Origin of the sequence: Escherichia sp. TW09308 (assembly GCF_000208565.1) — a bacterium.
In the GTDB taxonomy this organism is placed as follows: Bacteria; Pseudomonadota; Gammaproteobacteria; order Enterobacterales; family Enterobacteriaceae; genus Escherichia; species Escherichia marmotae.
On sequence record NZ_AEME01000001.1, the window covers coordinates 4539314 to 4769999 of the forward strand.

A 230686-nucleotide genomic window follows, 5' to 3' on the forward strand; every position below is an offset into this window, starting at 1 on the left:
CAGGATCTGCGAAAGTGGTGGCTGTTAAGGCGGAAGAGTATGACGATGAATTCCTGTCGTTAGATTTGAACGTCAAAATCGTCAGCGATCTTGACGACGCCATCGCCCATATTCGTGAGCACGGGACGCAACACTCCGATGCGATCCTGACGCGTGATATGCGCAATGCCCAGCGTTTTGTCAATGAAGTGGACTCCTCTGCTGTTTACGTTAACGCGTCTACACGTTTCACCGACGGCGGTCAGTTTGGTCTTGGCGCGGAAGTGGCGGTAAGCACGCAAAAACTCCACGCACGCGGACCAATGGGGCTGGAAGCGCTGACCACCTACAAGTGGATCGGTATTGGTGATTACACCGTTCGTGCGTAAATAAAACCGGCTGATGCAAAAGTAGCCATTTGATTCACAAGGCCATTGACGCATCGCCCGGTTAGTTTTAACCTTGTCCACCGTGATTCACGTTCGTGAACATGTCCTTTTCAGGGCCGATATAGCTCAGTTGGTAGAGCAGCGCATTCGTAATGCGAAGGTCGTAGGTTCGACTCCTATTATCGGCACCATTAAAATCAATAAGTTACACATCATTAGTACCTTCCTTATTTTTTGACTGGGACAAATTTGGGACCGATGGGTTCAGGATCGAGTCTATTTGCCGTGCGTGTTCGGTAAGGTGATTAGGTGCAAGGTGAGCATATCGACGAACCATTTCGATAGACTCCCAGCCTCCCATTTCCTGTAAAACTGACAACGGGACTCCGGCTTGAACCAGCCAACTTGCCCAGGTGTGTCTCAAGTCGTGAAATCTGAAATCATCAATACCAGCCCGTCTCAGCGCCGCTTTCCAGGCTGTGTTTGCGTCATACCGCATCTTCCTTACTGTTGGCGCTTTCGTTCCGTCTGGTTTGGTACAGCTTTCCTTGTACACAAATACCCAACGGTGATGATTCCCGATTTGTTTTTTCAATACGCGACATGCAGTATCATTCAGCGCAACGCCAATTGCGCGGTTTGATTTACTCTCTTCCGGGTTTATCCATGCCACCCGGCGCTGCATATCTATTTGTTGCCATTCAAGGTTGATGATGTTCGAGCGTCTTAAGCCTGTTGCCAGTGCAAATTCAACAACAGACTTTAATGGCTCCGGACATTCATCAATCAGCCTTTGTGCTTCATGGGGCTCCAGCCAGCGGATCCGTTTATTCTTTGGTTGAGGCACTTTAATAATTGGTGCCTTATCCAGCATTTTCCATTCACGCTCTGCGGCTCTTAGTAGGGCCTTTATAAATGAAAGATGCGTAGCCTTCGTTGCAACGGACGCTGGTTTTGGCGTGTATTCTGGAACAGGTTCCCTTTTTTTCTGCATGCTTCTGCCCTGAGTTTCCAGTTTTCCTCATGACGCCGGTTCGTCATTTTCTGCATTGCTGAATAAATTTTTGATTCAGTAATGTCTCTTAGTTGCATTCCTGCGAAATGTTGAAGCCAGAATCCGATCCGGCTTTTGTCATCGTCCAGTGATTTTTTATATGCTTTCTCTTCAAGCCACCTGACACACGCTTCCTCGAACGTTATATCAGGTATTTCACCAAGTTTGCTGACCCGCCATGCTTCAGCCTTTAGCTTGTCATGGAGTTCTGTCGCCTGCCTTTTGTCCTTTGTTCCAAGAGACTGTTTAAATCTTTTACCGTTTGGCAATGTGAAACTGGCGTACCATATTTCACCTCTGCGGAAGAGTGACATTTTCTTTCCTCTGTTATGCCATCACCCGCGCTCACCTGGACAGTATGCAGCGGAGACTGAAGAGCCGCAATGCAGGCTTGTCGTGTTGTGAGGTAAGGAGATTTATTCTTAGTGGGATCTTTGCGTGTTGCCTGAAGACGCCCTGTGCGTATCCAGTTAATGGCAGTCGGTCTGGATATCTTGAGAAAATGACAGGCCTCATCGAGTGTGAGGCTGTATGGCTCCATTATTTCACCTCTTGCTGTGACATTGTTGAAAAATGGATACCAGCTCGTTGCTGCCAGACGATCCAACCGAGAGTCATATCCCATGCCATGTATTCGTTATCGCCGTTTTTTGCTCTCCGACGATCTACTAAGTCACCGAAACGCTTTTCCATGAATAATTCATAAGCTTCGCGTTCATCTGGTTCTACTTCCAGAGATAGGAGTGCGATTTCATAAGCACGGCGCTCAATATCGTCTCGCACGTCAAGGCTGCTGATACGCTCTTTAATTTCTTTAATCAGTTCTTTGTCGGTAAAAGTGGTCATTATGCTCCAGCCTCCGGTGCTTTTGGCATTACTGCCCAGTGAGTGATATTGACGTTTTCAAGGTCCCCGACCTGAAATGTCCACTGCCATTCTCCGGTTTCTTTTTGTCCCCAGGTGTACCAGAGAGAACGCCAGCCAATTAGCCAGCCTTCTCCGTTAGCATCGAATAACAAAACACTTTCATTTGCTGGTGGCAGTTCAGTTGACACTGGTATTACTTTGTTTTCCTGTGCTGCACATTTAGCTTCAAGCTCATCGAATTTACGCACCAGGTATTCAGCATCTGTTTCATTTACTTTCAGATCTCGCGGTACACATCTCCCACGAAGAAACCCTTCCATTTCGAAAACATTCATGCGCATTTGCGTAACTCCGAAGGGCGTTATAATAATCTTTGCCCCGGTTTGAAAACCGGGGCATACGTTCATTAGCGCAATATTAATATTATATTGATTTTGTATTCATGGCGTTGTTAAGTTGTATCTAATATAAATCTTTCTAAAATCAAACAAAATGACGCCAGTAGATCATTTGTTTTGTATTAATCTCCTTACGTTGGTACTTTCGATTTTTTTATTATAAATTCAATGCTCTTACACAATTTTCCTTCACATTTAATCAATTCCCCTGTCAAAATTGTTTAAATTTATTTGCCAATAAATTTGACTTAAGATGGCGGCGTGCTACATTAATAATCAGTAATATATTTATGTTATATTAAGTCAACTATGCAATCACAATATGGGAATTGTTTAATTGCGTACGCAAAACATAAATTTATTCTCACTATGTTGAATGGTGAATATCGCTGCTTTAATGGCGGTGATGTGGTTTTTGCGGATGCAAGCCAGATCTTGATTGATAAGTGTGTAGGTAACGTCGTATTAGTCACGAAGGACACACTTTCACTATTTCTCCCGATGCTCAAGGAGGAGACGCTAAATCTTTATACCTATAAAAAAGCTCCTTCGTTAGTTGTTCATCATTGTTCCAGAGAGATCCCTGTTTTTCAGGAAGTTGTACATCTTTCGCAAAATCAAGATCTCCGCTATGGTGAGATATTACGTAAAAGAGCATTAACATTTGCGTTATTGTCTATTTTTCTTGAAGATAAACAGTTTATACCACTGCTTATGAATATTTTGCGACCGAATATGCGAACGCGGGTTTGCACGGTCATCAATAATAATATTGCTCATGAATGGTCATTAGCACAGATTGCCAGTGAGTTATTGGTGAGTCCGAGTTTGTTAAAGAAAAAATTGCGTGAAGAAGAGACATCGTATTCACAGTTACTGACTGAATGTAGAATGCAGCGGGCGTTGCAACTGATTGTTGTTCATGGTTTTCCAATAAAACGAGTAGCCGTATCCTGCGGTTATAACAGTGCGTCGTATTTTATTTATGTCTTTCGAAACTATTATGGTATGACGCCGACAGAGTATCAGGAGCGAATAGCGCAGGGAATACTGAATGGTGACCCGATAGCAAGTTTTGTTGGGCAGGGAAATTTTTACAGTTCTGAACGCCATGCTGAAGGGATAAGACTCTGATTCTTTACTCAGACATAAAAAAAACCCGGCATAGGGGACCGGGAAGAGGATAGTCTGCCGTCTCCAGACTAATAAACCGTTATAACGCTCCTTGTTGACACGGGAAACTTTGTGCTCTCAGTAAATAAAATATAACTTTAATTGTCGATAATATCAGCCATTTTTTTATAAACATAAGCTATACGCTTTCTTAAAATATATTGCTGACGCATTTACTTATTAGTAATTAGCTGTTATGTACACTGCGCTATGGCTGGCTTTTGGTCCTACCAATTTTGGCAGTTTTGGCTCACGGAGTGAATCATTCATCATTTCATTTGTATACTGAAATTGTAATGTTCGTGGTAATGGAATATAAGGGCTTGTCATGGCACATGTTTGTTCGGTGATCCTCACCTGTCGCTCATTTGATATATACCATGAGCAGCAAAAACTATCTTTGTATAAAGATAGTATTCTACTGATAGAAAAAAATATGGCGGAGAGTTTTGACTTTAATGAATCAAATGTCCGCAGGCTGGATATTGATGAACGAATAATTACTCATTACTTACACAATGTCCGTCCACCGTTCCGGTGTTTAGGATTGCACAATAAAAAAAAGCTGTTAGTTAACATGACCCCACCGATGCCGTTGGTTACAGCAATATTCGATAGTTTTACTAAAGAGGACATTGCTTCAACGACATTAAATAATATGCTCTATTTCTCCTGCCTTTCGATGTTTTCACGAAATAAAGAGCTGATTCCATTCCTTTTTAATAGTATTAGTACCATTGCAGGAAAAGTTGAACGCATTATTAGCTTTGATATTGCCAGACGCTGGTATCTGCGTGATATCGCAGAAAAGATGTATACCAGTGAAAGCCTAATCAAAAAGAAGCTACAGGATGAAAACACCTGCTTTAGTAAAATATTACTGGCCTCGCGAATGTCGATGGCCAGACAATTGCTCGAGTTACGACAATTCCCGCTACCGATGATCGCAGAAAAATGTGGCTATAGCAGTACGTCGTACTTTATTAACACTTTCCGCCAGTATTATGGCGTAACACCACACCAGTTTGCGCAACAGTCAACAGGGACTTTTTCCTGACTTCATCTATCATTCGAAAGTCGGTCAGGATCTGCTTTACGCTTCATGTAAAAATCTTTTCCCATCCATATTTGCCGGGGGCACCGGCAAGTTCTCTTTGGCAGTTCGCAAACGGATATTAGTATTTTCAGGAGGAAAAGGTGCAGCATGTTTGGAGTTATTAAGCTGATTATTCATATAATTACGGGAATGCTGGTTTGTGTCGTACTGTTCAAGTTGACGACCAATGGCTGGAGTGGTTTCTACTTTCAATGCTGTTTGCTAAGTCTGGTATTCCTGATGGTTAGCTGGTTGTTGAGTAGTGAATGGTTGTCAGGAAAGAGTAAGGCAGAACATTCACGTTCAGCCTTACTCTCATTCATACGTTACGCTTTTTTAAAGCGGGCAAAGAGATGTTCCACAACGACGAAAAAGACGGGAACGAAGTAAATCGCCAGCACGGTTGCTGCAAACATCCCCCCCATAACGCCTGTACCGACCGCATTTTGTGCGCCGGAACCTGCGCCATGACTGATAACCAGTGGCAGTACGCCAAGAATAAAGGCCAGAGAGGTCATCAGGATCGGGCGTAAACGCATCCGCGCCGCTTCGATAATCGCCTCTACCGGTGTCTTCCCTTCTTTCTGCATCATCTCAACCGCAAATTCGACGATCAGGATGGCGTTCTTGGCTGAAAGCCCGATGGTGGTCAGCAAACCGACCTGGAAGTAGACGTCATTGCTCAGGCCGCGCAGGTCAGTTGCCAGTAATGCGCCAATAACGCCCAACGGAACAACCAACATCACCGAGAATGGAATTGACCAGCTTTCATACAACGCGGCGAGGGCGAGGAACACCACGACCAGTGAAATGGCATACAGCGCGGGTGCCTGGTTGGACGATAACGCTTCCTGATACGACAGCCCAGTCCAGGAGTAGCCGACGCCCGCCGGAAGTTTAGCCACCAGTTCTGCCATAAACTTCATCGCGTCACCGGTACTTTTTCCAGCAGCGGCTTCCCCTAAAATCTCCATCGACGGAATGCCGTTGTAGCGTTCCAGTCGCGGCGAACCGTAGGTCCATTCTGTTGAAGAATAAGCGGAAAGCGGTGCCATCGTGCCGGAGGCGTTGCGTACATACCACTGGTTGATGTTGTCCGGCAGCATACGGAACGGTGTTCCTGCCTGGACATACACTTTTTTCACACGCCCCTGGTTGAGGAAGTCGTTCACGTAGCTACTGCCGAAAGCGGTAGAGAGGGTCTGGTTGATATCAGACAGCTCCACGCCCATCGCTTCGGCTTTCGCGGCGTTGACGTTCACTTTGAACATTGGCGTATCTTCCAGGCCGTTCGGGCGAACCGCCGTTACCTGGTCAGGCGATTGTGCTGCCAGTGACAGCAGCTCGTTTCTCGCCTGAGTCAGCTTTTCGTGCCCCAGGTTGCCGTTGTCCAGTAGTTCCATATCAAAACCTGATGCTGTACCCAGCTCCGCTACCGCAGGTAAGTTGAACGGGAAAATCACCGCTTTATTGATACTGCTCAGAGCCACCATCGCCCGCTGAATGATTGCGGTCACCGAGTTTTCCTCACCGACGCGTTCAGACCACGGTTTCAGGCTGATAAATGCCAGACCGTTGTTTTGCCCCTGGCCGCTAAAGCCGAAGCCGCCAACGGTAAACACCGACTGGACATTATTTTTCTCTTTTGTCAGATAGTAATCGGTTACTTGTTGCAGCACTTTAGTGGTGTTAACCATTGTGGAACCTGACGGTAACTGCGCCGTGGTCATAAATACCCCCTGATCCTCTTCCGGTAAGAAAGAGGTCGGTGTACGCAGGAACAGCACCGCCATCCCGGCACAAATCAGCAGGTATACCACCATATAGCGACCAGTGCAGCGCAACAGTGAGCGGGTACTGTCGGTATAGTGCTGAGTCGATTTCTCAAACAGATGGTTGAAGCGTTCGAACAAGGCGTTCGGTTTGTGACCGCCTTCCGGTGTGGCTTTCAAAATGGTGGCGCAAAGGGCTGGGGTCAGACTCATTGCCACAAACACCGAAAGCAACATAGAGGAGATCAGCGTAATGGAGAACTGGCGATAAATTTCCCCGGTTGCGCCGCTCATAAAGGCCATCGGCATAAATACCGCAGAAAGAACAACGGCAATCCCGACCAGCGCACGCTGGATTTGCCCCATCGATTTATGCGTCGCTTCTTTCGGTGGCAGTTTATCTTCCGCTATCACGCGTTCAACGTTTTCTACCACCACGATGGCATCATCCACCAAAAGCCCTATAGCTAACACCATCCCAAACATGGTGAGGGTGTTGATGGTAAAACCGACCGCCGACAAAATCGCAAATGTGCCGAGAATAACGACCGGCACGGCGATAGTTGGGATAATCGTAGCGCGAATATTTTGTAAAAACAGATACATGACCAGGAAGACGAGGATGATAGCTTCAACCAGCGTTTTGAAAACTTCCTGAATTGAAATTTTGATAAATGGTGTGGTGTCGTAAGGGTAAACCGTTTTCAGGCTGGCGGGGAAATAGGCTGATAATCGGTTTAACTCCGCTTTTACCGCCCGCGAGGTATCAAGGGCATTCGCTCCGGCAGCCAGCTTGATAGCAATCCCGGCAGCAGGTTTGCCGTTATAACGCGCCACAGTGGAATAATCTTCTGCCCCCAACTCGATGCGGGCAACGTCGCGCAGCAATACTTGCGAACCATCTTGCTGCACTTTCAGCAGGATTTTGCCAAATTCTTCCGGCGTTTGTAGACGCGTCTGCACAATGATTGAGGCGTTCAGTTGCTGGTCTGCCGCCTGTGGCATCCCCCCCAGTTGACCACCGGAAATCTGGTTGTTCTGTACCTTGATTTGGGAAATAACATCAGAAGGAACGAGACTGTATTTATTGAGTTTTTGTGGGTCCAGCCAGATACGCATGGCGTACTCTGACCCAAAGAGCTGCACGCTACCGACGCCCGCGGTACGGCTTAGTGGATCCTGGAGGTTAGAAGCCACATAGTCCGCGATATCGTATTGGTTGAGACTACCGTTATCAGAAATAAACGCCGCTACCATCAGGATGTTGCTGCTCGACTTATTAACGCTGATCCCTTGTTGCTGCACCGCTTCTGGTAACGAAGGCATCGCGAGTTGCAGTTTATTCTGCACCTGAACCTGCGCAATATCGGGCGATGTTCCCGTTTCAAAGGTCAGGGTGATGGAAGCATTGCCTGCCGCATCGCTGGTTGATGACATATACATCAGGCCATCCAGCCCATTCATATTTTGTTCGATCACTTGAGTGACCGAGTCTTCTACCGTTTGCGCATCAGCCCCCGGATAGGTAGCGCTGATGGTGATGGTCGGCGGCGCAATCTGCGGATACTGCGCAACCGGTAGGTTCATGATCGCCAGCCCACCCGCGAGCATCATAATAATGGCAAGTACCCAGGCAAAAACCGGGCGATCAATAAAATAGTTAGCCATGAAAGTCCCCTTAAGCCTGCAACGTTACTGTTTCGATTCGGTGCTGGCGTTTTCCTGGCTGGAGGAAATTGCGCGTGCTTTGATACCTGGATGAATGCGTTGCAAACCGGAAACGATCACCCGATCGCCAGCTTGCAAACCAGAGGTAACAACCCACTGATTTCCGATGGCTTTGGTTGCGTCAATTTCGCGTAACTGTACAACATCGTCTTTATCCAGAATGAGCGCCGTTGCTTTGCCCTGGGAGTTATGGGTAACGCCTTCTTGCGGTACTAACAACACATTCTGCCGACTACCTTCATCCACCAAAGCCGTGACGTACATACCAGGCAGCAAGTCACCATTCGGGTTGGGGAAAATTGCACGCAACGTGACGGAGCCGGTGGTTTCATCCACTGTCGGGTCGGAGAATTTCAGCGTGCCGGTCTGGCTGTAACGTTTGCCATTTTCCAGGTTAAGCTGCACTGGCGTACTGCCCTGAACCTGTTTGATTTGCCCACTGGCGACTTCCTCTTTCATGCGCAAAAAATCCTGCACTGATTGGGTGAGGTCGACATAAATCGGGTCCAGACGCTGCACGGTTACCAGAGAGTCTCCCTGATTAGCGGTGACTAATGCGCCGACGGTCACCGACGATTTTCCGCTGACGCCAGTAATGGGCGAGGTGACATTAGCGTATTGCAGATTGATGGTTGCCTGCTCAACAGCCGCTTTGGCGACGGCGACATTGGCTTCCGCTTCATTCAGTTGGGTGCGCGCGGTGTCGTAATCCTGGCGGCTGACATAGTTGGTTTTCAGCAACGATGCCTGGCGATTGAAGGTGATGCGGGCATTGCTGGCGGTGGAGAGGGCTTTCGCCAGCGAACCTTTCGCGGAGTTCAGCTCTGCCTGCAATGGAGCAGGGTCAATTTGATAAAGTGAATCCCCCTGGTTGACCTTATCACCCTCGATAAAGTTGCGTTTAATGATAATGCCACCCACCTGGGGGCGTATCTCGGCAACTTCATAAGGAACGGTTCTGCCGGGCAGTTCGCTCATCACATTGACCGAACCGGGGGAGAGCGTCACTACCCCCACTTCAGGCGTCATAGCGGCGGCATTTTCCGCCGATTTGTCATCGCAGGCGGTGAGCATCGCGCCGCAGAATAACAACGGTATTAACAGTTTTCTTTTTCTGTTCATTTTAGTCCCTGAAAATTCGTGAGAAATAACGGTTCTTTGAATTACGCGCGGGGAGAGGTATGAGGGATTTACAGACCAGCGGCATAATGCAAGCCATGGGGTTGTAAGCCAGCGAGGGAGCATGTAGGCAGAGCGACCAATATAGTGACGCGAATGGCAAAAAAAATGTTGCCGTTCTGCCGACAGTCTCTGCCTGCATCCGGGCAACGAAGGTTTCTACTGGTGGATACACATACCAGGGGAATAAGCTCGTTTTTGCTTCTCCTTTGGTTATCACCGGGAGTAATGGAGTCAGCATTTGCATCCCTCGTCATGCCAGCCATTAATTTCAGGCAATTATCGCTGGGCCACATCGACTCCTTATTTAGAAATAAGAAGAGATCCCCAGAGTCACGATGTCGCTCATACGTCTAAGTTTCAGCTTGTACATGATATTGAATTTCTGGATCTTTAATGTTTGTTGAGAAATATTCAGTGTTGACGTGATATTACTTTCATTTTTATTTTTCAGAATCAGTTGCATGATTTTGAATTGATTATGCGAGAAACATAATTGAGAATTCTTATGGGGCAAGTGTTTTCCATAGGTAATATCAAGCAGAGTGTTAATGCTTTCTTTGCGGCTGATAAAATAAATAGGTGACTGACTTTTAAGTTTACTGATGTGATAAGGTGCCAGAACAATGATTCTTTCGGCATCTAATTTCTCAAGAAACTTAATCGCTTCTTCATCAAGGATATGATTATGATAGGTATCAATGATCACCTTGAATGGTTTGTTGCCTATGCTTTTTATCTCTGACAGGGAGTTGATTTTTATCATTTCGTGATTATCTTTCAACTGCAAAAAGCCCTGTAAAAGAAAAGAATCCTTCGTCATGAGAAAAATCATAACTTGCTCCTTAGCCGTTATCGTTTCGAACATGTTGTCCTTTTCATTATTTACATCCATGTCCGAATATGGTGTTCAATATAGTAAACGCCTATAAGAACTTTGCCCTTCGTGAACTAATACGTCTATTAACACTAATCAAAACTTCAGATTTATCCATTACGTACTCCATATATTGATCCTAGGTAATATTCCTGGTTGTTATCAATTTGTGATTAGTAAACAGAATATTAACAGTTTGCAGGAATCTACCCAAGAATAAGTTATAATTTATCCGTTTGTGATCTCTGAAGAATATTACTAAAGTTAAAGCGTAATCCGATTTAAATATTGAGTCTCCTTGTTTCTATTTAAGCTGGCAATTGGATTGCCAGCTTTCTTTTAGTGCATTGATAGTGCAAAAACAAACCCCAGACTGTACCCATAGTATCGACGTTTATGGAACCTTCAGTTCACTTTCTCACAGCACTTCTAAAACATTAAACCTGACAACGAAAAATATCAGCCATGATAATGTTTGAAATGGCTAATTTGCTGCAAAATAAAGAAAAATATAAAACTTTCAAATGGTTGGTTTAATCGTTGTGTGATAGTTATTTCAACAATAGTACGTAATTTATCAAAGGAGTAATGCGGTGATGTGAATATTGCCAGGATCATAGTTATTATACGTAACTATGATCCTGGCTAAAAAATGGAGCAGAGATAGGTCTGCTAGTTATTATTTTTTACGAACAAACTAGCAAAGCTGAACAGGCTGGCAGCGCTAAATATCAGTTCGATCCCTACCAGGGTTGACACCAATGTCACAGAAACCATTGGCGTTGCGCCAAGGAAGATCCAGGCAATGACGATATCCAGCACGCCAATAACGAGTTGTAACCAACTGCCTTTCATTGAGCGCTGGCGATACCAACTCATCAGGCGAATAACCCCTGCGACACAGAACAATCCTGCAATAAACGCCGCAATGGCGAAAATCCCCAGTTCTGGTGCACGGATGAAGAAATAGCCGATCAATAAATAGGCTATCGCCACGAGGAAACCCGATAATACAGGCCAGAAATTATGACTGCGGTTGCTGAATAATCCAACAATAAGCGCAATACCCGAACAGATTAATAATACGCCAACGACTGTGCTTAGAATGTCGCCAGAAACAAACGGGAAACTGATACATAACAAACCGACGATAAACAGCAGCACGGCAATAAACTGGATCGCTCTGCGGTGCTTTTTAAGCATCTCCAGATCAAATTTTAAAATTGTTGCCTTATCTATATATAACATAGAACCACCCTATAAATTTAAGAAGGAAAACCCCTGCTATCAATCTATGCCAAAAATGCATCAGAGAATGCAGTTGATTTAATAAAAATTTCCTAATTACTGTGCTTGATGACTATGTAACCTATTGTATTATAATAAAAATATCTGATTTTGATATTTTGTCTCAACATGACATACCCAGAAAACCAGGTTATAACCTCAATGTCGAAATTGATTCGTGACGGCTCTTTCACTTTATAGTTGAGGATATTACGATGAAAAAAGTATTAGGCGTTATTCTAGGTGGTCTGCTTCTTCTGCCTGTAGTGAGCAATGCAGCCGATGCGCAAAAAGCAGCCGACAATAAAAAACCGGTCAACTCCTGGACCTGTGAAGATTTCCTGGCTGTAGACGAATCCTTCCAGCCGACTGCAGTCGGTTTTGCTGAGGCTCTGAATAATAAAGACAAACCAGAAGATGCGGTTTTAGATGTTCAGGGTATTGCAACCGTAACGCCTGCTATCGTTCAGGCTTGTACCCAGGATAAAAAAGCCAGCTTTAAAGATAAAGTTAAAGGCGAATGGGACAAAATCAAGAAAGATATGTAATTAAGGGAATGCGTTACATCGTATTTCCTTAAATATTGAACAGGCCGGAATACCTTGCGTTAAAAGCAGGTGATCCTCCTGTTCATATGTAAATTATTTATTGAATGGGTTGTAAAATGAATATTTCATCTCTACGTAAAGCCATTGTTTTCGTTGGCGCTGTAGCAGCTCTGTCACTGGTGAATGCGCAATCTGCACTGGCTGCTAATGAATCTGCTAAGGATATGACTTGTCAGGAATTTATTGACCTGAATCCAAAAGCAATGACACCTGTTGCATGGTGGATGCTGCATGAAGAAACAGTTTATAAAGGCGGTGATACTGTAACCTTAAACGAAACTGACCTGACTCAGATCCCTAAAGTGATTGAATATTGTAAGAAAAATCCGCAGAAAAATTTGTATACCTTCAAAGATAAATTGGCAAATGTCCTGCCGAATTAACAGGAATAAAGCAAAAAGGAGTAGCAAGTTGAGCCATCTTGCTGCTCCTTTTTGCGTTTTTATATGACTAGCGAATTCATTATTCGTTTGATCCTGGCCGCAATTGTTTGTGGTGCTATTGGCATAGAAAGGCAAATACGCGGCAAAGGTGCTGGTTTACGTACCCATGTCTTGATTGGTATGGGCAGTGCGCTGTTTATGATTGTGTCGAAATATGGTTTTGCTGATGTGCTGGCGTTCGACCATGTCGGGCTTGATCCCAGCCGTATTGCCGCTCAGGTCGTCACTGGCGTCGGGTTTATCGGCGCGGGGAACATCCTCGTTCGTAATCAAAATATTGTCGGTTTAACTACCGCTGCGGATATTTGGGTAACAGCAGCGATCGGTATGGTGATTGGCAGCGGCATGTATGAACTGGGGATTTACGGTTCTGTAATGACCTTATTGGTGCTGGAAGTCTTCCATCAATTAACCTTCCGCCTGATGAGCAAAAATTATCATTTGCAGCTTACGTTGGTGAACGGTAATACAGTGTCGATGCTCGACTGGTTTAAGCAGAAAAAAATAAAAACAGATTTAGTTTCGTTGCAGGAAAATGAAGATCATGAGGTGGTTGCTATTGATATCCAGCTTCATGCTACGACGCCGATAGAAGACCTGTTGCGATTACTAAAAGGAATGGCAGGGGTGAAAGGTGTTTCAATTAGCTGATGTTCATAATAGTTAATTCGACAGGAGTACCAGACTGGCACTCCCGTCGTATTTAATGATCGAGGACGATCAGTGGCGAATGATTGGCGGGATCGCTTAATACTGTAATATCCGCGCCGTAGAGCGTAGTTAGCGCCTGCTGCGTCAACACATCTTGCGGTTTGCCATTTGCGACAACTCTGCCTTTTTGCATTAATACGACACGGTCAGCATAACGGGCAGCAAGATTAAGATCGTGCAATACGCAGCAGACGTTAAATTGCCGTTCTCGAACTAACTGACGTAATAAACGAAATAGATGTTGTTGATGGTGAATATCCAACGCCGAAGTTGGTTCATCAAGAAATAACCATTTTGGCGAGGGTATTGCTTCCCAGAGTTGCACCAGCAGGCGAGCCAATTGCACACGCTGTTGTTCGCCGCCGGATAATTGCCGGTAGTCGCGGTTAGCTAACGACTGACAGTCACATAACGCCAGTATTTGTGCCGTTTCATCATCCTGATTACCGGTACGATAAGGATGTCGCCCCATCTGGATCACTTCTTGTACGCTGAATGGAAATGCCATATGGCTATTCTGACGCATCACGGCCCGGTGTTTCGCCAGTTCGGTAATTGACCATTCATTTAATGGCTTATTAAACAACCGGCATTCGCCGCTATCAGGTTGAAGATAGCCGGTTAGCTGGCGAAGCAGCGTGGATTTTCCCGCACCGTTAGGGCCGAGAATGGCAACAATTTCTCCGCCGGGAAAAGTCAGCGAGACATTGTCAGTCAGACGTCGCCCATGAAGGCTATAAACCAGGTTTTTGGCGCTGATCATGCGATCCTCCGGTTACGCAGAATCAACCACATAAAATAAGGCCCACCAAGCAGACTGGTTAATAATCCTACGGGCATTTCTGCTGGCTGTACCAGCGTGCGGGCAAGTGTGTCTGCCATCAGTAACAAACAGGCTCCGGCGAGGGCAGAGCAAGGGATTAGCCAGCGGTGATTCGCCCCGGTCGTCATGCGAATCAGATGCGGGATCACCAGGCCAATAAAACCGATAATGCCGCTTACCGATACCGCAGCACCAACCAGCAGCGAGCTAATCAACAGTAATTGTTGGCGTTTACGCTTTACGTTCACGCCGAGGTAATGGGCTTCTTCATCACCAAGTTGCAGCAAATTCAGCGTCCCGGCGAGACAGGTTGTTGCCATAATGGCTGGCAGAATGAATGAACTGGCGACCAATAATGTCGGCCATTGCGCCTGACCGAGATTGCCCATCATCCACAACGTGAGTTGTCGTAGCTGCTGCTCATCGCCTATATAGCTCAGTATGCCGATCGCCGCACCGCACAGGGCGTTGATGGCGATCCCGGCGAGTAACAATTGCATCATGCTGCCATCGCGATGGCGCTGTGTGATGAGAAAAATGACGGTGCAGACCACTAAACTTCCGGCGATGGCAAACACCATTTGCTCATAGAGCACCAGCACCACAGGGAAGGAAAAGGGCAGGACAATTGCCACGCCAACCATTAATGCTGAACCGCTACTGACGCCGAGCAATCCTGGGTCAGCCATGGGGTTGCGAAAAAGCCCCTGCATAATTACCCCAGCGGTTGCCAACGCTGCGCCTACCAGCACTGCCAGTAAAACGCGTGGCAGGCGAATATTCAGCCAGATATCGCGGTATTCCTCATCAAGAAGGGCGCTAAAGCTGATTTTTAACGCTCCCTGACTGGCACCGAACAGCACCAGGGCAAGCAATAATAGTGATAGCCCCATAAAGACACTGGCGGAAGAAAATGAATCCTTGAGCACGTAAAACTCCGTTATGACGTTGCGGCGCGGAGAGCCTGCGCCGCATGGGATTACGCCGGTTTCAGGCCCGGTTCAATCAGACTGTAGATCTGCTTATTGAGTGCTGGCGCGTTTGCCAGTTCATGAATGTGTGCGGCAACATCGGCACGGCGGACAAAACCATGACACTCCTGATTTTGTATCCGTTGTGCTTTGCCTGTTGCTGCGCCGTCAAGCAGTCCGCCAGGGCGGAGAATGGCGTAGTCAAGCCGGCTGGTTTGTAGCCAGCTTTCCGCCAGTGTTTTTTCCCGTACCGCCTGACCAAACGCGGCTTTTGCCCGCTCCGATAAGAACGGCCAGCTATCGCCGCATCCCAAAGAAGTCACCAGAATCATGCGTCTGATGTCTGCTTTTTCGGCTTCATCAATCACTGTTCTGTGCGCCAGATAATCCTGTGCGCCACCCATTGATGAGATGACAAGCGCATCCGGACCCGCAGCGCGACAGGCGGCTGCGACTATGCTGGCGTCACAAGCGTCACCAGTAAAAACCTGTACGCCTTGTTGCGCCAGCCTCGTGGCGGCATCGGCATGACGAACGACAGCGACGACCGGACGTTGTTCCGCCAGTGCCAGTTCGAGCGTTCTGGCTCCAACCCCCTTTCCGCCTGCGCCAAAGAGTAGCCAGGGCGTCATCAGGCGTGTTCCTTCAGAGATGCCGCCAGAGTATGGAAGGCGCTGACTTGTTCACTCAGGAGCTGACGATGCTCATTCCGACCGAGGAAAATTTTCAGCATGGCGTTGCCTTCTTTATTGAAAAAGAGAATAGAGGCGGTATCCATGCCCATAAATTTACGTTCGATCAAGGCAATATGCGTGCAGTTTTCTGCTTTGATATGCCCGGACATGCCCTGTTTTCCGCGCAGGTTGAAATAGCCGTGGCGATGGAAACCGGAAGGTAGTTCGCCGCTAAATTCGAGGATCACATCAGCGGTATGCACCAGCGTGGTGACCTTGCCCCATTCGCAGACGGTATCCCAGACAGTATCGAATTTATCGCCTGGCACGATTGTCGGGGAGGGGAGGTTTTTCACCACTTCCAGCAGTGAGGTATTGTATTGTTCGGCAATGGCCTCCAGCGTACCGTCTGGCTCCGTTTTCAAAAATTCCTGTAACGAGACATGGCTCATAAGTCACTCCTGTTATGGTTTTTCAAGCGCAATCGCTGGCGCATTAAGTATCTGAATTAGCTCATTAAGAGACTGCAAAATGTTGCTTGCCCAGAAACGACCTTCATTGGTCAACCGCAGGCAAGTTGAAGCATCGCGGCTTAAGCCTTTTTGGTGCCACTGAGCCAGTAACGGTGCGAGTTTTTCGGCATGTGGCGTAAGTTCGTCCAGCGGTACACGCGCCGTTTCAATACCCGACTGCAAGGTATGACGCCACTGCGCGTTACGTTCGGCGTTACGCATGAGCATCATCAACGGTTTTTTGCCTGCCGCGACGGATTCATGCCAGGTCTGAAGATTGCGTTCGTTCATCCAGGAGTAACCATTAATCGAACCGCCTGCGCCGGAACCAAAGGCCAGACAATCGGCACCTTGCTTAATCAGCAAGTTATAGAGATTGCGTTCGCGTGTGGTGCGGCCCCAGTGGCTGTTACTGATGCAGCGCCAGCCCGCGTCTTCCATAAAATCACATCCTTGCAGGTAAAGATCGCGACGTTCTGCCGGAGAGGGCACGGTAGTGCGCCCGTTTTCCACGGCTTTGCCCAGCGGCGTGTTGGGAAGGACGTTGAGCGCATAGAGATCGACGCCGTCGAGGCCGATATCACGGGCAATAGCCAGATCTTCTCCCCAGGTTTGTGCATCCTGACCAGGCAGGCCAAACAGCAGGTCGCAGACCACCGCAGCACGGTCGCGTTTGACCAGGCTTTCCATAAACGCAATGGCAGTTGGGCCATCTGAGGTGCGTGCCATCTTCTTGCGGATTTTGCTGTTAAATGACTGAATGCCAATCGAGAAGCGGTTTGCTCCCGCATCAAGGCAAGCGTCGATTCGGTCAGCGTCAAAATTCAGCACCCGGCCTTCAATCGTGATTTCGCAATCAGGTGCCAATGGCAGCTTTTCTCGTAATGTGGTGATGATTCTGGCCAAATCGCGTGCCGAAAGCGCGGAAGGCGTACCGCCACCGAAATAGACCGCATGGATGGGCGCGGACTGATGCAATACGTTGTCTGACTCCAGTTCGATTTCTCGAATCAGGGCGTCGGTATAATGAGCACACGCATCTTCATTAAAACGATTCTGATAAAAACCGCAAAACGTGCAGTGTGTCGCACAAAATGGAATGTGCAGATAAACCAGTCGTTTACGTGGTGTTGCTGTTTGGTTGATCATCGCTTGCCAGGTTTGCGCCAGTTGCTCTTTGGCGACCGGAATAGCCCCGCGAAATGGCATCATGGCGCGTCTGTCTTTAAATGGCTGCGCACCGTCTAAAGCAAAATGTGGCTTGAGATCTAACGTAGTATTCGTATTCATATGTCTGATTCAAATCCATTTATTGCGGCCAAAGTTGCTGGTGTAACGACTCAACGACATCAGCAATACGCGGGCCCATTCCCAGAATCAGGTTTTGATCAACGGTGATAATACGCTGGTTCTTCCAGGCGGCAGTGTGGGTAATTCCGGCAATAGAACGCAGACGATTAATATCGCCATCGACCATTTGTGAGGTTACGACAATCACTTCAGGGTTAGCCGCAATCAGCGATTCCGCGCTGTAGCTTTTGTATTGCTGGTGGGTAGCGACATTTTCTGCTCCGGCAAGCGACAAAATGGCGTCTGCGACGCTGCCTTTACCGGCAACCTGTGGCGCACTGCCGCCAGCAGAGAGAATAAACATCGCTTTAACCGGGGCTTTTTTTGCCGCCACGCTTTGCTGTACTCGCTCCAGGCGTTGATTAATTTGTGTCACCAGCGCGTCACCTTGTTCAGGAACCTGTAACGTTTTTGCCAGTTGATGAATGTTGGCGTACATCTGCTCAAGGGTGGCGGGTACACGCGGCAGAGTGACGACATTGACCTTTTGCGCCCGTAGCTGGTCGAGCACAATTTGCGGTCCTGCATCCTGCCAGGTAATTACGCTATCCGGGCGAAGTGACAAAATGCCTTCGCTGCTTAGCTGTTTCCAGTAGCCAATATGCGGCAGTTTGGCGGTTTCTGGTGGATAAGATGTCGTTTCATCGACACCAACCACGCGGTCGCCAGCGCCCATCGCGTAGATCAGCTCCGTCAGTGATCCTCCTGCGACCACAATGCGTTCGGCAGCCGTTGCACTAAAGGCCCAGCTAAGTGCCAACACTGCCGTAAACAGTTTTTTCATGGGGATACGTTTTACAGTGGTCTTCGCGGTGGAGGCCATAACTGAAATACATAACGTTAGTGGGGAAAAAAGAAACAGCCTGTTGGTGATCCTTGGCATCATATGAGAACTCGTATCAAATTGAGAATGATCATGATTATCATTTGAGTTATATATGAAACACAACCATCGATTCAATACACAAGGTGTTACAAGCGTATTTATTTTTGATTTTTATCAAGATGCTTCGTCAGCTAACGTTATTGTTGCCGACTAAATTTCAGGGCGGGAAAAAGCGGAGATCTCAGGGATATTGCGGCTTACAGAGCGAAGAGATGGGGAAATTATTGCCGTTAACGACAAAGCTTCGTGATGACGCCGTGAGGAATTACCACAAGAACAGGATGGTTTCCAGGAGACAAGATAGATGTCATAACCCCCTGTTTATTGTGCTAATAGCGGTTAAAAAAAAGCTTGATCATAAAAAATTGATCGATAATAATTCTCATTATCACGCTTGGCTTTAACAAAATATGACTATATGGATAACAAAATCATAGCTTTTGCGAAGGATAACGCACAGCACTCTTCACTTCAGACGTGGTGTACCACTTTGCCTGACAAAGAGGGCGTGCTTTTGCGCAATGGTCAGAAATACCAGGTAATTTCACGGGATATAAACGCCAATTAACTCACCCGGCTAATACTATCGCGTTGAATCACAAATAAATTTATTTTTCGCCAGCCACCCCGGTTTTTACCCAGGCAGCCAGCATTTTTTATTTTCCTCATGGAGAATCGCTATGTCACGTCCGCAATTTACCTCGTTGCGCTTGAGTTTGTTGGCTTTGGCTGTTTCTGCCAGCTTGCCGACGATTGCTTTTGCTACTGAAACCATGACCGTTACGGCAACAGGGAATGCACGCAGTTCCTTCGAAGCGCCAATGATGGTCAGCGTTATCGACACTTCCGCCCCTGAAAACCAAACGGCTACGTCAGCCACCGATCTACTGCGTCATGTTCCAGGGATTACCCTTGATGGTACTGGGCGTACAAATGGACAGGATGTGAATATGCGTGGCTATGACCATCGCGGTGTGTTGATCCTTGTTGATGGTGTTCGTCAGGGAACCGATACCGGGCACCTGAATGGGACTTTCCTCGATCCGGCGCTGATCAAACGTGTTGAGATTGTCCGTGGACCTTCGGCATTACTGTATGGCAGTGGCGCATTGGGAGGGGTTATCTCCTACGATACGGTCGATGCAAAAGATTTATTGCAGGAAGGACAAAGCAGCGGTTTTCGTGTCTTTGGCACTGGCGGCACGGGAGATCATAGCCTGGGGTTAGGCGCGAGTGCTTTTGGGCGAACGGAAAATCTGGATGGTATTGTGGCCTGGTCCAGCCGCGATCGTGGTGATTTACGCCAGAGCAATGGCGAAACCGCGCCGAATGATGAGGCCATTAATAACATGTTGGCGAAAGGGACCTGGCAAATTGATTCTGCCCAGGCTCTGAGTGGATTAGTGCGTTATTACAATAACGACGCGCGCGAACCAAAAAATCCGCAGACCGTTGAAGCTTCTGACAGCAGTAATCCGATGGTTGATCGTTCAACGATTCAACGTGATGCGCAACTTGCTTATAAACTCGCGCCAGTGGGCAACGACTGGTTAAATGCCGATGCAAAAGTTTACTGGTCGGAAGTCCGTATTAATGCCCAGAACACGGGGAGTTCCGGCGAATATCGTGAACAGACAACAAAAGGTGCCAAACTGGAGAACCGCTCCACGCTGTTTGCCGATAGTTTTGCTTCTCACCTGCTGACATATGGCGGTGAGTATTATCGTCAGGAACAGCATCCGGGCGGTGCGACAACGGGCTTCCCGCAAGCGAAAATCGATTTCAGCTCCGGCTGGCTACAGGATGAGATCACCTTACGCGATCTGCCGATTACCCTGCTCGGCGGAACCCGCTATGACAGCTATCGCGGCAGCAGTGATGGTTACAAAGATGTTGATGCCGACAAATGGTCGTCTCGCGCGGGGATGACTATCAACCCGACCAACTGGTTAATGTTATTTGGTTCGTATGCCCAGGCATTCCGCGCGCCGACGATGGGTGAAATGTACAACGATTCTAAGCACTTCTCGATTGGTCGCTTCTATACCAACTATTGGGTGCCGAACCCGAACTTACGTCCGGAAACCAACGAAACTCAGGAATACGGCTTTGGGCTGCGTTTTGATGACCTGATGTTGTCCAATGATGCCCTGGAATTTAAAGCCAGCTACTTTGATACCAAAGCGAAGGATTACATCTCCACAACCGTCGATTTCGCGGCGGCGACAACCATGTCTTATAACGTCCCGAACGCCAAAATCTGGGGTTGGGATGTAATGACGAAATATACCACTGACCTGTTTAGCCTTGATGTGGCCTATAACCGTACCCGCGGCAAAGACACCGATACCGGAGAATATATCTCCAGCATTAACCCGGATACCGTTACCAGCACCCTGAATATTCCGATCGCCCACAGTGGCTTCTCTGTCGGCTGGGTTGGTACGTTTGCCGATCGCTCAACACATGTCAGCAGCAGTTACAGCAAACAACCAGGCTACGGCGTGAATGATTTCTACGTTAGTTATCAAGGACAGCAGGCGCTCAAAGGCATGACCACCACTCTGGTACTGGGCAACGCCTTCGATAAAGAGTACTGGTCACCGCAGGGTATCCCGCAGGATGGTCGTAACGGAAAAATTTTCGTGAGTTATCAATGGTAATCATCAGCCCCGATATTTCGGGGCATTTATCTGGAAGGAAGAGAGACAATGAACCACTACACACGCTGGCTTGAGTTAAAAGAACAAAATCCCGGAAAGTACGCGCGTGACATCGCAGGTTTAATGAATATCAGCGAAGCAGAACTGGCATTTGCCCGTGTCACGCACGATGCGTGGCGGATGCGCGGCGATATTCGTGAAATTCTCGCGGCGCTGGAAAGCGTTGGCGAAACCAAATGTATCTGTCGTAATGAATATGCTGTTCATGAGCAAGTTGGGGCATTTACCAACCAGCATTTGAACGGCCATGCCGGATTAATACTCAATCCGCGCGCGCTGGATCTGCGTCTGTTTCTCAACCAGTGGGCCAGTGTTTTCCATATAAAAGAAACCACGGCTCGCGGCGAACGTCAGAGTGTTCAGTTCTTTGATCATCAGGGCGATGCGTTACTGAAAGTTTATGCCACCGACAATACCGATATGGCGGCATGGAGCGAGCTTCTGGCGCGTTTTATTGTCGAGGAAAATACGCCGCTTGAGTTAACAACGGTTGATGCACCTGCTGCGCATAGCAACGTCGATGCCAGTGCTGTAGAGCAAGAGTGGCGTGCGATGACGGATGTTCATCAGTTTTTTACGCTGCTCAAGCGGCATAACCTGACGCGCCAACAGGCGTTTAAACTGGTGGCAGACGATCTGGCCTGCAAAGTCGCCAATAGTGCGCTGGCGCAGATTCTGGAATCCGCCCAGCGAGATGGCAATGAGATCATGGTGTTTGTTGGCAACCGTGGCTGCGTACAAATTTTCACGGGTGTGGTAGAAAAAGTGGTGCCAATGAAAGGCTGGCTGAATATTTTCAACCCAACATTTACTCTTCATCTATTAGAAGAGAGCATCGCTGAAACCTGGGTTACCCGTAAACCGACCAGCGATGGCTACGTGACCAGCCTGGAATTGTTTGCCCATGATGGTACGCAGATTGCGCAACTTTATGGTCAACGTACAGAAGGCGAACAAGAGCAAGCGCAATGGCGTAAACAGATTGCGGCACTGACGCAAGAAGGCGTTGCTGCGTAACGCGTCATTGTCCGGAGGTCTGGCTGTCGCCGGGCCTCTTTATAAATATCGGCTGGAGAATTCAGACCAGATAATCAATATGTTGATGCCGTACCAGTTCGTTGATCCGCCTGAGGTTGAGGATCATCATAATATTGTGTTTATGGCAGTAGAATGTTTTTAATGAGATTTTTAGTTTTCCCAGAATATCTTCTGTCGTCATTTGATTTGCAATGCAGGTCAGAACCTGATGCTGTTTGCGCGAGAGTGACACATCCGCTTCTGGCGCAGAACAGTAACTGCCATTGAGCAGCGCGACAAAGTCAATAATCGTAATATTTCTCTGAACAAAAGTTACCGGGACTTTCCCCAGACAGCGTTTAATATTAAACGGCGAGAAAACAATGACATGGACAGGTTGCAGACGTTCAATTTTGTTGAGCATTGATGAGTGGAATACATTATTCATTAATGTATCAATAATCACCAAAGCACTCTGATGCAACGTTAAGTCAATCTCTTCTTCGTTCTGTATATGAACGACATTACCCTTACTCAAAATATTTTTCATTGCGGTGAAAAACATGATGTCTTTGGTAATTATAAGAAACATAACCGACTCCTGTTGCGAGCATTAACTTCATAATCAGGTTGCCAAAGGTAATAAACAGGGCAGGACTTATAATTATAGTTGTATATTAATATTCATATTAAAGATGCAGATATTTGGAAAATATCTGCATCTTTAAACTAAATTATTTCACCAGTTCTGGCGTTACCTGGCTAACCGCATTGGTGTAATAAGGTGCGCCCCAGCCGGGTTCTGGCCAGAATGCGCCGTAGCCGTAATCCCACAGGTTGTAGGTGGTGTTGACCACTTCTCTCAAATGCCACACCTGAATCCCCTGTACATTCACGTCAACGAAGTTATACGGGACTTTATTGATAAAACCAGGCTGTTCGCCCTGAATCGTGCCGAGAACGGTGACAAAGTGGTTACGGTAGTTCACTGGGTCAAGGAAGCCATTTTGTCTGGCGAGCAGGCGACCCTGATAGTTGGCTTCAATTTCAGGTTTGGCATAGCTATCCAGCGGTAATACGGCGATTTCTAACAACGTATCTGTTTTGCCGTTAATAACGTTGATAACCTTACCGCCAAAGCGTGCCTGTTGACCAACATACAAATTTGGTTGGTTATGAACAGCAACAAAACTTTTTTGAATATCAGGTTGGTTATTGCCTTTGATATTTTGCGGAATCGAACTACATGCGGCAAGAAAAAATGAAAGGCTGAAGATGAGTGCACCTTTTGTCTTGTTCATGTTACTATCCTTATCAACAAATGTTAAAACCATAATAGATATTTCTTTATGGTTTTCATCCAATTCTCAGGTGATATGCCTGATAGTAATGTAAACCTGTCTGATATTTATATCTTGAACATTAGTCCCAGAGAGAGCATTGCTGTGTGATGTTATTACCCGTCTATTTATAATACTAGTCCTTTATTTAACTATTTTAATTAAATTGTTTTTTCTCTTATGGAACATAGAGTGCTAATTATTATCATTATGGTGATAACTGTTTATTAAAAGGGAAACTATTTATCCGTGAGGGCAGGAAGCGCAATTTACTGAAATTGCACGATCTCGCATCCGCTAAGAAATGATACGCGCTGCGTCAACGATTAGGGGCACAGTCGCCCCCTTTGTTTATTTTAATCGTTTACCTGAATCATCAACCACTTTCTCACCGTCTTCTTTGGTGAACGCCCCTTTCTGAGCATCCGGCAGGATCTCCAGCACTACTTCCGAAGGGCGGCACAGCCGGGTTCCCAACTGTGTTACCACAATTGGACGGTTAATCAGAATCGGGTGTTGCAACATAAAGTCGATTAACTGATCGTCAGTAAATTTATCGTCTGCAAGACTCAGTTCCTCATATGGTTCAACGTTTTTACGCAGCAGCGCGCGTACCGAAATTCCCATATCGGCAATGAGTTTGACCAGCTCGTCACGAGCCGGTGGGGTTTCCAGATAGTGGATAATAGTCGGTTCTGTACCGCTGTTGCGGATCATCTCCAGTGTATTACGCGACGTGCCGCAGGCCGGGTTGTGATAAATGGTAATGTTGCTCATATCAGTATCTCATTACAAAGTGAAAGAGAGACGTAGCGCCAGCGTGACCAGCGTTACAAACAGCACCGGCAGGGTCATAATAATTCCTGTACGGAAGTAATCCCCCCAGCTAATCGTCATATTCTTCTGCGAAAGTACGTGCAACCAGAGCAGTGTTGCCAGGCTACCAATTGGCGTAATTTTCGGCCCCAGATCGCAGCCAATAACGTTGGCGTAAACCATCGCTTCTTTGATCACGCCAGATGCCGTGCTGCCATCAATAGACAACGCACCAACCAGTACCGTAGGCATATTGTTCATAATAGAAGAGAGGAAGGCGGTCAGAAATCCGGTGCCCAGCGTCGCGGCCCACAGACCGTTATCTGCCAATACATTAAGTACGCCAGAAAGGTATTCTGTTAGCCCCGCATTGCGCAGGCCATAAACTACCAGATACATGCCGAGTGAGAAGATGACAATCTGCCAGGGTGCGCCGCGTAGCACTTTACCCGTATTGATAGCATGGCCGCGTTTAGCGATTACAAACAAAATTAGCGCGCCCACTGCCGCAATGGCGCTTACCGGGATACCGAGCGGTTCCAGAACGAAAAATCCCGCCAGCAAAAGCAATAAAACAACCCAGCCCGTTTTGAAGGTGGCAGGATCTTTAATTGCTTCGGCGGGAGATTTCAGCAATGCCATATCGTAGTTCTGTGGAATATCTTTGCGAAAGTAGAGATGCAACATCACCAGCGTGGCCAGTATTGCGGCGATGTCCACCGGCACCATGACCGAGGCATATTCGCTAAAGCCGAGGCCAAAGAAATCTGCCGAAACGATATTTACCAGGTTGGATACGATAAGCGGCAGGCTGGCGGTATCGGCAATGAATCCAGCCGCCATGACGAATGCAAGCGTTGTGCCTTTACTGAAACCTAAAGCCAGCAACATGGCGATAACGATCGGCGTCAAAATAAGTGCCGCGCCATCATTGGCAAACAGAGCCGCAACGGTCGCACCGAGCAGGACTATCCAGGTAAACAGCAAGCGGCCACGCCCATGACCCCAACGTGAAACATGCAGCGCCGCCCATTCGAAAAAACCGGATTCGTCCAGCAGCAGGCTGATGATAATAACGGCAATAAATGCAGTAGTCGCATTCCAGACAATATTCCACACCACAGGAATATCGCCCGGATGTACCACACCCGTAACTAACGCCAGTCCCGCGCCCAACGCCGCACTCCAGCCGATGCCTAAACCTTTCGGCTGCCAGATAACCAATATGATGGTCAGGACAAAAATAGCGCCTGCCAGTAACATAATGCCTCCCTGAAATAACATATGCGAAAATTCATATATGTGTGGGTGAATTTTTTAGCTGCAAATGGTCTTACTGTCTGCGGAACAATTTTGTCGGGCCAGGTTACGGACAATTGCCTGAACATTTTCCTGTTCACATCTCCAGGTCTGCTCAATAATTTTCGCAGCCCAGGAAGGAATATGCGGCGATAAACGGTAATGAACCCACTTACCTTGTTTGCGATCCAGCAATAAGCCGCTTTCACGCAGCAATGCCAGGTGGCGTGAGATCTTGGGCTGTGACTGATTCAGGGCAGTACAGAGATCACAGACGCATAACTCACCCATCTCGCTGAGCAGTAAAACGATACTCAAACGCGTTTCATCGGCAAGAATTTTGAACAGTTGGATGGGTAACAGAATTGACATATTGCGCTCCTGATTGTTGCAGGTAGTGTCTCTCTTCGAAATGAATAAGTCAAAAACATATATGATTTAACGGATGTATAGGTGCAAAGGAAGGTAATGGGTGTGAATTAAGAGTTGGGTATTTATTTGAAAAGGGGTCTGAATCAGGACGTAAAAAAACCGACTTTGCGTCGGTTTTTTACTTTCCAGCCCAGAGTTGGTGGCCCTGGTCGGAGTGAGATAGTCATCATCTAACGCATCAATGCTAATACCATACTGAAACTATTGCAAGGGCATGCTGGTTTTATAAACTATAAGCACTGTATAATTATCCAGTTAGCTCTGAGGCATTTTCACTCTGGTAATGCGCATAAACGCTTTCAAAGTCCTGATCAGTGGTACGGGTGGTGCCGTTAACTGATGCTCTGGCCGGAGTGAGATAGTCGTTATCTAACAATGAGACATGCGCCGTGACAGGCAATGGATGAGTAAGCGGATGCATTCTCACTCCATAGCATGGAGAAAACGGGTGATTGATAAAGCAATCATTGTTCTTGGGGCGTTAATTGCGTTGCTGGAACTGATCCGCTTCCTGCTTCAGCTTCTGAACTGATAGCGGAAACGTAGCTAAGGGCAAAGAGCACACCACTCTTTGCCCTTTAACATTTAACGCATAGTAACGAACTCTTCTGCCGCCGTCGGGTGAATAGCGACGGTGTTGTCGAAGTCTTTCTTGGTTGCGCCCATCTTCAGCGCTACCGCGAAGCCCTGCAACATTTCATCCATACCAAAACCAATACCATGAATACCGACAATCTTCTCTTCTGGCCCAACGCATACCAGCTTCATGCGGCACGGCTGGCGGTGAGTGGTGACAGCGGTATACATGGCGGTGAAAGAGGATTTATACACTTTCACCTGATCGTCGCCGTACTGCTCACGCGCCTGCGGTTCTGTTAAACCAACAGTACCAATCGGCGGATGGCTGAAAACGACGGTCGGAATATTGCTGTAATCCAGATGTTCATCCGGCTTGTTATTAAACAGGCGTTCAGAGAGACGACGACCCGCTGCTACTGCAACCGGCGTCAGTTCCACCGCGCCAGTGTTATCGCCCACCGCGTAAATACCTTCAACGTTAGTATTTTGATATTTATCGACGACGATATAACCTTTTTCGTTGGTTTTAACGCCAGCAGCTTCGAGGTTGATGTTGTCATTGGCAGGTTCACGCCCAATCGCCCAAATCAGGCAATCCACCGTTTCACTGCGACCATCTTCCAGCTCCAGCGTCAGGCTGCCATCGGCATTTTTCACCACCGCTTTCGGGATTGCATTGGTGTGCAGTTGTGGGCCTTCGGCGTTCATCACCTCGACCAGTGTTTCAGTGATCATCGGATCAAAGCTGCGCAGTGGTGCGTGTTTACGCACAAACAGATGCGTTTTCGCGCCGAGGCCGCTAATCACGCCAGCCAGTTCAACGGCGATGTAACCTGCGCCAACAACCGCCACGCGCTCTGGTAAAGCGGGAAGGGCGAAGAAACCATCAGAATCAATGCCGTATTCCACGCCCGGAATATCCGGATGGCTCGGACGGCCACCGGTGGCGATCAGAATATGATCAGCAGTGATGGTTTCACCGTTAACTTCCAGCGTTTTGGCATCAACGAAGCGAGCAAAACCTTTGATTACATCGACGTTATTTTTACCGAGTACGTTTTCATAGGAGGTATGGATACGGTCGATATAGGCGGTACGGCTGGCGATCAATGTATCCCAGTTGAACTTATTAATGGTGGTATCAAAGCCATAATCCGGGCCGTACATGTGGATGGCTTCACGGATTTGCGCCGCGTGCCACATCACTTTTTTCGGCACGCAGCCGACGTTCACGCAGGTGCCGCCCAGTTCTTTGGCTTCAATCAGCGCGCATTTCTGGCCGTACATAGCCGCGCGGTTGATGGAGGCGATACCGCCGCTGCCGCCGCCGATGGCGATGTAATCATAGTGTTTAGTCATGACAGAGTGTCCTTATCGTTGATTACCGCGATTGTAGCGCGAGACGTAAAAGGTGCCAGCAATGGCTGCAATTACTCCGGTACGATCCAGTTTACGGTAGCGTGCCCGGTGCCTGCCGGAACCAGTTTGCTGTGTAGCCACGGCAGCACGTTATTCATTTGCTGTTCCAGCTTCCACGGAGGGTTAATGACAATCATGCCAGAAGCGGTCATGCCACGGCGATCGCTGTCTGGCAGCACCGCCAGTTCAATTTGCAGAATTTTGCGAATACCGGTCGCTTCCAGATCGTGGATCATGCGCTTAATTTGCTGACGCAGCACTACCGGATACCACAATGCGTAAGTGCCAGTGGCGAAACGTTTGTAGCCTTCTGCTATCCCACTGACCACCGCCTGATAGTCTGTTTTCATTTCATACGGCGGGTCGATAAGGATCAGGCCACGGCGGGAGACCGGCGGCAGTTTAGCTTTAAGCTGCAGGAAGCCGTCGGCTTTTTCTACGCGCGCACGGCTGTCTTTCTGAAATTCAGAACGCAGTAACGGATAATCGCTGGGGTGCAACTCGGTCAGTTGCAGGCTGTCTTGTTCACGCAGTAACTGACGGGCAATCAACGGCGAACCAGGGTAATAACGTAGCTGCCCACTACGGTTGAAGTGTTTTACCACATTGATGTACGACTCCAATTCTGCGGGCAGGTCATCCTGCTGCCAGATACGGGCGATGCCTTCGAGATATTCGCCTGTACGCTCGGCATGTTCGCTACTTAACTGATAACGCCCGGCACCCGCGTGGGTATCGAGATAGAGAAACGGTTTATCTTTCTCTTTCAGCGACTCGATGATCAGGCTCTGAACGGTATGTTTAAGGACGTCGGCGTGGTTGCCAGCGTGAAAGCTGTGGCGATAACTGAGCATGGGTAAAGGTGTTCCGGTAAGTAAAAATCGGCCCGTATTCGGGGCGCACAAAAGCGTATCAGAACAGTATACCGAAAAGAGGCCGCTGCCGCGAAAGCGTAACGTTTCTCATTGAAATTCACTACACTTAACCCCATGCTATTACCCATTACGCGTCGGATGGCATCGGCCTACCAAAGTAGGTCGGATAAGACGCCTGCGTCGCATCCGGCGAAAGCGCCTGCGAGCGTTTCGTTCCCCCTATTTAACCAGGACTGTACCTATGACGAATCCGTTACTGACTCCCTTTGAACTCCCGCCGTTTTCAAAAATCCTCCCGGAACATGTGGTTCCAGCCGTCACTAAGGCGTTGAACGACTGCCGCGAAAATGTAGAGCGCGTGGTAGCGCAAGGGGCACCGTACACCTGGGAAAATCTCTGCCAGCCGCTTGCAGAAGTCGATGATGTACTGGGACGTATTTTCTCCCCGGTTAGCCACCTGAACTCGGTGAAAAATAGCCCGGAACTGCGTGAAGCTTACGAACAAACGCTGCCGCTGCTGTCGGAATACAGCACCTGGGTAGGGCAACATGAAGGGCTATATAAAGCGTACCGTGACCTGCGCGATGGCGATTACTACGCCACGCTGAACACAGCGCAGAAAAAAGCGGTTGATAACGCACTGCGTGATTTTGAACTTTCTGGCATCGGCCTGCCGAAAGAAAAACAGCAGCGTTACGGTGAGATTGCTACCCGTCTTTCCGAACTGGGCAACCAGTACAGCAACAACGTCCTCGATGCGACGATGGGCTGGACTAAACTCGTCACCGACGAAGCGGAACTGGCGGGTATGCCAGAAAGTGCGTTGGCTGCGGCAAAAGCTCAGGCCGAAGCGAAAGAACTGGAAGGTTACCTGCTGACGTTGGATATCCCAAGCTATCTGCCGGTAATGACCTACTGCGACAACCAGGCCCTGCGTGAAGAGATGTATCGCGCTTACAGCACCCGCGCCTCCGATCAAGGCCCGAACGCTGGTAAGTGGGACAACAGTAAAGTGATGGAAGAGATCCTCACCTTGCGTCATGAACTGGCGCAATTGCTGGGTTTTGAAAACTACGCCTTTAAATCACTCGCCACTAAAATGGCAGAAAATCCGCAGCAGGTGCTTGATTTCTTAACCGATCTGGCAAAACGCGCACGTCCACAAGGTGAAAAAGAACTGGCGCAACTGCGCGCCTTCGCCAAAGCCGAATTTGGCGTCGATGAGTTGCAGCCGTGGGATATTGCGTACTACAGCGAAAAACAAAAACAGCATCTTTATAGCATCAGCGACGAACAACTGCGTCCGTACTTTCCGGAAAACAAAGCGGTTAACGGCCTGTTTGAAGTGGTTAAACGTATTTACGGCATCACCGCCAAAGAGCGTAAGGATGTCGATGTCTGGCATCCGGATGTACGTTTCTTCGAACTCTATGACGAGAACAACGAACTGCGCGGCAGCTTCTACCTCGATCTGTATGCCCGTGAAAACAAGCGCGGCGGGGCGTGGATGGATGACTGCGTAGGCCAGATGCGTAAAGCCGACGGTTCGCTGCAAAAACCGGTCGCTTACCTGACCTGTAACTTCAACCGTCCGGTGAATGGTAAACCGGCGCTGTTTACCCACGACGAAGTGATCACCCTGTTCCATGAGTTCGGTCACGGCCTGCATCATATGCTGACCCGCATCGAGACCGCAGGCGTTTCCGGTATCAACGGGGTGCCGTGGGATGCAGTCGAACTGCCGAGTCAGTTTATGGAAAACTGGTGCTGGGAGCCGGAGGCGCTGGCGTTTATCTCTGGTCATTATGAAACCGGCGAACCGCTGCCGAAAGAGCTGCTGGATAAAATGCTGGCGGCGAAAAACTACCAGGCAGCGCTGTTTATTCTGCGTCAACTGGAGTTCGGCCTGTTCGATTTCCGTCTGCACGCGGAGTTCCGTCCTGAACAAGGCGCGAAGATCCTCGAAACGCTGGCAGAAATCAAAAAACTGGTTGCCGTGGTGCCGTCTCCGTCCTGGGGGCGTTTCCCACATGCTTTCAGCCACATTTTTGCCGGAGGTTATGCAGCAGGTTACTACAGCTACCTGTGGGCCGACGTGCTGGCAGCGGATGCCTTCTCACGCTTTGAAGAAGAGGGTATTTTCAACCGTGAAACCGGACAGTCATTCCTCGACAATATTCTGAGCCGTGGCGGTTCAGAAGAGCCGATGGAGCTGTTCAAACGCTTCCGTGGTCGTGAACCGCAACTGGATGCGATGCTGGAGCATTACGGCATTAAGGGCTGATCAGTCAGTGAAAATCTGCTTAATTGATGAATCGGGCACCGGAGACGGTGCCTTATCTGTTCTGGCGACCCGCTGGGGGCTGGAGCACGATGAAGACAACCTGATGGCCTTAGTGTTAACGCCGGAGCATCTGGAACTGCGCAAGCGCGATGAGCCGAAACTTGGCGGTATTTTTGTTGATTTTGTTGGCGGAGCGATGGCACACCGACGCAGATTCGGCGGCGGACGCGGTGAGGCGGTAGCAAAAGCGGTGGGCATTAAGGGTGATTATCTGCCGGATGTAGTCGATGCCACTGCAGGTTTGGGGCGCGATGCCTTTGTGCTGGCTTCGGTGGGCTGCCGCGTGCGGATGCTGGAGCGTAATCCGGTGGTTGCCGCGCTGCTCGATGATGGCCTGACGCGTGGCTATGCCGATGCGGAAATCGGCGGCTGGTTACAGGAACGTTTGCAGTTAATTCACGCCTCCAGCCTGACGGCGCTGACCGATATTACCCCGCGCCCACAGGTGGTCTATCTCGACCCGATGTTCCCGCATAAGCAGAAAAGTGCGTTAGTGAAAAAAGAGATGCGCGTGTTTCAGTCGCTGGTTGGGCCGGATCTCGATGCGGATGGGTTGCTGGAGCCTGCTCGCCAGTTAGCGACAAAACGCGTGGTGGTCAAACGGCCGGACTACGCCCCGCCGCTGGCGAATGTCGCCACGCCTAACGCGGTCGTTACCAAAGGGCATCGCTTTGATATTTATGCCGGGACACCAGCGTAAAAGTAAACCGGGTAGCGTTACTGCTACCCGGTTTGCTGCAGGAAAAATTAATTGCTTTCTGGCGTCTCAATCATCCGTTTCAGCCACGGCACCATCAGCAGCATTACCACCGCAACGCCCAGCGTGACCAGACCAATTTTGCTAAACACATCGATGTAGACCGGTAATGTCTGTAGCGGATCGGTAATGTTGTCCGGCACGGCGGTAAATGTCGCTACATAGCCGCCCAGCAAGAATGCGGCTGCCTGCGTCAGGAACCACATCCCGAGAATAAATCCCATCAAATGCTGCGGCACCAGCGCAGCAATCATCGCCAGACCCAGGGCGCTAATAAACAGTTCACCCAGGCTCTGGAACAAGTAAACCAGGACGATAAACCACGGCGATGTCAGTCCCTGGGCATCAGCAAACCACATCCCCGCAGCGGCGGCAGTCAGAAAACCCAATGAACACATAAACATACCAAGGGTGAATTTCATCGGCATCGAGAGATCTTTGCCTTTGCTGCCCAGACGGGTATAGATAGTCGCCAGTACCGGGCTGGCAATGACCACCCAGAACGGATTGAGCGCCTGGAAGCTGACCGGGTTGATGGAAAAGCCGAGGATTTCATGATGCACGTTGTTGATGGCAAAGAAGTTCAGTGATGTTGGCATCTGGGCGTAGAGGATGTAAAACACCACCGCTTCGAGCATCAGCACAAAGGCGACAAACATCTTGTTGCGCCCGGTTTTATCCAGCTTGAATGCCTGACGGAAGAAAATAATGGTGACGACGATGGAGAGGACAATCAGCACCAGGTTGGCAACTTCCACGTTGTGCATCAGCCATGCGCAGACGAAGATCATCACCACGCTGCCAATCAACACGTACAACAGTTTGCTGAAGCTCATTGGTCGAAAGTCTGGCGCAGAACCAATATCTTTTACCATTCCACGACAGGCGATGTAGACCAGTAACGCGACAATTAACCCCGCACCGCACAGATTATAGGTGACGGAATAACCAAATCTGTCAGCGATAACTGGTGCCAGCGATAATGCTATCAACGAGCCGATGTTGATTGACATGTAAAACAGGGTGAAAGCGCCATCGAGCCGCGGATCTTTTGGCGGATAGCACTTAGAAAGCAAGCTGGCAGGGTTGGCTTTAAACAAGCCGTTGCCGACGGCGATAGTCCCCAGCGCGATGAAGATCAGGTCAGGTTTGAGTAACGACATCCCGGTCATAAAGTAGCCAATCGCCAGCACAATTGCCCCGAGAACAATGGTGCGTTTGGTTCCCAATAGATGGTCGCCAACATAACCGCCGATCGAGATAAGGCCATAGACCAGCGCCGCAAAGGCACCAAAGGTGACAAAGGCTTGCTCTTGTGAAAATCCGAGCTGTTTAACGAAGAAAACCGCCAGCACGCCTTGCACGCCGTAGTAGCCGAATCGTTCCCATAATTCGACAAAAAAGATCATAAAAAATGGGCGAGGTTGCTGCAGCATCCCAGTGGGTGTTGTTGTATTCATATTTATTAACCTTCCAATACCGTCCTGAAAAGTATGAACGCGTAAGTGATTGCGCGCGAAAGATTTTACACGCGTCTAAAATTCTTAATATTGATGTAATGAATGCATTAATGCACTATCACAGCAAAAATAACCAGCCAATCATGCTGATGTTTTTATGTGTAATGGCGTTACATGCTTTTTTATGGGGTGTAAATTTGAATTGCTCGCTACGCAGTGAGCTTTCTGACTGCAGATTAACATCGGCTCAAAACAAAAAGCAGAACGCCCGCATGAGCGGGCGTTCAGGAGCAAGTAGAGGGGAATGATTATTCTTCTTCGTCACGCAGTGGAACAATCAGCATATCAACGTGAACGGTGTTGATTAGCTGGCGTGCGGAAGACATCAGTTTGCTCCAGAAGTCCTGGTGATGACCACAAACCACCAGATCCATATCGTATTTCTTGATCGCATCAACCAGAACCTGACCCAGATCGCCGCTGCCGCTCAGGGTTTCAGTAATTGGGTAGCCTGCGTTAGTGGAAAGCTCAGTCAGCGCGTGATGAGTCTCTTCGGAAATGCGTTTCTGCATATCACCCAGATTCACATCAATAAGTCCGGTGTATAGGTCAGAGTAGTTTACATCTACGTGGATCAGAGAAACCTTCGCATTGTAGGGGCGGGCCATAGAGACCGCTTTCTCTACCAGAACTTTGCTTTCCGGGGAGAGATCAACCGCGATGAGAATGTGTTTATAAGCCATAGTGTTACTCCTTCCATAAAGTTGTCGATGACTGGCCAGCTAGCGTTTCTTGTGCCGTTACGTCACCCGCGTCCTGCGAACTACGTGCGCGGGGCTAACCCAGCCGTAAAGATTCAGTGTTAAGACCATCCTTACCTTATAGCGACCTGGATGATCCGTCAATCCGCCTTGCTTACCAATCAGATAATCAAATTTTCGACATGAATATATTGATAGTGGTTAACCTTATGGAAAAAAAACAACCTGATCTCCTACACTATCTATAGAGCCGCTCGGATGTTCGTTACGACAAAAGCGGTTTCTCCAGGACCTGGTGTTAACTGATTGGCAGCGTATCGGGAGCGGTAGCCCCGGGGTGGAACTCCGTGGGCAGGTCGCCGGGGAGGAGGTATGATAAGCACCGTCGCATTATTTTGGGCTTTATGTGTCGTTTGCATTGTTAACATGGCGCGCTATTTCTCATCACTACGCGCGTTGTTAGTGGTACTGCGTAATTGCGATCCATTGCTCTATCAATATGTTGATGGAGGGGGCTTTTTTACCTCACATGGCCAACCCAACAAACAGGTTCGTCTCGTTTGGTATATCTATGCTCAGAGGTATCGTGATCATCACGATGATGAGTTTATTCGTCGCTGCGAGCGTGTGCGTCGGCAGTTTATCCTGACCAGCGCATTGTGTGGTCTGGTGGTGATAAGCCTGATTGCATTGATGATTTGGCATTAAGTACCACGGCAATAAGGCATAAAAAAAGCGGGCCAGAAAACTGACCCGCTCGTTTTTATGCGTGCGATTACAGGAACTGCAAGGAGATCCAGTACAACCCGCCGGAGAGCAGCACTGCAGCCGGGAGGGTAAACACCCAGGCCATCAGAATGCTGGTTACCGTTTTACGCTGCAAGCCACCGCCATCAACGACCATCGTCCCCGCTACGGAAGAGGAGAGTACGTGAGTGGTGGAAACAGGCATCCCGGTATAACTCGCCAGACCGATAGACACCGCTGCCGTCATCTGGGCAGACATCCCCTGAGCGTAGGTCATGCCTTTTTTACCGATTTTCTCACCGATAGTCGTCGCCACACGACGCCAGCCAATCATCGTCCCGATACCTAACGCCAGCGCGACCGCCATGATGATCCATACCGGAGCATACTCGATGGTGCTAAGCATATCGGACTTCAATTTCTTCAACAGACGCTGATCATCCGCAGTGACGCCAGGCATTTTCACCACTTTGTCGATAGTGTCAGAAACGCACAGCATAATGCGGCGCATCTGGCTACGCTGGTCAAGCGACAGCTTGTCGTAGCTTTCCACATCGGCGGTCAACATGCCCTTCAGGCGGTTGAGCGCGTTAATGGTATTCGACGGATGGCAATGGAACTCCGCAGGCTGTGTTGCGCCTGCTTCCGGAGTCGGCACTAACTGATCAGCACCGGTCGCCTGTTTGAGCAGCGCAGGGTGTTGCTCAAAGTAAGCTTCCACGTTGTTGATAGCATCGCGGGTACGAGTGATTTCGTAACCTGTGGCATTCATATTAACCACGAAGCCTGCTGGTGCGACGCCAATCAGTACCAGCATAACCAGACCAATGCCTTTCTGACCATCGTTCGCACCGTGAGAAAACGCCACGCCGACAGCGGAAAGGATCAGTGCGATACGTGTCCAGAACGGCGGCTTTTTCTTACCGTCTTTCTTTTCACGCTCCGCAGGGGTCAGGTGGATACGGGCGCGTTTCTTGGTGCCGCTCCAGTAGCGACGCAGCAAGAAAATCAGACCACCAGCAAACACCAGGCCGACAATAGGGGAAACGATCAGAGATGCGAAAATACTTAATACTTTCGGGATATTGAGTGCATCCACCACTGACGTACCGGTCATCAACGCATTGGTTAAACCAATACCGATAATCGCGCCAATCAGCGTATGGGAGCTGGATGCAGGCAAACCAAAGTACCACGTACCAAGGTTCCAGATAATCGCCGCCAGCAACATAGAGAACACCATAGCAAGGCCATGAGACGATCCCATATTAAGCAGCAGATCTGTCGGCAGCATATGCACAATGGCATAGGCAACACTAAGACCACCCAGCAAAACACCCAGGAAGTTGAACACTGCCGCCATAACCACTGCGAGCTGAGAACGCATCGCGCGGGTATAGATGACAGTTGCCACGGCGTTGGCGGTGTCATGGAAACCATTGATGGCTTCGTAGAACAGCACAAAAGCCAGTGCAAGCAATAATAACAGCCCGGTATGCAAATCCAGGCCAGCAAACAAATGTAGCATAGGACGTTACGCCATTTTGAGGACATGAACGCGGCGCATTATCAGTGACTTTCGCGGCGCGGGCAAAGTGAAATATAGATTTTTTTGATTTGCCTCCTGTATGAATTTCACTCAAAAAATAATTATCTTATATAATTCAGATAAATACTTCCCCTAAGTAATATTGATGCTGGTGCGGCCACTGAGGAATCTTTACAATTCACGCCCATTTTTTCTAAGAGGAGCGCAACGTGGAAAGGTTTGATGCCATTATTATAGGCGCTGGTGCGGCTGGTATGTTCTGTTCTGCGCTGGCAGGTCAGGCAGGGCGCAGAGTTTTGCTGATCGATAATGGTAAAAAACCGGGGCGCAAAATCCTCATGTCTGGTGGTGGGCGCTGCAACTTTACCAACCTTTATGTCGAGCCTGGTGCCTATCTGAGCCAGAATCCGCATTTTTGTAAGTCTGCCCTCGCCCGATTTACGCAGTGGGATTTTATTGATCTGGTCAATAAACACGGCATCGCCTGGCACGAGAAAACGTTAGGGCAACTCTTTTGCGATGACTCCGCACAGCAGATTGTTGACATGCTGGTGGCAGAGTGTGAGAAGGGTAATGTGACCTTCAGATTGCGTAGCGAAGTGCTGAGTGTGGCAAAGGATGAAACGGGTTTTACGCTTGAACTGAATGGTATGACCGTCGGCTGCGATAAACTGGTCATTGCGACCGGAGGCCTCTCGATGCCGGGTCTGGGCGCGTCGCCGTTCGGTTATAAGATTGCCGAACAATTTGGCCTCAACGTGTTGCCGACGCGCGCTGGTCTGGTGCCATTCACACTGCATAAACCGTTGCTGGAAGAGTTACAGGTGCTGGCAGGCGTTGCAGTACCTTCAGTGATCACCGCTGAAAACGGCACGGTGTTCCGTGAAAATTTACTCTTCACGCATCGTGGCTTATCTGGTCCGGCGGTGTTGCAGATATCCAGCTACTGGCAACCGGGTGAATTTGTCAGCATCAATCTGCTACCGGATGTCGACCTGGAAGCCTTCCTTAACGAGCAGCGCAGTGCACATCCGAATCAGAGCCTGAAGAACACGTTGGCGGTTCATCTGCCGAAACGGTTGGTTGAACGGTTGCAACAACTTGGGCAAATCCCGGACGTCCCGCTAAAACAGCTCAACGTGCGTGACCAACAGGCGCTGATTACCACATTGACCGAGTGGCGCGTACAACCCAACGGCACCGAAGGCTATCGCACCGCCGAAGTGACTCTCGGCGGCGTGGACACCAATGAACTCTCATCACGGACGATGGAAGCGCGCAAAGTGTCTGGGCTGTACTTTATTGGTGAAGTGATGGACGTCACAGGCTGGCTGGGAGGTTATAACTTCCAGTGGGCGTGGTCCAGCGCGTGGGCTTGTGCGCAGGATTTGGCGGCAGAATAAGACGTAAAGTACCCCCTCGTTTTCGCAGTGAAATCAGGGGGAATCAACCTGAATAAAGCCCAGATAAGACGCTCAGCGTCTTATCTGAAGTCTTTTCTATTATTTTTTTGCAGACCCTGCTTCTAATATAGAAACGATTGAAAATAGCGTAAAACACACTGCACCTAAGCCAACCAGAACCCGCGAGGGAATAAAGTAAGCCATATCGGTTTGCGCAATCTCTGCAAGGAATGCCGCGAGGAACAGGCAAAACAGACAGGTAAATACGGGTATCATGGGTATTCTGTTGGTTAACGAACAGGCGCGTCTCCAGACCAGCGCCAGCAACCACACTTTGGAGAAAATACTGTAGCAGATCATCCCCAGACAAATGAGAATAATACCCGGAGCCAGACGGGCATTTTCATCTGAACTGATTAATACGTAGATGCCCTGAATAACGGTAAGTGAGCCGAGTAAAATAACCCAATAACACCAGAGCCAATGTTCTTTCGCTGAGAACGTATTCCGCGTTTGATGGATGATGGTAGCAACCAGACCAATAAGACAAGCGCAAATTGCTGTTAGCCCCAGGAGCACATGGCCTGCAACATAATGTGGTGTGATATTTGCGCTGCGTAACAGCACTATTGACCAAATAAAACCGAAGAGAGTGAGCAGAACGGGGATAGCAATTAAGTAATTACCGATAGTTGAAGAATACGCCTGCAATGGTGTTCCATCACTCTTACTACCCGCTGCGTTTTTCGGGATCAGCAGAAAATGCCCGGAAGAGGCCGCCACGGTTGATACGCAGGCGGCAATCATGCCAACACCGAAAATCACATGCCCGGCGACAAATTCATCTGCCATCACATTATCGCTGGCCAGAAATGACCATCCCCAAATCATAGTTGCAATGGAGCCAGCATAACCAATAACAGGGAATAATGTGTTGTAGAGTTTATTCACGCCATGATTTAACTGAGAGATAATAATAAATGCGGTAGTGAACAATGCCAGACATATTGCAGAGAGAGAAATCAGAACATGCCCTGCAACGAAGTATTCACTTTGTCCAGAACCTGCTAATACAAACTCACCTAATGCGATGCATATTACCCCCATTAGCAAAGGGATTAATTTAAATAACCATCCAATATAGATATTCATCTCTATCTCCATATGTTTTTCTGCTAATATCAGAAAACGTATAAGTAGTATTTTCAGCTAATTAAATATAACAATGAGATACCACTAATTGTAAAAAGTAACTTTACTATAGCTGGATTTATTGTTGTAAGTATCGGCTTTTAGAGATGGATTAAAGCTGGTAATTAAATATTTATCCTACGATGAATTCTGAATTAATATATTTTTCTTATTTTCATCGTTGTGTAAGGTGCAGTCTTTTCTCATTCATCACCTTTTCGTAAAAAACGTATTCACATTCGGGAAATATTCGTACTCAAGGGGATAATAACTCTGTGTGATAGTTACATTATTTCCTGTTGTGAAAATTTATGTCGCACAACCTGAGAACCTGTAAAAAGGATTTTTGGTTAAGAACGTAATCGAAATGTAGAACATCGTGGTGTATCACAAGCTGATAGTAATCAAATAGACAACATGAATATAACTGTTAGTATTTAATTGATTTCAATTATGAGTATGCGTGTTTCATTTACGGCCAGGAATGCTGATGATGACAACATTACTACCCGTTTTCACTAAGCCTTCCCCGTTGGTGCTCATCTTGCAGCGCCCTGGCCGCATATGCCGTTTCCTTCTTATCCCGGATGGAAGAATCCGCTGAACGTCGTTCAGTGGCAGTTGTAACACGTTTCGTTTGCTTACAGGGATTATGGCGGATCGATTATGGATAAGAGTAAACGCCATCTGGCGTGGTGGGTTGTCGGGGTTCTGGCGGTTGCTACCGTCGTGGCATGGTGGTTGTTGCGCCCGACAGGTGTGCCGGAAGGTTTTGCCGTCAGTAATGGGCGCATTGAAGCGACGGAAGTGGATATCGCCAGCAAAATCGCCGGGCGTATCGACACTATTCTGGTGAAAGAAGGCCAGTTTGTCCGCGAAGGTGAAGTGCTGGCGAAAATGGATACCCGCGTGTTGCAGGAGCAGCGGCTGGAAGCCATCGCACAAATCAAAGAAGCACAAAGCGCCGTTGCTGCCGCCCGGGCCTTGCTGGAGCAGAGGCAAAGTGAAACTCGCGCCGCGCAGTCGCTGGTCAATCAACGCCAGGCTGAACTGGACTCCGTAGCCAAACGTCATACCCGTTCCCGCTCGCTCGCCCATAGTGGGGCTATTTCTGCGCAACAACTGGATGATGACCGCGCCGCTGCCGAAAGCGCCCGTGCTGCGCTGGAATCGGCCAAAGCCCAGGTTTCTGCCTCTAAAGCCGCTATAGAAGCGGCACGCACCAATATCATTCAGGCGCAAACGCGTGTCGAAGCCGCACAAGCCACTGAACGGCGTATCGCGGCAGATATCGACGATAGTGAACTGAAAGCCCCGCGCGACGGACGTGTGCAGTATCGGGTTGCTGAGCCTGGTGAAGTGTTGGCGGCAGGCGGTCGGGTGCTGAATATGGTCGACCTGAGCGATGTCTATATGACCTTCTTCCTGCCAACCGAACAGGCTGGCACGCTGAAACTGGGCGGGGAAGCGCGTCTGATCCTTGATGCCGCGCCAGATCTGCGTATTCCGGCGACCATCAGCTTTGTCGCCAGCGTTGCCCAGTTCACGCCAAAAACCGTCGAAACCAGCGATGAACGGCTGAAACTGATGTTCCGCGTCAAAGCGCGTATCCCACCGGAATTACTCCAGCAGCATCTGGAATATGTCAAAACTGGCTTGCCGGGCGTGGCGTGGGTGCGGGTGAATGAAGAACTTCCGTGGCCTGAAGACCTGGCGGTGAGGTTGCCGCAATGACGCATCTGGAACTGGTTCCCGTCCCGCCTGTCGCGCAACTGGCGGGCGTGAGCCAGCATTATGGAAAAACCGTTGCGCTGAACAATATCACTCTCGATATTCCGGCCCGCTGTATGGTCGGGCTGATTGGCCCTGACGGTGTCGGGAAGTCGAGTTTGTTGTCGTTGATTTCTGGTGCCCGCGTCATTGAGCAGGGCAGCGTGATGGTATTGGGCGGCGATATGCGCGACCCGAAGCATCGCCGCGACGTCTGCCCGCGTATCGCCTGGATGCCACAAGGACTGGGCAAAAACCTCTACCACACCTTGTCGGTGTATGAAAACGTCGATTTTTTCGCCCGCTTGTTCGGTCACGACAAAGCGGAGCGGGAAGTGCGAATTAATGAACTACTGACCAGTACCGGGTTAGCACCTTTTCGCGATCGTCCGGCGGGTAAACTCTCCGGCGGCATGAAGCAAAAACTTGGGTTGTGTTGTGCGTTAATCCACGATCCGGAATTGTTGATTCTTGATGAGCCTACGACGGGGGTTGACCCGCTCTCCCGCGCCCAGTTCTGGGATCTGATCGACAGCATCCGCCAGCGGCAGAGCAATATGAGCGTGCTGGTTGCCACCGCCTATATGGAAGAGGCCGAACGCTTCGACTGGCTGGTAGCGATGAATGCCGGAGAAGTGCTGGCAACCGGAAGTGCCGAAGAGCTGCGGCAGCAAACGCAAAGCGCCACGCTGGAAGAAGCATTTATAAATCTGTTGCCGCAAGCGCAACGCCAGGCGCATCAGGCGGTAGTCATCCCACCGTATCAACCTGAAAACGCAGAGATTGCCATCGAAGCGCGCGATCTGACCATGCGTTTTGGTTCCTTTGTCGCTGTTGATCACGTTAATTTTCGCATTCCACGCGGGGAGATTTTTGGGTTTCTCGGTTCGAACGGCTGCGGTAAATCCACCACCATGAAAATGCTCACCGGGCTGCTGCCTGCCAGCGAAGGTGAAGCGTGGTTGTTTGGGCAACCAGTCGATCCAAAAGATATCGATACCCGCCGGCGGGTGGGTTATATGTCGCAGGCGTTTTCGCTTTATAACGAACTCACCGTGCGGCAAAACCTTGAGTTACATGCCCGCTTGTTTCACATTCCGGAAGCGGACATTCCTGCGCGAGTTGCTGAGATGAGCGAGCGTTTTAAGCTCAACGATGTTGAAGATGCACTGCCGGAATCCCTGCCGCTCGGTATTCGCCAGCGACTTTCGCTGGCTGTGGCGGTGATTCATCGCCCGGAGATGTTAATCCTCGATGAGCCTACTTCTGGCGTCGATCCAGTGGCGAGGGATATGTTCTGGCAGTTGATGGTGGATCTCTCGCGCCAGGACAAAGTGACCATTTTCATCTCCACCCACTTTATGAACGAAGCGGAACGCTGCGACCGCATCTCGCTGATGCACGCCGGAAAAGTACTCGCCAGCGGCACGCCGCAGGAGCTGGTTGAGAAACGCAGGGCTGCCAGTCTGGAAGAGGCATTTATCGCCTATTTGCAGGAAGCGGCAGGGCAGAGCAACGAAGTTGAAGCACCGCCCGTGGGACATGACACCACTCACGTGCCACGTCAGGGATTTAGCCTGCGTCGTCTGTTTAGCTACAGCCGCCGCGAAGCACTGGAACTGCGACGCGATCCGGTACGTTCAACGCTGGCGCTGATGGGGACGGTGATCCTGATGCTGATAATGGGTTACGGCATCAGTATGGATGTGGAAAACCTGCGCTTTGCGGTGCTTGACCGCGACCAGACTGTCAGCAGCCAGGCGTGGACACTCAATCTCTCCGGTTCCCGTTACTTTATCGAACAGCCGCCGCTCACCAGTTACGACGAGCTTGAGCGCCGGATGCGTGCAGGAGATGTGACGGTAGCGATTGAGATCCCACCCAATTTTGGCCGCGATATTGCACGCGGTACGCCGGTGGAAATCGGCGTCTGGATCGACGGCGCGATGCCCAGCCGCGCTGAAACGGTAAAAGGTTACGTGCAGGCGATGCATCAGAACTGGCTACAGAACGAGGCAAGCCAACAATCGACACCAGCCAGTCAAAGCGGTCTGATGAACATTGAGACGCGCTATCGCTATAACCCGGACGTAAAAAGTCTGCCAGCGATTGTTCCGGCGGTGATCCCGCTTTTGTTGATGATGATTCCGTCAATGCTAAGCGCCCTTAGCGTGGTACGGGAAAAAGAGTTGGGGTCGATTATCAATCTCTACGTTACGCCTACTACCCGCAGCGAATTTTTGCTCGGTAAACAGCTACCGTACATCGCGCTGGGAATGCTGAACTTTTTCCTGCTCTGCGGCCTGTCGGTGTTTGTGTTTGGCGTGCCGCATAAAGGCAGTTTCCTGACGCTCACCCTGGCGGCACTGCTGTATATCATCATCGCCACCGGAATGGGGCTGCTGATCTCCACCTTTATGAAAAGCCAGATAGCCGCCATTTTCGGTACTGCCATAATCACGTTGATTCCGGCGACGCAGTTTTCCGGGATGATCGATCCGGTAGCTTCACTGGAAGGGCCGGGACGTTGGATTGGCGAGGTTTATCCGACCAGCCATTTTCTGACTATCGCCCGTGGGACATTCTCGAAGGCGCTGGATCTGACTGATTTGTGGCAACTTTTCATCCCGTTGCTGATAGCCATACCGCTGGTGATGGGCTTAAGCATCCTGCTACTGAAAAAACAGGAGGGATGATGCGCCATTTACGCAATATTTTTAATCTGGGTATCAAAGAGTTGCGCAGTCTGCTCGGTGATAAAGCGATGCTGACGCTGATTGTCTTCTCGTTTACGGTGTCGGTGTACTCGTCGGCAACCGTTACGCCAGGATCGTTGAACCTCGCGCCGATCGCTATTGCCGATATGGATCAATCGCAATTGTCGAACCGGATCGTTAACAGCTTCTATCGCCCGTGGTTTTTGCCACCGGAGATGATCACCGCCGATGAGATGGATGCCGGACTGGACGCCGGACGCTATACCTTCGCGATAAATATTCCGCCAAATTTTCAGCGTGATGTCCTCGCCGGACGCCAGCCAGATATTCAGGTGAACGTCGATGCCACGCGCATGAGCCAGGCATTCACTGGCAACGGTTATATCCAGAATATTATCAACGGTGAAGTGAATAGCTTTGTCGCGCGCTACCGTGATAACAGCGAACCGTTGGTATCGCTGGAAACCCGCATGCGCTTTAACCCGAACCTCGACCCCGCGTGGTTTGGCGGGGTGATGGCGATCATCAACAACATTACCATGCTGGCGATTGTGCTCACCGGATCGGCACTGATCCGTGAGCGTGAACACGGCACGGTGGAACACTTGTTGGTGATGCCGATAACGCCGTTTGAGATCATGATGGCGAAGGTCTGGTCGATGGGGCTGGTGGTGTTGGTGGTGTCGGGATTATCGCTGGTGCTGATGGTGAAAGGTGTGCTGGGCGTACCGATTGAAGGCTCGATCCCGCTGTTTATGCTGGGTGTAGCGCTCAGTTTGTTTGCCACCACGTCAATCGGCATTTTTATGGGGACGATAGCACGTTCGATGCCACAGCTTGGACTGCTGGTGATTCTGGTGTTGCTACCGTTACAAATGCTTTCCGGTGGCTCTACCCCGCGCGAAAGTATGCCGCAGATGGTGCAGGATATTATGCTGACCATGCCGACGACACACTTTGTTAGCCTCGCGCAAGCCATTCTCTACCGTGGTGCCGGATTCGAAATCGTCTGGCCGCAGTTCCTGACGCTGATGGCAATTGGCGGCGCGTTTTTCACCATCGCGCTACTGCGATTCAGGAAGACGATTGGGACAATGGCGTAAGGAAGGGAAACCTGGCTTCATATTGTGATGTCATAAAGCGAAGTCATAAATTTTAGCTGCGTTCATTACGCAGAACATCTGCCTTTACAGGATCTATCTATGCAACTGAACTTAATTTTATAAATTAAGTTCAGTTAATATCTTTTCTTTCCTCGTTTCAGAAATAAATCAATCTTCCTTCGGCAAGCACTGCAAATGCCCGTGCCGCACGCCGCGCTGGGCGATAACATCATCGGCAAAATGCTGTATATCGCCCATGTCACCTTTCAGCACGGCGATTTCCAGGCAGTCGTCGTGATTAATGTGCACATGCAGCGTGGCGACCGAAAGGTCGTGGTGGTGATGCTGCGTGGAGACAATACGGCTGGCTAAGTCGCGTTTTTCGTGTTCATACACATAGGAGAGCACCGCGAAACCTTGTGTGCCGTGCTGCTGGGTAGCCTCCTGTGCCAGAGCGCTACGCAGAATATCGCGGATAGCTTCGGAACGGTTGTTATAGCCGCGACGCTGGCTCAGGCTGTCCAGCGTCTCCAGTAAATCGTCATCAAGCGTGATGGTGACTCGTTGCATTTGCGTTAAACCTTTTCTGTGGCGCGACGGCGCACGGGGAATGCGGGTAATACCGCGTTTTGTAGCACACGTCCGGCGTCAGAGGAAAAGGTTAATTTCTCTCCCACCACCTGGGTTTCGACGATTTGCCCGTTGTCCATCACCATTACCCGCTGGCAAAAACGTTCTACCAGGCGTAAGTCGTGGGTGATGAACAGGCAGGCGGTGCCAAACTGCTGTTGCAGCTTTTTCAGCAGGCGAATCACTCCCGCCTGCAGTACCAGGTCAAGGTTAGAAACGGCTTCATCCAGAATCAGCAATTTCGGTTCGACTGCCAGCGCGCGCGCCAGGCAGACGCGCTGGAGTTGACCGCCGCTTAGCTGCGGTGGGCGCTTGTCGAGCACGCTGTCGTCGAGATCTACCGCATTCAGCATTTCGCTGGCGCGCGCCAGTTGCTCCGATTTTTTCAGCGATAACAGGTGACGCATCGGCTCACGCAGGATCTCGCGCACGGTTTTGCGTGGGTTAACGGCGCTGATGGAGTCCTGAAACACCATCTGAATATCACGGCGGAACGCTTTACGCTGGGCGCGATTGAGCTTCGCCAGCGGTTCACCGCGCCAGCTAATCGTGCCCTGCGACGGCGACTCTAAACCCACCAGCAGCCGTGCGAGAGTACTTTTCCCACAGCCGCTGCGCCCCAGCAAGGCGACAGTTTCACCGCTTTTCAGGGTCAGAGAAACGTTATTCAGTACCGCCTGATGCTGGTGCTTACCGCTAAATCCACCGTGCGCATAGTGATGTGAAAGGCCGGAAACGTTAAGTAAAGTCATGATGCCAGCTCCATACCGTAAAGCGCGAGATGAGCGGAAACCAGGCTGCGCGTCACCGGATGTTGCGGCGCGTTAAACAGCGTTTCGACATCGCCCTGTTCGACAATCTTACCGTGTGACATCACTGCTACATCGTCCGCCAGACGCGCCACTACGCCCATATCATGAGTGACCAGCAACATTCCCGGAGCCTGCTTTTGCATAATGCTTTCCAGCAGATCAAGGATGCGCGCCTGCGCCACCACATCAAGGTCGGTAGTTGGTTCATCAGCGATGATAAACGGTGATTCACACAGCACTGCCATCGCAATCATCATGCGCTGCAACATGCCGCCGCTCATCTCGAACGGGTACAGCTTCAGCACGCGCGCAGCGTTTTCCAACCCCACTGCTTCTATGGCTGCGATAAGCGTGGCGTCATCGGCGGGTTTCCCTAACGCCTGGCAGGTTTCCCGCGCGTGGGTGTGCATGGTGTGCAGCGGATTAAAGGCGCTGCGTGGGTTTTGCATGATGGTAGCAATTTTGACACCGCGTAGGGCGCAGGGAGAAACCGGTTTGCCATCGGCTAAAATTTCCCCAGCCGTCTGGCGAACGCCTGCGGGTAGAATGCCCAGCGTCGCGGCGCAGGTTAATGATTTCCCGCTGCCGCTACCGCCAACTAACGCCAGCACGCGCCCGCGTTGCAGGGTTAACGATACACCGTGCACCAGCGGCTTTGCGGCCTGTAGCGCGATATCGCGCAGTTCAATCTGTTGCGGCATTAGTGTGCGTGCTCCGTCACCAGATGAGGATCCAGATGATCGCGCAGTGCGTCACCCACCAGGTTAAAGGCCATCACGCTGATAAACAGCGCCAGCCCCGGCCAGAACATTTGTAGCGGCTGAGTCCAGATATACTGGCGCGCGTCGTTAATCATCACGCCCCATTCGGCGGTCGGCGCGGTCACGCCGAGGCCGAGGAAGGACATTCCCGCCACGTGCAGCATCATATGGCCGATATCCAGCGTTGCCAGTACCAGCAGCGAAGGGATCACCGCGCCTGCCAGATGGTCGACAAACACCCGCACATGGCCCGCGCCAGAAAGCCGTGACGCCAGCACAAACTCGCGTTGGCGCAGTGAAATCACCAGGCTGCGCACCATACGTGCGTACCACGCCCAGTGCGACAGGGCGATGGCGATAATCACGTTGGTTAGCCCGGTGCCGAGTACGCCGACCATAAAGAACGACAGAATCGAGGTCGGGAAGGTCATAAACATATCCGCAACGCGCATGGTGGCCTGATCGACGCGCCCGCCAATCAGCCCGGCGCTACCGCCAATAATCAACCCTAACGTCAGTACCAGCAGCAGGCAGGCCATTACTGAGCCGAGCGACACGCGAGTCGCCGCCATCAGCCGCGAGAAAATATCGCGGCCTAAATGATCAGTGCCCAACCAGTGCTGCGCATCTGGCGAAAGCAGGCGAGAAGGCAGATCAATCGCCTGTGGATCATACGGTAGCCACCACTGGCTGGTGAGCGCAATCAGCGCCAGGAGGGCGATAATGATCAGCGCCAGACGTACCGACCAGCGGGAAGAGAGGAAAAAGTTCACGCGTGCGCTCCTTCATGACGACGAATACGCGGGTCCAGCGCAGCATTGATCAAATCAACAATCAAATTACAGACCACAAAAACCACCACCATCATCAGCGTAAAACACTGAATGACCGGATAGTCACGGTTAAAAATTGCCGACACGGCGTAACGGCCGACGCCCGGCCAGGCAAAGATATTTTCGATAATCATTGTCCCGCCGATCAGTTCGCCAATGTGCATCCCCACGGCGGTGATCATCGGCAGCGAGGCATTGCGCAGGATGTGACGGCGTTCGGTCTGTTTGTCGTTCAGACCGCGTAGCCGCGCCCAGGTCACGTGACGCTGACCGGCGACGTCCAGCATACTGGCGCGCAGCAGACGTGCGTTTATCGCCAGCGACATAAAGGCGATGGATACCGCAGGTAAAATGAGGTGCTGCCAGCCGCCGTAGCCCATCGCGGGCAGCCATTGCAGATACACCGAAAACCCCATCACCAGCAAAAATGCCAGCCAGAAGTTAGGCATCGACACGCCGAGAAACGCGATAAAACGCACGGCGAAATCGGGCAGGCGATCGCGATGGCGCGCCGCCCAGATACCGAGCGGCACGGAAGTGAGCAGAATTAACACCAGCGCTGCGCCTGCCAGTTCCAGCGTGGCGGGCAGGAAATTCAGCATATCGTCCAGCACCGGGCGTTGGCTGGCGAATGAGACACCAAAATCAAGATGTAGCGCCTTCCACAGCCAGGTGCCGTATTGCACGTACAGCGGCTGATCCAGACCGAGCATTGTGCGGGTAGAAGCCAGCATTTCCGGCGTCGGCGGCAGGTTGGACAGACGCAGATAATCGAGCGCTGGATCGCCGGTGCCGAGGCGTAGCATCAGAAAAATGATCACCGAGGCGGCAAGCACCATCGGGATCAGCAGCAGAAAGCGGCGCAATACATAACGCAACATTAAGGTTTCACCGGTTTAATCTGTTCGAACGGAATTTCAGTGGCAATCGGCGCGTAGGGGATGTTGCCCAGTTCCGGTTTTGCCACCACCATCATCGAGATATAGCTGATTGGCAGATAAACCGCCTCGTCGTGCAGACGGGTCAGAATGTCGCGATATAGTGCCTGACGTTGTGTTTCGTCATGGGTCGCCAGCACTTCGCCAATCTCTTTATCAATCAGCGGCTTGTCGGCTAATCCTTGCTGTGCCTGGAAGTCAGCGTGCGACGGTACGCGCATCGAACTCAGGAAAGCGTGTGGATCGTATGGCGCGCCCCAGGTGCGGTGGAAAATCATGCCAAATCGACCGTCACGCTGGCGGGCGTAGATACTGCTCTCTTCTTCTCCAATTAATGTGATATCAGCGCCAATCTGGTGCATATCGGCCTGAATGATTTCTGCCATTGATTTGCTTAACGCATCGGTGCCGATGAACGACAGTTCAATGCGCAGCGGCTGACCGTTTTTCTCGCGGATATCTTTGCCCGCAGGCAGCGTCCAGCCTGCTTTTTCCAGCAAATCTTTCGCTTTCTGTGGATCGTACTGGCGCGGCTTCAGGCCGAGATTAGCGTAAGGCACAGAAGGGGCAAACAGAGTGTCGGCAACCTGCTGGGTGCCATACAATGCGTTATCAATCAGCGATTTTTTGTTTACGGCGTAATTGAGCGCTTCCCGCACTGCCAGCTCGTTGGTAGGGGCTTTGGCGGTATTAAGCGCCAGCATCACAGTTTCGATCGGTTGTGACAGTTGAGTGTGGTAAGCCGGGTTCTGGCTAAAGCGGGCGAAGGTATCGAGTGGCAGCAGCCCTTCATTACCGTACAGCAGGTCGATATCACCGGTTTCGAAAGCTACCGCGCGAGTAGTCGGGTCGGGGATCACGTTGAAGGTGATCTTTTTAATTGCCGGTTTTTCACCCCAGTAGTTTTCGTTACGGACGAAGACATCGTATTGATTCAGTTTCGATTCCTGCAAAACCCACGGCCCGGTGCCAATCGGGGCTTTAATCCCGTTCATGGTTTCGTGGTTTTTAAATTGTGACGGAGCGATAAAGCGGAAAGGGCGCGGCAGAGCCAGTTCTTGCAGGAAAGGATAGTAGGCGCTTTTCAGGGTGATTTGCAGCTCGTTTTTACTGAGTGCTTTGACATCAACAATCTGGTTTGCCAGCTCCAGCCAGGCGTGACGTTGACGGTTATCGAGCACTGCGCGGAAGTTTTCTGCTGCGGCCTCTGCATCGAACGGTTCACCATTAGAGAATTTCACGTCATCACGCAGGGTGAAGGTCCAGGTTTTGCCATCTTCCGAATGGGTCCAGCTTTTTGCCAGCCACGGGGTCACCGAACCGTCTGCCTGATATTTCACCAATGGTTCATAAACCATGCTCTGGGCGAACATCTGGTTAGGCGTGTAAAGGTGCGGGTTTAGTGGCCCGACGTTCACCGGCCAGGCGGTGGTGATTTCATCTGGCGCGGCGGCATGGACGATAAAAGACGCACAAGCCAGCAGCGCAAACAGAGTGCGGCGGAGTGTGGAGAACATGGTAACCCCAATGGATTAAAATAGATGGCGGAAATAAGTATGACGATTTTAAGTATTCGTCATACTGATAACCTGTTCTGGATCAAGATATAGGCAGTCGGACGGGCGGATCAGTTAAGTGAATCGATCCATTGCACACTGTCGGCGGTGAGCGTAAAGGGAGTAGGGGTGCAGATTGCCAGGCTTAAATTGTCGAGCTGGCAATGGCTGACTGACAGCGATGACTGGTAGGTGCTGTCTACGCTGACGATTTGCCAGGCGCTGCCGCCACGCTGTTTAACGATGGCTTCTTTGCGTGTCCAGATACGCCAGAACACTTCCAGTTGTTGGTCAGGATGCACAGCGTCCATTTCGGCATGTTCTCCGAGGCTGAACACCGCGTTCGCCAGCCAACGCCAGTTGGCGCGCGGGCGAATCACTTCGATATCACAGCCGACTTCACCTTCATCGCTCAACAGCAGGGCGATATCGTCACCGCTATGACTTAAGTTGAACCAGAGCGGCGTTTCCGGGGGGAAGGCGGGTTTCCCTTGTTCACCGTAGATGATGTCCGGTAGTGGAGAAAGCGTGTGCGAAAGCAATGCACGCCCCGCCAGCCAACGTTCTCGCCGTGGGCCTTGCGGTGCTTGATCGCGCAAAGCCGGTGGCAGTGGAGCTGCGCTTAAGGTCGAAACTTTCCCCAGAACTATCCGATACATATCAGGGCCAACGTTTAATTATGATGGAAAGTGCGTATCGTATCACTTGTCGCCTCATCCCGGTAACCGACTTTTCGGTCTGCCTGGTCCCAGTAAAATCGCCAGTTTGCTGCCGCCTTCCGTGGTTTCCATCCAGATTTTACACACGCTGGTTAGTGGTACTGAAAGTAGCATGCCAATCGGGCCGAGCAGCCATCCCCAGACTAACAATGAAAGAAACACCACCATGGTGGACATTCCAAGGCGATGGCCCATCATCCGTGGTTCTAAAATATTGCCGATGATCATATGGACGATTAAAAACAGTGCGCCGACCAGGATGCATTCGTAAACGCCATTAAACAGCAGCACTTGAATCATCGGCGGCACGGCGGAGATCACCGCGCCGATATTGGGCACGTAGTTGAGCAAAAACGCCAGAACTGCCCACATCAGTGCAAACTGTACGTCCAGCAGCGCCAGCCCTAACCAGACGATCACGCCCGTCCATAAACTTAACAGCGTCTTCAAGGCCAGATAATGCGAAACGCCTTTGAGTGCGCGGTGTAATCCCGCGATGTGAATCTGTGGGTTATTCAGCGCAAAGCGCATTTTGTAAGGCACGTGGCGCACTTCAAACAGCATGAAAACCACGGTCATCACCAGCAAAAGCACGCTCGCCATTGCCCCGGAAAGTCCGGTCATTAGCGCAGTGGTGAACGTTACGAGTTTTTCTGAGTCCATCCGCTGAAGCATCCGTTCCGGCGACATATGCAGATTAAGAAATGGCAACATTTCTTGTAATTTAAAGAGTTTACGCGTCAGTTCCTTGTTAAATTTCGGCAACATGGAGATAAATTCGTTAAACGATGCCGCCAGCACGCCGACCAGCGCGGTAAGTGCGATCAGCATTACTACCACCACAATCGTAATGGCAACGGGACGCTGGACTCCGCGACGAATAAACCAGGTGACCAGCGGGTTGAGGACAATGGCGAAAAACAGCGCCAGCAACAGTTGCACTATGATATCTGCTGCTGCGTGAATACCCGCGAGGATCACCACCAGTGAGGCCAGCTTCAGCAGGATGTGCATACCCGTTTTATCGGGTTGAGGGGTTTCCATTGGGGCTTCCTTGTGACTTTTTGTATTAAGTGTAGCGGGAGTCACGCCAGCAATATTCTGATTCTTACTGCTGATTTCCACGTCAGCACGTGGTAAAAATGAAACACTGTTGTAAAAACGTGGTGATCCTCATGCCCGAACCCGTTGCCGAACCGGCATTTAACGGATTGCGCCTGAATTTGCGCATTGTCTCCATTGTCATGTTTAACTTCGCCAGCTACCTCACCATCGGGTTGCCGCTCGCTGTATTGCCGGGCTATGTCCATGATGTGATGGGTTTTAGCGCCTTCTGGGCGGGGCTGGTTATCAGCCTGCAATATTTCGCCACCTTGCTGAGTCGTCCTCATGCCGGCCGTTACGCCGATTTGCTGGGGCCAAAAAAGATAGTCATCTTTGGTCTGTGCGGCTGCTTTTTGAGTGGTCTGGGGTATCTGACGGCAGGATTAACCGCCAGTCTGCCCGTCATCAGCCTGTTATTACTGTGTCTGGGGCGTGTAATTCTCGGCATTGGACAAAGTTTTGCCGGCACCGGCTCGACACTGTGGGGCGTTGGCGTGGTTGGTTCGCTGCATATCGGGCGAGTCATTTCCTGGAACGGCATTGTCACTTACGGGGCGATGGCTATGGGCGCGCCGTTGGGCGTGCTGTTTTATCACTGGGGCGGTTTGCAGGCGCTGGCGTTAATCATTATGGGCGTGGCACTGGTGGCAATTCTGTTGGCGATCCCGCGTCCTTCAGTGAAAGCCAACAAAGGCAAGCCGCTGCCGTTTCGCGCGGTGCTTGGGCGCGTCTGGCTATACGGCATGGCACTGGCGTTAGCTTCCGCCGGATTTGGTGTCATCGCCACTTTTATCACACTGTTTTATGACGCTAAAGGTTGGGACGGCGCAGCTTTCGCGCTGACGCTGTTTAGCTGTGCATTTGTCGGTACGCGGCTGTTATTCCCTAACGGTATTAATCGTATTGGCGGCTTAAACGTGGCGATGATCTGCTTTAGCGTTGAGATTATCGGCCTGCTATTGGTTGGCGTGGCGACCATGCCGTGGATGGCGAAAATCGGCGTCCTACTGGCGGGGGCGGGATTTTCGCTGGTGTTCCCGGCGTTGGGCGTGGGGGCGGTAAAAGCGGTGCCTCAGCAGAATCAGGGGGCGGCGCTGGCAACCTATACTGTGTTTATGGATTTATCGCTGGGCGTGACCGGGCCGCTGGCTGGGCTGGTGATGAGTTGGGCAGGTGTGCCAGTGATTTATCTGGCGGCGGCGGGATTGGTAGCAATCGCGTTATTGCTGACGTGGCGATTAAAAAAACGGCCTCCGGAGCAAGTACCGGAGGCCGTTTCATCATCTTAAAATTACTGAATCACCAGTGTATTAATGATGTTTTCTGCGGTGGTCTGCGCTTTTTGCTGATCGTCAGCAGGCAGCGTGATTTGCATCGTCAGCATTTGATTTCCCACGTTACCCAGAATGACGGAAGAGTACGCCGTCTGGCCTTTAGCGGAGATGATGCTGTCTAACTGCTGCATTTTGTGACCTTTCAGCTCAATGGCTTTGTTAGTCACCACTTGCAGTTGTGGATCGCGGCTACGTTGCTGATCTTCCAGACGCTTCGCCAGCACAGCCAGGTCTTCTTTCGGATCATCGCCCATAATAATAATCACTGCTTTCTGCCCAGTGGCGTCGGACCAGACGTGCATGTTATTGGCCTGTGTTCCCAGCTTACCGCTCTGGTCGGTCATATCTGCTGGCAGCGAGAAGCTTAACTTGCCATCAAGCAGGTTGACGGTATTCGCGGTAGCGTTACTTTCCGCGACTGTGCTTTCCGCTGTAGCGTTAGTGTCTTTATCATCACAGGCCGCAAGCCCCATAACCAGCAGGCCAATTCCGACATATTTAACCAGATTGCGCATTGACATCTTCCTTTTGATAAACGGCCATAACGGCTCATTCATCCATCTTATCACAAGTCTGATAACGAACCTTTAACTGGCCTGCAAAGCGTTGATTTCGGATTTATCTGCCAGTCTTTTCAATAGCATATTGAGTAATACGCCATACATTGGCAGGAAGAAAACGATGCTAATTAACACTTTGAAACAGTAATCAACCAGCGCGATTTCCATCCAGTGTTCGGCCATAAAGGCATCCGGACTGCGCCAGAAAGCAATAAAGAAGAAGGCCAATGTGTCGCTGACGTTACCGAAAAGTGTGGAAGCCGTCGGTGCCAGCCACCAACGACGACTCTGACGCAGACGGTTAAAGACGTGTACGTCGAGGATCTGTCCCAGCGCGTAGGCCATAAAGCTGGCGGTAGCGATACGGGCGACAAACAGGTTGAAGTGGGCGAGAGCGCCGAATCCCTGCCATGAACCCATATAAAACAGCGACGAGATGACGTAGGAGATCAGCAACGCGGGGATCATCACCGCAAAGATGATACGACGAGCCAGCGGCGCGCCAAAAATACGCACGGTCAGGTCGGTAGCAAGAAAAATAAACGGAAAGCTAAACGCGCCCCAGGTGGTATGAAAACCGAAAATAGAGACCGGAAGCTGTACCAGATAGTTACTGGAGGTGATCACCAGTAGATGAAATAACGATAACCAGAACAACGCTTTATAGCGTTGAGTTTGCGAGAAAGCGTTCATATTGTACCTTTTTGATTAACCATTGGGGTGAGGGAACCCAATACGTACGGCACGTTATTTTATAGTGAGATAATAACGTGCTTACCCTTTTTTCGAGCCGCCGCATGATACTGCTTTGTGTTAACAATGCAATGGTTAATTTTCACGCAATCGTTAACCTGGTTTGCTTACGGACTCGCAGGGCGTAAACTAGCGCCGTTTTTTTATGTGACGAGAAGAAAATGACCGATCTCTTTTCCAGCCCTGACCACACACTTGACGCACTAGGCCTGCGCTGCCCGGAACCGGTGATGATGGTGCGTAAAACCGTGCGTAATATGCAGCCTGGCGAAACGTTGCTGATTATTGCCGATGATCCGGCCACGACCCGCGATATTCCTGGGTTTTGTACCTTTATGGAACACGAACTGGTGGCCAAAGAGACGGACGGACTGCCTTATCGTTATTTGATTCGCAAAGGTGGCTGATGGGGGCAGATTGGCTTCGATGCCGCCTTTTCCTCTCACCTTAACCCTCACCCCAGAGGGGCGAGGGGGGCGATCGCGCTCAATTTTGCGGCTTGCAACCGGTTTGTATAACGAATAAAGCGTTTAAGCTGCATCTGGCGATATGGTGCACAATGCCTGATGCGACGCTGTCGCGTCTTATCATGCCTACGAGTTCGATGCTCTGTGTAGGCCGGATAAGGCGTTTACGCCGCATCCGGCAAGCAAGTGTAATGGAATGCACAAATGGATTATTTAATTCCAGTTTGTCTGGGATTGCTGGGATTGCTCGCGATATTCGCCCCCAATTGGCAGCTCCCTGTTTTTATCGTCGTGGGGGGATGGCTGGGGGTACTTGCATGGGGTTGGCTCTGGCTAATGATATTTTTACCTTTACTCAACGGCGTCGGGCTTGCTTATGCTCTGTGGTTGATGTTCAAAAGGCCATCATTAGCATCTCGCCTGGTTGCTGCATTCAGTGTTATCTCCGTCATTCTGATGTTAGCGCTATATTACGCTTTCCTGACTATGCCGCCGTTCCCGCCCCAGCGTTAAGCCTGATAGCCAGAGGCTATCAGGCAACACCTTTACTTCCTGCGTAACAACCGCAACGCATTCGCCGTTACCAGCACCGTCGCCCCCGTGTCTGCCAGCACCGCAAGCCACAGGCCGGTCATACCCAAGAGTGTAGTGACGAGGAAGATCCCTTTCAGCCCTAGCGCAATAGTGATGTTCTGGCGGATATTGGCGTGAGTCGCGCGTGCCAGTTCAATCATCTGCACCAGACCACGCAGATGGTTATGCGTTAACGCTGCATCGGCGGTTTCCAGCGCCACGTCTGTGCCGCTACCCATTGCAATCCCAATGGCTGCGGCTTTCATAGCTGGTGCGTCGTTAATACCGTCGCCCACCATCGCCAGTGGCGCATGTTGATTCAACTCGGTCACGGCTTTGACTTTATCTTCCGGCAGTAATCCAGCTTTAAACTCCAGCCCCAGTTCACCGGCAATGGCTGCCGCTGCACGCGGATTATCGCCGGTGAGGATCACCCCTTTAACGCCCAGCGCGTTTAGTTCACTGATGGCAGTTGCGGCGTCGGCGCGTAGCGTATCCTGCAACGCAATCACACCAAGCACGTCATCGTTACGCACCACCAGCACTACCGTTTGTCCGGCGCTTTCCAGTTCGTTAATCAAACCGGCGAATGCTTCGGCAGGATGTTTCCCTGCGGCGCATATCAGCACCCGATCGCCGTTGACCAGCGCTTCAATGCCAGAGCCGACCAGCGCTCGCTGTGACTCTGCGCCAGGAATGCTGAGTGCGGCAACTTGCGCTTCACGAACTATGGCCTGCGCCAGTGGATGTGTTGCCCCTTGCTCCACCGCTGCCGCCAGCGCCAGGAGTTCAGATTCGCTAACACCGGTTGCCGGATGCATCGCGGTAACGCGCGGTTTACCGACGGTTAGCGTACCGGTTTTATCAAACGCCACCTGGGTAACACGACCTAACTGCTCCAGCGCCGCGCCGCCTTTAATTAACGCCCCACGACGCGCCGCTGCCGCCAGCCCGGAGGTAATCGCCGCAGGCGTGGAGATAACTAACGCACACGGGCAGCCAATCAGTAACAACGTCAGCCCTTTATAAATCCACTCCTGCCAGCTTGCAGCAAACAGCAGCGGTGGCACCAGCGTCACCAGCAGGGCGACGGCCATAATCGCAGGCGTGTAAATACGGCTGAAACGGTCGATAAATCGCTCAATCGGTGCGCGGCGCTCTTCGGCCTCTTCGATCAGTTTCAGAATGCGGTCAATGGCGCTGGCACCCGGTTCTGATAGCACTTCCAGTGTAACCAGTCGGTCGACGCTGGTGGCACCTGCAGGGACTTTATCGCCTGTTGTGCGTTCCACAGGGATGGATTCGCCGGTAAGGGCGCTTTCATCAAAACTGGCAAATGGTGAGAGTAGTTTACCGTCGGCAGGTAAACGCCCGCCCGCAGCAACTTCAATCACGTCGCCAGGGCGCAGGCTGTTAATCGCCACTTCTTCACGTTCGCCGTTACGCAGGCGCGTGGCGGTTTCTGGTTTCAACGCCATTAATGCGCTGACGCCCTGACGTGCGCGGCTGGCAGCCCAACCTTCCAGCCGTTCACCAATCAAAAACAGCAGCAATACCATCGCGGCTTCTGCCGTTGCGCCAATAAACAGCGCGCCGATGGCGGCTACGCTCATTAACGTTTCAATAGCAAAATAGCTGCCGGATTTAATTAAGCGCAACGCCTGGCGAGCAATCGGGTACAGCCCAACCAACGTGGTGGCGATAAACGCCAGTTGGCCGAACGGATGATTAAATTGCTCCAGTCCCCAACTGATCGCCATCATCACAATGAGCGTAATCAGCGGTAGATTCTCTTTCAGGCGTGATTCTTTTGGCTCTTCGGCGGCCTGTTCATCGCGCAGGGAATAGCCCGCTTTTTGCACCGCCGATTCAACTTGCGCACGGATGTCATTGTCGGCATCAACCACCAGTTTTTCGGTAGCGAATAACACCTGTACCTGATTCACGCCAGAAAGCTGGCGCACGGCATTTTCTACTTTGCGCGCACAGGCGGCACAGTCCATGCCGCTGACTTTCCAGCTATAGCGAGTGCCGGAGACTTTTTCAGAGAGTGTTGGCGTGCTGGAACATGCGCCGTCGCAGCAACAGTCGTTGGCGTTCTGTGCCGTGGTTAGCGGTTTGAACGCGGCAAATTGAGGGGCTTTTTTGCCGTGATTGTCAGGAGTCGACATGGCATCCTCCGGTTAAGTTTTTTCTCATTAACCGAAGGATACACTCTGGAGTCGACTCCAGAGTCAAGTTTTATCAGAGATACAGTGAGCGGACGATGAGGAAGTGACCGGCAAAATAGCAAGCCGCTGCAATGGCGTTATCCGCACGGAAGCGGCGGCGATAGTGACTACCCAGCCAGACAAAGTTACTGATGAACAGCAGTGCAGCGCCCATAAAAGCAGAGAGTGCGGGAGCGGTCGGGCGGAAGAACCACAGCTCACCTGCCAGCCACACCATTACCAGCGTCATACCGACAAAAGTACAGACAGGCCAACGGAACTCTTCCAGACGCGTCCAGATAATGGCCAGTAATAGCGCGCCCAGCACCAGCAGTACCAGCGGCAACGGCCAGAAGAAGGAGAGCGTCATCTGGCTGGCGAAATAGATGGTGTACAGCAGGTGTGAGAGGAAAAACGCGCCGATGGCGTACATCAGACGCTGGCGTGGTAACAGGGTTAACGCATCACCCAGCAGTGACGCACACAGCCCCGCCAGCACCAGATAACTAATCGCGTCGAACATTGGTGCCTGCCAGGCCAGCAATAGCAGGAGAAGAAGGGTTAACGGTTTAAATAGCCAGCGTTGCCAGGTTGGCCCACGGTACGATGCATCCACAGATAGCCATGCGGAAAGACAGACAGCGATAAACGACCAAAGCATCTTAGTTCCTTGAATTCGTTATTTTTTCGTAAGCGGAATGCCTACAGTCTTGCTTCCAGTTTAGTGGCGAGGGTGGACGGATGACAACACCATAACTGGCAGGGTATGCTTATTTCCGCATTTTCCGATGAGGGATAAAGATGAGCAAGGCACCTCTTTTCTTTATTGTTATCATTGGCTTAATCATTGTCGCCGCATCGTTTCGCTTTATGCAGCAGCGACGGGAAAAAGCTGATAATGATATGGCACCGCTCCAGCAACAACTGGTGGTGGTGAGCAATAAGCGAGAAACACCGATTAACGATCGTCGTTCGCGTCAGCAGGAAGTGATACCGGCTGGCACCAGTCTGCGTTATGAGGCGAGTTTCAAACCGCAAAGCGGCGGACTGGAGCAGACGTTCCGTCTTGACGCTCAACAGTACCATGCCCTGACGGTGGGTGATAAAGGTACGTTGAGCTTTAAAGGAACGCGTTTTGTCAGCTTTGTTGGCGAGCAATAAGGTTATTTTTTAACTTTAAATTTCTTCTGCCAGACCAGCAGTTCAAACACGCCGAAAAGGAAAATACGCACCTTTTCGGCAGTGGTCATCTGTGGGCCATCTTTCGGTAAGGTCGATTTCAACAGCGCCAGTTGCATACCATGCATCAGAACCGTAAAAATCAGCGCGACATTAACGAAAATATTCAGCGGGCGTGGGAATGGTTGAAAAAGATTGAGGATTAAAAATCCCCAAACGCAGAGCATTAACAAACGTCCAATATTAATCAGCATCACTTTCTCCTTGTGTTTCACGCTGATACAACCGATAAGCGACCTGACCCGCCACTTTTTCGCGATACAACGACCAGTTTGCCGGAACGGTGGGAAGGCCATTTTCTACTTCACTTTCAACATAAACCCAGGCTTCATCAGCCAGCCAGCCGTTGTTTTCCAGTAAATTAATGGTTTCTTCCAACAAGCCACGGCGGAACGGTGGGTCAACAAACACAATATTATGCGGCGTTCCTTTTTGCATTAGAAAAGACATCGCATTGGTGTTCACGACTCGCGCATTGCCTGCTTTCAGCGTCGCCAGATTCTTGATTAACTGCTGAGATACTGCACGATCCATCTCAACCAGCGTAGCTCCCGCAGCGTAGCGTGACAAGGCTTCCAGCCCCAGAGCCCCGCTACCTGCGAAGCAATCCAGACATTGCGCATCAACAATTATCGGCGCTAGCCAGTTAAACAAGGTTTCACGTACGCGATCAGTAGTGGGGCGTAGACCTGGGCTATCAGGAACCGGGAGTTTACGGCCTCGCCACTGCCCGCCAATAATGCGGATTTGACCGCTGCCGGAATGATTCGGTTTTTTCATGATAAAGTGCTCAATCCGCCAGATAACACATAATTGCAGGCGGTGATGTGGAATAAGTTAAGTGATAGACTATTTCATCATTTTTTTAGCTGCTATGTACATAGCGTGAACGCTGTGCCATGAAGCAACAGCGAGGAGTATAGTCGCAGATGGCGAAAGAAAAAAAACGTGGCTTTTTTTCCTGGCTGGGCTTTGGTCAAAAAGAGCAGACCCCGGAAAAAGAGACAGAAGTCCAAAATGAACAACAGGTTGTAGAAGAAATCGTTCAGGCAGAAGAGCCTGCGAAAGTAGCTGAACAAGCTGTTGAAGAGCAGCCGCAGGTTCATACTGAAGCCGGGGCGGAAACTTTTGCTGCCGAAGTGGTGGAAGTAAGCGAACAGGTTGTCGAAAGTGAGAAAGTGCAGCCTGAAGCTGTTAGCGAACCGGAAGTTATTGCAGAGCCGGAATCTATAGTTGAAGAAGCGCCAGCGCCGGTAGTTGAACCTGAAGTCACGCCGGAACCGGTGGCTATTGAGCGTGAAGAACTGCCGCTGCCGGAAGAAGTCAAAGCCCAGGAAGTTTCGCCAGAAGAATGGCAGGCAGAAGCGGAAACCGTGGAGATTGTCGACGCGGCGGAAGAACAAGCGGCGCAAGAAGAAATCACTGACGAAGAGCTGGAAGCGCAGGCACTGGCCGCCGAAGCGGTAGAAGAGGCGGTGATGGTGGTTACTCCGGCAGAAGAAGATCAGCCGGTTAAAGAAATCGCTCAGGAACAGGAAAAACCAACCAAAGAAGGTTTCTTCGCGCGCCTGAAGCGCAGCCTGTTAAAAACGAAAGAAAACCTCGGTTCCGGATTTATCAGCCTGTTCCGTGGGAAAAAAATCGACGATGATCTGTTTGAAGAGCTGGAAGAACAGCTTTTGATTGCCGATGTGGGCGTGGAAACCACACGCAAAATCATCACCAATCTGACAGAAGGCGCATCACGCAAGCAGCTTCGCGATGCTGAGGCGCTCTACGGCCTGCTGAAAGAAGAGATGGGTGAGATTCTGGCGAAGGTTGATGAGCCTCTGAATGTCGAAGGCAAAACACCATTCGTGATCCTGATGGTGGGCGTCAACGGTGTGGGTAAAACCACGACCATCGGCAAGCTGGCGCGTCAGTTTGAGCAGCAGGGCAAGTCGGTAATGCTGGCGGCAGGCGATACTTTCCGTGCGGCAGCGGTTGAGCAGCTTCAGGTCTGGGGACAGCGCAATAATATTCCGGTGATTGCCCAGCATACCGGTGCGGACTCCGCCTCTGTTATCTTCGATGCCATTCAGGCCGCTAAGGCGCGTAATGTTGATGTCCTGATTGCCGATACCGCCGGACGTTTGCAGAACAAATCGCACCTGATGGAAGAGCTGAAGAAAATCGTTCGCGTGATGAAGAAACTCGACGTTGAAGCTCCGCATGAAGTTATGCTGACTATCGACGCCAGCACCGGGCAGAATGCGGTAAGCCAGGCCAAACTGTTCCACGAAGCGGTTGGCTTAACCGGTATCACGCTGACGAAACTGGACGGCACGGCAAAAGGCGGGGTAATTTTCTCGGTGGCTGACCAGTTTGGTATTCCTATCCGCTATATTGGTGTAGGCGAACGTATTGAGGATTTGCGTCCGTTTAAAGCGGACGACTTTATTGAGGCACTTTTTGCCCGAGAGGACTAAAAATGATTCGCTTTGAACATGTCAGCAAGGCTTATCTCGGTGGGAGGCAGGCGCTGCAGGGCGTGACGTTCCATATGCAGCCGGGTGAGATGGCGTTTCTGACCGGTCATTCCGGCGCAGGGAAAAGTACCCTCCTGAAGCTGATCTGTGGGATTGAGCGGCCCAGCGCCGGGAAAATCTGGTTTAGCGGCCATGACATCACGCGTCTGAAAAACCGTGAAGTTCCGTTTCTGCGCCGCCAGATCGGTATGATTTTCCAGGATCACCATCTGCTGATGGATCGTACTGTCTACGATAACGTGGCGATCCCGCTGATTATCGCCGGTGCCAGTGGTGACGATATCCGTCGCCGTGTATCGGCGGCGCTGGATAAAGTCGGGCTACTGGACAAAGCGAAGAACTTTCCTATTCAGCTTTCTGGCGGTGAACAACAACGCGTTGGCATTGCCCGTGCGGTGGTTAACAAACCTGCGGTACTGCTGGCGGATGAACCGACCGGTAACCTGGACGACGCGCTGTCAGAAGGGATTTTACGTTTGTTTGAAGAGTTTAACCGCGTTGGAGTAACAGTATTAATGGCAACGCACGATATTAACCTGATTTCGCGGCGTTCCTATCGCATGCTCACTCTGAGCGATGGTCACTTGCATGGAGGCGTGACCCATGAATAAGCGCGATGCAATTAATAATATTCGCCAATTCGGTGGACGTCTGGATCGTTTCCGTAAATCGGTCGGCGGCTCTGGCGACGGTGGTCGTAACGCGCCGAAACGAGCGAAGTCATCACCGAAACCGGCGAATCGCAAAACCAATGTTTTCAACGAACAGGTGCGCTATGCGTTCCACGGTGCTTTGCAGGATCTAAAAAGCAAACCGTTCGCCACGTTTTTAACGGTGATGGTGATCGCCATCTCCCTGACGCTGCCCAGCGTTTGTTATATGGTGTACAAAAACGTCAACCATGCGGCGACGCAATATTATCCGTCACCGCAAATCACCGTTTATCTGCAAAAAACGCTGGACGATGATGCCGCAGCGGGGGTGGTTGCGCAGCTACAGGCCGAGCAGGGCGTGGAGAAAGTGAATTATCTTTCTCGTGAAGACGCGCTGGGCGAGTTCCGTAATTGGTCTGGTTTTGGCGGTGCGCTGGATATGCTGGAGGAAAACCCGCTTCCGGCAGTAGCGGTGGTGATCCCGAAACTCGATTTTCAGGGTACGGAGTCACTGAATACGCTACGTGACCGTATTACCCAGATTAACGGCATTGATGAAGTGCGAATGGACGATAGCTGGTTTGCCCGTCTGACCGCGCTGACTGGGCTGGTTGGGCGTGTTTCGGCAATGATCGGCGTGCTGATGGTGGCGGCAGTGTTCCTTGTTATCGGCAACAGTGTGCGTCTGAGCATTTTTGCCCGTCGTGATTCTATTAACGTGCAGAAACTGATTGGCGCGACGGATGGTTTCATCCTTCGCCCGTTCCTGTACGGTGGTGCGCTGCTGGGATTTTCTGGCGCATTGCTGTCATTAATTTTGTCAGAAATCCTGGTGCTACGTTTGTCATCGGCGGTTGCAGAAGTGGCACAGGTATTCGGAACGAAGTTTGATATCAATGGGTTATCTTTCGATGAATGCCTGTTGTTGTTGCTGGTGTGTTCGATGATTGGCTGGGTGGCAGCGTGGCTTGCCACGGTGCAGCATTTACGCCACTTTACGCCGGAATAATAAAAGCGTGCTATACTCTTTCCCTGCAATGGGTTCCGTAGCAGGGAAAGAGACCCCGTTGTCTCTTCCCGGTATTTCATCTCTATGTCACATTTTGTGCGTAATTTATTCACAAGCCAGCATTGAACTTGTGGATAAAATCACGGTCTGATAAAACTGTGAATGATAATCTCGTTGCTCTTAAGCTCTGGCACAGTTGTTGCTACCACTGAGGCGCCAGAAGATATCGATTGAGAGGATTTGAATGACTGACAAAATGCAAAGTTTAGCTTTAGCCCCTGTTGGCAACCTGGATTCCTACATCCGGGCAGCTAACGCGTGGCCGATGTTGTCGGCTGACGAGGAGCGGGCGCTGGCTGAAAAGCTGCATTACCATGGCGATCTGGAAGCAGCTAAAACGCTGATCCTGTCTCACCTGCGGTTTGTTGTTCATATTGCTCGTAATTATGCGGGCTATGGCCTGCCACAGGCGGATTTGATTCAGGAAGGTAACATCGGCCTGATGAAAGCAGTGCGCCGTTTCAACCCGGAAGTGGGTGTGCGCCTGGTCTCCTTCGCCGTCCACTGGATCAAAGCAGAGATCCACGAATACGTTCTGCGTAACTGGCGTATCGTTAAAGTTGCGACGACCAAAGCACAGCGCAAACTGTTCTTTAACCTGCGTAAAACCAAGCAGCGTCTGGGCTGGTTTAATCAGGATGAAGTCGAAATGGTGGCTCGCGAACTGGGCGTTACCAGCAAAGACGTGCGTGAGATGGAATCGCGTATGGCGGCACAAGACATGACATTCGATATGTCTTCCGACGACGATTCCGATAGCCAACCGATGGCTCCGGTGCTCTATCTGCAGGATAAATCATCTAACTTTGCCGACGGCATTGAAGATGATAACTGGGAAGAGCAGGCGGCAAACCGTCTGACCGACGCGATGCAAGGTCTGGACGAACGTAGCCAGGACATCATCCGCGCGCGCTGGCTTGACGAAGACAACAAATCTACGTTGCAGGAACTGGCTGACCGTTACGGCGTTTCCGCCGAGCGTGTGCGTCAGCTTGAAAAGAACGCGATGAAAAAACTTCGCGCTGCTATTGAAGCGTAACTGCACAACGCGTTGAGCTGTACCTGATAACCCCTGGAAGCGAGTCCGGGGGTTTTTGTTTCTGCTGTCTTGCCGGATAAGGTGCATCCGGCATTTATCATTTACAGGAATTTATAGCCTTTTAGCATTTCCTTGATGTCTTCGACGATCGCGTCGTTTGGCATATGAATTGGTCTACGGGTAATACCGGCTTTCACGCCCATCAGGTTTAGTGCTTCCTTCATTACCGCAGGCGCAGTCATTTTTTTAATGGTCATGCGTAGCGAATCCATCTTGTTGCGCTCTTCCTGTGCTTTATCCAGTTCACCGGCCATGAAGTAGTTATATAAATCGACTTCAATAGTAGGCAGAACATTCGATGTTGCAGCAACAGCAGCCACAGAACCTTCTTTAAATGCATCCAGCATTAAGGAGTCTGAGCCATTTAACACCTTAAAGTTTTTATGTTTAGATATTTCCAGATATTGTTTCTGAACTTCAAATTTACCACTGCTATCTTTTATCGCTACGATATTTTCAATATCGGCTAAACGGTTTGCCGTTTCATATTCAATACTCAACCCTGTCTGACCCGGCAAGTTATAAAGAATAATGGGGGCTGTTGTGCTTAAGGCAATATCATAATAGTGGCGGTATAAATCTTCCTGGTTAGGCACCAGGTAGTATGGTGTCACAACGGAAATGTAATCGGCACCTGCATCTACTAAGCGTTTTGTTAATTCAATAGTTTGTTTTGTGCTACAGCAACCCGCGCCTGCACAAATAGTCACTTCATTGCCAACTTCTTCAACTACGGCTTTTGTTAGTTCAACTTTTTCGTCATCGGAGAGCAAATGAAACTCACCGTTCGTTCCGCAAATAAACAAGCCGTGTACGCCTTTATCGACTAACCAACGTGCCATTTTTTTTGCTGCTGAAATGTCCATTTTTTCCATTTCATCGAAAGGCGTTACCATTGCGGTAATAATCCCTTTAAGCTCTTTCATTATTCTTTCTCCAGTTCCTGTAGGACATTTTTAATAGAAATTTGCATGGTGTTATGCTCGGCCTCATTGGTGAATGAAGCAGCATGAGGTGTAATAGAATAATTTTTTAGTTCTTTAATTTTTGCTGAACGTTCCTTCAACTCAATATCTTCGCTGGCAAAGGCTATTTTCTGATTAATAAGTGCGCTATATAAAGATTCTTCATCAACCAATCCCCCCCTTGCTGTGTTAATTAAAATGGCCGAGGGTTTTATTTTATCGAATACCGTCTCGTTGATCAGATTACGAGTATTATCCAGTAACGGCAAATGTAGAGAAAGGATGTCGCTATGATGATAAATATCATCCAGTGATTTAAGCTCTATATAAGATGGAACTTTATTTTTATCGAGATAGGGATCATAGGCGGTGATAATCATTCCAAGAGAATGAGCAATATGGGCAACATGCTGACCAATTGCACCAAGCCCAATTAATCCCAGCGTTTTTTGATATAGCTCATGACCGACAAGCCTGACATCCTGACCATTTCTGGCTTGATTCTCGGTTTCGACATATTTTCGGCAACTGGAGAGCATCATCAGGATGGCCATCTCTGCAACGGAAATAGAATTGGCATTGAGAGCTTTGTGCACTACGATGCCTTTTCTATTCGCGTAATTGACATCTATATTGTCTAACCCTACACCATATTTCGATATAACCTTCAAGTTTTTGGCCTGATCAATCACTTCTCTGTCTAAAGGATCGTTGCCGGTAATAATGGCATCTGCATATTTAATTTTCTCGATGAGTTCTTCCTTGCTATATCGACCTCCACTGGTATTACATTCAACGTCATAACCTGCAGATTGTAGTTTTTCAATATAGACTTTGCCTTTATCAACAAAAGGTCTTGGCGTGATAGTTATCTTTTTCATTTTATAAAACTCCAAAGAAAGAAAACGCCAGGCTTAAAAACAGAATAGTTACCAGAATGCGTAAGAAATGTGGGCCACACTTTTGTATGTAAAAATAAATACCCAACACGGCAATAAGCGGCAACATGTTAGGTACAATTTTATCCAGCATATCCTGCAAGACGATGGTATTACCGCCACCGGTTGTAATGTGCAATGGCGTCTTAATTTTTACATATGTTGCTGAAAGCGCCCCCATCATCAACAACCCGAACATTCCTGCGCCTTCAATGATTCGATGAATGCTACCAGAATGCAGGATTTCCAGGATTGATTCTTTCCCTTTTTTATAGCCGATATTGAGTGCAAATCGACTGGCGAAAAACATGTAAACAACCTGGTAAATCAGGGGGAGAAGTGCGGCAATAACGTATCCCTGAATAACAAACGGGATACAGACACCAATAACAATGGGGCGCAATGTACCAAAGTCTAACGTGTCACCAATACCTGATACAGGCCCCATAAGACCCGTTTTTAAACCCGTAACGAGCTGCGTTGTTGCTTCACGTTGTTCTTCTGGTTCCTGAGCTGCTTTTTCCTCCAGCGCAATACTAATACCAGCGATAACCGATCCCCAGTTCGCCTGAGTGTTGAACATGGTTAAATGGCGTTGTAGGGCTTTAGCGAGATCTTTTTCATCGGGATATAATTTCGCTAATACCCCTGTCATTGCGTTACAAAATGCCAGCGCTTGCAAGCGTTCGAAATTCAAAGATGTTTCAGAGAACGCGTGCCATTTTAGCCAAACAATCTGAACATCTCTTTGCGTAATTGGTGAGGATGCTGAGTATCCTGACTCAATTGTATTATCCATTTTGCGTTCCTTTTGCATTTTGTGACTGCATATATAAGAGGACGGCACAGAGTCCAAAAATAGAGATGCCAATAGTATTCAAACCTGAATAGGTCACGAGGAAAAAGCCGATAATGAACAGAGGGATATATTGTTTTTTACCGATGACAATGATGGTTATTGCGAAACCGAGTGCAGGCAGAATATTACCGGCAATCGCCAGTCCATTCGTCGACCAGGCGGGAAGCAGGTTTACAAAAGAGGCAATGGCATCCGGGCCGTACAAACAGGCGATGAATACCGGTACAAAACGCATCGGAAAGGCTAACAGGAGAGGATATATTGTGGCTGCGCGTTGTATGCCTTTGATATCCCCTTTTTCTGCATAGCGGTCAGCCATGTGGACAAACGTAGTGTTCAGTGTTTTGCGCACGTTTTCCAGAACCACGCCCAGCAATCCCAGAGGAATAGCTAAAGAGATAGCAATTTCTGGTTTAATACCTGCGGTAAGTGCAATTGGGATTGCGATACACGAGGCTAAACCTTCATCGGCAGGAGGGTTTCCTCCCGGGGCAATACTCCCGATATAGATCATCTGTAAGGTGGCCCCAACAGATAAAGCGGTTGGCATATCATTAAAGATTAGTCCCATAATAGGCGCTATCGATAATGGCATACGCATAATAGAAAAACCGTACCATACTTTTGCCTGGGATATCCAATATACCAGGGCAATAATTGCTGCGGTAAAAATAGACATAAGTTCCTCTCCTTAATTAAGGTAACTTATTTTTGATTTTTTGTAGGCTGGCAGGATCTTCTTCAGGAATAGTTTGGAAATAAACTTTTATATTCTTATCTTCGATGATTTGAAGTTTGTCGGCATCTTCATGATTGAGTGATATTTGATTGAAAACTATTTTCCTTCCTGGAGTGTTTTCAACGCCGCCGACCTGTAATTCCTCTAGTATTAAACCACCTTGTATGGTTTGTAATGCAGAATCGATCGATTTGAAAAGTATTAATAGCTTTCCTTCATAGAAGTTATTGCTATTCCAGCGCTGTAATACATCTTCAATAGATGTCATTATTACTTCGACGCCACTTGGCGCTGCCATCTTATAGACTTCGGCAAGAAAAGGATCGCGTGATAAAGGGTCATCAATGACAATTATTTTATTAGCATCACTTCTTTTTAACCATTTTGTTATAACTTGTCCATGAATTAAACGGTAATCAATACGGGCATGTACTATACTCATAGTTTATCATCCTTTATTAAAGTAATAAGTTTGAACCATTTCTTTACCCGCATCATGTACATGTTGAACATATTCTTCAAAGGTAAGTATTTCGTCAGAATCCTGTAACATGTTGGCTTCGATTAACATAGCCAAATTGACACCGCTGATACAGCGAATGGGAAAATCTTTAGAAAGAAGGAGGGCAATATTTGATGGTGTTCCGCCATAGATATCTGTGAATATGAGCGTATCAATACCAGGCCTGAGTACCGCTTTTACTTGTAGCATAAGTGTTTCAGGTGACATTCCAGGCTGCAGAGAAAGCGACGTGGAATTTTTTGTTTTACCTACAATCATTTCGCTGCTGGATAATAAATAATTCCCAGCTTCACCGTGTGTCAGAATTATAATATCGAACTGATTCAAATGATAAGTTCCTTTTATAGTTATGGCGCGGCTGATAAGAAATAAATATTCATAATTCGAATGTTATGTTTCTTATCATATTAAGGATGAATCCTTGGTCTAAGATTTTATATTAATTCGAATAAATTAAAATGTTAACAGGATCACAGATGGTAGCGTTGGCTAAAATTGCTAATAAACTTTTTGTAATAAATAAGAGGAAGGGTGGGTTATATTTTATTGTTTTAAATGATGATTAATGGTTTATTTATTCTTGAGCTGAATATCTTATTTAAGATATGCCATAAATATAGCAAATAATATATTAATATACATTTCATGTATTTATAAATATCTAAGCGAAGATATGGTTCTCAATGATGGTAATTTTTGTTATGAATTTGTGGTGTTTCGTCTAAATTTCTCGTTCCAAAATCATAAAAATCGGGTATGTTTTAGCAGAGTATGCTGCTAAGGCACGGGTAGTCATACATAAAACGAAATAAAGTGCTGCACAACAACATCACAATACACGTAATAACCAGAAGAATGGGGATTCTCAGGATGAATATAAAGGGTAAAGCGTTACTGGCAGGATGTATCGCGCTGGCATTCAGCAATATGGCTCTGGCGGAAGATATCAAAGTCGCGGTTGTCGGAGCGATGTCTGGCCCGGTAGCCCAGTATGGTGACCAGGAATTTACTGGCGCAGAGCAGGCAGTTGCGGATATTAACGCCAAAGGCGGCGTTAAAGGCAACAAACTGCAAATCGTAAAATATGACGATGCCTGTGACCCGAAACAGGCGGTAGCAGTGGCGAACAAAGTTGTTAACGACGGCATAAAATATGTGATTGGCCACCTCTGTTCTTCATCAACGCAGCCAGCGTCTGACATCTATGAAGATGAAGGTATTTTAATGATCACCCCAGCGGCAACCGCGCCAGAACTGACCGCGCGTGGCTATAAGTTGATTATGCGCACCACTGGCCTGGACTCTGACCAGGGACCAACAGCGGCGAAATATATTCTTGAGAAAGTGAAACCGCAGCGTATTGCTATCGTTCATGACAAACAGCAGTACGGTGAAGGTCTGGCGCGTGCGGTGCAGGACGGCCTGAAGAAAGGTAACGCTAACGTGGTGTTCTTTGACGGCATCACCGCCGGAGAAAAAGACTTCTCAACCCTGGTGGCGCGTCTGAAGAAAGAGAATATCGACTTCGTTTACTACGGCGGTTACCACCCGGAAATGGGGCAGATCCTGCGTCAGGCACGTGCGGCGGGGTTGAAAACCCAGTTTATGGGGCCGGAAGGTGTGGCTAACGTCTCGCTGTCTAATATCGCGGGCGAGTCAGCGGAAGGTCTGCTGGTGACCAAGCCGAAGAACTACGATCAGGTTCCGGCGAACAAACCAATTGTTGACGCGATCAAAGCGAAAAAACAGGATCCAAGCGGCGCATTCGTGTGGACCACCTACGCGGCACTGCAATCTTTACAGGCGGGTCTGAACCAGTCCGACGATCCGGCTGAGATCGCCAAATACCTGAAAGCGAACCCGGTTGATACGGTGATGGGGCCGCTGACCTGGGATGAGAAAGGCGATCTGAAAGGCTTCGAGTTCGGCGTGTTTGACTGGCACGCTAATGGCACGGCGACCGATGCGAAGTAATCATTAATCGGCAACCCAGGGTTGCCGTCAAATTGCTGATATCAAGTTCATTGCTTCATGCCGGATGCGGCGTAAACGCCTTATCCGGCCTACAAGATCTACAGAAATCAGTAAATTGAAATACACATTGTAGGCCTGATAAGCGTAGCGCATCAGGCAATCCCTCGTTTGTCATCACACCTGAATATTAATGCTTTTCCCAGCCGCCCGGTTGTTCCTTAAATCCCAACGCCTGCATAAACGCCGCCATCACGCTGCGATCTTCCACACCGGCATCCGCCATCCACCAGCATGAAACGCCAGGATTGTTACGTAACACCTCTTCCAGCAGATATTGCCCCACACCGCGTCGGCGGGTGACTTCCCGCACGCGTAGGGAATCCAGTGCCCCCTGAGTGCCGCTTAAGGTTACTCGCACGGCAGCAAGCAGGCGCTCGTTAAAACGCGCGGCGTAGATACGGTGGTTATCGTCAACCTGTAAAGACGCAGGGGAATACTCCGGCCAGATCTTTTGCAGGTCAATCCGGTCCTGGTCGCTAAAATTTTCTAATCGAATGATGGTCAGCTTCATAGGTAACCCGTACAAATCACAAAAGTGGAACCAGTGTAGCGAAATAATTTAATCGGAGGCTTTCTCTTTTTTATTTCTTTTGGCAGGTGATTAATTTTTTTTCAGCAATAATTACAAATTAAAAACATTAGAGAATGAAAATTGTCCAGCATAATCCCCTGAATGGTAGTGAATTATTCCGCCCTTTGTGTCGTTATTTTATGCTGACAACGACGCTTTTTTCTGTTTATCTATCAATAAATTCAGAATATTATCTGTTCTTAATCGACTGAAAAATAGGGATTTTAATCGCTATTATCACAAAATACTGCGCTAAACCCTTAATCAGACAGGCAAAACAGCGCAGTATAAAAAAAGAACAGCCAGATTTTTTAATACATAAAAACAAAGCAACACAACATTACGAGTGGGGATTTTGAATAATGAAACGGAATGCGAAAACTATCATCGCAGGGATGATTGCACTGGCAATATCACACACCGCGTTGGCCGACGATATTAAAGTTGCCGTTGTCGGCGCGATGTCTGGCCCGGTTGCCCAGTGGGGCGATATGGAATTTAACGGTGCTCGCCAGGCAATCAAAGACATTAACGCGAAAGGAGGAATTAAAGGCGATAATCTGGTTGGCGTGGAATATGACGACGCCTGCGATCCGAAACAAGCCGTTGCGGTCGCCAACAAAATCGTTAACGACGGCATTAAATACGTTATTGGTCATCTCTGTTCCTCCTCTACCCAGCCGGCGTCGGACATCTATGAAGACGAAGGTATTCTGATGATCTCGCCGGGGGCGACCAACCCGGAACTGACTCAACGCGGTTATCAACACATCATGCGCACTGCCGGGCTGGACTCCTCCCAGGGGCCGACTGCCGCGAAATACATTGTTGAGACGGTGAAACCCGAGCGCATCGCCATTATTCACGACAAACAACAGTATGGCGAAGGGCTGGCGCGTTCGGTGCAGGACGCGTTGAAAGCGGCTAATGCCAATATCGTCTTCTTCGACGGCATTACTGCTGGCGAGAAAGATTTCTCCGCGCTGGTTGCCCGCCTGAAAAAAGAAAACATCGACTTCGTTTACTACGGCGGTTACTACCCGGAAATGGGGCAGATGCTGCGCCAGGCTCGTTCCGTCGGCCTGAAAACCCAGTTTATGGGGCCGGAAGGTGTCGGTAACGCGTCGCTGTCGAACATTGCCGGTGATGCTGCCGAAGGTATGTTGGTCACTATGCCAAAACGCTATGACCAGGATCCGGCAAACCAGAGCATTGTTGATGCGCTGAAAGCCGACAAGAAAGATCCAACCGGTCCCTATGTCTGGATCACCTACGCAGCGGTGCAATCTCTGGCGACTGCCCTTGAGCGTACCGGCAGCGATGAACCGCTGGCGTTGGTGAAAGATTTAAAAGCTAACGGTGCTAATACCGTGATTGGGCCGCTGAACTGGGATGAAAAAGGCGATCTGAAGGGATTTGATTTTGGTGTCTTCCAGTGGCACGCCGACGGTTCTTCCACGGCAGCCAAGTAATCATCCCACTGCCCGTGAAAAGCGGGCAGGTTTAGAAAGGTTACCTTATGTCTGAGCAGTTTTTGTATTTCTTGCAGCAGATGTTTAACGGCGTCACGCTGGGCAGTACTTACGCGCTGATTGCCATCGGCTACACCATGGTTTACGGCATTATCGGCATGATCAACTTCGCCCACGGCGAGGTTTATATGATCGGCAGCTACGTCTCGTTTATGATCATCGCTGCGCTGATGATGATGGGCATTGATACCGGCTGGCTGCTGGTGGCGGCGGGATTCGTCGGTGCAATAGTCATTGCCAGCGCTTACGGCTGGAGTATCGAACGGGTAGCGTATCGCCCGGTGCGTAACTCTAAACGTCTGATTGCCCTTATTTCCGCGATTGGCATGTCTATCTTCCTGCAAAACTACGTCAGCCTGACCGAAGGTTCGCGCGACGTGGCGCTGCCCAGCCTGTTTAACGGTCAGTGGATAGTGGGTCATAGCGAAAACTTCTCTGCGTCTATTACCACCATGCAGGCGGTGATCTGGATTGTCACCTTCCTCGCCATGCTGGCGCTGACGATTTTCATTCGCTATTCCCGTATGGGACGCGCGTGTCGTGCCTGCGCGGAAGATCTGAAAATGGCGAGTCTGCTTGGCATTAACACCGACCGGGTGATTGCGCTGACCTTTGTGATTGGCGCAGCGATGGCGGCGGTGGCAGGCGTTCTGCTCGGTCAGTTCTACGGCGTGATTAACCCCTATATTGGCTTTATGGCCGGGATGAAAGCCTTTACTGCTGCGGTACTCGGCGGGATTGGTAGCATTCCGGGGGCGATGATTGGCGGGCTGATCCTGGGGATTGCGGAGGCGCTCTCTTCTGCCTATCTGAGTACGGAATATAAAGATGTGGTTTCATTCGCCTTGCTGATTCTGGTGTTGCTGGTGATGCCGACCGGTATTCTGGGGCGTCCGGAGGTAGAGAAAGTATGAAACCGATGCATATTGCAATGGCGCTGCTCTCTGCCGCCATGTTCTTTGTCCTGGCGGGCGTCTTTATGGGCGTGCAACTGGAGCTGGACGGCACCAAACTGGTGGTCGACACGGCTTCGGATGTCCGTTGGGAATGGGTGTTTATCGGCACGGCGGTGGTCTTTTTCTTTCAGCTTGTGCGACCTGCTTTCCAGAAAGGGTTGAAAAGCGTTTCCGGGCCGAAGTTCATCCTGCCAGCGATTGATGGTTCCACGGTTAAACAGAAGCTGTTCCTCGTGGCGCTGCTGGTGATTGCGGTGGCGTGGCCGTTTATGGTGTCGCGAGGGACGGTGGATATCGCCACTCTGACCATGATCTATATTATCCTCGGCCTCGGGTTGAACGTGGTGGTAGGGCTTTCCGGCCTGCTGGTGCTCGGTTATGGCGGATTTTACGCCATTGGTGCTTACACCTTTGCGCTGCTCAATCACTATTATGGTCTTGGCTTCTGGACCTGTCTGCCGATTGCCGGTCTGATGGCAGCGGCGGCGGGCTTCCTGCTCGGTTTCCCGGTGTTGCGTCTGCGCGGTGATTATCTGGCGATCGTTACTCTCGGCTTCGGTGAAATTGTGCGTATTTTGCTGCTCAATAATACTGAAGTTACCGGCGGTCCGAACGGCATCAGCCAGATCCCTAAACCGACCTTTTTTGGCCTCGAGTTCAGTCGTACTGCCCGTGAAGGCGGCTGGGATACCTTCAGTAATTTCTTTGGCCTGAAATACGATCCGTCCGATCGCGTCATCTTTCTCTACCTGGTGGCCTTGTTGCTGGTGGTGTTTTCCTTATTCGTCATTAATCGCCTGCTGCGGATGCCGCTGGGTCGCGCATGGGAAGCGTTGCGTGAAGATGAAATCGCCTGTCGTTCGCTGGGTTTAAGCCCGCGCCGTATCAAGCTGACAGCCTTTACCATCAGCGCCGCGTTTGCGGGTTTCGCCGGAACGCTGTTTGCTGCGCGCCAGGGCTTTGTCAGCCCGGAATCCTTCACCTTTGCCGAATCGGCATTTGTGCTGGCAATTGTGGTGCTCGGTGGCATGGGGTCACAGTTTGCGGTGATTCTGGCGGCAGTTCTGCTGGTGGTGTCGCGCGAGTTGATGCGTGATTTCAACGAATACAGCATGTTGATGCTCGGTGGCCTGATGGTGCTGATGATGATCTGGCGTCCACAGGGCTTGCTGCCCATGACACGCCCGCAACTGAAGCTGAAGAACGGCGAAGCGAAAGGAGAGCAGGCATGAGTCAGCCATTATTATCTGTTAACGGCCTGATGATGCGCTTCGGCGGCCTGTTGGCGGTGAACAACGTCAATCTCGAGCTGTACCCGCAGGAAATCGTCTCGTTAATCGGCCCTAACGGTGCCGGAAAAACCACGGTCTTCAATTGCCTGACCGGATTCTACAAACCCACCGGCGGCACCATTTTACTGCGCGATCAGCATCTGGAAGGTTTGCCCGGCCAGCAAATTGCCCGCATGGGCGTGGTGCGCACCTTCCAGCATGTGCGTCTGTTCCGTGAAATGACAGTGATTGAAAACCTGCTGGTGGCGCAGCATCAGCAACTAAAAACCGGGCTGTTTTCCGGCCTGTTGAAAACGCCTTCTTTCCGTCGCGCCCAGAGTGAAGCGCTCGACCGCGCCGCAACCTGGCTTGAGCGCATTGGTTTGCTGGAACACGCCAACCGCCAGGCGAGCAACCTGGCCTATGGCGACCAGCGTCGTCTGGAGATTGCCCGCTGCATGGTGACGCAGCCGGAGATTTTAATGCTCGACGAACCGGCGGCAGGTCTTAACCCGAAAGAGACCAAAGAACTGGATGAGCTGATTGCCGAGCTGCGTAATCATCACAACACCACTATCTTGTTGATTGAGCACGATATGAAGCTGGTGATGGGGATTTCAGACAGAATCTACGTGGTCAATCAGGGGACGCCACTGGCAAATGGTACGCCGGAGCAGATCCGTAATAACCCGGACGTGATCCGTGCCTATTTAGGTGAGGCATAAGATGGAAAAAGTCATGTTGTCCTTTGACAAAGTCAGCGCCCACTACGGCAAAATCCAGGCGCTGTATGAGGTGAGCCTGCATATTAATCAGGGAGAGATTGTTACCTTGATTGGTGCGAACGGCGCAGGGAAAACCACCTTGCTCGGTACGTTATGCGGCGACCCGCGCGCCACCAGCGGACGAATTGTGTTTGATGATAAAGACATTACCGACTGGCAGACGGCGAAAATCATGCGTGAAGCAGTGGCGATTGTCCCGGAAGGGCGTCGTGTCTTCTCGCGGATGACGGTGGAAGAGAACCTGGCAATGGGCGGTTTCTTTGCCGAAAGAGATCAGTTTCAGGAGCGCATAAAGTGGGTCTATGAGCTGTTCCCGCGTCTGCATGAGCGCCGTATTCAGCGGGCGGGCACCATGTCCGGCGGTGAACAGCAGATGCTGGCGATTGGTCGTGCACTGATGAGCAATCCGCGTTTGCTGCTGCTTGATGAGCCATCGCTCGGACTGGCACCGATTATCATCCAACAAATCTTCGACACCATCGAGCAGTTGCGCGAGCAGGGAATGACCATCTTCCTCGTCGAACAGAACGCCAATCAGGCGCTGAAGCTGGCAGATCGCGGCTACGTGCTGGAAAACGGTCATGTGGTGCTCTCCGATACCGGCGACGCACTACTGGCGAACGAAGCGGTGAGAAGCGCGTATTTAGGCGGGTAATAACGCGTTGATTGATAAGGAGTCAAAAGACTCCTTTGAGACAGGTGACAAATGTAAAATTGCCTGATGCGCTGCGCTTATCAGGCCTATTGGGTGAGTTGCAATATATTGAATTTGCACGATCTTGTAGGCCGTATAAGGCGTTCACGCCGCATCCGGCATGAAACGATGAGCACATTATCTACAATCTGTAGCGTTTGACTCAGACCTTCTATTTTCCCGCTTATCCGTGCCCCATCTCCCATTTTCCCTCACCCGTACCGTCACCGCCTTGTCATCTTTCTGACACCTTACTATCTTAAAAATGTAACAAAAGAGTTATTTTTCTGTAATTCGAGCATGTCATGTTACCCCGCGAGCATAAAACGCGTGAATTCGCGCATCCGGTACAACAAGAGAGATAATCAATGAAACCGTTACATTATACAGCTTCAGCACTGGCGCTCGGATTGGCGTTAATGGGGAATGCACAGGCCGTGACGACTATTCCGTTCTGGCATTCGATGGAAGGGGAACTGGGTAAAGAGGTGGATTCTCTGGCTCAACGTTTTAACGCCGAAAACCCGGATTACAAAATTGTACCGACCTACAAAGGCAACTACGAACAGAATTTAAGCGCGGGTATCGCAGCATTTCGTACCGGTAACGCACCGGCTATTTTGCAGGTTTATGAAGTTGGCACCGCCACCATGATGGCGTCGAAAGCGATTAAACCGGTGTATGAAGTATTTAAAGATGCGGGGATTAACTTCGATGAGTCGCAGTTTGTGCCGACGGTTTCAGGCTACTACTCCGACAGCAAAACCGGACATTTACTCTCCCAACCGTTCAACAGCTCGACTCCCGTTCTCTATTACAACAAAGATGCTTTCAAAAAAGCAGGGTTAGACCCGGAGCAGCCGCCGAAAACCTGGCAGGATTTGGCTGACTATGCCGCAAAACTGAAAGCCTCCGGTATGAAGTGCGGCTACGCCAGCGGCTGGCAGGGCTGGATCCAACTGGAAAACTTTAGCGCCTGGAATGGCCTGCCATTTGCCAGCAAAAACAACGGGTTTGACGGCACAGATGCGGTGCTGGAGTTCAACAAGCCGGAGCAGGTGAAACATATCGCCATGCTGGAAGAGATGAACAAGAAGGGCGATTTTAGCTACGTCGGGCGTAAGGATGAATCCACCGAGAAGTTCTATAACGGTGATTGCGCGATGACGACCGCCTCTTCCGGTTCGCTTGCCAACATTCGAGAGTATGCCAAATTCAACTATGGCGTAGGCATGATGCCTTACGACGCCGATGCGAAAGATGCGCCACAAAACGCCATTATCGGCGGAGCCAGCCTGTGGGTGATGCAGGGCAAAGATAAGGATACTTACACCGGTGTGGCGAAGTTCCTCGACTTCCTCGCGAAGCCAGAAAACGCTGCTGAGTGGCATCAGAAAACCGGTTATCTGCCGATCACTAAAGCGGCTTATGACCTGACCCGTGAGCAGGGCTTTTACGAGAAAAACCCAGGAGCGGATACTGCGACGCGTCAGATGCTGAACAAGCCGCCGTTGCCGTATACCAAAGGACTGCGTCTGGGCAATATGCCGCAGATCCGCGTAATTGTGGATGAAGAGCTGGAGAGCGTGTGGACCGGTAAGAAGACGCCACAGCAGGCGCTGGATACCGCCGTTGAGCGTGGGAATCAGTTGCTGCGCCGCTTTGAGAAATCGACGAAGTCTTAATCAGTGTAATGTCGGATGCGTTTCGCTTATCTGACCTGGCATCGCGTGTAGGCCGGATAAGCGAAGCGCATCCGGCACAGTTCAGGAATTAACCGTAATGTCATCATCCCGTCCGGTGTTCCGCTCGCGCTGGCTGCCTTATTTGCTGGTCGCGCCGCAGCTCATCATCACCGTTATCTTTTTTATCTGGCCTGCGGGCGAAGCGTTGTGGTACTCGCTACAAAGCGTCGATCCGTTTGGTTTCTCCAGCCAGTTTGTCGGGCTGGATAACTTCGTCACGCTGTTCCATGACAGTTACTATCTCGACTCCTTCTGGACGACGATAAAATTTAGCACCTTTGTCACCGTCAGCGGTTTGCTGGTGTCGCTGTTCTTTGCGGCGCTGGTGGAGTACATCGTGCGCGGCAGCCGTTTCTATCAAACTTTAATGTTGTTGCCGTATGCCGTGGCTCCCGCCGTTGCCGCCGTATTGTGGATCTTCCTGTTTAACCCCGGTCGCGGGCTGATCACTCATTTTCTTGCTGAGTTCGGCTATGACTGGAACCACGCGCAAAACAGCGGCCAGGCGATGTTTCTGGTGGTGTTCGCCTCGGTGTGGAAGCAAATCAGCTACAACTTTCTGTTCTTCTATGCCGCGCTGCAATCCATTCCCCGTTCACTGATCGAAGCGGCGGCCATTGACGGCGCAGGCCCGATTCGCCGCTTCTTTAAGATCGCGTTACCGCTTATCGCTCCGGTGAGTTTCTTTCTGCTGGTGGTTAATCTGGTGTACGCCTTCTTCGACACCTTCCCGGTGATTGATGCCGCTACGTCCGGTGGGCCAGTACAGGCCACTACCACGCTGATTTATAAGATCTACCGCGAAGGCTTTACCGGACTGGATCTGGCTTCGTCTGCCGCGCAGTCGGTAGTGTTGATGTTCCTCGTCATCGTGTTGACGGTGGTGCAGTTCCGCTATGTTGAAAGCAAGGTGCGTTACCAATGATTGAGAACCGTCCGTGGCTGACGATATTCAGCCATACCATGCTGATCCTTGGGATTGCGGTGATCCTCTTCCCGCTGTACGTGGCGTTTGTCGCAGCGACGCTGGATAAACAGGAAGTCTACGCCGCGCCGATGACGCTGATCCCCGGCACGCATCTGCTGGAGAATATCCATAACATTTGGGTAAACGGAGTAGGCACGAATAGCGCGCCATTCTGGCGGATGTTGCTTAACAGTTTCGTGATGGCGTTCAGCATTACGCTGGGCAAAATTACCGTTTCGATGCTCTCGGCATTCGCCATCGTCTGGTTTCGTTTTCCGCTGCGTAACCTCTTCTTCTGGATGATTTTTATTACTCTGATGCTGCCGGTTGAAGTGCGTATTTTCCCGACGGTAGAAGTGATCGCCAATCTGAAGATGCTCGACAGCTACGCAGGTTTAACGCTGCCGCTGATGGCCTCAGCGACCGCTACGTTCCTGTTCCGGCAGTTCTTTATGACGCTGCCGGATGAGCTGGTGGAAGCGGCTCGTATCGACGGTGCGTCACCGATGCGCTTCTTTTGCGACATTGTCTTTCCGCTGTCAAAAACCAATCTGGCGGCGCTGTTTGTGATCACCTTTATCTACGGCTGGAACCAGTATCTGTGGCCGCTGCTGATTATTACCGATGTTGATCTCGGCACCACCGTGGCGGGGATTAAAGGGATGATCGCCACTGGCGAAGGCACGACAGAATGGAACTCGGTGATGGCTGCGATGTTGTTAACCCTGATCCCACCAGTATTGATTGTTTTAGTGATGCAGCGTGCCTTTGTGCGCGGCCTGGTCGATAGTGAGAAATAAGATGGCAGGACTGAAATTACAGGCAGTAACCAAAAGCTGGGATGGCAAAACCCAGGTCATTAAACCGCTGACGCTTGATGTGGCAGACGGTGAATTTATTGTGATGGTTGGGCCGTCTGGCTGCGGAAAATCCACGCTACTGCGCATGGTTGCCGGGCTGGAGCAGGTGACTGAGGGCGATATCTGGATCAACGAGCAGCGCGTAACCGAAATGGAGCCGAAAGATCGCGGGATTGCGATGGTGTTCCAGAACTACGCGCTTTATCCGCATATGAGCGTAGAGGAGAATATGGCGTGGGGGCTGAAAATTCGCGGTATGGGCAAGCAGCAAATTGCTGAACGTGTCAAAGAAGCAGCACGCATTCTCGAACTTGACGGTTTGCTTAAGCGCCGTCCACGCGAGCTTTCTGGCGGTCAGCGTCAGCGTGTGGCGATGGGGCGCGCGATTGTGCGCGATCCGGCGGTGTTCTTGTTTGATGAGCCGCTCTCTAACCTCGATGCCAAGCTGCGCGTACAGATGCGTCTTGAGTTGCAACAGTTACACCGTCGTCTGAAAACGACATCACTCTACGTCACCCACGATCAGGTTGAAGCGATGACCCTCGCCCAGCGAGTGATGGTAATGAACGGCGGCGTTGCCGAACAGATTGGCACGCCGGTTGAAGTGTACGAAAAACCCGCCAGCCTGTTTGTGGCGAGTTTTATCGGCAGTCCGGCGATGAACCTGCTGACAGGTCGCGTGAATAACGAAGGTACGCACTTCGAGCTGGACGGCGGCATCGTACTACCGTTGAACGGTTATTATCGGCAGTATGCCGGGCGTAAAATGACCCTCGGTATCCGCCCGGAACATATTGCGTTAAGCTCGCAGGCAGAAGGCGGCGTGCCGCTGGTGATGGACACGCTGGAGATCCTCGGCGCTGATAATCTGGCGCACGGACGCTGGGGCGATCAGAAGCTGGTGGTACGACTGGCGCATCAGGAACGCCCGACGGCAGGCAGCATGTTGTGGCTGCATTTGCCGGAAAATCAGCTACATCTTTTTGATGGTGAAACAGGACAACGAGTATGAGTAACTGGCCTTATCCCCGCATTGTCGCCCACCGTGGCGGCGGTAAACTTGCCCCGGAAAACACCCTGGCGGCAATCGACGTGGGGGCAAAATACGGTCATAAGATGATCGAATTTGACGCGAAGTTATCGAAAGATGGTGAGATCTTCTTGCTCCATGATGACAACCTAGAACGTACCAGCAACGGCTGGGGCGTCGCGGGCGAACTGAACTGGCAGGATTTACTGCGCATGGATGCAGGCAGTTGGTACAGCAAAGCGTTTAAAGGTGAGCCGCTGCCGTTGCTTTCGCAGGTGGCGGAACGCTGTCGCGAACACGGGATGATGGCGAATATCGAAATCAAACCCACCACCGGCACCGGGTCGTCGACGGGCAAAATGGTGGCACTGGCGGCACGCGAACTTTGGGCGGAGATGACCCCGCCGCTGCTGTCATCGTTTGAGATTGATGCTTTAGAAGCCGCACAATTGGCAGCACCGGAACTGCCGCGCGGTTTGTTGCTTGATGAGTGGCGCGACGACTGGCGCGAACTGACTACGCGGCTGGGCTGCGTTTCTATTCATCTCAATCATAAGTTGCTCGATAAAGCGCGAGTGATGCAGTTGAAAGACGCTGGGTTGCGGATTCTGGTTTATACCGTCAACAGACCCCAGCGAGCGGCAGAGTTGCTGCGCTGGGGTGTGGATTGCATCTGTACTGATGCGATTGACGTGATCGGGCCAAATTTTACGGCCCAATAGTTTTCAACGGAAGGTCAGGCTGCGATGTGCTGGGTGGATTCAGCATGTCGCCGTTTCTCCTCTCTTGCAGCATATGCTGCTGATTCAACGAACTATCCGGATTACGGTTGCCGTTTAACATCCCGCCGTTGTTGTTGGGCAGCATTTGCTGCCGGGCGGGATTTAGCTCCCCCGGCTGCGACTGCAATACCCGCTGCGAGTTGCTGTTAATCTGATTTTCTAAATGCTGCTGTTGTAGTTGCGTCTGAGTTTTCAGTTGCTGATTCAGCATCCCTTTTTGTTGGATTTGCTGAGTCTGCATCTGGGTTTGCATCCGTTGCTGGCTGGGGATTTGATATCCCGGCTGGTTAGGATTATTCAGAGTATTAATGGGCTGTGCAAAGCCGACAAACGGCAGGAGTGCCGTCAAAAGCAGAAGTCGTTTCATCGCGTATCCTCCTCTGAAGATATCCTTTAAGTTTACTCGTTTCCCGGCAAAACGATGATTATTTCAGAGTTATACACCAGGCTTAAGTGGGGAAGGCCCCTCATACAACTGGAGAATAACGATGATAAAACCGACGTTTTTACGCCGGGCGGCGATTGCTACTTTACTTTCAGGATGTTGTTTTAGTGCGGCAGCCGCGCCACCTGCGCCGCCGCCCGTCTCGTATGGCGTGGAGGAGGATGTCTTCCATCCGGTGCGCGCGAAGCAGGGAATGGTGGCTTCTGTCGATGCCACTGCCACTCAGGTGGGAGTAGATATCCTCAAGGAGGGTGGGAATGCCGTGGATGCTGCCGTGGCGGTGGGATATGCGCTGGCGGTAACGCATCCGCAGGCGGGGAATCTGGGAGGCGGCGGTTTTATGCTGATCCGCACTAAAAATGGCAACACCACCGCTATCGACTTCCGCGAAATGGCACCTGCCAAAGCGACCCGCGATATGTTCCTCGATGACCAGGGCAACCCGGACAGTAAAAAATCACTCACTTCGCATCTGGCCTCCGGCACGCCGGGCACGGTAGCAGGTTTCTCGCTGGCGCTGGATAAATACGGCACCATGCCGCTGAACAAAGTGGTTCAGCCCGCGTTTAAACTGGCGCGTGATGGTTTTATCGTTAACGATGCGTTGGCTGACGATCTCAAAACCTATGGTAGCGAAGTGCTGCCGAATCACGAAAACAGCAAGGCTATCTTCTGGAAAGAGGGGGAGCCGCTGAAAAAGGGCGACAAGTTGGTGCAGGCGAACCTGGCAAAGAGCCTGGAGATGATTGCCGAAAATGGCCCGGACGCGTTTTACAAAGGCACAATAGCTGAGCAGATTGCCCAGGAGATGCAGAAAAACGGTGGTTTGATTACCAAAGAGGATTTGGCTGCGTATAAAGCGGTCGAACGCACACCGATTAGCGGCGATTATCGCGGGTATCAGGTTTACTCCATGCCACCGCCATCTTCTGGTGGGATTCATATCGTGCAGATCCTCAATATTCTGGAAAACTTCGATATGAAGAAATATGGCTTTGGTAGCGCTGATGCGATGCAAATCATGGCCGAAGCCGAGAAACATGCCTATGCCGATCGCTCGGAATACCTTGGCGATCCGGATTTTGTCAAAGTACCGTGGCAGGCGCTGACGAATAAGGCCTATGCCAAATCTATTGCCGATCAAATTGATATCAATAAAGCGAAGCCGTCCAGCGAAATTCGCCCCGGCAAGCTTGCGCCTTATGAGAGTAATCAAACCACCCATTATTCAGTGGTGGATAAAGACGGTAACGCGGTGGCGGTGACCTATACGCTGAACACCACCTTCGGTACGGGTATTGTCGCGGGCGAGAGCGGTATTTTGCTTAATAACCAAATGGATGATTTCTCGGCCAAACCGGGCGTACCGAACGTGTACGGGCTGGTAGGCGGTGATGCCAATGCTGTAGGGCCGAACAAGCGCCCGCTGTCATCGATGTCACCAACCATTGTGGTGAAAGATGGCAAAACCTGGCTGGTCACTGGCAGCCCTGGCGGTAGCCGAATTATCACCACCGTGCTGCAAATGGTAGTGAACAGTATCGATTATGGAATGAACGTCGCTGAAGCGACTAATGCGCCGCGTTTCCACCATCAGTGGTTGCCGGACGAGTTGCGAGTGGAGAAAGGATTTAGCCCGGATACGCTCAAGCTACTGGAAGCAAAAGGCCAGAAAGTGGCGCTGAAAGAAGCGATGGGCAGCACGCAAAGCATTATGGTTGCTCCGGACGGTGAGTTGTACGGCGCATCTGATCCACGTTCGGTAGATGATTTAACGGCGGGGTATTAATATGTTAAGCCCTCTCCCGGTAGGTGAGGGCTTAAATGACAAACTTAGATTGCAAATTTTCTATTTCACCCGCGCCATATAATACACATCAATATATTCACCGTTTCGCAATGCGTACTTCTTGCCAGTTCCTTCAATCTCAAAGCCGTATTTTTTATAGACCTTAATTGCCGGGGCGTTGTCGACAAACACCGTTAGCTCAATGCGATCTACCCGCAACCAGTTGTCGCACATTTCAATCATCTCTTGCATCAGGGCACTGGCGACGCCGCGATTCTTCCAGCGGGAGTCGACGCAGATACCAAAATCGGCAACATGACTGCGACGCGGGCGTTGCTGTACGTCAATGGTAAGATGACCTACGACGTCTCCATCAATACAGGCGACGAGTTGCTTGATGCCGGGATGCCCGGCGAGTCGCTCCTGCCACATATGAGCGGAAGGATGAGGCACCTGTAGCGTGTTGTAATACACCTCCGGCTGGGCGTGAATCTGCCGAATAGCCTCGTAATCGCGCGTTTCAGCGTGGCGTATCACTATCTCATTCATTCCTCTGTCCTCTTTGGTGTAAATGTCCCTTTCAACATCATTGACTTTCAAAAGCGAGTCAAATGCATTTTTTTGCAAAAAGTGTTGGACAAGTGCGAATGAGAATGATTATTATTGTCTCGCGATCAGGAAGACCCTCGCGGAGAACCTGAAAGCACGACATTGCTCACATTGCTTCCAGTATTACTTAGCCAGCCGGGTGCTGGCTTTTTTTTTGCTTTCGTTTCAGCCAGGCTGACTTGCTATTTTGCCCACGGGAAGTGCTCGTGTTGAGACAAATGCAAAATTGCCTGATGCGCTACGCTTATCAGGCCTACAAACCGATGCCATTTTGTGTAGGCCGGATAAGGCGTTCACGCCGCATCCGGCATGATCAAAGTGCACTTTGCCAACAATCTGACGTACTGAAACACAGGCATAGGAACCACGTCCGCTTTGCGCTAAGGTGTCACTAACCACCTTAAAAAGGACGAAACTATGGTCATTAACTGCGCCTTCATTGGCTTCGGTAAAAGCACCACCCGTTACCATCTGCCGTATGTACTTAACCGCAAGGATAGCTGGCATGTCGCGCATATTTTTCGCCGCCATGCCAGGCCGGAAGAACAGGCTCCCATCTATTCCCATATTCATTTCACCAGCGATCTCGACGAAGTATTAAATGATCCCGACGTTAAGCTGGTTGTCGTCTGCACCCATGCTGACAGCCACTTCGAGTATGCGAAGCGCGCGCTGGAGGCCGGAAAAAATGTGCTGGTCGAAAAACCGTTCACCCCTACGCCAGCGCAAGCGAAAGAGCTGTTTGCGCTGGCAAAAAGTAAAGGGCTGACCGTCACGCCGTATCAGAATCGTCGCTTTGACTCCTGCTTCCTGACGGCGAAAAAAGCGATTGAAAGCGGCAAGCTGGGAGAGATTGTCGAAGTGGAAAGCCATTTTGACTACTACCGCCCGGTGGCAGAAACTAAACCCGGACTACCGCAAGATGGCGCGTTCTATGGTCTTGGCGTGCATACCCTCGACCAGATTATTTCACTGTTTGGTCGCCCGGATCATGTGGCTTACGATATTCGCAGCCTGCGTAATAAAGCCAATCCGGACGACACTTTCGAAGCGCAGTTGTTTTATGGTGATTTGAAAGCCATCGTCAAAACCAGCCATTTGGTGAAAATCGATTATCCGAAATTTATCGTTCACGGTAAGAAAGGTACATTTATTAAATACGGTATTGACCAGCAGGAAACCAGCCTGAAGGCTAATATTATGCCGGGCGAAGCGGGATTCGCGGCGGATGATTCGGTCGGTGTGCTGGAGTATGTCAATGACGAGGGCGTTACGGTAAGAGAGGAAATGAAGCCGGAAGTGGGAGATTACGGACGCGTCTACGATGCGCTGTATCAAACCATTACTACCGGTGCGCCAAATTACGTCAAGGAATCTGAAGTTCTTACTAATCTGGAAATCCTTGAGCGCGGTTTTGAGCAAGCTTCACCCTCCACGGTAACTCTCGCGAAGTAAGTTTTATGCCCCCTCAAATAGTTCAATTTTTTTGAACAGAGGGGTCAATTTTCACCCTCTATCATCCCGGACGGATCGGGTCCACACTAAGCCCATCAAATCATTCAGGGGGCGAATACAAATGATCTACTTACGCAAAGCAAATGAACGTGGCCATGCGAATCATGGCTGGCTGGACTCCTGGCACACTTTCTCTTTTGCCAACTATTACGATCCGAACTTTATGGGCTTCTCCGCGCTGCGTGTGATTAACGACGACGTGATTGAAGCAGGGCAGGGCTTCGGCACTCACCCACATAAAGATATGGAAATTTTGACCTATGTGCTGGAAGGTGCGGTTGAGCATCAGGACAGCATGGGGAACAAAGAACAGGTTCCGGCGGGCGAGTTTCAGATTATGAGTGCGGGTACGGGTATTCGTCACTCAGAGTACAACCCAAGTAGCACCGAGCGTCTGCATCTGTATCAGATTTGGATCATGCCGGAAGAAAACGGCATTACGCCGCGTTATGAACAGCGTCGCTTCGATGCCGTACAGGGCAAACAACTGGTGCTCTCGCCGGATGCGCGTGACGGTTCGTTGAAAGTGCATCAGGATATGGAGCTGTACCGCTGGGCGCTGGTGAAAGATGAACAGTCAATACATCAGATTGCCGCTGAACGCCGCGTCTGGATCCAGGTGGTGAAAGGCAACGTCACCATTAACGGCGTAAAAGCCTCGACCAGGGATGGCCTGGCAATTTGGGATGAGCAGGCGATATCCATCCACGCCGATAGCGACAGTGAAATTCTGCTGTTCGATTTACCGCCAGTCTAAATTTATCTCACAAACCTTCCCGAGGAATCGGGAAGGTTCTGATGCGTCCGTGGTAAACTAAAGGAATCTATCCCTTTTGTACCTTTCAGGACGATGAAAAAGAAAAGACCCGTACTTCAGGATGTGGCTGATCGTGTAGGCGTGACCAAAATGACGGTCAGTCGTTTTTTACGCAACCCGGAGCAAGTCTCCGTCGCCCTGCGCGGCAAGATCGCTGCCGCTCTTGATGAACTGGGTTATATTCCCAATCGCGCACCCGATATCCTCTCAAACGCCACCAGTCGGGCGATTGGTGTCCTGCTACCTTCTCTGACTAACCAGGTTTTTGCCGAAGTGTTACGCGGAATTGAAAGCGTTACCGACGCACACGGTTATCAAACCATGTTGGCTCACTACGGTTATAAACCGGAAATGGAGCAAGAACGCCTCGAATCGATGCTCTCGTGGAATATCGACGGGCTGATCCTCACCGAACGTACCCACACGCCGCGCACATTAAAGATGATTGAAGTGGCAGGTATTCCGGTGGTGGAACTGATGGACAGCCAGTCGCCGTGTCTCGATATCGCCGTCGGATTTAATAACTTTGAAGCGGCACGGCAGATGACCGCCGCTATCATTGCCCGTGGGCATCGTCATGTGGCTTATCTTGGTGCGCGCCTCGATGAACGTACTATCATCAAACAGAAGGGATATGAGCAGGCGATGCTGGATGCCGGCCTGGTGCCGTATAGCGTGATGGTCGAGCAATCCTCTTCTTACTCTTCTGGTATTGAACTGATTCGCCAGGCGCGGCGGGAATATCCGCAGTTAGATGGCGTGTTCTGTACCAACGATGACCTGGCCGTTGGCGCGGCATTTGAATGTCAGCGCCTGGGGCTGAAAATCCCTGATGATATGGCGATCGCCGGTTTCCACGGTCACGATATTGGTCAGGTGATGGAGCCACGGTTGGCGAGCGTGCTGACGCCGCGTGAGCGGATGGGCAGCATTGGCGCTGAGCGCCTGCTGGCGCGTATTCGTGGCGAAGCGGTGACACCGAAAATGTTAGATTTAGGTTTCACCTTGTCACCGGGCGGATCTATTTAAGCTCACAAATTTGAAGTAGCTCACACTTATACACTTAAGGCACGGATGGATATTGCTTCTGTTTTTGTCCGGCCGGACAATGTTACCGATAACAGTTACCCGTAACATTTTTAATTCTTGTACTGTGGGGGCACCACTTTGAGCACGACTAACCATGATCACCACATTTACGTTCTGATGGGCGTATCGGGCAGCGGCAAATCTGCGGTCGCCAGTGAAGTGGCGCATCAACTTCATGCCGCGTTTCTTGATGGCGATTTCCTCCATCCGCGTCGCAATATCGAAAAAATGGCGTCCGGTGAACCGTTGAATGATGATGATCGTAAACCGTGGTTACAGGCGCTGAACGACGCCGCGTTTGCCATGCAGCGTACCAATAAAGTGTCGCTGATCGTCTGTTCTGCACTGAAAAAGCACTATCGCGACCTGCTGCGTGAAGGTAATCCAAATCTCTCTTTCATCTACCTGAAAGGCGATTTTGATGTGATTGAAAGCCGCCTGAAAGCGCGCAAAGGCCATTTCTTTAAAACCCAAATGCTGGTGACGCAGTTTGAAACGCTGCAGGAACCGGGTGCGGACGAAACCGATGTACTGGTGGTAGATATCGATCAGCCGCTGGAAGGTGTTGTGGCAAGCACCATTGAGGTTATTAAAAAAGGCAAATAAGTAGTGACTACATTAACGCTTGTTTTAACAGCAGTAGGGTCTGTTTTACTGCTGCTGTTTTTAGTCATGAAGGCGCGTATGCATGCTTTCCTGGCTTTGATGGTGGTGTCTATGGGGGCTGGCCTTTTTTCCGGTATGCCGCTCGATAAAATCGCAGCGACGATGGAAAAAGGGATGGGAGGTACCCTTGGTTTCCTGGCGGTGGTTGTCGCCCTGGGAGCCATGTTTGGCAAGATCTTACATGAAACCGGCGCAGTCGATCAGATTGCCGTCAAAATGCTCAAATCCTTCGGTCACAGCCGCGCGCATTATGCCATTGGCCTTGCGGGTCTGGTCTGTGCGTTACCATTGTTCTTTGAAGTGGCGATTGTTCTGCTGATTAGCGTTGCATTCTCAATGGCGCGCCACACGGGCACAAACCTGGTAAAGCTAGTTATCCCGCTGTTTGCAGGCGTAGCAGCGGCAGCGGCGTTCTTGCTGCCGGGGCCAGCGCCAATGCTGCTGGCATCGCAGATGAATGCCGACTTTGGCTGGATGATCCTGATTGGCCTGTGTGCGGCAATTCCGGGGATGATTATTGCCGGCCCGCTGTGGGGTAATTTCATCAGCCGTTACGTTGAGCTGCATATTCCTGACGACATCAGTGAACCGCATCTTGGCGAAGGCAAAATGCCGTCCTTCGGATTCAGTTTGTCGCTGATCCTGCTGCCGTTAGTACTGGTTGGGCTGAAAACCATTGCTGCACGTTTTGTGCCAGAAGGGTCAACGGCTTATGAATGGTTTGAGTTTGTTGGCCATCCATTTACCGCGATTCTGGTTGCTTGTCTGGTGGCGATTTATGGTCTGGCGATGCGTCAGGGTATGCCGAAAGACAAAGTGATGGAGATTTGCGGTCACGCGCTGCAACCTGCGGGGATTATTCTGCTGGTGATTGGTGCGGGCGGTGTGTTCAAACAGGTGCTGGTTGACTCTGGCGTAGGTCCGGCGCTGGGCGAAGCGTTAACCGGGATGGGCCTGCCGATTGCGATCACCTGCTTCGTGCTGGCAGCGGCGGTGCGCATCATTCAGGGATCTGCAACCGTTGCCTGTTTAACGGCGGTGGGGCTGGTGATGCCGGTTATTGAACAACTGAATTACTCCGGTGCGCAAATGGCGGCGCTGTCGATTTGTATCGCTGGTGGTTCGATTGTAGTCAGCCATGTTAACGACGCCGGTTTCTGGTTGTTCGGTAAATTTACCGGCGCGACCGAAGCCGAAACGCTGAAAACCTGGACCATGATGGAAACCATTCTTGGTACTGTCGGTGCCATCGTCGGGATGATTGCGTTTCAGTTGTTGAGTTAATTACCGCGACAAATTACTGCGAGCTTGCTCGCAGTAATTCATTTCTCTTTTCCCCTCTCTTCATCTTTTTGATCTCTCTCGCAAAAACACTGGCTCATTATCCATTCTAATCACTGCGTTAACGGACGCAGGAGAAGATGATGGAGAAACACGGAGCTGAATTGCTGTTACAACGGATGTTAAGTAACGCCACCGCTACCTTCAGGGAAGGGCAATGGGAAGCTATAGATGCTGTGGTTAATCAGCGGCGAAAAATGCTGGTTGTGCGCAGCACCTGTTTGAACATTACCCCTTCATCCACATCCGAATACCGTCGAGGAACATCTGGGTTGCCATCATTACCAGAATCAACCCCATCAGGCGTTCCAGTGCGTTTACCCCTTTCTCGCCCAGCAGGCGCAAAAAGAGCGATGACTGTAGCAGGATGACAAATGTGCCGCCCCATGCCAGCAGCAGGGCAATCACCAGATGGCCCATCTGATTCGGGTACTGGTGTGACAGCAGCATCAGCGTGGCGAGGATAGTCGGCCCCGCCACCAGTGGAATTGCCAGCGGCACGATAAACGGCTCTTCACCTGCCGGAAGTCCACTACTGTTACCCGAGGCGCTGGGGAAAATCATCTTAATGGCAATCAGAAAAAGAATGATGCCGCCAGAAATAGAGACGGTTTCTGCCCGCAGGTTAAGAAATGCCAGAATTTTCTCGCCCGCAAACAGGAACACTAACATCAGCAATAGCGCGATGAGCAATTCTCGCACCATGATTGCCCGGCGTCTTTTCGGTTCAGTATGTTTTAGTACGGACATAAAAATAGGTAGGTTTCCGAGCGGATCCATAATCAGGATCAATAAAACTGCTGCAGAAATGATTTCATTCATAACTCAAGTTCCCTGATAATTGCGGTGGACTTTCTGCGTGCTGTTAAAGCAGGATAAGTCGCATTACTGATGGCTTCGCTATCATTGATTAATTTCACTTGCGACTTTGGCTGCTTTTTGTATGGTGAAAGATGTGCCATGAGGACACAGGCACATTTATACAGCACACATCTTTGCAGGAAAAAAACGCTTATGAAAAATGTTGGTTTTATCGGCTGGCGCGGTATGGTCGGCTCCGTTCTCATGCAACGCATGGTTGAAGAGCGCGATTTCGACGCCATTCGCCCTGTCTTCTTTTCGACTTCCCAGTCTGGCCAGGCTGCGCCGTCCTTTGGCGGCACCTCCGGCACACTTCAGGATGCTTTTGATCTGGAAGCGCTGAAGGCTCTCGATATCATCGTGACCTGTCAGGGCGGCGATTATACCAACGAAATCTATCCAAAGCTTCGTGAAAGCGGATGGCAAGGTTACTGGATTGACGCAGCATCGTCTCTGCGCATGAAAGATGACGCCATCATCATCCTTGACCCTGTTAATCAGGGCGTCATTACCGACGGATTAAATAAAGGCATCAGGACTTTTGTTGGCGGTAACTGTACTGTCAGCCTGATGTTGATGTCGTTGGGCGGTTTATTCGCTAATAATCTTGTTGATTGGGTTTCCGTTGCGACCTACCAGGCGGCTTCCGGCGGTGGTGCGCGACATATGCGTGAGTTATTAACCCAGATGGGGCAGTTGTATGGCCATGTGGCGGATGAACTTGCGACCCCCTCCTCTGCTATTCTCGAGATCGAACGCAAAGTTACGACGCTAACCCGCAGCGGCGGACTGCCAGTTGATAACTTTGGCGTGCCGCTGGCTGGTAGCCTGATTCCGTGGATCGACAAACAACTCGATAATGGTCAGAGCCGCGAAGAGTGGAAAGGGCAGGCGGAAACTAACAAGATCCTCAACACATCTTCCGTGATCCCGGTAGATGGCTTATGTGTGCGTGTCGGGGCACTACGCTGCCACAGCCAGGCATTCACCATTAAATTGAAAAAGGATGTATCCATTCCGACCGTGGAAGAACTGCTGGCTGCGCACAATCCGTGGGCGAAAGTAGTACCAAACGATCGTGAAATCACGATGCGTGAGCTAACCCCAGCAGCCGTTACCGGCACGCTGACCACGCCTGTAGGCCGCCTGCGTAAACTGAATATGGGACCAGAATTCCTGTCAGCCTTTACCGTGGGTGATCAGTTGCTGTGGGGGGCCGCGGAGCCGCTGCGTCGGATGCTTCGTCAACTGGCGTAATCTTTATTCATTAAATTTGGGGCGCGATGCCGCCCCTTTTAGTGCGTAATACAGGAGTAAGCGCAGATGTTTCATGATTTACCGGGAGTTAGATAAAGCATTGGCTATTCTTTAAGGGTGGCAGAATACCTGGGTATTCACTGCCTTACCTGAAGGGAGGACGACGCAGAGAGGATGCACAGAGTGCTGCGTCGTTCAGGTCAAAAAAATGTCACAACCAGATGTCAAAAATCAGTTGGATGGGGTGACACAATAAAACAGGAAGACAAGCATGTCCGTTCGTATCGATAGAGACGTGATAAACGCGCTAATTGCAGGCCATTTTGCAGACCCATTTTCCGTACTGGGAATGCATAAAACTACAGCGGGACTGGAAGTCCGTGCCCTTTTACCTGATGCCACCGATGTGTGGGTGATTGAACCAAAAACCGGACGCAAAGTCGCTAAACTGGAGTGTCTCGACTCTCGTGGATTCTTTAGCGGCGTCATACCGCGGCGTAAGAATTTTTTCCGTTATCAGTTGGCTGTTGTCTGGCATGGTCAGCAGAACCTGATTGATGATCCTTACCGTTTTGGTCCTTTAATCCAGGAAATGGATGCCTGGCTGTTATCTGAAGGTACTCACCTGCGCCCATATGAAACCTTAGGCGCGCACGCTGATACTATGGATGGCGTTACCGGCACGCGTTTTTCTGTCTGGGCACCAAATGCCCGACGAGTCTCGGTCGTTGGGCAATTCAACTACTGGGATGGCCGCCGTCACCCAATGCGTCTGCGTAAAGAAAGCGGTATCTGGGAACTGTTTATCCCTGGCGCGCATAACGGTCAGCTCTATAAATACGAGATGATTGATGCTAACGGTAATCTCCGTCTGAAGTCTGATCCCTATGCTTTCGAAGCGCAGATGCGCCCGGAAACCGCTTCCCTTATTTGCGGACTGCCTGAAAAAGTCGTACAGACTGAAGAGCGCAAAAAAGCGAATCAGTTTGATGCGCCAATCTCTATCTATGAAGTTCACCTGGGCTCCTGGCGTCGTCACGCCGACAACAACTTCTGGCTAAGCTATCGCGAACTGGCTGATCAACTGGTGCCTTACGCCAAGTGGATGGGCTTTACCCACCTCGAACTGTTGCCGATTAATGAACATCCGTTCGATGGCAGTTGGGGCTATCAGCCGACGGGTCTGTATGCGCCAACTCGTCGTTTTGGTACTCGTGATGACTTCCGTTATTTCATTGATGCCGCACACGCAGCCGGTTTGAACGTTATTCTCGACTGGGTGCCGGGGCACTTCCCGACTGATGACTTTGCGCTTGCCGAATTTGACGGTACGAACCTGTATGAGCACAGCGATCCGCGTGAAGGCTACCACCAGGACTGGAATACCCTGATCTACAACTATGGACGTCGTGAAGTCAGCAATTTCCTCGTCGGTAACGCGCTGTACTGGGTTGAACGTTTTGGTATTGATGCGCTGCGTGTCGATGCAGTAGCGTCGATGATTTATCGTGATTACAGCCGTAAAGAGGGTGAGTGGATCCCCAACGAGTTTGGTGGACGCGAGAATCTGGAAGCGATTGAGTTCCTGCGCAATACCAACCGTATTATCGGTGAGCAAGTTCCTGGCGCGGTAACGATGGCGGAGGAGTCTACCGACTTCCCGAACGTTTCTCGTCCTCAGGATATTGGCGGCCTGGGCTTCTGGTACAAATGGAACCTGGGCTGGATGCACGACACCCTGGATTACATGAAGCTCGACCCGATTTATCGTCAATACCATCACGATAAACTCACCTTCGGGATGCTCTACAACTACACTGAAAACTTCGTCCTGCCGTTGTCGCACGACGAAGTGGTGCACGGCAAAAAATCGATTCTCGACAGAATGCCGGGTGATGCATGGCAGAAGTTTGCCAATTTGCGCGCCTACTATGCCTGGATGTGGGCGTTTCCGGGCAAAAAACTGCTGTTCATGGGTAATGAATTTGCCCAAGGGCGAGAGTGGAACCACGATGCCAGCCTCGACTGGCATCTGCTGGAAGGCGGTGACAACTGGCATCACGGTGTCCAGCGTCTGGTACGCGATCTGAACCACACTTATCGTCATCATAAAGCACTGCATGAGCTGGATTTCGACGCGTATGGCTTTGAATGGCTGGTGGTGGATGACCATGAACGCTCGGTGCTGATTTTTGTTCGCCGCGATAAAGAGGGGAATGAAATTATCGTTGCCAGTAACTTTACGCCGGTGCCGCGCTATGACTATCGCTTTGGCATTAATCAGCCGGGTAAATGGCGTGAAATCCTCAACACTGATTCCATGCACTACCACGGTAGTAATGCCGGCAATGGCGGCGCGGTACACAGCGATGAGATTGCCAGCCACGGTCGTCAGCATTCATTAAGCCTTACACTACCGCCGCTGGCCACTATCTGGCTGGTTCGGGAGGGAGAATGACACAACTTGCCATTGGCAAACCCGCTCCCCTTGGCGCGCATTACGACGGCCAGGGCGTCAACTTCACGCTCTTCTCCGCTCATGCCGAGCGGGTAGAGCTGTGTGTGTTTGACGCCCAGGACGTAGAACATCGGTATGACTTGCCAGGACGAAGTGGCGATATCTGGCACGGTTATCTGCCGGATGCGCGCCCGGGTTTGCGTTATGGTTATCGCGTTCATGGCCCATGGCAACCCGCCATGGGGCATCGCTTTAACCCGGCGAAGTTGTTGATTGATCCTTGCGCGCGGCAGATTGTCGGGGAATTTAAAGATAACCCGCTGCTGCACGCTGGCCATAGTGAACCTGACTATCGCGACAATGCTGCCATTGCGCCGAAATGTGTCGTGGTAGTGGACCACTATGATTGGGAAGATGATGCCCCGCCGTGCACGTCGTGGGGCAGCACTATCATTTATGAAGCCCATGTCAAAGGATTAACCTACTTGCACCCGGAGATCCCGGTAGAGATCCGCGGCACTTATAAAGCCCTGGGGCATCCGGTGATGATCAACTATTTAAAACAGTTGGGCATTACCGCACTGGAGCTGCTGCCGGTGGCGCAATTTGCCAGTGAGCCGCGTTTGCAACGCATGGGGCTAAGCAACTACTGGGGTTACAACCCGGTGGCGCTGTTTGCGCTGCATCCGGCGTATGCCTGCTCGCCAGAAACGGCGCTGGATGAGTTTCGTGATGCAGTCAAAGCCCTGCATAAAGCGGGCATTGAGGTCATTCTCGACATCGTGCTCAACCACAGTGCGGAACTGGATCTCGACGGTCCGGTATTCTCACTGCGCGGGATCGATAACCGTAGCTATTATTGGATAAGAGAAGACGGCGATTATCACAACTGGACCGGCTGTGGCAACACACTCAACTTGAGCCATCCGGCAGTGGTGGAATACGCCAGCGCCTGTCTACGCTATTGGGTGGAAACCTGTCACGTTGATGGCTTCCGTTTCGATCTCGCAACAGTCATGGGGCGAACGCCGGAGTTTCGTCAGGATGCGCCGCTGTTTATCGCTATCCAGAATTGCCCGGTGCTTTCGCAAGTGAAGCTGATTGCTGAACCGTGGGATATCGCACCCGGCGGCTATCAGGTGGGGAATTTCCCTCCGCTGTTTGCCGAGTGGAACGATCATTTCCGCGATGCCGCCCGCCGTTTCTGGCTGCATTATGATTTACCTCTGGGAGAGTTTGCCGGACGCTTTGCCGCATCCAGTGATGTTTTTAAACGTAATGGCCGTCTGCCGAGTGCTGCGATTAATCTGGTCACAGCACATGACGGTTTTACGCTTCGCGACTGCGTTTGTTTCAACCATAAACACAATGAAGCAAATGGAGAAGAAAATCGCGACGGAACCAACAACAATTACAGTAACAATCATGGTAAAGAAGGATTAGGCGGTACTCTTGATCTGGTTGAACGGCGGCGCGACAGCATTCACGCCCTGTTAACAACGTTGTTGCTCTCCCAGGGTACGCCGATGTTACTGGCCGGTGACGAACATGGTCACAGCCAGCATGGCAATAACAATGCTTACTGTCAGGATAACCAACTAACGTGGTTGGACTGGTCGCAAGCAAGCAGTGGTTTAATCGCGTTTACCGCCGCGTTAATCCATCTGCGCAAGCGCATTCCTGCTTTGGTAGAGGATCGCTGGTGGGAAGAAGGCGACGGCAATGTCCGTTGGCTAAATCGATATGCTCAATCTTTAAGCTCGGATGAGTGGCAGAACGGGCCGAAGCAACTGCAAATTTTGCTTTCGGATCGTTTCTTGATCGCAATAAACGCCACGCTTGAGGTAACAGAGATTGTTTTACCTGCAGGGGAGTGGCATGCCATTCCCCCATTCGCTGGAGAGGATAACCCAGTGATTACGGCTGTCTGGCCGGGACCTGCACACGGATTGTGTGTGTTCCAGAGATGATAAAAAAGGAGTTAGTCATGATTAGTTTAGAGAAGAACGATCACTTAATGTTGGCACGCCAGCTGCCATTGAAGTCTGTTGCCTTGATTCTGGCGGGGGGACGCGGTACTCGCCTGAAGGATTTAACCAATAAGAGAGCAAAGCCTGCCGTACACTTCGGCGGCAAGTTCCGCATTATCGACTTTGCTCTGTCCAACTGCATCAACTCCGGTATCCGCCGTATGGGCGTGATCACCCAGTACCAGTCTCACACCCTGGTGCAGCACATTCAGCGCGGCTGGTCGTTCTTCAATGAAGAAATGAACGAGTTTGTCGATCTGCTGCCAGCGCAGCAGAGAATGAAAGGGGAAAACTGGTATCGCGGTACGGCTGATGCAGTTACCCAAAACCTCGACATTATTCGCCGTTATAAAGCGGAGTATGTGGTGATCCTGGCGGGTGACCATATCTACAAGCAGGACTATTCGCGAATGCTTATCGACCACGTCGAAAAAGGTGCGCGTTGTACCGTTGCTTGTATGCCAGTCCCAATTGAAGAAGCCTCTGCATTTGGTGTTATGGCTGTCGATGAAAACGATAAAATTATCGAATTTGTTGAGAAACCGGCTAACCCGCCGTCAATGCCAAACGATCCGAGCAAATCTTTGGCGAGTATGGGGATCTACGTCTTTGACGCCGACTACCTGTATGAACTGCTGGAAGAAGACGATCGCGATGAAAACTCCAGCCACGACTTTGGTAAAGATTTGATTCCAAAAATTACCGAAGAAGGCCTCGCCTATGCGCATCCATTCCCGCTCTCTTGTGTACAGTCCGACCCGGACGCCGAGCCGTACTGGCGCGATGTGGGGACGCTGGAAGCTTATTGGAAAGCGAACCTCGATCTGGCCTCTGTCGTGCCGGAACTGGATATGTACGATCGCAACTGGCCGATTCGTACCTACAATGAATCATTGCCGCCAGCGAAATTCGTTCAGGATCGCTCCGGTAGCCACGGGATGACCCTTAACTCCCTGGTTTCTGGCGGTTGTGTGATCTCTGGTTCGGTGGTGGTGCAGTCCGTTCTGTTCTCACGCGTTCGCGTGAATTCATTCTGCAACATTGATTCCGCCGTATTGCTACCAGAAGTATGGGTAGGTCGCTCGTGCCGTCTGCGTCGCTGTGTCATTGACCGCGCTTGTGTTATTCCGGAAGGCATGGTGATTGGTGAGGATGCAGAAGAGGATGCACGTCGTTTCTATCGTTCAGAAGAAGGCATCGTGCTGGTTACGCGCGAAATGCTACGGAAGTTAGGGTATAAACAGGAGCGATAATGCAGGTTTTACATGTATGTTCAGAGATGTTCCCGCTGCTTAAAACCGGCGGTCTGGCTGATGTTATTGGGGCATTACCCGCAGCACAAATCGCAGACGGCGTTGACGCTCGCGTACTGTTGCCTGCATTTCCCGATATTCGCCGCGGCGTGACCGATGCAAAGGTGGTATCTCGTCGTGATACCTTTGCCGGGCATTTCACGCTGCTGTTCGGGCATTACAACGGGGTTGGCATTTACCTGATTGATGCGCCACATCTCTACGATCGTCCCGGAAGCCCGTATCACGATACCAACTTATTTGCCTACACCGACAACGTATTGCGTTTTGCACTGCTGGGGTGGGTTGGGGCAGAGATGGCAAGCGGGCTTGACCCATTCTGGCGTCCCGATGTGGTGCATGCGCACGACTGGCATGCGGGCCTTGCGCCTGCGTATCTGGCGGCAAGTGGGCGTCCGGCGAAGTCGGTGTTTACTGTGCACAATCTGGCCTATCAAGGCATGTTTTATGCACATCACATGAATGACATCCAATTGCCATGGTCATTCTTTAATGTTCACGGACTGGAGTTCAACGGGCAAATCTCTTTCCTGAAAGCCGGATTGTATTACGCTGACCACATTACCGCGGTTAGTCCGACCTACGCTCGTGAGATTACTGAACCTCAGTTTGCCTACGGTATGGAAGGTCTGCTCCAGCAACGTCATCGTGAAGGGCGGCTTTCCGGCATACTGAACGGCGTGGACGAGAAAATATGGAGTCCAGAGACGGACTTACTTTTAGCCTCGCGTTACACCCGCGATTCATTGGAGGATAAAGCGGAGAATAAGCGCCAGTTGCAAATCGCAATGGGGCTTAAGGTTGACGATAAAGTGCCGCTTTTTGCAGTTGTGAGCCGTCTGACCAGCCAGAAAGGTCTTGACCTGGTGCTGGAGGCCTTACCGGGCCTTCTGGAACAGGGGGGACAACTGGCGTTACTTGGCGCGGGCGATCCGGTGTTGCAGGAAGGTTTTCTTGCCGCAGCGGCGGAACATCCCGGGCAGGTTGGTGTACAGATTGGTTATCACGAAGCATTTTCGCATCGCATTATGGGCGGCGCGGACGTCATTCTGGTGCCCAGTCGTTTTGAACCGTGCGGCTTAACGCAACTTTATGGATTGAAGTACGGCACGCTGCCATTGGTGCGGCGTACCGGTGGGCTTGCTGATACGGTTTCTGACTGTTCTCTTGAGAACCTTGCAGATGGCGTCGCCAGTGGGTTTGTCTTTGAAGATAGTAATGCCTGGTCGTTGTTACGGGCTATTCGGCGCGCTTTTGTTCTGTGGTCCCGCCCTTCGCTGTGGCGGTTTGTGCAACGTCAGGCTATGGCAATGGATTTTAGCTGGCAGGTCGCGGCGAAGTCGTACCGTGAGCTTTACTATCGCTTGAAATAGTTTTCAGGAAACGCCTATATGAATGCTCCGTTTACATATTCATCGCCCACGCTTAGCGTAGAAGCTCTTAAGCACTCTATCGCTTATAAGCTGATGTTTACGATTGGAAAGGATCCGGTCGTAGCCAATAAACATGAATGGCTGAACGCAACGTTATTTGCTGTGCGCGATCGTCTCGTGGAGCGCTGGTTACGCTCGAATCGTGCCCAGCTATCGCAAGAAACTCGACAGGTTTACTACCTGTCGATGGAGTTTTTGATTGGCCGAACTCTCTCCAATGCCATGCTGTCGTTAGGTATTTATGACGATGTCCAGGGTGCGCTGGAGTCGATGGGATTAAATCTCGAAGAGTTGATTGATGAGGAAAATGACCCGGGCCTCGGTAACGGCGGCCTGGGGCGTCTGGCGGCCTGCTTCCTGGATTCACTGGCGACTTTAGGGTTGCCGGGACGCGGTTACGGAATCCGTTATGACTACGGTATGTTCAAACAGAACATCGTTAACGGCAGTCAGAAAGAGTCTCCGGACTACTGGCTGGAGTACGGCAATCCGTGGGAATTTAAACGCCACAATACGCGCTACAAAGTGCGTTTTGGCGGTCGTATTCAGCAAGAAGGCAAGAAAACGCGCTGGATTGAAACCGAAGAAATTTTGGCCGTGGCTTACGACCAAATCATCCCAGGTTATGATACTGACGCGACAAACACCTTGCGTCTGTGGAGCGCACAAGCCAGTAGCGAAATTAATCTCGGTAAATTTAACCAGGGCGATTACTTCGCGGCGGTGGAGGACAAAAACCACTCCGAGAACGTTTCCCGCGTGCTTTACCCGGATGATTCCACCTATTCCGGGCGTGAACTGCGTTTGCGTCAGGAGTATTTCCTGGTCTCCTCAACCATTCAGGACATTTTAAGTCGCCATTATCAGTTGCATAAAACCTACGATAATCTGGCGGATAAAATCGCGATTCATCTCAACGACACCCATCCGGTGCTGTCGATTCCTGAGCTGATGCGCCTGCTGATTGATGAGCACAAATTTAGCTGGGACGACGCTTTTGAAGTGTGCTGTGAGGTCTTCTCATACACCAACCACACGCTGATGAGCGAGGCGCTGGAAACCTGGCCGGTCGATATGCTGGGTAAAATTCTGCCGCGTCATTTGCAGATTATCTTTGAGATCAACGACTATTTCCTGAAAACCTTGCAGGAGCAGTATCCGAACGATACCGACTTGTTGGGACGGGCGTCGATCATTGATGAATCTAATGGGCGTCGTGTGCGGATGGCCTGGCTGGCTGTTGTGGTCAGTCACAAAGTTAACGGTGTGTCGGAGTTGCACTCTAATCTGATGGTGCAATCGCTGTTTGCCGACTTTGCGAAAATCTTCCCAGGACGTTTCACCAACGTCACCAACGGTGTGACGCCGCGTCGCTGGCTGGCGGTGGCGAACCCGTCGCTTTCAGCCGTACTGGACGAACACCTGGGGCGTAACTGGCGTACCGACCTGAGCCAATTAAACGAGCTACAACAGCACTGTGATTTCCCGATGGTCAATCATGCTGTTCATCAGGCGAAGCTGGATAACAAAAAGCGTCTGGCGGAGTACATCGCACAACAACTGAATGTGGTGGTGAATCCGAAAGCGCTGTTTGATGTGCAAATCAAACGTATTCACGAATACAAACGTCAATTGATGAATGTGTTACACGTTATCACCCGCTATAACCGTATCAAGGCCGATCCTGATGCGAAATGGGTTCCGCGTGTGAATATTTTTGCCGGTAAGGCAGCATCGGCCTATTACATGGCGAAGCACATTATCCATTTGATCAACGATGTAGCGACGGTGATCAACAACGATCCGCAGATTGGCGACAAGTTGAAAGTGGTGTTTATCCCGAACTACAGCGTCAGCCTGGCGCAGTTGATCATCCCGGCGGCCGATCTTTCCGAACAGATCTCACTGGCAGGGACAGAAGCTTCTGGCACCAGCAACATGAAGTTTGCACTTAACGGTGCGCTGACTATCGGTACGCTGGACGGCGCGAATGTTGAGATGCTGGATCATGTCGGTGCGGACAATATCTTTATCTTTGGTAACACAGCGGAAGAAGTGGAAGAACTGCGTCGTCAGGGCTACAAACCGCGTGAATACTACGAGAAAGATGAAGAACTGCATCAGGTGCTGACGCAAATCGGCAGCGGCGTGTTCAGTCCGGAAGATCCGGGCCGCTACCGCGATCTGGTTGATTCGCTGATCAACTTTGGCGATCACTACCAGGTACTGGCGGATTATCGCAGCTATGTCGATTGCCAGGATAAGGTTGACGAACTTTACGAGCGTCCGGAAGAGTGGACAGCCAAAGCGATGCTGAACATCGCCAATATGGGCTACTTCTCTTCTGATCGAACCATCAAAGAGTACGCCGATCTTATCTGGCATATTGATCCAGTGAGATTGTAATTTCGCAAAGTGATAACTGCCGTGTGTTCCATTTAAAACTATCGTTAATGGGCATACGGCATTTTTATATCAGATAAATAATATGTCATGACGATTTACACACAGCATCTATTAATAATAAATTATTAATAAAAAATTTCATCTGAGTACGCATCATATAATAAACACCATAAATAAATAACCAATAAATCATTCGTTATATTTATATATTTCACCACTCCTCAGCTATTCTGTTTAAAATAAAACCCTTTATTTTCAATCTACTGTATGTTTATATAAAGTCACTCATTGCGAGTATGGGATTTTTTAGTTACATTGCTAAACAGCACATATAATATTTTTAAGTCAATCTATCCCTTAATATAATCCCCCTGGGATTCACCAACGCCAGCTTTGCTCATCTTAATAATGTGACTTGTTAAAGCTGAATGTAATAATAATCGCCAATATTGCTTGGATTTTTTAACAAAAGGAAAGGTATAAATGAAATTCAATCTATCTAATTTATCCGTAGCTTTACTCGCATCAGGTATGCTGATGTCAACTGCGGTAACTGCTGCGCCAGGCGATGCATCACAATTTGGTGGTGCCGATACAGACTGGAGCACCGTTGATTATCCGAAACTTACCGATATGGATGACAACACCGATGCGATGGGCGGAAACATTCGTTTTACTGGTCGCGTGGTTAAAGCGACGTGTAAGATTGCAACAGAATCGAAACAGATTGAAGTGGTACTGCCAGTCGTACCTTCTAACGCTTTCACGGGCATCGATACTGAAGCAACGGGTGCCAGTAACCAGACTAACTTCAATATTAAACTAACCGATTGTAGCAATACGACCAGTCAAAATATTGAATTCCGTTTTACTGGTGCAGCGGACGGTGCCAACCAGACGCTTGCCAATGAAGTGGAAGGGGCTGCTGATGCTGATGGTACTGGCGAAGCGGGAGCAACTGGAGTAGGGATTCGTATTTATTCTAAAAACACGACAACTGATGGCCTGGTTAAACTGAATACACAATCTCCTCAGGGGAGTAGTTCTTCGGCGGCTTACGTGATTCCTGGCGATGCAACCGCCCATGATTTTATCGCTGCATTTACCGCGGGCTATGCTCAGAACGGTAGTACCGTTGCACCAGGTCTGGTGAAATCTACGGCAAGTTTCGTCGTGCTGTACGAATAATTACAACAATATAATTTCAGGTTACAGTTATTTGTAGCCTGAAATTAATACTACGTGTTTATTTATAATAAATATACACGAGTTAATAATTGCAGTTAATTTTCATCTACAAGGATGCAGTATGAGATGGATTTCAAAAAATAAATGTTTTGCAAATAGAAACATTAAACCTTCGCTGAAGACTCAATATGCCATAAGGGTCGGTGCTCTATTTTTACTGTCCGCCATATCTATCAACGCTATTGCAGCGGGTGGTTTTGGTCTTGGTTCTACGCGTCTGGTTTATCCATCTGACAGTCAGCAAATTACGTTAAGTGTGCAGAATGGTGGGTCCAATACCAGCTATTTAATTCAGTCATGGGTGGATGACAATCAAAGCGGTAAGAAAAGTCCAAACTTTGTGGTTACGCCTCCATTATTTATGTTGCCAACCCGAAAAGAAGCATCACTGCGGATAATGTTTATTGGTAAAACACAGTTACCGACTGACCGTGAAACACTATTCTGGATGAACGTGAAAGCGATTCCGCCGACGGATGAGAAGAATACCCAGAAAAACACATTACAACTGGCGTTACAAAACAGGATTAAATTATTTTACCGTCCGACTAACTTACCCGTTCAGGCTGGTAAAGCACGGGATATGTTGCGATTTAAATACGAAGGTAAACAACTGAAAATCATTAATCCTTCTCCCTATTATCTGACGGTGACAGGAATCAGGGTGCAAGGGGCAAAATTACCCAATACGTTTGTTCCCCCAAAAAGCGACATCACAGTATCTTCTCCGGTGACGTTAGCGGGCGAAATTACTTATCAAACTATCAATGATTACGGTGCCACAACAGCCAGGCAAAAGGGAACGATGCAATAAACCTGGAAGATTAAAACGTTAAAGCAACTCAGGTCAGGGATATGAACCTAAAGCTCAAAAAACTCGAACACTGGATGGCAAGGAACAAGCAGATGGGGCAGTGTATACCGCTTCTACTGACACTTTTGCCTGCGTATTCAGCGGCGGGTATGCGCTTTAACCCTGCCTTTCTGTCGGGTGATACTGAAGCTGTTGCTGATTTATCTCGTTTTGAGAAAGGGATGACTTATCTACCTGGTAGTTATGAGGTTGAAATATGGGTCAATGATTCGCCTTTGACATCACGTAAGGTCACTTTCAAAGCTGATGAGCAGAATCAGTTGATTCCCTGTTTTTCGCTCGATGAATTAGTCATTTTAGGAATTAACAAAAGTGCATTGCCGGAGCAGGCGCAAGATGAGGGGAATCATTGTCTCGATTTGCGTATATGGTTTGCAGAAGTTCAATATACACCTGAACTTGATGCGCAACGACTCAAACTGACTTTCCCGCAGGCAATATTAAAGCATGAGGCACGTGGCTATATTCCACCTGAAGAATGGGATAATGGTATCCCGGCAGTTCTTATTAATTATGATTTTTCTGGCAATAGTGATCGTGGCGACTACGTGTCTGATAGCTATTATTTAAATCTGCGTTCAGGTTTAAATTTAGGGGCGTGGCGTTTTCGTGATTACTCTACATGGAGTCGTTCAGGTAATTCACCGGGGAAAATTGCACATGTGAGTAGTACATTACAACGGGTAATTATTCCTTTCAAAAGTGAATTAACACTGGGTGATACCTGGTCTTCATCAGATGTTTTCGACAGCGTGAGTATTCGTGGTGCTAAACTTGAGTCCGACGAAAACATGCTGCCCGATAGCCAAAGTGGTTTTGCCCCTACTGTGCGCGGCATTGCTAAAAGCAATGCTCAGGTAACGATTAAACAAAATGGCTATGTTATTTATCAGACTTATATTCCTCCCGGACCTTTTGAAATCAACGATCTGAACCCTACGTCTTCCGCAGGGGATTTGGAAGTTACGATCAAAGAGTCTGATAATTCCGAAACTATCTATACCATTCCTTACGCCGCTGTTCCCATCCTTCAACGCGAAGGCCATATAAAATATTCCGCGACGGCCGGTAAATATCGTACTAATAGCTACAATCAAAATAATCCATATATCTTTCAGGGCGATTTGATTTGGGGATTACCCTGGGATATTACTGCATATGGAGGAATACAATATTCTGATAATTATCGGGCAATAGCTCTCGGGCTGGGGTTCAACCTTGGTATGTTTGGAGCGACGTCATTCGATTTGACGCAAGCCAATAGCACGCTTGCCGATGGCAGTAAACATCAAGGGAAATCGTACCGTTTTCTATACTCAAAATCATTAGTGCAAACAGGTACGGCTTTTCAGATTATTGGTTATCGTTACTCGACGGAAGGATTTTATTCGTTGAGTGATACCACATATAAACAAATGTCGGGGACAGTTATCGATCCAGATACTCTTAATGAAAAAGACTATGTTTATAACTGGAATGATTTTTACAATTTGCGTTATAACAAAAGAGGAAAGTTTCAGGCAAATATATCGCAACCATTAGGTAAATATGGTTCTATGTATTTGGCGGCAAGTCAGCAAAGTTACTGGAATACGAATAATAAAGATACCTTATATCAGGTCGGCTATAATACGAGCGTGCATGGGGTTTATTTAAATGTTGCTTATAATTATAGCAAATCACCGGGTTCTGATGCTGACAGAATCTTATCCGTCAATGTCTCATTGCCGATCAGCAATTGGCTATCACCAGCCGTTGATGGGCGTAATGCATCAAATTCTATGACTGCGACTTATGGTTACAGTCAGGATAATAGCGGCCATGTGAATCAGTATGCTGGAGTATCAGGCTCACTGCTGGAGCAACATAATCTTAACTATAACATTCAACAAAATTTCGCCAATCAGAATAATGATGGGAATGGATCGGTAGGTTTAAATTACCGTGGTGCTTATGGTTCACTAAATTCAGGATACAGCTACGATAATAATGGTAACCAGCAATTTAACTATGGTTTAAGTGGTGCCCTGGTTGTTCATGAAAATGGTCTCACGCTAAGCCAGCCGTTAGGTGAAACAAATATACTGATAAAAGCACCTGGGGCAAACAATGTAAATGTGGAACGTGGAACGGGAGTGAAGACAGACTGGCGTGGCTATGCTGTCGTACCTTATGCCACGGAATACAGGCGTAATAATATCTCTTTAGACCCTATGTCTATGAGTATGCATACAGAATTAGATGCTACCAGCATGGAAGTGATACCCAGTAAAGGCGCTTTAGTTCGCGCTGAGTTTAATGCCCATGTCGGTATTCGTGGTTTATTTAATGTTCGCTATCGTAATAAACCTGTTCCATTTGGTGCGACAGCCAGTGTACCCACTGAGGGGACGACTCAGATTACAGGAATAGTTGGCGACAGTGGTCAGGTTTATCTCTCCGGTTTGCCTTTACAAGGCATAATAAATATACAGTGGGGAGACGGTTCTTATCAGCAATGTCAGGCAAGCTATCAATTACCGAAAAGCGAGATAGATAATGCTATTAGCTATGCAAATCTGGAGTGCCGCTAATGAATATATTACAGAAATTTATTTTATTAATTTTTACTTCATTATTCATGGTGGTGGTTTCATGTAATGCACTTGCTAACGATACCGTCGTGGTCACATTTACAGGTCAGTTATTAGCAAAAACATGTGATATTACAACTGGAAGTAAAGACCAGCCAGTAAACATGGGAACTTATGACGTTAATGATTTTTTAAATGTGGGGGATGTTTCTGGTAGTCATACATTTACGATAAATCTGGAAGGATGTCCAACGGCAACCAGTACTATTTATAGTTCAGGAGTCAGTGCTAATGTGCGGTTTAGCGGAGATACAGACACCATCAATACCACCTTATTACGCCTTACTTCCAGTGCAGATAGTGCAACTGGAGTGGGCGTCGAAATTTTAGATAACGATGATAAAGTTATTGCAATTAATGATGAGTCAGGTTTCAAAGAATTAGTTTTAGATAATAATGGCGATGCCAGTTTAGACTTTAAACTCCGCTATAAGTCAACTCAGCAAAACGTACATGCGGGGCAGGCAAATGCACTGTTGTACTTTGATATAGACTATCAGTGAGGATAATATGACGCGCTATTGTAATTTAATTGCTTTGTTATTCTCTGTGATATCAATATCATCCATTGCTGATGATACAACGCATACAGGTGTTGTACGTATAGAAGGAATAATAACGGCAAAGACTTGCATTGTTGCCGATGAGTCTAAAAATTTCACGGTCAACATGCCAGATGTACCCAGTTATAGGGTTAGAAATTCAGGAGATGTCACTGAAAAAATTGACTTCTCTATAAAATTAACCCGCTGTGGCAGTGATGTCAGTAATGCCAATATCAAATTTGATGGAACATCAGTGAGTGAAGATACCACCCTGTATAAACTGGATGAGGGATCTGTTGAGGGGTTAGCGCTGGCTATTTTTGATAACAACAGACAAAGTATTAGTAATGGTATAATAAGCACCAGTTATGCTCTTACGCCATTGGTAGATAACACATTGCATTTCTTTGCGGCTTATAAAGCCATAAAAAATGATGTACAACCAGGAGATGCGAATGCATCAGTTTCCTTTATCGTCACTTATGATTAATGTGCTGATATTCTTTTTAATATGTTGCACAAATGCGCAAGCAGGGGTTGTCGTTGGCAGTACCCGTTTTGTTTACCCAGAAAAGCAGTCATCAATATCGGTCGAGCTTAAAAATACTGCCAGTAGAGATATGTTGGTTAAAATTTCCGTGACACCTGATGATGGACGTCAGTTAAAAGGGACAGTGGAATCCCAGCCTTTACTTCCAGATAAGATATTTATTGCGACGCCACCATTATTAGTACTTAAACAAGATAAACATACCAAAATAAGAATTAATCACGTGGGTGGCCAGTTACCTGCAGATCGTGAGAGTTTATTTATACTGAATATTGCAGCGTTACCTGCTCAGGAACCAAACTCACAGCTTAAGAACGAAAATCAACTCCAGGTAGCCGTACGCAATAGGATGAAAATATTTTATCGCCCGGAGACATTATCAGGTAATCCACTTGACGCTTATAAACAGTTACGTTGGTCGCGAAACAATGAAACTGTCACTATTTTTAACCCTACCCCCTGGTATGTGACACTCTATAATTTATCTATTGATGGTAAAAGCATAAATGGTGGCATGGTCGCACCATTTAGCCATCGTCAACAGAATTGGTGTCTGCGGCAAGGATATTGTGAGGTTAACTGGCAAACGTTGGATCTTTATAATAATGCCTTACCTGTATGTAACGTGAAATTAAATGTTTTGCAAAATAATGCTATGGGTGCAGTAGCGATACATGGATAACTGGAGAAGTAGAATGTTAACTTATTCTTGGGGAAATATAAAAGTAATTTGTATATTGTTTTTTCTTTTAATCAGTAGTTGCTATAACATCGTGTATGCAGAAGATATGGGACGGGGTCGCGCTTTTTGTTATCCTGGAAAGCCAGGAAATAATACTACTCCTGCGACATTTTCTTATAATTTTGGTACTGTTATTGTCTCAGATGTTAATAATAATTCTCCCGGGAAAGTACTACCAGTGCAGAACTGGAATATAGGGGTTTATAAAGCGTATTGCAATTCCATGGGTAATTACGAGGTTTATTTTACAGCCACATCTGGCATAGATCAATCAGGTGCGTCTGGTGATCATCAGGGAAGCGATATATTTATCCCCTTGACTCATGAGATATCGGTTTCAACACATATAAAACTCTATAATAAAAATGAAACAATGACAGATAAGACAGTACCTTTTGACAACTACAGCACCAATTATTCAGCAGACAGAAGTAAACCATCGAATTGGGGATCGGGAACAGAAGGCTATATAAAAATCAGACTTGATAAAAAAATAATATCCGACATCTCAATAAATAACGTGTTGCTGGTTTCTTTGTATGTCAGCCAGTTCCCAACGGAGCACGGACCAGTTCCTGTATTTAATGCTTATATTGGTAACTTAAATATTGAGGTTCCACAAGGTTGCACAATTAATGAGGGCACCAGTTTTACCGTTAATATGCCGGATGTCTGGGCCAGTGAGCTAAGTCGGGCTGGTGCTGGAGTGAAGCCAACAGGCGTTTCCCCGGTTGCAACCACTATTCCGATAAACTGTACAAATAAAGATATTGATGCCGTAATGACGCTGGTTTTTGATGGCAATATTTCATCAACGAGAGATGTTAATGGTCGGCAAAGCATTATTCAGGCGGAGGATAACCCAGACGTTGGCATTATGATTATGGATAGCCAACAGGAGTCCGTAGACTTGAATGAGCTGGCTGCGCATGTTGGCGTGCCATTTAAGTTAGTTGAAAACCGGGCTGAGTCAGCTCAGACGGCAGACGTGACTTTTCTGTCTCTCCCCGTCAGTACCACAGGGCGACTACCTGCTGCGGGTCGTTATAACGCCCTGGCTATTTTGCGGGTGGAATATCAGTAATGTGTGTGAGTACAGAATCGGATTAGCCCGCTTTTAGCCATCGGTGCAAAATAAAGCGCAGTAACAGCAAGGATGAATAATATGCAAAACGGAAAATGGATTTTGACCTCGCTGGTAATGACTTTTTTCGGCATCCCCATACTGACGCAATTTTTGGCAGCGGTTGTTGCCATGCTGGGGAGCGGGCTTACCGCCATTCTTGAGGTTTGCAATTTACTCTTCACGCCAACAATTTACCTTCTGCTTAACATTTTTATGTTGGCGCTGGGCGCGATAATGCTATTTTTCTCGGGGCGAGTATGGGCGGGCGATAGCGCTCCAGAAAAAAGAGAAATAGCCGCCTGGCGACAATGCTTTTTTCTGTTACCGGCACTATTAATCCTGATTGGCTGGATAATCACGCTACATCTGGCAGATTATCAATTTCGCCAGATGGGAGCAGATTGGTTGGCAAACCTTATGCTTCCCTGGCTGGGCGTTTTGTTAGTCTCATTAGTTGGTGGTGAGTACTGGTGGATAGTCATAATTCCCGTTGGGGCGCATATCAGTTTTTCGCTGGGATACGCCTGGCCAACCAGACATTCTTTAACCGGCACATCCGGGCTACGTTGCCGTAATTCTCTCCTGTTTATCCTTCTCATGCTTGGTTTTGTCGCTGGTTATCAGGCTTATTTATATAAACAGCTCAATCCCGGCGTTGGTGTACGCGAAAATATTGATACCTGGGCCTGGCAACCCGATAAACTCAATAATCAATTGACGCCACTGCGTGGTAAACCGCAAATTCAGTTCACGCAAAACTGGCCGCGACTCGATGGCGCTACGGCAGCGTACCCAATTTATGCCTCTGCATTTTATGCGTTAAGCGTAATACCGGAAGATTTACACACCCGGGAATATTTGGCGAACTCTCGCACGCCGGAGGCGTATAACAAAATCGTTAAGGGAGACGCTGATATTATTTTTGTGGCTCAACCTTCCGGTGGACAGAAAAAACGTGCAGAGGAATCAGGTGTTACTTTGATGTACACACCTTTTGCTCGCGAAGCATTTGTTTTCATCGTCAATGCGGATAACCCGGTTAATTCCCTGACTGAACAACAAGTGCGTGACATCTTCAGTGGCGCAATTACCAACTGGCGCACGGTTGGCGGTAATGATCAGGAGATCCAGACCTGGCAACGCCCGGAAGACTCGGGTAGTCAGACGGTGATGCAATCACAGGTCATGAAAAATATCCGCATGATCTCTCCGCAGGAAACAGAAGTAGCAAGTGTGATGGAAGGAATGATTAAAGTCGTTGCCGAATACCGTAATACAAACAACGCAATTGGTTACACCTTCCGCTATTACGCCACGCAAATGAATGCTGATAAGAATATAAAATTATTAGCGATTAACGGCATTGCGCCGACTGCGGAAAACATTCGCAACGGCAAATATCCGTACATCGTCGATGCGTTCATGGTGACGCGGGAAAATACAACGTCAGAAACACAAAAACTGGTGGAGTGGTTTTTAACGCCACAAGGGCAGAGCCTGGTAGAAGATGTTGGTTATGTGCCGCTGTATAAAACGTTATCAGATATTAAATAATAAAGTAAACAGGGGGCAGATATGGATATGAAGATTTTATTACCTATCAGCAGTTGCTTACTCTTTCTTCCTGAGAGTAATGCTGCGCACCAGAGTATTTCACCGCCTTTCCTGCATTACACATTAGTTTGTGAAAGAGAGCAAATTAACCCCGGAATTAATTTGTCTGAGTATTATTCAGAAAATGAATTTGACTTGTACCAATATTATGCTTTTCGTTGCCCGGATATAGAGAATCAAGTCAGAGGACCATCAGTTTCTGTTTTATTGAGAGTGAGCGTGAAAAGTCCGTTTGAGGACAGGTTAAATATTTCAACATCATATGCAGTTTACCCTGATTATAATATCGATAAATCAATTGACTGGAGTGACGATGGCAACAGGGAGAAATCAACGCTAAACGACTCTGTTAATGTTACTCAATAAAATATGAAACAAAAAATAGAAAAAGCTTTAACGGTTTTGCTTATGATTTACGCCGGATCCGCAGTTGCCGAAGGCAAAGTGAACGATTTATGCCACATAGGTAATCGTGTAGATAAACTAGAGATTATAAATTATCCGCAGGGATACACTTCGCCAGTTTCAATTGATGAGGGACGGCTGAATGAAATTTATAAATACAAGGTTGAAATCACTGAGCTTGATGATAAAGAAAGTAAAAAAATTGTTGAGCTATTACAGATGGATTATGCTGAACAAGAGGAAAATGTTACTAATCTGAGGTGGCGCGTGAATATCACTTCATATCAAAATAAAAAATGTGATATCTATTTTGATGGTTTTGGTTTATGTGGAAAAATTAACGGTGAGAATGTCTGCTTCAGGCATAATGAAATGATACGATGGATAGAGTCCCATATTTCTGTGTTTCTACATAGCGTTAATGAATGAGCGTTATGAAATAATGGATTTATCAACAAACCCCTGACATTCTCAATAGCCTTGCACAGTTTTTTATTGCACGGATTTTGAATAGATATCATCTAGAGGATAGGTTTATCCTGACAGTTTAAACTGTCCGTTAATAATAAAGGACAACCAAATGGAATTAGTGCGCTTTGTTCATGCCGGATGCGGCGTGAACGCCTTATCCGGCCTACAAAACCATGCAAATTCAATATATTGCATAAACCACGTAGGCCTGATAAGCGTAGCGCATCAGGCCGCTTTTGCGTTTGTCATCAGTCTCAGGTCAGATTGAAATCTGACCTGGCCTGCTTACGTTAAATCATGACGCTAGCGATAACCTCTGCTGCGTATACTCCACCAGCCACTGACTCACACGAGACTGTTGTTCCGCATTCAGCCACATGCCTTGTTTTGTGCGACGCCACAGGGCATCGTCGGCGCGGCGGACCCATTCGTGGTCAACCAGATATTTAAGCTCCGCTTCGTAAAACTCATGACCGAAATCTTCCCCGAGATCGTTTATCGCCTCCGCATTGCCGAGCAGCAGTTCGCTGTTGCTGCCGTAAGTACGTGCGTAATGACGTGCCAGCGATTCAGTCAGGAACGGATAGCGGCGGCGCAGGCGGGCTGCGTAGTCGTCGCGGTCGCCTTCGATGGCTCCACCAGGTAATACGCTCTCTTTCGTCCACGCCGGGCCAATACCCTGATAATACGGCGTCAGTTTTTCCAGCGCGTGTTCCGCCAGTTTACGATAGGTCGTCAGCTTGCCGCCAAATACCGACAGCAGCGGTGCTTTGCCGTTTTCATCATGGATATCGAGCGTGTAATCACGAGTGATTGCCTGCGGTGAGTCGGATTCATCATCACACAGCGGACGCACGCCGGAGTAAGTCCAGACGATATCGTCACGGCTTAACTGTTTTTTAAAGTGCGCGTTATACACCTTCAGCAGGTAATTTATTTCGCTCTCTTCAATCTTCACTGCTTTCGGATCGCCTTTGTATTCCACATCGGTGGTGCCGATGATAGAAAACTCATCCATCCACGGGATCACGAACACAATACGTTTATCTTCGTTTTGCAGAATGTACGCTTGTTTCTGGGTATGCACACGCGGCACCACAATATGGCTGCCTTTGATCAGGCGAATGCCATAAGGTGAAGGCAGATGCATTCCTTCGTCGAAGAACTGTTTCACCCACGGACCGGTGGCGTTAACCAGGCCGCGAGCCTGCCATGTATATTTTTTGCCGGTATCGATATCTTCCGCTTCCACAATCCACAAACCGTTTTCGCGGCGGGCAGACGTGGCACGAGTACGGGTAAGCACTTCACCGCCTTTACGCACGACCATCTGGGCGTTGGCTAATACCAGACGGGCGTCGTCGACCCAACAGTCGGAATATTCGAATCCGCGCTTAATTTCCGGTTTTAACACTGAATTTGCGCCAAAACGCAAACCGGTTGATCCCGGCAGGCTGGTGCGTTTACCCAAATGATCGTACATAAACAGGCCAATGCGGATCATCCACGCCGGGCGTAGATGCGGACGATGCGGCAGGCGAAAACGCATTGGGAAAGCGATATGCGGGGCCATTTTCAGCAACACTTCACGTTCTGCCAGCGCCTCGCTGACCAGACGGAATTCATAGTGTTCAAGGTAACGCAGGCCACCGTGAATGAGTTTTGAACTGGCGGAAGATGTCGCACAAGCGAGATCCTGCGCTTCCAGCATTAGCACGGATAAACCGCGTCCAGCGGCGTCTGCCGCGATACCAGCACCATTGATGCCGCCACCTATCACAATCAGATCTTTGGTTTCCATGCTGCCCTCATTCACTTTCGTTAAAGCTCATAAATGTTCGTTATCGAACATAATAGCAAACAAACGCGCTTTGAGTAACATTGAAAAAACATTTTAGAGTGATATGCATAACATTATGGCGTTTATCTGCCGCTCCGACGTAAACTGTGCGATAAATTTGCCCACTTGTTTGTAAAGAAAGAGAGACGCATGGAGCAGTTCGAATGTATTAACGTTGCCGACGCGCACCAGAAGTTGCAGGAAAAAGAGGCGGTGCTGGTCGATATTCGCGATCCACAAAGTTTCGCAATGGGGCATGCGGCGCAGGCTTTCCATCTAACCAATGACACGCTGGGTGCGTTCATGCGCGAAAATGACTTCGATACCCCGGTAATGGTGATGTGTTACCACGGTAATAGCAGCAAAGGCGCGGCGCAGTATCTGCTGCAACAGGGTTATGATGTGGTTTACAGTATCGATGGTGGCTTTGAAGCCTGGCAGCGTCAGTTTCCCGCAGAGGTGGCTTACGGCGCGTAACGCTTTATACTGTCCCCTTTTGTGTGGAATAAGCGACAGCAACGATGTTGATGATTACCTCTTTTGCTAACCCCCGCGTGGCGCAGGCATTTGTTGATTACATGGCGACACAGGGCGTTATCCTCACGATTCAACAACATAACCAAAGCGATGTCTGGCTGGCGGATGAATCCCAGGCCGAACGCGTGCGGGCAGAGCTGGCGCGTTTTCTCGAAAACCCGGTAGATCCGCGTTATCTCGCCGCCAGTTGGCAGTCAGGTCATACCGGTAGTGGCCTGCACTATCGCCGTTTTCCTTTCTTTGCCACTTTGCGTGAACGTGCAGGCCCGGTCACCTGGGTAGTGATGATTGCCTGCGTGCTGGTGTTTATCGCCATGCAAATTCTTGGCGATCAGGAAGTGATGTTATGGCTGGCCTGGCCATTCGATCCGACGCTGAAATTTGAGTTCTGGCGCTACTTCACGCATGCGTTAATGCACTTCTCGCTGATGCATATCCTCTTTAACCTGCTCTGGTGGTGGTATCTCGGTGGCGCAGTGGAAAAACGCCTCGGTAGCGGTAAGCTGATAGTCATTACTCTCATCAGCGCCCTGCTAAGCGGCTATGTGCAGCAAAAGTTCAGTGGGCCGTGGTTTGGCGGGCTTTCTGGTGTGGTTTATGCACTGATGGGCTACGTCTGGCTACGCGGCGAGCGCGATCCACAAAGCGGTATTTACCTGCAACGTGGGTTAATCATCTTTGCGCTGATCTGGATTGTTGCCGGATGGTTTGATTTGTTTGGGATGTCGATGGCGAATGGAGCACACATCGCCGGGTTAGCCGTGGGTTTAGCGATGGCTTTTGTTGATTCGCTCAATGCGCGAAAACGAAAATAATTCCAGGGATTTATAAATGAAACAAACACAACGACACAACGGTATTATCGAACTGGTTAAGCAGCAGGGCTATGTCAGCACCGAAGAGCTGGTAGAGCATTTTTCCGTCAGCCCGCAGACTATTCGCCGTGACCTCAATGAACTGGCGGAACAGAACCTGATCCTGCGCCATCATGGCGGCGCGGCGCTGCCTTCCAGTTCGGTTAACACGCCGTGGCACGATCGCAAAGCTACCCAGACCGAAGAAAAAGAGCGTATCGCCCGTAAAGTGGCCGAGCAGATCCCCAACGGTTCGACGCTGTTTATTGATATCGGCACCACGCCGGAAGCGGTGGCGCACGCGCTGCTCAATCACAGCAATTTGCGCATTGTCACCAACAATCTCAATGTCGCTAATACGCTGATGGTGAAAGAAGATTTCCGCATTATTCTCGCCGGTGGTGAATTGCGTAGCCGCGATGGCGGGATCATTGGCGAAGCGACGCTGGATTTTATCTCTCAGTTCCGCCTCGATTTCGGCATTCTTGGGATCAGCGGCATTGACAGCGACGGCTCGTTACTGGAGTTCGATTACCATGAAGTTCGCACCAAACGCGCCATTATTGAGAACTCGCGCCACGTTATGCTGGTTGTCGATCACTCAAAATTTGGCCGTAATGCGATGGTAAACATGGGCAGCATCAGCATGGTCGATGCCGTTTACACCGACACCATGCCGCCTGCGGGGGTGATGCAGGTGCTGACGGACCATCATATTCAACTGGAACTGTGCTGAGTCAGTACCGATTCCCACGTCAGACCAAAACGCGCCAGGTATTTGCGTAGCCGATCCGCGTCATTAACGCTGGCTCTGCCCTGGCGCGAAACGTCAAAAAGTTCACGTCCGGCGGCGGAAAGCGATTTTGCCTGGCGACAAATGGCAATCACGTTTTCCAGTTGCATTCGGTCGAAGAGATCGATGTTCTCCACCTCTGCGCCCAGCAACGTCGTAAGTGCCGAAGGGCGACTCTCCTGCCAGTTATAGCGCAGACGGCGAATCTCATCTTCCACAGCTTCCAGAGTGATGCGTCCGCTATTGGCAAACGTCGCCATACGCGTAACACTGGCAGAAAGTTCGCGAAAATTACCGCGCCATGTTGCCTGGGGGGATGTCGCAAAAGCCAGCCATGCGCGCCGCGCTTCGGTGTTAAAACGCACGCTATCGCCGGTGAGTGAGGCGTGGCGCTCCACTTCATAATCCAGGTTAGGCTCAATATCCTCCTGACGCTGGCGTAGTCCTGGCAGAGTGAAGGTCCAGAGATTTATCCGCGCATACAGGTCTTCACGAAATCTCCCTTCAGCGACCAACTGGCGCAAATCGCGCACCGTTCCGGCGATAAGCTGAAAATCGCTACTCACCTGGCGATCGCTGCCAAACGGATAAAAAGTTTTCTCTTCAATGGCTTTCAGCAACATGGCTTGTTCATCTGCGCCCAGTTCGCCAATTTCATCAAGAAACAACATGCCGCCGTTGGCGCTGCGTAATAACCCTTCCCGCGCGTCTCTCGCGCCGGTGAACGCACCTTTCACATGACCAAACAGCGCCGACATGGCGGTATCACCGCGTAGCGTGGCGCAGTTCACTTCAACAAACGCGCCGCTAAACTGATGCCGTGCCTGTTTTAATTCGAAGATGCGTCGTGCCAGAAACGACTTGCCCGCGCCGGTCGGGCCATTAAGCAGGATTGGCGCGCGGGATTTAATCGCTACTTTTTCGATCTGTTCAATCATGCGGTTGAAGTGTGGGTTACGCGTGGCGATGCCCGACTTAAGAAAATCGAGCGTTTGCTGGCGTTCTTCGGCAAAGCGGCTGGCGATAGCGTTATAACGGCTTAAATCGAGATCGATAATCGTCACTGCGCCTGCGCTATCCGGCTGTTCTTTCTTACGCGGCGGGGAAGTTTGCGCCAGTCGGGCGGGCAGGTAACGCGCTTCTGCCAGCAAAAACCAGCAAATTTGCGCTACGTGGGTGCCAGTGGTGATGTGAATTAAATAGTCTTCTTTATCAGGTTGAAAAGCGTAACCACGGGCGAAATCATGCAGGCAGGCGTAGACCTCTTCGAAATCCCACGGATTATGGAGTTCCACTTCTACACCTACAACCTGCGTTTCTGGTGAAATGCTGGCGATATCGCGTTTAAGCGTTTCAAACAGCGAGCGTGAGCGGGCGTCGTGTAATAATTCCAGTCGATCAATCACCAATGATTCTTGCTGGCATAAACAGAGTGTCGGCCGCCATTTCGACCAGCGTTGGCTACCGCGCCCGGCATAATCCAGTACGGTTCCGACAAAACCAAAAGCCACTGTTTTACGCATCTTAGATATCCTTATAAAAGACGATATTTCATTATCGGTTAAGTGGCTTTATAGAAAATCTCCGTATACGGACTTTGTACTTTTAATTAAATAAAAACAATTAATTATAGATTTAATCTGCTGATTTAATTTTCTGGCACGACGGTTGCAATTATCAGGACAGCAAACAACGAAACGAGAAAAAGAAAATGAATTACGAATTACTGACCACTGAAAATGCCCCGGTAAAAATGTGGACCAAAGGCGTGCCGGTAGAAGACGATGCGCGCCAGCAACTGATAAATACGGCGAAGATGCCGTTTATTTTCAAGCATATTGCGGTGATGCCCGATGTGCACCTGGGGAAAGGTTCCACCATTGGTAGCGTGATCCCGACCAAAGGGGCGATTATTCCGGCGGCGGTGGGCGTGGATATCGGCTGTGGAATGAACGCACTGCGTACCGCGTTAACGGCGGCAGACTTGCCTGAAAACCTGGCGGAGCTGCGTCAGGCAATTGAAACTGCCGTGCCACACGGGCGTACTACCGGGCGTTGTAAACGTGATAAAGGTGCATGGGAAAATCCGCCTGTTAACGTCGATGCTAAATGGGCCGAGTTGGAAGCCGGTTATCAATGGTTAACGCAAAAATACTCGCGTTTCCTGAATACCAATAACTATAAACACCTGGGAACGCTGGGAACGGGTAACCACTTTATTGAAATCTGCCTTGATGAGGCGGATCGGGTGTGGATTATGCTGCACTCCGGTTCACGCGGAATTGGTAACGCCATCGGAACTTACTTTATCGACCTGGCGCAAAAAGAGATGCAGGAACAGCTTGAAACGTTGCCGTCACGTGATCTCGCGTACTTCCTTGAAGGAACGGAATATTTTGACGATTACCTGAAAGCAGTAGACTGGGCGCAGCTTTTTGCCAGCCTCAACCGTGATGCGATGATGGAAAACGTGGTATCGGCGTTGCAGAGCATTACGCATAAAACGGTGAGACAGCCGCAAACGCTGGCAATGGAAGAGATCAACTGCCACCACAACTATGTGCAAAAAGAGCTGCACTTTGGCGAAGAGATCTATGTGACGCGGAAAGGCGCGGTGTCTGCGCGTGCCGGGCAGTACGGAATTATTCCTGGGTCGATGGGGGCGAAAAGCTTTATCGTGCGTGGGCTGGGAAATGAAGAGTCTTTCTGCTCATGCAGCCACGGTGCAGGTCGCGTGATGAGCCGTACCAAAGCGAAAAAACTGTTTAGTGTGGAAGATCAGATCCGTGCTACAGCGCATGTGGAATGCCGTAAAGATGCCGAGGTGATCGACGAAATCCCAATGGCGTATAAGGACATTGATGCAGTAATGGCAGCACAAAGCGATCTGGTGGAAGTCGTCTACACCCTGCGTCAGGTGGTGTGCGTAAAAGGATAAATGATGAAAAGGATGATTGCGCTGGATGGTGCACAGGGCGAAGGCGGCGGGCAGATCCTGCGCTCGGCGTTAAGTCTGTCGATGATAACCGGTAAGCCGTTTACCATCACAGGCATTCGTGCCGGACGGGCGAAACCGGGGCTGTTGCGCCAGCATCTGACCGCGGTAAAGGCGGCGACGGAAATTTGCGGAGCTATAGTAGACGGCGCGGAACTGGGTTCGCAGCGCCTGGTCTTCCGGCCCGGTAATGTGCGTGGCGGCGATTATCGCTTTGCTATCGGCAGTGCCGGAAGCTGCATGCTGGTGCTACAAACGGTGCTGCCTGCGCTGTGGTTTGCCGATGGACCTTCTCGCGTAGAAGTCAGCGGTGGCACCGAAAACCCGTCGGCGCCGCCCGCGGGTTTTATCTGCCGCGTGCTGGAACCTCTGCTGGCACAAATGGGGATTCATCAGCAAACCACGCTGTTACGCCACGGTTTTTACCCTGCCGGAGGCGGTGTGGTGGTAGCGGAAGTCACGCCCGTGGCATCACTAAACGCGTTACAACTGGGCGAGCGGGGCACCGTTATGCGATTACGCGGCGAAGTATTATTAGCTGGTGTGCCGCGGCATGTCGGAGAACGTGAACTCGTTGCGCTGGCAGCCAGTTTTTCGCTGTATGAGCAGAATATCCATCTCTTGCCGCGTGAGCAGGGACCGGGAAATACCGTCTCGCTAGAAGTGGAAAGCGAAAATATTACCGAACGCTTTTTTGCCGTCGGTGAAAAGCGCGTCAGTGCCGAAGTGGTAGCAGCGCAGTTGGTTAAAGAAGTGAAACGTTACCTGGTAAGTCCGGCGGCAGTAGGTGAATATCTCGCAGATCAACTGGTGTTGCCCATGGCGTTGGCGGGTGCGGGGGCGTTTACGGTCGCGCATCCCTCATGCCATCTGCTGACCAATATCGCGGTGGTGGAACGGTTCTTACCTGTGCGGTTTACTCTGACTGAAACAGACGATGTAACGCGAGTTAGCGTTGAATAATGCAGGGATGTAAGTCGGAGCAGGAATGTTATCTGACCAAACTTACACCCCATATCCCATCATCTTCAGCAGTTTCTGTGCGTGCTGTACCGCAGCCTGACGGTGGGCAACGCCGAGTTTCTGATACAGATTGCGGATATGCGTTTTGATGGTGGTCGCTGCCACTTCCAGTTCGCCCGCAATTTGTTCATTGCTGTAACCGGAGTAAATCAGCCCCAGCACCTGCCATTCGCGTTGGGTCAGCGGGCTGGTACGGATAAGTTCCGGCACTTCCGGGTGATTTAGCAGACGTTCGACAAAGGTCTCGTCAAAGTGAGCGAACTTATGCCGGTGATGTTGGTTTATTTCCCGCAAAATACGCTGCGCGCGGTGCTGTTCCAGTTCCGGCAGCGTATTGAGTTGAATCAGTTGGCGTAACTGCTGCGCCATGGCTTCGCCTTCGATGACAAAGTGACTGATAAATCCTGTGCGATTCGCCAGTTTTAATGCGTCCAGCAATACGCGCTGGGCGTCACTTTTCCGCCCTGCCTGCCAGTACAACTGATTGAGTAAAAGCAGGTTGCGGTTCAGATCGCTCATCAACCGCAGACTGCGGGCGTTTTCGTTCAGTTCTTCGAGGACTATTTCCGCCGGTTCAAACTCTCCCAGCAAGATTTGTGCGCGGGCAATATTGCGCCATTGACCCTGCAGGAAGTGGTTATTGGCAAACTCCGGCTTCGCAGTGTGGCGCAGCCAGTTGGCGGCAGCCGCTTTATCGCCGGTCATCTGCCAGTAAATCACGCGAACTTTGTTGGCGTTAGAGATCCAGTCGCTGTGATATTTGCCATTCCCCAGCAGGTTTTCCAGGCGGTTAAGTTGGCTACGGGCGTTATCCAGATCGCCACGAGCCAGCGAACATTGAATTAACATTGCCAGACACTGGAGCTGTTGCTGTGGCTGATAAGACGATAAGACTTCAATTCCACTACGCGCCGAGGCTTCGGCTTCATCCAGCCGTGCCCATGCCCATAACAGTTGCGCGCGGATACGTACTAAAAATTCATGCATTGGCAACTGTTCCAGATGCTGTTCGTTAATCAACTGGAACGCTTTTTCCTGCGTTTCCCACGCAGTTTGCAGGAATCCTTGAGCAAACAGAATTTCGCTTTGCTGAATCAGACTCCACAAGGCGTAGTGCCAGACATCGTGCTGACGCGCCATCTGCTCAGTTTGTTGCATTAATGCCAGCGAGCGGGTCAGCTCACCTTTACAGTGCAACACTTCGCCAAGCACAGAGGTCGCAACAATGCGGCTATAGAACCAACCCGGAGGCAGATCTTCCAGAGCCAGTTTTGCCAGTCGTTCGGCTTCTTCCGGATTACCGTCGTTAATGGCCACCTGGGCGCGCAGGGCGTTGAACTCTGCATGCATGGTGCCTTCTCTGATGTCCTGGAGCTCGTGTTCGGCTCGCGCCAGCAGGGTGTTCACTTCGCCGTAGCGATGTTGGCTTTGCATCAACCAGGCCTGCAATAACACCAACTGTGGATTTTCCAGCAGACTGTCCCACGGCAGGGCTTTGAGTGACTCTTCCAGCAGCGACAGTTCACTATGGTTGAACAGGCTCCAGGCGTGATTAAGCAAAATATCGCGCAACATCAAAGCATCGCCTGCCGCCAGCGCATGATGAATAGCTTCGCTGGGAAAGCCTTGTGCCATCCAGCTTTCTGCGGCGGCACGGTGGATTTCTGGCAGCTCCGCCGCCAGCTCCCACTGGCAGCGTTGACGCAGGAAGTTACCAAACAGCGGGTGATAGCAGAACCATTCGCCAGTATCATCCATCCGTTGCAAAAACAGCCCCTGGCGCTCAATTTCTTCAAGACGCATTTGCCCGTTTTCTTCGCCGGTCACGCGGGTGATTAGCGCATCATTCATTGAGCGCAAAATGGCGCTTTTTAGCAGGAAATGGCGTGTCGCCAGATCAACGTTATCTAGCACTTCATCGACCAGATAATCAGAAAGATGGCTGGCATTGATGCCCGCCAGACGGCGCGCTGATTTATGGGCCGAGTGGGTATTTTGCCGCGCAGAGAGCGCGATTAGCTGCAACGCCGTCGCCCAACCGGACACATCATCGCAAATCCGACCGCTTTCGGTCGCTTCAATCGGTGATGACAGACGACAATCAAAAAACTGCTTGGCTTCCTGATGGGTAAACGCCAGTTGCTGGCTGCCAATTTCTAATAGTTGTTCACGTACGCGCAGATTGGCAATGCCCAATTGCGGAAGATTGCGTGACAGCACCACCAGGGTGAGATTTTCTGGTTGATGGCGAATGAAGAAGCGCATGGATTCGTGGATAACCGGATTGGTGATCAGATGGTAATCGTCAATCACCAGGAAAAGTGGGCTATGCCATTCCGCCAGCTCAATGAAAAGCTGGGCAAACAGTGACGTCAGGCTGGCATACTGCCGTTTTTGCGTCATTGTTTCACTGATGACGCAGTGCCCGCTGGTTGCCTGTTGCACGGCGGCAATCAGATAGCTGGCGAAACGTTCTTGCTGGTTATCGCCGTCATCAAGCGAGTACCAGCCCAAATCGTTTTTTCCTGCCGCCCATTGGGATATGAGTGTTGTCTTTCCGTAACCCGCAGGACTTGTGATCAGCACCAGCCTGAAGTTGTTCGCGCCGGAAAGTTTAGCCAGCAGGCGCTCACGAACCACAGTATGGTCGAGTCGAACCGGACGACTTAATTTTGACGGAATCAGCATAGTTAATCACTTCACTGTGGAAATTGAGGAAATATTATTTTTTTTGCGCTTCGTAATTAATAGTTATAAGTTCGGCCAGAAACCTGTGCAATGCAAGCGATGACAATTTTTTATGTGTCTGAATTTGCACTCTGTCACAATTCCAAACGTTTATTAATGCCTCATCTTAAAACAACGCAAATGCAGTGTGGATATTGGATTTTAGGGTGTTTTCCCTTAATCCAAAAGGTTCATTAAAGCAATGAAACCTCCTTAATTCCTGATGAAAGGTCTCTCTGGAAAGATGATCTTAATAAATCTATTAAGAATGAGATGCCCTTTGATGGATATTTCATTGTTGAAACTATTTCGCCGCTTTACTTAATTTATAGAGTTACTTTCCGCTTTTTGATAATACGCAACGGCCATTTCTGACTGTTAATAACAGGTTTTCTGCGCTCTCTGGCACTGAGCTGATACTTTTGCAGTTGATTGCACTACCTTTAAGTGGGCGCGATCACATTTTCTTGCTCATCCCCGTCACTCCTCCCCGCCTAATCCCCCGTAGGATGAGGAAGGTCAACATGGAGCCTGGCAAACTAACGATAACGTTGTGTTTAATATCTAAGAAAACTGGAACTCCTATGTCACAACCCATTTTTAATGAAAAGCAATTTCAGGAAGCCCTGTCACGCCAGTGGCAGCGTTATGGTTTAACTTCAGCGGCTGAGATGACCCCTCACCAATGGTGGCTGGCTGTGAGTGAAGCGTTGGCGGAAATGCTGCGGGCCCAGCCTTTTGCCAAACCGGCGGCGAATCAGCGTCATGTTAACTACATCTCAATGGAGTTTTTGATTGGTCGTCTGACAGGCAACAATCTGTTAAACCTCGGCTGGTATCAGGCTGTTCAGGATTCATTGAAGTCTTATGACATCAACCTGACAGACCTGCTGGAAGAAGAGATCGACCCGGCGTTGGGGAACGGTGGCCTGGGGCGTCTGGCTGCGTGTTTCCTCGACTCAATGGCAACCGTTGGGCAGTCAGCTACTGGCTATGGTCTTAACTACCAGTATGGCCTGTTCCGTCAGTCCTTTGTCGGTGGCAAACAGTCTGAAGCGCCAGACGACTGGCATCGTGGCAACTATCCGTGGTTTAGCCATAACGAAGCGCTGGATGTGCAGGTGGGCATTGGCGGCAAAGTGACGAAAGATGGACGCTGGGAACCGGAATTTACCATTACCGGGCAAGCGTGGGATCTTCCGGTGTTGGGCTACCGTAACGGCGTAGCACAGCCGCTACGTTTGTGGCAGGCGACTCATGCTCATCCGTTCAATCTTACCAAATTTAATGACGGTGATTTCCTGCGTGCTGAACAACAGGGCATCAACGCGGAAAAACTGACTAAAGTTCTCTATCCAAACGACAACCATACCGCCGGTAAAAAATTGCGCCTGATGCAGCAATACTTCCAGTGCGCCTGTTCGATTGCTGACATTCTTCGTCGCCATCATCTGGCGGGGCGTAAACTGCACGAGCTGGCGGATTACGAAGTCATTCAACTTAACGACACACACCCGACTATTGCCATTCCTGAACTGCTGCGTGTGCTGATAGATGAGCACCAAATGAGCTGGGATGACGCCTGGGCAATCACCAGTAAAACCTTCGCTTATACCAACCATACCCTGATGCCAGAAGCACTGGAATGCTGGGATGAGAAGCTGATTAAAGCGCTGTTGCCACGCCATATGCAGGTAATCAACGAAATCAATAACCGCTTTAAGAAGCTGGTGGAACAAACCTGGCCGGGCGACAAGGCGGTATGGGCGAAACTGGCGGTGGTACATGACAAACAAGTTCGTATGGCCAATATGTGTGTGGTTAGCGGCTTTGCGGTGAATGGCGTGGCGGCGCTGCACTCGGATCTGGTGGTGAAAGATTTGTTCCCGGAATACCACCAGTTGTGGCCGAACAAATTCCATAACGTCACTAATGGTATTACTCCGCGTCGCTGGATCAAACAGTGCAACCCGGCACTGGCGGCGCTGCTGGATAAATCGCTGAAAAAAGAGTGGGCTAACGATCTCGATCAGTTGATTAATCTGGAAAAATTCGCTGATGACGCGAAATTCCGCCAGCAATATCGCGAAATCAAACAGGCGAATAAAGTTCGTCTGGCAGAGTTTGTAAAAGCGCGTACTGGTATTGAAATCAACCCGCAGGCAATTTTCGACGTCCAAATTAAACGTCTGCACGAGTACAAACGGCAACACCTGAATCTGCTGCATATTCTGGCGTTGTACAAAGAGATTCGCGAAAACCCGCAAGCTGACCGCGTACCGCGCGTGTTCCTGTTCGGGGCGAAAGCCGCGCCGGGCTACTATCTGGCGAAGAACATTATTTTTGCGATCAATAAAGTGGCTGAAGTGATCAACAACGATCCAAAAGTGGGTGACAAGCTGAAAGTGGTGTTCCTGCCGGATTACTGTGTCTCGGCGGCGGAAATGCTGATCCCGGCGGCGGATATCTCTGAGCAGATCTCGACTGCTGGGAAAGAGGCTTCTGGCACGGGCAATATGAAACTGGCTCTTAATGGTGCGCTCACTGTCGGTACGCTGGATGGCGCAAATGTCGAAATTGCTGAAAAAGTCGGTGAAGAAAATATCTTTATCTTCGGTCATACCGTGGAGCAGGTTAAGGCATTGAAAGCGAAGGGCTACGATCCGCTCAAATGGCGTAAGAAAGACAAGCAGCTCGATGCAGTATTGAAAGAGCTGGAAAGCGGTAAATACAGCGACGGCGATAAACATGCGTTTGACCAGATGCTGCACAGTATCGGTAAGCAGGGCGGCGATCCATATCTGGTGATGGCGGATTTCGCAGCCTATGTAGAGGCACAAAAGCAGGTGGATGTGCTGTACCGCGACCAGGAAGCCTGGACACGCGCGGCGATCCTCAATACCGCCCGCTGCGGTATGTTTAGCTCGGATCGCTCTATTCGCGATTATCAGGCTCGTATCTGGCAGGCAAAACGCTAAGGAAGCTCGATGGAAAGCAAACGTCTGGATAATGCCGCGCTGGCGGCGGGGATCAGCCCCAATTACATCAATGCCCACGGTAAACCGCAGTCGATTGGCGCCGAAACCAAACGGCGTTTGCTTGACGCGATGCATCGGAGTACCGCCACGAAAGTGGCGGTAACGCCAGTACCCAACGTCATGGTGTATACCTTCGGTAAAAAAATGCCAATGGCGGTGGAGGGCAGCGGCGAATTTAGCTGGCTGCTGACTACCGAAGAAGGAACACAGTACAAAGGCCACGTGAGTGGTGGCAAAGCCTTCAATCTTCCGGCGAAGCTGCCGGAAGGTTATCACACGCTGACGCTTACCCAGGACGAACAGCGCGCCCATTGTCGGGTGATTGTCGCACCGAAACGCTGCTACGAACCGCAGGCATTGTTGAATAAACAAAAACTGTGGGGCGCTTGCGTTCAGCTTTATACCCTGCGATCGGAAAAAAACTGGGGCATCGGTGATTTTGGCGATCTCAAAGCCATGTTGGTGGATGTGGCGAAACGCGGCGGGTCGTTCATTGGCCTGAACCCGATTCATGCGCTCTATCCGGCAAACCCGGAAAGTGCCAGCCCGTATAGCCCGTCTTCTCGCCGCTGGCTGAACGTGATTTATATTGATGTTAACGCCGTTGAAGATTTCCATCTTAGCGAGGAGGCGCAGGCCTGGTGGCACATGCCGACTACGCAACAGGCGCTGCAACAGGCGCGGGATACTGACTGGGTCGATTACTCTACCGTCACCGCACTGAAAATGACCGCACTGCGGATGGCGTGGAAAGTATTCGCACAACGTGATGATGGACAAATGGTAGCGTTTCGCCAGTTTGTTGCTGAACAGGGCGACAGCCTGTTCTGGCAGGCGGCGTTTGATGCGCTACATGCACAACAAGTAAAAGAAGACGAAATGCGCTGGGGCTGGCCAGCATGGCCCGAGATGTATCAGAACGTAGACTCGCCAGAAGTGCGTCAGTTCTGTGAAGAACATCGTGATGACGTCGATTTTTATCTCTGGCTGCAGTGGCTGGCCTACAGCCAGTTTGCCGCCTGCTGGGAGATAAGCCAGGGCTATGAAATGCCGATTGGCTTGTATCGTGACCTGGCGGTTGGCGTAGCGGAAGGTGGGGCAGAAACCTGGTGTGACCGTGAGTTGTATTGCCTGAAAGCATCGGTTGGCGCACCGCCAGATATCCTTGGCCCGTTAGGGCAAAACTGGGGTTTGCCGCCGATGGACCCGCATATCATCACCGCGCGCGCCTATGAACCGTTTATCGAACTGCTGCGCGCGAACATGCAAAACTGCGGCGCATTGCGAATTGACCATGTGATGTCGATGCTGCGTTTGTGGTGGATACCGTATGGCGAAACGGCGGATCAGGGAGCGTATGTTCACTATCCGGTGGATGATCTGCTCGCTATTCTGGCGCTGGAAAGCAAACGCCATCGCTGCATGGTGATTGGCGAAGATCTCGGCACTGTACCGGTAGAGATTGTCGGTAAGCTGCGCAGTAGCGGGGTTTACTCCTACAAAGTGCTCTATTTCGAAAGTGACCATGAGAAGACGTTCCGCGCACCGAAAGCGTATCCGGAACAGTCGATGGCAGTAGCAGCAACGCACGACCTGCCAACGCTGCGTGGTTACTGGGAGAGCGGGGATTTAACGCTGGGCAAAACGCTGGGGCTGTACCCGGATGAAGTAGTGCTGCGCGGTTTGTATCAGGATCGCGAGCTGGCGAAGCAAGGGCTACTGGATGCGCTGCATAAATATGGTTGTCTGCCAAAACGTGCCGGACATAAGGCATCGCTGATGTCGATGACGCCGATGCTTAATCGTGGTTTGCAGCGGTACATTGCCGACAGTAACAGCGCTCTGTTAGGGCTACAGCCGGAAGACTGGCTGGATATGGCGGAACCGGTGAATATTCCTGGCACCAGTTACCAGTACAAAAACTGGCGGCGCAAGCTGTCTACAACCCTTGAGACGATGTTTTCCGATGATGGCGTGAACAAGTTACTGAAGGATTTGGACAGACGGCGCAGGGCGGCAGGGAAGAAGACGTAGAGTGCGGTTAATGCCGGATGCGACGCTTGATGCGTCTTATCCGGCCTACTCATTAGAGCAGCCGGATAAGACATTCACGCCATATCCGGCAGTCAGTGTTATCAAATCACCATATTCAGCAGCAGGCAGCCTACCAGACCGCACACCGAGATAATGGTTTCCAGCATCGACCAGGACTTGATGGTCTCACCGATAGTCAGGTTAAAGTACTCTTTGAACAGCCAGAAGCCCGGATCGTTCACGTGAGAGAAAATCACACTACCGGAACCAACTGCGATAACCATCAACTCTGGGCTGACGCCAGTTGTTGCAATCAGCGGCGCAGCGATACCGCCCGCAGTAATTGCCGCAACGGTTGCGGAACCCAGCGCGATACGCAGTACGGCGGCAATAGACCAGGCCATCAGCAGCGGGGAAATATTGGTTTCGTGCATCATGGAGGCGATATATTTGTCCACGCCACTGTCTACCAACACCTGCTTGAACGCACCGCCACCACCGATGATTAGCAGCATCATGGCGATGATTTTGATCGAAGAAACCAGCGTGTCGTTAATTTGATCCATTGAGCGACCACGGTTCAGACCAAAGGTGAACATCGCGATTAGTACGGCAATCAGCGTTGCCATTACCGGGTCACCTAAGAACTCTGCTACCGGCAGGAAAGCGTGACCTTTCGGCAGGATCATTTCAGCGATGGCTCGCATTGCCATCAGTACAACCGGAACCAGAGAAGTCCAGACGCTGACGCCAAAGCTCGGCATCTCTTCTTCACTAAAGGTTTTCGCGCTGTACAGGCCTTCCGGGATCGGCTTATCAATGCCTTTCAGCACGCGAGCGTAAACCGGACCCGCGAGAATAACGGTCGGGATTGCCAGAATAGTACCGTACAGCAGGGTTTTACCCATATCGGCATTGAAAATGGTTGCAATCGCAGTCGGGCCAGGATGCGGTGGCAGGAAGCCGTGGGTTACGGAAAGCGCAGCGGCCATCGGTACACCAACATACAGCAGCGGGATATTTGCAGCAGCGGCGATGGTAAACACCAGCGGCAGCATCAGTACGAAGCCCACTTCATAGAACAGGGCAAAACCGACGGTAAAACCGGTCAGTACCACTGCCCACTGAATGTGCTTTTTACCAAATTTGGCGATCAGCGTGGTGGCGATACGTTGTGCGCCGCCGCAGTCTGCCAGCATTTTGCCCAGCATTGCGCCAAAACCCATGATCAGGGCAAGGCTACCGAGCGTTCCGCCGACACCGGCTTTGATAGAGCCAATAACTTTATCCAGCGGCATCCCTTGCATTAATCCAACAGCAAGCGCCACCAGGACGAGAGCGATGAAGCCGTTCATTTTGAAGCGGATCATCAGGAGTAATAACAAGATTACACCGATAGCAACAATGACTAATGGCATGATTTACCTGGCCTTTAATTTGTTATGGGTAACGTCAGGTTTCTGACGACAAATCCTGGTTGTCCCAACTGGGAACAGAGATATAACGGCACCACGGCTGATGACTCCTAAAACGAATTAGTGTCGTCAAATGTTATGAGTGTGTTTGGTGCCCATGAGAATGATACGGGTAACATTATGCGCTTGAGAATCACCAGAGCGGGGTAAATTTAAATTATGAGAGGTTGGTCATATTATCGTGGGGAAATGAAGGGATTAGATTTACTGAGGTAATGCCGTGCCAACGTCTGGCACATGTTCAACGTAGCCCGATAAGACGCTTTAGCGTCGCATCGGGCAATCTACAAAAGAGGGGGATAACTTAGTAGTAAGAGTGTTCGCCGCGCTGGTGTTCGGTGAGGTCACGTACACCTTTCAGTTCCGGGAATTCGTTCAGCAACTGCTTTTCGATCCCTTCTTTCAGCGTCACGTCGACCATGGAACAACCGTTACAGCCGCCGCCAAATTGCAGAATGGCATAACCGTCTTCGGTGATTTCCATCAGCGAGACACGACCACCGTGACCGGCAAGCTGCGGGTTAATCTGCGATTGCAGCATATACTCCACGCGCTCCATCAGCGGCGCATCGTCAGCCACTTTACGCATTTTGGCGTTCGGGGCTTTCAGCGTTAGCTGAGAACCCAGTTGGTCGGTAACAAAATCAATCTCTGCATCTTCCAGGTAAGGTGCGCTTAGTTCATCAACATACGCGGTCAGCAGGTCAAATTTCAGGGCAGTATCGGTGGCTTCTACGGCGTCTGGCGGACAATAAGATACGCCACATTCAGCGTTAGGCGTGCCAGGGTTAATCACAAATACGCGGATTTGTGTCCCTTCTTCCTGGTTTGCCAGCAGTTTGGCAAAGTGCGCTTGTGCAGCATCGGAAATACGGATCATAGTAATGGCCTAATAGTTGACTATTTTAGTTGGTTATAATACGCCCATCATCGAGGCTCTACAAGGTTCGACAAAGGCACCAGACCTGGACTGTCGCCGCACCATTGCGTAAAAGCAACTGCGCAATCTCTGCGACGGTACTTCCGGTGGTAACGACATCATCCACAATCACCATATGGCGACCTTGCACGGGCAATTCAAGGCGAAAGGCATTTTTCAGGTTGCGCTTGCGCAGCCGGGCACTGAGGAAATGCTGGGTCGCAGTGGCTCTTATACGCGTGACGGCGTCGCTATCCCATTGGCAGTGCAGCCAGCGCGATAAAGGCTGGCACAGCAAATCGCTTTGATTGAATCCCCGACGCCAGTGGCGGCGCTGCCATAACGGAACACTGACGATACGATCTGGTAGTTGTAATCCGGTAGTCCGATGGGCGTGTAAGACTTCTAATAGTAACAGACGTGACAGGCCGCTGGCGATTTCACTACGTCGCAAAAACTTAAGCTGGTGAATGAGCGGGCTTAATGGAGGTGCATAGTTGGCAACAGTGATCAGTCTTTGCCACGGTGGCGGTTTTTTCAGGCAGCGACCGCAGGGAAGATGTGAGTGTGAAGCCGGTAATCCACACTGCGGGCATAACGTTTTATGTGTACGTGCGGCGCGGGAGCAGACAGAACAGATTCCCCAATGACCTAACGCCAGCGGCATTCGGCATAGCCAGCATAATCCCGGTACTGTTAGCATATATTCATCCTTGTGAGTCAAAAGAGAACAATAGCGGATGAATAACATCTGGTGGCAGACCAAAGGTCAGGGGAATGTTCATCTTGTGCTGTTGCACGGATGGGGACTGAATGCCGAAGTGTGGCGTTGCATCGATGAGGAACTCAGCTCGCATTTTACGCTGCATCTTGTTGATCTGCCTGGCTTCGGGCGCAGCCAGGGATATGGCGCGATGTCGCTTTCTGACATGGCGGAATGCGTGCTGCAACGGGCACCGAATAAAGCCATCTGGTTGGGCTGGAGTCTGGGCGGGCTGGTGGCAAGTCAGATTGCGTTAACCCATCCCGAGCGTGTTCAGGCGCTGGTTACCGTAGCTTCGTCACCGTGTTTCAGTGCTCGTGATGAGTGGCCGGGGATAAAACCGGACGTGCTGGCGGGTTTCCAGCAGCAGCTAAGTGAAGATTTTCAGCGTACAGTGGAACGGTTCCTTGCACTACAAACGATGGGCACGGAAACGGCGCGTCAGGATGCGCGAGCGCTGAAGAAAACCGTTCTGGCGTTACCGATGCCGGAGGTTGACGTGCTTAATGGTGGGCTGGAAATTCTGAAAACGGTCGATCTCCGTCAGCCGTTGCAAAGCGTACAAATGCCGTTTTTGCGCTTATATGGCTATCTTGACGGTCTGGTGCCGCGCAAAGTAGTGCCAATGCTGGATGAACTATGGCCTCACAGCAAATCATATATCTTCGCCAAAGCGGCTCATGCGCCGTTTATTTCGCATCCGGATGAGTTTTGTCACCTGCTGGTGGCGTTGAAGCAGAGGGTGTAGGTGGTAAGTAAGGGCAAATTATTGTGGGTCGATTAAATTTACCAGTTTACCGAGTACCTTACTAATCAATGTTTCATCGGCAACGGTATGAAATTTAGCGCCACGGGCAATAAGATCGACAGCTTTTAGCTGGTGACAAAGCACAACGCTATGCAGGTTACCGGTTTGCGTATCATGGGGGAGGACGTTCACCGTCACCCCTGTGGAACGTGTTGCATTTGCCTCTGTTGAAATCGGACAGCACATAGCAACTTTTAAGACATTGTTGAGTTCTTTGTCTGTTACCACAATGCAATAATGTGGACCCCGAAGTTCATGCCCGGCAACCGGAGCAGGGTTAAAATACCAGATCTCACCACGATGTGGCGTCCGTGCCTTTACCATGCTTCATTACCTTTTTTCCCTTCTGCCCATCCTTCTGTCGACTGATTTAGCTCCGTAATTTCGCTTTCATCGATCTGGCTCAACAATTGCGCGACGGTAAGACGCCCACGCGGCTTGTGCTCTGTGGCGCGCAAATTAACGCTATCGCCTTTTTTCTCCACGGTAATCTCTGTGCCCGGTGACCAGCCAGGATCGGTGGCAAGATCTCGTGGGATAGTAACGATCATGGCTCCTCCTTGTTGCCGTAATCTTTCTGCAATAGTCATTAAACTCTCCTTTGTTTTATCAATGGATAATTTCTTTAAGCTCCTCCATCGTCAGGCTGGTAAATAAGATTATGTCTTCGTGGGGGATACCCGCTTTCAGCATCGTTTGGGCAATATCCAGGGCTTCCAGGCGTCGTCCTTGCTGTACACCTTGCTGTACACCTTGTTGTACCCCTTGACGATGTCCCTCCTGCCGCAATCTTTCCGCAATAGTCATTAAACTCTCCTTGTGTTTCGGTGAACGTTTGGCCACATCATCGATAAAATCGTTAAAACGTACCGCATCGCCTGTTTGTAGTATGTAATTAAACAGCCCTTTGATTTGTCTGTCATTAGCGTATCCACTACTTAATAAGCAGGCCATTTGCTCTACCAGTCCCATCAGGTCGCGTTGACGAATATGTTTTTGAATTAACTCCAGCAGCGCCATGCGTCGGTGTTGCATGATTTCATCATCAGGCATGACGGTGACATCAATCAGCGGAAATGCAGAGGCGTAAAGCTGCCTGGCCAGGTTGGGATCGGCGAAACAATCCAGCCAACACAGCGAATAGGGATAGGGGCTTTCAATACCATGGTAAAACAACAACGGCACCACCATCGGCAACGTTTTGTATCCGGCATCCAGGTGATTTTGCATTGCGGCAATGGCGTAACGCATCATGCGAAATGCGATCAGTTTGTTTGAGGTGCTTTGATGTTCAATCAGGCAATAGATGTATCCTGGTCCTTGCTCGGTTTTCACCGACCACAGCACGTCAGAGTAGCTTTCACGCAGATCGTCATCAATAAAACTGCTCGACTCCAGCTTGAGGGTTTTCATATCACAGAGCGCGTGAATGGGAGCCGGTAAATGGAACGCAAGAAAATCGCGCGCCGTGTCCGGTTGGCGTAAAAAGAGTTTGAACAGTGCATCGTGTGGGGTGGAACTCTGCTTTTTGCTCATGGCGTTCCTTCACCTGTTGTTTGAATGCCGCGACTCTACGCGCCACTCCACACCTGTGCATTAGCCAGTTTTCATCCCTGCGAGACTCTTTCAGAGGAATTTACGTCGTGCTGCAAGAGTTGCATTTTTATGGAAAGTGGCACGCAAAAAAGCCCGGTAGCAAACGCATACCGGGCTTTTCAAAACAGGTGGTGGAACAATGTTGTGGAACAATGTTAACGCAACGCCCACCACTCACGCAGACAGGCTTTTCCTTCCGGGCAGCTTTTGCAACTGCCGGAGAGGCAGCCGTCAGGTTCTTCCTGAATTCGCACGGCTTTGCCCATACTTTCCAGTTGTTGCAGCATTGCGTTAATCATCGGTTGTGGAGTGTTCAGCGTCTGGCTGATTTGGGCCGCTTCCATACGGCCCCGTAACGCCAGCAAATCACGCACCTGGATGAGCGAAGCCATTGCCGTATCCTTAGTGGCAATCGCCAGAGGTGCTGGCTGCGCAGCAACTGCTTACCGATTTGCGCGTTGCCAGCAGTTCGATATCAACCCGGCTACGCGCGCGACGCAGCAGGCCAATGACCACGATGTTAAACAGGATCACCGCCAGAATGCACACCAGACTGTAGGTTGGGTGCTGGCTGTAGCTGGCAACCTGATAGAACAAGGTGGCGAGCGAGTAAGCGATATTCAGCCCCCACAGGATGGAGAAGCCCATCCAGCCACGGCTTGATTCACGAGCGATGGCGCCCATTACCGAGATGCACGGTACATACAGCAGGACAAAAATCAGATAGCTGTAAGCTGCTGCCGCGCTACCGAATTTTTGATCCATCACGCCCATCGCCCCGGTGCCCATTTCACCGTCGCCTTTGCTGGCTTCAATTGGGTTCATCAGTACGCTAAGGCTAAAGGTGTCTTTCAGACTCTGCCAGGTTTCATCTACCGCGCTGAACAGCTCTTCACCAAGGTTGAATTCCGCCGGATTGAACTCTTCGTCCTGAATATTTTCTGCGGTGTAGAGGGTGTTGAGCGTACCCACCACCACTTCTTTCGCCATGGCACCCGTGAACAGGCCAACCGTTGCCTGCCAGTTATCTTCATGTACACCAATCGGCTTGAAGACCGGGGTGATCACACGGCTGACAGAAGCCAGCGCTGAGTCGTTGATGTTGTCGACGATTTTCCCGCTTAGCGAGAAGCTGTTGAAGGCACTCAGGAAAATACTGACGATGATAATCACTTTACCGGCGCGCAGAACGAAACCTTTCAGACGCTGCCAGGTCTGGATAATCAGGCTCTTAACGTGTGGTACGTGGTATACCGGCAACTCCATGACAAACGGCGTCGCTTCACCGCGCATGATGGTGTATTTGAGCATCAGGCCAGTCAGCACAGCCATCACGATACCCAGCATATACAGTGAGAACACAGCCAGCGCGCCGTTCTGCCCAAAGAACGCAGCCGCAAATACCGCGAAGATTGCCAGACGTGCGCCGCAGGACATAAATGGAGCCATCATGATGGTCATCAGGCGTTCACGCGGTGCATCAAGGGTTCGCGCGCCCATCACCGACGGCACGTTACAACCGAAGCCAACAATCAATGGCACAAAAGATTTACCCGGTAATCCCAACGCCTGCATCAGACGGTCCATCACAAACGCCGCACGCGCCATATATCCGGAGTCTTCCAGGAAGGAGAGGAACAGGTACATCATGCCAATTTGCGGCACCAGTGGCAGAACGGTGTTAATACCACCACCCAGGCCCTGGGCGAGGAAGATAGTCAGCCAGTCCGGGAAGTGGAGTGTGTAACCAATCCACTGAATACCATGTACAAACAGCGCCACGGAACCGACGTCAAACAGCGGTTGTAGCGCCCCGCCGATATTGATAGCCAGCAGGAACATCAGGTACATCACAAAGAGGAAAATCGGCAGACCAAGGAATCGGTTAAGCACGATTTTATCTACGGCAGTGGTGAAACGGCTGGGTTCTGCCGTCAGGGTGTTGCTCACCACATCACAGATGGCGGCAATACACTGGTAACGCGCATCGGCAATGTGTAGCGCCGGATCGTCCATCTCATTACGCAGACGGGCGAGAGCAGCATCCAGATGCTGCGATGCTTCACCAGCGTAGGCGCGGCTGTAAATATCGCCTTCCAACATTTGCAGACCCAGCCAGCGGCGATGTTTCAGCGGGATGTCGGACGGCATCACTTTCGCCAGTGCGTCGGCTTCATTGATTAGCGGTTGGGCGTAATGCACCAGTTCTACATTCTCGTTGGCTTTGTAGCGGTCAATTGCCAGTTTCAGCGCTTCAATACCACGACCACGAGTGGAGACCAGTGGAACCACCGGGCAGCCAAGACGCGCCGCCAGGGCATCAATTTCAATGCGAATATTTTGCTTCTCGGCAATGTCGAGCATGTTCAGCGCCACGATGCACGGAATACCCAGCTCCAGTAGTTGCAGCGTCAGGTAAAGGTTACGTTCAAGGTTAGACGCATCCACCACGTTAATCAGCAGATCGGCATCGCCGCTTAAAATGTAGTGACAGGCGATTTGCTCATCCAGCGAAGTCTGCGAAGAGATGGTGGTCAGAGAATAAGTGCCGGGCAGATCCACCAGGGTGACCTGATGATCGGTAGTGGTGAACTGACCCTCTTTACGTTCGACGGTAACACCAGCCCAGTTTCCTACACGCTGACGAGCCCCGGTGAGCTGGTTAAATAAAGTTGTCTTGCCAGAATTTGGATTACCAATTAAGCCAATGGTTAATTTTTTCATTGTTATTCTCACCGTATTAACAGGAAACCGCTTCCACTTCTAATAAGGCCAGATCTTTTTTCCGTAATACCAGGCTTACACGACGGGTTTCGATATGAATAGGATCACCGAGTGGAGCGACGCGCACCACATTAAAAGAGGAGCCAGGTAACATGCCAAGAGAAAGCAGCTTCTGACGATATGCCGGGCTAATTTCACGGGAAAAGCCAGTGATTTTCCACGCAGTATCTGGGGTGTATTGCATAGGTGCCTACTTGTTTCTCGCTATACTCGTCATAATTCAAATTGCATGTGCTGCGGCTTCGGTCGCTCACCCCGGTTACTTACTGGAGTAAGTAACCGGGGACTCTCTCACTTGCCGCCTTCCTGCAACTCGAATTATTTAGAGTAAAACTGGTTAACTACCTCATGGGGCGTTTGACAGCGACATGAGACCAGATGATTCGCCAACGAAGGAGAGATTAAATAATCAACAGTACAATGATAATGAGAATGGTTTCTATCAGCAATACTTAAAATGTGTGCGAATGTTGGTTTAGATAATAATTTGCGCCAATGTTGATGTGGCTCAAGGTTATATCTTGGTCAAAATAAAATTCGAGTGACGAATTATTAGGGCGGCTTGATGTTTAATTAAGGTTTCAGTTGTTAATGATGTGATAAATATTAGCGGAATATATTGTGGTTTTGGCTGTGGAATAAAAATACCGGAGCCAGGCAAGTGCACGGACGGTCCCCTCGCCCCATCGGGGAGAGGGCTAGGGAGAGGGGGGAAAGTTGTGCCTGTTTTGACCCGTAAGCGAGTTTGTCAGCAATCTCAAATGCCGGAGATGTTCTCCGGCACTTTTATGTCAGTTAAGGCGTTTATTGCCAGATGCGGCGTGAACGCCTTATCTGGCCTACGAACCCGTGCAAAGCTGAACCGTAGGCCAGTCATAGTGTTTAACGCTTTTTACCCATCGCTGCTGCCAGCGCATCCATCATCGCGCTGTTACCGGCAGGCTGCGTTTCACGGCCACGCGGTTTTGCTGCCGGGCGGTTGTTTTGCGGACGATCGTTACCGCCGCCACGACGGACATTGGTTTCACCAGGCTGTTCGTCCAGACGCATGGTCAGGGCGATACGTTTACGCTGGAGATCCACTTCCAGCACTTTCACCTTCACAATGTCACCCGCTTTCACCACGGTGTGCGGATCTTCCACAAACTTATTCGACAGGGAAGAGATGTGAACCAGACCGTCCTGATGTACGCCGATATCGACAAACGCGCCAAAGTTGGTGACGTTGGTGACTGCACCTTCGAGGATCATACCCGGTTGCAGGTCGTTCATTGTCTCGACGCCATCGGCAAACTGAGCGGTTTTAAATTCCGGACGCGGGTCGCGACCCGGTTTTTCCAGCTCTTTGATAATGTCGGTTACCGTCGGCACACCGAATTTCTCATCGGTAAAGTCAGAGGCTTTCAGGTTACGCAGTTCGCTGCTGTTACCCATCAGATCTTTCAGTGCCTGTTGCGTTGCCGCCAGAATGCGTTCGACCACCGGATAGGCTTCCGGGTGAACGGTAGACGCGTCCAGCGGGTTATCGCCGTGGTTAATACGCAGGAAGCCCGCACACTGCTCGAAGGCTTTAGGCCCTAAACGGCTAACTTTTAACAATTGCTGACGGTTTTTGAATTGCCCATTCTCATCGCGCCAGGCAACGATGTTTTGTGCCATCATGCGCGTCAGACCCGCCACGCGAGTTAACAGCGGAACAGAAGCGGTGTTGAGATCGACGCCAACGGCGTTTACGCAGTCTTCCACCACTGCATCCAGTTTGCGAGCCAGTTGTGTCTGGCTGACGTCATGCTGATACTGACCCACGCCGATGGATTTCGGATCGATTTTCACCAGCTCCGCCAGCGGATCTTGCAAACGACGGGCGATAGATACCGCGCCACGCAGAGAAACATCGAGATCCGGGAACTCCTGTGCTGCCAGTTCGGAAGCAGAGTAAACCGATGCGCCTGCTTCGCTGACGATCACTTTTTGCGCCGTCACTTTCGGGAACTGCTTCTGAACGTCGAGATAGAAACGCTCGGTTTCGCGGGAAGCCGTACCGTTACCAATCGCCACCAGTTCAACGTTATGTTTTTCGCACAGAGCAGCAACGGTCATCGCTGCTTTTGCGGCCTGCCCGGTGTGCGGATAAATGGTGTCGGTTGCCACCAGTTTACCGGTCGCATCGACTACCGCTACTTTTACCCCGGTACGCAGACCCGGATCGAGGCCCATCGTCGCACGCAGCCCGGCAGGAGCCGCCATCAGCAGATCATGCAGGTTACGGGCAAAAACGTTGATTGCTTCATCTTCTGCGCGTTCGCGCACGGTGCCCATCAGTTCGGTTTCCAGATGCATCAGCACCTTGATGCGCCAGGTCCAGCTCACCACGCCCTTGCGCCAGCTATCCGCCGGAGCATTGTTCAGGCGCAGGCCGAGGTGATCCATAATGATTTGTTCGCAATAGCTCTCTTTCGGTGGCTCGTCGAACTGCGGATCGGCATTCAGCGAAAGCTGGAGTACGCCTTCATTACGCCCACGGAACATCGCCAGCGCGCGGTGAGAGGGCACCGTTGACAGCGGTTCGTGATGATCGAAATAGTCGCGAAATTTTGCCCCTTCCTCTTCTTTACCGCTTACTACGGTTGAGACCAGATGTGCGTTCTTCCACAGATAATCACGCACTTTCGCCAACAGGGCGGCATCTTCGGCAAAACGTTCCATCAGTATATAGCGCGCGCCGTCCAGCGCGGCTTTGGTATCCGCTACGCCTTTATCAGCATCAACAAATTGCGCAGCGGCAATTTCCGGCGTTTGCGATGGATCGTTCCACAACAGGTCAGCTAACGGCTCAAGACCTGCTTCAATGGCGATTTGCCCACGGGTGCGGCGTTTAGGTTTGTAGGGCAGATAGAGGTCTTCGAGTTCGGTTTTGCTCAAAGTGGCGTTGATGGCATTCGCCAGCTCATCGGTGAGTTTACCTTGCTCAGAAATGGACTTGAGGATCGCCTGACGTCTCTCTTCCAGCTCGCGCAAATATCCCAGACGCGTTTCCAGATTACGCAACTGCGTGTCATCCAGACCGCCGGTGATTTCCTTACGATAACGTGCGATAAACGGCACGGTATTCCCTTCGTCAAGCAGGCGAACGGCGGCTTCAACCTGTTCCGGGCGCGCCTGAATTTCACCCGCAATAATGCGGCAGAACGAATCATTCATCATGGTTTGAGTTCATCTTTTCGGATCAAAAATCAGGGGATAGTTATACGGACTGGCTGGCAAAAATGCCAGCCATCGGCAGGAGGTTAAGACTCTTCCTTACGGTTTCACGTACTCGATGGCATTAACATACCAGCTCGCTTCCCCGGCAGGGGTATTCACCACCGCCAGATCGCCAACCTCTTTTTTCAGCAATGCGCGGGCCATTGGGGAATCAATAGAGATGTAATCTTTACGGCCAAAAATTTCATCGTAGCCGACGATACGAAAACGGTGGGTAACACCATCGTCGTTTTCAATCTCCACCCACGCGCCAAAGAACACTTTGCCTTCCTGCTGCGGGGAATAATCGACGATTTTGTAGATTTTCCATGCATTTAGTGAGGTAGCGCACGCGGCGGTCGATTTCACGCAGGCGCTTTTTATTATACTGATAGTCAGCATTTTCGCTGCGGTCGCCCAGACTTGCAGCCCAGGTCACCTTTTTTGTGACCTCGGGGCGTTCTTCACGCCAGAGATAATTGAGCTCTTGTTTGAGTTTTTCATACCCTTCCCGGGTAATCAGGGGCGTTTTCATCTCGTTGATTCCCTTTGTCTGTTTGATAATGCGCACATTGGGTATAACGTGATCATATCAACAGAATCAATAATGTTCCGCCGAATAAATTGTATACTTAAACTGCTGTTTAATATGCTTTGTAACAATTTAGGCTGAAATTTATACCAGATTTAGCTGGTGACGAACGTAAGCTTTTTTAAGAATACATGCTTACAAATTGTTGCGAACCTTTGGGAGTATAAACAATGCAAGAGAACTACAAGATTCTGGTGGTCGATGACGACATGCGCCTGCGCGCGCTGCTGGAGCGTTATCTCACCGAACAAGGCTTCCAGGTTCGAAGCGTCGCTAATGCAGAACAGATGGATCGCCTGCTCACCCGTGAATCTTTCCATCTTATGGTACTGGATTTGATGTTACCTGGTGAAGATGGCTTGTCGATTTGCCGACGTCTTCGTAGCCAGAGTAACCCGATGCCGATCATTATGGTGACGGCGAAAGGGGAAGAAGTTGACCGTATCGTTGGCCTGGAGATTGGCGCTGACGATTACATTCCGAAACCGTTTAACCCACGTGAACTGCTGGCTCGTATTCGTGCGGTACTGCGTCGTCAGGCGAACGAGTTGCCGGGCGCGCCGTCGCAGGAAGAAGCGGTAATTGCTTTCGGTAAGTTCAAACTTAACCTCGGTACGCGCGAAATGTTCCGTGAAGATGAGCCGATGCCGCTCACCAGCGGTGAATTTGCGGTACTGAAGGCGCTGGTCAGTCATCCGCGTGAGCCGCTCTCCCGCGATAAATTGATGAACCTTGCCCGTGGACGTGAATATTCCGCAATGGAACGCTCCATCGACGTGCAGATCTCGCGTCTGCGCCGCATGGTGGAAGAAGATCCGGCGCACCCACGTTACATTCAGACCGTCTGGGGTCTGGGCTACGTCTTCGTGCCGGACGGTTCTAAAGCATGAGGCGATTGCGCTTCTCGCCACGAAGTTCATTTGCCCGCACGTTATTGCTCATCGTCACCTTGCTGTTCGTCAGCCTGGTGACGACTTACCTGGTGGTACTGAACTTCGCGATTTTGCCGAGCCTTCAGCAGTTTAATAAAGTCCTCGCATACGAAGTACGTATGTTGATGACCGACAAACTGCAACTGGAGGACGGCACGCAGTTGGTTGTGCCTCCCGCTTTTCGTCGGGAGATCTACCGTGAGCTGGGGATCTCTCTCTATTCCAACGAAGCTGCCGAAGAGGCAGGGCTGCGTTGGGCGCAACACTATGAATTCTTAAGCCATCAGATGGCGCAGCAACTGGGCGGTCCGACGGAAGTTCGCGTCGAGGTCAACAAAAGCTCGCCTGTCGTCTGGCTGAAAACCTGGCTGTCGCCCAATATCTGGGTGCGTGTGCCGCTGACCGAAATTCATCAGGGTGATTTCTCCCCGCTGTTCCGCTATACGCTGGCGATAATGCTGTTGGCGATAGGCGGCGCGTGGCTGTTTATTCGTATTCAGAACCGACCGTTAGTCGATCTCGAACATGCGGCTTTGCAGGTGGGTAAGGGGATTATTCCTCCGCCGCTGCGTGAATATGGTGCTTCGGAGGTGCGTTCGGTTACCCGTGCCTTCAACCATATGGCGGCTGGCGTCAAGCAACTGGCGGATGACCGCACGTTGTTGATGGCAGGGGTGAGTCATGACCTGCGCACGCCGCTGACGCGTATTCGCCTGGCAACGGAGATGATGAGTGAGCAGGATGGCTACCTGGCGGAATCGATCAACAAGGATATCGAAGAGTGCAATGCCATCATTGAGCAATTTATCGACTATCTACGCACCGGGCAGGAGATGCCGATGGAGTTGGCCGATCTTAATGCCGTGCTTGGTGAGGTGATTGCTGCGGAAAGTGGCTATGAGCGGGAAATTGAAACCGCGCTTGAGCCGGGCAGCATTGAAGTAAAAATGCATCCGCTCTCCATCAAACGCGCAGTGGCAAATATGGTGGTGAACGCCGCCCGTTACGGCAATGGCTGGATTAAAGTCAGTAGCGGTACGGAGCCGAATCGCGCCTGGTTCCAGGTGGAAGATGATGGTCCTGGTATTGAACCAGAGCAGCGTAAGCACTTATTCCAGCCGTTTGTCCGCGGCGACAGCGCGCGCACCATTAGCGGAACGGGGTTAGGGCTGGCAATTGTGCAGCGTATCATCGATAACCATAACGGGATGCTGGAGCTCGGCACCAGCGAGCGAGGCGGGCTTTCCATTCGCGCCTGGTTGCCTGTACCGGTCACGCGAGCGCAGGGCACGACAAAAGAAGGGTAAAAAAATGGGAGGCGATGAGCCTCCCGTTTTTTTCGCTTCTAATACATTATGCTCACAACACGAGAATATAGACTCATCGTGTTGATAAGATTATTCAACTTCCATATTGCTACTTACATTGCAAAAACCAACTTGATGAAGGTGAGCTATTTCACGAACTTTTTTCAATGCGTCATCTGCTACAGACCAGCTAAATGCCATATAGATAATATTTTTTCCAATTGAATAGTCGGTCAAATAAACATCTAATCCTGACTCATCCAGCTTATCGAACTGTTCGTCATCGGGGGCATCCGCCCCATTTAAATTAGGGAAGGTTTGAATCAGAGTTGAGTAAAAATTTCTAAGGGCGGGGCTGCTTATTTCTGAATTATTGTAGTCGTGTTGTTCACTCCACGAAGTTTGCTTCTCATACCATTCCATAAAAACAGCCGGATCTTGTGGGGCTGCACTACGTTCAAACACCATTAAATCGTAGCTCATTGATGCTTCCTTTCTACTATAAAAAATCCCCCGTATCTTGCGAAACGGGGGCTTTTGTCTCTTAACTTAACTGATTACAGCTTCGGGCCAGCAGCGACCAGCGCGGCACCCGCAGGGGTGTCGGTGTATTTATCGAAGTTGTCGATAAACAGTTTCGCCAGCGTTTCAGCTTTTTCCTGCCACTGTTCCGGAGAGGCGTAGGTGTTACGCGGATCGAGGATCTTCGTGTCTACGCCCGGCAGCTCGGTTGGGATCGCCAGGTTAAACATCGGCAGGGTGAAGGTTTCTGCGTTATCCAGCGAACCGTTCAGGATGGCATCGATAATGGCGCGGGTATCTTTAATGGAGATACGTTTGCCAGTGCCGTTCCAGCCAGTGTTAACGAGATATGCCTGCGCACCCGCCGCCTGCATACGTTTCACCAGCACTTCTGCGTACTGAGTCGGGTGCAGCGACAGGAATGCCGCGCCGAAACAGGCAGAGAAGGTTGGCGTCGGTTCGGTGATGCCACGCTCAGTACCGGCCAGTTTGGCGGTGAAGCCTGAGAGGAAGTGGTACTGGGTTTGATCGGCAGTCAGGCGAGAAACCGGCGGCAGTACGCCAAAAGCATCTGCGGTCAGGAAGATCACTTTAGTCGCGTGGCCCGCTTTGGAGACTGGCTTAACGATGTTTTCGATATGATAGATCGGATAAGAAACGCGGGTATTCTCGGTTTTTGAACCATCATCAAAGTCGATAGTGCCATCTTCACGCACGGTGACGTTTTCCAGCAGCGCATCGCGACGGATGGCGTTGTAGATTTCGGGTTCTGCTTCTTTCGACAGCTTGATGGTTTTCGCGTAGCAGCCGCCTTCGAAGTTAAATACGCCGTCATCATCCCAGCCGTGCTCGTCATCGCCAATCAGGCGACGTTTCGGGTCGGTGGAAAGGGTGGTTTTACCGGTGCCGGAAAGGCCGAAGAACACCGCAACATCGCCTTTCTCGCCAACGTTGGCGGAGCAGTGCATGGAGGCAATGCCTTTCAGCGGCAGCAGGTAGTTCATCATTGAGAACATCCCTTTCTTCATTTCGCCGCCGTACCAGGTGCCACCAATCAACTGCATGCGCTCAGTCAGGTTAAACGCAACGAAGTTTTCAGAGTTCAGACCCTGTTCTTTCCACTGCGGGTTGGTGCACTTCGCGCCGTTCATGACGATAAAGTCTGGTTTGAAATCTTCCAGCTCTTCATCACTCGGGCGAATAAACATGTTCTTGACGAAATGCGCCTGCCAGGCCACTTCGGTGATGAAACGCACGGAAAGGCGAGTGTCCGGGTTAGCGCCACAGAAAGCGTCAACGACAAACAGGCGTTTGCCGGAAAGCTGTTTGGTCACCAGGCCTTTCAGATGCTGCCAGGTTTCCGGAGAGAGAGGTTTGTTGTCGTTCTTACCTTTGCCTTTGTCGGCCCACCAGAAGGTATCGCGGGTAGTATCGTCACGGACGATATACTTATCTTTTGGTGAGCGGCCGGTGAAGATCCCGGTATCGACGGCAACAGCACCCAGGTTAGTTAACACCCCGCGCTCATAACCGGTCAGGTTTGGATCAAGCTCTTCCTGATACAACAGATCATAGCTTGGGTTGTAAACGATATCATGTACGTCACTGATACCATAAGCCTCGAGTTCTTGCGGGGTCAAACCATTGTTAACGCGCATTTCACTGCTCCTTAGCCAATATGTATTGCCTGAATAGTAAAGTCTTTTTGGGGGTGTTAACCGCGACAAGGCTCATAGATTTACGTATCTGGAGAAATTCATATTTGACAAAAAACTCCGTGATTCCTGTCACGAAACGGTTGCTATTATCGCAGAAATAGCATTCCCGGTGTGGAAAATGTTCTTAAAAGGTTAAAAATTGGTTTATATGGCAGGGATATTGTGAGCGTAATCGCATTCATTTATGAAACTGATGAAAATTCAATAGATAAAGTATCGATTCACCACGCTAACTTTTTTTGATTATTTTCTGAAAAAAGCAAATTAGTCCTGCCTGGATGCGATAATTAACTCTCCTTTCGAATCTGGATACCAACATGGACAACGTTGAACTTTCACCCGTAACACGCTGGGGAATGGTTGCTACCGGATTACTCCAGGGGCTGGTTTGCTACTTGCTGATAACCTGGCTTGCCGGAAAAAATAACAGTTGGATTGTCTATGGCGTGCCTGCGACCCTGGCGCTTTCATCTGTTTTACTCTTCACCGTGGTGTCCTTCAAACAGAAGCGACTTTGGGGATGGTTGGCGATAGTGTTGATTGCCACTCTCGGGATGAGCGGCTGGCTGAAGTGGCAAATTGATGGCATGAGTCCCTGGAGAGCGGAAAAGGCGCTTTGGGATTTTGGTTGTTATCTGCTGTTGATGGGAGTGATGTTGCTGCCGTGGATACAACAGAGCCTGCGTGTGCACAATGACATTACCCGCTATAGCTATTTTTACCAGTCGGTATGGCATAACGTACTTGTATTATTAGTGATTTTTATCACCAATGGCCTGACGTGGCTGGTGCTTTTACTGTGGAGTGAGTTATTTAAACTTGTTGGCATCACGTTTTTCAAAACGCTCTTTTTTTCAACCGACTGGTTTATTTATCTTACGCTGGGGCTGGTTACTGCGCTGGCGGTGATCCTGGCGCGGACACAGTCACGTTTAATTGACTCAATTCAAAAGTTGTTCACGTTAATTGCCACGGGTTTACTGCCGTTGGTGTCATTGCTGACGCTGCTGTTTATTATCACCCTGCCGTTTGCGGGCCTGAATGCGATTTCTCGCCATATCTCTGCCGCTGGGTTGCTTTTGACGCTGGCCTTTTTGCAACTGCTTTTAATGGCCGTTGTCCGCGATCCGCAAAAAGCATCAATTCCCTGGGCTGGCCCGTTGCGTTACCTGATTAAAACCGCTCTGCTGGTTACGCCGCTGTATGTGCTGATCGCCGCCTGGGCGTTATGGTTGCGGGTTGCTCAGTACGGCTGGACTGCCGAACGCTTGCATGGTGCGCTGGCTGTGGTGGTGTTACTGGTTTGGTCGCTGGGATATTTTGTCAGTATTGTCTGGCGTAAAGGGCAAAATCCCCTTGTTCTTCAGGGTAAAGTGAATCTTGCGGTTTCGTTGCTGGTGCTGGTGATACTGGTATTGCTTAATTCTCCAGTGCTGGACAGTATGCGCATTAGCGTGAACAGTCATATGGCGCGTTATCAGAGCGGCAAAAACACGCCAGACCAGGTGAGTATCTACATGCTCGAACAGAGCGGTCGCTATGGACGTGCGGCGCTCGAGTCGCTGAAAAGCGATGTCGAGTATATGAAAGACCCGAAACGCAGACGGAGTCTGCTTATGGCGTTTGATGGAGTCCAGCGTCTTCAGCAGCGGATATCGGAAAAAGCATTAGCCGATAATGTATTAATTGCCCCAGGTTCTGGCAAACCGGATGCGACATTCTGGTCGGCAGTGATGAAAAATCTCTATAACGCGATGATATGTATTGAAAAAGACGCCTGTGTACTGGTTGAGCAAGATCTGAATAGTGATGGCAGGGCAGAGTGGATTCTTTTCGCTTTTAATAGTGAAAGATATATTGTTTATGGCTTTGATCCTGACAAGAAAGAATGGCAAGAGCTTACGATGAGTTTACTTCCGCGCGAAATAACGAAAGAAAAATTACTCACTGCTGCGAAGGAGGGAAAACTGGGGACGAAGCCTAAAGCGTGGCGCGATCTTACGGTGGATGGTGAAACGCTGGATTTGAATCTGAATGAGTGACAACGCGCATCTGATTTTTGCCGGATTCGGTGCGAACGCCTTATCTGACCTACAATAACTTGCGATTTATACCGTAGGCCTGATAAGCGCAGCACATCAGGCTATTAAGACAAAAAATCCGGCAGAGTTGTCTCTGCCGGATTTACTAATTAATGAACCTGCGGGTCTGCCGGAGATGCGTTGTTGCGGATCCCGGCAATATCCATCGCATTGAACACATAGTGGTTACCACAGTAATCACAATGCATGTCAATTTCGCCTTCTTCCGCCAGGATGCTATCTACTTCTTCATCCGGCAGCGTTTTCAGCGCGTCGGCGCAACGTTCACGCGAGCAGGTGCATTTGAACTCAACATCCTGCGGATCGTAAACCGTCACTTCTTCTTCGTGATACAAACGCCACAAAACCTCGTTTGCCGGTAAGGTCAGCAGTTCTTCGGTTTTGATGGTTTCGGTCAGTGTCGCCAGGTGATTGAAGTCATCCTGCTGGGCATTTTGCGCAGGCATCACCTGCAACAGCATGCCGCCAGCGGCAGGCTTACCATCTACTTCGCCGGTGCGAATAAACAGGCGCGTCGGCAACTGTTCAGAACGCATAAAGTAATCTTCCAGGCAAGCTGCCAGGGTATCACCTTCCAGACCAACGACGCCCTGATAGCGTTCGCCTTCGCTCGGCGTAATGGTAATTACCACATAACCGTTACCGACCAGCGTTTTCAGATCGGCATTTTCTGGAATTTCGCCCTGCACGCGTGCGACGCCGCGCATCTGCTGTTTGTTGTTTCCGTTGATGACCGCCAGATTCATCGGGCCGTCGCCTTGTAGTTGCACGGTGATATCACCATCAAACTTCAGTGTAGCGGTCAGCAGGCTGGTTGCGACCAGCAGTTCTGCCAGCACGTTTTTCACCGGCTGCGGATAATCGTGATTCTCAAGGATCTGTTGCAGGGTTTCCGAAACGGTTACCAGTTCGCCGCGCACGGCAAAGTTTTCAAACAGATAGCGATGTAATTGGTCATGTTGCGGCATAATCATCTCTCTTGCAGGTGACAGTTATTCACTGTCGCCGTGTTTAAATCGTAACAGGTCGCGGCGCTCTTTTTTGTCCGGGCGTCGGTCCGGGTGCGGCATGGTTAAGGCATTAAGTTTACGTGCCAGCGCCATTTTTTCGCGTTTCTCTACACTTTCCGCAGTCTCTTCATACAGCAAGACCGCCTCGCTGGCGGGGCGACGCTGCTCAGTAATCGCCTTCACAATTACTGTTCGCTCGTCATTTCCCTGGCGCAGTGTGAGCGTGGCATTCAGTTCGACGACTTTACTCGGCTTGCTGCGCTGCCCGTTGTAATGCACCTTACCGCCTTCAATCATTTCGCGGGCCAGCGCGCGGGTTTTATAAAAACGGGCGGCCCATAGCCATTTATCCAGTCGAACCTCAACAGCAGGTTTTTCTTTCATGGCGTCTCCTTCACATTAGCGAGGGGATCAGGCGGCGGTAGTCATTCAGTGACGGATGGCGCTCATACTGTTTTTCAGCAATCCCTGAGTCGGGATTAGTAACGCCGAGGCAGTAACGAATACCAAATTGCGCGGCAGCGTCGAGAATCGCTTCGCTGTCATCAATAAACAGCGTTCTTTCAGCTTTCAGACCCGTAGCTTCGGCCACCGCATGCCATAACCGCTGATCCTCTTTCGGATAACCAAATGTGTGGGTGGAAAGTAATAAATCAAGGTGTGCGTCCAGACCGGTATGCTCGAGTTTTACCGCCAGATTGTGCGGATGGGCGTTAGTGAGCAAAATTCGCCGCTTGCCGCTGGCTTTCAGAGCTTCAAGAAACGGAATGGTATCTTCACGCAGCACGGCGCGTGGCCCCATTTCGGTGGTCATCGCGCAAATATCCAGGCCCAGTTGCTCACTCCAGTAATCAAGACAGTACCAGTTTAGCGTATGCTGCACGTCGTGATATTGCTGGCGCATATATTCCATCGCTTCTTGTGGCGTGACACCGTTCTGCGCGCCCCAGGTTTCGGGCACCAGCTTTTGCCAGAAATAGTTATCGAAAGCGAGGTCGAGCAGTGTGCCGTCCATATCCAGCAGAACGGTGTCTACGTCCTGCCAGGCAATGTTGATATGCATGGGGGAATCTCCAGAGTGAAGCAATTTGCGCGACAGGGTAGCATAACCTGCCGCGCAAACGTGTTATTCGATGAGGCTTTCTGAAGATGTCAGCAGTTTCGAATTCAGGCAGTTTTCGTAGTATTCCTGAATTTTTAGCATACGGGTACGGTGACGCTGGCATCGTCGCCAGGCCTGCACGCCATTATAGATGGTGCTGCCCAGCATCGTTAGCAACAGCAATGTCGTGCCCAGATAGCGCCACAGTCCGGAGCGATCCGGGATGGGGTGCAGGCCGATATGCTGCGTGCCGTTGGCGTCGGTGAAAATTTTGGTGACGATCCCCTCGGCGTTAAAAGGCGTATGCATCAACATTTGTGCCAGCTTCTGGAAGGCGTTCCACTGCTCTTGTGGCGGATAATCATAAAGCGAAACCGCAGGCCACGGTTGATCGACTAAATCACTGCCTTCGTCGCTGACAATCAGGAATCCTCCCGGTGCCGGGCTATTCAGTGATTGCGCCGCTCGCGCCGTTTCATGAGTGATGAATGGTGCTGTAGAGGTTTCCACCAGGTTATCGAGTGATTCTGCACTCACCGGGCGGAGTAACACATTGACACCGTCGAGTTTTCCGGCGTTGGCGCGTTTTACCAGTGCGTCCCAGTCCTTACTGTTGCCGAGATTTACCAGCGCATTTTTCAACCGTACACAATCATCTTTGGCAGCACAGAGATCAGCCGTCTTCAGCACAATGTCGCCAAAGTCATCAAGCAGTACCATGCCGGATTTCTGAATTGCTGAACGCAATGAGGCGCTGACGCGAGATTCATCATCCGGTTTCGGGTGCAACTGGCGGTTTACTGCCTCGGTCAGTGCCGTGGCCTTGTTGACCAGTTCAGACTCTGGTAATGGCAATGAACGGGCGTCATTCCAGATGATCTGCGAGCAGTCAAATGGCAAAAACGGTGAATTAGTTTTCGCGCTCCAGGTTCCGGAAGTGCGGATATTACACATCCCTGTACCGCTAAGACGTAAGGTATCGCCTACACGTACTCCGGCATCTGCCAGTTGTTTAACGCTGGTGGCCTCAATGGTCTGCGCGCCTTTCATCCAGGAGAGGGTGAATTTCAGCGGCATATCCAGCGGGATCCAGAACAGCAGCATAAACAGCACCAGCAGCGATCCGGCAGCGATAATCGTACTGCGTAGCCAGTGTTGCAGCGGGAAGTTTTTCACTTCGTCATGCAGCGAAAGATAGCGTCCCTGGCGTACCACATGCCGATCAAGGTAGATATCGATATCCGTTTGCTGCCCCAGATCCTGGGCAATATAAGGCTGCCAGTGCGCGGGATAGACCAGGTCGATAATACCGAGCGAGATATTGTTGATTTGTTCCTGATCGTTTTCGCCAAATAATCCCCAACGACGCGGCGTACCACGCAGACAGTGGATCTCCCGCAGGGATGATTTTGCCGGCGGTGCAAATAGCCCCCACAGGCCTGCTCCCAGCAGCAGTAATGCGCCACCAGCCAGCCACGGAACAAAGACATCCGGGGTAATCAGGCAGAAAAAGAACATCAGGAAGGAGGCGACAATCAGTAACGCTTCACGCAGCCCACGCGGGCGACTAAGCGCATACTCTTCGTGCGTTTCTTTGCGAATATTGAGTAATTCAATTTGTTCGCTTTCTTCTCCGCGAATAGACGCCTGCGTTGACGGGACTGGCTGTAACGCATAGCCGCGAGTTTCCTGCATGTACTCTTGCAGCGTATGACCGTTGAGTGAAATAACCAGCGGCAGCGAATCGGTATGGATCAGTTCAACGGTATTTTCATCGTTGATGTACTGCTCCCAGAACGGGGGCAGGTGGACTTCCACCGAATCGAGATAGTAACGCCATTTGTTTGGATCGTCGGTAGAAATGCCATAACGCGTGATGGCGTGCGTCAACATCATGACGTTGTTGCTTTCGGCGTTCAGGGTCAGAGAAACAGGAGCCGTGCTGGCACCCGTTGGGCCGGGAACCTGCAAAACCTGCGTCAGACTGTCGAGATAATTTTCAACGGCGCTACGTTCTTCAGAAGTGAGTTTGCGCGTTTGCGCATCAGCGAAGGCGTTAGCCCAGGACAGTGGACGTCGCCTGGAGCGTACTTTTATCAGCCATCCTGCAAGTAGTGAGCAGGCCAGCAAAGCAGCTAAAAAAATCACAATGGTGCTCATGCTTTCCCCATCTTACTTAATTTGTCAGGTGTGGTTAGTCGCATCCTGGACACAATATAGGATTCTGCGGTTGGCTATCGGCAAGCGTGGAGTTGAACTTGAGCATCATTAAGCGCATCCCAGTAACCGCTGATCATAGCAAACCCTCTGAGGGCGGAATATCAGCAAATTCCTGGACTTATTTCAACCTATTGACTTTTTATTTGATTTGAGAATGATTATTTATTAGGTTACGTAAATGTAAATAACATGCAATTCACATTGCCGAAAGCGTGTCCGATATCGCACAATAACTGCTGATTTCACAGCATAGATTCCACGATGAGCAAATCATTACAAAAACCCACCATTCTGAATGTTGAAACTGTAGCCCGTTCCCGATTGTTTACCGTCGAAAGCGTGGATCTGGAGTTCAGCAACGGCGTGCGGCGTGTTTATGAACGAATGCGTCCAACCAACCGGGAAGCCGTGATGATTGTGCCGATTGTGGACGATCACCTGATTTTGATCCGCGAATACGCAGTGGGAACTGAATCCTACGAGTTAGGATTTTCGAAAGGGTTAATTGACCCCGGTGAAAGTGTCTATGAAGCCGCTAACCGCGAGCTAAAAGAAGAAGTGGGATTTGGTGCGAACGATCTGACTTTCTTGAAGAAGCTCAGCATGGCACCGTCTTACTTTTCCAGCAAAATGAATATCGTGGTGGCGCAGGATCTCTACCCTGAATCGCTGGAAGGCGATGAGCCAGAGCCGCTGCCGCAAGTGCGCTGGCCGCTGGCGCATATGATGGATTTGCTCGAAGACCCTGATTTCAACGAAGCGCGCAATGTCAGCGCGCTGTTCCTGGTACGTGAGTGGTTGAAGGGGCAGGGGCGGTTGTAAAACCCCTGTTTATGCAGGCTGGCGTGACTGGGCGATTTTTTCGTGAATAAACGCCAGTGCTTCCTCTTCTTTATCACTCAGCCATATAAAACTTGATTTGTTCATAACCAATATAAATATATCTTTATAGGGGATAAGGTCATTTATCTCTGACCAGACACAAAAGCTGTGGGTGCCAGATTTTTTCCAGCATTTAACACCAGTCTCATCGATTTTAAAGTTCAATCCTTCCTTCATTGCTGTTTGATTGTAGAGAGCAGATTGCGCTTTCTTCAGTTTATGTCTTGTCCAGTAGGTCTTTACTGAAAAAAACATACCATGTAGCCAAAATACGATAATTAATACTTTGTTTTTGTTGAGTATAAACAGAAGGTCATCGGTGATGTTATTCCAGACTGATAATTCAATTTCTATATTAAATATCCCTAAAATCACGAGAGATGCAGGGAATAGCAAGAAAAACGTGACAGCAATGATGTCATAGAGAGTCGCTTTGTGCAGGCGTGGCACTTTATCTGGATGATATCTTCGTAGAACAAGGCCATTGATGGTTAGAAAATCAGTCTGGTTGAGGCTGAACGGGGCATATTGCCTGGTGAACTGACGACTGATTTCGCTGCAATTCTCTGAAAGAGAAGGGGAGTGAATTTCCATTTTCGTTGATATCTTCCATAGTAAAAAAGCCCGGCAACATTAACGCTGCCGGGCGTCGTTTTTAGAACAATTCCTGCGCCTCACCATTATCAATAATGGTTGTACCTACCTCGCGCACCGCCTGCTGTGTAGGCTGCGTACCTTCGATGAAATACTCTTCGCGGCTGTTACCGCCGCTGGCCAGTTGCCCGGTGCTGCGATCGATATTCACCGTCACAATACCCGGCGGCGGTGTCAGGGGTTGTTCTGGCACACCTTCCAGAACGGCTTTCATATAAGCGTCCCATGCAGGCTGCGCGCTTTTAGCACCACCTTCATAACCAGAGATTTGATCTTTAATCGCCCCGGAAGCCGTGGTGTGACCGAGATTACGGCGGTGATCGTCAAAGCCAATCCATACCGAAGTCACAACGCCCGGACCGTAACCCGAGAACCATGCATCCTTCGAGCTGTTGGTGGTTCCGGTTTTCCCGCCGATATCATGACGCTGCAAATCACGACCTGCGCGCCAGCCAGTACCCTGCCAGCCTGGTTCACCAAAGATATTGGTGTTCAGGGCGCTCTTAATCAGGAATGCCAGCGGTGTGCTGATGACGTGCGGTGCGTACTCTGGCGCGCCAGTCTTCGCCACTAATGTCTGATTAGCCTGCTCCAGTTGCGGCATTGGAACGGAAACATTCTGCTGCGAGCGAGAGGTAGCAACATCTTCAACGTCGCTATTTTCCAGCACGTTCGATTTTTGCGTATCACCGTAAATCACCGGAATATCACATTCCGGGCAGGCTACTTTCGGTTTAGCTTCGAAAATCACGCCACCCTGGTCGTTTTCAATTTTGCTGATAAACCAGGGGTCAACCAGGAAGCCACCATTAGCCATCACTGCGTACCCACGCGCCACCTGTAGCGGCGTGAAGGAAGCAGAACCCAGCGCCAGCGATTCAGTGTGGACAATGTTTTGTGCCGGGAAGCCGAAGCGTTGCAAATACTCTGCGGCATAGTCCACGCCCATCGCACGCATCGCTCGTACCATTACCACGTTTTTCGACTGACCCAGCCCCTGGCGTAAACGGAATTGGACCGGCATACTGCGGTGGTGAGTTTTTCGGCTGCCAGTCTGAACCCGCGCCTGCATCCCAGCGGGAAATCGGCACATCGTTCAACATACTTGCCAGCGTCAGACCTTTATCATCGCTGCGGTGTAGAGGAAAGGCTTGATATTCGAACCAACCTGACGCAGCGCCTGGGTGGCGCGGTTAAATTTGCTCTGGTTGAAGTCAAAGCCACCGACCAGCGCCATAACCGCGCCGTTTTGTGGATTGATAGATACCAGCGCAGAGTTCACTTCCGGCACCTGTGCCAGCCACCAGGCATCGCCCATCTGGCGAACCCAGATTTGCTGACCTGTTTGCACAACATCGCTCACTTTACGCGGCGTCGGTCCCTGCTGAGTATCTGAACGATAAGGCCGCGCCCAGCGCACTCCTTCCATTCGCAGCGTTACGGATGTTCCGTCCGCCAGCATTGCTGTCGCTTCCTGCGGGTTGGCGCGGGTGACCGCGGCAGGCAGCAGCGGACCATAGGTCGGCAGCGCCTTCAGCGTATCGGTAATCTTTTTGTCATCCCACGCTGACTCACCTGCTTTCCACAGCACATTGGCTGGGCCGCGATAGCCATGACGCATGTCGTAGTCCAGAACGTTATTACGTACTGCTTGCTGTGCGGCCTGCTGCACTTTGCGGGTAATGGTAGTGTAAATGCGATAACCGTCTTCATAAGCGCTTTCGCCGTAACGGTTATACATCTCCTGGCGTACCATTTCGGTGAGATACGGCGCTGAGAAGGCGATCTCCGGTGCGTGATAGTTGGCGTTAACCGGCTCAGTGCGTGTCTGAGCGTACTGCTGTTGAGTGATATACCCTTCGTCCAACATTCGCGACAGCACGACGTTCCGTCGCGCAACGGCACGATCCATAGAGTAGAGCGGGTTGAAGGTGGAGGGGGCTTTCGGTAGCCCGGCAATCACCGCCATTTCGTTCAGCGTCAATTGATCGACCGTTTTACCGAAATAGACTTGTGCCGCAGCACCGACACCATAGGCGCGGTAACCGAGGTAAATCTTGTTCAGATAAAGCTCGAGGATTTCGTCTTTCGTCAGCAACTGTTCAATACGAATCGCAAGGAAGACTTCCTTAATTTTACGCATCAACGTGCGTTCTGGACTCAGGAAGAAGTTTCTCGCCAGTTGTTGGGTGATGGTGCTCGCCCCTTGTGATGCGTGGCCGGAGAACAGCGCCACGCTTGCCGCACGGAAGATCCCCACCGGGTCAACACCGTGATGCTCGTAGAAGCGGCTGTCTTCCGTCGCAATAAAGGCTTTCACCATTTCCGGCGGGATTTGATCCAACGTAACCGGAATACGACGTTTTTCACCGTATTGAGCAATTAGCTCGCCATCGGCACTGTAAATCTGCATCGGAATTTGCAGGCGTACATCTTTTAATGTCGCCACATCCGGCAGTTGTGGCTCGATGTAGCGGTAGAGGCCATAAATCGAGCCTGCTCCCAGCAGAATGCAACAGACTGCAAGGATCAATAAATACTTTACGAACTTCACTGGAAATTTCCCATTTAGTTTCATTTGGGCAGTTTATAAACAAACGCGCGGTAGTATAAAGGCAAGCCAGACGCATTGATATACCCGTCAGAGTGACGGGGGATAAGGAGATCATCACAATGGCATTTAAGATCTGGCAAATTGGTTTGCATTTACAACAGCAAGAAGCGGTGGCGGTTGCTATCGTGCGTGGCGCTAAAGAATGCTTTTTACAACGCTGGTGGCGCTTGCCGCTGGCAACAGACATTATCAAAGATGGGCGCATTATTGACGCGGAACGGCTGGCCAAAACGTTGTTACCGTGGAGTCGTGAACTGCCGCGCCGTCATCACATTATGTTGGCATTTCCTGCCAGCCGCACGTTACAGAGGGCAATACCGCGTCCGGCGATGTCCCTCGGTGAACGGGAGCAAACGGCCTGGCTGACAGGTACGATGGCCCGCGAGCTGGATATGGAACCGGACTCCCTGCGCTTTGATTACAGCGAAGATTCGCTAAGCCCTGCTTATAACGTGACCGCTGCGCAAAGCAAAGAGCTGGCGACGCTGCTTACCCTGGCAGAAAGATTGCGTGTTCACGTTAGTGCGATTACCCCAGACGCCTGCGCTTTGCAGCGATTCCTGCCTTTTTTACCCTCTCATCAGCGGTGCCTGGCCTGGCGTGATAACGAACAGTGGCTATGGGCGACGCGTTATAGCTGGGGGCGCAAACTGGCGGTAGGGATGACAAGCGCGAATGAGCTGGCGGCGGCGTTAGCTGTTGACCCCGAAAGTGTCGCGATATGTGGTGAAGGTGGATTTGACCCCTGGGACGCGGTTTCTGTTCGTCAGCCGCCGCTACCGCCGCCTGGTGGAGACTTCGCTATTGCGCTGGGTCTGGCGCTTGGGGAGACGCGCTGATGAATCCGCCAATCAATTTTTTGCCCTGGCGACAGCAACGCCGGACAACCTTTTTTCGCTTCTGGTTGCTGATGTTCGTTGCTCCTTTGCTGTTGGCTGTTGTGATAACGCAAATGCTGCGTCTGGCAAGCAACGCCGAAGCTCGCGTAGATGCTGTTTTACTTCAGGCAGAACAGCAACTTGCCCGTGGCTTACAGGTTACTAAGCCGCGTTTGCTGGAGCGCCAACAATTTCGCGAACAGCGTTTGCAACGTCAGCGCCAGCGACAATTTACCCGCGACTGGCAATCTGCACTGGAGTCACTGGCGACGCTTTTACCGGAGCACGCCTGGCTGACCACGATAAGCTGGCAGCAGGGAACGCTGGAGGTAAAGGGACTTACGGCGAACATTACCGCGTTAAATGCGCTGGAAACGTCACTTCGTCAGGATGCTACTTTTCAGCTCAACCAGCGTGGGGCCACGCAGCAGGATGCACAAGGACGCTGGCAATTTGAGTATCGGTTAACAAGGAAAGTTAGCGATGAACACGTTCTTTGACTGGTGGTATGCCACATCACCCCGTATCCGCCTGTTTGGGTGGACGCTCTGGTTGCTGGTGTTATTCACGCTCCTCTTTCTTTCATTGGCACGCCAGGAAGAGAGCGATGCATTAACCCGACTGCGAGCAACGAATCACCAGCAATCCGTCGCACTGTATCGCCTGGTAGATACCACTCTCATCAGCGAAGAAAAGACATTGCCATTTTCGCCGCTGGATTTTCAGTTGCCCGGCGCGCAACTGGTTTACTGGCACCCGTCCGCCCAGGGAGGCGAGTTGGCGTTGAAAACGCTTTGGGAAGCGGTGCCGCCTGCATTTACACGCCTGGCAGAACGCAATGTCAGCGTGAGCCGTTTTTCGTTAAGCGTGGAAGGTGATGAACTTTTGTTCACGCTACAACTGGAGACGCCACATGAGGGGTAAACGCTGGTTGTTGGCGGGTGTTGCATTATGCCTTTTAACGGGGATGCGTGACCCTTTTAAACCGCCGGAGGATATATGCCGGATTAGCGAACTCAGCCAGTGGCGTTATCAGGGAATAATAGGGCGAGGCGATCGCGTTATTGGCGTAATAAAAGATGGCCAAAAGAAATGGCGACGGGTACAGCAAAACGATGTGCTGGAGAATGGCTGGACGATTTTTCAACTGACGCCAGAAACATTAACGCTGAAAACCGGAAAAAACTGCGAACCGCCACAGTGGTTGTGGCAACGGCAAGGAGATAAAAATGAAGCAATGGATAGCCGCGCTACTGCTGATAATCATGATACCCATCGTACAGGCGGCAAAGCCGCAAAAAGTCACGCTGATGGTGGATGATGTTCCGGTAGCTCAGGTTTTACAGGCACTGGCTGAACAGGAAAAGTTAAACCTGGTGGTCTCGCCTGACGTCAACGGTACGGTGTCATTACATCTCACTGACGTTCCCTGGAAGCAGGCACTACAAACCGTAGTGAAAAGCGCCGGGCTGATAACGCGCCAGGAAGGCAACATTCTCTCGGTGCATTCTGTTGCCTGGCAGAATGACAATATCGCCCGTCAGGAGGCTGAACAGGCGCGGGCGCAGGCGAATCTTCCGCTGGAAAATCGCAATATTACTCTGCAATACGCAGATGCCGGAGAGCTGGCGAAAGCAGGGGAGAAGTTGCTTAGCGCCAAAGGCAGTATGACCGTCGATAAACGCACCAATCGCCTTTTGCTACGTGATAACAAAGCTGCGTTAACTGCGCTGGAACAGTGGGTTGCGCAAATGGATTTGCCGGTCGGGCAAGTTGAACTGTCGGCGCACATTGTCACTATTAATAAAAAAAGTTTGCGGGAATTGGGGGTGAAATGGACGCTGGCAGATGCGCAACAAGCTGGCGGCGTTGGGCAAGTGACCGCACTTGGAAGCGATCTTTCCGTGGCGACGGCGACGACGCATATCGGGTTTAACATTGGGCGCATCAACGGGCGTTTACTGGATTTGGAGCTTTCCGCACTCGAACAAAAACAGCAACTGGATATTATCGCCAGCCCGCGTCTGCTGGCCTCGCATCTCCAGCCTGCCAGCATTAAACAAGGAAGCGAGATCCCGTATCAGGTTTCCAGCGGTGAAAGCGGCGCGACGTCGGTGGAATTTAAAGAGGCCGTACTGGGAATGGAGGTCACGCCTACAGTGTTACAAAAAGGCCGCATCCGGTTGAAATTACACATCAGCCAGAACGTGCCGGGGCAAGTACTACAACAGGCCGATGGCGAAGTGCTGGCGATTGATAAACAGGAGATCGAAACGCAGGTTGAAGTCAAAAGCGGAGAAACGCTGGCACTGGGCGGCATCTTTACCCGTAAAAATAAATCGGGACAGGATAGCGTACCGCTGCTGGGCGATATCCCCTGGTTCGGGCAATTATTTCGTCATGACGGAAAAGAAGATGAACGACGTGAGTTAGTGGTGTTTATCACGCCACGGTTGGTTTCCAGTGAGTAAATCACCGCAAAAACGGCGATGTTTTTATGCTGAACATGTCTCATCTATTTGACGTGCGCAGGTATTTAGCATACAAGGAGTACCGATTTGAGAGTCGGTGTTCCTTGCTGCCTGCGTTATATGATGGTGATTTATCTTTCACGCGGCATTTTGCTGTCTTTTTTACGCTAATCTTACCCGGTGATTTATCGCCAGAGCGGTGATAGCAAGGCAGTGCACCTGCAACGACCAGATATGCAGAGGGAGGGGCGATTTATTCAGTTGCCAAACCCGCTGGAGTATTGAGATAATTTTCAGTCTGACTCTCGCAATATCTTATGAGGTTTCAGTTCATGTCCTGCGGCGCTCTCTGAGCGAAGCGGGTTTATCATTAACGAATAGTCTTAGTAGTACCGAAAAAATGGCAGAGAAACGCAATATCTTTCTGGTTGGGCCTATGGGTGCCGGAAAAAGCACTATTGGGCGCCAGTTAGCTCAACAACTCAATATGGAATTTTACGATTCCGATCAAGAGATTGAGAAACGAACCGGAGCTGATGTGGGCTGGGTTTTCGATTTAGAAGGCGAAGAAGGCTTCCGCGAACGCGAAGAAAAGGTCATCAATGAGTTGACCGAGAAGCAGGGTATTGTGCTGGCTACTGGCGGCGCTCTGTGAAATCCCGCGAAACGCGTAACCGTCTTTCCGCACGTGGTGTTGTCGTTTATCTTGAAACGACCATCGAAAAGCAACTTGCGCGCACGCAGCGTGATAAAAAACGCCCGTTGCTGCACGTTGAAACGCCGCCGCGTGAAGTTCTGGAAGCGTTGGCTAATGAACGCAATCCGCTGTATGAAGAGATTGCCGACGTGACCATTCGTACTGATGATCAAAGCGCCAAAGTGGTCGCAAACCAGATTATTCACATGCTGGAAAGCAACTAATTCTGGCTTTATATACACTCGTCTGCGGGTACAGTAATTAAGGTGGATGTCGCGTTATGGAGAGGATAGTCGTTACTCTCGGGGAACGTAGTTACCCAATTACCATCGCATCTGGTTTGTTTAACGAACCAGCTTCATTCTTACCGCTGAAATCGGGCGAGCAGGTGATGTTGGTCACCAACGAAACCCTGGCTCCCTTGTATCTCGATAAGGTTCGCGGCGTACTTGAACAGGCGGGTGTTAACGTTGATAGCGTTATCCTTCCTGACGGCGAGCAGTATAAAAGCCTGGCAGTGCTCGACACCGTTTTTACGGCGTTGTTGCAAAAGCCGCACGGTCGCGATACGACGCTGGTAGCGCTTGGCGGCGGTGTAGTGGGCGATCTTACCGGTTTTGCAGCGGCGAGCTATCAGCGCGGTGTTCGCTTCATTCAAGTCCCGACGACACTGCTGTCGCAGGTGGACTCTTCCGTCGGCGGCAAAACCGCAGTCAACCATCCCCTCGGTAAAAATATGATTGGCGCTTTTTATCAGCCAGCATCCGTGGTGGTGGATCTCGACTGTCTGAAAACGCTTCCCCCGCGAGAGTTAGCTTCGGGGCTGGCGGAAGTCATCAAATACGGCATTATTCTTGACGGTGAGTTTTTCAACTGGCTGGAAGATAATCTGGATGCATTGCTCGGTCTGGATGGTTCGGCAATGGCGTACTGTATTCGTCGTTGTTGCGAGCTGAAAGCAGAAGTTGTTGCTGCCGACGAGCGCGAATCCGGTTTACGTGCTTTACTGAATCTGGGACATACCTTTGGTCATGCCATTGAAGCTGAAATGGGCTATGGCAATTGGTTACACGGCGAAGCGGTTGCTGCAGGTATGGTGATGGCGGCGCGGACGTCGGAACGTCTTGGGCAGTTCAGTTCTGCCGAAACGCAGCGTATTATTACTCTGCTCACGCGGGCTGGGTTACCGGTTAATGGGCCGCGCGAAATGTCCGCGCAGGCATATTTACCGCATATGCTGCGTGACAAGAAAGTCCTTGCGGGAGAAATGCGCTTAATTCTTCCGTTGGCAATTGGTAAAAGCGAAGTTCGCGGCGGCGTATCGCACGAGCTTGTTCTTAATGCTATTGCCGATTGTCAATCAGCGTAACAACAAGAAAGGTCAGGCCGCTTATTAAGTGGTCTATTAGCTTCAGGTTAATTGCAACGTGGTAAGCATTAACCTTTTAGTGGGGTGTTAAATGGATGAATTCAAACCAGAAGACGAGCTGAAACCCGATCCCAGCGATCGTCGTACTGGTCGTTCTCGTCAATCTTCTGAGCGTTCAGAACGTACTGAACGTGGCGAACCGCAGATCAATTTTGATGATATTGAACTTGATGACACTGACGATCGCCGTCCGACTCGTGCGCAAAAAGAGCGCAATGAGGAACCGGAAATCGAAGAAGAAATTGATGATTCCGAAGATGAAGCTGTGGATGAAGAGCGCGTAGAGCGTCGTCCGCGTAAGCGTAAAAAAGCAGCCAGCAAACCGGCTTCTCGTCAGTATATGATGATGGGCGTCGGCATTCTGGTTCTGTTGTTGTTGATCATCGGTATCGGTTCTGCGCTAAAAGCCCCCTCGACCTCTTCCAGCGATCAAACTGCGTCTGGTGAGAAGAGTATTGATCTTTCTGGTAATGCGGTCGATCAGGCGAATGGTGTGCAGCCAGCGCCGGGAACCACGTCTGCGCAAAATACCCAGCAGGATGTTTCTCTGCCACCGATCTCTTCTACGCCGACCCAGGGGCAATCCCCGGCGGCAATGGATGGGCAGCAACGTGTTGAAGTGCAGGGCGATCTGAATAACGCGCTGACACAACCACAAAATCAGCAGCAGTTGAACAATGTGGCGGTCAACTCCACGCTGCCGACCGAACCTGCGACTGTAGCCCCAGTTCGCAATGGCAATGCATCGCGTGATACGGCGAAAACGCAAACTGCTGAACGTCCGACCACCACGCGTCCGGCACGTCAGCAGACGGTGATTGAACCGAAGAAACCGCAAGCAACCGTGAAAACGGAACCGAAGCCAGTAGCACAACAGCCGAAGCATACTGAACCGGCTGCGCCAGTGGTGAGCACCAGGGCACCTGCTGCGACTTCTACGTCAGTAGCAACGCCTGCGCCAAAAGCGACCGCCAGCACGGAGCCTGCACAAACGGCATCTCCGGCGCAAACCACGGCAACACCAGCCGCTGGGGCGAAGACCACAGGCAATGTCGGCTCGTTGAAATCGGCACCGTCCAGCCATTACACTCTGCAGCTAAGCAGTTCTTCTAACTACGACAACCTGAACGGTTGGGCGAAGAAAGAGAATCTGAAAAACTACGTTGTCTATGAAACGACGCGTAACGGTCAGCCGTGGTATGTCCTGGTTTCTGGCGTGTACGCTTCGAAAGAAGAAGCGAAAAAAGCGGTATCTACATTGCCAGCCGATGTTCAGGCCAAAAACCCGTGGGCGAAACCGCTGCGTCAGGTACAGGCCGATTTGAAGTAATCAAGGCTATTTCCCGCAATGGTTTACCGTTGCGGGAACTGCCTGAAGCGCTGGATGCTGTCGGAGCTTTCTCCACAGCCGGAGAAGGTGTAATTAGTTAGTCAGCATGAAGAAAAATCGCGCTTTTTTGAAGTGGGCAGGGGGCAAATATCCCCTGCTTGATGATATTAAACGACATTTGCCTAAGGGCGAATGTTTGGTTGAGCCTTTTGTGGGTGCCGGGTCGGTGTTTCTCAACACCGACTTTTCTCGTTATGTCCTTGCTGATATCAATAGCGACCTGATCAGCCTCTACAACATTGTGAAGACGCGTACCGATGAGTACGTACAGGCTGCTCACGAGCTGTTTGTTCCTGAGACAAATTGCGCTGAGGTCTACTATCAGTTCCGCGAAGAGTTCAACAAAAGTCAGGATCCCTTCCGCCGGGCGGTACTGTTTTTATATCTGAATCGCTACGGGTACAACGGTCTGTGCCGTTACAATCTGCGCGGTGAATTTAATGTGCCATTCGGCCGTTACAAAAAACCCTATTTCCCGGAAGCAGAGTTGTATCACTTTGCCGAAAAAGCGCAGAATGCCTTTTTCTATTGTGAGTCTTACGCCGACAGCATGGCGCGCGCGGATGATGCATCCGTCGTTTATTGCGATCCGCCTTATGCACCACTTTCTGCAACCGCCAACTTTACGGCGTATCACACAAATAGTTTTACTCTTGAACAACAAGCGCATCTGGCGGAGATTGCTGAAGGTCTGGTTGATCGCCAGATCCCGGTACTGATTTCCAATCATGATACTGCGCTAACGCGCGAGTGGTATCAGCGCGCAAAATTGCATGTCGTCAAAGTTCGACGCAGTATAAGCAGCAACGGCGGCACACGTAAAAAGGTGGACGAACTGCTGGCTTTGTACAAACCAGGAGTCGTTTCACCCGCGAAAAAATAATTCTCAAGGAGAAGCGGATGAAACAGTATTTGATTGCCCCCTCAATTCTGTCGGCTGATTTTGCCCGCCTGGGTGAAGATACCGCAAAAGCCCTGGCAGCCGGCGCTGATGTCGTGCATTTTGATGTCATGGATAACCACTACGTTCCCAACCTGACGATTGGACCTATGGTGCTGAAATCCTTGCGTAACTACGGCATTACCGCCCCTATTGATGTACATTTGATGGTGAAACCGGTTGATCGCATTGTGCCGGATTTCGCTGCCGCAGGTGCCAGCATCATTACCTTTCATCCTGAAGCCTCAGAGCACGTTGATCGCACGCTGCAACTGATTAAAGAAAATGGCTGTAAAGCGGGTCTGGTGTTCAACCCGGCCACGCCGTTGAGTTATCTGGACTATGTGATGGATAAGCTGGATGTGATCCTGCTGATGTCAGTTAACCCCGGTTTTGGCGGTCAGTCTTTCATTCCGCAAACGTTAGATAAACTACGCGAAGTGCGTCGCCGCATCGACGAGTCTGGTTTTGATATCCGCCTGGAAGTGGATGGCGGAGTGAAGGTTAATAACATTGGCGAAATCGCTGCGGCGGGTGCGGATATGTTCGTCGCTGGTTCGGCCATTTTCGACCAGCCAGACTACAAAAAAGTCATTGATGAAATGCGCAGTGAACTGGCAAAGGTAAGTCATGAATAAGTTTGAAGATATTCGGGGCGTTGCCTTCGATCTCGATGGCACGCTGGTTGACAGTGCTCCCGGTCTTGCTGCCGCGGTAGATATGGCGCTGTACGCGCTGGAGTTACCTGTCGCAGGCGAAGAAAGAGTTATTACCTGGATTGGTAACGGCGCAGATGTTCTGATGGAACGAGCACTGACCTGGGCGCGTCAGGAACGTGCGACCCTGCGTAAAACGATGAGTAAGCCGCCTGTTGATGACGACATCCCATTGCAAGAACAGGTGCGTATTATGCGTAAGCTGTTTGACCGCTACTATGGCGAGGTTGCTGAAGAAGGGACGTTTTTGTTTCCACACGTTGCCGATACGCTCGGTGCGTTGCAGGCCAAAGGCTTGCCGTTAGGTCTGGTCACGAACAAACCGACGCCGTTTGTTGCGCCATTGCTTGAAGCTTTAGATATCGCCAAATACTTTAGCGTGGTCATCGGTGGCGATGACGTACAAAACAAAAAGCCGCATCCGGATCCGCTGTTACTGGTGGCTGAACGTATGGGCATTGCTCCACAACAAATGCTGTTTGTTGGCGACTCTCGCAATGATATTCAGGCGGCAAAAGCGGCCGGTTGTCCTTCTGTTGGCTTAACCTATGGATATAACTACGGCGAGGCTATCGAACTTAGCCAGCCTGATGTAATTTATCAGTCTCTCAATGACCTTCTGCCCGCATTAGGGCTTCCGCAAAGCGAAAATCAGGAATCGAAAAATGACTAAGCCCATCGTTTTTAGTGGCGCACAGCCTTCAGGTGAATTGACCATTGGTAACTACATGGGTGCGCTGCGTCAGTGGGTAAACATGCAGGATGACTACCATTGCATTTACTGTATCGTTGACCAACACGCTATTACCGTGCGCCAGGATGCACAGAAGTTGCGTAAAGCGACGCTGGATACGTTGGCACTGTATCTGGCTTGTGGCATCGATCCTGAGAAAAGCACCATCTTTGTTCAGTCCCACGTACCGGAACACGCACAGTTAGGTTGGGCGCTGAACTGCTATACCTATTTCGGTGAGCTGAGCCGCATGACTCAGTTCAAAGATAAATCTGCACGTTACGCTGAGAATATCAACGCTGGTCTGTTTGACTATCCGGTGCTGATGGCAGCAGATATCCTGCTGTATCAAACCAACCTGGTGCCGGTCGGTGAGGATCAGAAACAGCACCTGGAACTGAGCCGTGATATCGCCCAGCGTTTCAACGCGCTGTATGGCGATATCTTTAAAGTGCCAGAGCCGTATATTCCGAAATCTGGCGCGCGCGTAATGTCTTTGCTGGAGCCGACCAAAAAGATGTCCAAGTCTGACGATAACCGCAATAACGTTATCGGCCTGCTGGAAGATCCGAAATCGGTAGTGAAGAAAATCAAGCGTGCGGTCACTGATTCCGACGAGCCGCCAGTAGTTCGCTACGACGTGCAGAACAAAGCGGGGGTTTCTAACCTGCTGGATATCCTTTCTGCAGTGACTGGCCAGAGCATCCCGGAGCTGGAAAAACAGTTCGAAGGCAAAATGTATGGTCATCTGAAAGGCGAAGTGGCAGAAGCGGTTTCCGGAATGTTGACTGAATTGCAGGAGCGTTATCACCGTTTCCGCAATGACGAAGCCTTCCTGCAACAGGTGATGAAAGACGGCGCAGAAAAAGCCAGCGCACACGCTTCCCGCACGCTGAAAGCGGTTTACGAAGCAATTGGTTTTGTAGCGAAGCCGTAATTCAACATTGTTGGCAAAGTGCGCTTTGTTTATGCCAGATGCGACGTGAACGCCTTATCTGGCCTATAAAATGTTGTAAATTCAACATGTTGAAGGAAAGCGTAGCGCATCATGCAGTTTTGCTTTTATCATCACTCTGAAACCGGGGAAACCCGGTTTTTTTGTCCCTTTTTCGCAGTAATCCGGAAAAATGTGAAGCATCTCGCCGTTTCCATCTCTCATGGTTGCCACTTATCTTCATTTTAATGAATATATAAATATTCACTTTATTGAAAATTTACTATGCGCCGAACGTTTATCAAAAAAGAAGGTGTCGTCATCACGACGCTGGCCCGTTATTTGTTGGGTGAAAAATGCGGTAATCGCCTGAAAACGATTGATGAGCTGGCAACTGAATGCCGCTCGTCCGTTGGCCTGACGCAGGCCGCGCTAAAAACGCTGGAATCAAGCGGCGCGATACGCATTGAACGTCGCGGGCGTAATGGCAGTTTCCTGGCGGAGATGGATAACAAAGCGCTGTTGAGCCATGTCGATATCAACAATGTAGTCTGTGCGATGCCTCTGCCTTATACCCGTCTGTACGAAGGGTTGGCGAGCGGGTTAAAAGCCCAGTTTGATGGCATTCCTTTTTACTATGCGCATATGCGCGGCGCGGATATTCGCGTGGAGTGTTTGCTTAACGGTGTGTATGACATGGCAGTGGTTTCCCGGCTGGCGGCAGAAAGTTATCTCACACAAAAAGGTTTATGCCTCGCACTGGAGTTGGGGCCGCACACCTACGTTGGTGAGCACCAGTTGATTTGTCGCAAAGGTGAATCCGGTAATGTGCAGCGTGTTGGGCTGGATAGTCGCTCGGCGGATCAGAAAATCATGACCGATGTCTTTTTTGGTGATCGCAGTGTGGAGCGCGTCGATCTCTCCTATCACGAGAGTTTGCAGCGCATTGTCAAAGGTGATGTCGATGCGGTGATCTGGAATGTGGTGGCAGAAAGCGAACTGGCCATGCTTGGATTAGAAGCGACGCCGCTCACAGACGATCCGCGATTTTTGCAGGCCACCGAAGCCGTGATCCTGACGCGAGCTGATGATTACCCGATGCAACAATTACTGCGTGCGGTTGTTGATAAACACGCCCTGCTTGCCCATCAACAGCGGGTGGTCAGCGGGGAACAGGAACCCAGTTATTAAATAAAAGGCATCTAAAATGGAAACCAGACTCAACCTGCTTTGCGATGCAGGGGTCATAGATAAGGACATCTGTAAAGGCATGATGCAGGTTGTCAAGATTCTGGAAACAGAATGTCATCTGCCCATACGTAGCGAGCAGGGAACGATGGCGATGACGCATATGGCGAGTGCGCTGATGCGCAGCCGTCGCGGTGAACAGATACTGCCGCTGGATGACGAATTACTGACGGAACTGGCGCAATCCAGCCACTGGCCAGCGATCATGCAGTTGCATCGGGTGTTATTGCAGGGATTCGCGTTGGAAGTTAACCCGTGTGAAGAAGGATATCTGCTGGCCAACCTTTATGGATTATGGATGGCCGCTAACGAAGACCTTTGAAGCACATGGCAAATCCACGTCGTACATCTTAAATATTCAAAAAAATGAATATTTGAATTAAGGAACGGAAACGAGGCAACAAGATGTTTGTAGAAGCATTGAAACGCCAGAACCCGGCGCTGATTTCTGCCGCATTAAGCCTGTGGCAGCAGGGCAAGATCGCCCCGGACTGTTGGGTGATCGACGTGGATCAGGTACTGGAAAACGGTAAGCGGCTCATTGAGACAGCACGGCTTTACGGTATTGAACTGTATCTGATGACTAAGCAGTTCGGTCGTAACCCGTGGCTGGCGGAAAAGCTGCTGGCGCTGGGCTACAGCGGCATTGTGGCGGTGGACTACAAAGAGGCACGAGTGATGCGTCGCGCCGGTTTGCCGGTGGCGCATCAGGGGCATCTGGTACAAATCCCTTGTCACCAGGTATCTGACACCGTTGAACAGGGAACCGGTGTTATCACTGTGTTTACCCTCGATAAAGCACGGGAAATTTCTGCGGCAGCGGTGAAGGCTGGATGCGTACAGTCTGTGCTGCTCAAAGTTTATAGCGACGATGATTTCCTTTATCCAGGGCAGGAGAGCGGTTTTACCCAAAATACGCTGCATGACATTGTCGCTGAAATCCAAAAACTACCAGGACTACATTTAGCGGGACTTACCCATTTCCCTTGCCTGCTTTGGGATGAAACAAGCGGGAAAGTTTTACCCACGCCGAATCTTCACACGCTGGTACAGGCGCGGGATCAACTGGCTAAATCTGGCACTGCCCTTGAGCAACTAAACGCGCCTTCAGCGACCAGTTGCACTTCGTTGCCGGTGTTAGCGCAATATGGTGTTACCCATGCCGAACCTGGTCATGCGCTGACCGGCACTATTCCGGCAAACCAGCAGGGCGATCAACCCGAACGTATCGCCATGCTTTGGTTAAGTGAAATTTCCCACCACTTCCGTGGCGACAGTTATTGCTATGGCGGTGGTTACTATCGCCGTGGTCATGCACATCACGCTCTTATTTTTACTCCAGAAAATCAAAGCATCACAGAAACACTTCTCAAAACAGTGGATGACAACAGTATCGACTATTACCTGCCGTTGGCTGGTGAGTTTCCGGTAAGTAGCGCGGTGGTGCTCTGTTTTCGTACGCAGATTTTTGTCACCCGTAGCGATGTGGTGTTGGTGTCCGGTATTCAGTGCGGCGCGGCGGAAATTGTTGGTCGCTATGACAGCCTCGGCAACCTTCTGGAGGCGTAAATGGCGCGATTTGTGGTGTTAGTGATCGATAGTTTTGGCGTAGGCGCAATGAAAGATGTTGCGCGGGTACGCCCACAGGATGCCGGGGCGAATACCTGTGGTCACATTCTTAGCCAGTTGCCGCATTTACAGTTGCCGACTCTTGAGAAGCTGGGACTAATCAATGCATTGGGTTATGCGCCGGGTGATATGCAGCCATCGGATTGCGCAGTCTGGGGCGTAGCAGAACTGCAACATGAAGGTGGCGATACCTTTATGGGGCATCAGGAAATTTTAGGTACGCGCCCCTTGCCGCCGCTGCGGATGCCCTTTCGCGACGTTATTGATCGTGTTGAACGAGCCTTAATGGCTGCGGGCTGGCAGGTCGAACGCCGTGGCGATGCGTTGCAATTTCTGTGGGTAAACCAGGCCGTGGCAGTTGGCGACAATCTCGAAGCGGATTTAGGCTAGGTCTATAGCGTTACCGCCAATCTCTCTGCGATACCGTTCGATGAAGTTGTCAAGATTGGTCGTGTGGTGCGTGAGCAGGTACAGGTTGGCAGGGTTATTACTTTTGGCGGCCTGTTGCAGGACAGCCAGCGCATTCTTGATGCCGCAGAAAGCAAGGAAGGGCGTTTTATTGGCATAAATGCACCGCGTTCCGGCGCTTATGACAGCGGTTTCCAGGTTGTACATATGGGCTACGGTGTCGATGAAAAAGTGCAGGTGCCGCAACAACTGCATCAGGTAGGCGTACCTACGGTGCTGGTGGGTAAGGTGGCGGATATCGTCAGCAATCCTCATGGAATGAGCTGGCAAAATTTGGTGGATAGCCAACGGATTATGGATATCACTCTCGACGAATTTAACGCCCATCCGACAGCCTTTATTTGCACCAATATTCAGGAAACCGACCTCGCCGGCCACGCAGAAGACGTCGCACGTTATGCCGAACGTTTGCAGGTCGTTGACCGTAATCTTGCCCGGCTTGTTGAGGCGATGCAGCCGGATGATTGCCTGATCGTCATGGCTGATCACGGTAACGACCCGACTATCGGCCACAGCCACCATACCCGCGAAGTAGTGCCTGTGCTGGTTTATCAGCGTGGATTGGCTGCCACTCGTCTGGGTGTGTATCCCACGCTCTCTGATGTTGGAGCCACGGTATGTGAATTTTTCCGTGCTTCGCCGCCACAAAACGGCAGCTCTTTTTTATCTTCCCTTCGCTTTCAGGGTGACTCTTTATGACCATCGATTCGACCGGCTACACCCTTGCTCATGAGCATCTGCATATTGATCTCTCCGGCTTTAAAAACAACGTGGATTGCCGCCTTGATCAATATGCGTTCATTTGCCAGGAGATGAACGACCTGATGGCGCAGGGCGTTCGTAATGTGATTGAGATGACCAATCGTTACATGGGCCGCAATGCGCAATTTATGCTCGATGTGATGCGTGAGACGGGAATCAACGTGGTGCCTTGTACTGGTTATTACCAGGATGCCTTTTTCCCGGAGCATGTGGCGACCCGCAGCGTGCAGGAGCTGGCGCAAGAGATGGTCGATGAAATTGAACAGGGTATCGATGGCACGGAACTGAAAGCCGGGATCATCGCGGAGATTGGCTCCAGTGAGGGCAAAATCACGCCGCTGGAAGAGAAAGTTTTCATTGCCGCCGCGTTGGCGCATAACCAGACCGGACGGCCCATTTCCACTCATACATCTTTTAGCACTATGGGGTTGGAACAACTGGCTCTACTGCAATCCCACGGTGTCGATCTTTCGCGGGTCACCCTAGGGCACTGCGATCTTAAAGACAACCTCGACAACATTTTAAAGATGATCGATCTCGGCGCGTATGTGCAGTTCGACACCATTGGCAAGAACAGTTACTACCCGGATGAGAAGCGTATTGCGATGCTTCACGCGCTCCGCGACCGTGGATTGCTTAACCGCGTCATGCTGTCGATGGATATTACTCGTCGTTCCCATTTAAAAGCCAACGGTGGTTATGGCTATGACTTTTTATTTACCACCTTTATTCCGCAGTTGCGCCAGTCAGGATTCAGTCAGGCCGATGTGGATGTGATGTTACGTGAAACTCCCTCTCAATTTTTCCAATAAGGACAGACTCATGAAAAAGATTGGCGTTGCAGGCTTACAGCGTGAGCAGATTAAAAAAACCATTGAAACGACGGCTCCTGGCTGTTTTGAAGTTTTCATTTATAACGACATGGAAGCGGCAATGAAAGTGAAATCCGGGCAACTGGATTACTACATCGGCGCGTGTAATACCGGCGCAGGTGCGGCATTGTCGATTGCTATCGCGGTGATTGGTTATAACAAAAGTTGCACCATTGCCAGGCCTGGTATTAAAGCGAAAGACGAGCATATCGCCAAAATGATCGCTGAAGGAAAGGTGGCGTTTGGGCTTTCCGTTGAGCACGTTGAACACGCGATTCCGATGCTGATTAACCATCTGAAATAAAAGGCACGACTATGGATCTGTATATTCAGATTATCGTGGTGGCGTGCCTGACCGGTATGACATCACTTCTGGCACATCGCTCGGCGGCCGTATTTCATGATGGTATTCGCCCGATCCTGCCACAATTGATTGAAGGCTATATGAACCGTCGCGAGGCGGGGAGTATCGCTTTCGGTTTGAGTATTGGTTTTGTGGCATCGGTGGGGATCTCCTTTACCCTGAAAACCGGCCTGCTCAACGCATGGTTACTTTTTCTTCCTACCGATATCCTCGGCGTACTGGCGATAAACAGCCTGATGGCGTTTGGCCTTGGCGCAATCTGGGGGATACTGATCCTCACCTGCCTGCTGCCGGTAAACCAGTTGCTGACTGCGCTGCCGGTTGATGTTTTAGGTAGTCTGGGGGAATTAAGCTCTCCGGTAGTTTCTGCTTTTGCACTCTTCCCGCTGGTGGCGATTTTCTACCAGTTTGGCTGGAAGCAAAGCCTGATCGCTGCCGCCGTCGTGTTGATGACTCGCGTCGTGGTGGTGCGTTATTTCCCGCATCTTAATCCGGAATCCATCGAAATCTTTATTGGCATGGTAATGCTGCTGGGGATCGCGATAACTCACGACCTGCGTCATCGTGATGAAAATGATATCGATGCCAGCGGATTTTCGGTCTTTGAAGAGCGCACGTCGCGGATTATCAAAAATCTTCCGTATATCGCCATTGTCGGAGCGCTGATCGCTGCTGTTGCCAGTATGAAAATTTTTGCTGGTAGCGAAGTGTCGATCTTCACCCTTGAGAAAGCGTACTCCGCAGGCGTCACGCCGGAGCAATCGCAAACGCTGATCAATCAGGCGGCGCTGGCAGAATTTATGCGCGGGCTGGGTTTTGTGCCGTTGATTGCCACCACTGCGTTAGCCACGGGGGTGTATGCGGTTGCTGGCTTTACCTTTGTCTATGCGGTGGGCTATCTCTCGCCTAATCCGATGGTTGCGGCGGTATTGGGCGCAGTGGTTATTTCGGCGGAAGTTTTGTTGTTACGGTCGATAGGTAAATGGCTGGGGCGCTACCCGTCAGTGCGTAATGCGTCGGATAACATTCGTAACGCCATGAATATGCTGATGGAAGTGGCTCTGTTGGTCGGTTCGATTTTCGCGGCAATCAAAATGGCGGGTTATACCGGATTCTCTATTGCGGTCGCCATTTACTTCCTCAACGAATCTCTGGGGCGTCCGGTACAGAAAATGGCGGCACCTGTGGTGGCAGTGATGATCACCGGCATTCTGCTGAATGTTCTTTACTGGCTTGGCTTGTTTGTTCCGGCTTAAGGAATGCACTTATGAAGACGTTTCCCTTGCAAAGCCTGACTCTTGCTGAAGCACAGCAAAAGCAGTTTGCGCTGGTGGACACGATTTGCCGCTATTTCCCTGGCGGTGAGTTCCTTACCTGTGGTGATTTGGGATTAACGCCGGGGTTGAATCAACCGCGCATTACTCAACGTGTGGAACAGGTACTGGCGGGTGTGTTTCATGCGCAAGCGGCGGCGCTGGTGCAAGGCGCTGGCACTGGGGCGATCCGTGCCGGGCTGGCAGCTTTGCTCAAGCCCGGGCAGCGTCTTCTGGTACATGATGCGCCTGTTTATCCGACTACGCGGGTCATTATTGAGCAGATGGGGCTGACGCTTATTACCGCTGATTTCAATGACCTGTCGGCACTTAAGCAAATCGTCGAAGAGCAACAACCAGATGCGGCACTGGTACAACATACACGCCAGCAGCCGCAGGATCGCTACATTCTGGCAGATGTGCTGGCAACGTTGCGCCTGGCGGGTGTTCCAGCGTTAACTGATGACAACTATGCGGTGATGAAGGTGGCGCGGATTGGCTGCGAATGCGGGGCGAATGTCTCAACTTTTTCCTGCTTCAAGCTGTTTGGGCCGGAGGGTGTTGGTGCGGTGGTAGGCGATGCTGATGCCATCAACCGTATTCGTGCCACGCTTTACTCCGGAGGCAGCCAGATTCAGGGCGCTCAGGCGCTGGAAGTCTTGCGCGGACTGGTTTTTGCGCCAGTGATGCATGCAGTACAGGCGAGAGTATCTGAAAGGTTGCTGACCTTGCTCAACGGTGGCGCAGTGCCACAAGTTAAAAGCGCCGTCATTGCCAATGCGCAGTCGAAGGTGTTGATTGTGGAGTTCCATCAGCCGATTGCTGCAAGGGTACTGGAAGAAGCGCAGAAACGCGGTGCATTGCCATATCCAGTTGGTGCGGAGTCGAAATATGAAATTCCGCCGCTCTTTTATCGTCTTTCCGGGACATTTCGTCAGGCGAATCCACAATTAGAACATTGTGCGATTCGTATTAATCCTAATCGTAGTGGTGAGGAGACAGTGCTGCGTATTTTGCGCGAGAGTATTGCCTGTATTTAACTGCTGTGAACGATATTTTTAAAGGCAAGGTAAAAACAAATACGCCCTCTGGTAAAAATAGAGGGCGTCAGGTAATTAAAACAGCATTAACCGATCTCTGTTAAGAGATTACTGTGCAGTCGGACCGCAGCCGCCAATGATTTTAGAAATAGAAATTGCCGGATGCAGAAGGTAATCATAAGAGCAGTTTTTGTCACGGTTTTCAATATGACCAGTACATGCAGTTAACGTTGCCAGTACCGCACCTACCAATGCTACTTTAATAAACTTGTTCATTCTCATTCCCTATGTAAAATATATCGAGTAATATTCATTAATTATGTGAATATAAGCAAACAGCTCGTTAGAGACAATACAGGAATATCTATGACACGTCAGTGAGTGGACTATTAATAATTCAATTATATTTGTAAGCCACTGTAACTGTGGGGAGTTGTTAAAAAACAAATTAGTTAAAAAGTTGTTTTATGTCTGCTGAAAATAAAAATTAATATGGTGATTATTGTAAATAAAAAGGCCAGAAATATCCGGCCTTAGATAATTTTTTTTAAATTAATGGTTAGAGAACCAGTTTAATTTATCGCGCAGGCCAACGACCCGACCAATAATAATCAAAGACGGGCTGTTCATTTGCTGCGCAAGTTCACCGAGTTGCGCGAGCGTACCGTCAATCACGCGTTGCGTAACCGCCGTACCGTTTTCGACAATCGCCACTGGCATTTCACCTGGCATTCCGTATTCAATCAGCTTTTGCTGAATGGTCGCGGCCTGATTCAGCCCCATATAGAACACCAGCGTCTGTTTTTCTGCCGCCAGATTCTCCCAGTCCAGCTCGCCACCCGTTTTTAAGTGCCCGGTGATTAAGCGCACGCTCTGGGCGTAATCGCGATGTGTTAGCGGAATACCCGAATAGGCAGAGCAACCAGAAGCTGCGGTAATGCCCGGAACCACCGAGAACGGAATGCCTGCATTGCACAGCGTTTCCAGCTCTTCGCCGCCACGCCCGAAAATAAACGGATCGCCGCCTTTCAGACGCACCACGCGTTTGCCTTTTTGCGCTTCCCGCAACAGGATCTGGTTAATCTCTTCCTGCGGTACGCAGTGGTATCCCGCGCGTTTACCGACGAAAACGCGGTCAGCATCGCGGCGTACCAGATTCATAATATCGTCAGAAACCAGACGGTCGTAGACCACCACATCAGCCTGCTGAATTTGTTGCAGGCCTTTCAGCGTCAGTAGCCCGGCATCGCCTGGACCTGCGCCAACCAGCACCACTTCACCACGATGATCGAGCGGCTCATTGATTAACTGTTCGGTAGTTTCAGTAATGGCTTTCTGATCGTTGTTCGCCAGCGACTGCGCCAGACGGTCATTGACGAACAGTTTTTCCCAGAAACGGCGACGCTCACCCATTGTGGCGAACTGCTGTTTCACCCGACCGCGTAACTGTCCGGCATATTTTGCCACCTGACCCAGATGGAGAGGCAGTAGTGATTCGAGTTTTTCGCGCAGCAGGCGCGCCAGGACTGGAGATGTGCCGCCGGAGGAGACCGCTACCATTAGCGGTGAGCGGTCGATAATGGACGGCATAATGAAACTGGCGGCTTTCGGTGCATCTACCACGTTACAGAAGATACGACGAGATTCAGCGGCTTCGCTGACGCGCTGGTTAAGCGCATCATCATCAGTAGCCGCAATCGCCAGCCAACAGGTATCGAGAAGGCTTTCATCAAATGGCCCCTCGACGAGGGTTAACATGCCAGCATCTGCCCATGCGGTAAACTGCGGAATAAACGCTAATGCATTCACCGTTAAGCGAGCGCCTGCGTCCAACAGCAACCTGGCTTTGCGTTCCGCGACATCACCGCCGCCGACAATCAGACAGTCGCGATCGCGTAATTGGCAAAATATAGGCAAATGATCCACGTAAAACCCCTTACTGATTAACCTGCAGCCGTTTCAGTTTGATTAAATTTGTCCGCAATCGGACGATTAGCTTTCGGCGTAGCATACCAATAACCCAATCCCATGAATACGGCGCCAGATAAAGTATTACCCAGCGTCACCCACAGCAGGTTATGACCAATGCCCGCCAGAGTGTAGGCTTCGCTATGGTTGCCGAACCAGGAGAGGGCGAACAGCGTCATGTTGGCAACGGAGTGCTCATAGCCGGAGGCGATAAACGCCAGCAGACACCACCAGATAGCGATAAATTTCGCCGCGCCTTCGGTGCGCAGCGCCATCCAGATTGCCAGGCAAACCAGCCAGTTACACAATGCGCCTTTGAAGAACAGTACCATCGCCGGTGCGGTGGTTTTGGCCAGCGCGACAGAATGGACGATGCTGGTATCCACCGGTAGCAGGCTACCGCCGCCCCAGCTATAGAGCATCGCTACGAAGATGGAACCGACCAGATTACCCAGCCAGGTTTGCGGCAGAATTGCCCACATTTGCCCGTGGCTGATGGTGCCTGCTTTCACCCCAAAGGTGAGGAACATGGTGTGTCCGGTGAACAGTTCAGAACCGGCGATAATCACCAGCGTTAAGGCGATACCAAAAGTTGCCCCCATCACCAGCGGACGCACGGACGGATCGAGCAAATTGCCGAGCGTGAAAATCAGGATGATCCCAAGACCCACATAAGCTCCCGCCATTGCGGAGCTGACCCAAAAGCCAAGCGGGTTATTTGCCGACAGGCGTGCGATGCGCGCAGCGTTCGCCGCACACTTATTGATAGTGTCTGTAAACATTTGATTATCCTTAAAAAATAAAAACAAAAAATAAAACTAAGAGTTTAAAAAATGTCCTGCAATATACCGAAGGTTATTACAGGACAATGCAAAAAGGGGAGGCATTGCGCCTCCCGTTAAAACATTAACCGCGCAGTTGTACTACGCCGTCTTTCACTCGTGCTTCGTAATGCTTGACGGAGAACTGTTCGTCCTCCATGCACAAGCCGTCGCTTAAGCGAAAACGCTGTTTTTTCAGCGGGCTGGCTACCCACAGCTCACCCTGATGTTCCGCAATCAGCCCGCGTGACAGTACGCTGGATTCGAAGAACGGATCGATATTGCTGATAGCAAACACCTGGTCGCTGTGATACGGACGGAAAATTGCCACCTGCTCGTCACCTAACAGCGCGCAGACGCCGGTTTCAGGCAGGATGTCATCGATTTTGCAGATGTCTTTCCACTGGCTCATGCGTTGTCCTCCACCAGAGTTACCGGAATACGTTCATACGGCGTTGCCGGACGGTGCTGTTCGCGCTCAGGCACCATCTGCACATTCGGGTCACGCTTGTCGCTGTTGATGAAGTGCTTGAAGCGAGTCTGTGCAGACGGCGTATTGACCGTTTCAGTCCACTCACACACTACAGCTTCACGCAGGCGCGCCATCTCTTCTTCCAGATGTGCGTTCAGACCCAGTTTGTCATCAATGATCACCGCTTTCAGGTAATCGATGCCGCCTTCGAGGTTTTCTAACCACGGTGCGGTACGGGTCAGTTTGTCGGCAGTACGGATGTAGAACATCATGAAGCGGTCGAGATATTTGAGCAGCGTTTCGCGATCGATATCCGCTGCCAGCAGATCCGCATGACGCGGTTTCATGCCGCCGTTACCGCAAACGTACAGGTTCCAGCCTTTTTCAGTGGCGATGATACCTACGTCTTTGCCCTGCGCTTCTGAACATTCACGGGTACAACCAGAGACACCGAACTTGATTTTGTGCGGTGCGCGGATGCCTTTGTAGCGGTTTTCCAGTTCTACGCCGAGGCCGACGCTGTCGCCAACACCGTAGCGGCACCAGGTGCTACCCACGCAGGTTTTCGCCATACGCAGCGCTTTCGCATAGGCATGACCGGTTTCGAATCCCGCTTCAATCAGTTGACGCCAGATCTCCGGCAGATCGTCTTTCTGTGCACCAAACATCGCAATACGTTGGGAGCCGGTGATTTTGGTGTAGAGATTAAATTCACGTGCGATACGACCTACAGCCATCAAACCTTCCGGGGTAATTTCACCGCCCGGAGAACGCGGGATCACCGAATAGGTGCCGTCTTTCTGGATATTAGCGAGGAAGTTATCGTTAGAATCCTGCAACGGAGTATGCTGCGGTTTCAGAATGTATTCGTTCCAGCAGGACGCCAGCAGCGAACCGATGGTGGGTTTACACACTTCACAACCGTAGCCTTTGCCGTGTTTTGCCAGCAGTTCTTCGAAGGTTTTAATGCCTTCAACGCGAATCAAATGGAACAGTTCCTGGCGCGAATATGGGAAGTGTTCGCACAGGTTGTTGTTGACTTCGATGCCCTGTTTCGCCAGTTCGGCGTTCAGCACCTGAGTAACCAACGGAATGCAACCACCGCAGCCTGTACCCGCTTTGGTTTCGGCTTTCAGCGCTGCAACGGTGTGGCAGCCTTTGTTGATGGCAGCAATCAGATCGCCTTTGGTGACGTCGAAGCAGGAGCAGATTTGCGCGCTGTCCGGCAGTTTATCAACACCGATAGACGGTTTACCGCTGCCAGAGTGGGCAGGCAGGATCAGCGAGTCCGGGTTTTCCGGCAGTTCAATGGCGTTCAGTACCAGTTGCAGCAGGTTGCCGTAGTCGCTGGTATCGCCCACCAGTACCGCACCGAGCAACGTTTTGTTGTCTTCGCTGACAACCAGACGTTTGTAAATCTCTTTGCTTTCGTCGAGGTAAACATAGCTACGCGCGCCTGGTGTACGACCATGCGCATCGCCAATACCGCCCACGTCTACGCCCAGCAGTTTCAGCTTGGCGCTAAGATCTGCACCTTCAAATGCGTTTTCGCTACCAAGAATGTGGTCAACAGCCACCTGAGCCATTTTGTAGCCCGGTGCTACCAGACCAAACACACGGTTGTTCCAGCTTGCGCATTCACCGATGGCGTAGATATCCGGATCGGAAGTCTGGCAGGAATCGTTAATAACGATACCCCCACGCGGAGCCACGTCCAGGCCACACTGAGTCGCCAGCTTATCGCGCGGACGGATACCGGTAGAGAAGACAATAAAGTCAACTTCCAGCTCGCTACCGTCGGCAAAACGCATGGTTTTACGTGCTTCGACACCTTCCTGCACAATTTCGAGGGTGTTTTTGCTGGTGTGAACGCGCACGCCCATGCTTTCGATTTTGCGACGAAGCTGTTCGCCGCCCATCTGATCAAGCTGTTCCGCCATCAGCATAGGGGCAAATTCGATAACGTGGGTTTCAATGCCTAAGTTTTTCAGCGCGCCAGCGGCTTCCAGACCTAACAGGCCGCCACCAACAACGGCACCGCGCTTGCTGCGACGGGCGCAGGATTCAATGGCGTTGAGGTCTTCAATGGTGCGATAGACAAAACAGTCCTGGGTATCAGAACCTTTGATCGGCGGGATCCACGGGTAGGAACCGGTCGCCATGATCAGCTTGTCATAATAAACGGTACGTCCGGCGCTGGAGTGGATCACCTTCTCCTGACGGTTGATGGTAATCGCGCGCTCACCGACCAGAACTTTAATGCCGTGTTTCTCATAAAAGCCTTCGCGCACCAGCGACAGCTCTTCGGCAGTGTGGTGAGAGAAGTAAGACGAGAGGTGTACGCGGTCATAAGCGATGCGCGGTTCTTCACAGAAAACGGTAATATCAAAGTTGGCCGCATCAGATTTATCAAGAAGATCTTCGATAAAGCGATGGCCGACCATACCGTTACCGATAATTGCGAGTCTGACTTTGCTCATTTTTGCCTCGATTTCTTTTCTATTACCGCCTACCTTAACGATTCAGCAACCCCACTTATTGATGCAAATCAAATTCACCTTTATATACCTCTTAAGGAGTATATTACTGATTTGTATAAATATTCTTAAGTTACGGAATTGTCTGATATTTCGTGTGTGTGCAAAAAATAGGCAAAATAAGAGAGTTTAAAGATATGAGGATAGGTTGAGGGGAAGAGAGGAAAAAACCGGACGACGAAAGCGCCGCCCGATATTGGCAATTAATGAGAGGTCAGGGTGTTATGCTGACGGTGACGGCTGACAAAACCCAGCAGGAAGCACATCACGAATACCACAGCGTACAGACCATTTGCAGTGAGCAGCGCCGCCTGTGGACCGCTATGCTCTACAATCGGGCCAGTAACCACAAAGGTCAGCATGGTGCCGATGGTTCCGCAGGTGAGGACGAAGTTAACCAGTTTTGGGGACGGCACTTTGGTTTGCTGTGAACCCAGGGTGATGATGGTGGTATAGATCGCGCTGGAGAAGAAGCCCAGAGCGAGAATAGACCACGCCATATGTGCCGGTGTTCCAGTGTTAAAGACATACATCAGAATCGCGGCCAGTCCTGCCAGCACGGTCAGAATACGTTGCAGGTCAAAGAAACGCAGAATAAAGCTGAAGGCCCACATGCCGACCATGTACGACATCCAGAAGTTGCTTACCAGCGTTCCTGCGTCGTTCAGGCTCATGCCCAGACCTTTGGCGTACTCCGGCACCCAGGAGATAAAACCTAACTGACCGAGGATGTAGCACAGCGCCGCAATGGAGAGAAACAGCACGCCAATTCCCCATTTTTCTTTCACTACCGGAACGTCATTTTTTGGCGCATGTTTGCCCAGTGCCGGGAACTCACAGCCGAAGGTCAGAATAAAAATAGCGACGTACACCAGCCCGATGCAGGCATAAACCCAGTACCACTCAATGCTACGTGCCAGCAAAAATGCCGCGATCATCGGGAAAATCATCCCGGCCATACTGAAGAAGGAGTCGGTAAACAGCAAGCGAGAACCGCGCTGACGCCCTTCATACATTTGTGTAACCAGGAACGTACCAATCGACATGGTGATACCACTGACCACCCCGAGGATGAACATCGCCGCCGAGAACAACGCCAGACTGTGGCTGAACATCAAACCAGCAACCGCCAGCACCATCAGGAGAAAGCCAAAACGTAACTGCGTTTTCAGCGGGACGATTTCCATCAGCCAGGCGTTGAGGAAGATAGAGATTAAAATTCCGGCATTGAGGAAGGTGAAGGTGTTACTCATACTGGAAACGGGCAGATGGAAATAATCTGCAATATTCCCCATCACCATCCCGGTGACAATAACCAACGCACCGGTGAGTGCGTAGGAAAGAAAGCTAATCCATGTGAGCTTAATGCGATTGCTGTTAGTCATGATTGGCCTGCGTTGAAAGAGAAAATGGCATAGTGGGTATGCCGCGAGCGGGCGATTTTAGGTGATTTTGTGATCTGATTAAATATCTAATTGCAAACGGTTGCTAATTTGCAATATTTAAAGTGATTCTGATCACGGAATATAAGTGATCATCAGGTTACATATATTTCAAGTACGTAAAATTAGGTAAAGGAATGGCCTTGTCATTGAAGGCTATTTAGAATCTCTTCACTTGCTTTTTTTCTGCTCTGTTAAGGAAATCTCATGTTCAAATCGACCCTGGCAGCTTTTGTAGCTGTTTTCGCTCTTTCTGCTCTCTCACCTGTAGCAATGGCAGCGAAAGGGGACCCGCACGTATTGTTAACAACCTCTGCTGGTAATATCGAACTGGAGCTGGATAGCCAGAAAGCACCGGTATCAGTGCAAAACTTTGTCGATTATGTGAACAGCGGTTTTTATAACAACACCACTTTTCACCGGGTGATCCCGGGCTTTATGATTCAGGGCGGCGGTTTCACCGAGCAGATGCAGCAGAAAAAACCGAATCCGCCGATCAAAAATGAAGCTGATAACGGTCTGCGCAACACGCGTGGCACGATTGCTATGGCGCGTACTGCTGATAAAGATAGCGCAACCAGCCAGTTTTTTATTAACGTTGCCGATAACGCCTTCCTCGACCACGGCCAGCGTGATTTCGGCTACGCCGTCTTTGGTAAAGTGGTAAAAGGGATGGATGTCGCAGACAAGATTTCCCAGGTGCCGACTCATGATGTTGGTCCATACCAGAATGTGCCGTCAAAGCCGGTCGTTATCCTTTCCGCTAAAGTCCTGCCGTAACGATTTCTCGCGCGGGCAATATTGTCCGCGCATCTGCTCTCCCGGCGTAACCTGCATTTGCCGCTTATACTTGTGGCAAACGGACACGTTCAGGGAGGCATCAAGTGAAGAAACTCACCGATAAGCAAAAGTCCCGTCTTTGGGAACTTCAGCGTAATCGTAATTTCCAGGCCAGCCGCCGTCTCGAAGGTGTCGAGAGCCCCTTGGTGACGCTTACTGCCGCTGAGGCTTTGGTGCGCCTTGAAGAGCTAAGGAGGCACTATGAGCGATAAGTTCGGAGAAGGGCGCGACCCGTATCTTTATCCTGGCCTCGACATCATGCGTAACCGACTGGATATCCGCCAACAGCAGCGACTGGAGCAGGCCGCTTACGAAATGACGGCGCTGCGCGCCGCGACCATTGAGATTGGTCCGCTGATGCGCGGTTTACCCCATTTGCGTGCTATTCATCGCCAGCTTTATCAGGATATTTTCGACTGGGCGGGCCAATTACGCGAAGTTGACATTTATCAAGGAGATACACCATTCTGCCACTTTGCCTATATCGAAAAAGAGGGCAATGCCCTGATGCAGGATCTGGAGGAAGAAGGTTATCTGGTCGGCCTTGAGAAAGAGAAGTTCGTTGAGCGGCTGGCACACTACTATTGTGAAATCAACGTCCTGCACCCATTCCGCGCGGGAAGTGGCCTTGCGCAGCGTATCTTCTTCGAACAACTGGCGATTCATGCTGGCTATCAATTGAGCTGGCTGGGCATCGAAAAAGAGGTGTGGAATCAGGCTAATCAGAGCGGGGCAATGGGCGATCTCTCTGCGCTGAAGACGATATTTAGCAAAGTGGTAAGCGAAGCCGGGGAATCTGAGTAAAATAGCGCGGTTCTTTCGTACCGGAGCCGCCATGATCCTGCTTATTGATAACTACGATTCTTTCACCTGGAACCTCTACCAGTATTTTTGTGAACTGGGGACGGATGTGCTGGTTAAGCGCAACGATGCGTTGACGCTGACGGATATTGACGCCCTTAAACCGCAGAAAATTGTCATATCGCCCGGACCCTGTACGCCAGATGAAGCCGGGATTTCCCTTGAGGTTATTCGTCACTATGCCGGACGGTTGCCGATTCTTGGCGTTTGCCTGGGGCATCAGGCGATGGCGCAGGTTTTCGGCGCTAAAGTGGTACGCGCCGCAAAGGTAATGCACGGCAAAACCTCACCCATTACGCATAACGGCGAAGGCGTATTTCAGGGGCTGGCAAATCCATTAACCGTGACGCGCTACCATTCACTGGTGGTGGACCCCGACTCGCTGCCGGAGTGTTTTGAAGTGACCGCCTGGAGCGAGACCCACGAGATTATGGGGATTCGCCATCGCCAGTGGGATCTCGAAGGGGTGCAATTTCATCCGGAAAGTATTCTTAGCGAACAGGGGCATCAGTTGCTGGCTAATTTCCTGCATCGCTGATTTCTGGTTGCCACTTAATGATTTTTTATGCATATTTTGTGATTATAATTTCATAATGATTTATGCGTAACAGGGTGATCATGAGATGGCAACTGAACAAACAGCAATTACACGCGCGACTTTCGATGAAGTGATTCTGCCGATTTATGCACCGGCAGAGTTTATTCCGGTAAAAGGCCAGGGTAGCCGAATCTGGGATCAACAGGGTAAGGAGTATGTCGATTTCGCGGGGGGGATTGCGGTTACGGCGTTAGGTCATTGCCATCCGGCGCTGGTGGAAGCGTTAAAAACCCAGGGCGAAACCTTGTGGCATATCAGCAACGTTTTCACCAATGAACCAGCATTACGTCTTGGGCGTAAACTGATTGAGGCGACCTTTGCCGAACGAGTGGTGTTTATGAACTCCGGGACGGAAGCCAACGAAACTGCCTTTAAACTGGCACGTCATTACGCTTGTGTGCGCCATAGCCCGTTCAAAACCAAAATTATTGCCTTCCATAACGCCTTTCATGGCCGATCATTGTTTACCGTCTCGGTGGGCGGCCAGCCGAAATATTCTGACGGCTTTGGGCCAAAACCGGCAGACATTATTCATGTTCCCTTTAACGATCTCCACGCGGTGAAAGCAGTGATGGATGATCATACCTGCGCAGTGGTTGTTGAGCCGATTCAGGGCGAGGGCGGCGTGACGGCTGCGACGCCGGAGTTTCTGCAGGGCTTGCGTGAACTGTGCGATCAACATCAGGCATTGCTGGTATTTGATGAAGTGCAGTGCGGGATGGGGCGGACAGGCGATTTGTTTGCCTATATGCACTACGGCGTGACGCCGGATATTCTGACCTCCGCCAAAGCGTTAGGCGGTGGTTTCCCGATTAGCACCATGCTGACCACGGCGGAGATTGCGTCTGCGTTTCATCCTGGCTCGCACGGTTCCACCTACGGTGGTAATCCACTAGCCTGTGCGGTCGCTGGGGCGGCGTTTGATATCATCAATACGCCGGTCGTGCTGGAAGGCATTCAGGCGAAACGTCAGCGTTTTGTTGAGCATTTGCAGAAGATTGATCAGCAGTACGATGTGTTTAGCGATATTCGCGGCATGGGGCTGTTGATTGGTGCGGAGTTGAAACCACAATACAAAGGTAAGGCGCGTGATTTCCTTTATGCGGGTGCGGATGCAGGTGTAATGGTGCTGAACGCCGGACCAGATGTGGTGCGTTTTGCGCCGTCGCTGGTGGTGGAAGATGCGGATATCGACGAAGGGATGCAGCGTTTTGCCCGCGCAGTGGCGAAGGTGATTGCGGCGTAAAACGGGAGTAAGCCTGATAAGACGCGGTAAGCGTCGCACCAGGCAAAGGGCGTCGGATACGGCGTATGTGCCTTATCTGACCCTCGATTTTGTTCTGGCGATGAATAAATTACGCCTTCGAATCCCGCAACTTGCGACTCAACCAAATCCCGTGGTGTGGTCGCTGCCGCCAGGCCATTGCTGAAATGGTGTGCATCGTATTCAGATGGCCAATAACGCGTTGTAAATGCTGCTCCAGCGTGCCGGACGCACCTTCGTGTGGCAGCATCTCTGGCGAGTCGATGATATTGGCGTCACCAGAACTACCCGGTTCATCATATTCCAGTCGTTGCTGACAACGCTGAATGGCGATTTCACAAGACTGCAAGTACTCCTGCGCCAGTTCCGGCGGCAATGACCGGTGTTCCCGCGCCAGTGTGGTCATGGCATTGATATGTTCAACAATAAACTGACTATGTGTTACCCACAGTTTCATGTCTGCCAGATAATGGCTGTTAAACGCCGGTTCCTGCATCGCCTGATTCAGCGAGTTATACAGGGTGTTATGCGCCTGATTCACCCGCATTCGCTGCCAGGCAAGTGGCGTGGGTTGCGGATCTTTACTGAGGATCAGACGAATAGCCTCCTGGTAAGTTTCTAAGGCGTCATGGGCGTTCTTGCGCAGTAAACCACTCTGCCACTGCGGCCACAGCCATACCGTGCCACCGAAGGCAATCAGACAGCCGATGATGGTATCAATGAGGCGTGGGATGATGTATTGCTCACCATTCAGCCACAGCAGTTGCAGGGTATACACAGCGGTAATGGTAAAACCGACCGTCGCCCAGCCGTAGTTCTTACGCAATATCAGATAGCTGGCGAGCGTGGTAATCAGCATCAATGTCAGGGTGTAACCTTCGGGAATTTTAAAGTGCAGCGCAACACCCGCAATGATTAACCCGACCACGGTTCCCACAGAACGATTCACAATCCGCAGGCGAGTAGCGCCATAACCATTTTGCGTCACCAATAATACCGTCATTAATATCCAATAGGATTTCGGCAAATGCAGCGCAGTGCCCATCAGGCTGGCAACACTTAGCATCACACTCAATCGTCCGGCATTACGCAGCGCTGGCGATTTCAGGGAAAGATAGCTTTTCAGCGCCGGGAGTAACGGCATTCGCCGCTGTTTATCTGCCAGCAGATCGCGGGCATAAAGTGGTTTTTGCGTTCGTAGCACGCGGGCGATGCGACTAAAGTGCCAGTAGCAAAATTGTCCCACGGGGTTATCCGGATGCTGGCGGGCGATTTTTTCCAGCGCGCCAATTTGCTTATCCATCGTAAAACGTGTCGGCAGGCGATGATAAAGAATGTCATCAGCCAGCACGCGCAGGCGGGCGGCGACAGTTTGTGCATTCCAGCGGATAACTTCCTCCGCATGGCTCCGCTCGACCAGCTTTTGCACCTCTTCCGGCTGATGCAAACTGACCGAGATATGTTCCTGCAAGTCCAGCGCCTCCTGGAAAATACGCAGCATCCGCTTGTAGTCCGTATTATTTTGCGCGGAAAGCATATGCATTTGCTGATAGCACTGGGTAATTAAATCGACCGCTTTTTGCTGACGCACCAACAATGGTGGCAGAGCATTTTCGGGATCGGTGTGCTGAGTAAGCAGGCTGTATTTGGCTTCACAGTAATCCGCCAGTTCACGGTACAGCAGGCTAAGCGACTCGCGTAACGGTTGCTCACGCCAGAGCCAGAACCAGAACCAGTTAAACAGTCCATACCAGAGCGTGCCTAACGCGTAGATAAGCAACGGTTCCCAGACCGGCATATATCCCGCCAGACTGAGGGTAAAAATGGCGGCGAGTAGCGATGCGGGAAGTAATTTTGCATGCAATGGCCCTAACTCAGCAGTGACGCCAAGTATCAACGTTAACCCCGTCAGCAGAAAGGGTAGGGGGATATCTTTTTCCAGCAGCAGTTGCGTTAGCAAGCTACAAGTGGCAAACAGCGACGCACCAATGATTAAGCGTTTGAAAAAACGCTTATGAGGAGTATCAAGCCCCGCAATATTGCAACAGGCGGGGACGAGAGAAAAGAGCAGCCCGAGTCTTAATTCGCCAAGCAATAGACCAACGGCCACGGGCAAACATAGCACCAGTGTTTGTCGTAGTGCGTAGTTGATGTCGGGATGATAAATCAGTCTGCGCCACATCGGCTTAAACAAAACGGCGCGCTACCAGGTAACGCGCCACTCCGATGGGATCAACGGGTGCCGTAAACGACGATGGTTTTTCCGTGTGCAGAGATCAGGTTCTGATCTTCCAGCATCTTCAGAATACGTCCCACGGTTTCACGAGAACAGCCAACAATCTGACCGATTTCCTGACGGGTAATTTTGATTTGCATACCGTCCGGGTGAGTCATGGCATCGGGTTGTTTCGCCAGATTCAGCAGTGTCTGTGCAATACGACCTGTAACGTCGAGGAATGCCAGGTTGCCCACTTTCTCTGAAGTGACTTGCAGACGACGCGCCATCTGTGCGGAGAGACGCATCAGAATATCCGGGTTCACCTGAATTAATTGACGGAATTTTTTGTAGGAAATCTCAGCTACTTCACAGGCGGTTTTCGCACGTACCCATGCGCTACGTTCCTGGCCTTCTTCAAACAGGCCCAATTCGCCAATAAAATCACCCTGATTCAGATAGGAGAGGATCATTTCTTTACCCTCCTCGTCTTTAATCAGCACTGCCACAGAGCCTTTAACGATGTAATACAGCGTTTCCGCTTTTTCACCCTGGTGAATAAGCGTGCTCTTGGATGGGTACTTATGAATGTGGCAATGAGACAAGAACCATTCGAGAGTCGGGTCTGTTTGCGGTTTGCCAAGCACCATGCGCGGTTATCCTCTGTTATAAGCTTTCTCCAGAGCCAGAAAACGCCGCTGTCTCTGGATTGCCGAAATGTGCTTCCCGCTACCTGGGAAGGGGCTATCAACTGAACTGCACGGTAATGTGACGTCCTTTACATACATGCAGTACATCAATGTATTACTGTAGCATCCTGACTGTTTTAGCATAGCTTTCGCGTTGTGTCTCCTGGTGTCTCGCTTCAGCATGACCCAGGTCGCCTTCCGTTGCGCGATTTGGTCAGTACGCGTACTCTGTCAGGAAAATTGACGCAATGGAGTTCCGATTATGCAAGCGCGTGTGAAGTGGGTCGAAGGGTTAACTTTTTTGGGCGAGTCCGCCTCGGGTCACCAGATTTTAATGGACGGTAACTCTGGCGATAAAGCGCCAAGTCCGATGGAAATGGTGTTGATGGCGGCAGGCGGTTGCAGCGCCATTGATGTGGTTTCTATCCTGCAAAAAGGGCGTCAGGATGTGGTCGATTGTGAAGTAAAATTAACCTCTGAACGCCGCGAAGAGGCACCGCGCCTGTTTACGCACATCAATTTGCATTTTATCGTCACAGGTCACGACCTGAAGGACGCGGCGGTTTCGCGAGCGGTGGATCTCTCTGCCGAGAAGTATTGTTCGGTAGCGCTGATGCTAGAGAAAGCCGTGAATATTACCCACTCCTATGAAGTGATAGCCGCGTGATTTAATGATTAAAATATGATGCCGGATATTATTTTATCCGGCATATAAGAACATTTACTCGATTTTCTTCCCTTCCATCAGTCGTTGTACCAGCGGCAGCATAATTAACTCCATTGCCAGACCCATTTTACCTCCCGGCACCACTAACGTATTGATGTGGGAAATGAATGAGCCTTGTAACATCGCCAGCAGCCAGGGGAAATCGATCCCTTCCAGATTACGAAAATGAATCACCACAAAACTTTCATCCAACGACGGGATGCCTTTTGCAGCGAAAGGGTTAGACGTGTCAACAGTGGGGACGCGCTGGAAGTTGATATGAGTGCGGGAAAACTGCGGCGTGATGTAGTTGATATAGTCTTCCATTGAGCGCACTACCGAGTCCATCACTGCTTCTCGTGAGTGTCCGCGCTCGCCAGTATCGCGGATGAGTTTTTGAATCCACTCCAGGTTAACGATAGGCACGACCCCAACCAATAAATCTACATGCTGCGCGACGTTATGTTGTGGCGTAACCACGCCGCCGTGCAATCCTTCATAAAACAGCACATCGGTCGGTTCTGGCAGCGCCTGCCACGGGGTAAACGTACCGGGCACCTGGTTCCACGGCACGGCTTCATCGTAGGTGTGCAGATATTTGCGCGACTGGCCTTTGCCGCTCAGCCCGTATTCAGTGAAGGTTTGTTCCAGCAGGCCGAAGTCGTTGGCCTCGGGACCGAAGTAGCTGATATGCCGCCCGGCATCGCGCGCTTTGCGGATCGCCATGTCCATTTCCGGGCGGGTGTAACGGTGAAAACTGTCGCCTTCCACCTCGGCTGCATGCAGATTTAACTGCGCGAATATTTTACGAAACGCGAGGCTGGTGGTGGTGGTCCCCGCGCCGCTGGATCCTGTTACTGCAATGACCGGATGTTTGGCAGACATAGTAACTCCATGACCTGGCTATCATTATTATCTTGTCCGCCGACGGTTGCAGGTTATTCGCGAAACTGACTACGCGGCATGATATTGACCGTTTCGTGCAGCTCCGACCATACCAGCACCGCTTCTCCGCATTGTAGCTGGCGTTTGACGTCGGCGGTTTTCTGTTCAAGTGTACGCTCATGTTCACCATAATCTGTGCCTTCGCGTAACACAAAACTTTCAATTAAATTTTCCAGCGTTTCGGGGGAGAGGTCTTGCCAGGGAATCAACATGATTTCGCCTCCAGATACATTGATAACCAGTCAGGAATGCGTGACTCAAGCCACATTTGCGGGTGGAGTAACGTACCGCTAATGAAGCCAACGTGACCGCCATGTTCGGTCAGTTGATACTCCACCTGCGTGGGTAAATTTTCCGGTTTAGGGATCACCTGATGATCCATAAACGGATCGTCTTTGGCATGAATAATTAGCGTCGGTTTGGCGATCCGATTGAGCAGCGGCATGGCGCTACACTGACGATAATAGTCGATGGCGTCGGCATAGCCGTGAATTTTGGCGGTGATCAGATCGTCAAATTCGCGGATGCGGCGCACCGATTTCAACTGCGAGAGATCTATCGGCAGTGTTCCGGGGTACGCCTTCAGTTTACGCGCTGCATTGGCTTTTAACAGATTCACCAGGTAACGCTGATAAACGCGGGAGAAGCCTTTATCCATGTGATAGCTACAGGCTTCCAGCATAAACGGCGCGGAGACAATTACCGCCGCCTCAATCGGGACGTCATTGCCTTCTTTAGCCAGCAGACAAGCCAGCATATTACCGCCAAGCGAATAGCCCACGGCAGCCGTTGGCGCATGACCAAATTCGCGTTGTAGCCAGCGTAAAAACCAACTGGCATCTTCCGTCTCACCAGAGTGATAAATGCGGTGCATCCGGTTTGGTTCACCGCTACAACCGCGAAAATGCATCACTACGCCAAGCCAACCACGCTTTTGCGCTGCCTCGACCAGACCATGTGCGTAAGGGCTATTCAGACTGCCTTCGAGACCATGAAAAACCACCAGACGCGGTTTATGTTGCGCTTGTGTGGGATCTTCACTCCACGCGAGATCGACAAAATCACCGTCAGGCAATTCCAGCCGCTGCCAGTGTGGGGTGAATTTCACCTGACGACGAAACAGACGCGGTAGCATGGTTTGCAAATGGCAATTACTGAAGCCGCGCATGGGGGTGAATTCAGCACTACTGCTGGCGTCGTTAAGATCGGTCGTCGTTACTTGCGCCATTAGTTGCTTTGGCCTTCCAGCAGCATTTGTTCCAGTTGCTCCTGGGCTTCCAGCCATGCCATTTCGCACTCTTCCAGCCCGGATTTGGCGCTGGCTTGCTGTTGCAGACAAGCGGTCAGTTCTGCTTTACGGCTCTGGTCGTATAGCTCGCTGTCGCCCAATTTTTCTTCTGCCTGTGCCAGTTGTGCATTCAGCTTTTCCATCTCTTTTTCCAGACGGGCGATTTCTTTACGTAGCGGCTGGGTTTGCGCACGCAGCTCTGCTTCCCGACGCTTCTGATCTTTACGTGCCTGGGCGCTGTTAGCGTTTTCTTTCGGCGCTTCGTCAGATTGGTTTTCCTGCTTCTGAACGTCGCTCAACCACTGTTGATAATCCTCCAGATCGCCATCGAACGGTTCGACTTTACGATCGTGAACCAGATAGAGATCGTCAGTGGTGGAACGCAGTAAGTGACGGTCGTGCGAAACGACAACCAGCGCGCCTTCAAACTCGATCAACGCTTCGGTTAGTGCCTGGCGCATGTCGAGGTCAAGGTGGTTGGTCGGTTCGTCGAGCAGCAGCAGATTCGGACGCTGCCAGACGATCAGCGCCAGCACCAGCCGTGCTTTTTCCCCACCGGAGAAACGGCGGGTTTCTTCCGTTACTTTATCGCCCTGGAAACCAAAGCCACCGAGGTAGTCTCGCAGTTTTTGTTCCAGCTCTTGCGGTGCTAAACGCGCCAGATGTTGAATGGGCGATTCATCTGCGCGCAGGTATTCCAGTTGATGCTGGGCGAAGTAACCGAGTTTAATCCCTTTCGCCAGGCCAATTTCACCGCTAATCGGCGCAAGTTCACCGGCTAACAATTTGATTAATGTTGATTTACCTGCGCCGTTGCGGCCTAACAGACCAATGCGCGAACCGGGGACCAGATTCAGTTTGATCGAGTCGAGAATAATGCGATCGCCATAACCCGCGCTGACCTTTTCCATCTTCAGCAATGGATTAGGCAGGCTTTCCGGCGCGCGGAAGCTAAAACGGAAAGGGTTATCGACGTGCGCGGGGGCAATCAGCTCCATGCGCTCGAGCATCTTAATGCGGCTCTGGGCTTGCTTCGCTTTGGTGGCTTTGGCGCGGAAACGGTCGATATAACTTTGCAGATGCGCCACGCGCTCCTGCTGGCTTTCGTACATCGCCTGTTGCTGCGCCAGACGGGTGGCGCGCTGCACTTCAAACGAACTGTAGTTGCCGGTGTACTCGAACATGCTTTGCTGTTCGATATGAATGATTTTATCGACGATCGGATCGAGGAAGTCGCGGTCGTGAGAGATAAGGATCAGCGTGCCCTGATAGCTCTTCAGCCATTTTTCCAGCCAGATAACTGCATCGAGATCGAGGTGGTTAGTCGGTTCGTCGAGCAGCAGCAAGTCTGAACGGCAAATCAGTGCCTGGGCGAGGTTAAGGCGCATTCGCCAGCCACCAGAGAAATCGCTCACCGGATACTCCAGTTGCTCATTGCTGAAACCGAGGCCATGCAGCAGGCTGGCGGCGCGGGAGCGAATACTCCACGCGTCGATAGCATCCAGCTTGCCGTGAATGGTCGCAATGGCATGTCCGTCGTTACGTTCGTTAGCATCCTGAAGTTGCGCTTCCAGTTGGCGATATTCGCGGTCGCCATCAATGACATATTCCAGTGCCGCTTGCGGTAGCGCCGGCGTTTCCTGATTCACCCACGCCAGTTGCCAGCTACCAGGAAAGGTGTAGCTGCCGCCGTCGGCGCTGATTTCATTTTTCAGCAATGCCAGTAGGGTAGATTTACCGCAGCCGTTTTTACCCACCAGGCCGACTTTCTGGCCAGGGTTAATAGTGGCGGTGGCATTATCCAGCAGGACGCGCACGCCGCGACGAATTTGTAACGAGGAGAAAACAATCATAAGGCGCCGTATGTTCAGACTATGTTAAATTATCATTATGATAATGTAGTGTATGGGCGAGCTGCCGCTCCGGGCGCAATGGTAGCCCAAAACAGCGACTATACACAAAACCATACCGGGAGGGGGATGATGTCTCAGCCAGCGAAAGTTTTGCTGCTGTATGCCCATCCGGAATCTCAGGACTCGGTGGCAAACCGGGTACTGCTTAAACCGGCCACGCAGCTCAGCAATGTTACCGTGCACGACCTTTACGCGCACTATCCCGATTTTTTTATTGATATTCCCCGTGAGCAGGCATTACTGCGTGAGCACGAGGTGATTGTTTTTCAGCATCCGCTTTATACCTACAGTTGCCCGGCGTTACTGAAAGAGTGGCTTGACCGGGTGTTAAGCCGTGGGTTTGCCAGCGGGCCCGTCAGCACCAGCTGATTGGTCAGTTTGCTGCGCTGAAGCAGCCACAGTCGGGAGCCGTAACGGTCATTCTGTACCGCAGGCCAGGTATCCCCCCACCATCCCATCGGGACGTCGGCGTTGTCATCAGGCTCCGCCCGCCGCCAGGTAAACAGGGAAATCACCACGGCGCGGGTCAGCGGATCCAGCGGTGCGCTGGCGCAGGTGCGTTTACCGTTCACCGTCAGCCACAGTTCCATCATGCCTCCATCGCTTTATCAGGTTTGTCGGTGTTACTGCCCTGACCGTTCTCTCTGTGACGATGCCCGTTATAGGCAAGCCGCATCGCTGACATGGTGGTGCCGCCGGAGTCGCACAGGTCTTTCACCTGTCCGGTCACTTCCAGATCCATTTCAAAACGTGCTTCAGGTGCATTGCGAAACGTGATCGTTTTCCCTGCACCGTCCACCACGATCCCCTCCCGGGTCAGCGTCACAGACTGCCCCTGATCGTCATAGACAGCCACCTCACCCGTTTGCAGCCCTTTCAGGCGGTAGCGCCGGTCCGACACCGTAACAACCACCGCATGAGAACGGTCGCCATCCGGAAACAACACCACCGCTTCCGCACCGCTGTTTGCCCTTGCGGTAAAACCGTAGGGTTCAAGATATTCAACCCCGGCTTTGGGTTCACCGGCAATCAGGGACACATCCACGGTCTGACATTTCGTGGCGGCACTGATGCTTTTCACCACTGCCCGCCCAATCAGGCCGAGAAGTTGTCGCTGCATGGCTTCAATCGTCCTCATCAGAACGGGTCCTCCTGTACTCTGGCTTTTTTCTTTTTCCGCGCGCCGGGGGCTTCGGGTTCAGGCAGATAAGCGTCAGGCGGGCCGACACGGATTTCCGTCAGGGTGCCGTTCTGGTCCTGAGTAAACGTGACTTCCGAGACAAGCAGTTCGGTATTGTCGAAACCACAGACCGGATCGAAGACAATCACCCGCTGGTTGGGCTGCCACAGCGTACCGTTACCCTGTCGCCAGCCCTGCACCACATAGGTGGTTTCATCCGTCCGCGCCGCCCGTTTTCGGGCTTCAAAGTCAGCACGCGCAATACAGCCTGCCCCCGTGGCCTGCCCTGTCTGCCTGATATACATCGGACGGTAACGGGCAATAAATGCGTCCTCTGTGCGGGCCCGCAGCGCGGTGGTGGTGGCCTCACCGAAATCATCGTCGTTTCCGGCACGCTGCCCCGCCACCTGGTAAACAGAAAACCGCTCCCGGATACTCTTCTCCGTATCGCAGGAAAGGATGTTTTCCCCGAGTACCAGCGCAGTATGTGCCCGCGTTGAGCCAATACCACCAATCACCAGCCTGCCGTGCGGGTCGTCGTAAGCCAGTGCCTGCTGCTGACCGAGTATTTTGTTGATTACCTCAATCACCGTTTCACCGTGATCGGGCTGGACGTCAGGAATAACACCCGACGGCGCACCGCTGTTCACCACCTCAATGCCGAAAGGCGCAGCAAGCGCCTGCGCAATCTGCACCAGCGAGCGTCCGTTAAACTGTGTCGGTTCGGCTGCACAGTCAATCAGGTCAGCCGTCAGACTACGTCCGGCAATACCGGTGCTGACCGAACGGGCATCGTAACGAACGGGAGTCGCCTCCACCCAGCCGGTGCTCACCAGCTCATCACCAATCAGCACTTCCACTTTTGAACCGTTTTTAATGCGCGGCTGAAGCGTGGTGATACCCTCATCTCCCGGCCATTGGCGAGTGATCTCCACACTGAAATCCCGCGCCAGCCGTTCAATACCGGCACCGATGCGCACCGATGTCCAGCCATTCCACTCCCGGCCATTTACCCGTAGCGTGACCCGTGTCTAAAGAAAAATTTGAACGTACAAAACCGCACGTTAACGTTGGTACTATCGGCCACGTTGACCACGGTAAAACTACTCTGACCGCTGCAATCACCACCGTACTGGCTAAAACCTACGGCGGTGCTGCTCGTGCATTCGACCAGATCGATAACGCGCCGGAAGAAAAAGCTCGTGGTATCACCATCAACACTTCTCACGTTGAATACGACACCCCGACCCGTCACTACGCACACGTAGACTGCCCGGGGCACGCCGACTATGTTAAAAACATGATCACTGGTGCTGCTCAGATGGACGGCGCGATCCTGGTTGTTGCTGCGACTGACGGCCCGATGCCGCAGACCCGTGAGCACATCCTGCTGGGTCGTCAGGTAGGCGTTCCGTACATCATCGTGTTCCTGAACAAATGCGACATGGTTGATGACGAAGAGCTGCTGGAACTGGTTGAAATGGAAGTTCGTGAACTTCTGTCTCAGTACGACTTCCCGGGCGAGACACTCCGATCGTTCGTGGTTCTGCACTGAAAGCGCTGGAAGGCGACGCAGAGTGGGAAGCGAAAATCCTGGAACTGGCTGGCTTCCTGGATTCTTACATTCCGGAACCAGAGCGTGCGATTGACAAGCCGTTCCTGCTGCCGATCGAAGACGTATTCTCCATCTCCGGTCGTGGTACTGTTGTTACCGGTCGTGTGGAACGCGGTATCATCAAAGTTGGCGAAGAAGTTGAAATCGTTGGTATCAAAGAGACTCAGAAGTCTACCTGTACTGGCGTTGAAATGTTCCGCAAACTGCTGGACGAAGGCCGTGCTGGTGAGAACGTAGGTGTTCTGCTGCGTGGTATCAAACGTGAAGAAATCGAACGTGGTCAGGTACTGGCTAAGCCGGGCACCATCAAGCCGCACACCAAGTTCGAATCTGAAGTGTACATTCTGTCCAAAGATGAAGGCGGCCGTCATACTCCGTTCTTCAAAGGCTACCGTCCGCAGTTCTACTTCCGTACTACTGACGTGACTGGTACTATCGAACTGCCGGAAGGCGTAGAGATGGTAATGCCGGGCGACAACATCAAAATGGTTGTTACCCTGATCCACCCGATCGCGATGGACGACGGTCTGCGTTTCGCAATCCGTGAAGGCGGCCGTACCGTTGGCGCGGGCGTTGTAGCTAAAGTTCTGAGCTAATTAGACCCTTCGCCAGCGTCAGCAACGGCTGGATGCGAAGGTTAACCTGGCGGGCGGCATCAACGAGGATTTTTATCTTGCACAGCTTGCTGCCCTGGGCAGGCCAGATGCCACCATCACGCGATACGACAAAAGCACCTTCACCTGCTCATCGGCCTGTACTGACGCGGTGAATGCGCCGGAATGGCGGTATTACTGGCAGATCAACATGCCAGCCGCCACCAACACCACCTGGATGACATGTGGCGATCCCTGTGATTCCGCACTGCGTATCTGGGGCGACACCGTTGTCGAGTGTGTGCTTAACAAACTCTGCCCGTCGCATACCTACGTAATTTTTAAATATCCGGAGTAATCCATGCATCGCATAGACACTAAAACCGCGCAGAAGGATAAGTTCGGCGCGGGTAAGAACGGTTTTACTCGTGGTAACCCCCAGACTGGCACACCTGCCACCGATCTGGATGATGACTACTTTGATATGTTGCAGGAAGAACTCTGCAGCGTGGTGGAGGCATCCGGTGCCAGCCTGGAGAAGGGGCGAAACGACCAGTTGCTTACCGCGCTTCGTGCTCTGCTGTTAAGCCGCAAGAATCCGTTTGGTGATATCAAATCGGATGGCACGGTGAAAACGGCTCTCGAAAACCTCAAGGGCTGCCGTTTTGTGTTTCAGAATTCTGTTATGTATTACTGCTGTTTGCGGCGATGATTTTCGCGACTTTTTCAGCTTGTGCATTCATCTGCATCTGACGGTAAGCATTTTCCATTAGTGGCAGAGCATCACGTGTAGCCTGAGTATCCGGGAAATCACGCAGCATGCCTTCTACACGGTTAACGACAGCAACCCATGCGCCGCGTTCTGTATAGTACTCGGCAACAGAGTATTCATATTTCGCCAGGCGATCTTTCAGGAACACCAGACGTTTGGTTGCATCGGTGGTGTACTGACTGTTCGGATAGCCGCGAACTAATTTGGAAAAGTCACTAAACGCAGCTCGAGCATGTTGAGGATCGCGATCGCTACGGTCAACGCCAAAGAATCCTTGTAGCGCACTGTCATCCAGTGCCATATTGGTCAGGCCACGCATATACATGACATAATCGATATTCGGATGGGTCGGGTTCAGGCGAATAAAACGATCGATGGCAGCCTGTGCTAACGGCAGATCGGCGTTTTTATAATAGGCGTAGATGAGATCCAACTGCACCTGCTGTGAATACGGACCAAACGGATAGCGATTATCTAACGCTTCCAGTTGCGTTATTGCCTGTCTCCAGTTACCGTCCTGCAGCTTTTGTTGTGCAGTCGCGTAAATTTCATTTGGCGGATTATCAGGTACTTCTTCCTTTGAACCCGAGCAACCCGCCAAAAACAGGCTTAATGTGGCGGCTGCCACCAGATATTTCATGCGCGTCATGACGTTTTGACTTTCCTCAAAATGTATTACGGGAGATTCTCTGTTCCTGCTCCCGGTTAAGACCAGCTACAATAGCACACTATATTAAACGGCAAAGCCGTAAAACCCCAACGATAAACGAAGAAGCAGTATATATGGCACAACGAGTACAACTCACTGCAACAGTGTCCGAAAACCAACTCGGTCAACGCTTAGATCAAGCTTTGGCCGAAATGTTCCCGGATTATTCACGTTCGCGGATAAAAGAATGGATCCTCGACCAGCGCGTGCTGGTTAACGGCAAAGTTTGTGATAAGCCGAAAGAAAAAGTATTGGGTGGCGAGCAGGTTGCCATCAACGCCGAAATTGAAGAAGAAGCGCGTTTTGAACCGCAGGATATCCCACTGGATATCGTCTATGAAGATGAAGACATCATTGTTATTAATAAACCGCGCGACCTGGTTGTACATCCTGGCGCGGGTAACCCTGATGGCACGGTGTTGAATGCGTTGCTTCATTACTATCCGCCAATTGCAGATGTTCCGCGTGCGGGCATTGTCCATCGTTTGGATAAAGACACGACGGGTTTGATGGTTGTGGCAAAAACGGTTCCAGCTCAGACGCGTTTGGTGGAGTCTCTGCAACGGCGTGAAATTACCCGTGAGTACGAAGCCGTAGCGATTGGTCATATGACTGCGGGTGGCACGGTGGACGAGCCAATCAGCCGCCATCCCACCAAACGCACCCATATGGCGGTGCATCCGATGGGCAAACCAGCGGTCACTCACTATCGCATCATGGAACACTTCCGTGTGCACACGCGTCTGCGGTTGCGTCTCGAAACAGGACGTACGCATCAGATCCGCGTGCATATGGCGCATATCACTCATCCGCTGGTGGGTGATCCGGTTTATGGTGGTCGCCCGCGTCCGCCGAAGGGGGCGTCGGAAGCGTTTATCTCCACGCTGCGTAAGTTTGATCGTCAGGCGCTTCACGCAACGATGCTACGTCTCTATCACCCGATTTCCGGTATCGAAATGGAATGGCACGCGCCTATCCCACAAGATATGGTTGAACTGATTGAGGTGATGCGCGCCGATTTCGAAGAGCATAAGGATGAAGTGGACTGGTTATGAGTAAGTTGATTGTCCCGCAGTGGCCGTTGCCAAAAGGTGTTGCGGCCTGTAGCTCTACCCGTATTGGCGGCGTTAGCTTACCGCCTTACGATTCTCTCAATCTGGGGGCCCATTGTGGTGATAACCCGGAACACGTTGAGGAGAATCGCAGGCGACTTTTTGCTGCGGGCAATTTGCCTTCAAAACCGGTCTGGCTTGAGCAGGTACATGGGAAAGATGTTCTAAGGCTTACTGGCGAACCTTATGCCTCTAAACGGGCGGATGCATCTTATAGCAACACACCTGGCACGGTTTGCGCTGTGATGACTGCCGACTGCCTGCCTGTGCTGTTTTGCAACCGTGCGGGAACGGAAGTCGCCGCTGCTCATGCTGGCTGGCGTGGACTTTGCGCTGGTGTGCTGGAGGAGACAGTTTCTTGTTTTGCTGATAAGCCAGAAAACATTCTTGCCTGGTTGGGACCCGCAATTGGTCCGCGCGCCTTTGAAGTGGGGCCGGAGGTTCGCGAGGCATTTATGGCAGTAGATGCCAAAGCGAGCGAGGCTTTCATTCAGCGTGGTGATAAATATCTGGCGGATATTTATCTGCTTGCCCGGCAGCGTCTGGCGAACGTCGGTGTTGAACAAATTTTCGGTGGTAATCGCTGTACATACACTGAAAATGAGACTTTCTTCTCTTATCGTCGCGACAAGTGCACGGGTCGTATGGCAAGTTTCATTTGGCTGATATAACCTAAAGAATCAAGACGATCCGGTACGCGTGATTTTCTTTTCACATTAATCTGGTCAATAACCTTGAATAATTGAGGGATGACCTCATTTAATCTCCAGTAGCAACTTTGATCCGTTATGGGAGGAGTTATGCGTCTGGATCGTCTTACTAACAAATTCCAGCTTGCTCTTGCCGATGCCCAATCACTTGCACTCGGGCACGACAACCAATTCATCGAACCACTTCATTTAATGAGCGCCCTGCTGAATCAGGAAGGGGGTTCGGTTAGTCCTTTATTAACATCCGCTGGCATTAATGCTGGCCAATTGCGCACAGATATCAATCAGGCATTAAATCGTTTACCGCAGGTTGAAGGTACAGGGGGCGATGTCCAGCCTTCACAGGATCTGGTGCGCGTTCTTAATCTTTGCGACAAGCTGGCGCAAAAACGTGGTGATAACTTTATCTCGTCAGAACTGTTTGTTCTGGCGGCACTTGAGTCTCGCGGCACGCTGGCCGACATCCTGAAAGCAGCAGGGGCGACCACCGCCAACATTACTCAAGCGATTGAACAAATGCGTGGAGGTGAAAGCGTGAATGATCAAGGAGCCGAAGACCAACGTCAGGCTTTGAAAAAATATACCATTGACCTTACCGAACGTGCCGAACAAGGTAAACTCGATCCGGTAATTGGTCGTGATGAAGAAATTCGTCGTACCATTCAGGTACTGCAACGCCGTACTAAAAATAACCCGGTACTGATCGGTGAACCTGGTGTCGGTAAAACCGCCATCGTTGAAGGTTTGGCGCAGCGTATTATCAATGGCGAAGTACCGGAAGGGCTGAAAGGCCGCCGCGTACTGGCGCTGGATATGGGCGCGCTGGTGGCTGGGGCGAAATATCGTGGTGAGTTTGAAGAACGTCTGAAAGGCGTGCTGAACGATCTGTCGAAACAGGAAGGCAACGTCATTCTGTTTATCGATGAGCTGCACACCATGGTGGGCGCAGGTAAAGCCGATGGCGCAATGGACGCCGGGAATATGCTGAAACCGGCACTGGCCCGTGGTGAACTGCACTGCGTGGGCGCGACCACCCTTGATGAATATCGCCAGTACATTGAAAAAGATGCGGCGCTGGAGCGTCGTTTCCAGAAAGTGTTTGTTGCCGAGCCAACGGTGGAAGACACCATTGCTATTCTGCGTGGCCTGAAAGAACGTTACGAGCTGCACCACCATGTGCAAATTACTGACCCGGCAATTGTTGCAGCGGCGACGTTGTCTCATCGCTACATTGCTGACCGTCAGTTGCCAGATAAAGCCATCGACCTGATCGATGAAGCGGCATCCAGTATCCGTATGCAGATTGACTCAAAACCGGAAGAGCTTGACCGACTCGATCGTCGAATTATCCAGCTTAAGCTGGAACAACAGGCGTTAATGAAAGAGTCTGATGAAGCCAGTAAAAAACGTCTGGATATGCTCAATGAAGAACTGAGTGACAAAGAACGCCAGTACTCTGAGTTAGAAGAGGAGTGGAAAGCAGAGAAAGCGTCACTCTCTGGCACCCAGACCATTAAAGCCGAACTGGAACAGGCGAAAATCGCCATTGAACAGGCGCGCCGTGTAGGTGATCTGGCGCGGATGTCCGAACTGCAATACGGCAAAATTCCGGAGCTCGAAAAACAACTGGAAGCGGCTACACAGCTCGAAGGCAAAACCATGCGTCTGTTGCGTAATAAAGTGACTGACGCAGAAATTGCTGAAGTGTTGGCGCGTTGGACGGGCATTCCTGTTTCTCGCATGATGGAAAGTGAGCGCGAAAAACTGCTGCGTATGGAGCAAGAACTGCACCATCGTGTTATTGGCCAAAACGAAGCCGTTGATGCGGTATCTAACGCCATTCGTCGTAGCCGTGCGGGGCTTGCGGATCCTAATCGCCCGATTGGTTCGTTCTTGTTCCTCGGTCCAACGGGTGTAGGTAAAACCGAACTCTGTAAGGCGCTGGCGAATTTTATGTTCGACAGTGACGAGGCGATGGTTCGTATCGATATGTCCGAGTTTATGGAGAAACACTCGGTGTCTCGTCTGGTTGGTGCACCTCCGGGATATGTGGGTTATGAAGAAGGTGGCTACCTGACTGAAGCGGTGCGTCGTCGTCCTTATTCCGTCATTCTGCTGGATGAAGTGGAAAAAGCGCATCCGGATGTATTCAACATTCTGTTGCAGGTTCTGGATGACGGACGTCTGACTGATGGGCAGGGGAGAACGGTCGATTTCCGTAATACGGTGGTCATTATGACCTCTAACCTCGGCTCCGATCTGATCCAGGAACGTTTCGGTGAACTGGATTATGCGCGCATGAAAGAGCTGGTGCTCGGCGTGGTTAGCCATAACTTCCGTCCGGAATTCATAAACCGTATTGATGAAGTTGTGGTCTTCCACCCGTTGGGTGAACAACATATCGCTTCGATTGCCCAGATCCAGTTGAAACGTCTGTACAAACGTCTGGAAGAACGTGGTTATGAAATCCACATTTCTGACGAGGCACTGAAACTGCTGAGCGAGAATGGTTACGATCCGGTTTATGGTGCACGTCCTCTGAAACGTGCTATCCAGCAACAGATCGAAAACCCGCTGGCGCAGCAAATACTGTCTGGTGAATTGGTTCCTGGCAAAGTCATTCGCCTGGAAGTTAATGAAGACCGCATTGTCGCCGTCCAGTAAATGATAAAACGAGTCCTTCGGGGCTCGTTTCTGTCTATAAGTTAGACGGAAAAGACCATGCTCGGGGTGTTTTGCCTGAAAATTGAGCGAACGATAAAGTTTTTATATTTTTCGTGCGTTGCGTAAACATGGTTGCTGATCTGTGGCACGCGCCTGCGCCGAAAAACGGTCAGGCCGTTGGCACCAACACCATTGGTTCTTCCGAGGCCTGTATGCTCGGCGGGATGGCGATGAAATGGCGTTGGCGCAAGCGTATGGAAGCCGCAGGTAAACCGACCGATAAACCAAACCTGGTGTGCGGCCCGGTGCAAATCTGCTGGCATAAATTCGCCCGTTACTGGGATGTGGAGCTGCGCGAGATCCCTATGCGCCCCGGTCAGTTGTTTATGGATCCGAAACGGATGATTGAGGCCTGCGACGAAAACACCATCGGCGTGGTGCCGACTTTCGGCGTGACCTACACCGGTAACTATGAGTTCCCGCAACCGCTGCACGATGCGCTGGATAAATTCCAGGCCGACACCGGTATCGACATCGATATGCATATCGACGCTGCCAGCGGTGGCTTCCTGGCACCGTTCGTCGCCCCGGATATCGTCTGGGACTTCCGCCTGCCACGCGTGAAATCGATCAGTGCTTCTGGTCATAAATTTGGTCTGGCTCCGCTGGGCTGCGGCTGGGTTATCTGGCGTGACGAAGAAGCACTGCCGAAAGAGCTGGTGTTTAACGTTGACTATCTCGGCGGGCAAATCGGGACTTTTGCCATCAACTTCTCGCGTCCGGCGGGTCAGGTGATTGCCCAGTACTATGAATTCCTGCGCCTCGGTCGAGAAGGCTACACCAAAGTGCAGAACGCCTCTTATCAGGTCGCCACTTACCTGGCGGATGAAATCGCTAAACTGGGACCGTATGAGTTCATCTGCACCGGTCGCCCGGACGAAGGTATCCCGGCGGTTTGCTTCAAACTGAAAGACGGGGAAGATCCGGGATACACCCTGTATGACCTCTCTGAACGTCTGCGCCTGCGCGGCTGGCAGGTTCCAGCCTTCACCCTTGGCGGTGAAGCCACTGACATCGTGGTGATGCGTATTATGTGTCGTCGTGGCTTCGAAATGGACTTCGCTGAACTGTTGCTGGAAGACTACAAAGCCTCCCTGAAATACCTCAGCGATCACCCGAAACTGCAGGGTATTGCCCAGCAGAACAGTTTTAAACATACCTGATAACCTTGTATTAATCTAATTTTTTATTTTTTTATCAATAGGTTACATTAAGCCTCTTCTCTTTTTAAATTTTCATTTATTAGATTATTTCTTTCCCATAATCCGGCAAAACGTGCGGCATTACTGGCGGTATAACGCACAGTATGGCGAATATTTCGATGCCCCAGATAATCCTGAATTAAACGAGTATCTGCACCGCGCTCGGCCAGTTCATAACCGCAAGCATGTCTTAACATATGAGGGTGAGTCTGCGTCACGGTTCCAGCTTCAACACCCGCATCACGAATGATGCGATAGGCCTGCTGGCGAGAAAGTCGGCTTCCACGACGAGAAATAAATATGGCATCGGTCTGGTCAGCACCTTTCCAGTTAGAACGTTCAAGGGTCCAGCGTTCTACAGCCTCACGCTCGTCGAAACGTAGTGGATGGACAGTAGAAAATCCGTTCTTCAGCCGACGAATATTTATCCGGCCTTCATTGAGATCAAGATCCTGATAATGAAGATCAAGTAGCTCACTAATACGCATCCCGTGCCGATATGCCAACAGAATAAGACAATAATCTCTGGCTCCCGTTGCCCCATAGCAAACCGCTTGCATCATTGCCTGAACTTCTTTACCGGTAAGATAGCGACGTTTACTCACAATAGTAGTACTCCTGAACTGGGTTATATTTGAATGAATACCTATAGGAAAACCTCAATCGGTTAAAATTAGCCCAATAGATAAAAAGATAATCACACACGACATTGAGCGATTATCAGACGTTCACATTAAATATCATACAAAAATAAAATATCACTGATGTGACAAAATCTATTTTCATTGATTTAATTCAATATAACAATAGAGTAAACAGAATTAACTTCCAGTTGCTTAAAAAATAAAGAAAAAAACACAATGAGGTAAGAACTTAGGTGATGTGTAAATTTATGAATGATTTTGTTTGTTTATTTTAAAAAAATAAAACCATTGTGGTTTGTATGGCTGTGGTTAAACCAATGTTTATTCTGATAATTAATGATTATACTTACAATAACATCAATTAATAAATGGTTAATTATTATTGATACATCGTAAGAATAATGTAGTTTTTAACACCATCCATGGTATCTCATCCGTTTTTATAAAACAGCATGGCGTTGCCGACCTCTGGGGCTATCCCAGATACCGTAAAAACGCCCTGCATTACTGGCGGTATACCAGACAGTATGACGAATATTACGATGGCCAAGATAATCCTGGATAAGCCGTGTATCTACTCCCATATTCGCCAAAGCAAAACCACATGAATGACGTAACATGTGAGGATGAATCTCTAGTGATAATCCAGCATTATCACCTGAAGTAGAGATGATTTGATAAAACTGTTGACGAGAAAGAGGATTCCCCTTGCGTGACAAAAACACCCACTCGCTCTCAGCATGTGGATAAGAAGTACGCATACTCAACCAGTTTTTTAAAGCCTGAACTTCTTTGTTTAAGAGCGGGTGTGTCGTTGAAAAGCCTTTTTTTAATCGATGGATATATATACACTTTGCCTTAAGATCAATATCTGAAATTCTCAATCGACAAATTTCACTCGCCCGGAAGCCATGAATAAAACAAAGTAAAGTCAGACAATAATTACGTGCAGCATGAGGCCCGGTATTTGCTGCTTTAAGGAGTAACTCGATTTCACTGTGGGTCAGGAAGTTCCTTTTTTTGTTATCAGCCTTATTCTTCATCGTTTTCCCTTATAATTGCAGACACGCACTAGCTGTACTGGGTTATTACCAGCCCAACATTTAGCCCTGATTATGTTTATAAAAGCGAACGTTTGTGTAATGACTAACGCAAGTGGATCAGCTCTTTTGAATGAACTAAAATGGAGTGGCGATAGTTACTTATAATAACTTTGCCATACAAACGCTATATGCTCTTGTATGCTATGTTCATTAATATATTTATCAGCGTAAGACGAAATCCAATAATAAACCTCATGATCAATATAACTATTCTTATCTATATATCATGTGATATCTTCTGTAACAAGCAAATCATCATAAAAATTTAATATTGCTTCTGTCAGCCATCTCACACATAACATTATTAGTCAACTCTGTTTTTCCGCATAATTGCTATTTCATAGAAACCGGTAATTTTCAGGTGGCTATTATCATGCTAATGCTTAGTTTCCTAGCCATTATTATCCTTTGGTTCGTAAACTCATGCTGTGAGGTTGTTACATCCCTTTTTCATACTGTGTATTTCCCGGAGATATGAGGAAAGCCAGGACACGCTTTTTCCATCTGCATTCGTTGCTAAAGATAGCTTTGGTCACTACGACTTAAACCTTCCTGACTCACAGCTATTCGCCGGGTGATACGGCAACAAACGGATTGAAACATCATCCTGAAAATACCGATGCGTGCTGAACATCAACAAGCCTGCCCGGAACAACTCCGGGAGTTCCCAGCTACGTGCCACAAAGCAGGAAACATATTTCATGATGAGAATTATGCCCAGTCTGATGGCGGATAGACACTTATCTTTACCATGCTCGCTGAGTTATCTTGCAAATCGCCTCCTGTTTGAACTAAAAATAAATAACATATAAAACAAATAATTAAAGAAAAACCTTTGGTTTATGAAGAGCTCCGCAAGTGGTCATCTGGCTTCACATAGCATCTTCTTCTTAGAAAAATATCGACATATTTTGTGACACGAATTGCAAATCTGGTTTTGTTGTATGGATTGTGTGATTTTTGATCTGGTATAACAGGTATAAAGGTTCACCAAGACAATAAATGAAGCTGGGCATCTCGCAATCTATGACAAACATCACTTCAGTTCTTTCTCATCGGGTGATGAAAACGCACTTCAGTCTGAAAGGAGTATGAAAATGAGATCAACAAACAATCTATTTTATGACTCTGGGTAAAATGGATTGAGTAAGTGATATAGCTTACGAACATTCAAATCAATTAAACATCAGAAGAGATTTTATACTCAGGTATTTAATCTGGTCCTCTGTATATTTAAATAATGTGGAAAGTGAATTTTCACAGGAGACCTTATACAAAAAATATAAAATACAGCTATCCGCTGCCAAAGACACTATAAGCCTGGCAAAAAATATTACACGACATAAATGCTAATTGTTTATGCGGGCTTTGTATTACTTTCTGTATCCTACAAATGAGTGAAATTTATGAAAAAGGCTAAAATACTTTCTGGCGTATTATTACTCTGCTTTTCGTCGCCATTAATTTCTCAGGCTGCAACACTGGACGTCCGTGGTGGATATCGTAGTGGGAGCCATGCTTATGAAACTCGACTCAAAGTCAGTGAGGGATGGCAAAATGGATGGTGGGCAAGTCTTGAAAGTAATACCTGGAACACTATTCATGATAATAAAAAAGAAAATGCCGCACTCAATGATGTTCAGGTCGAAGTTAATTACGCAATAAAACTTGATGATCAATGGACTGTGCGCCCGGGAATGTTAACCCATTTTAGCAGCAACGGTACACGCTACGGACCTTACGTAAAACTGTCCTGGGATGCGACAAAAGATCTCAATTTTGGCATTCGCTATCGTTACGACTGGAAAGCCTACCGACAGCAAGACTTATCCGGCGATATGTCTCGTGATAACGTTCATCGTTGGGATGGATATGTCACTTACCATATTAATAGTGATTTCACCTTCGCCTGGCAAACAACGCTATACAGCAAACAAAACGATTATCGCTATGCAAACCATAAGAAATGGGCGACGGAAAATGCATTTGTTCTACAATACCATATGACGCCAGATATTACGCCATACATAGAATATGACTACCTTGACCGTCAGGGTGTTTACAACGGTAGAGATAATTTATCTGAAAACAGTTATCGCATTGGTGTGTCATTTAAACTGTAGTAGACAGGAGACAGTCACAATGAATAAAAAAATAATGGCACTTGCTATCATAATGGCTTCATTTGCCGCAAACGCGTCTGTATTACCAGAAACCCCTGTGCCTTTTAAAAGCGGTACTGGAGTGATTGATAACAACACTGTCTACATTGGTTTAGGTAGCGCAGGAGCAGCATGGTACAAGCTGGATACGCAAGCCAAAGATAAGAAATGGATAGCCCTGGCGGAATTCCCGGCTGGCCCGAGAGATCAAGCAACCTCTGCATTTATTGATGGTAATTTGTATGTATTTGGCGGTGTTGGTAAAAACAGAGATGGGTTAACTCAGGTATTCAACGACGTACACAAATATAATCCCGAAACCAATACCTGGGTTAAATTGATGTCACACGCACCGATGGGCATGGCGGGTCATGTGACTTTTGTACACAACGGCAAGGCTTATGTTACTGGCGGTGTTAACCAGAATATCTTCAATGGCTATTTTGAAGATCTCAATGAGGCTGGAAAAGATTCAAAGACTATAGATAAAATCAACGCCAACTATTTTGACAAAAAAGCAGAAGATTATTTCTTCAATAAGTTTCTGTTGTCTTTTGAGCCCTCTACACAGCAATGGAGTTATGCTGGTGAATCTCCCTGGTACGGTACGGCTGGAGCGGCGGTAGCAAATAAAGGTGATAAAACCTGGCTTATTAATGGCGAGGCAAAACCAGGATTGCGAACTGATGCTGTATTTGAGCTTGATTTCACCAGCAATAACATAAAATGGAATAAACTTTCTCCCGTCTCCTCACCGGATGGCGTAGCTGGCGGTTTTGCTGGTATTAGCAATGACTCTCTTATATTTGCCGGAGGAGCCGGATTTAAAGGTTCACGGGAAAATTACCAGAACGGTAAGAACTATGCGCATGAAGGCCTGAAAAAATCGTATAGCGCTGATATTCATCTTTGGCATAACGGGAAATGGGAGAAATCTGGCGAACTGTCGCAAGGTCGGGCCTACGGAGTATCATTACCCTGGAATAATAGCTTATTGATTATTGGCGGTGAAACTACGGGCGGCAAAGCTGTGGCGGATTCAGTGTTACTCTCTGTGAAAGATAATAAAGTGACTGTGCAAAACTAACTTTTCAGGGCTCCAGTAAAGGAGCCCTGATATCAATTCATCATTTTAATTACGCGACATTTATATGAACGCAATAATATCGCCCGATTATTACTATGTTCTTACCGTTGCCGGTCAGTCTAATGCTATGGCGTATGGCGAAGGACTCCCGTTACCAGACAGTGAAGATGCGCCTCATCCCAGAATAAAACAACTGGCGAGATTCACTCAGACGCATCCCGGTGGCCCGTTATGTCAATTTAATGACATTATTCCACTGACTCACTGCCCACACGATGTCCAGGATATGCAGGGTTATCACCATCCTCTGGCAACGAATCATCAAACACAGTACGGCACCGTTGGCCAGGCACTACATATTGCGCGGAAATTACTGCCCTTCATTCCTGATAATGCAGGCGTTCTTATCGTTCCCTGTTGCCGTGGTGGATCGGCTTTTACCACGGGCAGCGAAGGGACATATTCAGAACAGCACGGAGCCAGCCATGATTCATGTCGTTGGGGAGCGGATACTCCGCTGTATCAGGATTTAGTCAACAGAACACGAACGGCACTGTCAAAGAATCCGCAGAATAAATTCCTCGGCATATGCTGGATGCAGGGCGAATTTGACTTAATGACCAGTGACTACGCGTTACATCCTCAATACTTTAATCATATGGTTGAAGCCTTTCGTGAGGATTTGAAACAGTATCGTTCTCAGCTTAATAATATTGCTGCCGCTCCGTGGTTTTGCGGCGATACCACCTGGTACTGGAAAGAAAATTACTCTCATGCGTATGATACGATTTATGGCAATTATAAAAATAATGCCTTAGCCAATATTATTTTCGTCGGCTTCCAGCAACAAGGTGAAAGAGGGCTGACGAACGAGCCAGATGAAGATCCGGACGATTTTAGCACGGGATATTACGGTTCAGCGTACCGAACACCAGAAAACTGGACGACGGTGCTACGCAGCAGTCATTTCAGCTCAGCAGCCCGTCGGGGGATTATTTCTGACAAATTTGTTGAAGCTATTTTACGGTATTGGTGCGAAAGGTGGCTTTAATATGCGCCACGATGACACCACCGTCGCGCTGGAAGCGGCGCATATAAAATGGAAACAGCACGGCGGCCCTTGTGAAATCCCCAATGGTCTGGCGCTTTGCGCAATTCACCATAAAGCCTTTGATAAAGGATCGATTGGCCTGGATGAAAATATGCGGGTACTGGTCTCGGATGCGGTAAACGGCGGAGGGATCGTTGAGAAACTATTCTGGGATTTTGACGGGAAAACTATTGCGTTGCCGCAGGTGCGTAAAAATTACCCTTTTGAGGGGTTTGTGGAGTGGCATCGGAAAGAGGTTTTTAGGGGGTGAGGTTTGCTGTAAATAGACCCGTTTTAGTTCCATGCATTTTTTGAGCTCCCGACACTGCTAAATCCGCGCTGGGGCAAGTTGGGTTTAGGTTGCGCCAGAAGATGGCAACTCATCATGGTATGCAGTTCGTTCCATGGCTGAGAGTCACACTGGAGCAAGAGTTTGTACATAACAATCCGGCCAAAGTTAATGATGATAATTTCAATAACGATATTGCCGGAACAAGAGGAAGTTGCCAGGCTGGCATCAGCGCGGCTACCACGCCGCACACACATATTTACGCCAGCATAAATTATGAGAAAGGTGATGGGGTGGAATCGCCATGGACTGGAAACATTGGCTTTAATTATAGTTTCTAATATGGCATTTCATGTTTATATCAATTCCTATATATCCATTGCTTTTACAATCAAATGAGAACACCATTCATTATCTTAACAATAGAGATGAAGTCAGGAGACAGCCATGTCATTGCTAGAGTCATTTGGGAAAGTATTAATTATATTGCTTGAAGCATTTTTAGGGAAACGCAAAGGTCAGGAGGAAGCACATATTAATTTTTTAAATGAATATACGAAAGAAAACTGCAACCATCGTTTGGTAGAATATTGGTTTTGTCAGCTCACAGGATGGCGTTACGCAAAGTACCAGGATATTGTTTTTATAATGATCTCATCCGACCCATCAAAAATATTGTATATGGCTAAAGGCATTAATTACATTGCCCGTACAGTGGAATTTATTGATAGTGGAGAATGCAAACTATCCGATAGATATAAAGAAACGAAAAAGAATACATTCCTCTTTTTGTTCATATCATTCATGATCATTTTCTTCATATTAATTGCCTGGATGGTATCCTCTGTAATATCTCTGATAACACATCATCATGATGTCATATTAATGGCTATAAATATTTCATCGATAATAGCAGGTGCGATTTTTATCATGTGCTTTGCATTCTTCATTCATGCAATAACAATGGAGTTTTTTGCCTTTGAAAAGGCAGAGCATTTTGTAAAATCTTACAATGCAGAAAGAGCATCATCAGGTCGTTAATGTTTGCCTCTATATTAATGCTACTGCTATCGCCACCTATTAATATCTGCCAATCAATAGGCAAAAAGGTGATACCAGTGGCATCAAAATTTCAGCCAAACAATCTTTGTAAGACGAAGATCTCTGATTTAGCACTGCACTGATTTTGGGCCAGGGTCAATTTGGCCGGGATCTCAAAAAATGCATGGAACTAAAACGGGTCTATTTACAACCGGACTGTCAGCGGCAACACTCCCGCACATGGATTATGAGGTGGCAGGCACACCGGCACAGCGCAAGGTGTGGCAGGACAAAATAGACCAGCAGGCAGCAGAGCTTAAGGCCAGAGGACTGCTGTCATGATGCGCTGCCATTTCTGTCGTCATTCTGCGCATACCCGCACCGGCAAGCACAGCACCGGCTGTTGTCCGAAAAGTTAAAGGCTGTTACAGCTCACCATTCAACCATTAATCAGGAGACGGGGTGTGACTACAATGTCATTACAGCAGGCTTTTGAGGTCTGCCAGAATAATAAAGCGGCATGGCTTCAGCGCAAAAATGAACTAGCGGCAGCCGAACAGGAATATCTGCGGCTTCTGTCCGGGGAAGGCAGGAATGTCAGCCGGCTTACGGGTTCCAGACAATGTCCGGGCAGCGGTACGGCATTTCCCACGGAATACCGTCTTCCAGAATGCCGACCACGGCCACATCGGGAAAACCGGCAGAACGGTAAATCTCACCGGGCTGGGGAAAATCAAACATGCGTCCTGTCTCCCCGGTCTTTCTGCTGGGCGAGAAAATCGCGGCACAGGCCTTTGGCTTTCAGCTCATTCAGCACAAAATCAATATCTTCATTCAGGTAGCTGAAAATATGCGGAATATAGAGCTGATGCAGGCCGGAGAGTTCACGGTGAATCAAATCACCCCCAACAAACTGGGATACGGCGCTGGCGCGGTTGAGCTTATGGTAAGCCTCAATGCTGAGGTGTTCACGGGCGTCATGACGCGCTGAGACGGTCTGAGGGGCTTTTTTATTACGCACGGGACACCTCCACCACCGGCAGACGGGCAGCAAGGGAGAGCACATAGTCACGGACAAGGGAACGGCGGGCGCTGCGTTCATCACCGGCGACGGTGCGAAGCATACAGATACGGGGATGACGGTCTGCGCGACGGACAGCCGCAAACACAAAGACAAATTCAGGGTGTGAGGGGGTAAGGGTTGTAGCCAGGAAAAGCGCGCCAGCCGTCAGGTGACAGTCCCGGCGGTGATGCTGGAAAAAGTGATGGCGCTGGCAGGCAGTGAAATGAAGCGCCTGTATGCCGTCGGGAGTGAGAACGGGGGCGACGGTGACGCATTCGTCAGGGAGGAACGCGAAGCAATGGACGTTGTGTTACAGGCGCTGGACGGGGAGCACATGTCATGAATATCAGCACAGAAACCCGCGAAATTCTGCGTAATTACAAAACCGTGATTAATGCGCGGCGTCGTGAAATGGGGCAGAAGCCGCTCACCACCGCGCAGGTTGTTGATGAAATCTGCGATTTTGTGGCGAATCAGCAGGCGGTTTTCCTCGGCGGTCACTACATCTTTCAGGGCAGCAGACACAGGTGATACAGAGGCAGGCGGTGGAGGCCGCCTGTCAGCCCGCGCGAAAACCCTGGCAGGCTGACGCCTGCCGGAAGGGAAGCGGGCCACGCTGGCGCGTCGCCCGTTACCCTTCCCGTTTGTGATGTGTCCGGAATGTTTTTTTCTGATGTTATAATTTCTTACCCGGCTTTTTATTATTCAAGAACAATACAAATGAATTTGTTCCTCATCTATATAAATAACATATTCTGATTCATTAGGAGAAACAGGTGATATCAAAAAACATCTTACATCATTTATAGTGAAAGATTCATTTAAAAAAGAAATTAAATCGTTCTTTTTTGAAATAAACACACGACCTTTAAATATCTTACGTTTCCCTTTACTGGCGATGAGGTTATGTGCAATATAATAATCATCAAAAGAAAGTTCACTATATAATTCATTCAGATTGTCAAATGAATGTTTAATTGTTCCTTTCTCAAGAATATTTAACATTTTCCAAAAAATAAACTCCTCTGCCTCATTTGACGGAAACTTTTGTTTTGTAAGCAAATCGAACGAATATTTATTTTTCATGATTAATTAGGGATGTCATAGAATATATGACCATCCGTCCCATTATTGTACCATTTTATATGAGGTGAATCGCCAAAACCACCTTCCGGCCCCATATGTTGCTCGTATCCTTTAGGATATTTTGGAACGCCATCAGGACGAGCACTTTGCGTATGTGCTTTATAACGATTCATATTACCCTGTGCTTCTTGTAAGAAAGCTTTTGCATCAGTGCTAGATTGGACTTTTACCTGGAATTTCTCGCCCCTAGATAAAGCAGCTTGCATATCCTTAATAGCTTGATTCCACGCTTTAGAACCACGGACTAGTGGAGTCATTTCCGACGCTTTACCGGAAAGTTTGCCACTATAAGATGATTTACAGGACAGACCTAATGGGTCGATCCACCCCAGCGGATTAGGCGCATAAGCATATAAGTTTAACCCGCCTCTTAGCCCTATCGGGTCAGGCTGTGTAAACCGCCCACAGTCCGGATCATAGTACCTGAACAGGTTATAATGCAACCCCGTTTCACGTTCAAGATACTGTCTCTGAAAACGCAGGTATTAGTGTTTTCGAACTATCAACTACAGTTAAGTGTTTAATTTACTAAATAGATAATCATATAATGACTCAGCTATAAATTCAGCATGCTCAATCTTTACTGCCAAATTAAAAAAATAATATTGATCATATAAATCATCAATAATTAAATGATCGCACATAAAAAATTGAGTATAACTTAAATATATACATTTAATATCAGCGGATAATTTTTCCAAATCAATCTGAGAATTGGTAATGTCATAAAATATATTCATGTACTCCCGATTAATTTGACTAATCTCTATAAAAGGAGCATTCAGCTTCTCGCACTGCTTCCAGTGATAACTCTTTTGCTTACTATCTTTATAGATAAATTTCATGATCAATCCTTTATCTTATAGTCAGTAACATGAGTCATTCTTCCATTCTTATCAAACTTCGCCATATAATGAACAGTTACACCGTTGATTTTTTGTTCTACTTTTGACCACCCCTTACCTTTAAAGTGAGGATCTCCAATTTGATCTGCTTTAATAATTACCGTGCCATTTTCAGGATGTTTTATTACATGATCTAAAGCAAACTCTTCATTCTTGTTTCTTGGCCTCGTTCTGCCTGTAGATTTTGATTTTGTTTTTTCAGGCTTACGTGATGAGGAACATTTTCTTAATCCAAGGGGATCAATCCATGAGAGCGGATTTGGCGCATAACTGTAGAGGTTGATTCCCCCCGCCAGCCCTGGATTAAGCAGGTCCTCCCCGGCCTGCTTTTTTCATATCTGCATCTGACGTTTTCCGGTGTTTTCCTCCTTCTGTTCCTGCGTTCTCATTACCTGCCAGCCGGATGGCTGACAGAACACATAAATGCGTATTGCCGGAGCCTGAAATAAATCCTGATTGTTAAAGAACATCACCCGTTGAGTTTCGGGAGCCGCGGTTTTGACGTTTCGCGGGAACCTGCTGCTGTATTCCCTGTGGTATGAACTTCACCCGTTTGAGAACCTTCGCCGCAAGGGGCATCACTGCCACGGCCTGACGCACCTGTCCTGGGCAGAACGCAAAATTTTTTACCGGGTTTTGGGTAAAAAATTTTGTGGGCTGTTCATTTACCCTGGACAGTCAGTGCGGCAGGTTGTGGCTGTATCAGCCCCCGGCGACAGGGACTCAAACGGGTGTGTGGCACCCGGCAGGCAATGAGCAGGGACCCGCCGCAACGACGGAGAGCGCGTGCGCGAAACGGCGTTGCGCCTTACATCCCGGCGGCCTTTTGCCGGGATGCCGGGAGCGCAGGCCACGGCGCGACAAGGGTGGCGCGACCCCCGGCGCACCCATGCCGGAGGCGACGCTTTGCGTCTTGCCCGGCTCACGGAAATGTAGGTCGGATAAGGCGTTTACGCCGCATCCGACATTCGGCGCACCATGCCGGAGGCGACGCTGCGCGTCTTGTCCGGCCTACGGGAATCCAGGTCGGATAAGGCGTTTACGCCGCATCCGACAATCTGTACGTAAACAGGAATAAATCTATGTCGGCCGGATAAGGCGGAGCCGCTCTCCGGCAAAAAGAGTTAATAACAATTAAACGCGTGACCCGACGCGGGAAATGTCGGGGCGCTCTCCCAAGTGACACACTTTCGAGAGGATTCAGGATGGGGCAATCATCGCAACCACATGAGTTAGGCGGCGGGCTGAAATCACGCCACGTCACCATGTTGTCTATTGCCGGTGTTATCGGCGCAAGTCTGTTTGTCGGTTCCAGCGTCGCTATAGCCGAAGCGGGTCCGGCGGTATTGCTGGCCTATCTGTTCGCCGGATTACTGGTGGTTATGATTATGCGAATGCTGGCGGAAATGGCGGTTGCTACGCCCGACACCGGCTCCTTTTCCACCTATGCCGATAAAGCCATTGGCCGCTGGGCGGGCTATACCATCGGCTGGCTGTACTGGTGGTTTTGGGTACTGGTTATCCCGCTGGAAGCCAACATTGCCGCCATGATCCTGCATTCATGGGTTCCCGGTATTCCCATCTGGTTATTTTCCCTCGTTATTACCCTCGCCTTAACCGGAAGTAATTTATTAAGCGTCAAAAACTACGGCGAATTTGAGTTCTGGTTAGCGATATGCAAAGTGATTGCTATCCTGGCGTTTATTTTCCTCGGTGCAGTGGCGATTAGCGGTTTTTATCCTTATGCCGAAGTGAGTGGTATCTCAAGATTATGGGATAGCGGCGGCTTTATGCCGAATGGTTTTGGTGCGGTATTAAGCGCGATGCTTATCACCATGTTCTCGTTTATGGGCGCGGAAATTGTCACCATCGCGGCAGCAGAATCCGACACGCCGGATAAACATATTGTTCGCGCCACCAACTCGGTTATCTGGCGTATCTCTATTTTCTATTTGTGTTCTATTTTTGTCGTCGTGGCTCTCATCCCGTGGAATATGCCAGGACTGAAAACCGTGGGTTCCTACCGTTCCGTGCTGGAGCTGCTGAATATTCCGCACGCAAAATTCATTATGGATTGCGTTATTTTGCTATCAGTGACCAGTTGCCTGAACTCAGCGCTGTATACCGCCTCGCGAATGCTTTACTCACTGAGCCGTCGCGGTGATGCACCTGCAGTAATGGGCAAAATCAACCGCAGTAAAACACCTTACGTGGCTGTATTACTCTCGACCGGTGCGGCGTTTTTAACGGTGGTGGTGAACTATTACGCGCCTGCGAAAGTGTTTAAATTCCTGATCGACAGCTCCGGCGCCATCGCCCTGCTGGTTTATTTAGTCATCGCCGTTTCACAATTGCGGATGCGTAAAATTCTGCTGGCAGAAGGCGGCGAAATTCGCCTGCGCATGTGGCTTTATCCGTGGCTTACCTGGCTGGTGATTAGCTTTATTACCTTTGTATTGGTGGTGATGTTATTCCGTCCGGCACAGCAACTCGAGGTCATTTCCACCGGCTTATTAGCAATAGGGATTATCTGTACCGTGCCAATTATGGCGCGCTGGAAAAAGCTAATAATGTGGCAAAAATTACCCGCGCATAATACGCATTAACGTTGAGCTGGAGTCACACCATGACCATTACGTCTCTGGATGGCTATCGCTGGCTGAAGAACGATATTATTCGCGGCCATTTTCAGCCGGATGAAAAACTACGAATGAGTTTGCTGACGTCGCGCTATTCACTCGGCGTCGGGCCGTTGCGGGAAGCCCTTTCGCAACTGGTAGCGGAACGACTGGTCACGGTGGTGAATCAAAAAGGATATCGGGTGGCGTCTATGTCAGAGCAGGAACTGCTCGATATTTTCGATGCCCGCGCCAATATGGAAGCGATGCTGGTGAGTCTGGCGATTGCCCGTGGCAGTGATGAATGGGAAGCTGATATTCTCGCGAAAGCACATTTGCTTGGTAAACTGGAAGCCTCTGACGCCAGCGAGCAAATGCTTGATGAGTGGGACCAGCGCCATCAGGCATTTCATACTGCGATTGTGGCTGGCTGCGGTTCCCACTATTTACTACAAATGCACGAGCGTTTGTTTGATCTGGCGGCACGCTACAGATTCATCTGGCTGCGGCAAACAGTGCTTTCAGTAGAAATGCTGGAAGATAAACGCGATCAGCATCAAATTTTAACCGACGCTGTGCTGGCGCGAGATACTGCGCGCGCCAGTGAGTTAATGCGTCAACATTTGCTGACGCCGATTCCGATTATCCAGCAGGCGATGGCGGGATAACGATCACTCTTCAGGAATACGCAAAACCTGCCCTGGATAAATTTTATCCGGGCTTTTTAGCATCGGTTTATTCGCTTCGAAGATTTTATTGTAGAGATTGGCGTTGCCGTAAACCTGTTTGGAAATGGCACTCAGGGTGTCGCCAGACTTAACGGTATAAAACTGGCTGGCAGTTGCTGGCGTCGCCGTTTTTACCTGATCGTCCACGCTGGCAATACCGGAAATATTCCCCACTGCAACAAGGATTTTTTCCTTCGCTTCCTGACTTAAGCCGTCACCTGTGACTGTCGCTTTACCATCGACAATCTGAATATTCACTTTATCGGCATCGGGAATACCGGTTTTGTTCAGATGCTCTTGCACCTTCTTCGCCTGATCGTCTTTATCATGCTGACCGGTGACGGTATCCCAGAGCTTTTCTCCTGCCTCTTTCACAAAATTGAACAGACCCATAGCTACCTCATTCGTTAATGGAAACACTCAGAAAGTGTAGCAGAGGAACGCGGCGCGTTTACGCCGCGTGGGTGAGCACAGGATTAATCGCGGGTTTGCACCCAAAAAGCGTGAATTAAACCAGGAATATAACCAAGCAACGTCAGCAGGATATTAATGATGAACGCCCAACCAAATCCTTTACCTAACAGCACGCCGAGCGGTGGCAAAATGATGGTGATGACGATTCTCCAGAAACCCATATTTACTCCCTATAAGAAAATTAATCATTGTTTAAAAAGAGATTTCACCTCTTAAGCGTAGTGATTTTAGCGGAGCCTGGCCGTTTCAGCCTACGCTTTTACCCTCATTTACGCTGCTTACGCTGGTATACGTTGCATTTTTAGTTTAGAGTTTACTTAATTTAGCAAATACTTAAATAACTATGACTGAACTAGCCCAACTACAGGCCAGCGCCGAACAGGCCGCGGCCTTGCTGAAAGCGATGAGTCACCCCAAACGGCTGCTGATTCTATGCATGCTTTGTAGTTCACCCGGCACCAGCGCCGGTGAACTGGCTCGCATTACCGGACTTAGCGCCTCTGCAACGTCACAGCATCTCGCTCGTATGCGTGACGAAGGGCTTATCGACAGCCAACGGGATGCGCAGCGCGTTCTTTATTCGATAAAAAATGAGGCGGTAAATGCCATTATCGCCACCCTGAAAAATGTCTATTGTCCGTAAGGAGTGACCATGGCTTTGACAACAATTTCGCCGCATGACGCACAAGAATTAATCGCGCACGGTGCAAAGTTAATCGATATTCGCGATGCCGACGAATATCTTCGTGAACATATTCCAGAAGCCTCTCTGGCACCGATATCTGTGCTGGAACAGTCTGGTCTCCCGGCAAAATTACGTAGCGAGCAAATTATATTCCACTGTCAGGCGGGAAAACGAACCAGTAATAATGCGCAAAAATTAGAAGCGATTGCCTCCCCCGCAGATATTTTTTTACTGGAAGGCGGAATTGATGGCTGGAAAAAAGCAGGATTTCCAGTAGCTGAAAATAAATCCCAGCCTTTGCCATTAATGCGTCAGGTGCAGATCGCTGCTGGTGGTTTAATATTAATCGGCGTCGTACTGGGTTATGCCGTTAATAGCAGCTTCTTCTTATTAAGTGGATTTGTCGGTGTTGGATTAATGTTTGCAGGAATCAGCGGTTTTTGTGGGATGGCAAGGCTGTTAGATAAGATGCCGTGGAATCAGCGAGCTTGAGTAATGACGCCGGACGCGCCATCGTGGCGACATCCGGCAACAGTGATTAGATCAGGAAATCGTCGAGAGATTTACCTTCTGCCAGAGCCTGAGCGATCGGCTTCGGTGTACGACCCTGACCGGTCCAGGTTTTGGTTTCACCATTAAAATCGGTGAATTGGTATTTCGCCGGACGCGGCTGGCGTTTTTTACCTGCACGCGGTGCAGCAGTATTATTACCAAATAACTCTTCCGGATTAATTCCGTCAGCCTTCATCAGCTCCAGCCAGGTGCTAATTTTCTCCTGGCGCTCAGCCAGTTCACGCTGCTGCTGTTCTTCTTCTTCACGTCTTTCTTTAGTGACAACCCTGAATTTTTCGAGCATTTCTTCAAGAACGTCAATGGAGAATTCGCGAGCCATCGCACGAAGGGTGCGGATGTTATTTAAACTTTGTAACATTACAGACATAATAAAGAAAACCTTTTAACGCCAAAACAAAAAAGTATTTCGCCGCGTAGTGTAAGCGATCGTTTATTATATTTCCACAAAATTTAATCTATTTACAATCGCCAGTGATATTATTTCAAGCGTTATTTCCAGATAGATTAATAATTATTTCAGATTATATATTAGCCATTTAGCTTAGTCATTCCAGCCATTAGCAAATAGTCAGGTGCTCTCTGTCTCATCGACACTGATGGCAAATCAACAACCTCCGCATAAATATACAGAAAAAACGAATAAAACAACAATTCAACACCTAAAATTTTATGCTGGCATTAGTCGCTTTAAGTCGCTAAAAATTCCAGATAGAGTAAAAGCGCTACTTACGCCGGATTGCCTACACTTTGCAGCATTACCTCCCTTAGCCTTCCCCGCCGAACATGTCAAAATACCAACATAACAATATGATTTTAAATCATATTATTAGAATAAGCATTTAAAAACCCATAATGTACAAAAAACACGCCATCGCGGAATATTTTATCTACGAAAACAAAATAAATAAAAATTTTTCACTAATTGATTACTTGCATCCAGCGATATACGCTATGCAAAGATGAAACAGGCAGCTCAGAGCACTGCATTCATTTTCATTCATATCCGATTTCGCTTTTATTAAGGAGCATTGGCATGTTCTCACCGCAGTCACGCTTGCGTCATGCAGTTGCAGACACGTTCGCGATGGTTGTTTACTGTTCTGTCGTGAACATGTGTATTGAAGTTTTCCTCTCCGGAATGAGCTTCGAGCAGTCTCTTTACTCCAGGTTAGTGGCAATTCCGGTGAACATCTTAATTGCATGGCCATACGGCATGTACCGGGATCTGTTTATGCGCGCGGCACGCAAAGTTAGCCAGTCTGGATGGATAAAAAATCTGGCAGATATTCTGGCTTATGTGACGTTTCAGTCACCGGTGTATATGGCGATCTTGCTGGTAGTGGGCGCAGACTGGCACCAGATTATGGCTGCGGTCAGTTCAAACATCGTTGTTTCGATGTTGATGGGGGCGGTCTATGGCTACTTCCTCGATTACTGCCGCCGGCTATTTAAAGTCAGCCGTTACCAGCAGGTAAAAGCCTGACTCTTCTTTTCGCGACTGGCAATGCCAGTCGCGTCTTTAATTGGTTTCGCCAAACAAGCCATGCAAATAACGTTCAAGCGCAACACGCGAACTAAAACCATGCGGAATACCGTAATGCTCGTGTCGCTCGCCCGCAAAGTAGAGCGGAAATTGCTGGTAATGATCGCAGGTTTTAATATCAGAAGCGGGTTCTGCCAGCGTCGAACTACGCTCTTTTAATGTTGGATGAATTACCAGTGCGGTACGTCCCATTCGTGCTTCGCGATTAACATAAACATAATGTTCCCCACGGCGGTAACCGTATGCTTTCTGGGTTACCACATCGACGGTAAAACCGACTTTCTCAAGTACGCGAGCTACCTCGTCTGGTCGTAAATACATATTTTATCCTCGTGATTATCTACCGCGGGCCTACCTTACCTGATTGAGCATTCACAACGCTTTCAGAAAAGTCCATAAAGCCGCGATGAGTCTCAGCAAAGAAAATTATGGTCTACACTGAAAATTACATCGAATTCAAAGGGGGATCATATGTTTAACCGACCTAACCGCAACGACGTCGATGATGGCGTGCAGGATATTCAGAATGATGTCAATCAATTAGCTGATAGCCTCGAATCTGTATTGAAGTCCTGGGGTAGCGACGCCAAAGGGGAAGCCGAAGCTGCACGCAGTAAAGCACAGGCGCTACTGAAAGAAACCAGAGCGCGGATGCATGGTCGTACTCGCGTCCAACAAGCCGCACGTGATGCCGTGGGTTGCGCTGATTCTTTTGTTCGTGAAAGACCCTGGTGTAGCGTGGGTACAGCGGCGGCGGTAGGGATTTTTATCGGTGCACTGTTAGGTATGCGCAAATCGTAGTGGAACAATGATAATAAATACACGTCCCTGGCCCCGAAGCCTGACTTCGGGGTTTTTAACTTAAAGCATCGCGTAATTGTTGTGCCACCTGCTGCGCCATGCTTTCGCTAACGATATTGGTAAACGAGAGCAGCAATCCTCCTTTCCCGGTTGACCGAATACGCCAGGTACTTAATGCCTGCACCGCAAGGCCAGCGGCATTAGCTTTACGCGCGTAGGCAATATCATCGCCCATCATGCTGATAACCATCTGGATTCCCCCTTTTTGCGGTACAACCTGAAATCCCTGTTGCGTAAGCGCCTGCTCAATCCACTGCCGACGCTGAGCATAGTGCTGACGCATTTTCTTCAGATGCCTCCAGAAATGCCCATCACGAATGAAATCTGCCAGAGTGTTCTGCCATAGAACAGGCACAGCACATGGCTCCAGCGATGCCTGTTGGCGGAATTGCGCAATCTGCTCCACCGGCACCACCAGCCACGCACAGCGCAGTGCCGGGAAAAGCGATTTGCTAAATGTTCCGGCATAAATCACCCGCTGCGGCGCATCGAGACTTTTCAGCGCCGGTAACGGCTTACCGTGATAGCGGAACTCACTGTCGTAATCATCTTCAATAACCCATGCCTGACTACGCTCTGCCCATTCCAGCACCTGGTGCCTGCGCGCCAAAGAGAGCGCAACACCCAGCGGGCTTTGATGTGCCGGAGTGATCAGAGCAAAACGCGCATCAGGATAATTTTGTATTCCGCTTGTGACATCCAGTCCGTTGTCGTCAACAGGCACAGGAAAAACGTTCACACCGTGGCGAGTGACAATCGGACGAATCAGTGGAAAACCGGGATCTTCCATCCACATCCCGTCTCCCGGTTCCGCCAGTGCACGCAAAATTAAGCTCATCGATGCCGCATAACCGTGTGTGATAAATACCTGCTCAGGCTGGCTCTCAATTCCGCGCGAGACACGTAGATAATCAACAATTGCCTCGCGCAACGCCGCCTCGCCGCAGACATCGCCTAACGCCAAATTAAAACGCGTCTGGGTTCGCAGGCGACGGCCCATCAACCGCGCCCACAGCTCACGCGGAAAGAGATCGAGTGCGGGTAATCCCATTTGAAACGGCAACGGCTGCTCGCTTTCACCGGCAAAGACGACGACATCAGAAGATGATTTTTGTGGATGTATCTGTTCGCTGACAAAGGTGCCTGCCTGCCCCCGCCTGACCAGCCAGCCCTGTGCCACCAGCTCAGCATAAGCATTTTCGACTGTGGAGCGAGACACGCCCAGTTCCTGCGACCAGGTTCGGCTGGAAGGTAGCCTTGCGCCAGGTTTCAGTTCCCCTTGCTCAATAGCCGTTTTTAACTGACGGGCGATTTCCTGATAACGCGGCATATGGTCTGCTTTTTTACGTAATTTATGGCTCTCTTTGACAGTCCATTATAGTGCTACATTGCGGGCGTTAATAAGAGGAGAAACTGTATGACTACATTACGTCAACCCTACTACGAACTTAGCCCGGCAGTGTATAACGCACTGGTGCAGGCCAAAACGGCGCTGGAAAATAGCACGCTGGATACCACTCTGATGGAGTTAGTTTATTTACGCGTCTCACAAATCAACGGCTGCGCATTTTGTCTGGAGATGCACAGTAAAGCATTACGCAAATCCGGTGTGCCGCAGAACAAACTGGACGCCCTGGCAGGCTGGCGCGTAAGCCATCATTTTGACGATCGCGAGCGGGCGGCGCTGGCATGGGCGGAATCGGTGACCGATATTGCCCGAACCCATGCAGAAGATGACGTTTATCAGCCTCTGCTTAAGTACTTCAGCGCAGCAGAGATCAGCGACTTAACGTTTGCCATCGGGCTGATGAATTGCTTTAACCGCCTGGCGGTTTCCATGCGGATGTAATTTGCTGTTGCCGGGTGCTCGCCCGGCAACAAAACACAAAATCCCCTACCCCGTTGAGCCACTCAACGGCGGTATCAATAATCTAAAATTCCCATATCTTGTATGGTTGAATCTTTTTTCAACTACATCTAGTATCTCTGTATCAACAGAGAGACAACCCGACGCGTATCATCGCGCCGTATCTTCATTTTAAACGGAAATACGAATCATGCGCATTACTATTTACACTCGTAACGATTGCGTTCAATGCCACGCCACCAAACGAGCAATGGAAAACCGTGGCTTTGACTTTGAGATGATTAATGTCGATCGCGATCCTGAAGCGGCAGAGGCGTTACGTGCCCAGGGCTTTCGCCAGTTGCCGGTAGTGATTGCAGGTGATCTTAGCTGGTCTGGCTTTCGTCCGGACATGATCAATCGCCTGCATCCAGCGCCACACGCAGCCAGCGCATGAGTCAGCTCGTCTACTTCTCCAGTAGCTCCGAAAACACACATCGCTTTATCAAACGTTTAGGGCTGCCCGCCGTGCGCATTCCGCTCAATGAGCGGGAACGGATTCAGGTAGACGAGCCTTACATCCTGATCGTGCCCTCTTACGGCGGTGGCGGTACGGCTGGCGCTGTGCCACGGCAGGTGATTCGCTTTTTAAACGTCGAACATAACCGGGCGTTGCTTCGCGGCGTTATTGCTTCGGGTAATCGCAATTTTGGTGAGGCGTATGGCCGCGCCGGAGATGTGATTGCCCGGAAATGCGACGTGCCGTGGCTATACCGCTTTGAACTCATGGGTACGCAAAGCGATATCGAAAACGTTCGTAAAGGAGTAACCGAATTTTGGCAACGACAACCGCAGACCGCCTGACGCAGGAAACGATGGATTACCACGCCCTGAATGCGATGCTTAACCTTTACGATAGCGCGGGTCGCATTCAGTTCGATAAAGATCGCCAGGCAGTAGACGCTTTTATGGCGACACATGTACGCCCGAACAGTGTGACTTTTAGCAGCCAGCAGCAGCGCCTGAACTGGCTGGTCAACGAAGGTTACTATGATGAAAGCGTCCTCAACCGCTACTCTCGCAACTTTGTCATTACGCTGTTTGCCCATGCACACGCCAGTGGTTTTCGTTTCCAGACGTTCCTCGGTGCATGGAAGTTTTACACCAGCTATACGCTGAAGACTTTCGACGGTAAACGTTATCTGGAAGATTTTGCCGATCGGGTCACGATGGTGGCGCTAACGCTGGCGCAAGGTGATGAGACGCTGGCGACGCAGCTAACCGATGAGATGCTATCAGGACGCTTTCAGCCCGCCACGCCAACATTCCTCAACTGTGGTAAACAGCAGCGAGGCGAACTGGTTTCCTGTTTTCTGCTACGTATTGAAGACAATATGGAGTCGATTGGTCGGGCGGTTAATTCCGCACTGCAACTGTCAAAACGCGGCGGCGGCGTGGCGTTTTTGCTGTCGAATCTGCGGGAAGCGGGTGCACCTATTAAACGTATTGAAAATCAATCTTCTGGCGTGATTCCGGTGATGAAAATGCTGGAAGACGCATTTTCCTATGCCAACCAGCTCGGCGCTCGTCAGGGGGCTGGGGCTGTATATCTGCACGCACACCATCCCGATATTCTGCGTTTTCTCGACACAAAACGGGAAAATGCCGATGAAAAAATCCGCATTAAAACGTTGTCGCTGGGGGTAGTGATCCCGGATGTCACCTTCCATCTGGCGAAAGAGAATGCGCAGATGGCGCTGTTTTCGCCCTATGACGTTGAGCGAGTTTACGGCAAGCCGTTTGCTGATATCGCCATCAGCGAACACTATGACGAACTGGTTGCCGATGAACGCATCCGCAAAAAATACATCAACGCCCGTGATTTCTTCCAGCGGCTGGCGGAGATCCAGTTTGAGTCCGGCTATCCCTACATCATGTATGAAGATACGGTTAACCGTGCTAACCCTATTGCCGGGCGCATAAATATGAGTAATCTCTGCTCAGAAATTTTGCAGGTTAACAGCGCCTCAGCGTATGACGAGAATCTCGACTATGCTCGCACAGGCCATGATATTTCCTGCAATTTAGGCTCGTTGAATATTGCTCACACTATGGATTCGCCAGACTTTGCCCGCACGGTAGAGACAGCCGTGCGCGGTCTGACGGCGGTGTCAGATATGAGTCATATCCGCAGCGTGCCGTCCATCGAAGCCGGAAATGCCGCCTCGCACGCCATCGGCCTGGGGCAGATGAATCTGCACGGCTATCTGGCGCGTGAGGGTATCGTTTACGGTTCGCCGGAAGCACTGGATTTTACCAATCTCTATTTCTACACCATCACCTGGCACGCCCTGCGCACTTCGATGTTGCTGGCGCGCGAACGTGGTGAAACCTTCGCCGGATTCAAACAGTCACGCTATGCCAGTGGTGAATATTTTAGCCAATATCTGCAAGGGAACTGGCAGCCGAAAACGGCGAAAGTTGGCGAACTGTTTGCCCGTAGCGGTATTACGTTACCTACCCGTGAGATGTGGGCGCAACTGCGCGACGACGTGATGCACTACGGCATTTACAACCAGAATCTTCAGGCGGTGCCGCCAACCGGTTCTATCTCTTATATCAACCATGCTACGTCGAGTATTCATCCGATTGTGGCGAAAGTGGAGATTCGCAAAGAGGGTAAAACCGGGCGCGTTTACTACCCTGCCCCGTTTATGACTAATGAGAATCTGGCGCTGTATCAGGACGCTTACGAAATTGGCGCAGAAAAGATCATCGACACCTACGCCGAAGCGACTCGCCATGTCGATCAGGGGCTGTCGCTGACGCTGTTTTTCCCCGATACCGCCACCACTCGCGATATCAATAAAGCGCAGATTTACGCCTGGCGCAAAGGTATCAAAACGCTCTATTACATCCGCCTGCGTCAGATGGCGCTGGAAGGCACTGAAATTGAAGGCTGCGTCTCCTGCGCACTTTAAGGAATATCTATGAAACTCTCACATATCAGCGCCATCAACTGGAACAAGATTACTGACGATAAAGATCTGGAAGTATGGAATCGCCTGACCAGCAATTTCTGGCTACCGGAAAAAGTGCCACTGTCGAACGATATTCCCGCGTGGCAAACGTTAAGTACCATCGAACAACAACTGACGATGCGCGTATTTACTGGCCTGACGCTGCTCGACACGTTGCAAAACGTTATCGGCGCGCCTTCGTTGATACCCGATGCACTCACGCCCCATGAAGAAGCAGTGTTGTCGAATATCAGCTTTATGGAAGCCGTTCATGCCCGCTCTTACAGCTCTATTTTCTCGACGCTGTGCCAGACAAAAGAGGTTGATGCCGCCTATGCCTGGAGTGAAGAAAATGCGCCGTTGCAACGAAAAGCACAGATTATTCAGCAATATTATCGCGGTGATAGCCCGCTGAAAAAGAAAATCGCCAGTGTCTTTCTTGAATCATTTTTGTTCTATTCCGGCTTCTGGCTGCCAATGTATTTTTCCAGTCGCGGAAAGCTGACCAATACCGCCGATCTGATCCGCCTGATTATCCGCGATGAAGCAGTACACGGTTATTACATTGGCTATAAATATCAGAAAAGCCTGGAAAAAAATCTCCCAGGCACAACGTGAAGAATTAAAGAGTTTCGCCTTCGATTTATTGCTGGAACTTTACGACAACGAGTTGCAATACACCGATGAGCTGTACGCCGAAACAACATGGGCTGACGATGTGAAAGCGTTTCTCTGTTACAACGCCAATAAAGCCTTAATGAATCTGGGATACGAACCGTTATTTCCAGCAGAAATGGCAGAAGTAAATCCGGCAATCCTTGCCGCGCTTTCACCGAATGCCGACGAAAATCACGATTTCTTTTCCGGCTCTGGTTCCTCTTATGTGATGGGAAAAGCGGTCGAAACAGAAGACGAAGACTGGAATTTTTGACGAGGTTATTTTTCAAAAATATCACCACCCACAGCAGGGAAATAATTCCAGTTAAACCGCTTTTTATCACGCAAATATTTTGTGGTGATCTACACTGACTCTCTGTTGCATTATTCGCCTGAAACCACAATATTCAGGCGTTTTTTCGCTATCTATAACAAAAAATATCAACTTTTCTCGATTTGCTCTCAGCCCTTATATCACGGGAAACTCCGGCAATTTGCTCGCATCAATATTCATGCCACATTTGCCCTCAGGGGTTGCCTCAGATTCTCAGTATGTTAGGGTAGAAAAAAGTGACTATTTCCATTGGGTAATATATCGACATAAACAAATAACAGGAATCTTTCTATTGCATGGCAATTAAATTAGAAATTAAAAATCTTTATAAAATATTTGGTGAGCATCCACAGCGAGCTTTCAAATATATCGAACAAGGACTTTCAAAAGAACAAATTCTGGAAAAAACTGGGCTATCGCTTGGCGTAAAAGACGCCAGTCTGGCCATTGAAGAAGGCGAGATATTTGTCATCATGGGATTATCCGGTTCGGGTAAATCCACAATGGTACGCCTTCTCAATCGCCTGATTGAACCCACCCGCGGACAAGTGCTGATTGACGGTGTAGATATTGCCAAAATATCCGACGCCGAACTCCGTGAGGTGCGCAGAAAAAAGATTGCGATGGTCTTTCAGTCCTTTGCCTTAATGCCGCATATGACCGTGCTGGACAATACCGCGTTTGGCATGGAACTAGCCGGAATTAACGCCGAAGAGCGTCGGGAAAAAGCCATTGATGCACTACGTCAGGTAGGTCTGGAAAATTATGCCCACAGCTACCCGGACGAACTCTCTGGTGGGATGCGTCAACGTGTTGGATTAGCCCGTGCATTAGCCATTAATCCGGATATTTTATTAATGGATGAAGCCTTCTCGGCGCTCGATCCATTAATTCGCACCGAGATGCAGGATGAACTGGTAAAATTACAGGCGAAACATCAGCGCACCATTGTCTTTATTTCTCACGATCTCGATGAAGCTATGCGTATTGGCGACCGAATTGCCATTATGCAAAATGGCGAAGTGGTACAGGTCGGCACACCGGATGAAATTCTCAATAATCCGGCGAATGATTATGTCCGCACCTTCTTCCGCGGCGTTGATATTAGTCAGGTATTCAGCGCGAAAGATATTGCCCGCCGTAGCCCGAATGGTTTAATTCGTAAAACCCCCGGCTTCGGTCCGCGTTCGGCACTGAAATTATTACAGGATGAAGATCGCGAATATGGCTACGTCATCGAACGCGGTAATAAATTTGTCGGCGCAGTCTCTATCGATTCGTTAAAAGCAGCATTAACGCAGCAGCAAGGTCTTGATGCGGCGCTGATTGATGCGCCGTTAGCGGTCGATGCGCAAACGCCTCTTAGCGAGTTGCTCTCTCATGTCGGACAGGCACCCTGTGCGGTGCCCGTGGTCGACGAGGACCAACAGTATGTCGGCATCATTTCGAAAGGAATGCTGCTGCGCGCTTTAGATCGTGAGGGGGTAAATAATGGCTGATCAAAATAATCCGTGGGATACCACGCCAGCGGCAGACAGCGCCGCACAATCCGCAGATGCCTGGGGTACACCGGCTGCGGCACCGACTGACGGCGGCGGCGCTGACTGGCTGACCAGTACGCCTGCACCAAATGTCGAGCATTTTAATATTCTCGATCCGTTTCATAAGACGCTGATCCCACTCGACAGTTGGGTAACTGAAGGGATCGACTGGGTCGTTACCCATTTCCGCCCCCTCTTCCAGGGTGTGCGCGTTCCGGTGGATTATATCCTCAACGGTTTCCAGCAACTGCTGCTGGGGATGCCCGCGCCTGTGGCAATTATCGTTTTCGCCCTGATAGCCTGGCAGATTTCCGGTGTCGGAATGGGCGTGGCGACGCTGGTTTCACTGATTGCTATCGGCGCGATCGGCGCATGGTCGCAGGCAATGGTGACTTTGGCGCTGGTGTTAACCGCCCTGCTATTCTGTATTGTCATCGGTTTGCCGCTGGGGATCTGGCTGGCAAGAAGCCCACGGGCAGCAAAAATCATCCGTCCACTGCTTGATGCCATGCAGACGACGCCAGCGTTTGTCTATCTGGTGCCAATCGTCATGCTGTTTGGTATCGGCAACGTGCCGGGCGTGGTGGTGACCATCATCTTTGCTCTGCCGCCTATTATCCGTCTGACCATTTTGGGGATTAACCAGGTTCCGGCGGATCTGATTGAAGCCTCGCGCTCATTCGGTGCCAGCCCGCGCCAGATGCTGTTCAAAGTTCAGTTACCGCTGGCGATGCCGACCATTATGGCGGGCGTCAACCAGACGCTGATGCTGGCCCTTTCTATGGTGGTCATCGCCTCGATGATTGCCGTCGGCGGGCTGGGTCAAATGGTACTGCGCGGTATCGGGCGTCTGGATATGGGGCTTGCCACCGTTGGCGGCGTCGGGATTGTCATCCTCGCCATTATCCTCGATCGCCTGACACAGGCCGTGGGGCGCGACTCACGTAGTCGCGGCAACCGTCGCTGGTACACCACTGGCCCTGTCGGTCTGCTGACCCGTCCGTTCATTAAATAACTCTGCACCTGCCCGGTGACGCCGGGCATTGCCACCCTGCCAAAAAAAGGAATAACAATGCGACATAGCGTACTTTTTGCGACAGCGTTTGCCACGCTTATCTCTACACAAACTTTTGCTGCCGATCTGCCGGGCAAAGGTATTACCGTTAATCCGGTTCAGAGCACCATTACCGAAGAAACCTTCCAGACGTTGCTGGTCAGCCGTGCGCTGGAAAAATTAGGTTATACCGTCAACAAACCCAGCGAAGTGGATTACAACGTTGGTTATACGTCACTGGCTTCCGGCGATGCGACCTTTACCGCTGTGAACTGGACGCCGCTGCATGACAACATGTATGAGGCTGCCGGTGGCGATAAGAAGTTTTATCGCGAAGGGACATTTGTTAACGGCGCTGCGCAGGGATACCTGATCGATAAGAAAACGGCCGACCAGTACAAAATTACCAACATCGCGCAGCTAAAAGATCCGAAGATTGCCAAACTGTTTGATACCAACGGCGATGGCAAAGCGGATTTAACTGGCTGTAACCCCGGCTGGGGCTGCGAAGGCGCTATCAACTACCAGCTTGCCGCTTATGATCTGACGAATACCGTAACCCATAATCAGGGGAACTACGCGGCGATGATGGCCGACACCATCAGCCGTTACAAAGAGGGCAAGCCGGTGTTTTACTACACCTGGACACCGTACTGGGTGAGTAACGAACTGAAGCCGGGGAAAGATGTAGTCTGGTTGCAGGTGCCGTTCTCCGCACTGCCGGGTGATAAAAACGCCGATACCAAACTGCCGAATGGCGCAAATTACGGCTTCCCTGTTAGCACCATGCATATCGTTGCCAACAAAGCCTGGGCCGAGAAAAACCCGGCGGCAGCGAAACTGTTCGCCATTATGCAGTTGCCGGTTGCGGACATTAACGCCCAGAACGCCATTATGCATGACGGCAAAGCCTCAGAAGGCGATATTCAGGGCCACGTTGATGGCTGGATCAAAGCCCACCAGCAGCAGTTTGATGGCTGGGTGAATGAGGCGCTGGCAGCGCAGAAGTAGTTTTTATTCGGGCGGATAGGGTGTTTACGCCGTATCCGCCATTCTGTGCAGCTGGCAGTACGACGCGGCGGGAAACCTGCTGGGGAGGCGTGCGGGGGAAAGGGCCACGGCAGAAAACAGCGTGGTGCCGTTCAACCGGCTGCTGTCTTACCGTGGTGTGCACTATCGTTATGACGAACACGGCCGGGTGGTGGAAAAGCAGGGCCGGAGCGGAACGCAGAGTTACCGTTATGATGCGGAACACCGGATGGTGGAGGTGACGACAGCGCGGGAGACATACCGGTATGTGTACGATGCGCTGGGTAGGCGGACGGAAAAACAGCACATCAGCCTGACGGTAAACCGTACAACCGGACAAAATTTTTATGGGACGGGATGCGGCTGGCGCAGGAGAGCAGGCCGGAGGGGATAAGCCGCCTGTATATCTACAGCGACCAGGGGAGTTATGAACCGCTGGCGCGGGTGGACAAGGCGGGCAAAGAGGGACCGAACCGGATACTGTATTTTCACACAGATGTGAACGGCGCGCCGGAAGAGATGACGGACAGTGACGGGAAAATCGTGTGGGAGACGGGGTATCAGGTCTGGGGTAACACGATACAGGAGAAGGACCACGGCAGGGTGGAACAGAACCTGCGTTACCAGGGGCAGTACCTCGACAG

At 50.2% G+C, this 230686-nt stretch carries 215 protein-coding genes, 1 tRNA gene and 20 pseudogenes (2 of these 236 cut by a window edge); 131 read left to right on the top strand and 105 right to left on the bottom strand.

Translation table 11 applies throughout. The features are described from left to right. Together proA and ESM_RS0122155 are read left to right on the top strand one after the other, a co-directional pair. Positions 1-368, top strand: partial view of a glutamate-5-semialdehyde dehydrogenase gene (proA, locus tag ESM_RS0122150; protein ID WP_000893291.1) — the 3' portion only. Its footprint begins 886 nt before the window's first position; the window shows 368 of its 1254 coding nt (coding positions 887-1254); its start codon lies off the left edge, out of view; its stop codon occupies positions 366-368. A 115-nt stretch (positions 369-483) separates the two neighbouring features. Then, positions 484-559, top strand: a tRNA-Thr gene (locus ESM_RS0122155). 14 nt (positions 560-573) lie between these two features. Here the strand turns inward: ESM_RS0122155 and ESM_RS1000000127395 are convergent. From ESM_RS1000000127395 to ESM_RS0122175, 4 genes and pseudogenes are all read right to left on the bottom strand, one after another. After that, positions 574-1691, bottom strand: a pseudogene (locus tag ESM_RS1000000127395) (tyrosine-type recombinase/integrase). Beyond that, positions 1613-2047, bottom strand: a complete 435-nt coding sequence (locus tag ESM_RS1000000129320) for a helix-turn-helix domain-containing protein (protein WP_123059066.1) — start codon at positions 2045-2047, stop codon at positions 1613-1615. Before ESM_RS1000000129320 ends, ESM_RS1000000127395 begins: the two are co-directional and overlap by 79 nt. Further along, positions 1963-2268, bottom strand: coding sequence for a protein YfdT (gene yfdT / locus ESM_RS0122170; RefSeq protein ID WP_000206732.1), 306 nt, complete (start codon positions 2266-2268; stop codon positions 1963-1965). The genes ESM_RS1000000129320 and yfdT overlap by 85 nt, the downstream gene beginning before the upstream one ends. After that, a complete protein-coding gene (locus ESM_RS0122175; protein ID WP_001242755.1) occupies positions 2268-2630 on the bottom strand; it encodes a hypothetical protein in 363 nt (120 codons plus the stop codon). The genes yfdT and ESM_RS0122175 overlap by 1 nt, the downstream gene beginning before the upstream one ends. A 366-nt stretch (positions 2631-2996) precedes the next feature. Between ESM_RS0122175 and gadX the strand changes: the two genes are divergently transcribed. Then, positions 2997-3821, top strand: a complete 825-nt coding sequence (gene gadX, locus ESM_RS0122180) for a DNA-binding transcriptional regulator GadX (protein WP_001191824.1) — start codon at positions 2997-2999, stop codon at positions 3819-3821. Positions 3822-4188: 367 nt separating this feature from the next. Further along, on the top strand, positions 4189-4917 hold the full coding sequence (gene gadW, locus ESM_RS0122185; protein ID WP_000951549.1) for an acid resistance transcriptional activator GadW: 729 nt from the start codon (positions 4189-4191) through the stop codon (positions 4915-4917). A 36-nt stretch (positions 4918-4953) separates the two neighbouring features. Here gadW and ESM_RS1000000128655 read toward each other — a convergent pair whose 3' ends face one another. The 5 genes from ESM_RS1000000128655 to hdeD form a co-directional block, all read right to left on the bottom strand. Then, positions 4954-5169, bottom strand: a complete 216-nt coding sequence (locus tag ESM_RS1000000128655; protein ID WP_000862069.1) for a hypothetical protein — start codon at positions 5167-5169, stop codon at positions 4954-4956. 113 nt (positions 5170-5282) lie between these two features. Continuing rightward, positions 5283-8396 (bottom strand): multidrug efflux pump RND permease MdtF, encoded by a 3114-nt coding sequence (mdtF, locus tag ESM_RS0122195; protein WP_000024856.1) that lies wholly within the window; start codon positions 8394-8396, stop codon positions 5283-5285. Between the two features lie 24 nt (positions 8397-8420). Then, positions 8421-9530 carry a multidrug transporter subunit MdtE gene (mdtE, locus tag ESM_RS0122200; protein ID WP_306173773.1) on the bottom strand — a complete coding sequence of 370 codons (1110 nt, stop codon included), beginning with the start codon at positions 9528-9530 and terminating at the stop codon, positions 8421-8423. A gap of 412 nt (positions 9531-9942) precedes the next feature. Further along, complete coding sequence (gadE, locus tag ESM_RS0122205) at positions 9943-10470, bottom strand: acid resistance transcriptional activator GadE (protein WP_000576682.1); 528 nt, start codon at positions 10468-10470, stop codon at positions 9943-9945. A gap of 714 nt (positions 10471-11184) precedes the next feature. After that, positions 11185-11760: an acid-resistance protein HdeD gene (gene hdeD / locus ESM_RS0122210; RefSeq protein WP_000965682.1), complete on the bottom strand. Its 576-nt coding sequence runs from the start codon at positions 11758-11760 to the stop codon at positions 11185-11187. A 254-nt stretch (positions 11761-12014) separates the two neighbouring features. Between hdeD and hdeA the strand changes: the two genes are divergently transcribed. The 3 genes from hdeA (at position 12015) to ESM_RS0122225 (ending at position 13501) form a co-directional block, all read left to right on the top strand. Next, a complete protein-coding gene (gene hdeA, locus ESM_RS0122215; protein WP_000756548.1) occupies positions 12015-12347 on the top strand; it encodes an acid-activated periplasmic chaperone HdeA in 333 nt (110 codons plus the stop codon). Between the two features lie 116 nt (positions 12348-12463). After that, positions 12464-12790: an acid-activated periplasmic chaperone HdeB gene (gene hdeB, locus ESM_RS0122220; RefSeq protein ID WP_001517295.1), complete on the top strand. Its 327-nt coding sequence runs from the start codon at positions 12464-12466 to the stop codon at positions 12788-12790. A gap of 63 nt (positions 12791-12853) precedes the next feature. Then, on the top strand, positions 12854-13501 hold the full coding sequence (locus ESM_RS0122225) for an MgtC/SapB family protein (RefSeq protein ID WP_010381017.1): 648 nt from the start codon (positions 12854-12856) through the stop codon (positions 13499-13501). 52 nt (positions 13502-13553) lie between these two features. On the opposite strand, the gene ESM_RS0122230 is transcribed toward ESM_RS0122225, so the two are convergent. The 6 genes from ESM_RS0122230 to shuT are packed head-to-tail and all read right to left on the bottom strand — an operon-like array spanning position 13554 to position 18774. Continuing rightward, positions 13554-14324 (bottom strand): heme ABC transporter ATP-binding protein, encoded by a 771-nt coding sequence (locus ESM_RS0122230; RefSeq protein ID WP_000622221.1) that lies wholly within the window; start codon positions 14322-14324, stop codon positions 13554-13556. Beyond that, a complete protein-coding gene (gene shuU / locus ESM_RS0122235; RefSeq protein ID WP_000910396.1) occupies positions 14321-15313 on the bottom strand; it encodes a heme ABC transporter permease ShuU/ChuU in 993 nt (330 codons plus the stop codon). Before shuU ends, ESM_RS0122230 begins: the two co-directional genes overlap by 4 nt. Positions 15314-15363: 50 nt before the next feature. Further along, positions 15364-15987, bottom strand: a complete 624-nt coding sequence (gene chuY, locus ESM_RS0122240) for an anaerobilin reductase (RefSeq protein ID WP_000189366.1) — start codon at positions 15985-15987, stop codon at positions 15364-15366. After that, on the bottom strand, positions 15987-16481 hold the full coding sequence (gene hutX / locus ESM_RS0122245) for a heme utilization cystosolic carrier protein HutX (RefSeq protein ID WP_000020030.1): 495 nt from the start codon (positions 16479-16481) through the stop codon (positions 15987-15989). The genes chuY and hutX overlap by 1 nt, the downstream gene beginning before the upstream one ends. A gap of 12 nt (positions 16482-16493) precedes the next feature. Further along, positions 16494-17831 (bottom strand): heme anaerobic degradation radical SAM methyltransferase ChuW/HutW, encoded by a 1338-nt coding sequence (gene hutW, locus ESM_RS0122250; protein ID WP_001095703.1) that lies wholly within the window; start codon positions 17829-17831, stop codon positions 16494-16496. A 19-nt stretch (positions 17832-17850) separates the two neighbouring features. Next, the gene (shuT, locus tag ESM_RS0122255) at positions 17851-18774 is read right to left on the bottom strand and encodes a heme ABC transporter substrate-binding protein ShuT (RefSeq protein WP_010381027.1); all 924 of its coding nucleotides are present in this window, start codon (positions 18772-18774) and stop codon (positions 17851-17853) included. A 776-nt stretch (positions 18775-19550) separates the two neighbouring features. On the opposite strand from shuT, the gene chuA reads away from it, so the two are divergent. Beyond that, complete coding sequence (gene chuA, locus ESM_RS0122270; protein ID WP_306173772.1) at positions 19551-21440, top strand: TonB-dependent heme/hemoglobin receptor ChuA/ShuA; 1890 nt, start codon at positions 19551-19553, stop codon at positions 21438-21440. A gap of 48 nt (positions 21441-21488) precedes the next feature. Then, a complete protein-coding gene (gene chuS, locus ESM_RS0122275; protein ID WP_001017197.1) occupies positions 21489-22517 on the top strand; it encodes a hematinate-forming heme oxygenase ChuS in 1029 nt (342 codons plus the stop codon). 61 nt (positions 22518-22578) lie between these two features. Here the strand turns inward: chuS and ESM_RS0122280 are convergent, their stop codons facing one another. From ESM_RS0122280 to ESM_RS1000000128750, 6 genes are all read right to left on the bottom strand, one after another. Continuing rightward, positions 22579-23109: a helix-turn-helix domain-containing protein gene (locus tag ESM_RS0122280; RefSeq protein WP_000478606.1), complete on the bottom strand. Its 531-nt coding sequence runs from the start codon at positions 23107-23109 to the stop codon at positions 22579-22581. A gap of 142 nt (positions 23110-23251) precedes the next feature. Next, the gene (gene slp, locus ESM_RS0122285; RefSeq protein WP_001044202.1) at positions 23252-23818 is read right to left on the bottom strand and encodes an outer membrane lipoprotein Slp; all 567 of its coding nucleotides are present in this window, start codon (positions 23816-23818) and stop codon (positions 23252-23254) included. Positions 23819-24208: 390 nt separating this feature from the next. Then, positions 24209-24634: a glutaredoxin-dependent arsenate reductase gene (gene arsC, locus ESM_RS0122290; RefSeq protein WP_000065763.1), complete on the bottom strand. Its 426-nt coding sequence runs from the start codon at positions 24632-24634 to the stop codon at positions 24209-24211. A gap of 12 nt (positions 24635-24646) precedes the next feature. Then, a complete protein-coding gene (gene arsB / locus ESM_RS0122295; protein WP_001517288.1) occupies positions 24647-25936 on the bottom strand; it encodes an arsenite/antimonite:H(+) antiporter ArsB in 1290 nt (429 codons plus the stop codon). A 54-nt stretch (positions 25937-25990) separates the two neighbouring features. Further along, a complete protein-coding gene (gene arsR / locus ESM_RS0122300; protein ID WP_000025636.1) occupies positions 25991-26344 on the bottom strand; it encodes an As(III)-sensing metalloregulatory transcriptional repressor ArsR in 354 nt (117 codons plus the stop codon). 307 nt (positions 26345-26651) lie between these two features. Next, complete coding sequence (locus ESM_RS1000000128750; RefSeq protein ID WP_016262638.1) at positions 26652-26825, bottom strand: hypothetical protein; 174 nt, start codon at positions 26823-26825, stop codon at positions 26652-26654. Positions 26826-26852: 27 nt separating this feature from the next. Between ESM_RS1000000128750 and dinQ the strand changes: the two genes are divergently transcribed. After that, complete coding sequence (gene dinQ, locus ESM_RS01000000125680; protein ID WP_001295215.1) at positions 26853-26936, top strand: damage-inducible type I toxin DinQ; 84 nt, start codon at positions 26853-26855, stop codon at positions 26934-26936. A 53-nt stretch (positions 26937-26989) separates the two neighbouring features. Here dinQ and gorA read toward each other — a convergent pair whose 3' ends face one another. Beyond that, on the bottom strand, positions 26990-28342 hold the full coding sequence (gorA, locus tag ESM_RS0122315) for a glutathione-disulfide reductase (RefSeq protein ID WP_000160783.1): 1353 nt from the start codon (positions 28340-28342) through the stop codon (positions 26990-26992). Between the two features lie 71 nt (positions 28343-28413). Beyond that, positions 28414-29256 (bottom strand): 23S rRNA (adenine(2030)-N(6))-methyltransferase, encoded by an 843-nt coding sequence (rlmJ, locus tag ESM_RS0122320; protein ID WP_001517285.1) that lies wholly within the window; start codon positions 29254-29256, stop codon positions 28414-28416. Positions 29257-29518: 262 nt separating this feature from the next. On the opposite strand from rlmJ, the gene prlC reads away from it, so the two are divergent. Both prlC and rsmJ read left to right on the top strand, forming a co-directional pair. Next, positions 29519-31561 carry an oligopeptidase A gene (gene prlC / locus ESM_RS0122325; protein ID WP_000184159.1) on the top strand — a complete coding sequence of 681 codons (2043 nt, stop codon included), beginning with the start codon at positions 29519-29521 and terminating at the stop codon, positions 31559-31561. Positions 31562-31568: 7 nt separating this feature from the next. Beyond that, the gene (rsmJ, locus tag ESM_RS0122330) at positions 31569-32321 is read left to right on the top strand and encodes a 16S rRNA (guanine(1516)-N(2))-methyltransferase RsmJ (protein ID WP_000686602.1); all 753 of its coding nucleotides are present in this window, start codon (positions 31569-31571) and stop codon (positions 32319-32321) included. Between the two features lie 47 nt (positions 32322-32368). Here the strand turns inward: rsmJ and dtpB are convergent, their stop codons facing one another. Beyond that, a complete protein-coding gene (dtpB, locus tag ESM_RS0122335) occupies positions 32369-33838 on the bottom strand; it encodes a dipeptide/tripeptide permease DtpB (protein ID WP_001098671.1) in 1470 nt (489 codons plus the stop codon). Here dtpB and ESM_RS1000000129325 point away from each other — a divergent pair. Beyond that, a complete protein-coding gene (locus ESM_RS1000000129325; protein WP_071985614.1) occupies positions 33793-34146 on the top strand; it encodes a hypothetical protein in 354 nt (117 codons plus the stop codon). The two genes, dtpB and ESM_RS1000000129325, sit on opposite strands and share 46 nt — an antisense overlap. Here the strand turns inward: ESM_RS1000000129325 and uspA are convergent, their stop codons facing one another. Continuing rightward, a complete protein-coding gene (gene uspA / locus ESM_RS0122340; protein ID WP_000323571.1) occupies positions 34147-34581 on the bottom strand; it encodes a universal stress protein UspA in 435 nt (144 codons plus the stop codon). A 390-nt stretch (positions 34582-34971) separates the two neighbouring features. Between uspA and uspB the strand changes: the two genes are divergently transcribed. After that, positions 34972-35307, top strand: a complete 336-nt coding sequence (gene uspB, locus ESM_RS0122345; RefSeq protein WP_000626185.1) for a universal stress protein UspB — start codon at positions 34972-34974, stop codon at positions 35305-35307. A 67-nt stretch (positions 35308-35374) separates the two neighbouring features. Here uspB and pitA read toward each other — a convergent pair whose 3' ends face one another. Continuing rightward, entirely contained in the window at positions 35375-36874 is a 1500-nt protein-coding gene (gene pitA / locus ESM_RS0122350; RefSeq protein WP_000902773.1) for an inorganic phosphate transporter PitA, read from the bottom strand. Between the two features lie 230 nt (positions 36875-37104). On the opposite strand from pitA, the gene ESM_RS0122355 reads away from it, so the two are divergent. Beyond that, the gene (locus ESM_RS0122355; RefSeq protein WP_000439152.1) at positions 37105-38298 is read left to right on the top strand and encodes an NAD(P)/FAD-dependent oxidoreductase; all 1194 of its coding nucleotides are present in this window, start codon (positions 37105-37107) and stop codon (positions 38296-38298) included. A 99-nt stretch (positions 38299-38397) separates the two neighbouring features. Here the strand turns inward: ESM_RS0122355 and ESM_RS0122360 are convergent, their stop codons facing one another. Beyond that, a complete protein-coding gene (locus ESM_RS0122360; protein ID WP_010381050.1) occupies positions 38398-39450 on the bottom strand; it encodes a DUF2776 family protein in 1053 nt (350 codons plus the stop codon). A 529-nt stretch (positions 39451-39979) separates the two neighbouring features. Between ESM_RS0122360 and ESM_RS1000000129330 the strand changes: the two genes are divergently transcribed. The 4 genes from ESM_RS1000000129330 (at position 39980) to ESM_RS0122380 (ending at position 45079) form a co-directional block, all read left to right on the top strand. Then, positions 39980-40093, top strand: coding sequence for a hypothetical protein (locus ESM_RS1000000129330; RefSeq protein WP_214678606.1), 114 nt, complete (start codon positions 39980-39982; stop codon positions 40091-40093). Positions 40094-40155: 62 nt separating this feature from the next. Next, positions 40156-41223, top strand: a complete 1068-nt coding sequence (locus ESM_RS0122370) for an HlyD family secretion protein (RefSeq protein ID WP_000361522.1) — start codon at positions 40156-40158, stop codon at positions 41221-41223. Next, positions 41220-43955, top strand: coding sequence for a ribosome-associated ATPase/putative transporter RbbA (gene rbbA / locus ESM_RS0122375; protein ID WP_000149175.1), 2736 nt, complete (start codon positions 41220-41222; stop codon positions 43953-43955). Before ESM_RS0122370 ends, rbbA begins: the two co-directional genes overlap by 4 nt. Further along, complete coding sequence (locus tag ESM_RS0122380; protein ID WP_001314210.1) at positions 43955-45079, top strand: ABC transporter permease; 1125 nt, start codon at positions 43955-43957, stop codon at positions 45077-45079. The genes rbbA and ESM_RS0122380 overlap by 1 nt, the downstream gene beginning before the upstream one ends. 168 nt (positions 45080-45247) lie before the next feature. On the opposite strand, the gene nikR is transcribed toward ESM_RS0122380, so the two are convergent. The 8 genes from nikR to ESM_RS0122420 form a co-directional block, all read right to left on the bottom strand. Further along, positions 45248-45649: a nickel-responsive transcriptional regulator NikR gene (gene nikR / locus ESM_RS0122385; protein ID WP_001190061.1), complete on the bottom strand. Its 402-nt coding sequence runs from the start codon at positions 45647-45649 to the stop codon at positions 45248-45250. 5 nt (positions 45650-45654) lie between these two features. After that, entirely contained in the window at positions 45655-46461 is an 807-nt protein-coding gene (gene nikE / locus ESM_RS0122390; protein ID WP_000173709.1) for a nickel import ATP-binding protein NikE, read from the bottom strand. Then, positions 46458-47222 (bottom strand): nickel import ATP-binding protein NikD, encoded by a 765-nt coding sequence (nikD, locus tag ESM_RS0122395; protein WP_001136196.1) that lies wholly within the window; start codon positions 47220-47222, stop codon positions 46458-46460. Before nikD ends, nikE begins: the two co-directional genes overlap by 4 nt. Further along, complete coding sequence (nikC, locus tag ESM_RS0122400) at positions 47222-48055, bottom strand: nickel ABC transporter permease subunit NikC (RefSeq protein WP_001008957.1); 834 nt, start codon at positions 48053-48055, stop codon at positions 47222-47224. The genes nikD and nikC overlap by 1 nt, the downstream gene beginning before the upstream one ends. Then, the gene (gene nikB, locus ESM_RS0122405; RefSeq protein WP_000947086.1) at positions 48052-48996 is read right to left on the bottom strand and encodes a nickel ABC transporter permease subunit NikB; all 945 of its coding nucleotides are present in this window, start codon (positions 48994-48996) and stop codon (positions 48052-48054) included. Before nikB ends, nikC begins: the two co-directional genes overlap by 4 nt. Further along, positions 48996-50570 (bottom strand): nickel ABC transporter substrate-binding protein, encoded by a 1575-nt coding sequence (gene nikA, locus ESM_RS0122410; protein WP_000493136.1) that lies wholly within the window; start codon positions 50568-50570, stop codon positions 48996-48998. The genes nikB and nikA overlap by 1 nt, the downstream gene beginning before the upstream one ends. Positions 50571-50680: 110 nt before the next feature. Next, entirely contained in the window at positions 50681-51268 is a 588-nt protein-coding gene (gene acpT, locus ESM_RS0122415) for a 4'-phosphopantetheinyl transferase AcpT (protein WP_000285763.1), read from the bottom strand. Positions 51269-51322: 54 nt separating this feature from the next. Then, entirely contained in the window at positions 51323-52372 is a 1050-nt protein-coding gene (locus tag ESM_RS0122420) for an AI-2E family transporter (RefSeq protein WP_010381063.1), read from the bottom strand. 98 nt (positions 52373-52470) lie between these two features. On the opposite strand from ESM_RS0122420, the gene ESM_RS0122425 reads away from it, so the two are divergent. Further along, complete coding sequence (locus ESM_RS0122425) at positions 52471-53721, top strand: MFS transporter (protein WP_029329892.1); 1251 nt, start codon at positions 52471-52473, stop codon at positions 53719-53721. Between the two features lie 2 nt (positions 53722-53723). Here the strand turns inward: ESM_RS0122425 and dcrB are convergent, their stop codons facing one another. Beyond that, entirely contained in the window at positions 53724-54281 is a 558-nt protein-coding gene (dcrB, locus tag ESM_RS0122430; protein WP_001245289.1) for a phage sensitivity protein DcrB, read from the bottom strand. Positions 54282-54353: 72 nt separating this feature from the next. Next, positions 54354-55019, bottom strand: a complete 666-nt coding sequence (locus ESM_RS0122435) for a 7-cyano-7-deazaguanine/7-aminomethyl-7-deazaguanine transporter (protein WP_000991081.1) — start codon at positions 55017-55019, stop codon at positions 54354-54356. Between the two features lie 221 nt (positions 55020-55240). Here ESM_RS0122435 and tusA point away from each other — a divergent pair, with 221 nt between their 5' ends. Further along, positions 55241-55486, top strand: coding sequence for a sulfurtransferase TusA (tusA, locus tag ESM_RS0122440; RefSeq protein WP_000130621.1), 246 nt, complete (start codon positions 55241-55243; stop codon positions 55484-55486). Between the two features lie 264 nt (positions 55487-55750). Continuing rightward, positions 55751-56059, top strand: a complete 309-nt coding sequence (locus tag ESM_RS0122445; protein ID WP_000385060.1) for a hypothetical protein — start codon at positions 55751-55753, stop codon at positions 56057-56059. Positions 56060-56091: 32 nt separating this feature from the next. On the opposite strand, the gene zntA is transcribed toward ESM_RS0122445, so the two are convergent. Together zntA and ESM_RS0122455 are read right to left on the bottom strand one after the other, a co-directional pair. After that, entirely contained in the window at positions 56092-58290 is a 2199-nt protein-coding gene (gene zntA, locus ESM_RS0122450) for a Zn(II)/Cd(II)/Pb(II) translocating P-type ATPase ZntA (RefSeq protein ID WP_000106513.1), read from the bottom strand. A 73-nt stretch (positions 58291-58363) separates the two neighbouring features. Then, positions 58364-58990: a lysoplasmalogenase gene (locus tag ESM_RS0122455; protein WP_000964706.1), complete on the bottom strand. Its 627-nt coding sequence runs from the start codon at positions 58988-58990 to the stop codon at positions 58364-58366. 140 nt (positions 58991-59130) lie between these two features. Here ESM_RS0122455 and ESM_RS0122460 point away from each other — a divergent pair, with 140 nt between their 5' ends. Beyond that, complete coding sequence (locus tag ESM_RS0122460) at positions 59131-59490, top strand: DUF2500 domain-containing protein (RefSeq protein WP_000030471.1); 360 nt, start codon at positions 59131-59133, stop codon at positions 59488-59490. Positions 59491-59492: 2 nt separating this feature from the next. Here ESM_RS0122460 and ESM_RS0122465 read toward each other — a convergent pair whose 3' ends face one another. Both ESM_RS0122465 and rsmD read right to left on the bottom strand, forming a co-directional pair. Further along, positions 59493-59762, bottom strand: coding sequence for a DUF1145 family protein (locus tag ESM_RS0122465; protein ID WP_001517271.1), 270 nt, complete (start codon positions 59760-59762; stop codon positions 59493-59495). Beyond that, positions 59752-60348 (bottom strand): 16S rRNA (guanine(966)-N(2))-methyltransferase, encoded by a 597-nt coding sequence (gene rsmD / locus ESM_RS0122470; RefSeq protein ID WP_000743180.1) that lies wholly within the window; start codon positions 60346-60348, stop codon positions 59752-59754. Before rsmD ends, ESM_RS0122465 begins: the two co-directional genes overlap by 11 nt. Positions 60349-60497: 149 nt before the next feature. On the opposite strand from rsmD, the gene ftsY reads away from it, so the two are divergent. The 4 genes from ftsY to rpoH all read left to right on the top strand — a co-directional run bounded on the left by ftsY (position 60498) and on the right by rpoH (position 64857). Continuing rightward, positions 60498-62036 carry a signal recognition particle-docking protein FtsY gene (ftsY, locus tag ESM_RS0122475; protein WP_001040682.1) on the top strand — a complete coding sequence of 513 codons (1539 nt, stop codon included), beginning with the start codon at positions 60498-60500 and terminating at the stop codon, positions 62034-62036. A gap of 2 nt (positions 62037-62038) precedes the next feature. Beyond that, complete coding sequence (ftsE, locus tag ESM_RS0122480; protein WP_000617724.1) at positions 62039-62707, top strand: cell division ATP-binding protein FtsE; 669 nt, start codon at positions 62039-62041, stop codon at positions 62705-62707. Then, positions 62700-63758, top strand: a complete 1059-nt coding sequence (gene ftsX / locus ESM_RS0122485; protein WP_001042022.1) for a permease-like cell division protein FtsX — start codon at positions 62700-62702, stop codon at positions 63756-63758. The genes ftsE and ftsX overlap by 8 nt, the downstream gene beginning before the upstream one ends. Positions 63759-64002: 244 nt before the next feature. Next, complete coding sequence (gene rpoH / locus ESM_RS0122490; protein ID WP_000130220.1) at positions 64003-64857, top strand: RNA polymerase sigma factor RpoH; 855 nt, start codon at positions 64003-64005, stop codon at positions 64855-64857. Positions 64858-64958: 101 nt separating this feature from the next. On the opposite strand, the gene dapA is transcribed toward rpoH, so the two are convergent. The 6 genes from dapA to ESM_RS0122520 are packed head-to-tail and all read right to left on the bottom strand — an operon-like array spanning position 64959 to position 69268. Beyond that, positions 64959-65843, bottom strand: a complete 885-nt coding sequence (dapA, locus tag ESM_RS0122495) for a 4-hydroxy-tetrahydrodipicolinate synthase (RefSeq protein ID WP_000661258.1) — start codon at positions 65841-65843, stop codon at positions 64959-64961. Further along, positions 65843-66763 (bottom strand): phosphoglycerate dehydrogenase, encoded by a 921-nt coding sequence (locus tag ESM_RS0122500; RefSeq protein ID WP_000724417.1) that lies wholly within the window; start codon positions 66761-66763, stop codon positions 65843-65845. Before ESM_RS0122500 ends, dapA begins: the two co-directional genes overlap by 1 nt. Before the next feature lies 1 nt (position 66764). Beyond that, the gene (locus tag ESM_RS0122505; protein WP_000370586.1) at positions 66765-67619 is read right to left on the bottom strand and encodes a PTS system mannose/fructose/sorbose family transporter subunit IID; all 855 of its coding nucleotides are present in this window, start codon (positions 67617-67619) and stop codon (positions 66765-66767) included. Beyond that, entirely contained in the window at positions 67612-68358 is a 747-nt protein-coding gene (locus ESM_RS0122510) for a PTS mannose/fructose/sorbose/N-acetylgalactosamine transporter subunit IIC (RefSeq protein WP_000021881.1), read from the bottom strand. The genes ESM_RS0122505 and ESM_RS0122510 overlap by 8 nt, the downstream gene beginning before the upstream one ends. 16 nt (positions 68359-68374) lie before the next feature. After that, positions 68375-68860 carry a PTS system mannose/fructose/N-acetylgalactosamine-transporter subunit IIB gene (locus tag ESM_RS0122515; RefSeq protein ID WP_000029258.1) on the bottom strand — a complete coding sequence of 162 codons (486 nt, stop codon included), beginning with the start codon at positions 68858-68860 and terminating at the stop codon, positions 68375-68377. Positions 68861-68866: 6 nt separating this feature from the next. Then, positions 68867-69268 (bottom strand): PTS sugar transporter subunit IIA, encoded by a 402-nt coding sequence (locus ESM_RS0122520; RefSeq protein ID WP_001071222.1) that lies wholly within the window; start codon positions 69266-69268, stop codon positions 68867-68869. A 543-nt stretch (positions 69269-69811) separates the two neighbouring features. On the opposite strand from ESM_RS0122520, the gene livJ reads away from it, so the two are divergent. Then, complete coding sequence (livJ, locus tag ESM_RS0122530; RefSeq protein WP_010381090.1) at positions 69812-70915, top strand: branched chain amino acid ABC transporter substrate-binding protein LivJ; 1104 nt, start codon at positions 69812-69814, stop codon at positions 70913-70915. 187 nt (positions 70916-71102) lie between these two features. Here the strand turns inward: livJ and panM are convergent, their stop codons facing one another. Beyond that, complete coding sequence (gene panM, locus ESM_RS0122535) at positions 71103-71486, bottom strand: aspartate 1-decarboxylase autocleavage activator PanM (RefSeq protein ID WP_000778773.1); 384 nt, start codon at positions 71484-71486, stop codon at positions 71103-71105. Positions 71487-71908: 422 nt separating this feature from the next. On the opposite strand from panM, the gene livK reads away from it, so the two are divergent. The 10 genes from livK (at position 71909) to ugpQ (ending at position 82108) form a co-directional block, all read left to right on the top strand. Next, on the top strand, positions 71909-73018 hold the full coding sequence (gene livK, locus ESM_RS0122540; RefSeq protein ID WP_000827695.1) for a high-affinity branched-chain amino acid ABC transporter substrate-binding protein LivK: 1110 nt from the start codon (positions 71909-71911) through the stop codon (positions 73016-73018). A gap of 47 nt (positions 73019-73065) precedes the next feature. Continuing rightward, positions 73066-73992 (top strand): high-affinity branched-chain amino acid ABC transporter permease LivH, encoded by a 927-nt coding sequence (gene livH, locus ESM_RS0122545; protein WP_001295106.1) that lies wholly within the window; start codon positions 73066-73068, stop codon positions 73990-73992. After that, entirely contained in the window at positions 73989-75266 is a 1278-nt protein-coding gene (livM, locus tag ESM_RS0122550; protein WP_000803810.1) for a branched chain amino acid ABC transporter permease LivM, read from the top strand. Before livH ends, livM begins: the two co-directional genes overlap by 4 nt. Continuing rightward, positions 75263-76030: a high-affinity branched-chain amino acid ABC transporter ATP-binding protein LivG gene (gene livG / locus ESM_RS0122555; RefSeq protein WP_000082101.1), complete on the top strand. Its 768-nt coding sequence runs from the start codon at positions 75263-75265 to the stop codon at positions 76028-76030. The genes livM and livG overlap by 4 nt, the downstream gene beginning before the upstream one ends. A 1-nt stretch (position 76031) precedes the next feature. Further along, complete coding sequence (livF, locus tag ESM_RS0122560) at positions 76032-76745, top strand: high-affinity branched-chain amino acid ABC transporter ATP-binding protein LivF (RefSeq protein WP_000416904.1); 714 nt, start codon at positions 76032-76034, stop codon at positions 76743-76745. A gap of 407 nt (positions 76746-77152) precedes the next feature. Next, positions 77153-78469: a sn-glycerol-3-phosphate ABC transporter substrate-binding protein UgpB gene (gene ugpB, locus ESM_RS0122565; RefSeq protein WP_000803211.1), complete on the top strand. Its 1317-nt coding sequence runs from the start codon at positions 77153-77155 to the stop codon at positions 78467-78469. Positions 78470-78566: 97 nt separating this feature from the next. After that, positions 78567-79454 carry a sn-glycerol-3-phosphate ABC transporter permease UgpA gene (gene ugpA, locus ESM_RS0122570; RefSeq protein WP_000099289.1) on the top strand — a complete coding sequence of 296 codons (888 nt, stop codon included), beginning with the start codon at positions 78567-78569 and terminating at the stop codon, positions 79452-79454. Beyond that, on the top strand, positions 79451-80296 hold the full coding sequence (ugpE, locus tag ESM_RS0122575) for a sn-glycerol-3-phosphate ABC transporter permease UgpE (RefSeq protein ID WP_000572182.1): 846 nt from the start codon (positions 79451-79453) through the stop codon (positions 80294-80296). Before ugpA ends, ugpE begins: the two co-directional genes overlap by 4 nt. A 1-nt stretch (position 80297) precedes the next feature. Next, positions 80298-81368 (top strand): sn-glycerol 3-phosphate ABC transporter ATP binding protein UgpC, encoded by a 1071-nt coding sequence (gene ugpC, locus ESM_RS0122580; protein ID WP_000907767.1) that lies wholly within the window; start codon positions 80298-80300, stop codon positions 81366-81368. Continuing rightward, entirely contained in the window at positions 81365-82108 is a 744-nt protein-coding gene (gene ugpQ, locus ESM_RS0122585) for a glycerophosphodiester phosphodiesterase (RefSeq protein ID WP_000073574.1), read from the top strand. The genes ugpC and ugpQ overlap by 4 nt, the downstream gene beginning before the upstream one ends. Here the strand turns inward: ugpQ and ESM_RS0122590 are convergent. Continuing rightward, positions 82095-82535, bottom strand: a complete 441-nt coding sequence (locus tag ESM_RS0122590; RefSeq protein WP_000826135.1) for a DUF2756 family protein — start codon at positions 82533-82535, stop codon at positions 82095-82097. The genes ugpQ and ESM_RS0122590 overlap by 14 nt on opposite strands. A gap of 121 nt (positions 82536-82656) precedes the next feature. Between ESM_RS0122590 and ggt the strand changes: the two genes are divergently transcribed. Continuing rightward, positions 82657-84402, top strand: a complete 1746-nt coding sequence (gene ggt / locus ESM_RS0122595; RefSeq protein ID WP_000595054.1) for a gamma-glutamyltransferase — start codon at positions 82657-82659, stop codon at positions 84400-84402. 60 nt (positions 84403-84462) lie between these two features. Here the strand turns inward: ggt and yhhY are convergent, their stop codons facing one another. Then, positions 84463-84951, bottom strand: a complete 489-nt coding sequence (yhhY, locus tag ESM_RS0122600; RefSeq protein ID WP_010381104.1) for an N-acetyltransferase — start codon at positions 84949-84951, stop codon at positions 84463-84465. A gap of 477 nt (positions 84952-85428) precedes the next feature. Between yhhY and ESM_RS0122605 the strand changes: the two genes are divergently transcribed. From ESM_RS0122605 to gntU, 5 genes are all read left to right on the top strand, one after another. Beyond that, positions 85429-86466 (top strand): oxidoreductase, encoded by a 1038-nt coding sequence (locus ESM_RS0122605; protein ID WP_000236322.1) that lies wholly within the window; start codon positions 85429-85431, stop codon positions 86464-86466. A 121-nt stretch (positions 86467-86587) separates the two neighbouring features. Beyond that, entirely contained in the window at positions 86588-87283 is a 696-nt protein-coding gene (gene yhhW, locus ESM_RS0122610) for a quercetin 2,3-dioxygenase (RefSeq protein WP_000639799.1), read from the top strand. 93 nt (positions 87284-87376) lie between these two features. Next, positions 87377-88372 carry a gluconate operon transcriptional repressor GntR gene (gene gntR / locus ESM_RS0122615; protein WP_000730265.1) on the top strand — a complete coding sequence of 332 codons (996 nt, stop codon included), beginning with the start codon at positions 87377-87379 and terminating at the stop codon, positions 88370-88372. Positions 88373-88510: 138 nt separating this feature from the next. Beyond that, on the top strand, positions 88511-89038 hold the full coding sequence (gene gntK / locus ESM_RS0122620) for a gluconokinase (RefSeq protein ID WP_000108330.1): 528 nt from the start codon (positions 88511-88513) through the stop codon (positions 89036-89038). 3 nt (positions 89039-89041) lie between these two features. Beyond that, a complete protein-coding gene (gntU, locus tag ESM_RS0122625; RefSeq protein ID WP_000210103.1) occupies positions 89042-90382 on the top strand; it encodes a gluconate transporter in 1341 nt (446 codons plus the stop codon). 285 nt (positions 90383-90667) lie between these two features. On the opposite strand, the gene yhgN is transcribed toward gntU, so the two are convergent. Next, entirely contained in the window at positions 90668-91261 is a 594-nt protein-coding gene (yhgN, locus tag ESM_RS0122630; RefSeq protein WP_001002535.1) for an NAAT family transporter YhgN, read from the bottom strand. 192 nt (positions 91262-91453) lie between these two features. Between yhgN and asd the strand changes: the two genes are divergently transcribed. From asd to ESM_RS0122710, 16 genes are all read left to right on the top strand, one after another. Then, positions 91454-92557 carry an aspartate-semialdehyde dehydrogenase gene (gene asd, locus ESM_RS0122635; protein ID WP_000799968.1) on the top strand — a complete coding sequence of 368 codons (1104 nt, stop codon included), beginning with the start codon at positions 91454-91456 and terminating at the stop codon, positions 92555-92557. Positions 92558-92828: 271 nt separating this feature from the next. Beyond that, complete coding sequence (glgB, locus tag ESM_RS0122640) at positions 92829-95015, top strand: 1,4-alpha-glucan branching enzyme (protein WP_000116221.1); 2187 nt, start codon at positions 92829-92831, stop codon at positions 95013-95015. Further along, the gene (gene glgX / locus ESM_RS0122645) at positions 95012-96985 is read left to right on the top strand and encodes a glycogen debranching protein GlgX (RefSeq protein ID WP_000192558.1); all 1974 of its coding nucleotides are present in this window, start codon (positions 95012-95014) and stop codon (positions 96983-96985) included. Before glgB ends, glgX begins: the two co-directional genes overlap by 4 nt. A gap of 17 nt (positions 96986-97002) precedes the next feature. Next, positions 97003-98298 (top strand): glucose-1-phosphate adenylyltransferase, encoded by a 1296-nt coding sequence (gene glgC, locus ESM_RS0122650; protein WP_000624233.1) that lies wholly within the window; start codon positions 97003-97005, stop codon positions 98296-98298. Then, on the top strand, positions 98298-99731 hold the full coding sequence (gene glgA, locus ESM_RS0122655) for a glycogen synthase GlgA (protein ID WP_001197632.1): 1434 nt from the start codon (positions 98298-98300) through the stop codon (positions 99729-99731). Before glgC ends, glgA begins: the two co-directional genes overlap by 1 nt. 18 nt (positions 99732-99749) lie before the next feature. Beyond that, positions 99750-102197: a glycogen phosphorylase gene (gene glgP, locus ESM_RS0122660; RefSeq protein WP_000993434.1), complete on the top strand. Its 2448-nt coding sequence runs from the start codon at positions 99750-99752 to the stop codon at positions 102195-102197. Positions 102198-102680: 483 nt separating this feature from the next. Next, on the top strand, positions 102681-103385 hold the full coding sequence (locus ESM_RS0122665) for a fimbrial protein (protein WP_000671320.1): 705 nt from the start codon (positions 102681-102683) through the stop codon (positions 103383-103385). 121 nt (positions 103386-103506) lie between these two features. Continuing rightward, positions 103507-104259 carry a fimbria/pilus periplasmic chaperone gene (locus ESM_RS0122670; RefSeq protein WP_001267297.1) on the top strand — a complete coding sequence of 251 codons (753 nt, stop codon included), beginning with the start codon at positions 103507-103509 and terminating at the stop codon, positions 104257-104259. 41 nt (positions 104260-104300) lie between these two features. Beyond that, a complete protein-coding gene (locus tag ESM_RS0122675) occupies positions 104301-106892 on the top strand; it encodes a fimbrial biogenesis usher protein (RefSeq protein WP_001049759.1) in 2592 nt (863 codons plus the stop codon). 47 nt (positions 106893-106939) lie between these two features. Then, positions 106940-107455 (top strand): fimbrial protein, encoded by a 516-nt coding sequence (locus ESM_RS0122680; RefSeq protein ID WP_422111091.1) that lies wholly within the window; start codon positions 106940-106942, stop codon positions 107453-107455. Between the two features lie 7 nt (positions 107456-107462). Beyond that, positions 107463-107987, top strand: a complete 525-nt coding sequence (locus tag ESM_RS0122685; RefSeq protein WP_000199134.1) for a fimbrial protein — start codon at positions 107463-107465, stop codon at positions 107985-107987. Beyond that, positions 107953-108729, top strand: coding sequence for a fimbrial biogenesis chaperone (locus ESM_RS0122690; protein ID WP_001517248.1), 777 nt, complete (start codon positions 107953-107955; stop codon positions 108727-108729). Before ESM_RS0122685 ends, ESM_RS0122690 begins: the two co-directional genes overlap by 35 nt. A 13-nt stretch (positions 108730-108742) precedes the next feature. Continuing rightward, on the top strand, positions 108743-109873 hold the full coding sequence (locus tag ESM_RS0122695; protein ID WP_000959092.1) for a fimbrial protein: 1131 nt from the start codon (positions 108743-108745) through the stop codon (positions 109871-109873). An 81-nt stretch (positions 109874-109954) separates the two neighbouring features. Further along, the gene (locus ESM_RS0122700) at positions 109955-111469 is read left to right on the top strand and encodes a PstS family phosphate ABC transporter substrate-binding protein (protein ID WP_001179157.1); all 1515 of its coding nucleotides are present in this window, start codon (positions 109955-109957) and stop codon (positions 111467-111469) included. 21 nt (positions 111470-111490) lie between these two features. Beyond that, positions 111491-111895, top strand: a complete 405-nt coding sequence (locus ESM_RS0122705) for a hypothetical protein (RefSeq protein ID WP_000367278.1) — start codon at positions 111491-111493, stop codon at positions 111893-111895. A 3-nt stretch (positions 111896-111898) separates the two neighbouring features. Beyond that, positions 111899-112363: a hypothetical protein gene (locus ESM_RS0122710; protein WP_010381141.1), complete on the top strand. Its 465-nt coding sequence runs from the start codon at positions 111899-111901 to the stop codon at positions 112361-112363. A gap of 337 nt (positions 112364-112700) precedes the next feature. Here ESM_RS0122710 and glpD read toward each other — a convergent pair whose 3' ends face one another. Beyond that, a complete protein-coding gene (gene glpD, locus ESM_RS0122715) occupies positions 112701-114206 on the bottom strand; it encodes a glycerol-3-phosphate dehydrogenase (RefSeq protein ID WP_000448167.1) in 1506 nt (501 codons plus the stop codon). Between the two features lie 189 nt (positions 114207-114395). On the opposite strand from glpD, the gene glpE reads away from it, so the two are divergent. The 3 genes from glpE to ESM_RS0122730 are packed head-to-tail and all read left to right on the top strand — an operon-like array spanning position 114396 to position 116372. Beyond that, the gene (gene glpE / locus ESM_RS0122720) at positions 114396-114722 is read left to right on the top strand and encodes a thiosulfate sulfurtransferase GlpE (RefSeq protein ID WP_000434520.1); all 327 of its coding nucleotides are present in this window, start codon (positions 114396-114398) and stop codon (positions 114720-114722) included. Between the two features lie 44 nt (positions 114723-114766). Then, on the top strand, positions 114767-115597 hold the full coding sequence (gene glpG / locus ESM_RS0122725; protein ID WP_000928736.1) for a rhomboid family intramembrane serine protease GlpG: 831 nt from the start codon (positions 114767-114769) through the stop codon (positions 115595-115597). Positions 115598-115613: 16 nt separating this feature from the next. Further along, positions 115614-116372 (top strand): DeoR/GlpR family transcriptional regulator, encoded by a 759-nt coding sequence (locus tag ESM_RS0122730; RefSeq protein ID WP_000815101.1) that lies wholly within the window; start codon positions 115614-115616, stop codon positions 116370-116372. Here ESM_RS0122730 and rtcR read toward each other — a convergent pair. Beyond that, the gene (rtcR, locus tag ESM_RS0122735) at positions 116354-117952 is read right to left on the bottom strand and encodes a DNA-binding transcriptional regulator RtcR (protein ID WP_001232910.1); all 1599 of its coding nucleotides are present in this window, start codon (positions 117950-117952) and stop codon (positions 116354-116356) included. The two genes, ESM_RS0122730 and rtcR, sit on opposite strands and share 19 nt — an antisense overlap. A 188-nt stretch (positions 117953-118140) precedes the next feature. On the opposite strand from rtcR, the gene rtcB reads away from it, so the two are divergent. After that, entirely contained in the window at positions 118141-119367 is a 1227-nt protein-coding gene (gene rtcB / locus ESM_RS0122740) for an RNA-splicing ligase RtcB (RefSeq protein WP_001105513.1), read from the top strand. Positions 119368-119370: 3 nt separating this feature from the next. Continuing rightward, positions 119371-120387, top strand: coding sequence for an RNA 3'-terminal phosphate cyclase (rtcA, locus tag ESM_RS0122745; RefSeq protein ID WP_010381148.1), 1017 nt, complete (start codon positions 119371-119373; stop codon positions 120385-120387). Positions 120388-120429: 42 nt separating this feature from the next. Here the strand turns inward: rtcA and malT are convergent, their stop codons facing one another. Beyond that, positions 120430-123135, bottom strand: a complete 2706-nt coding sequence (malT, locus tag ESM_RS0122750; RefSeq protein WP_000907051.1) for an HTH-type transcriptional regulator MalT — start codon at positions 123133-123135, stop codon at positions 120430-120432. Positions 123136-123758: 623 nt separating this feature from the next. On the opposite strand from malT, the gene malP reads away from it, so the two are divergent. Then, positions 123759-126152 (top strand): maltodextrin phosphorylase, encoded by a 2394-nt coding sequence (gene malP / locus ESM_RS0122755; RefSeq protein ID WP_000081932.1) that lies wholly within the window; start codon positions 123759-123761, stop codon positions 126150-126152. Positions 126153-126161: 9 nt separating this feature from the next. Further along, positions 126162-128246, top strand: a complete 2085-nt coding sequence (gene malQ, locus ESM_RS0122760; RefSeq protein WP_000444296.1) for a 4-alpha-glucanotransferase — start codon at positions 126162-126164, stop codon at positions 128244-128246. 101 nt (positions 128247-128347) lie between these two features. Here the strand turns inward: malQ and gntT are convergent, their stop codons facing one another. The 3 genes from gntT to gntX all read right to left on the bottom strand — a co-directional run bounded on the left by gntT (position 128348) and on the right by gntX (position 131343). Further along, positions 128348-129664, bottom strand: coding sequence for a gluconate transporter (gntT, locus tag ESM_RS0122765; protein ID WP_001131743.1), 1317 nt, complete (start codon positions 129662-129664; stop codon positions 128348-128350). Between the two features lie 361 nt (positions 129665-130025). After that, positions 130026-130601 (bottom strand): Fe-S biogenesis protein NfuA, encoded by a 576-nt coding sequence (gene nfuA, locus ESM_RS0122770; protein ID WP_000619389.1) that lies wholly within the window; start codon positions 130599-130601, stop codon positions 130026-130028. 58 nt (positions 130602-130659) lie between these two features. Then, positions 130660-131343 carry a DNA utilization protein GntX gene (gene gntX, locus ESM_RS0122775; protein ID WP_001517237.1) on the bottom strand — a complete coding sequence of 228 codons (684 nt, stop codon included), beginning with the start codon at positions 131341-131343 and terminating at the stop codon, positions 130660-130662. A gap of 37 nt (positions 131344-131380) precedes the next feature. On the opposite strand from gntX, the gene bioH reads away from it, so the two are divergent. Then, a complete protein-coding gene (gene bioH, locus ESM_RS0122780) occupies positions 131381-132151 on the top strand; it encodes a pimeloyl-ACP methyl ester esterase BioH (RefSeq protein WP_001060066.1) in 771 nt (256 codons plus the stop codon). 18 nt (positions 132152-132169) lie between these two features. Here bioH and ESM_RS0122785 read toward each other — a convergent pair whose 3' ends face one another. The 8 genes and pseudogenes from ESM_RS0122785 to greB all read right to left on the bottom strand — a co-directional run bounded on the left by ESM_RS0122785 (position 132170) and on the right by greB (position 140369). Beyond that, positions 132170-132535, bottom strand: coding sequence for a type II toxin-antitoxin system PemK/MazF family toxin (locus ESM_RS0122785; protein WP_000237585.1), 366 nt, complete (start codon positions 132533-132535; stop codon positions 132170-132172). Further along, a complete protein-coding gene (locus ESM_RS0122790; RefSeq protein ID WP_032141466.1) occupies positions 132529-132801 on the bottom strand; it encodes an AbrB/MazE/SpoVT family DNA-binding domain-containing protein in 273 nt (90 codons plus the stop codon). The genes ESM_RS0122785 and ESM_RS0122790 overlap by 7 nt, the downstream gene beginning before the upstream one ends. A gap of 19 nt (positions 132802-132820) precedes the next feature. Beyond that, positions 132821-133747, bottom strand: coding sequence for a recombination-promoting nuclease RpnA (gene rpnA, locus ESM_RS0122795; protein ID WP_000039070.1), 927 nt, complete (start codon positions 133745-133747; stop codon positions 132821-132823). Positions 133748-133962: 215 nt separating this feature from the next. After that, positions 133963-134199 carry a [Fe-S]-dependent transcriptional repressor FeoC gene (gene feoC / locus ESM_RS0122800; RefSeq protein ID WP_000157586.1) on the bottom strand — a complete coding sequence of 79 codons (237 nt, stop codon included), beginning with the start codon at positions 134197-134199 and terminating at the stop codon, positions 133963-133965. Between the two features lie 10 nt (positions 134200-134209). After that, positions 134210-136531, bottom strand: a complete 2322-nt coding sequence (feoB, locus tag ESM_RS0122805) for a Fe(2+) transporter permease subunit FeoB (RefSeq protein WP_000737036.1) — start codon at positions 136529-136531, stop codon at positions 134210-134212. Positions 136532-136547: 16 nt separating this feature from the next. Continuing rightward, entirely contained in the window at positions 136548-136775 is a 228-nt protein-coding gene (gene feoA, locus ESM_RS0122810) for a ferrous iron transporter A (RefSeq protein WP_001200455.1), read from the bottom strand. 698 nt (positions 136776-137473) lie between these two features. Next, positions 137474-139795 (bottom strand): Tex family protein, encoded by a 2322-nt coding sequence (locus ESM_RS0122815; RefSeq protein ID WP_000980770.1) that lies wholly within the window; start codon positions 139793-139795, stop codon positions 137474-137476. A gap of 96 nt (positions 139796-139891) precedes the next feature. Beyond that, positions 139892-140369, bottom strand: a pseudogene (greB, locus tag ESM_RS01000000125705) (transcription elongation factor GreB). Between the two features lie 227 nt (positions 140370-140596). Here greB and ompR point away from each other — a divergent pair. Together ompR and envZ are read left to right on the top strand one after the other, a co-directional pair. Next, entirely contained in the window at positions 140597-141316 is a 720-nt protein-coding gene (gene ompR, locus ESM_RS0122825; protein WP_001157751.1) for an osmolarity response regulator transcription factor OmpR, read from the top strand. Beyond that, a complete protein-coding gene (gene envZ, locus ESM_RS0122830; protein ID WP_001253702.1) occupies positions 141313-142665 on the top strand; it encodes a two-component system sensor histidine kinase EnvZ in 1353 nt (450 codons plus the stop codon). Before ompR ends, envZ begins: the two co-directional genes overlap by 4 nt. Before the next feature lie 90 nt (positions 142666-142755). Here the strand turns inward: envZ and ESM_RS0122835 are convergent, their stop codons facing one another. Beyond that, the gene (locus ESM_RS0122835) at positions 142756-143148 is read right to left on the bottom strand and encodes a hypothetical protein (protein ID WP_000119466.1); all 393 of its coding nucleotides are present in this window, start codon (positions 143146-143148) and stop codon (positions 142756-142758) included. 74 nt (positions 143149-143222) lie between these two features. Beyond that, the gene (gene pckA / locus ESM_RS0122840; RefSeq protein ID WP_001517232.1) at positions 143223-144845 is read right to left on the bottom strand and encodes a phosphoenolpyruvate carboxykinase (ATP); all 1623 of its coding nucleotides are present in this window, start codon (positions 144843-144845) and stop codon (positions 143223-143225) included. A gap of 377 nt (positions 144846-145222) precedes the next feature. On the opposite strand from pckA, the gene ESM_RS0122845 reads away from it, so the two are divergent. Beyond that, the gene (locus ESM_RS0122845) at positions 145223-146947 is read left to right on the top strand and encodes a DUF4153 domain-containing protein (RefSeq protein WP_000370891.1); all 1725 of its coding nucleotides are present in this window, start codon (positions 145223-145225) and stop codon (positions 146945-146947) included. 149 nt (positions 146948-147096) lie between these two features. Here ESM_RS0122845 and hslO read toward each other — a convergent pair whose 3' ends face one another. The 4 genes from hslO to igaA all read right to left on the bottom strand — a co-directional run bounded on the left by hslO (position 147097) and on the right by igaA (position 151279). Next, on the bottom strand, positions 147097-147975 hold the full coding sequence (gene hslO, locus ESM_RS0122850; RefSeq protein ID WP_001517230.1) for an Hsp33 family molecular chaperone HslO: 879 nt from the start codon (positions 147973-147975) through the stop codon (positions 147097-147099). Positions 147976-147999: 24 nt separating this feature from the next. Next, positions 148000-148401, bottom strand: a complete 402-nt coding sequence (hslR, locus tag ESM_RS0122855) for a ribosome-associated heat shock protein Hsp15 (RefSeq protein ID WP_000660493.1) — start codon at positions 148399-148401, stop codon at positions 148000-148002. Between the two features lie 10 nt (positions 148402-148411). Beyond that, positions 148412-149080: a GMP/IMP nucleotidase gene (gene yrfG / locus ESM_RS0122860; RefSeq protein ID WP_000547898.1), complete on the bottom strand. Its 669-nt coding sequence runs from the start codon at positions 149078-149080 to the stop codon at positions 148412-148414. Between the two features lie 63 nt (positions 149081-149143). Further along, the gene (gene igaA, locus ESM_RS0122865; RefSeq protein ID WP_000104500.1) at positions 149144-151279 is read right to left on the bottom strand and encodes an intracellular growth attenuator protein IgaA; all 2136 of its coding nucleotides are present in this window, start codon (positions 151277-151279) and stop codon (positions 149144-149146) included. Between the two features lie 321 nt (positions 151280-151600). On the opposite strand from igaA, the gene nudE reads away from it, so the two are divergent. Continuing rightward, on the top strand, positions 151601-152161 hold the full coding sequence (gene nudE, locus ESM_RS0122870) for an ADP compounds hydrolase NudE (RefSeq protein WP_000045743.1): 561 nt from the start codon (positions 151601-151603) through the stop codon (positions 152159-152161). A gap of 9 nt (positions 152162-152170) precedes the next feature. Here the strand turns inward: nudE and ESM_RS0122875 are convergent, their stop codons facing one another. The 3 genes from ESM_RS0122875 to ESM_RS1000000129490 form a co-directional block, all read right to left on the bottom strand. Further along, entirely contained in the window at positions 152171-152815 is a 645-nt protein-coding gene (locus tag ESM_RS0122875; protein WP_000402438.1) for a hypothetical protein, read from the bottom strand. Between the two features lie 61 nt (positions 152816-152876). Next, a complete protein-coding gene (locus ESM_RS1000000129485) occupies positions 152877-153899 on the bottom strand; it encodes a penicillin-binding transpeptidase domain-containing protein (protein WP_272941448.1) in 1023 nt (340 codons plus the stop codon). A 90-nt stretch (positions 153900-153989) separates the two neighbouring features. Continuing rightward, a complete protein-coding gene (locus ESM_RS1000000129490) occupies positions 153990-155429 on the bottom strand; it encodes a transglycosylase domain-containing protein (protein WP_010381184.1) in 1440 nt (479 codons plus the stop codon). Positions 155430-155548: 119 nt separating this feature from the next. On the opposite strand from ESM_RS1000000129490, the gene hofM reads away from it, so the two are divergent. From hofM to ESM_RS0122980, 20 genes and pseudogenes are all read left to right on the top strand, one after another. Continuing rightward, positions 155549-156328 (top strand): DNA utilization protein HofM, encoded by a 780-nt coding sequence (hofM, locus tag ESM_RS0122885; protein WP_000874538.1) that lies wholly within the window; start codon positions 155549-155551, stop codon positions 156326-156328. After that, positions 156328-156867 carry a PilN domain-containing protein gene (locus ESM_RS0122890; RefSeq protein ID WP_001069349.1) on the top strand — a complete coding sequence of 180 codons (540 nt, stop codon included), beginning with the start codon at positions 156328-156330 and terminating at the stop codon, positions 156865-156867. The genes hofM and ESM_RS0122890 overlap by 1 nt, the downstream gene beginning before the upstream one ends. After that, positions 156851-157291: a HofO family protein gene (locus tag ESM_RS0122895; protein ID WP_001091223.1), complete on the top strand. Its 441-nt coding sequence runs from the start codon at positions 156851-156853 to the stop codon at positions 157289-157291. Before ESM_RS0122890 ends, ESM_RS0122895 begins: the two co-directional genes overlap by 17 nt. Beyond that, a complete protein-coding gene (locus ESM_RS0122900; protein WP_001214394.1) occupies positions 157281-157688 on the top strand; it encodes a DUF2531 family protein in 408 nt (135 codons plus the stop codon). The genes ESM_RS0122895 and ESM_RS0122900 overlap by 11 nt, the downstream gene beginning before the upstream one ends. Then, positions 157597-158838 (top strand): DNA uptake porin HofQ, encoded by a 1242-nt coding sequence (gene hofQ, locus ESM_RS0122905; RefSeq protein ID WP_000815959.1) that lies wholly within the window; start codon positions 157597-157599, stop codon positions 158836-158838. The genes ESM_RS0122900 and hofQ overlap by 92 nt, the downstream gene beginning before the upstream one ends. Positions 158839-159238: 400 nt before the next feature. Then, positions 159239-159759 (top strand): annotated as a pseudogene (gene aroK, locus ESM_RS01000000125720) (shikimate kinase AroK). A 56-nt stretch (positions 159760-159815) separates the two neighbouring features. Further along, complete coding sequence (gene aroB / locus ESM_RS0122915) at positions 159816-160904, top strand: 3-dehydroquinate synthase (RefSeq protein WP_000439860.1); 1089 nt, start codon at positions 159816-159818, stop codon at positions 160902-160904. Positions 160905-160995: 91 nt separating this feature from the next. Then, positions 160996-162294, top strand: a complete 1299-nt coding sequence (gene damX, locus ESM_RS0122920; RefSeq protein ID WP_000343183.1) for a cell division protein DamX — start codon at positions 160996-160998, stop codon at positions 162292-162294. Positions 162295-162400: 106 nt separating this feature from the next. After that, positions 162401-163237: an adenine-specific DNA-methyltransferase gene (dam, locus tag ESM_RS0122925; protein WP_000742158.1), complete on the top strand. Its 837-nt coding sequence runs from the start codon at positions 162401-162403 to the stop codon at positions 163235-163237. A 17-nt stretch (positions 163238-163254) separates the two neighbouring features. Continuing rightward, positions 163255-163932 carry a ribulose-phosphate 3-epimerase gene (gene rpe / locus ESM_RS0122930; RefSeq protein ID WP_000816280.1) on the top strand — a complete coding sequence of 226 codons (678 nt, stop codon included), beginning with the start codon at positions 163255-163257 and terminating at the stop codon, positions 163930-163932. Beyond that, positions 163925-164683, top strand: coding sequence for a phosphoglycolate phosphatase (gene gph / locus ESM_RS0122935; RefSeq protein ID WP_001031725.1), 759 nt, complete (start codon positions 163925-163927; stop codon positions 164681-164683). Before rpe ends, gph begins: the two co-directional genes overlap by 8 nt. Further along, on the top strand, positions 164676-165680 hold the full coding sequence (gene trpS, locus ESM_RS0122940; protein ID WP_000165548.1) for a tryptophan--tRNA ligase: 1005 nt from the start codon (positions 164676-164678) through the stop codon (positions 165678-165680). Before gph ends, trpS begins: the two co-directional genes overlap by 8 nt. A gap of 282 nt (positions 165681-165962) precedes the next feature. Next, on the top strand, positions 165963-166868 hold the full coding sequence (gene yhfZ / locus ESM_RS0122945) for a GntR family transcriptional regulator YhfZ (RefSeq protein ID WP_001254804.1): 906 nt from the start codon (positions 165963-165965) through the stop codon (positions 166866-166868). Between the two features lie 16 nt (positions 166869-166884). Further along, complete coding sequence (locus tag ESM_RS0122950; RefSeq protein ID WP_000450044.1) at positions 166885-167247, top strand: hypothetical protein; 363 nt, start codon at positions 166885-166887, stop codon at positions 167245-167247. Positions 167248-167330: 83 nt separating this feature from the next. Next, positions 167331-168494 (top strand): YhfX family PLP-dependent enzyme, encoded by a 1164-nt coding sequence (locus ESM_RS0122955; RefSeq protein ID WP_000497325.1) that lies wholly within the window; start codon positions 167331-167333, stop codon positions 168492-168494. Beyond that, positions 168495-169721 (top strand): annotated as a pseudogene (locus ESM_RS1000000128755) (phosphopentomutase). After that, entirely contained in the window at positions 169718-170596 is an 879-nt protein-coding gene (locus ESM_RS0122965) for a phosphotriesterase-related protein (RefSeq protein ID WP_000151144.1), read from the top strand. Before ESM_RS1000000128755 ends, ESM_RS0122965 begins: the two are co-directional and overlap by 4 nt. 10 nt (positions 170597-170606) lie before the next feature. Then, the gene (locus ESM_RS0122970) at positions 170607-170960 is read left to right on the top strand and encodes a DUF2620 domain-containing protein (RefSeq protein ID WP_001517214.1); all 354 of its coding nucleotides are present in this window, start codon (positions 170607-170609) and stop codon (positions 170958-170960) included. Positions 170961-170971: 11 nt separating this feature from the next. Continuing rightward, the gene (locus ESM_RS0122975) at positions 170972-172276 is read left to right on the top strand and encodes a YhfT family protein (RefSeq protein WP_000366842.1); all 1305 of its coding nucleotides are present in this window, start codon (positions 170972-170974) and stop codon (positions 172274-172276) included. An 11-nt stretch (positions 172277-172287) separates the two neighbouring features. Next, positions 172288-173373 (top strand): aminotransferase class I/II-fold pyridoxal phosphate-dependent enzyme, encoded by a 1086-nt coding sequence (locus ESM_RS0122980; RefSeq protein ID WP_000847166.1) that lies wholly within the window; start codon positions 172288-172290, stop codon positions 173371-173373. A gap of 108 nt (positions 173374-173481) precedes the next feature. Here the strand turns inward: ESM_RS0122980 and ESM_RS0122985 are convergent, their stop codons facing one another. From ESM_RS0122985 to tsgA, 6 genes are all read right to left on the bottom strand, one after another. Continuing rightward, entirely contained in the window at positions 173482-173649 is a 168-nt protein-coding gene (locus tag ESM_RS0122985) for a YhfL family protein (RefSeq protein WP_001031834.1), read from the bottom strand. Positions 173650-173925: 276 nt separating this feature from the next. Then, a complete protein-coding gene (gene cysG, locus ESM_RS0122990; RefSeq protein ID WP_000349875.1) occupies positions 173926-175299 on the bottom strand; it encodes a siroheme synthase CysG in 1374 nt (457 codons plus the stop codon). Between the two features lie 17 nt (positions 175300-175316). Beyond that, positions 175317-176123, bottom strand: coding sequence for a nitrite transporter NirC (nirC, locus tag ESM_RS0122995; protein ID WP_000493561.1), 807 nt, complete (start codon positions 176121-176123; stop codon positions 175317-175319). Positions 176124-176247: 124 nt separating this feature from the next. Then, a complete protein-coding gene (gene nirD, locus ESM_RS0123000; RefSeq protein WP_000084764.1) occupies positions 176248-176574 on the bottom strand; it encodes a nitrite reductase small subunit NirD in 327 nt (108 codons plus the stop codon). Further along, positions 176571-179114 carry an NADPH-nitrite reductase large subunit gene (gene nirB, locus ESM_RS0123005; protein WP_000049234.1) on the bottom strand — a complete coding sequence of 848 codons (2544 nt, stop codon included), beginning with the start codon at positions 179112-179114 and terminating at the stop codon, positions 176571-176573. The genes nirD and nirB overlap by 4 nt, the downstream gene beginning before the upstream one ends. Before the next feature lie 260 nt (positions 179115-179374). After that, positions 179375-180556 (bottom strand): MFS transporter TsgA, encoded by a 1182-nt coding sequence (gene tsgA / locus ESM_RS0123010; RefSeq protein WP_000185221.1) that lies wholly within the window; start codon positions 180554-180556, stop codon positions 179375-179377. Between the two features lie 264 nt (positions 180557-180820). On the opposite strand from tsgA, the gene ppiA reads away from it, so the two are divergent. The 5 genes from ppiA (at position 180821) to argD (ending at position 184158) form a co-directional block, all read left to right on the top strand. After that, the gene (gene ppiA, locus ESM_RS0123015; RefSeq protein WP_000477213.1) at positions 180821-181393 is read left to right on the top strand and encodes a peptidylprolyl isomerase A; all 573 of its coding nucleotides are present in this window, start codon (positions 180821-180823) and stop codon (positions 181391-181393) included. A 104-nt stretch (positions 181394-181497) separates the two neighbouring features. Further along, positions 181498-181665 (top strand): YhfG family protein, encoded by a 168-nt coding sequence (locus ESM_RS01000000125730; protein ID WP_000736867.1) that lies wholly within the window; start codon positions 181498-181500, stop codon positions 181663-181665. Beyond that, positions 181655-182257, top strand: a complete 603-nt coding sequence (locus ESM_RS0123025; RefSeq protein ID WP_001280618.1) for a putative adenosine monophosphate-protein transferase Fic — start codon at positions 181655-181657, stop codon at positions 182255-182257. Before ESM_RS01000000125730 ends, ESM_RS0123025 begins: the two co-directional genes overlap by 11 nt. A 31-nt stretch (positions 182258-182288) precedes the next feature. Further along, on the top strand, positions 182289-182852 hold the full coding sequence (gene pabA, locus ESM_RS0123030; RefSeq protein WP_000601889.1) for an aminodeoxychorismate synthase component 2: 564 nt from the start codon (positions 182289-182291) through the stop codon (positions 182850-182852). 85 nt (positions 182853-182937) lie between these two features. Next, the gene (gene argD / locus ESM_RS0123035) at positions 182938-184158 is read left to right on the top strand and encodes a bifunctional acetylornithine/succinyldiaminopimelate transaminase (protein WP_000190011.1); all 1221 of its coding nucleotides are present in this window, start codon (positions 182938-182940) and stop codon (positions 184156-184158) included. Positions 184159-184267: 109 nt separating this feature from the next. Here the strand turns inward: argD and ESM_RS0123040 are convergent, their stop codons facing one another. Further along, on the bottom strand, positions 184268-186358 hold the full coding sequence (locus tag ESM_RS0123040; protein WP_001517208.1) for a YccS/YhfK family putative transporter: 2091 nt from the start codon (positions 186356-186358) through the stop codon (positions 184268-184270). Between the two features lie 50 nt (positions 186359-186408). Next, positions 186409-187041 carry a cAMP-activated global transcriptional regulator CRP gene (gene crp, locus ESM_RS0123045; protein WP_000242755.1) on the bottom strand — a complete coding sequence of 211 codons (633 nt, stop codon included), beginning with the start codon at positions 187039-187041 and terminating at the stop codon, positions 186409-186411. Between the two features lie 301 nt (positions 187042-187342). Between crp and ESM_RS0123050 the strand changes: the two genes are divergently transcribed. Further along, positions 187343-187747: an OsmC family protein gene (locus ESM_RS0123050; RefSeq protein WP_001148907.1), complete on the top strand. Its 405-nt coding sequence runs from the start codon at positions 187343-187345 to the stop codon at positions 187745-187747. Positions 187748-187801: 54 nt separating this feature from the next. Here ESM_RS0123050 and ESM_RS0123055 read toward each other — a convergent pair whose 3' ends face one another. The 4 genes from ESM_RS0123055 to ESM_RS0123070 are packed head-to-tail and all read right to left on the bottom strand — an operon-like array spanning position 187802 to position 191872. Next, positions 187802-188671, bottom strand: coding sequence for a phosphoribulokinase (locus tag ESM_RS0123055; protein ID WP_001274686.1), 870 nt, complete (start codon positions 188669-188671; stop codon positions 187802-187804). Positions 188672-188724: 53 nt separating this feature from the next. Further along, positions 188725-188943, bottom strand: a complete 219-nt coding sequence (locus ESM_RS0123060) for a YheU family protein (protein WP_000907082.1) — start codon at positions 188941-188943, stop codon at positions 188725-188727. Next, positions 188937-189959: a hydrolase gene (locus ESM_RS0123065; protein WP_000079999.1), complete on the bottom strand. Its 1023-nt coding sequence runs from the start codon at positions 189957-189959 to the stop codon at positions 188937-188939. The genes ESM_RS0123060 and ESM_RS0123065 overlap by 7 nt, the downstream gene beginning before the upstream one ends. Further along, complete coding sequence (locus ESM_RS0123070) at positions 189959-191872, bottom strand: ABC transporter ATP-binding protein (protein WP_000634831.1); 1914 nt, start codon at positions 191870-191872, stop codon at positions 189959-189961. Before ESM_RS0123070 ends, ESM_RS0123065 begins: the two co-directional genes overlap by 1 nt. Positions 191873-192001: 129 nt before the next feature. Between ESM_RS0123070 and ESM_RS01000000125740 the strand changes: the two are divergent. Further along, positions 192002-192286: pseudogene (locus ESM_RS01000000125740) on the top strand (NAD(P)H-dependent oxidoreductase); the annotation flags it as partial. Here the strand turns inward: ESM_RS01000000125740 and ESM_RS01000000125745 are convergent. The 3 genes and pseudogenes from ESM_RS01000000125745 to ESM_RS0123085 all read right to left on the bottom strand — a co-directional run. Next, positions 192286-192522 (bottom strand): annotated as a pseudogene (locus ESM_RS01000000125745) (phage GP46 family protein); the annotation flags it as partial. The pseudogenes ESM_RS01000000125740 and ESM_RS01000000125745 overlap by 1 nt on opposite strands. Further along, on the bottom strand, positions 192522-193070 hold the full coding sequence (locus ESM_RS0123080) for a phage baseplate assembly protein V (protein WP_001259093.1): 549 nt from the start codon (positions 193068-193070) through the stop codon (positions 192522-192524). The gene ESM_RS0123080 and the pseudogene ESM_RS01000000125745, both read right to left, overlap by 1 nt. Then, the gene (locus ESM_RS0123085; protein WP_001219178.1) at positions 193070-194092 is read right to left on the bottom strand and encodes a phage baseplate assembly protein; all 1023 of its coding nucleotides are present in this window, start codon (positions 194090-194092) and stop codon (positions 193070-193072) included. Before ESM_RS0123085 ends, ESM_RS0123080 begins: the two co-directional genes overlap by 1 nt. A 47-nt stretch (positions 194093-194139) precedes the next feature. Here ESM_RS0123085 and tuf point away from each other — a divergent pair. The 3 pseudogenes from tuf to stfP all read left to right on the top strand — a co-directional run. Continuing rightward, a pseudogene (gene tuf / locus ESM_RS01000000125750) lies at positions 194140-195323 on the top strand (elongation factor Tu). A gap of 4 nt (positions 195324-195327) precedes the next feature. Further along, positions 195328-195678 (top strand): annotated as a pseudogene (locus tag ESM_RS1000000127460) (putative phage tail protein); the annotation flags it as partial. A 3-nt stretch (positions 195679-195681) separates the two neighbouring features. After that, a pseudogene (gene stfP / locus ESM_RS0123100) lies at positions 195682-195972 on the top strand (protein StfP); the annotation flags it as partial. 31 nt (positions 195973-196003) lie between these two features. Here the strand turns inward: stfP and bamD are convergent. After that, positions 196004-196741 (bottom strand): outer membrane protein assembly factor BamD, encoded by a 738-nt coding sequence (bamD, locus tag ESM_RS0123105; protein ID WP_000197680.1) that lies wholly within the window; start codon positions 196739-196741, stop codon positions 196004-196006. Positions 196742-196875: 134 nt separating this feature from the next. On the opposite strand from bamD, the gene rluD reads away from it, so the two are divergent. From rluD to ESM_RS01000000125755, 4 genes and pseudogenes are all read left to right on the top strand, one after another. Further along, positions 196876-197856 carry a 23S rRNA pseudouridine(1911/1915/1917) synthase RluD gene (gene rluD / locus ESM_RS0123110; RefSeq protein ID WP_000079112.1) on the top strand — a complete coding sequence of 327 codons (981 nt, stop codon included), beginning with the start codon at positions 196876-196878 and terminating at the stop codon, positions 197854-197856. Further along, positions 197853-198584, top strand: coding sequence for a purine nucleoside phosphorylase YfiH (gene yfiH, locus ESM_RS0123115; protein WP_000040161.1), 732 nt, complete (start codon positions 197853-197855; stop codon positions 198582-198584). The genes rluD and yfiH overlap by 4 nt, the downstream gene beginning before the upstream one ends. A gap of 129 nt (positions 198585-198713) precedes the next feature. Further along, complete coding sequence (clpB, locus tag ESM_RS0123120; RefSeq protein WP_001516905.1) at positions 198714-201287, top strand: ATP-dependent chaperone ClpB; 2574 nt, start codon at positions 198714-198716, stop codon at positions 201285-201287. Positions 201288-201400: 113 nt separating this feature from the next. Beyond that, positions 201401-202510: pseudogene (locus ESM_RS01000000125755) on the top strand (glutamate decarboxylase); the annotation flags it as partial. Positions 202511-202557: 47 nt separating this feature from the next. Here ESM_RS01000000125755 and fimE read toward each other — a convergent pair. Beyond that, positions 202558-203154, bottom strand: coding sequence for a type 1 fimbria switch DNA invertase FimE (fimE, locus tag ESM_RS0123130; protein WP_000044701.1), 597 nt, complete (start codon positions 203152-203154; stop codon positions 202558-202560). Between the two features lie 479 nt (positions 203155-203633). Then, positions 203634-204236, bottom strand: coding sequence for a type 1 fimbria switch DNA invertase FimB (gene fimB, locus ESM_RS0123135; protein ID WP_000790567.1), 603 nt, complete (start codon positions 204234-204236; stop codon positions 203634-203636). 1466 nt (positions 204237-205702) lie between these two features. Between fimB and nanC the strand changes: the two genes are divergently transcribed. From nanC to ESM_RS1000000127470, 7 genes and pseudogenes are all read left to right on the top strand, one after another. Further along, positions 205703-206419, top strand: a complete 717-nt coding sequence (gene nanC / locus ESM_RS0123140; RefSeq protein ID WP_000709387.1) for an N-acetylneuraminic acid outer membrane channel NanC — start codon at positions 205703-205705, stop codon at positions 206417-206419. Between the two features lie 19 nt (positions 206420-206438). Further along, positions 206439-207545, top strand: a complete 1107-nt coding sequence (locus ESM_RS0123145; protein ID WP_010381221.1) for an N-acetylneuraminate epimerase — start codon at positions 206439-206441, stop codon at positions 207543-207545. Between the two features lie 64 nt (positions 207546-207609). Beyond that, entirely contained in the window at positions 207610-208596 is a 987-nt protein-coding gene (locus ESM_RS0123150) for a sialate O-acetylesterase (protein ID WP_000991461.1), read from the top strand. Beyond that, positions 208580-208906: pseudogene (locus ESM_RS01000000125770) on the top strand (HNH endonuclease); the annotation flags it as partial. The gene ESM_RS0123150 and the pseudogene ESM_RS01000000125770, both read left to right, overlap by 17 nt. A 62-nt stretch (positions 208907-208968) precedes the next feature. Beyond that, positions 208969-209265, top strand: a pseudogene (locus ESM_RS0123160) (autotransporter outer membrane beta-barrel domain-containing protein); the annotation flags it as partial. A gap of 106 nt (positions 209266-209371) precedes the next feature. Next, positions 209372-209965, top strand: a complete 594-nt coding sequence (locus ESM_RS0123165) for a hypothetical protein (RefSeq protein WP_000054461.1) — start codon at positions 209372-209374, stop codon at positions 209963-209965. Positions 209966-210438: 473 nt separating this feature from the next. Then, positions 210439-210573 (top strand): annotated as a pseudogene (locus ESM_RS1000000127470) (phage polarity suppression protein); the annotation flags it as partial. Here ESM_RS1000000127470 and ESM_RS1000000129495 read toward each other — a convergent pair. The 3 genes and pseudogenes from ESM_RS1000000129495 to ESM_RS01000000125775 form a co-directional block, all read right to left on the bottom strand. Continuing rightward, positions 210572-210706, bottom strand: a complete 135-nt coding sequence (locus ESM_RS1000000129495; RefSeq protein ID WP_010381230.1) for a hypothetical protein — start codon at positions 210704-210706, stop codon at positions 210572-210574. The pseudogene ESM_RS1000000127470 and the gene ESM_RS1000000129495 sit on opposite strands and share 2 nt — an antisense overlap. Then, positions 210699-210986 (bottom strand): hypothetical protein, encoded by a 288-nt coding sequence (locus ESM_RS0123180; RefSeq protein WP_001244665.1) that lies wholly within the window; start codon positions 210984-210986, stop codon positions 210699-210701. Before ESM_RS0123180 ends, ESM_RS1000000129495 begins: the two co-directional genes overlap by 8 nt. After that, a pseudogene (locus ESM_RS01000000125775) lies at positions 210979-211185 on the bottom strand (host cell division inhibitor Icd-like protein); the annotation flags it as partial. The pseudogene ESM_RS01000000125775 and the gene ESM_RS0123180, both read right to left, overlap by 8 nt. Between ESM_RS01000000125775 and ESM_RS01000000125780 the strand changes: the two are divergent. Beyond that, positions 211174-211371, top strand: a pseudogene (locus ESM_RS01000000125780) (hypothetical protein); the annotation flags it as partial. The pseudogenes ESM_RS01000000125775 and ESM_RS01000000125780 overlap by 12 nt on opposite strands. After that, positions 211368-211559: a hypothetical protein gene (locus ESM_RS0123195; protein ID WP_001027506.1), complete on the top strand. Its 192-nt coding sequence runs from the start codon at positions 211368-211370 to the stop codon at positions 211557-211559. The pseudogene ESM_RS01000000125780 and the gene ESM_RS0123195, both read left to right, overlap by 4 nt. A gap of 174 nt (positions 211560-211733) precedes the next feature. Here the strand turns inward: ESM_RS0123195 and ESM_RS0123200 are convergent, their stop codons facing one another. From ESM_RS0123200 to ESM_RS1000000129790, 5 genes and pseudogenes are all read right to left on the bottom strand, one after another. Then, the gene (locus tag ESM_RS0123200; protein ID WP_000792598.1) at positions 211734-212114 is read right to left on the bottom strand and encodes a hypothetical protein; all 381 of its coding nucleotides are present in this window, start codon (positions 212112-212114) and stop codon (positions 211734-211736) included. A gap of 2 nt (positions 212115-212116) precedes the next feature. Then, positions 212117-212431 carry a hypothetical protein gene (locus ESM_RS1000000128920; RefSeq protein ID WP_000188398.1) on the bottom strand — a complete coding sequence of 105 codons (315 nt, stop codon included), beginning with the start codon at positions 212429-212431 and terminating at the stop codon, positions 212117-212119. A gap of 38 nt (positions 212432-212469) precedes the next feature. Then, a pseudogene (locus ESM_RS1000000128925) lies at positions 212470-212656 on the bottom strand (RHS repeat-associated core domain-containing protein); the annotation flags it as partial. Positions 212657-212686: 30 nt separating this feature from the next. Continuing rightward, positions 212687-213019, bottom strand: a complete 333-nt coding sequence (locus ESM_RS0123210) for a hypothetical protein (RefSeq protein WP_000668943.1) — start codon at positions 213017-213019, stop codon at positions 212687-212689. Positions 213020-213296: 277 nt separating this feature from the next. Next, positions 213297-213378 (bottom strand): annotated as a pseudogene (locus tag ESM_RS1000000129790) (RHS repeat-associated core domain-containing protein); the annotation flags it as partial. A gap of 453 nt (positions 213379-213831) precedes the next feature. On the opposite strand from ESM_RS1000000129790, the pseudogene ESM_RS1000000129340 reads away from it, so the two are divergent. From ESM_RS1000000129340 to csiR, 3 genes and pseudogenes are all read left to right on the top strand, one after another. Beyond that, positions 213832-213956, top strand: a pseudogene (locus tag ESM_RS1000000129340) (hypothetical protein); the annotation flags it as partial. A 328-nt stretch (positions 213957-214284) separates the two neighbouring features. Beyond that, entirely contained in the window at positions 214285-215685 is a 1401-nt protein-coding gene (gene gabP, locus ESM_RS0123220) for a GABA permease (RefSeq protein ID WP_000531675.1), read from the top strand. A 20-nt stretch (positions 215686-215705) separates the two neighbouring features. Next, positions 215706-216365, top strand: a complete 660-nt coding sequence (gene csiR, locus ESM_RS0123225; protein WP_000156792.1) for a DNA-binding transcriptional regulator CsiR — start codon at positions 215706-215708, stop codon at positions 216363-216365. A 3-nt stretch (positions 216366-216368) separates the two neighbouring features. Here the strand turns inward: csiR and kbp are convergent, their stop codons facing one another. Both kbp and ESM_RS01000000125800 read right to left on the bottom strand, forming a co-directional pair. After that, on the bottom strand, positions 216369-216818 hold the full coding sequence (gene kbp / locus ESM_RS0123230) for a potassium binding protein Kbp (protein ID WP_000522431.1): 450 nt from the start codon (positions 216816-216818) through the stop codon (positions 216369-216371). Positions 216819-216901: 83 nt separating this feature from the next. Beyond that, positions 216902-217060: a YqaE/Pmp3 family membrane protein gene (locus ESM_RS01000000125800; RefSeq protein WP_000508177.1), complete on the bottom strand. Its 159-nt coding sequence runs from the start codon at positions 217058-217060 to the stop codon at positions 216902-216904. 182 nt (positions 217061-217242) lie between these two features. On the opposite strand from ESM_RS01000000125800, the gene ESM_RS0123240 reads away from it, so the two are divergent. Together ESM_RS0123240 and ESM_RS0123245 are read left to right on the top strand one after the other, a co-directional pair. After that, the gene (locus ESM_RS0123240; protein ID WP_000137275.1) at positions 217243-217542 is read left to right on the top strand and encodes an ArsR/SmtB family transcription factor; all 300 of its coding nucleotides are present in this window, start codon (positions 217243-217245) and stop codon (positions 217540-217542) included. 9 nt (positions 217543-217551) lie between these two features. Continuing rightward, on the top strand, positions 217552-218076 hold the full coding sequence (locus ESM_RS0123245; protein ID WP_001229434.1) for a rhodanese family protein: 525 nt from the start codon (positions 217552-217554) through the stop codon (positions 218074-218076). A 46-nt stretch (positions 218077-218122) separates the two neighbouring features. Here the strand turns inward: ESM_RS0123245 and stpA are convergent, their stop codons facing one another. Beyond that, entirely contained in the window at positions 218123-218524 is a 402-nt protein-coding gene (gene stpA / locus ESM_RS0123250) for a DNA-binding protein StpA (protein ID WP_000115376.1), read from the bottom strand. Positions 218525-219190: 666 nt separating this feature from the next. Here stpA and alaE point away from each other — a divergent pair. After that, positions 219191-219640, top strand: coding sequence for an L-alanine exporter AlaE (gene alaE / locus ESM_RS0123255; RefSeq protein ID WP_000492662.1), 450 nt, complete (start codon positions 219191-219193; stop codon positions 219638-219640). Positions 219641-219676: 36 nt separating this feature from the next. Here alaE and ESM_RS0123260 read toward each other — a convergent pair whose 3' ends face one another. Then, the gene (locus ESM_RS0123260) at positions 219677-220021 is read right to left on the bottom strand and encodes a DUF2002 family protein (RefSeq protein ID WP_000281311.1); all 345 of its coding nucleotides are present in this window, start codon (positions 220019-220021) and stop codon (positions 219677-219679) included. 150 nt (positions 220022-220171) lie between these two features. On the opposite strand from ESM_RS0123260, the gene ESM_RS0123265 reads away from it, so the two are divergent. Further along, on the top strand, positions 220172-220501 hold the full coding sequence (locus tag ESM_RS0123265) for a DUF883 domain-containing protein (protein WP_000483312.1): 330 nt from the start codon (positions 220172-220174) through the stop codon (positions 220499-220501). Positions 220502-220556: 55 nt separating this feature from the next. On the opposite strand, the gene pdxR is transcribed toward ESM_RS0123265, so the two are convergent. After that, the gene (gene pdxR / locus ESM_RS0123270) at positions 220557-221891 is read right to left on the bottom strand and encodes a MocR-like pyridoxine biosynthesis transcription factor PdxR (RefSeq protein WP_001138455.1); all 1335 of its coding nucleotides are present in this window, start codon (positions 221889-221891) and stop codon (positions 220557-220559) included. Between the two features lie 87 nt (positions 221892-221978). Here pdxR and ESM_RS0123275 point away from each other — a divergent pair, with 87 nt between their 5' ends. The 9 genes and pseudogenes from ESM_RS0123275 to ESM_RS1000000128045 all read left to right on the top strand — a co-directional run. Continuing rightward, the gene (locus ESM_RS0123275) at positions 221979-222410 is read left to right on the top strand and encodes a carboxymuconolactone decarboxylase family protein (RefSeq protein WP_000209798.1); all 432 of its coding nucleotides are present in this window, start codon (positions 221979-221981) and stop codon (positions 222408-222410) included. Between the two features lie 208 nt (positions 222411-222618). Beyond that, entirely contained in the window at positions 222619-222864 is a 246-nt protein-coding gene (nrdH, locus tag ESM_RS0123280; protein ID WP_001223225.1) for a glutaredoxin-like protein NrdH, read from the top strand. Next, entirely contained in the window at positions 222861-223271 is a 411-nt protein-coding gene (gene nrdI / locus ESM_RS0123285) for a class Ib ribonucleoside-diphosphate reductase assembly flavoprotein NrdI (RefSeq protein WP_000080937.1), read from the top strand. Before nrdH ends, nrdI begins: the two co-directional genes overlap by 4 nt. After that, positions 223244-225388 carry a class 1b ribonucleoside-diphosphate reductase subunit alpha gene (nrdE, locus tag ESM_RS0123290; RefSeq protein ID WP_000246498.1) on the top strand — a complete coding sequence of 715 codons (2145 nt, stop codon included), beginning with the start codon at positions 223244-223246 and terminating at the stop codon, positions 225386-225388. The genes nrdI and nrdE overlap by 28 nt, the downstream gene beginning before the upstream one ends. 9 nt (positions 225389-225397) lie before the next feature. Beyond that, positions 225398-226358 (top strand): annotated as a pseudogene (gene nrdF / locus ESM_RS01000000125805) (class 1b ribonucleoside-diphosphate reductase subunit beta). 356 nt (positions 226359-226714) lie between these two features. Further along, positions 226715-227917 carry a glycine betaine/L-proline ABC transporter ATP-binding protein ProV gene (proV, locus tag ESM_RS0123300; RefSeq protein WP_000985481.1) on the top strand — a complete coding sequence of 401 codons (1203 nt, stop codon included), beginning with the start codon at positions 226715-226717 and terminating at the stop codon, positions 227915-227917. Beyond that, positions 227910-228974 carry a glycine betaine/L-proline ABC transporter permease ProW gene (proW, locus tag ESM_RS0123305; RefSeq protein WP_000774962.1) on the top strand — a complete coding sequence of 355 codons (1065 nt, stop codon included), beginning with the start codon at positions 227910-227912 and terminating at the stop codon, positions 228972-228974. The genes proV and proW overlap by 8 nt, the downstream gene beginning before the upstream one ends. A gap of 57 nt (positions 228975-229031) precedes the next feature. Further along, the gene (proX, locus tag ESM_RS0123310) at positions 229032-230024 is read left to right on the top strand and encodes a glycine betaine/L-proline ABC transporter substrate-binding protein ProX (RefSeq protein ID WP_001216516.1); all 993 of its coding nucleotides are present in this window, start codon (positions 229032-229034) and stop codon (positions 230022-230024) included. 43 nt (positions 230025-230067) lie between these two features. Then, positions 230068-230686, top strand: a pseudogene (locus ESM_RS1000000128045) (RHS repeat domain-containing protein) (its annotated part continues 158 nt past the right edge of the window); the annotation flags it as partial.

Excerpts from the sequence above, each read along its gene's own strand:
- nirB (WP_000049234.1), bottom strand. The coding sequence starts at position 179,114 with ATGAGCAAAGTCAGACTCGCAATTATCGGTAACGGTATGGTCGGCCAT.
- alaE (WP_000492662.1), top strand. The coding sequence starts at position 219,191 with ATGTTCTCACCGCAGTCACGCTTGCGTCATGCAGTTGCAGACACGTTC.
- envZ (WP_001253702.1), top strand. The coding sequence starts at position 141,313 with ATGAGGCGATTGCGCTTCTCGCCACGAAGTTCATTTGCCCGCACGTTA.
- gadE (WP_000576682.1), bottom strand. The coding sequence starts at position 10,470 with ATGATTTTTCTCATGACGAAGGATTCTTTTCTTTTACAGGGCTTTTTG.
- ESM_RS0122690 (WP_001517248.1), top strand. The coding sequence starts at position 107,953 with ATGCATCAGTTTCCTTTATCGTCACTTATGATTAATGTGCTGATATTC.
- rtcB (WP_001105513.1), top strand. The coding sequence starts at position 118,141 with ATGAATTACGAATTACTGACCACTGAAAATGCCCCGGTAAAAATGTGG.
- dtpB (WP_001098671.1), bottom strand. The coding sequence starts at position 33,838 with ATGAATACAACAACACCCACTGGGATGCTGCAGCAACCTCGCCCATTT.
- hofM (WP_000874538.1), top strand. The coding sequence starts at position 155,549 with ATGGCATTTAAGATCTGGCAAATTGGTTTGCATTTACAACAGCAAGAA.
- ftsY (WP_001040682.1), top strand. The coding sequence starts at position 60,498 with ATGGCGAAAGAAAAAAAACGTGGCTTTTTTTCCTGGCTGGGCTTTGGT.
- nudE (WP_000045743.1), top strand. The coding sequence starts at position 151,601 with ATGAGCAAATCATTACAAAAACCCACCATTCTGAATGTTGAAACTGTA.
- ESM_RS0122670 (WP_001267297.1), top strand. The coding sequence starts at position 103,507 with ATGAGATGGATTTCAAAAAATAAATGTTTTGCAAATAGAAACATTAAA.
- ESM_RS0122815 (WP_000980770.1), bottom strand. The coding sequence starts at position 139,795 with ATGATGAATGATTCGTTCTGCCGCATTATTGCGGGTGAAATTCAGGCG.
- panM (WP_000778773.1), bottom strand. The coding sequence starts at position 71,486 with ATGAAGCTGACCATCATTCGATTAGAAAATTTTAGCGACCAGGACCGG.
- ESM_RS0123080 (WP_001259093.1), bottom strand. The coding sequence starts at position 193,070 with ATGAGGACGATTGAAGCCATGCAGCGACAACTTCTCGGCCTGATTGGG.
- nikE (WP_000173709.1), bottom strand. The coding sequence starts at position 46,461 with ATGACTTTACTTAACGTTTCCGGCCTTTCACATCACTATGCGCACGGT.
- nirD (WP_000084764.1), bottom strand. The coding sequence starts at position 176,574 with ATGAGCCAGTGGAAAGACATCTGCAAAATCGATGACATCCTGCCTGAA.
- fimB (WP_000790567.1), bottom strand. The coding sequence starts at position 204,236 with ATGAAGAATAAGGCTGATAACAAAAAAAGGAACTTCCTGACCCACAGT.
- prlC (WP_000184159.1), top strand. The coding sequence starts at position 29,519 with ATGACGAATCCGTTACTGACTCCCTTTGAACTCCCGCCGTTTTCAAAA.
- nirC (WP_000493561.1), bottom strand. The coding sequence starts at position 176,123 with ATGTTTACAGACACTATCAATAAGTGTGCGGCGAACGCTGCGCGCATC.
- yrfG (WP_000547898.1), bottom strand. The coding sequence starts at position 149,080 with ATGCATATCAACATTGCCTGGCAGGACGTAGACACCGTTCTGCTGGAT.
- ESM_RS1000000128920 (WP_000188398.1), bottom strand. The coding sequence starts at position 212,431 with ATGACTCCACTAGTCCGTGGTTCTAAAGCGTGGAATCAAGCTATTAAG.
- ESM_RS1000000129495 (WP_010381230.1), bottom strand. The coding sequence starts at position 210,706 with ATGTTTGATTTTCCCCAGCCCGGTGAGATTTACCGTTCTGCCGGTTTT.
- gntT (WP_001131743.1), bottom strand. The coding sequence starts at position 129,664 with ATGCCATTAGTCATTGTTGCTATCGGTGTAATCTTGTTATTACTCCTG.
- ESM_RS0122890 (WP_001069349.1), top strand. The coding sequence starts at position 156,328 with ATGAATCCGCCAATCAATTTTTTGCCCTGGCGACAGCAACGCCGGACA.
- ESM_RS0123195 (WP_001027506.1), top strand. The coding sequence starts at position 211,368 with ATGAATATCAGCACAGAAACCCGCGAAATTCTGCGTAATTACAAAACC.
- chuS (WP_001017197.1), top strand. The coding sequence starts at position 21,489 with ATGAACCACTACACACGCTGGCTTGAGTTAAAAGAACAAAATCCCGGA.
- rlmJ (WP_001517285.1), bottom strand. The coding sequence starts at position 29,256 with ATGCTCAGTTATCGCCACAGCTTTCACGCTGGCAACCACGCCGACGTC.
- gntR (WP_000730265.1), top strand. The coding sequence starts at position 87,377 with ATGAAAAAGAAAAGACCCGTACTTCAGGATGTGGCTGATCGTGTAGGC.
- gorA (WP_000160783.1), bottom strand. The coding sequence starts at position 28,342 with ATGACTAAACACTATGATTACATCGCCATCGGCGGCGGCAGCGGCGGT.
- yhgN (WP_001002535.1), bottom strand. The coding sequence starts at position 91,261 with ATGAATGAAATCATTTCTGCAGCAGTTTTATTGATCCTGATTATGGAT.
- argD (WP_000190011.1), top strand. The coding sequence starts at position 182,938 with ATGGCAACTGAACAAACAGCAATTACACGCGCGACTTTCGATGAAGTG.
- ESM_RS0122230 (WP_000622221.1), bottom strand. The coding sequence starts at position 14,324 with ATGATCAGCGCCAAAAACCTGGTTTATAGCCTTCATGGGCGACGTCTG.
- ESM_RS0122900 (WP_001214394.1), top strand. The coding sequence starts at position 157,281 with ATGAGGGGTAAACGCTGGTTGTTGGCGGGTGTTGCATTATGCCTTTTA.
- ESM_RS0122685 (WP_000199134.1), top strand. The coding sequence starts at position 107,463 with ATGACGCGCTATTGTAATTTAATTGCTTTGTTATTCTCTGTGATATCA.
- ESM_RS0122605 (WP_000236322.1), top strand. The coding sequence starts at position 85,429 with ATGGTCATTAACTGCGCCTTCATTGGCTTCGGTAAAAGCACCACCCGT.
- ESM_RS0122445 (WP_000385060.1), top strand. The coding sequence starts at position 55,751 with ATGGATTATTTAATTCCAGTTTGTCTGGGATTGCTGGGATTGCTCGCG.
- ESM_RS0122465 (WP_001517271.1), bottom strand. The coding sequence starts at position 59,762 with ATGCTGATTAATATTGGACGTTTGTTAATGCTCTGCGTTTGGGGATTT.
- ESM_RS01000000125800 (WP_000508177.1), bottom strand. The coding sequence starts at position 217,060 with ATGGGTTTCTGGAGAATCGTCATCACCATCATTTTGCCACCGCTCGGC.
- malQ (WP_000444296.1), top strand. The coding sequence starts at position 126,162 with ATGGAAAGCAAACGTCTGGATAATGCCGCGCTGGCGGCGGGGATCAGC.
- ESM_RS0122695 (WP_000959092.1), top strand. The coding sequence starts at position 108,743 with ATGTTAACTTATTCTTGGGGAAATATAAAAGTAATTTGTATATTGTTT.
- yhfZ (WP_001254804.1), top strand. The coding sequence starts at position 165,963 with ATGCGCCGAACGTTTATCAAAAAAGAAGGTGTCGTCATCACGACGCTG.
- gabP (WP_000531675.1), top strand. The coding sequence starts at position 214,285 with ATGGGGCAATCATCGCAACCACATGAGTTAGGCGGCGGGCTGAAATCA.
- ESM_RS0122370 (WP_000361522.1), top strand. The coding sequence starts at position 40,156 with ATGGATAAGAGTAAACGCCATCTGGCGTGGTGGGTTGTCGGGGTTCTG.
- ugpC (WP_000907767.1), top strand. The coding sequence starts at position 80,298 with ATGGCAGGACTGAAATTACAGGCAGTAACCAAAAGCTGGGATGGCAAA.
- tsgA (WP_000185221.1), bottom strand. The coding sequence starts at position 180,556 with ATGACTAACAGCAATCGCATTAAGCTCACATGGATTAGCTTTCTTTCC.
- uspA (WP_000323571.1), bottom strand. The coding sequence starts at position 34,581 with ATGGCTTATAAACACATTCTCATCGCGGTTGATCTCTCCCCGGAAAGC.
- ESM_RS0122435 (WP_000991081.1), bottom strand. The coding sequence starts at position 55,019 with ATGAACGCTTTCTCGCAAACTCAACGCTATAAAGCGTTGTTCTGGTTA.
- livM (WP_000803810.1), top strand. The coding sequence starts at position 73,989 with ATGAAACCGATGCATATTGCAATGGCGCTGCTCTCTGCCGCCATGTTC.
- ugpQ (WP_000073574.1), top strand. The coding sequence starts at position 81,365 with ATGAGTAACTGGCCTTATCCCCGCATTGTCGCCCACCGTGGCGGCGGT.
- ESM_RS0122705 (WP_000367278.1), top strand. The coding sequence starts at position 111,491 with ATGGATATGAAGATTTTATTACCTATCAGCAGTTGCTTACTCTTTCTT.
- ESM_RS0122515 (WP_000029258.1), bottom strand. The coding sequence starts at position 68,860 with ATGAGTATAGTACATGCCCGTATTGATTACCGTTTAATTCATGGACAA.
- pdxR (WP_001138455.1), bottom strand. The coding sequence starts at position 221,891 with ATGCCGCGTTATCAGGAAATCGCCCGTCAGTTAAAAACGGCTATTGAG.
- ESM_RS0123060 (WP_000907082.1), bottom strand. The coding sequence starts at position 188,943 with ATGTTGATTCCCTGGCAAGACCTCTCCCCCGAAACGCTGGAAAATTTA.
- ESM_RS0122955 (WP_000497325.1), top strand. The coding sequence starts at position 167,331 with ATGTTTGTAGAAGCATTGAAACGCCAGAACCCGGCGCTGATTTCTGCC.
- hdeA (WP_000756548.1), top strand. The coding sequence starts at position 12,015 with ATGAAAAAAGTATTAGGCGTTATTCTAGGTGGTCTGCTTCTTCTGCCT.
- ESM_RS0123040 (WP_001517208.1), bottom strand. The coding sequence starts at position 186,358 with ATGTGGCGCAGACTGATTTATCATCCCGACATCAACTACGCACTACGA.
- malT (WP_000907051.1), bottom strand. The coding sequence starts at position 123,135 with ATGCTGATTCCGTCAAAATTAAGTCGTCCGGTTCGACTCGACCATACT.
- rsmD (WP_000743180.1), bottom strand. The coding sequence starts at position 60,348 with ATGAAAAAACCGAATCATTCCGGCAGCGGTCAAATCCGCATTATTGGC.
- ESM_RS0123265 (WP_000483312.1), top strand. The coding sequence starts at position 220,172 with ATGTTTAACCGACCTAACCGCAACGACGTCGATGATGGCGTGCAGGAT.
- bamD (WP_000197680.1), bottom strand. The coding sequence starts at position 196,741 with ATGACGCGCATGAAATATCTGGTGGCAGCCGCCACATTAAGCCTGTTT.
- ESM_RS0122710 (WP_010381141.1), top strand. The coding sequence starts at position 111,899 with ATGAAACAAAAAATAGAAAAAGCTTTAACGGTTTTGCTTATGATTTAC.
- chuA (WP_306173772.1), top strand. The coding sequence starts at position 19,551 with ATGACCGTTACGGCAACAGGGAATGCACGCAGTTCCTTCGAAGCGCCA.
- nikR (WP_001190061.1), bottom strand. The coding sequence starts at position 45,649 with ATGCAACGAGTCACCATCACGCTTGATGACGATTTACTGGAGACGCTG.
- ESM_RS1000000129325 (WP_071985614.1), top strand. The coding sequence starts at position 33,793 with ATGGGCGAGGTTGCTGCAGCATCCCAGTGGGTGTTGTTGTATTCATAT.
- glpE (WP_000434520.1), top strand. The coding sequence starts at position 114,396 with ATGGAGCAGTTCGAATGTATTAACGTTGCCGACGCGCACCAGAAGTTG.
- ESM_RS0122835 (WP_000119466.1), bottom strand. The coding sequence starts at position 143,148 with ATGAGCTACGATTTAATGGTGTTTGAACGTAGTGCAGCCCCACAAGAT.
- nanC (WP_000709387.1), top strand. The coding sequence starts at position 205,703 with ATGAAAAAGGCTAAAATACTTTCTGGCGTATTATTACTCTGCTTTTCG.
- hofQ (WP_000815959.1), top strand. The coding sequence starts at position 157,597 with ATGAAGCAATGGATAGCCGCGCTACTGCTGATAATCATGATACCCATC.
- ggt (WP_000595054.1), top strand. The coding sequence starts at position 82,657 with ATGATAAAACCGACGTTTTTACGCCGGGCGGCGATTGCTACTTTACTT.
- rpoH (WP_000130220.1), top strand. The coding sequence starts at position 64,003 with ATGACTGACAAAATGCAAAGTTTAGCTTTAGCCCCTGTTGGCAACCTG.
- mdtE (WP_306173773.1), bottom strand. The coding sequence starts at position 9,530 with ATGCTCACCGCCTGCGATGACAAATCGGCGGAAAATGCCGCCGCTATG.
- ESM_RS0123210 (WP_000668943.1), bottom strand. The coding sequence starts at position 213,019 with ATGAAATTTATCTATAAAGATAGTAAGCAAAAGAGTTATCACTGGAAG.
- livH (WP_001295106.1), top strand. The coding sequence starts at position 73,066 with ATGTCTGAGCAGTTTTTGTATTTCTTGCAGCAGATGTTTAACGGCGTC.
- rbbA (WP_000149175.1), top strand. The coding sequence starts at position 41,220 with ATGACGCATCTGGAACTGGTTCCCGTCCCGCCTGTCGCGCAACTGGCG.
- ESM_RS0123260 (WP_000281311.1), bottom strand. The coding sequence starts at position 220,021 with ATGTATTTACGACCAGACGAGGTAGCTCGCGTACTTGAGAAAGTCGGT.
- nikD (WP_001136196.1), bottom strand. The coding sequence starts at position 47,222 with ATGCCGCAACAGATTGAACTGCGCGATATCGCGCTACAGGCCGCAAAG.
- gadX (WP_001191824.1), top strand. The coding sequence starts at position 2,997 with ATGCAATCACAATATGGGAATTGTTTAATTGCGTACGCAAAACATAAA.
- rtcR (WP_001232910.1), bottom strand. The coding sequence starts at position 117,952 with ATGCGTAAAACAGTGGCTTTTGGTTTTGTCGGAACCGTACTGGATTAT.
- arsB (WP_001517288.1), bottom strand. The coding sequence starts at position 25,936 with ATGTTACTGGCAGGCGCTATTTTTGTCCTGACCATCATATTGGTTATC.
- ESM_RS0123240 (WP_000137275.1), top strand. The coding sequence starts at position 217,243 with ATGACTGAACTAGCCCAACTACAGGCCAGCGCCGAACAGGCCGCGGCC.
- malP (WP_000081932.1), top strand. The coding sequence starts at position 123,759 with ATGTCACAACCCATTTTTAATGAAAAGCAATTTCAGGAAGCCCTGTCA.
- ESM_RS0122680 (WP_422111091.1), top strand. The coding sequence starts at position 106,940 with ATGGTGGTGGTTTCATGTAATGCACTTGCTAACGATACCGTCGTGGTC.
- slp (WP_001044202.1), bottom strand. The coding sequence starts at position 23,818 with ATGAACAAGACAAAAGGTGCACTCATCTTCAGCCTTTCATTTTTTCTT.
- nikA (WP_000493136.1), bottom strand. The coding sequence starts at position 50,570 with ATGTTCTCCACACTCCGCCGCACTCTGTTTGCGCTGCTGGCTTGTGCG.
- ESM_RS0122590 (WP_000826135.1), bottom strand. The coding sequence starts at position 82,535 with ATGAAACGACTTCTGCTTTTGACGGCACTCCTGCCGTTTGTCGGCTTT.
- ESM_RS0122785 (WP_000237585.1), bottom strand. The coding sequence starts at position 132,535 with ATGGTAAAGGCACGGACGCCACATCGTGGTGAGATCTGGTATTTTAAC.
- asd (WP_000799968.1), top strand. The coding sequence starts at position 91,454 with ATGAAAAATGTTGGTTTTATCGGCTGGCGCGGTATGGTCGGCTCCGTT.
- ugpB (WP_000803211.1), top strand. The coding sequence starts at position 77,153 with ATGAAACCGTTACATTATACAGCTTCAGCACTGGCGCTCGGATTGGCG.
- ESM_RS0122500 (WP_000724417.1), bottom strand. The coding sequence starts at position 66,763 with ATGAAAAAGATAACTATCACGCCAAGACCTTTTGTTGATAAAGGCAAA.
- ESM_RS0122175 (WP_001242755.1), bottom strand. The coding sequence starts at position 2,630 with ATGCGCATGAATGTTTTCGAAATGGAAGGGTTTCTTCGTGGGAGATGT.
- damX (WP_000343183.1), top strand. The coding sequence starts at position 160,996 with ATGGATGAATTCAAACCAGAAGACGAGCTGAAACCCGATCCCAGCGAT.
- chuY (WP_000189366.1), bottom strand. The coding sequence starts at position 15,987 with ATGACGCCCTGGCTACTCTTTGGCGCAGGCGGAAAGGGGGTTGGAGCC.
- ESM_RS0122675 (WP_001049759.1), top strand. The coding sequence starts at position 104,301 with ATGAACCTAAAGCTCAAAAAACTCGAACACTGGATGGCAAGGAACAAG.
- ESM_RS0123145 (WP_010381221.1), top strand. The coding sequence starts at position 206,439 with ATGAATAAAAAAATAATGGCACTTGCTATCATAATGGCTTCATTTGCC.
- zntA (WP_000106513.1), bottom strand. The coding sequence starts at position 58,290 with ATGTCGACTCCTGACAATCACGGCAAAAAAGCCCCTCAATTTGCCGCG.
- ESM_RS0122950 (WP_000450044.1), top strand. The coding sequence starts at position 166,885 with ATGGAAACCAGACTCAACCTGCTTTGCGATGCAGGGGTCATAGATAAG.
- feoC (WP_000157586.1), bottom strand. The coding sequence starts at position 134,199 with ATGGCTTCGCTCATCCAGGTGCGTGATTTGCTGGCGTTACGGGGCCGT.
- yfdT (WP_000206732.1), bottom strand. The coding sequence starts at position 2,268 with ATGACCACTTTTACCGACAAAGAACTGATTAAAGAAATTAAAGAGCGT.
- ESM_RS1000000129485 (WP_272941448.1), bottom strand. The coding sequence starts at position 153,899 with ATGCCGGTCCAATTCCGTTTACGCCAGGGGCTGGGTCAGTCGAAAAAC.
- gntX (WP_001517237.1), bottom strand. The coding sequence starts at position 131,343 with ATGCTAACAGTACCGGGATTATGCTGGCTATGCCGAATGCCGCTGGCG.
- hutX (WP_000020030.1), bottom strand. The coding sequence starts at position 16,481 with ATGAGCCATGTCTCGTTACAGGAATTTTTGAAAACGGAGCCAGACGGT.
- livJ (WP_010381090.1), top strand. The coding sequence starts at position 69,812 with ATGAATATAAAGGGTAAAGCGTTACTGGCAGGATGTATCGCGCTGGCA.
- rpnA (WP_000039070.1), bottom strand. The coding sequence starts at position 133,747 with ATGAGCAAAAAGCAGAGTTCCACCCCACACGATGCACTGTTCAAACTC.
- glgC (WP_000624233.1), top strand. The coding sequence starts at position 97,003 with ATGATTAGTTTAGAGAAGAACGATCACTTAATGTTGGCACGCCAGCTG.
- hdeD (WP_000965682.1), bottom strand. The coding sequence starts at position 11,760 with ATGTTATATATAGATAAGGCAACAATTTTAAAATTTGATCTGGAGATG.
- gph (WP_001031725.1), top strand. The coding sequence starts at position 163,925 with ATGAATAAGTTTGAAGATATTCGGGGCGTTGCCTTCGATCTCGATGGC.
- yhhW (WP_000639799.1), top strand. The coding sequence starts at position 86,588 with ATGATCTACTTACGCAAAGCAAATGAACGTGGCCATGCGAATCATGGC.
- livK (WP_000827695.1), top strand. The coding sequence starts at position 71,909 with ATGAAACGGAATGCGAAAACTATCATCGCAGGGATGATTGCACTGGCA.
- acpT (WP_000285763.1), bottom strand. The coding sequence starts at position 51,268 with ATGTATCGGATAGTTCTGGGGAAAGTTTCGACCTTAAGCGCAGCTCCA.
- arsC (WP_000065763.1), bottom strand. The coding sequence starts at position 24,634 with ATGAGCAACATTACCATTTATCACAACCCGGCCTGCGGCACGTCGCGT.
- proW (WP_000774962.1), top strand. The coding sequence starts at position 227,910 with ATGGCTGATCAAAATAATCCGTGGGATACCACGCCAGCGGCAGACAGC.
- hdeB (WP_001517295.1), top strand. The coding sequence starts at position 12,464 with ATGAATATTTCATCTCTACGTAAAGCCATTGTTTTCGTTGGCGCTGTA.
- ESM_RS0123065 (WP_000079999.1), bottom strand. The coding sequence starts at position 189,959 with ATGGCGCAAGTAACGACGACCGATCTTAACGACGCCAGCAGTAGTGCT.
- ESM_RS0122730 (WP_000815101.1), top strand. The coding sequence starts at position 115,614 with ATGAAACAAACACAACGACACAACGGTATTATCGAACTGGTTAAGCAG.
- nrdI (WP_000080937.1), top strand. The coding sequence starts at position 222,861 with ATGAGTCAGCTCGTCTACTTCTCCAGTAGCTCCGAAAACACACATCGC.
- feoB (WP_000737036.1), bottom strand. The coding sequence starts at position 136,531 with ATGAAAAAATTAACCATTGGCTTAATTGGTAATCCAAATTCTGGCAAG.
- feoA (WP_001200455.1), bottom strand. The coding sequence starts at position 136,775 with ATGCAATACACCCCAGATACTGCGTGGAAAATCACTGGCTTTTCCCGT.
- ESM_RS0122380 (WP_001314210.1), top strand. The coding sequence starts at position 43,955 with ATGCGCCATTTACGCAATATTTTTAATCTGGGTATCAAAGAGTTGCGC.
- glgP (WP_000993434.1), top strand. The coding sequence starts at position 99,750 with ATGAATGCTCCGTTTACATATTCATCGCCCACGCTTAGCGTAGAAGCT.
- yhhY (WP_010381104.1), bottom strand. The coding sequence starts at position 84,951 with ATGAATGAGATAGTGATACGCCACGCTGAAACGCGCGATTACGAGGCT.
- ESM_RS0122965 (WP_000151144.1), top strand. The coding sequence starts at position 169,718 with ATGACCATCGATTCGACCGGCTACACCCTTGCTCATGAGCATCTGCAT.
- tusA (WP_000130621.1), top strand. The coding sequence starts at position 55,241 with ATGACCGATCTCTTTTCCAGCCCTGACCACACACTTGACGCACTAGGC.
- ESM_RS1000000129330 (WP_214678606.1), top strand. The coding sequence starts at position 39,980 with ATGATGACAACATTACTACCCGTTTTCACTAAGCCTTCCCCGTTGGTG.
- ESM_RS0122875 (WP_000402438.1), bottom strand. The coding sequence starts at position 152,815 with ATGGAAATTCACTCCCCTTCTCTTTCAGAGAATTGCAGCGAAATCAGT.
- ESM_RS0122975 (WP_000366842.1), top strand. The coding sequence starts at position 170,972 with ATGGATCTGTATATTCAGATTATCGTGGTGGCGTGCCTGACCGGTATG.
- hslO (WP_001517230.1), bottom strand. The coding sequence starts at position 147,975 with ATGCCGCAACATGACCAATTACATCGCTATCTGTTTGAAAACTTTGCC.
- glgX (WP_000192558.1), top strand. The coding sequence starts at position 95,012 with ATGACACAACTTGCCATTGGCAAACCCGCTCCCCTTGGCGCGCATTAC.
- ESM_RS0122790 (WP_032141466.1), bottom strand. The coding sequence starts at position 132,801 with ATGACTATTGCAGAAAGATTACGGCAACAAGGAGGAGCCATGATCGTT.
- bioH (WP_001060066.1), top strand. The coding sequence starts at position 131,381 with ATGAATAACATCTGGTGGCAGACCAAAGGTCAGGGGAATGTTCATCTT.
- ESM_RS0122980 (WP_000847166.1), top strand. The coding sequence starts at position 172,288 with ATGAAGACGTTTCCCTTGCAAAGCCTGACTCTTGCTGAAGCACAGCAA.
- ESM_RS0122225 (WP_010381017.1), top strand. The coding sequence starts at position 12,854 with ATGACTAGCGAATTCATTATTCGTTTGATCCTGGCCGCAATTGTTTGT.
- glpG (WP_000928736.1), top strand. The coding sequence starts at position 114,767 with ATGTTGATGATTACCTCTTTTGCTAACCCCCGCGTGGCGCAGGCATTT.
- arsR (WP_000025636.1), bottom strand. The coding sequence starts at position 26,344 with ATGTCAATTCTGTTACCCATCCAACTGTTCAAAATTCTTGCCGATGAA.
- ESM_RS0123070 (WP_000634831.1), bottom strand. The coding sequence starts at position 191,872 with ATGATTGTTTTCTCCTCGTTACAAATTCGTCGCGGCGTGCGCGTCCTG.
- proV (WP_000985481.1), top strand. The coding sequence starts at position 226,715 with ATGGCAATTAAATTAGAAATTAAAAATCTTTATAAAATATTTGGTGAG.
- dam (WP_000742158.1), top strand. The coding sequence starts at position 162,401 with ATGAAGAAAAATCGCGCTTTTTTGAAGTGGGCAGGGGGCAAATATCCC.
- mdtF (WP_000024856.1), bottom strand. The coding sequence starts at position 8,396 with ATGGCTAACTATTTTATTGATCGCCCGGTTTTTGCCTGGGTACTTGCC.
- uspB (WP_000626185.1), top strand. The coding sequence starts at position 34,972 with ATGATAAGCACCGTCGCATTATTTTGGGCTTTATGTGTCGTTTGCATT.
- ompR (WP_001157751.1), top strand. The coding sequence starts at position 140,597 with ATGCAAGAGAACTACAAGATTCTGGTGGTCGATGACGACATGCGCCTG.
- ESM_RS0123275 (WP_000209798.1), top strand. The coding sequence starts at position 221,979 with ATGACTACATTACGTCAACCCTACTACGAACTTAGCCCGGCAGTGTAT.
- rtcA (WP_010381148.1), top strand. The coding sequence starts at position 119,371 with ATGAAAAGGATGATTGCGCTGGATGGTGCACAGGGCGAAGGCGGCGGG.
- yfiH (WP_000040161.1), top strand. The coding sequence starts at position 197,853 with ATGAGTAAGTTGATTGTCCCGCAGTGGCCGTTGCCAAAAGGTGTTGCG.
- crp (WP_000242755.1), bottom strand. The coding sequence starts at position 187,041 with ATGGTGCTTGGCAAACCGCAAACAGACCCGACTCTCGAATGGTTCTTG.
- ESM_RS0122510 (WP_000021881.1), bottom strand. The coding sequence starts at position 68,358 with ATGTCTATTTTTACCGCAGCAATTATTGCCCTGGTATATTGGATATCC.
- ESM_RS0122455 (WP_000964706.1), bottom strand. The coding sequence starts at position 58,990 with ATGCTTTGGTCGTTTATCGCTGTCTGTCTTTCCGCATGGCTATCTGTG.
- ESM_RS0122505 (WP_000370586.1), bottom strand. The coding sequence starts at position 67,619 with ATGGATAATACAATTGAGTCAGGATACTCAGCATCCTCACCAATTACG.
- ugpE (WP_000572182.1), top strand. The coding sequence starts at position 79,451 with ATGATTGAGAACCGTCCGTGGCTGACGATATTCAGCCATACCATGCTG.
- ESM_RS0122280 (WP_000478606.1), bottom strand. The coding sequence starts at position 23,109 with ATGTTTCTTATAATTACCAAAGACATCATGTTTTTCACCGCAATGAAA.
- ESM_RS0123245 (WP_001229434.1), top strand. The coding sequence starts at position 217,552 with ATGGCTTTGACAACAATTTCGCCGCATGACGCACAAGAATTAATCGCG.
- proX (WP_001216516.1), top strand. The coding sequence starts at position 229,032 with ATGCGACATAGCGTACTTTTTGCGACAGCGTTTGCCACGCTTATCTCT.
- ESM_RS0122895 (WP_001091223.1), top strand. The coding sequence starts at position 156,851 with ATGAACACGTTCTTTGACTGGTGGTATGCCACATCACCCCGTATCCGC.
- ESM_RS0122420 (WP_010381063.1), bottom strand. The coding sequence starts at position 52,372 with ATGGAAACCCCTCAACCCGATAAAACGGGTATGCACATCCTGCTGAAG.
- ftsX (WP_001042022.1), top strand. The coding sequence starts at position 62,700 with ATGAATAAGCGCGATGCAATTAATAATATTCGCCAATTCGGTGGACGT.
- nrdH (WP_001223225.1), top strand. The coding sequence starts at position 222,619 with ATGCGCATTACTATTTACACTCGTAACGATTGCGTTCAATGCCACGCC.
- kbp (WP_000522431.1), bottom strand. The coding sequence starts at position 216,818 with ATGGGTCTGTTCAATTTTGTGAAAGAGGCAGGAGAAAAGCTCTGGGAT.
- ESM_RS0122665 (WP_000671320.1), top strand. The coding sequence starts at position 102,681 with ATGAAATTCAATCTATCTAATTTATCCGTAGCTTTACTCGCATCAGGT.
- ESM_RS0122425 (WP_029329892.1), top strand. The coding sequence starts at position 52,471 with ATGAAACACTGTTGTAAAAACGTGGTGATCCTCATGCCCGAACCCGTT.
- shuT (WP_010381027.1), bottom strand. The coding sequence starts at position 18,774 with ATGCCAAGGATCACCAACAGGCTGTTTCTTTTTTCCCCACTAACGTTA.
- ESM_RS0122360 (WP_010381050.1), bottom strand. The coding sequence starts at position 39,450 with ATGAATATCTATATTGGATGGTTATTTAAATTAATCCCTTTGCTAATG.
- nfuA (WP_000619389.1), bottom strand. The coding sequence starts at position 130,601 with ATGATCCGTATTTCCGATGCTGCACAAGCGCACTTTGCCAAACTGCTG.
- gadW (WP_000951549.1), top strand. The coding sequence starts at position 4,189 with ATGGCACATGTTTGTTCGGTGATCCTCACCTGTCGCTCATTTGATATA.
- aroB (WP_000439860.1), top strand. The coding sequence starts at position 159,816 with ATGGAGAGGATAGTCGTTACTCTCGGGGAACGTAGTTACCCAATTACC.
- igaA (WP_000104500.1), bottom strand. The coding sequence starts at position 151,279 with ATGAGCACCATTGTGATTTTTTTAGCTGCTTTGCTGGCCTGCTCACTA.
- hslR (WP_000660493.1), bottom strand. The coding sequence starts at position 148,401 with ATGAAAGAAAAACCTGCTGTTGAGGTTCGACTGGATAAATGGCTATGG.
- ESM_RS0122970 (WP_001517214.1), top strand. The coding sequence starts at position 170,607 with ATGAAAAAGATTGGCGTTGCAGGCTTACAGCGTGAGCAGATTAAAAAA.
- ESM_RS0123025 (WP_001280618.1), top strand. The coding sequence starts at position 181,655 with ATGAGCGATAAGTTCGGAGAAGGGCGCGACCCGTATCTTTATCCTGGC.
- ESM_RS0123200 (WP_000792598.1), bottom strand. The coding sequence starts at position 212,114 with ATGAAAAATAAATATTCGTTCGATTTGCTTACAAAACAAAAGTTTCCG.
- rpe (WP_000816280.1), top strand. The coding sequence starts at position 163,255 with ATGAAACAGTATTTGATTGCCCCCTCAATTCTGTCGGCTGATTTTGCC.
- dapA (WP_000661258.1), bottom strand. The coding sequence starts at position 65,843 with ATGAAAGAGCTTAAAGGGATTATTACCGCAATGGTAACGCCTTTCGAT.
- ESM_RS0123165 (WP_000054461.1), top strand. The coding sequence starts at position 209,372 with ATGTCATTGCTAGAGTCATTTGGGAAAGTATTAATTATATTGCTTGAA.
- ppiA (WP_000477213.1), top strand. The coding sequence starts at position 180,821 with ATGTTCAAATCGACCCTGGCAGCTTTTGTAGCTGTTTTCGCTCTTTCT.
- clpB (WP_001516905.1), top strand. The coding sequence starts at position 198,714 with ATGCGTCTGGATCGTCTTACTAACAAATTCCAGCTTGCTCTTGCCGAT.
- livF (WP_000416904.1), top strand. The coding sequence starts at position 76,032 with ATGGAAAAAGTCATGTTGTCCTTTGACAAAGTCAGCGCCCACTACGGC.
- glgA (WP_001197632.1), top strand. The coding sequence starts at position 98,298 with ATGCAGGTTTTACATGTATGTTCAGAGATGTTCCCGCTGCTTAAAACC.
- pckA (WP_001517232.1), bottom strand. The coding sequence starts at position 144,845 with ATGCGCGTTAACAATGGTTTGACCCCGCAAGAACTCGAGGCTTATGGT.
- ESM_RS0123150 (WP_000991461.1), top strand. The coding sequence starts at position 207,610 with ATGAACGCAATAATATCGCCCGATTATTACTATGTTCTTACCGTTGCC.
- livG (WP_000082101.1), top strand. The coding sequence starts at position 75,263 with ATGAGTCAGCCATTATTATCTGTTAACGGCCTGATGATGCGCTTCGGC.
- ESM_RS0122700 (WP_001179157.1), top strand. The coding sequence starts at position 109,955 with ATGCAAAACGGAAAATGGATTTTGACCTCGCTGGTAATGACTTTTTTC.
- nikB (WP_000947086.1), bottom strand. The coding sequence starts at position 48,996 with ATGTTGCGTTATGTATTGCGCCGCTTTCTGCTGCTGATCCCGATGGTG.
- pabA (WP_000601889.1), top strand. The coding sequence starts at position 182,289 with ATGATCCTGCTTATTGATAACTACGATTCTTTCACCTGGAACCTCTAC.
- hutW (WP_001095703.1), bottom strand. The coding sequence starts at position 17,831 with ATGAATACGAATACTACGTTAGATCTCAAGCCACATTTTGCTTTAGAC.
- ESM_RS1000000129320 (WP_123059066.1), bottom strand. The coding sequence starts at position 2,047 with ATGGGATATGACTCTCGGTTGGATCGTCTGGCAGCAACGAGCTGGTAT.
- ESM_RS0122845 (WP_000370891.1), top strand. The coding sequence starts at position 145,223 with ATGGACAACGTTGAACTTTCACCCGTAACACGCTGGGGAATGGTTGCT.
- stpA (WP_000115376.1), bottom strand. The coding sequence starts at position 218,524 with ATGTCTGTAATGTTACAAAGTTTAAATAACATCCGCACCCTTCGTGCG.
- ESM_RS0122985 (WP_001031834.1), bottom strand. The coding sequence starts at position 173,649 with ATGAACAAGTTTATTAAAGTAGCATTGGTAGGTGCGGTACTGGCAACG.
- csiR (WP_000156792.1), top strand. The coding sequence starts at position 215,706 with ATGACCATTACGTCTCTGGATGGCTATCGCTGGCTGAAGAACGATATT.
- ugpA (WP_000099289.1), top strand. The coding sequence starts at position 78,567 with ATGTCATCATCCCGTCCGGTGTTCCGCTCGCGCTGGCTGCCTTATTTG.
- trpS (WP_000165548.1), top strand. The coding sequence starts at position 164,676 with ATGACTAAGCCCATCGTTTTTAGTGGCGCACAGCCTTCAGGTGAATTG.
- dcrB (WP_001245289.1), bottom strand. The coding sequence starts at position 54,281 with ATGCGCAATCTGGTTAAATATGTCGGAATTGGCCTGCTGGTTATGGGG.
- pitA (WP_000902773.1), bottom strand. The coding sequence starts at position 36,874 with ATGCTACATTTGTTTGCTGGCCTGGATTTGCATACCGGGCTGTTATTA.
- ESM_RS1000000128750 (WP_016262638.1), bottom strand. The coding sequence starts at position 26,825 with ATGCATCCGCTTACTCATCCATTGCCTGTCACGGCGCATGTCTCATTG.
- glpD (WP_000448167.1), bottom strand. The coding sequence starts at position 114,206 with ATGGAAACCAAAGATCTGATTGTGATAGGTGGCGGCATCAATGGTGCT.
- rluD (WP_000079112.1), top strand. The coding sequence starts at position 196,876 with ATGGCACAACGAGTACAACTCACTGCAACAGTGTCCGAAAACCAACTC.
- ftsE (WP_000617724.1), top strand. The coding sequence starts at position 62,039 with ATGATTCGCTTTGAACATGTCAGCAAGGCTTATCTCGGTGGGAGGCAG.
- glgB (WP_000116221.1), top strand. The coding sequence starts at position 92,829 with ATGTCCGTTCGTATCGATAGAGACGTGATAAACGCGCTAATTGCAGGC.
- ESM_RS0123050 (WP_001148907.1), top strand. The coding sequence starts at position 187,343 with ATGCAAGCGCGTGTGAAGTGGGTCGAAGGGTTAACTTTTTTGGGCGAG.
- ESM_RS0123055 (WP_001274686.1), bottom strand. The coding sequence starts at position 188,671 with ATGTCTGCCAAACATCCGGTCATTGCAGTAACAGGATCCAGCGGCGCG.
- ESM_RS0122460 (WP_000030471.1), top strand. The coding sequence starts at position 59,131 with ATGAGCAAGGCACCTCTTTTCTTTATTGTTATCATTGGCTTAATCATT.